This window comes from Paenibacillus solisilvae (assembly GCF_042656405.1).
Taxonomy (GTDB): Bacteria; Bacillota; Bacilli; order Paenibacillales; family Paenibacillaceae; genus Paenibacillus_Z; species Paenibacillus_Z solisilvae.
This window is the reverse complement of sequence record NZ_JBHSOW010000032.1, coordinates 1-203,872: the sequence shown is the minus strand read 5'-3', so window position 1 is coordinate 203,872 and position 203,872 is coordinate 1. Positions and strand designations below refer to the sequence as shown.

190 protein-coding genes, 3 tRNA genes, 4 pseudogenes and 1 riboswitch are annotated in these 203,872 nt (G+C 50.3%); of the genes and pseudogenes, 52 read left to right on the top strand and 145 right to left on the bottom strand.

Annotation, left to right across the window (positions count from 1 at the left end):
- Positions 1-286: 286 nt before the first annotated feature.
- From ACFPYJ_RS09855 to ACFPYJ_RS09800, 12 genes are all read right to left on the bottom strand, one after another.
- Positions 287-2,134 carry a glycoside hydrolase family 127 protein gene (locus tag ACFPYJ_RS09855; protein ID WP_379187938.1) on the bottom strand — a complete coding sequence of 616 codons (1,848 nt, stop codon included), beginning with the start codon at positions 2,132-2,134 and terminating at the stop codon, positions 287-289.
- 32 nt (positions 2,135-2,166) lie between these two features.
- On the bottom strand, positions 2,167-2,997 hold the full coding sequence (locus tag ACFPYJ_RS09850) for a carbohydrate ABC transporter permease (protein WP_379187937.1): 831 nt from the start codon (positions 2,995-2,997) through the stop codon (positions 2,167-2,169).
- Entirely contained in the window at positions 2,994-3,932 is a 939-nt protein-coding gene (locus tag ACFPYJ_RS09845) for a carbohydrate ABC transporter permease (protein WP_379187936.1), read from the bottom strand. The genes ACFPYJ_RS09850 and ACFPYJ_RS09845 overlap by 4 nt, the downstream gene beginning before the upstream one ends.
- A 93-nt stretch (positions 3,933-4,025) precedes the next feature.
- A complete protein-coding gene (locus tag ACFPYJ_RS09840) occupies positions 4,026-5,465 on the bottom strand; it encodes an ABC transporter substrate-binding protein (protein ID WP_379187935.1) in 1,440 nt (479 codons plus the stop codon).
- Positions 5,466-5,589: 124 nt separating this feature from the next.
- Positions 5,590-7,362, bottom strand: a complete 1,773-nt coding sequence (locus tag ACFPYJ_RS09835) for a cache domain-containing sensor histidine kinase (protein WP_379187934.1) — start codon at positions 7,360-7,362, stop codon at positions 5,590-5,592.
- A 2-nt stretch (positions 7,363-7,364) separates the two neighbouring features.
- On the bottom strand, positions 7,365-8,969 hold the full coding sequence (locus ACFPYJ_RS09830; protein WP_379187933.1) for a response regulator: 1,605 nt from the start codon (positions 8,967-8,969) through the stop codon (positions 7,365-7,367).
- Positions 8,970-9,214: 245 nt separating this feature from the next.
- On the bottom strand, positions 9,215-9,706 hold the full coding sequence (locus tag ACFPYJ_RS09825; RefSeq protein ID WP_379187932.1) for a DinB family protein: 492 nt from the start codon (positions 9,704-9,706) through the stop codon (positions 9,215-9,217).
- Positions 9,707-10,100: 394 nt separating this feature from the next.
- Positions 10,101-11,096 carry a phytanoyl-CoA dioxygenase family protein gene (locus tag ACFPYJ_RS09820; RefSeq protein ID WP_379187931.1) on the bottom strand — a complete coding sequence of 332 codons (996 nt, stop codon included), beginning with the start codon at positions 11,094-11,096 and terminating at the stop codon, positions 10,101-10,103.
- A 91-nt stretch (positions 11,097-11,187) separates the two neighbouring features.
- Positions 11,188-12,093 (bottom strand): AraC family transcriptional regulator, encoded by a 906-nt coding sequence (locus tag ACFPYJ_RS09815; RefSeq protein ID WP_379187930.1) that lies wholly within the window; start codon positions 12,091-12,093, stop codon positions 11,188-11,190.
- Positions 12,094-12,123: 30 nt separating this feature from the next.
- Positions 12,124-13,248, bottom strand: a complete 1,125-nt coding sequence (locus ACFPYJ_RS09810) for a Gfo/Idh/MocA family protein (RefSeq protein WP_379187929.1) — start codon at positions 13,246-13,248, stop codon at positions 12,124-12,126.
- Between the two features lie 26 nt (positions 13,249-13,274).
- Complete coding sequence (locus ACFPYJ_RS09805; RefSeq protein WP_379187928.1) at positions 13,275-14,381, bottom strand: SGNH/GDSL hydrolase family protein; 1,107 nt, start codon at positions 14,379-14,381, stop codon at positions 13,275-13,277.
- Positions 14,382-14,622: 241 nt separating this feature from the next.
- Complete coding sequence (locus tag ACFPYJ_RS09800; RefSeq protein ID WP_379187927.1) at positions 14,623-14,940, bottom strand: family 4 glycosyl hydrolase; 318 nt, start codon at positions 14,938-14,940, stop codon at positions 14,623-14,625.
- 132 nt (positions 14,941-15,072) lie between these two features.
- Here ACFPYJ_RS09800 and ACFPYJ_RS09795 point away from each other — a divergent pair, with 132 nt between their 5' ends.
- Positions 15,073-16,062: a lipoate--protein ligase gene (locus ACFPYJ_RS09795; protein ID WP_379187926.1), complete on the top strand. Its 990-nt coding sequence runs from the start codon at positions 15,073-15,075 to the stop codon at positions 16,060-16,062.
- Positions 16,063-16,130: 68 nt separating this feature from the next.
- Here ACFPYJ_RS09795 and ACFPYJ_RS09790 read toward each other — a convergent pair whose 3' ends face one another.
- Complete coding sequence (locus ACFPYJ_RS09790; RefSeq protein WP_379187925.1) at positions 16,131-16,985, bottom strand: TPM domain-containing protein; 855 nt, start codon at positions 16,983-16,985, stop codon at positions 16,131-16,133.
- Positions 16,985-17,554, bottom strand: a complete 570-nt coding sequence (locus tag ACFPYJ_RS09785; RefSeq protein ID WP_379187924.1) for a LemA family protein — start codon at positions 17,552-17,554, stop codon at positions 16,985-16,987. Before ACFPYJ_RS09785 ends, ACFPYJ_RS09790 begins: the two co-directional genes overlap by 1 nt.
- Positions 17,555-17,757: 203 nt before the next feature.
- Between ACFPYJ_RS09785 and ACFPYJ_RS09780 the strand changes: the two genes are divergently transcribed.
- From ACFPYJ_RS09780 to ACFPYJ_RS09770, 3 genes are all read left to right on the top strand, one after another.
- Positions 17,758-17,985 carry a hypothetical protein gene (locus ACFPYJ_RS09780; RefSeq protein ID WP_379187923.1) on the top strand — a complete coding sequence of 76 codons (228 nt, stop codon included), beginning with the start codon at positions 17,758-17,760 and terminating at the stop codon, positions 17,983-17,985.
- Between the two features lie 215 nt (positions 17,986-18,200).
- Complete coding sequence (locus ACFPYJ_RS09775) at positions 18,201-19,787, top strand: MDR family MFS transporter (protein ID WP_379187922.1); 1,587 nt, start codon at positions 18,201-18,203, stop codon at positions 19,785-19,787.
- A 5-nt stretch (positions 19,788-19,792) separates the two neighbouring features.
- Positions 19,793-20,404, top strand: coding sequence for a PadR family transcriptional regulator (locus ACFPYJ_RS09770; protein ID WP_379187921.1), 612 nt, complete (start codon positions 19,793-19,795; stop codon positions 20,402-20,404).
- Positions 20,405-20,503: 99 nt separating this feature from the next.
- On the opposite strand, the gene ACFPYJ_RS09765 is transcribed toward ACFPYJ_RS09770, so the two are convergent.
- The 4 genes from ACFPYJ_RS09765 to ACFPYJ_RS09750 form a co-directional block, all read right to left on the bottom strand.
- Positions 20,504-21,373, bottom strand: a complete 870-nt coding sequence (locus tag ACFPYJ_RS09765; RefSeq protein ID WP_379187920.1) for a sugar phosphate isomerase/epimerase family protein — start codon at positions 21,371-21,373, stop codon at positions 20,504-20,506.
- Positions 21,370-22,365 (bottom strand): Gfo/Idh/MocA family protein, encoded by a 996-nt coding sequence (locus ACFPYJ_RS09760; RefSeq protein WP_379187919.1) that lies wholly within the window; start codon positions 22,363-22,365, stop codon positions 21,370-21,372. Before ACFPYJ_RS09760 ends, ACFPYJ_RS09765 begins: the two co-directional genes overlap by 4 nt.
- Positions 22,366-22,684: 319 nt before the next feature.
- Positions 22,685-24,127, bottom strand: coding sequence for an ABC transporter substrate-binding protein (locus ACFPYJ_RS09755; RefSeq protein WP_379187918.1), 1,443 nt, complete (start codon positions 24,125-24,127; stop codon positions 22,685-22,687).
- Positions 24,128-24,359: 232 nt separating this feature from the next.
- Complete coding sequence (locus tag ACFPYJ_RS09750; RefSeq protein ID WP_379187917.1) at positions 24,360-25,259, bottom strand: helix-turn-helix domain-containing protein; 900 nt, start codon at positions 25,257-25,259, stop codon at positions 24,360-24,362.
- Between the two features lie 124 nt (positions 25,260-25,383).
- Between ACFPYJ_RS09750 and ACFPYJ_RS09745 the strand changes: the two genes are divergently transcribed.
- Entirely contained in the window at positions 25,384-28,335 is a 2,952-nt protein-coding gene (locus ACFPYJ_RS09745) for a family 78 glycoside hydrolase catalytic domain (RefSeq protein ID WP_379187916.1), read from the top strand.
- A 128-nt stretch (positions 28,336-28,463) separates the two neighbouring features.
- On the opposite strand, the gene ACFPYJ_RS09740 is transcribed toward ACFPYJ_RS09745, so the two are convergent.
- Positions 28,464-29,276: an AraC family transcriptional regulator gene (locus tag ACFPYJ_RS09740; RefSeq protein ID WP_379187915.1), complete on the bottom strand. Its 813-nt coding sequence runs from the start codon at positions 29,274-29,276 to the stop codon at positions 28,464-28,466.
- Positions 29,277-29,449: 173 nt separating this feature from the next.
- On the opposite strand from ACFPYJ_RS09740, the gene ACFPYJ_RS09735 reads away from it, so the two are divergent.
- Together ACFPYJ_RS09735 and ACFPYJ_RS09730 are read left to right on the top strand one after the other, a co-directional pair.
- On the top strand, positions 29,450-29,737 hold the full coding sequence (locus tag ACFPYJ_RS09735; RefSeq protein ID WP_379187914.1) for a hypothetical protein: 288 nt from the start codon (positions 29,450-29,452) through the stop codon (positions 29,735-29,737).
- On the top strand, positions 29,734-30,519 hold the full coding sequence (locus ACFPYJ_RS09730; protein WP_379187913.1) for a phytanoyl-CoA dioxygenase family protein: 786 nt from the start codon (positions 29,734-29,736) through the stop codon (positions 30,517-30,519). Before ACFPYJ_RS09735 ends, ACFPYJ_RS09730 begins: the two co-directional genes overlap by 4 nt.
- A gap of 100 nt (positions 30,520-30,619) precedes the next feature.
- On the opposite strand, the gene ACFPYJ_RS09725 is transcribed toward ACFPYJ_RS09730, so the two are convergent.
- On the bottom strand, positions 30,620-31,456 hold the full coding sequence (locus ACFPYJ_RS09725; RefSeq protein ID WP_379187912.1) for an AraC family transcriptional regulator: 837 nt from the start codon (positions 31,454-31,456) through the stop codon (positions 30,620-30,622).
- A gap of 130 nt (positions 31,457-31,586) precedes the next feature.
- On the opposite strand from ACFPYJ_RS09725, the gene ACFPYJ_RS09720 reads away from it, so the two are divergent.
- Both ACFPYJ_RS09720 and ACFPYJ_RS09715 read left to right on the top strand, forming a co-directional pair.
- A complete protein-coding gene (locus ACFPYJ_RS09720; protein ID WP_379187911.1) occupies positions 31,587-32,558 on the top strand; it encodes a Gfo/Idh/MocA family protein in 972 nt (323 codons plus the stop codon).
- Positions 32,559-32,583: 25 nt separating this feature from the next.
- The gene (locus ACFPYJ_RS09715; protein WP_379187910.1) at positions 32,584-33,351 is read left to right on the top strand and encodes a TIM barrel protein; all 768 of its coding nucleotides are present in this window, start codon (positions 32,584-32,586) and stop codon (positions 33,349-33,351) included.
- A 226-nt stretch (positions 33,352-33,577) separates the two neighbouring features.
- On the opposite strand, the gene ACFPYJ_RS09710 is transcribed toward ACFPYJ_RS09715, so the two are convergent.
- From ACFPYJ_RS09710 to ACFPYJ_RS09675, 8 genes are all read right to left on the bottom strand, one after another.
- Positions 33,578-33,763 (bottom strand): hypothetical protein, encoded by a 186-nt coding sequence (locus ACFPYJ_RS09710; RefSeq protein WP_379187909.1) that lies wholly within the window; start codon positions 33,761-33,763, stop codon positions 33,578-33,580.
- Complete coding sequence (locus ACFPYJ_RS09705; RefSeq protein WP_379187908.1) at positions 33,760-34,920, bottom strand: DUF4062 domain-containing protein; 1,161 nt, start codon at positions 34,918-34,920, stop codon at positions 33,760-33,762. Before ACFPYJ_RS09705 ends, ACFPYJ_RS09710 begins: the two co-directional genes overlap by 4 nt.
- A gap of 103 nt (positions 34,921-35,023) precedes the next feature.
- Complete coding sequence (locus ACFPYJ_RS09700; RefSeq protein ID WP_379187907.1) at positions 35,024-36,148, bottom strand: GerAB/ArcD/ProY family transporter; 1,125 nt, start codon at positions 36,146-36,148, stop codon at positions 35,024-35,026.
- Between the two features lie 30 nt (positions 36,149-36,178).
- The gene (locus ACFPYJ_RS09695; protein WP_379187906.1) at positions 36,179-36,409 is read right to left on the bottom strand and encodes a hypothetical protein; all 231 of its coding nucleotides are present in this window, start codon (positions 36,407-36,409) and stop codon (positions 36,179-36,181) included.
- Between the two features lie 7 nt (positions 36,410-36,416).
- On the bottom strand, positions 36,417-37,610 hold the full coding sequence (locus tag ACFPYJ_RS09690; RefSeq protein ID WP_379187905.1) for a Ger(x)C family spore germination protein: 1,194 nt from the start codon (positions 37,608-37,610) through the stop codon (positions 36,417-36,419).
- 27 nt (positions 37,611-37,637) lie between these two features.
- The gene (locus ACFPYJ_RS09685) at positions 37,638-39,191 is read right to left on the bottom strand and encodes a spore germination protein (RefSeq protein ID WP_379187904.1); all 1,554 of its coding nucleotides are present in this window, start codon (positions 39,189-39,191) and stop codon (positions 37,638-37,640) included.
- Between the two features lie 261 nt (positions 39,192-39,452).
- A complete protein-coding gene (locus ACFPYJ_RS09680; protein WP_379187903.1) occupies positions 39,453-40,370 on the bottom strand; it encodes a hypothetical protein in 918 nt (305 codons plus the stop codon).
- Between the two features lie 89 nt (positions 40,371-40,459).
- Entirely contained in the window at positions 40,460-41,290 is an 831-nt protein-coding gene (locus ACFPYJ_RS09675) for an AraC family transcriptional regulator (protein ID WP_379187902.1), read from the bottom strand.
- A gap of 146 nt (positions 41,291-41,436) precedes the next feature.
- Between ACFPYJ_RS09675 and ACFPYJ_RS09670 the strand changes: the two genes are divergently transcribed.
- On the top strand, positions 41,437-43,452 hold the full coding sequence (locus ACFPYJ_RS09670) for a beta-galactosidase (protein WP_379187901.1): 2,016 nt from the start codon (positions 41,437-41,439) through the stop codon (positions 43,450-43,452).
- A 402-nt stretch (positions 43,453-43,854) separates the two neighbouring features.
- Here the strand turns inward: ACFPYJ_RS09670 and ACFPYJ_RS09665 are convergent.
- Together ACFPYJ_RS09665 and ACFPYJ_RS09660 are read right to left on the bottom strand one after the other, a co-directional pair.
- Positions 43,855-45,375 (bottom strand): annotated as a pseudogene (locus ACFPYJ_RS09665) (spore germination protein).
- Between the two features lie 5 nt (positions 45,376-45,380).
- Entirely contained in the window at positions 45,381-45,506 is a 126-nt protein-coding gene (locus tag ACFPYJ_RS09660) for a hypothetical protein (RefSeq protein WP_379187900.1), read from the bottom strand.
- Between the two features lie 588 nt (positions 45,507-46,094).
- On the opposite strand from ACFPYJ_RS09660, the gene ACFPYJ_RS09655 reads away from it, so the two are divergent.
- The 7 genes and pseudogenes from ACFPYJ_RS09655 to ACFPYJ_RS09625 all read left to right on the top strand — a co-directional run bounded on the left by ACFPYJ_RS09655 (position 46,095) and on the right by ACFPYJ_RS09625 (position 53,931).
- Positions 46,095-46,841 (top strand): YveK family protein, encoded by a 747-nt coding sequence (locus ACFPYJ_RS09655; RefSeq protein ID WP_379187899.1) that lies wholly within the window; start codon positions 46,095-46,097, stop codon positions 46,839-46,841.
- Positions 46,822-47,463 carry a CpsD/CapB family tyrosine-protein kinase gene (locus ACFPYJ_RS09650; RefSeq protein WP_379187898.1) on the top strand — a complete coding sequence of 214 codons (642 nt, stop codon included), beginning with the start codon at positions 46,822-46,824 and terminating at the stop codon, positions 47,461-47,463. Before ACFPYJ_RS09655 ends, ACFPYJ_RS09650 begins: the two co-directional genes overlap by 20 nt.
- Positions 47,464-47,491: 28 nt before the next feature.
- A complete protein-coding gene (locus tag ACFPYJ_RS09645; RefSeq protein ID WP_379187897.1) occupies positions 47,492-48,838 on the top strand; it encodes an O-antigen ligase family protein in 1,347 nt (448 codons plus the stop codon).
- A gap of 41 nt (positions 48,839-48,879) precedes the next feature.
- Positions 48,880-50,634 (top strand): right-handed parallel beta-helix repeat-containing protein, encoded by a 1,755-nt coding sequence (locus ACFPYJ_RS09640; RefSeq protein WP_379187896.1) that lies wholly within the window; start codon positions 48,880-48,882, stop codon positions 50,632-50,634.
- 239 nt (positions 50,635-50,873) lie between these two features.
- A pseudogene (locus ACFPYJ_RS09635) lies at positions 50,874-51,770 on the top strand (SDR family oxidoreductase).
- A 122-nt stretch (positions 51,771-51,892) separates the two neighbouring features.
- Positions 51,893-52,447, top strand: coding sequence for a GMC family oxidoreductase (locus ACFPYJ_RS09630; protein WP_379187895.1), 555 nt, complete (start codon positions 51,893-51,895; stop codon positions 52,445-52,447).
- A 125-nt stretch (positions 52,448-52,572) separates the two neighbouring features.
- On the top strand, positions 52,573-53,931 hold the full coding sequence (locus ACFPYJ_RS09625) for a hypothetical protein (protein WP_379187894.1): 1,359 nt from the start codon (positions 52,573-52,575) through the stop codon (positions 53,929-53,931).
- Positions 53,932-54,069: 138 nt separating this feature from the next.
- Here ACFPYJ_RS09625 and ACFPYJ_RS09620 read toward each other — a convergent pair whose 3' ends face one another.
- The 12 genes from ACFPYJ_RS09620 to coxB all read right to left on the bottom strand — a co-directional run bounded on the left by ACFPYJ_RS09620 (position 54,070) and on the right by coxB (position 64,269).
- Positions 54,070-55,404: an ABC transporter permease gene (locus ACFPYJ_RS09620; RefSeq protein ID WP_379187893.1), complete on the bottom strand. Its 1,335-nt coding sequence runs from the start codon at positions 55,402-55,404 to the stop codon at positions 54,070-54,072.
- Positions 55,397-56,299, bottom strand: coding sequence for an ABC transporter ATP-binding protein (locus ACFPYJ_RS09615; protein WP_379187892.1), 903 nt, complete (start codon positions 56,297-56,299; stop codon positions 55,397-55,399). The genes ACFPYJ_RS09620 and ACFPYJ_RS09615 overlap by 8 nt, the downstream gene beginning before the upstream one ends.
- A gap of 8 nt (positions 56,300-56,307) precedes the next feature.
- Positions 56,308-57,207 (bottom strand): ABC transporter ATP-binding protein, encoded by a 900-nt coding sequence (locus tag ACFPYJ_RS09610; RefSeq protein ID WP_379187891.1) that lies wholly within the window; start codon positions 57,205-57,207, stop codon positions 56,308-56,310.
- A 21-nt stretch (positions 57,208-57,228) separates the two neighbouring features.
- Positions 57,229-57,615 (bottom strand): GntR family transcriptional regulator, encoded by a 387-nt coding sequence (locus ACFPYJ_RS09605; protein WP_379187890.1) that lies wholly within the window; start codon positions 57,613-57,615, stop codon positions 57,229-57,231.
- A gap of 49 nt (positions 57,616-57,664) precedes the next feature.
- Positions 57,665-58,387 carry a hypothetical protein gene (locus ACFPYJ_RS09600; RefSeq protein WP_379187889.1) on the bottom strand — a complete coding sequence of 241 codons (723 nt, stop codon included), beginning with the start codon at positions 58,385-58,387 and terminating at the stop codon, positions 57,665-57,667.
- Between the two features lie 188 nt (positions 58,388-58,575).
- Complete coding sequence (locus tag ACFPYJ_RS09595; protein WP_379187887.1) at positions 58,576-58,848, bottom strand: hypothetical protein; 273 nt, start codon at positions 58,846-58,848, stop codon at positions 58,576-58,578.
- A 21-nt stretch (positions 58,849-58,869) separates the two neighbouring features.
- Positions 58,870-59,325 carry a DUF420 domain-containing protein gene (locus ACFPYJ_RS09590; RefSeq protein ID WP_379187886.1) on the bottom strand — a complete coding sequence of 152 codons (456 nt, stop codon included), beginning with the start codon at positions 59,323-59,325 and terminating at the stop codon, positions 58,870-58,872.
- A gap of 47 nt (positions 59,326-59,372) precedes the next feature.
- Positions 59,373-60,278, bottom strand: a complete 906-nt coding sequence (ctaG, locus tag ACFPYJ_RS09585; protein WP_379187885.1) for a cytochrome c oxidase assembly factor CtaG — start codon at positions 60,276-60,278, stop codon at positions 59,373-59,375.
- Between the two features lie 87 nt (positions 60,279-60,365).
- A complete protein-coding gene (locus ACFPYJ_RS09580) occupies positions 60,366-60,683 on the bottom strand; it encodes a cytochrome C oxidase subunit IV family protein (RefSeq protein WP_379187884.1) in 318 nt (105 codons plus the stop codon).
- Positions 60,684-60,686: 3 nt separating this feature from the next.
- A complete protein-coding gene (locus ACFPYJ_RS09575; RefSeq protein ID WP_379187883.1) occupies positions 60,687-61,307 on the bottom strand; it encodes a cytochrome (ubi)quinol oxidase subunit III in 621 nt (206 codons plus the stop codon).
- A complete protein-coding gene (ctaD, locus tag ACFPYJ_RS09570; RefSeq protein WP_379187882.1) occupies positions 61,304-63,208 on the bottom strand; it encodes a cytochrome c oxidase subunit I in 1,905 nt (634 codons plus the stop codon). The genes ACFPYJ_RS09575 and ctaD overlap by 4 nt, the downstream gene beginning before the upstream one ends.
- Positions 63,209-63,219: 11 nt before the next feature.
- Positions 63,220-64,269, bottom strand: a complete 1,050-nt coding sequence (coxB, locus tag ACFPYJ_RS09565) for a cytochrome c oxidase subunit II (protein WP_379187881.1) — start codon at positions 64,267-64,269, stop codon at positions 63,220-63,222.
- A 351-nt stretch (positions 64,270-64,620) separates the two neighbouring features.
- Here coxB and ACFPYJ_RS09560 point away from each other — a divergent pair, with 351 nt between their 5' ends.
- Positions 64,621-65,358, top strand: a complete 738-nt coding sequence (locus ACFPYJ_RS09560; RefSeq protein ID WP_379187880.1) for a hypothetical protein — start codon at positions 64,621-64,623, stop codon at positions 65,356-65,358.
- Positions 65,359-65,497: 139 nt separating this feature from the next.
- Here the strand turns inward: ACFPYJ_RS09560 and rbsK are convergent, their stop codons facing one another.
- On the bottom strand, positions 65,498-66,430 hold the full coding sequence (gene rbsK, locus ACFPYJ_RS09555; RefSeq protein ID WP_379187879.1) for a ribokinase: 933 nt from the start codon (positions 66,428-66,430) through the stop codon (positions 65,498-65,500).
- A 249-nt stretch (positions 66,431-66,679) separates the two neighbouring features.
- Here rbsK and ACFPYJ_RS09550 point away from each other — a divergent pair, with 249 nt between their 5' ends.
- The 3 genes from ACFPYJ_RS09550 to ACFPYJ_RS09540 all read left to right on the top strand — a co-directional run bounded on the left by ACFPYJ_RS09550 (position 66,680) and on the right by ACFPYJ_RS09540 (position 68,308).
- Complete coding sequence (locus tag ACFPYJ_RS09550; protein ID WP_379187878.1) at positions 66,680-66,898, top strand: hypothetical protein; 219 nt, start codon at positions 66,680-66,682, stop codon at positions 66,896-66,898.
- Between the two features lie 106 nt (positions 66,899-67,004).
- On the top strand, positions 67,005-67,394 hold the full coding sequence (locus ACFPYJ_RS09545) for a DoxX family protein (RefSeq protein ID WP_379187877.1): 390 nt from the start codon (positions 67,005-67,007) through the stop codon (positions 67,392-67,394).
- A gap of 137 nt (positions 67,395-67,531) precedes the next feature.
- Positions 67,532-68,308 carry a pirin family protein gene (locus ACFPYJ_RS09540; protein ID WP_379187876.1) on the top strand — a complete coding sequence of 259 codons (777 nt, stop codon included), beginning with the start codon at positions 67,532-67,534 and terminating at the stop codon, positions 68,306-68,308.
- Positions 68,309-68,386: 78 nt separating this feature from the next.
- Here ACFPYJ_RS09540 and melA read toward each other — a convergent pair whose 3' ends face one another.
- The 14 genes from melA to ACFPYJ_RS09470 all read right to left on the bottom strand — a co-directional run bounded on the left by melA (position 68,387) and on the right by ACFPYJ_RS09470 (position 81,458).
- Positions 68,387-69,895 (bottom strand): alpha-glucosidase/alpha-galactosidase, encoded by a 1,509-nt coding sequence (gene melA / locus ACFPYJ_RS09535; protein ID WP_379187875.1) that lies wholly within the window; start codon positions 69,893-69,895, stop codon positions 68,387-68,389.
- Between the two features lie 245 nt (positions 69,896-70,140).
- Positions 70,141-71,025 (bottom strand): AraC family transcriptional regulator, encoded by an 885-nt coding sequence (locus ACFPYJ_RS09530; RefSeq protein ID WP_379187874.1) that lies wholly within the window; start codon positions 71,023-71,025, stop codon positions 70,141-70,143.
- 206 nt (positions 71,026-71,231) lie between these two features.
- Positions 71,232-72,413: a SulP family inorganic anion transporter gene (locus ACFPYJ_RS09525; protein ID WP_379187873.1), complete on the bottom strand. Its 1,182-nt coding sequence runs from the start codon at positions 72,411-72,413 to the stop codon at positions 71,232-71,234.
- 112 nt (positions 72,414-72,525) lie between these two features.
- On the bottom strand, positions 72,526-73,515 hold the full coding sequence (locus ACFPYJ_RS09520) for a Gfo/Idh/MocA family protein (protein WP_379187872.1): 990 nt from the start codon (positions 73,513-73,515) through the stop codon (positions 72,526-72,528).
- Positions 73,515-74,525 (bottom strand): Gfo/Idh/MocA family protein, encoded by a 1,011-nt coding sequence (locus ACFPYJ_RS09515; protein ID WP_379187871.1) that lies wholly within the window; start codon positions 74,523-74,525, stop codon positions 73,515-73,517. The genes ACFPYJ_RS09520 and ACFPYJ_RS09515 overlap by 1 nt, the downstream gene beginning before the upstream one ends.
- 238 nt (positions 74,526-74,763) lie before the next feature.
- On the bottom strand, positions 74,764-75,504 hold the full coding sequence (locus ACFPYJ_RS09510; RefSeq protein WP_379187870.1) for an ABC transporter permease: 741 nt from the start codon (positions 75,502-75,504) through the stop codon (positions 74,764-74,766).
- Positions 75,497-76,420, bottom strand: a complete 924-nt coding sequence (locus ACFPYJ_RS09505; protein WP_379187869.1) for an ABC transporter ATP-binding protein — start codon at positions 76,418-76,420, stop codon at positions 75,497-75,499. Before ACFPYJ_RS09505 ends, ACFPYJ_RS09510 begins: the two co-directional genes overlap by 8 nt.
- A 15-nt stretch (positions 76,421-76,435) precedes the next feature.
- Positions 76,436-77,287, bottom strand: a complete 852-nt coding sequence (locus ACFPYJ_RS09500) for an ABC transporter permease subunit (protein ID WP_379187868.1) — start codon at positions 77,285-77,287, stop codon at positions 76,436-76,438.
- A complete protein-coding gene (locus ACFPYJ_RS09495; RefSeq protein ID WP_379187867.1) occupies positions 77,284-78,240 on the bottom strand; it encodes an ABC transporter ATP-binding protein in 957 nt (318 codons plus the stop codon). Before ACFPYJ_RS09495 ends, ACFPYJ_RS09500 begins: the two co-directional genes overlap by 4 nt.
- Entirely contained in the window at positions 78,237-79,469 is a 1,233-nt protein-coding gene (locus ACFPYJ_RS09490) for a hypothetical protein (protein ID WP_379187866.1), read from the bottom strand. Before ACFPYJ_RS09490 ends, ACFPYJ_RS09495 begins: the two co-directional genes overlap by 4 nt.
- Positions 79,466-79,987 carry a sigma-70 family RNA polymerase sigma factor gene (locus tag ACFPYJ_RS09485; RefSeq protein ID WP_379187865.1) on the bottom strand — a complete coding sequence of 174 codons (522 nt, stop codon included), beginning with the start codon at positions 79,985-79,987 and terminating at the stop codon, positions 79,466-79,468. Before ACFPYJ_RS09485 ends, ACFPYJ_RS09490 begins: the two co-directional genes overlap by 4 nt.
- A gap of 129 nt (positions 79,988-80,116) precedes the next feature.
- Positions 80,117-80,650, bottom strand: coding sequence for a DUF3502 domain-containing protein (locus tag ACFPYJ_RS09480; RefSeq protein WP_379187864.1), 534 nt, complete (start codon positions 80,648-80,650; stop codon positions 80,117-80,119).
- A 5-nt stretch (positions 80,651-80,655) separates the two neighbouring features.
- Positions 80,656-80,886: a type 1 periplasmic-binding domain-containing protein gene (locus ACFPYJ_RS09475; RefSeq protein ID WP_379187863.1), complete on the bottom strand. Its 231-nt coding sequence runs from the start codon at positions 80,884-80,886 to the stop codon at positions 80,656-80,658.
- Between the two features lie 35 nt (positions 80,887-80,921).
- Entirely contained in the window at positions 80,922-81,458 is a 537-nt protein-coding gene (locus ACFPYJ_RS09470; protein ID WP_379187862.1) for a general stress protein, read from the bottom strand.
- Between the two features lie 207 nt (positions 81,459-81,665).
- Between ACFPYJ_RS09470 and ACFPYJ_RS09465 the strand changes: the two genes are divergently transcribed.
- The 4 genes from ACFPYJ_RS09465 (at position 81,666) to ACFPYJ_RS09450 (ending at position 84,669) form a co-directional block, all read left to right on the top strand.
- Positions 81,666-81,983 carry an STAS domain-containing protein gene (locus ACFPYJ_RS09465; RefSeq protein ID WP_379187861.1) on the top strand — a complete coding sequence of 106 codons (318 nt, stop codon included), beginning with the start codon at positions 81,666-81,668 and terminating at the stop codon, positions 81,981-81,983.
- An 81-nt stretch (positions 81,984-82,064) separates the two neighbouring features.
- Positions 82,065-82,544, top strand: a complete 480-nt coding sequence (rsbW, locus tag ACFPYJ_RS09460) for an anti-sigma B factor RsbW (RefSeq protein ID WP_379187860.1) — start codon at positions 82,065-82,067, stop codon at positions 82,542-82,544.
- Positions 82,541-83,323: a sigma-70 family RNA polymerase sigma factor gene (locus ACFPYJ_RS09455; RefSeq protein ID WP_379187858.1), complete on the top strand. Its 783-nt coding sequence runs from the start codon at positions 82,541-82,543 to the stop codon at positions 83,321-83,323. The genes rsbW and ACFPYJ_RS09455 overlap by 4 nt, the downstream gene beginning before the upstream one ends.
- Before the next feature lie 164 nt (positions 83,324-83,487).
- The gene (locus ACFPYJ_RS09450; RefSeq protein WP_379187857.1) at positions 83,488-84,669 is read left to right on the top strand and encodes a magnesium transporter CorA family protein; all 1,182 of its coding nucleotides are present in this window, start codon (positions 83,488-83,490) and stop codon (positions 84,667-84,669) included.
- 977 nt (positions 84,670-85,646) lie between these two features.
- Here ACFPYJ_RS09450 and ACFPYJ_RS09445 read toward each other — a convergent pair.
- A complete protein-coding gene (locus tag ACFPYJ_RS09445; RefSeq protein WP_379187949.1) occupies positions 85,647-86,813 on the bottom strand; it encodes a PP2C family protein-serine/threonine phosphatase in 1,167 nt (388 codons plus the stop codon).
- 117 nt (positions 86,814-86,930) lie between these two features.
- Positions 86,931-87,545 (bottom strand): DUF948 domain-containing protein, encoded by a 615-nt coding sequence (locus tag ACFPYJ_RS09440; protein ID WP_379187856.1) that lies wholly within the window; start codon positions 87,543-87,545, stop codon positions 86,931-86,933.
- Between the two features lie 227 nt (positions 87,546-87,772).
- On the opposite strand from ACFPYJ_RS09440, the gene ACFPYJ_RS09435 reads away from it, so the two are divergent.
- Together ACFPYJ_RS09435 and ACFPYJ_RS09430 are read left to right on the top strand one after the other, a co-directional pair.
- Positions 87,773-87,940: a DUF1328 domain-containing protein gene (locus ACFPYJ_RS09435; protein ID WP_379187855.1), complete on the top strand. Its 168-nt coding sequence runs from the start codon at positions 87,773-87,775 to the stop codon at positions 87,938-87,940.
- Positions 87,941-88,112: 172 nt separating this feature from the next.
- Positions 88,113-88,898, top strand: coding sequence for a lipase family protein (locus ACFPYJ_RS09430; RefSeq protein WP_379187948.1), 786 nt, complete (start codon positions 88,113-88,115; stop codon positions 88,896-88,898).
- Here ACFPYJ_RS09430 and ACFPYJ_RS09425 read toward each other — a convergent pair whose 3' ends face one another.
- The 9 genes from ACFPYJ_RS09425 to ACFPYJ_RS09385 form a co-directional block, all read right to left on the bottom strand.
- A complete protein-coding gene (locus ACFPYJ_RS09425) occupies positions 88,899-89,249 on the bottom strand; it encodes an MmcQ/YjbR family DNA-binding protein (RefSeq protein WP_379187854.1) in 351 nt (116 codons plus the stop codon).
- Positions 89,250-89,282: 33 nt separating this feature from the next.
- A complete protein-coding gene (locus tag ACFPYJ_RS09420) occupies positions 89,283-89,747 on the bottom strand; it encodes an MEKHLA domain-containing protein (protein ID WP_379187853.1) in 465 nt (154 codons plus the stop codon).
- Between the two features lie 157 nt (positions 89,748-89,904).
- A complete protein-coding gene (locus ACFPYJ_RS09415) occupies positions 89,905-90,126 on the bottom strand; it encodes a hypothetical protein (protein WP_379187852.1) in 222 nt (73 codons plus the stop codon).
- Positions 90,127-90,248: 122 nt separating this feature from the next.
- Complete coding sequence (locus ACFPYJ_RS09410; protein WP_379187851.1) at positions 90,249-90,425, bottom strand: hypothetical protein; 177 nt, start codon at positions 90,423-90,425, stop codon at positions 90,249-90,251.
- Positions 90,426-90,560: 135 nt separating this feature from the next.
- A complete protein-coding gene (locus ACFPYJ_RS09405) occupies positions 90,561-91,454 on the bottom strand; it encodes a carbohydrate ABC transporter permease (RefSeq protein ID WP_379187850.1) in 894 nt (297 codons plus the stop codon).
- Positions 91,455-91,472: 18 nt separating this feature from the next.
- The gene (locus tag ACFPYJ_RS09400) at positions 91,473-92,363 is read right to left on the bottom strand and encodes an ABC transporter permease (protein ID WP_379187849.1); all 891 of its coding nucleotides are present in this window, start codon (positions 92,361-92,363) and stop codon (positions 91,473-91,475) included.
- An 83-nt stretch (positions 92,364-92,446) separates the two neighbouring features.
- On the bottom strand, positions 92,447-94,153 hold the full coding sequence (locus ACFPYJ_RS09395; RefSeq protein WP_379187848.1) for an extracellular solute-binding protein: 1,707 nt from the start codon (positions 94,151-94,153) through the stop codon (positions 92,447-92,449).
- A gap of 139 nt (positions 94,154-94,292) precedes the next feature.
- Positions 94,293-95,708 (bottom strand): response regulator transcription factor, encoded by a 1,416-nt coding sequence (locus ACFPYJ_RS09390; protein ID WP_379187847.1) that lies wholly within the window; start codon positions 95,706-95,708, stop codon positions 94,293-94,295.
- Positions 95,701-97,446 carry a sensor histidine kinase gene (locus ACFPYJ_RS09385; protein ID WP_379187846.1) on the bottom strand — a complete coding sequence of 582 codons (1,746 nt, stop codon included), beginning with the start codon at positions 97,444-97,446 and terminating at the stop codon, positions 95,701-95,703. Before ACFPYJ_RS09385 ends, ACFPYJ_RS09390 begins: the two co-directional genes overlap by 8 nt.
- A 213-nt stretch (positions 97,447-97,659) precedes the next feature.
- On the opposite strand from ACFPYJ_RS09385, the gene ACFPYJ_RS09380 reads away from it, so the two are divergent.
- The 4 genes from ACFPYJ_RS09380 (at position 97,660) to ACFPYJ_RS09365 (ending at position 102,876) form a co-directional block, all read left to right on the top strand.
- A complete protein-coding gene (locus ACFPYJ_RS09380) occupies positions 97,660-98,259 on the top strand; it encodes a TetR/AcrR family transcriptional regulator (RefSeq protein WP_379187845.1) in 600 nt (199 codons plus the stop codon).
- A gap of 21 nt (positions 98,260-98,280) precedes the next feature.
- Complete coding sequence (locus ACFPYJ_RS09375; protein ID WP_379187844.1) at positions 98,281-99,777, top strand: DHA2 family efflux MFS transporter permease subunit; 1,497 nt, start codon at positions 98,281-98,283, stop codon at positions 99,775-99,777.
- Between the two features lie 176 nt (positions 99,778-99,953).
- Positions 99,954-101,828, top strand: a complete 1,875-nt coding sequence (locus ACFPYJ_RS09370; RefSeq protein WP_379187843.1) for an LTA synthase family protein — start codon at positions 99,954-99,956, stop codon at positions 101,826-101,828.
- 103 nt (positions 101,829-101,931) lie between these two features.
- Positions 101,932-102,876 (top strand): class 1 isoprenoid biosynthesis enzyme, encoded by a 945-nt coding sequence (locus ACFPYJ_RS09365; RefSeq protein ID WP_379187842.1) that lies wholly within the window; start codon positions 101,932-101,934, stop codon positions 102,874-102,876.
- A 51-nt stretch (positions 102,877-102,927) separates the two neighbouring features.
- On the opposite strand, the gene ACFPYJ_RS09360 is transcribed toward ACFPYJ_RS09365, so the two are convergent.
- Positions 102,928-104,799 carry an ATP-binding protein gene (locus tag ACFPYJ_RS09360; protein ID WP_379187841.1) on the bottom strand — a complete coding sequence of 624 codons (1,872 nt, stop codon included), beginning with the start codon at positions 104,797-104,799 and terminating at the stop codon, positions 102,928-102,930.
- A 159-nt stretch (positions 104,800-104,958) separates the two neighbouring features.
- On the opposite strand from ACFPYJ_RS09360, the gene ACFPYJ_RS09355 reads away from it, so the two are divergent.
- From ACFPYJ_RS09355 to ACFPYJ_RS09345, 3 genes are all read left to right on the top strand, one after another.
- Positions 104,959-105,768 carry a M15 family metallopeptidase gene (locus ACFPYJ_RS09355; RefSeq protein WP_379187840.1) on the top strand — a complete coding sequence of 270 codons (810 nt, stop codon included), beginning with the start codon at positions 104,959-104,961 and terminating at the stop codon, positions 105,766-105,768.
- Between the two features lie 152 nt (positions 105,769-105,920).
- Positions 105,921-106,691 (top strand): class I SAM-dependent methyltransferase, encoded by a 771-nt coding sequence (locus ACFPYJ_RS09350; RefSeq protein ID WP_379187839.1) that lies wholly within the window; start codon positions 105,921-105,923, stop codon positions 106,689-106,691.
- Positions 106,692-106,799: 108 nt separating this feature from the next.
- Positions 106,800-107,039 carry an NHLP leader peptide family RiPP precursor gene (locus tag ACFPYJ_RS09345; RefSeq protein ID WP_379187838.1) on the top strand — a complete coding sequence of 80 codons (240 nt, stop codon included), beginning with the start codon at positions 106,800-106,802 and terminating at the stop codon, positions 107,037-107,039.
- Between the two features lie 51 nt (positions 107,040-107,090).
- Here the strand turns inward: ACFPYJ_RS09345 and ACFPYJ_RS09340 are convergent, their stop codons facing one another.
- The 10 genes from ACFPYJ_RS09340 to hisJ form a co-directional block, all read right to left on the bottom strand.
- Entirely contained in the window at positions 107,091-108,815 is a 1,725-nt protein-coding gene (locus ACFPYJ_RS09340; RefSeq protein WP_379187837.1) for an ATP-binding protein, read from the bottom strand.
- A gap of 262 nt (positions 108,816-109,077) precedes the next feature.
- A complete protein-coding gene (locus ACFPYJ_RS09335; protein WP_379187836.1) occupies positions 109,078-109,410 on the bottom strand; it encodes a DUF1904 family protein in 333 nt (110 codons plus the stop codon).
- Between the two features lie 13 nt (positions 109,411-109,423).
- The gene (locus tag ACFPYJ_RS09330; RefSeq protein WP_379187835.1) at positions 109,424-109,984 is read right to left on the bottom strand and encodes an SLOG family protein; all 561 of its coding nucleotides are present in this window, start codon (positions 109,982-109,984) and stop codon (positions 109,424-109,426) included.
- A gap of 173 nt (positions 109,985-110,157) precedes the next feature.
- Entirely contained in the window at positions 110,158-110,772 is a 615-nt protein-coding gene (locus ACFPYJ_RS09325) for a xanthine phosphoribosyltransferase (RefSeq protein ID WP_379187834.1), read from the bottom strand.
- Positions 110,773-110,794: 22 nt separating this feature from the next.
- Positions 110,795-111,727 (bottom strand): metallophosphoesterase family protein, encoded by a 933-nt coding sequence (locus tag ACFPYJ_RS09320; RefSeq protein WP_379187833.1) that lies wholly within the window; start codon positions 111,725-111,727, stop codon positions 110,795-110,797.
- A gap of 60 nt (positions 111,728-111,787) precedes the next feature.
- Positions 111,788-112,525, bottom strand: a complete 738-nt coding sequence (gene eutC / locus ACFPYJ_RS09315) for an ethanolamine ammonia-lyase subunit EutC (protein ID WP_379187832.1) — start codon at positions 112,523-112,525, stop codon at positions 111,788-111,790.
- 38 nt (positions 112,526-112,563) lie between these two features.
- Positions 112,564-113,931 carry an ethanolamine ammonia-lyase subunit EutB gene (locus tag ACFPYJ_RS09310; RefSeq protein WP_379187831.1) on the bottom strand — a complete coding sequence of 456 codons (1,368 nt, stop codon included), beginning with the start codon at positions 113,929-113,931 and terminating at the stop codon, positions 112,564-112,566.
- A 2-nt stretch (positions 113,932-113,933) separates the two neighbouring features.
- Positions 113,934-115,400 carry an ethanolamine ammonia-lyase reactivating factor EutA gene (locus ACFPYJ_RS09305; protein ID WP_379187830.1) on the bottom strand — a complete coding sequence of 489 codons (1,467 nt, stop codon included), beginning with the start codon at positions 115,398-115,400 and terminating at the stop codon, positions 113,934-113,936.
- 33 nt (positions 115,401-115,433) lie between these two features.
- Positions 115,434-116,162 carry an MgtC/SapB family protein gene (locus tag ACFPYJ_RS09300; RefSeq protein WP_379187829.1) on the bottom strand — a complete coding sequence of 243 codons (729 nt, stop codon included), beginning with the start codon at positions 116,160-116,162 and terminating at the stop codon, positions 115,434-115,436.
- Between the two features lie 592 nt (positions 116,163-116,754).
- Positions 116,755-117,579, bottom strand: coding sequence for a histidinol-phosphatase HisJ (hisJ, locus tag ACFPYJ_RS09295; RefSeq protein WP_379187828.1), 825 nt, complete (start codon positions 117,577-117,579; stop codon positions 116,755-116,757).
- 201 nt (positions 117,580-117,780) lie between these two features.
- Here hisJ and ACFPYJ_RS09290 point away from each other — a divergent pair, with 201 nt between their 5' ends.
- Positions 117,781-119,598 (top strand): APC family permease, encoded by a 1,818-nt coding sequence (locus ACFPYJ_RS09290; protein ID WP_379187827.1) that lies wholly within the window; start codon positions 117,781-117,783, stop codon positions 119,596-119,598.
- Between the two features lie 847 nt (positions 119,599-120,445).
- On the opposite strand, the gene ACFPYJ_RS09285 is transcribed toward ACFPYJ_RS09290, so the two are convergent.
- The 3 genes from ACFPYJ_RS09285 to ACFPYJ_RS09275 are packed head-to-tail and all read right to left on the bottom strand — an operon-like array spanning position 120,446 to position 121,651.
- Positions 120,446-120,649, bottom strand: coding sequence for a GNAT family N-acetyltransferase (locus tag ACFPYJ_RS09285; protein ID WP_379187947.1), 204 nt, complete (start codon positions 120,647-120,649; stop codon positions 120,446-120,448).
- Between the two features lie 5 nt (positions 120,650-120,654).
- Positions 120,655-120,909: a hypothetical protein gene (locus ACFPYJ_RS09280; protein WP_379187826.1), complete on the bottom strand. Its 255-nt coding sequence runs from the start codon at positions 120,907-120,909 to the stop codon at positions 120,655-120,657.
- Positions 120,893-121,651: an MBL fold metallo-hydrolase gene (locus ACFPYJ_RS09275; RefSeq protein ID WP_379187825.1), complete on the bottom strand. Its 759-nt coding sequence runs from the start codon at positions 121,649-121,651 to the stop codon at positions 120,893-120,895. Before ACFPYJ_RS09275 ends, ACFPYJ_RS09280 begins: the two co-directional genes overlap by 17 nt.
- A 133-nt stretch (positions 121,652-121,784) precedes the next feature.
- On the opposite strand from ACFPYJ_RS09275, the pseudogene ACFPYJ_RS09270 reads away from it, so the two are divergent.
- Positions 121,785-122,214 (top strand): annotated as a pseudogene (locus tag ACFPYJ_RS09270) (Lrp/AsnC family transcriptional regulator).
- A 74-nt stretch (positions 122,215-122,288) separates the two neighbouring features.
- Here ACFPYJ_RS09270 and ACFPYJ_RS09265 read toward each other — a convergent pair.
- The 18 genes from ACFPYJ_RS09265 to gloA2 form a co-directional block, all read right to left on the bottom strand.
- The gene (locus ACFPYJ_RS09265) at positions 122,289-123,062 is read right to left on the bottom strand and encodes an alpha/beta hydrolase family protein (protein WP_379187824.1); all 774 of its coding nucleotides are present in this window, start codon (positions 123,060-123,062) and stop codon (positions 122,289-122,291) included.
- Positions 123,063-123,160: 98 nt separating this feature from the next.
- Positions 123,161-123,493: a 4Fe-4S dicluster domain-containing protein gene (locus ACFPYJ_RS09260; RefSeq protein WP_379187823.1), complete on the bottom strand. Its 333-nt coding sequence runs from the start codon at positions 123,491-123,493 to the stop codon at positions 123,161-123,163.
- A complete protein-coding gene (locus ACFPYJ_RS09255) occupies positions 123,490-125,097 on the bottom strand; it encodes an FAD-dependent oxidoreductase (protein WP_379187822.1) in 1,608 nt (535 codons plus the stop codon). The genes ACFPYJ_RS09260 and ACFPYJ_RS09255 overlap by 4 nt, the downstream gene beginning before the upstream one ends.
- Positions 125,098-125,378: 281 nt before the next feature.
- Complete coding sequence (locus tag ACFPYJ_RS09250) at positions 125,379-126,824, bottom strand: bifunctional 2-methylcitrate dehydratase/aconitate hydratase (RefSeq protein WP_379187821.1); 1,446 nt, start codon at positions 126,822-126,824, stop codon at positions 125,379-125,381.
- A gap of 6 nt (positions 126,825-126,830) precedes the next feature.
- The gene (gene prpC / locus ACFPYJ_RS09245) at positions 126,831-127,973 is read right to left on the bottom strand and encodes a bifunctional 2-methylcitrate synthase/citrate synthase (protein WP_379187820.1); all 1,143 of its coding nucleotides are present in this window, start codon (positions 127,971-127,973) and stop codon (positions 126,831-126,833) included.
- A gap of 52 nt (positions 127,974-128,025) precedes the next feature.
- A complete protein-coding gene (prpB, locus tag ACFPYJ_RS09240) occupies positions 128,026-128,922 on the bottom strand; it encodes a methylisocitrate lyase (protein ID WP_379187819.1) in 897 nt (298 codons plus the stop codon).
- Between the two features lie 25 nt (positions 128,923-128,947).
- On the bottom strand, positions 128,948-130,084 hold the full coding sequence (locus ACFPYJ_RS09235) for an acyl-CoA dehydrogenase family protein (protein WP_379187818.1): 1,137 nt from the start codon (positions 130,082-130,084) through the stop codon (positions 128,948-128,950).
- A gap of 151 nt (positions 130,085-130,235) precedes the next feature.
- Positions 130,236-131,102 carry a 3-hydroxybutyryl-CoA dehydrogenase gene (locus ACFPYJ_RS09230; RefSeq protein ID WP_379187817.1) on the bottom strand — a complete coding sequence of 289 codons (867 nt, stop codon included), beginning with the start codon at positions 131,100-131,102 and terminating at the stop codon, positions 130,236-130,238.
- An 18-nt stretch (positions 131,103-131,120) separates the two neighbouring features.
- Positions 131,121-132,305, bottom strand: a complete 1,185-nt coding sequence (locus ACFPYJ_RS09225; RefSeq protein WP_379187816.1) for an acetyl-CoA C-acetyltransferase — start codon at positions 132,303-132,305, stop codon at positions 131,121-131,123.
- A gap of 77 nt (positions 132,306-132,382) precedes the next feature.
- Entirely contained in the window at positions 132,383-133,507 is a 1,125-nt protein-coding gene (locus ACFPYJ_RS09220; RefSeq protein WP_379187815.1) for an acyl-CoA dehydrogenase family protein, read from the bottom strand.
- Between the two features lie 199 nt (positions 133,508-133,706).
- Positions 133,707-134,906 (bottom strand): MFS transporter, encoded by a 1,200-nt coding sequence (locus tag ACFPYJ_RS09215; RefSeq protein WP_379187814.1) that lies wholly within the window; start codon positions 134,904-134,906, stop codon positions 133,707-133,709.
- 143 nt (positions 134,907-135,049) lie between these two features.
- Positions 135,050-136,549: a response regulator transcription factor gene (locus ACFPYJ_RS09210; RefSeq protein ID WP_379187813.1), complete on the bottom strand. Its 1,500-nt coding sequence runs from the start codon at positions 136,547-136,549 to the stop codon at positions 135,050-135,052.
- Positions 136,546-138,276 carry a cache domain-containing sensor histidine kinase gene (locus ACFPYJ_RS09205; protein ID WP_379187812.1) on the bottom strand — a complete coding sequence of 577 codons (1,731 nt, stop codon included), beginning with the start codon at positions 138,274-138,276 and terminating at the stop codon, positions 136,546-136,548. Before ACFPYJ_RS09205 ends, ACFPYJ_RS09210 begins: the two co-directional genes overlap by 4 nt.
- Before the next feature lie 49 nt (positions 138,277-138,325).
- Entirely contained in the window at positions 138,326-139,144 is an 819-nt protein-coding gene (locus ACFPYJ_RS09200) for a carbohydrate ABC transporter permease (RefSeq protein ID WP_379187811.1), read from the bottom strand.
- On the bottom strand, positions 139,141-140,022 hold the full coding sequence (locus ACFPYJ_RS09195) for a carbohydrate ABC transporter permease (RefSeq protein WP_379187946.1): 882 nt from the start codon (positions 140,020-140,022) through the stop codon (positions 139,141-139,143). Before ACFPYJ_RS09195 ends, ACFPYJ_RS09200 begins: the two co-directional genes overlap by 4 nt.
- Positions 140,023-140,150: 128 nt before the next feature.
- Entirely contained in the window at positions 140,151-141,494 is a 1,344-nt protein-coding gene (locus tag ACFPYJ_RS09190; RefSeq protein ID WP_379187810.1) for an extracellular solute-binding protein, read from the bottom strand.
- A 302-nt stretch (positions 141,495-141,796) separates the two neighbouring features.
- On the bottom strand, positions 141,797-142,723 hold the full coding sequence (locus tag ACFPYJ_RS09185) for an aldo/keto reductase (protein WP_379187809.1): 927 nt from the start codon (positions 142,721-142,723) through the stop codon (positions 141,797-141,799).
- A 170-nt stretch (positions 142,724-142,893) separates the two neighbouring features.
- A complete protein-coding gene (gloA2, locus tag ACFPYJ_RS09180; protein ID WP_465263356.1) occupies positions 142,894-143,280 on the bottom strand; it encodes an SMU1112c/YaeR family gloxylase I-like metalloprotein in 387 nt (128 codons plus the stop codon).
- A gap of 274 nt (positions 143,281-143,554) precedes the next feature.
- Between gloA2 and ACFPYJ_RS09175 the strand changes: the two genes are divergently transcribed.
- Positions 143,555-143,836 carry an ArsR/SmtB family transcription factor gene (locus ACFPYJ_RS09175; protein WP_379187807.1) on the top strand — a complete coding sequence of 94 codons (282 nt, stop codon included), beginning with the start codon at positions 143,555-143,557 and terminating at the stop codon, positions 143,834-143,836.
- Between the two features lie 73 nt (positions 143,837-143,909).
- A complete protein-coding gene (locus ACFPYJ_RS09170; protein WP_379187806.1) occupies positions 143,910-145,112 on the top strand; it encodes an MFS transporter in 1,203 nt (400 codons plus the stop codon).
- A 928-nt stretch (positions 145,113-146,040) separates the two neighbouring features.
- On the opposite strand, the gene ACFPYJ_RS09165 is transcribed toward ACFPYJ_RS09170, so the two are convergent.
- The 10 genes from ACFPYJ_RS09165 to ACFPYJ_RS09120 all read right to left on the bottom strand — a co-directional run bounded on the left by ACFPYJ_RS09165 (position 146,041) and on the right by ACFPYJ_RS09120 (position 159,121).
- Complete coding sequence (locus tag ACFPYJ_RS09165; protein WP_379187804.1) at positions 146,041-148,149, bottom strand: acyltransferase family protein; 2,109 nt, start codon at positions 148,147-148,149, stop codon at positions 146,041-146,043.
- A 275-nt stretch (positions 148,150-148,424) separates the two neighbouring features.
- On the bottom strand, positions 148,425-149,996 hold the full coding sequence (gene pruA, locus ACFPYJ_RS09160; protein ID WP_379187803.1) for an L-glutamate gamma-semialdehyde dehydrogenase: 1,572 nt from the start codon (positions 149,994-149,996) through the stop codon (positions 148,425-148,427).
- A gap of 258 nt (positions 149,997-150,254) precedes the next feature.
- Positions 150,255-151,451: an ornithine--oxo-acid transaminase gene (locus ACFPYJ_RS09155; protein ID WP_379187802.1), complete on the bottom strand. Its 1,197-nt coding sequence runs from the start codon at positions 151,449-151,451 to the stop codon at positions 150,255-150,257.
- A gap of 333 nt (positions 151,452-151,784) precedes the next feature.
- On the bottom strand, positions 151,785-152,471 hold the full coding sequence (gene deoC, locus ACFPYJ_RS09150; RefSeq protein WP_379187801.1) for a deoxyribose-phosphate aldolase: 687 nt from the start codon (positions 152,469-152,471) through the stop codon (positions 151,785-151,787).
- Positions 152,472-152,496: 25 nt separating this feature from the next.
- Positions 152,497-153,432: a sugar-binding transcriptional regulator gene (locus ACFPYJ_RS09145; RefSeq protein ID WP_379187800.1), complete on the bottom strand. Its 936-nt coding sequence runs from the start codon at positions 153,430-153,432 to the stop codon at positions 152,497-152,499.
- 14 nt (positions 153,433-153,446) lie between these two features.
- A complete protein-coding gene (locus ACFPYJ_RS09140; protein ID WP_379187799.1) occupies positions 153,447-154,403 on the bottom strand; it encodes an ABC transporter permease in 957 nt (318 codons plus the stop codon).
- A 2-nt stretch (positions 154,404-154,405) separates the two neighbouring features.
- Positions 154,406-155,482, bottom strand: a complete 1,077-nt coding sequence (locus tag ACFPYJ_RS09135; RefSeq protein ID WP_379187798.1) for an ABC transporter permease — start codon at positions 155,480-155,482, stop codon at positions 154,406-154,408.
- Positions 155,479-157,002, bottom strand: coding sequence for an ABC transporter ATP-binding protein (locus ACFPYJ_RS09130; RefSeq protein WP_379187796.1), 1,524 nt, complete (start codon positions 157,000-157,002; stop codon positions 155,479-155,481). The genes ACFPYJ_RS09135 and ACFPYJ_RS09130 overlap by 4 nt, the downstream gene beginning before the upstream one ends.
- A gap of 195 nt (positions 157,003-157,197) precedes the next feature.
- Positions 157,198-158,316 (bottom strand): BMP family lipoprotein, encoded by a 1,119-nt coding sequence (locus ACFPYJ_RS09125; protein ID WP_379187795.1) that lies wholly within the window; start codon positions 158,314-158,316, stop codon positions 157,198-157,200.
- 553 nt (positions 158,317-158,869) lie between these two features.
- The gene (locus tag ACFPYJ_RS09120; RefSeq protein ID WP_379187794.1) at positions 158,870-159,121 is read right to left on the bottom strand and encodes a hypothetical protein; all 252 of its coding nucleotides are present in this window, start codon (positions 159,119-159,121) and stop codon (positions 158,870-158,872) included.
- Between the two features lie 123 nt (positions 159,122-159,244).
- On the opposite strand from ACFPYJ_RS09120, the gene ACFPYJ_RS09115 reads away from it, so the two are divergent.
- The 3 genes from ACFPYJ_RS09115 to ACFPYJ_RS09105 all read left to right on the top strand — a co-directional run bounded on the left by ACFPYJ_RS09115 (position 159,245) and on the right by ACFPYJ_RS09105 (position 161,367).
- On the top strand, positions 159,245-159,445 hold the full coding sequence (locus tag ACFPYJ_RS09115) for a hypothetical protein (protein WP_379187793.1): 201 nt from the start codon (positions 159,245-159,247) through the stop codon (positions 159,443-159,445).
- 333 nt (positions 159,446-159,778) lie between these two features.
- A complete protein-coding gene (locus ACFPYJ_RS09110) occupies positions 159,779-160,450 on the top strand; it encodes a phytoene desaturase family protein (protein WP_379187792.1) in 672 nt (223 codons plus the stop codon).
- The gene (locus ACFPYJ_RS09105) at positions 160,441-161,367 is read left to right on the top strand and encodes a phytoene desaturase family protein (RefSeq protein WP_379187791.1); all 927 of its coding nucleotides are present in this window, start codon (positions 160,441-160,443) and stop codon (positions 161,365-161,367) included. The genes ACFPYJ_RS09110 and ACFPYJ_RS09105 overlap by 10 nt, the downstream gene beginning before the upstream one ends.
- 87 nt (positions 161,368-161,454) lie before the next feature.
- On the opposite strand, the gene ACFPYJ_RS09100 is transcribed toward ACFPYJ_RS09105, so the two are convergent.
- Both ACFPYJ_RS09100 and ACFPYJ_RS09095 read right to left on the bottom strand, forming a co-directional pair.
- Positions 161,455-162,567 (bottom strand): N-acetylmuramoyl-L-alanine amidase, encoded by a 1,113-nt coding sequence (locus ACFPYJ_RS09100; RefSeq protein WP_379187790.1) that lies wholly within the window; start codon positions 162,565-162,567, stop codon positions 161,455-161,457.
- Between the two features lie 86 nt (positions 162,568-162,653).
- On the bottom strand, positions 162,654-163,610 hold the full coding sequence (locus ACFPYJ_RS09095) for a 3'-5' exoribonuclease YhaM family protein (RefSeq protein ID WP_379187789.1): 957 nt from the start codon (positions 163,608-163,610) through the stop codon (positions 162,654-162,656).
- A 304-nt stretch (positions 163,611-163,914) separates the two neighbouring features.
- Between ACFPYJ_RS09095 and ACFPYJ_RS09090 the strand changes: the two genes are divergently transcribed.
- The 9 genes from ACFPYJ_RS09090 to ACFPYJ_RS09050 all read left to right on the top strand — a co-directional run bounded on the left by ACFPYJ_RS09090 (position 163,915) and on the right by ACFPYJ_RS09050 (position 174,242).
- Positions 163,915-164,403 (top strand): GAF domain-containing protein, encoded by a 489-nt coding sequence (locus ACFPYJ_RS09090; RefSeq protein ID WP_379187788.1) that lies wholly within the window; start codon positions 163,915-163,917, stop codon positions 164,401-164,403.
- A gap of 228 nt (positions 164,404-164,631) precedes the next feature.
- Positions 164,632-166,854 (top strand): helix-turn-helix domain-containing protein, encoded by a 2,223-nt coding sequence (locus ACFPYJ_RS09085; protein ID WP_379187787.1) that lies wholly within the window; start codon positions 164,632-164,634, stop codon positions 166,852-166,854.
- Positions 166,855-167,084: 230 nt separating this feature from the next.
- Positions 167,085-168,641, top strand: a complete 1,557-nt coding sequence (locus tag ACFPYJ_RS09080) for an extracellular solute-binding protein (protein WP_379187945.1) — start codon at positions 167,085-167,087, stop codon at positions 168,639-168,641.
- A 42-nt stretch (positions 168,642-168,683) separates the two neighbouring features.
- A complete protein-coding gene (locus tag ACFPYJ_RS09075; RefSeq protein WP_379187786.1) occupies positions 168,684-169,589 on the top strand; it encodes an ABC transporter permease in 906 nt (301 codons plus the stop codon).
- A 24-nt stretch (positions 169,590-169,613) separates the two neighbouring features.
- Positions 169,614-170,480, top strand: a complete 867-nt coding sequence (locus ACFPYJ_RS09070; protein WP_379187944.1) for a carbohydrate ABC transporter permease — start codon at positions 169,614-169,616, stop codon at positions 170,478-170,480.
- Between the two features lie 9 nt (positions 170,481-170,489).
- On the top strand, positions 170,490-171,446 hold the full coding sequence (locus ACFPYJ_RS09065; protein WP_379187785.1) for a sugar phosphate isomerase/epimerase family protein: 957 nt from the start codon (positions 170,490-170,492) through the stop codon (positions 171,444-171,446).
- Positions 171,447-171,455: 9 nt separating this feature from the next.
- Positions 171,456-172,130, top strand: coding sequence for a hypothetical protein (locus tag ACFPYJ_RS09060; protein ID WP_379187784.1), 675 nt, complete (start codon positions 171,456-171,458; stop codon positions 172,128-172,130).
- The gene (locus ACFPYJ_RS09055; protein WP_379187783.1) at positions 172,130-173,209 is read left to right on the top strand and encodes a Gfo/Idh/MocA family protein; all 1,080 of its coding nucleotides are present in this window, start codon (positions 172,130-172,132) and stop codon (positions 173,207-173,209) included. The genes ACFPYJ_RS09060 and ACFPYJ_RS09055 overlap by 1 nt, the downstream gene beginning before the upstream one ends.
- A 28-nt stretch (positions 173,210-173,237) precedes the next feature.
- The gene (locus ACFPYJ_RS09050; RefSeq protein WP_379187942.1) at positions 173,238-174,242 is read left to right on the top strand and encodes a Gfo/Idh/MocA family protein; all 1,005 of its coding nucleotides are present in this window, start codon (positions 173,238-173,240) and stop codon (positions 174,240-174,242) included.
- A gap of 129 nt (positions 174,243-174,371) precedes the next feature.
- Here the strand turns inward: ACFPYJ_RS09050 and ACFPYJ_RS09045 are convergent, their stop codons facing one another.
- Positions 174,372-175,598, bottom strand: coding sequence for an RtcB family protein (locus tag ACFPYJ_RS09045; protein ID WP_379187782.1), 1,227 nt, complete (start codon positions 175,596-175,598; stop codon positions 174,372-174,374).
- Between the two features lie 66 nt (positions 175,599-175,664).
- Positions 175,665-176,447 carry a nucleotidyltransferase domain-containing protein gene (locus ACFPYJ_RS09040; RefSeq protein WP_379187781.1) on the bottom strand — a complete coding sequence of 261 codons (783 nt, stop codon included), beginning with the start codon at positions 176,445-176,447 and terminating at the stop codon, positions 175,665-175,667.
- Positions 176,448-176,609: 162 nt separating this feature from the next.
- Between ACFPYJ_RS09040 and ACFPYJ_RS09035 the strand changes: the two genes are divergently transcribed.
- Together ACFPYJ_RS09035 and ACFPYJ_RS09030 are read left to right on the top strand one after the other, a co-directional pair.
- Complete coding sequence (locus ACFPYJ_RS09035; protein WP_379187780.1) at positions 176,610-177,938, top strand: helix-turn-helix transcriptional regulator; 1,329 nt, start codon at positions 176,610-176,612, stop codon at positions 177,936-177,938.
- Positions 177,925-178,734 carry a WYL domain-containing protein gene (locus ACFPYJ_RS09030; RefSeq protein ID WP_379187779.1) on the top strand — a complete coding sequence of 270 codons (810 nt, stop codon included), beginning with the start codon at positions 177,925-177,927 and terminating at the stop codon, positions 178,732-178,734. Before ACFPYJ_RS09035 ends, ACFPYJ_RS09030 begins: the two co-directional genes overlap by 14 nt.
- A 74-nt stretch (positions 178,735-178,808) precedes the next feature.
- Here ACFPYJ_RS09030 and ACFPYJ_RS09025 read toward each other — a convergent pair whose 3' ends face one another.
- The 31 genes and pseudogenes from ACFPYJ_RS09025 to ACFPYJ_RS08875 all read right to left on the bottom strand — a co-directional run bounded on the left by ACFPYJ_RS09025 (position 178,809) and on the right by ACFPYJ_RS08875 (position 203,724).
- Positions 178,809-179,648, bottom strand: coding sequence for an energy-coupling factor ABC transporter ATP-binding protein (locus ACFPYJ_RS09025; RefSeq protein ID WP_379187778.1), 840 nt, complete (start codon positions 179,646-179,648; stop codon positions 178,809-178,811).
- The gene (cbiQ, locus tag ACFPYJ_RS09020; protein WP_379187777.1) at positions 179,645-180,448 is read right to left on the bottom strand and encodes a cobalt ECF transporter T component CbiQ; all 804 of its coding nucleotides are present in this window, start codon (positions 180,446-180,448) and stop codon (positions 179,645-179,647) included. The genes ACFPYJ_RS09025 and cbiQ overlap by 4 nt, the downstream gene beginning before the upstream one ends.
- The gene (locus ACFPYJ_RS09015; RefSeq protein ID WP_379187776.1) at positions 180,445-180,729 is read right to left on the bottom strand and encodes an energy-coupling factor ABC transporter substrate-binding protein; all 285 of its coding nucleotides are present in this window, start codon (positions 180,727-180,729) and stop codon (positions 180,445-180,447) included. The genes cbiQ and ACFPYJ_RS09015 overlap by 4 nt, the downstream gene beginning before the upstream one ends.
- Positions 180,726-181,496, bottom strand: coding sequence for an energy-coupling factor ABC transporter permease (locus ACFPYJ_RS09010; protein WP_379187775.1), 771 nt, complete (start codon positions 181,494-181,496; stop codon positions 180,726-180,728). Before ACFPYJ_RS09010 ends, ACFPYJ_RS09015 begins: the two co-directional genes overlap by 4 nt.
- Positions 181,497-181,547: 51 nt before the next feature.
- Complete coding sequence (locus ACFPYJ_RS09005; protein WP_379187774.1) at positions 181,548-181,910, bottom strand: (2Fe-2S) ferredoxin domain-containing protein; 363 nt, start codon at positions 181,908-181,910, stop codon at positions 181,548-181,550.
- 33 nt (positions 181,911-181,943) lie between these two features.
- The gene (locus tag ACFPYJ_RS09000) at positions 181,944-182,507 is read right to left on the bottom strand and encodes a cob(I)yrinic acid a,c-diamide adenosyltransferase (RefSeq protein ID WP_379187773.1); all 564 of its coding nucleotides are present in this window, start codon (positions 182,505-182,507) and stop codon (positions 181,944-181,946) included.
- 47 nt (positions 182,508-182,554) lie between these two features.
- Positions 182,555-183,961, bottom strand: coding sequence for a cobyrinate a,c-diamide synthase (locus tag ACFPYJ_RS08995; protein ID WP_379187771.1), 1,407 nt, complete (start codon positions 183,959-183,961; stop codon positions 182,555-182,557).
- Complete coding sequence (locus ACFPYJ_RS08990) at positions 183,958-185,022, bottom strand: cobalt-precorrin 5A hydrolase (protein WP_379187941.1); 1,065 nt, start codon at positions 185,020-185,022, stop codon at positions 183,958-183,960. The genes ACFPYJ_RS08995 and ACFPYJ_RS08990 overlap by 4 nt, the downstream gene beginning before the upstream one ends.
- 40 nt (positions 185,023-185,062) lie before the next feature.
- Positions 185,063-185,860, bottom strand: coding sequence for a precorrin-4 C(11)-methyltransferase (gene cobM / locus ACFPYJ_RS08985; RefSeq protein ID WP_379187770.1), 798 nt, complete (start codon positions 185,858-185,860; stop codon positions 185,063-185,065).
- A complete protein-coding gene (gene cobI, locus ACFPYJ_RS08980; protein ID WP_379187940.1) occupies positions 185,857-186,573 on the bottom strand; it encodes a precorrin-2 C(20)-methyltransferase in 717 nt (238 codons plus the stop codon). Before cobI ends, cobM begins: the two co-directional genes overlap by 4 nt.
- 4 nt (positions 186,574-186,577) lie before the next feature.
- Positions 186,578-187,828, bottom strand: a complete 1,251-nt coding sequence (gene cbiE, locus ACFPYJ_RS08975) for a precorrin-6y C5,15-methyltransferase (decarboxylating) subunit CbiE (protein WP_379187769.1) — start codon at positions 187,826-187,828, stop codon at positions 186,578-186,580.
- Positions 187,821-188,924, bottom strand: a complete 1,104-nt coding sequence (locus tag ACFPYJ_RS08970) for a cobalt-precorrin-5B (C(1))-methyltransferase (protein WP_379187768.1) — start codon at positions 188,922-188,924, stop codon at positions 187,821-187,823. Before ACFPYJ_RS08970 ends, cbiE begins: the two co-directional genes overlap by 8 nt.
- Before the next feature lie 18 nt (positions 188,925-188,942).
- Positions 188,943-189,593 carry a precorrin-8X methylmutase gene (locus ACFPYJ_RS08965; protein ID WP_379187767.1) on the bottom strand — a complete coding sequence of 217 codons (651 nt, stop codon included), beginning with the start codon at positions 189,591-189,593 and terminating at the stop codon, positions 188,943-188,945.
- Complete coding sequence (gene cobK, locus ACFPYJ_RS08960; RefSeq protein ID WP_379187766.1) at positions 189,583-190,377, bottom strand: precorrin-6A reductase; 795 nt, start codon at positions 190,375-190,377, stop codon at positions 189,583-189,585. Before cobK ends, ACFPYJ_RS08965 begins: the two co-directional genes overlap by 11 nt.
- Positions 190,374-191,309, bottom strand: coding sequence for a sirohydrochlorin chelatase (locus ACFPYJ_RS08955; protein ID WP_379187765.1), 936 nt, complete (start codon positions 191,307-191,309; stop codon positions 190,374-190,376). The genes cobK and ACFPYJ_RS08955 overlap by 4 nt, the downstream gene beginning before the upstream one ends.
- 12 nt (positions 191,310-191,321) lie before the next feature.
- Positions 191,322-192,965, bottom strand: coding sequence for a precorrin-3B C(17)-methyltransferase (cobJ, locus tag ACFPYJ_RS08950; protein ID WP_379187764.1), 1,644 nt, complete (start codon positions 192,963-192,965; stop codon positions 191,322-191,324).
- Between the two features lie 261 nt (positions 192,966-193,226).
- Positions 193,227-193,430: riboswitch (cobalamin riboswitch) on the bottom strand.
- 349 nt (positions 193,431-193,779) lie between these two features.
- Positions 193,780-194,400, bottom strand: a complete 621-nt coding sequence (locus ACFPYJ_RS08945; protein ID WP_379187763.1) for a GTPase domain-containing protein — start codon at positions 194,398-194,400, stop codon at positions 193,780-193,782.
- A complete protein-coding gene (locus tag ACFPYJ_RS08940) occupies positions 194,397-195,434 on the bottom strand; it encodes a GTPase (RefSeq protein WP_379187761.1) in 1,038 nt (345 codons plus the stop codon). Before ACFPYJ_RS08940 ends, ACFPYJ_RS08945 begins: the two co-directional genes overlap by 4 nt.
- Before the next feature lie 118 nt (positions 195,435-195,552).
- Positions 195,553-196,452 (bottom strand): SMP-30/gluconolactonase/LRE family protein, encoded by a 900-nt coding sequence (locus tag ACFPYJ_RS08935; protein ID WP_379187759.1) that lies wholly within the window; start codon positions 196,450-196,452, stop codon positions 195,553-195,555.
- A gap of 336 nt (positions 196,453-196,788) precedes the next feature.
- Positions 196,789-197,673: an ADP-ribosylglycohydrolase family protein gene (locus ACFPYJ_RS08930; RefSeq protein WP_379187758.1), complete on the bottom strand. Its 885-nt coding sequence runs from the start codon at positions 197,671-197,673 to the stop codon at positions 196,789-196,791.
- Between the two features lie 30 nt (positions 197,674-197,703).
- A complete protein-coding gene (locus ACFPYJ_RS08925; RefSeq protein ID WP_379187757.1) occupies positions 197,704-199,155 on the bottom strand; it encodes a nicotinate phosphoribosyltransferase in 1,452 nt (483 codons plus the stop codon).
- A 42-nt stretch (positions 199,156-199,197) separates the two neighbouring features.
- Positions 199,198-199,741: pseudogene (locus ACFPYJ_RS08920) on the bottom strand (cysteine hydrolase family protein).
- An 88-nt stretch (positions 199,742-199,829) separates the two neighbouring features.
- Positions 199,830-200,603: an NUDIX domain-containing protein gene (locus ACFPYJ_RS08915; RefSeq protein WP_379187756.1), complete on the bottom strand. Its 774-nt coding sequence runs from the start codon at positions 200,601-200,603 to the stop codon at positions 199,830-199,832.
- A gap of 174 nt (positions 200,604-200,777) precedes the next feature.
- A complete protein-coding gene (locus ACFPYJ_RS08910; RefSeq protein WP_379187939.1) occupies positions 200,778-201,107 on the bottom strand; it encodes a low molecular weight protein tyrosine phosphatase family protein in 330 nt (109 codons plus the stop codon).
- A 49-nt stretch (positions 201,108-201,156) separates the two neighbouring features.
- The gene (locus tag ACFPYJ_RS08905) at positions 201,157-201,726 is read right to left on the bottom strand and encodes a GNAT family N-acetyltransferase (RefSeq protein WP_379187755.1); all 570 of its coding nucleotides are present in this window, start codon (positions 201,724-201,726) and stop codon (positions 201,157-201,159) included.
- Positions 201,727-201,769: 43 nt separating this feature from the next.
- Positions 201,770-201,916: a nucleoside triphosphate pyrophosphohydrolase family protein gene (locus tag ACFPYJ_RS08900; protein ID WP_379187754.1), complete on the bottom strand. Its 147-nt coding sequence runs from the start codon at positions 201,914-201,916 to the stop codon at positions 201,770-201,772.
- A gap of 21 nt (positions 201,917-201,937) precedes the next feature.
- Entirely contained in the window at positions 201,938-202,447 is a 510-nt protein-coding gene (locus ACFPYJ_RS08895) for a hypothetical protein (protein WP_379187753.1), read from the bottom strand.
- A gap of 148 nt (positions 202,448-202,595) precedes the next feature.
- The gene (locus ACFPYJ_RS08890; RefSeq protein ID WP_379187752.1) at positions 202,596-203,186 is read right to left on the bottom strand and encodes a P-loop nucleotide/nucleoside kinase family protein; all 591 of its coding nucleotides are present in this window, start codon (positions 203,184-203,186) and stop codon (positions 202,596-202,598) included.
- A gap of 247 nt (positions 203,187-203,433) precedes the next feature.
- Positions 203,434-203,509: transfer RNA gene (locus ACFPYJ_RS08885), tRNA-Thr, on the bottom strand.
- A 36-nt stretch (positions 203,510-203,545) separates the two neighbouring features.
- Positions 203,546-203,622, bottom strand: a tRNA-Asp gene (locus ACFPYJ_RS08880).
- 25 nt (positions 203,623-203,647) lie between these two features.
- Positions 203,648-203,724 (bottom strand) — tRNA-Met (locus tag ACFPYJ_RS08875).
- Positions 203,725-203,872: the final 148 nt, after the last annotated feature.

The following is a 203,872-nucleotide window of genomic DNA, read 5'->3' as shown; positions in this document are numbered from 1 at the left end:
GTATGGATTGCAGTATAGAGGCAGCCTCAAGCGGATGGCACTCTCTTAACTGTACGAATTCCAGTATAGGTCGAGGTGCAGCTGCCTAAAAGCCTCCGCCCGGGGGACGGGCGGCTTTCCCTTGCCCGCAATCTGCTGAAGAAAACAGCAGGGGATCAACAAGCCAAAAACAGCCGCGCTCGGTTTAGGACATGCGCGGCCACTTTTGGTTTTTTAGAGGCACATCTACTGGATCCAGTTGTATGCCTGACCCTTTTGAGTCAGCCCCTTCTCCAGCTCTACGACATCAATACTTGTATAAATGCCGGTCTTCCCCTTCACGGACCCATACCTGCATGAATCCCGCTTCCCGGTTATCCCACGCATAATATGGAATGAATACGCATGGCCTGCCATCGCCATCCGCCTCTTTACCGTGCAGAATCGTTACACCGCCAAGTAAATCTGCCCGATGCTCGACGAGCAGCGGTTCATGTGCTGATAAAGCGAACCCGTCAAAGCTTAGCCCGGGATTATCCGTTTGCTCGATGCAGTACACGACAGGTCCGCGCTGCAGGGCAAATCTGCCCAGGTTAGCCTCAACCTCCGGCCGTGACCGGACAACTTCAACCGGCATATCGAGCTCCAGCACGATCGAGTCACCTGGCACCCAATGACGATTCAGTACGAGATAACCGTTCTCAGGCCGTCCTTCAAGCCCTGACACCTGTTCGCCTTGGGCCGAAATCTTATAGCCTCTGCACCAGCCGGGCAGCCGCAATTTAATCGTGAACTTATCCGTCCGGTCAGGCACTACGGTAAGTTCAATTCTTCCGTCCCATGGATACGCCGTTGTCTGCTTGAGCTTGACGTTACTGCCGCAGCCGACCTCCAGAACCGTTTCGCTGTTCATGTATTGATTGACAGCCACCCCGTCATCAGTCGCTGCATACGCATACTGACCGATAGAAGGAAGGAATCTGGCCAGGTTCGTCGGACAGCAGGATGTGCCGAACCAGTCTACGCGGTGATGCTCGCCCTTGGATGCCAGCGGATTCACATAGAAGAACTTATCGCCGGAGAGCGAAATCCCTGACAATGCCCCGTTGTACATCTCCCGCTCTACAATATCGGCGTATTTCCCATCGCCGAACAGCAGATTCATCCGGTGATTCCAGAACACCATCGCGATCGCGGCGCAGGTCTCGCAGTAGGCGGACTCATTGGGCAAATCATAATCATGGGTGAAGCCCTCGTTATGCACCGACGGCCCAATGCCGCCCGTAACATACATATTACGTTCTACCGTATGCGCCCAGACCCGATGCAGGGCGTCAATATAGGCGGTATCGCCGGAGGCATGAACGACATCCGCCATAGCCGTATAGAGATACATCGCGCGAACCGCATGCCCCTTCACTTCCTTGATGTCCCGGACCGGTACATCATCCTGGCAATAGGCCGGGCCCCAGTCCGGCGTATCCCATATTTTACCCACGCCGTGTCCGTGGCCGCGTTCTTCAAGCAGCCATAGGGCCAGCTTCCAATACCGCTCTTCATCCGTTGCCCGGTAGAGCTTCACAAGAGCAAGCTCGATCTCCTCATGCCCTTCTGCCCAGTGTCGTTTGTCAGGACCGAAGACGCTGTCATAATGATCCGCTAACCGGCAGGCAACCTCGAGCAGCTTACGTTTGCCCGTTGCCTCATAATAAGCGACTGCCGCCTCGATCAGATGACCGCCGTTGTACATTTCATGCTTTTCCATATCGGTCCACTTGCTCTCAGGCGCTTCAAGCGTATAATACGTGCACAGATACCCGTCCGCTTCCTGTGCTGCGGCAATGAGATCAATGATTCTGTCAATCTCCGCTTCGAGTACCGGGTCCCTGTCTGTCATCAATGAATAGGCAGCACCCTCGAGCACCTTGTATACATCGGAATCGTTATAATAAATGCCTTCGAATTTGCCCTCCAGCAATCCTCCCGCAACCGCAAAGTTCGCGATCCGGCCTGTTTCTTCGCAATGGCTCAAACAGACCTTCATCGTCACATTCTTGAGTACCGCAAGCCGCGGGCGCCAGAATGCATCATCAATGGCGACCTTCGAGAAAGGAATGCTTTGCCAGCCTTTTATCGCATGCTCCACTATCGACATCCTTAATCATTTCTCCCTTCCATATTAGTCTATTAACCTTTCAACCCTGTGAGCGTAATTCCTTCCAGGAAGTAACGCTGACCAACAAGAAATACGACGACGCAAGGCAGGACAACCGCCGCCGATGCCGCCATCAGCAATTCCCACTGCGCGGTATAGCTGCCCTGGAACATCTGCAAACCCAGCGCAAGCGTGAACCGGCTGTCGCTTTTCAGATAAATAAGCGGCCCCATGAAGTCATTCCATGACCCCAAGAAGGTGAACAGCGCCACCACGATAACCGCCGAACGGCTGAGCGGCAGAAGAATCCGCCAATAAATTTGAAAGTAATTGGCGCCATCCACGAATGCCGCTTCGTCAAAGTCGCGCGGGATCGTCATGTAGAACTGGCGAAGCAGGAAAATGTTGAATATCCCTCCGCCGAAGTAAGCCGGGACAATCAGCGGATAGAACGTATCGTAGAAACCCAGCGTCTTCCAGCCCAGAAAGCTTGGAATCAACGTGACTGCAGCCGGCAGCATCATACTGGACATCAGAATCGCGAAGACGGTATCGCGGCCCTTCCACTGGATGCGGGAAAATCCGAATGCTGCGATCGTACTGGTTACCACTGTACCGATAATAACGCCAACTACAATGATCAGTGTATTCTTGAAGAAGGCTCCGAATGGCACGATCGTCAGTGCGTTCTTGAAATTCTCCCAATGAAACGGCCTTGGAATCCACTGCGGCGGCATGATGAAAATCTGCGACAGATCCATGACCGAGCTGCGAATCAGCCACACGAACGGAATGATAAACATAATAGAAACGATAAGAAGGGCGATATAACCCGCTGCTAACTTTAGTTTGGACTCTCTCATGACTTCTCCCCCTCGTAGTAAACCCACGATTTTGAGGTTTTGAACACGATAAATGTAAAGAACATGATGATGATAAAGAGGATCCATGCCAAAGCCGAGGCATAGCCCATTTCCGTATCCCGGAATGCCGTTCTCCACAGATAGAACACGAAGAACAAGCTCTTGTTATTCGGTCCGCCGCCAGTCAGAATGTAGGCTTCGCCAAACACCTGGAAGGATCCGATAATGGTCATGATCGTATTAAAGAATATCGTCGGCGTCACCATCGGGATCGTAATATGCCGCAGCTTATGGTACCAGCCGCCGCCATCCACATCAATCGCCTCGTAGTACTGCTTCGGTATACCCGAAAGGCCGGCCAGGAAAATGATGACGGTTCCGCCGATTCCCCACAGCGTTGTCAGAACAACGGAGGGAACGACGCTGCTCTCGCCAAACAGCCAGCTGCTCGTCGGCAGATGAAGCCATTCCAGAGCGGTATTCACCAGTCCAAGATCGGGATTGAGCAGCCACAGCCAAATCATCGATGAGGCAACGGCCGGCACGATGCTCGGCAAATAGATAATGGTCCGAAACATGGATCGGCCCTTCACATTCATATTAAGGAGCAGCGCCAGAAAAAAAGAGATGATAATAACCGCAGGCACCCTCAGAATAACAAAATAGAACGTGACGCCAAGCGATTGATAGAATAACTCATCCTCACCCGAGAACAGCTTCGCGTAATTGTCGAATCCGATAAACGAGGTTGAATCCTTGAAAATGCTATAATCGGTCAAACTGAGCACAAGACTTGCAATCATAGGACCTAAGGTGAAAATAATGAAGCCCAGTATCGCAGGAGCAGTGAACAATAAGCCGTAGAATAGCGCCTTTCTCTCTCTTGCACGGCTCTTTTTCCGGATAGGTGCCATTCTTTGAGCTGGAATATCCATGTCGGGTACCTCCTATCTTTAGAAAAAGACAGCGTTCTTAGGCAAGAACCGCTGTCCTTTTTACCCAATTAATTGAAACCGTTACCTGTTTGCTTACTTCACATCGCGGCGTCCTTGAACCTGCTCCTGCGCCTTCGCGGCGATCGAATCCATCGCTTCTTTGGCTGTCTGTTTGCCGAACCATACTTTATCCAGTGCAGGATTCACAACATCCATAATTTTATTGAAGTTTTTCACATAAGCTGTCGGCGTCGGATGGCTGTGATTCAGAATGATATCAACGACAGCGTCCTTATAGCCCGAAGGTCTGGAATCCAGATTCTCCGTCCATTTGGATAACAACGCCGCATCGGTATACCAATCTTTGTGGGATGGCATCCATGTACCTGCAGTGATCAGATCCAAGGAAGCATCGGGATCGATCAGAGCTTTCAAGAGTTCCCATGATTCTTGCGGATGCTTGGATGATTTGAAGATGGAGAACATCCCGCAGACAACCGTGGTCATCGGATCTTTCATAACCGGCAGCACGCCGACATTATAGTTGAACTTGGATTGCGCCAATCCGGTGCTCGCCCATTGTCCGTCAAAGGCCATAGCGACTTTTTTCGTTTGCAGCGCTACGTTCGTACCCGGAATGTTTTTGGCTTGAACCGGAGACGGGGCGACATGGTACACGTTAATCAGATCGGCCAGCTTCTGAATCGCTTCAACAGCTTCGGGCTGGTTAAGGCCGAAGGTCTTGCCGTCTTCGGAGAGGAAATCGCCTCCATTCGAATAGATAAAGTTGCTGTATGATCCCCACCATGTAGGCAAATTGATGCCGAACTGCTTGATATTCTTCGGATCGAAGCCCTCTTCAGCTGCATTCTTGCCCTTGTTGTCAATCGTAAGCTTCTTCGCGACTTCAACGAACTCATCCCAGGTCCATGCATCCGCTGCTTTGGCAGGCGGAGGCGTCAAGCCCGCTTCTTTAAATACGTCTTCGTTATAGAATAGAGCGAAGGATTCAGGACCTGGAGCGATCCCGATCACATTGCCCGGCTCGGTGGAGTACGTAATGTTAGGAACCAAGGCATCCGGCGTGATTTCAGTATCTTTGTCCAGGAAGTCTTGAAGGTTCAAGAACTTGCCTTGTTCAGCCAGCGGATAAGCAATCGTGCCTGACTCCATCATGGCCACATCCGGCTCGTCGTTGCCTGCAACCATCGTTGTCAGCTTCGTATCGTAGTCTGCGGAAATGGCTTGGAAATCCACCTTAATATTCGAATGCGTGCTTTCAAACTTAGCAACCGCTTTCTTAAATGCTGCTATCTCATCCGGTGCTCCCCATGCTGTGAGGCGAAGGGTAATCGGATCCTTGCTTCCCGCCTCTGCGGTTCCGGCATTTGCATTTGTTTTCTCTGTGTTGGCCGCGCCTTGGGAAGACGAATTATTATTGCCTGAGTCAGACTTCGTGCAAGCGGTTAAAACCGTCATCGCCATCAGAATCGAAACCAGTATGACGGAAGCCGATTTCCATTGTTTTGTCATAATCATAACGAGCCCCTTTCAATAATCAACCTCATTGGCTCATAGCTGCAGTCTATGATGAATTAATTGTAAGCGATCGGTAACGCTTTCAAAACCCGAGCATTTTTGGAATGGTGGACTATTATTAGGTCTTAGCCGGAAGATGAATCACAACCCTTGTTCCAAGTCCCGCAGAAGAATGGATGTGAACGCCGTAAGAATCGCCATAGGCCATCTGGATACGGGATATCGTGTTTTTAATACCGACCGAAGAGGGCTCTTTGAACAATATCGCCTGGATGGTTTCTTCGCTGATGCCGCGCCCATTATCACGAATCTCAAAATAACGGCTTTCGTTCTCCGTCCAGCCCCGGATCGTAATGAGCCCTCCGTCCTCAAGCTGATTAAACCCGTGGAGAATCGCATTCTCAACAAAAGGCTGAAACAATAATCTTGGCAGCTTAACGTCATAGAGAACCGGATCAATCTCATAACGGACGGTAAATTTACCTTCAAACCGCGCAGTCATAATGTAGAAGTAGTTCTTCATCCATTCGATTTCCTCTGATAAATGAACGGCTCCCCATTCCTTGCGCGAGGTGTAATGAAGCATATTCGATAAACAAACCAGCATTTTGCTCAGTTCCTTCTGATTGTTCTCAATCGCGGTCCAATTCATAATATTGAGTGTATTGTACAGAAAATGTGGATTCATCTGCATATTCAGCGCATGAATTTCCGCTTCCTTCTCCTTGAGCTTGATCTCATAATTTTCCTTGACCAGCAGGTGAATGCGGTCATTCATCCGGTTAAAGCGCTGCAGCAGAATCCCAAACTCATCGTTGCGGCCGACTTCGACCCGCGTCTGGAAATCCCCTTCCCCTACCGATCTCATCGCCCCCAGCAGCTTCTTGATCGGCCCGGTGATCCGGCCTAAAATGAAGTACGCAAATAAAAAAGCGACGCCGATCAGAATAAGCGCAATCAGAATCGTCGAGGTGCGGATGACAGGAACCAGGCTGCTGACTAATGCCGATTCAGGCGTAATCACGATCGACATCCAGCCGGTCAGCTCCGAACGGTCATAGCAGACGATCATATTTTCCCCGTCCAGCTTCATCCGCTGTGTGCCGCTGCCTGTCTTGCGAAACGCATCAATCCACTGCTTCTTATAGCTCTTCGTAATCTGCACTTCATCGCTGCCTGCAACAACGATATCGTTCGGATCAAGAACCAGATAACGAGAACCGGTCGGGATGCTTTTCTCGAAGAGCTCATCCAGCACCGTGGATTTATAGCTAATGGTCAAAACAGGTCTTTCTACATCCGGATTCAGCTTAACCAGCGTGCTGTCTTCCAAGTGGGAGAAGTTAAGCAGGCGCGTCGCCGAGAATAGATAACGGAATTCGATATTCCCTTTGGTCAGCCAAGGCTGTTCAAACATATCGATAAAATCATAGGTGGGGTACCAGACCATTTTCCCTGCGGCTAGCTCAGCTTCCTTATAGATCTTCGAGAGCGTGGGATCCCCCTGCGGCAAAGCCCTCGACGTGCCGAAGCTGAAGTACGACGTCCACAGCTGATAGGCGTAGACATCCTCATTTTGCGAGAAATATTTACTGAGAATAGCGGAAATCTGACGGTCGGCCGCCACCAGCTCCTCCTCCTTATCCGGACTCAGCTTACTGAAAATTTGGAACAGATCCTTATCCACGAACAATGCCCGGCTGCTCTGATCGACAACCCCGAGCTTCGTATCGATGACTTCATTATTCTTTTGGACAATCGCATAGACATTTTTCTGGGCCTGCTCCGTAACAACCTTCAAGCTCGTCTTGTAGAACAGCGTGCTCAGCACTAAGAGCGGCAGGGCGATCAGAATCATATAGCTCATTAACAGCCGTGCTTTAAAGGTCATCCTCAATCCTCATTTCTTGTTTGTGAGAAGGAAATATGCTTGTAGGCTTCAGGGGAAAGTCCGGTCTGCTTCTTGAACATTCGGGTAAAATACTTCGTGTCCCGATAGCCGCATCTGGCTGCGATCTCATATATCTTAAGATTGCCGGCAGCGAGCAGCTCCTTGGCATGACGCATACGCGCCTCTGTAATATGGTCGGAGAATGATTTGCCCGTTCGGCTTTTGATTAACGTACTGAAGTAGGAAGCATTGAAAAAGAACTGCTCCGCAGCCATCTCCAAGGTCAAATCCTTCATGAAGTGCTCTTGTATCCAGCTTAGGCATTTCTCCATAATCATTTCGCTTTTGTCCTGTTTCCTATCGCTTAGCGATTGATGTACCTCTCCAAGTCCTGCTGCGATGAGCTGAATCAGCTGCTCATAGCCGGCGCAATTCGGAATCGCCATGACGGCCGTTTCGGTGACAACGCTTCCAGCATGTCGGTCAATGACGTCCCTGGTCCGGCTCTTGATCTTCATCAGCGTCAAGGAGGCGTATTCCTTCAACAGCTTTGGGTCCGTCTGCCCTTCCGCTGCAAGCTCATCAAAAGCCGAACGGCACATCGCCTTGACGGAATCCATACCGGGCTCCTGCAGCGCTTCAAATAACCGCTCCCCATCCAGCCGAAAAACAGTTCTCTTCGGGAAAAGCAGCTCATCATGGAATACGGTCCCGCTCCAGCAATCATGAAACGTGTAAGCGATGGCGGTTTGAGCAGCGCGGTAAAGCACCCCGATGTCATGGATAAGCGGATCAGGATTCGATCCGACGCCATGAATAAGCTCGCCATCAGACAGCCATGCTTCTCTCAGGCTGCTGAGCGCTTCGCGTATTTCCCGGCGTTTCTCATGAATGGGCGATACCGGATGAACAACCGTAACCAGCTGAACGCCGTTATTCAGCACCGTATTCAAGGAGAAGGTATGGGCCTGACCAAAGCAGGACCATACCTTCTCCAGCTGCTGCACCAATTCCGGCGGGCAGATGCTTCTATCCTTGTTCACTTGTTGAGTGAAGCTGAGTTCAGTGAGAACAACCGTATTCGCATCTTTTACAATATCCAGTGCCTCAAGCTCCGCACGTTCTTCATCCGACAAATTTCCGCTCAGCCACAAATGGAGCAGACGGCTGCGGTAGGCGGAAGTGGTCATATGCAAGCGCTGCCTCATGTCCGCAGATTCATCCTGCTGCTTGGATTCTGCGGCCAGCTGCAGCTCCAGCCGCTTCAACAGCTCTTCAACCTTGTCGGAATCGACAGGCTTCAGCAGATAATCGTAAGCGCCATGACGGATTGCAGTCTGGGCATATTCGAATAAGTTATAGGCCGAAACCATAACCACCTTCGTCCGGATTCCCTCCTCCTCAAGCTGCTTCAGAAAGGCAAGCCCGTCCATAAGGGGCATCTGGATATCGCTGAGGACAACGTCCGGGCGATCCGACCGCATGATTTCTAAAGCGCCAATTCCGTCCTTTGCAGCCAGAATTTGAGCATCCGGCCTCATCATGCTGATCATGTTCGACATCCCTCTGACATGCCTCGGTTCATCATCTACAATAAGTATCTTCATTTACCTCTCTATCCTTTCCGTTCTCTAAATCTCGCGCCGAACCGATTTAGGACTGATTCAACTATTTTCTATACAGTACTATGTCCTCGAATGGTTGAACAGGGTCAGCTCTGCTTCCATTTCTTACTAGGGGTAGGCCTATTCGCAGCAAAAATGCCGTTCTACTCGAGTTTCGCTCGAATAAAACGGCATTTGCGCGGAATATTGGGACAAGCTACGGTGCACCGGGCACCGAAGCCTTCGGCTTACTTGGAAGAGAACTGCTCCATCTGCTCCAAGGTTGGACCGTATATATCAGGCGGCACCAACCCGGCTTGACGGATTAACACCGTCATTTGTCCGCGATGATGAATTTGATGCTTAATCAGAGCGCTCAGTGTGACTCCGTTCGCCCAGACGTCCCCGAACATGTTGCTTGTCTGCAGCAAATTCTCATCCGTCCACTGCTGCTGGATCGCTTCCTGCACAGCCTGCGATGTTGAGCGGTAAGCTTGGACGATCTCAGCGGCGGATGCCGGCATCTGCGCATCGAAGGACGGTCCTTCTACCTTCAAGCCCGTCATGTTCAACATCGGTGCAAGTGAAGTGACCAAATGCCAGCCGAGCTCTCCTAATGTACGGAGCTTCGGCGCGATTTGCTGTCCCAATGATTCATCAGTCAGCGCGGACAGCACCCGCTCGGTAGCTAAAGCTTCATTCTTCCACTCATCAATAAACTGCTTAATCGTTGTGAACATGGTAGAACCTCCTAAAAGTTTTTGTGCGGCTATGCCCGAATGCCGAAACTACGGAAGGAGTAAACAAAAACTCGCTTCGGAAGCATAAACCAAGTTTTTGGTGCGGCGGCTATGCCCGAATGCCGTGACTACGGCAGGAGTAAACAAAACTCGCTTCGGAAGCATAAACCAAGTTTTTGGTGCGGCGGCTATGCCCGAATGCCGTGACTACGGCAGGAGTAAACAAAACTCACTTTGGGAGCATATCCAAGTTTTGGTGCGGTTATGCCCTTATTCTACAGCAAGTCCCCTGACAGTTCCTGTCAGGAGACTTCATTTTAATAAAAAGAAGCTTCCGTCATGGCTCTTGCCGCCTGGAAAGCTTCACTGTTATGCTGCTTGCTGCCTGCGAATCTTATTCTTTCTTCTGAGCGACCGGCATCATCATGCCGTTATCCATGCCCATCATCCGTACGCTGTCCGATGACGCGTTCTCTTCCGCCAAGAATACCTCTGTCCCGAATACCGGCCCGGCATAGGAAAGATGCGTCCGGCCTCTTGCGAGGATCTGCCGGTAATTGCCGGAATCCCCTTCGTACCCGTCATGATCCCAAGGCACCCAGGAGTTGGCATTGCAATAATGGCACACATAAGAGCGGCGGTAACGGTCCGGCGTCCGATTCGGAAATGACCGGTGGAATAGATGGGAATGGAAGAATAACACATCGCCCGGGCTCATTGGAACCGGTATCGGAGGCGGATAGTTCGCTACCACCTTCGAGAGGGTATTCACCTCGTCATCCAGATGGCTGACATTATGGACAGCGTTCAAATCCTGGAAGGCATCCAGCGCATGAACATTGCCGCCGCCGATCTCCTGAGGCGGGTAGATCGGTTCGTGATTCGAGCCGGGCACCACCCATAAACAGCCATTCTCCTCATCCACTTCCTCAAGCGCTATCCAAGCTCCAACCAAAGTATCCGGGTGAGTCTTTATATAACAGGAATCCTGATGCCAGCCCTGACCGCCGCGTCCGGGCGGATTAAGGAACATCATGGATTGCAGCGCGTAAACATCCGGTCCGATGAGCGCTTCCGTTACATCGAGCACACGCGGGTGAAGCAGCCCCCGTTCTGCGGCTGCATTCAGTCTGGACAGCATATGAATACGGGTAAGGTCCGAGAATTCGTCTTTTAACGGATCCTTGCTCGCGGGATCTTGTTTCTTCGCAGGTTCCTTCTTGCCTAGCCTAGTTTCCTCCGCCAATTCATAGAGCTCTTCGATGTCTTCATTTGATAAAAGACCTCTTACGATTAAATAGCCCTCTCGGTGATAATGCTTATACTCGTCCACACTGACCAAATAACGATTATTTCGTTCACGTGACTTAGGCGTATAAAATTTCCCCATCGTTACTTTCCCTCCACTACATGTGTTATGACTCTATTTTGCCTCAATAATGGCGGCGCTCTCAATGGAGTGAACATGGAAAACGATGTGTTTATTTGATATCGCTTGTCACGACGATATGACGATTCACCGAAAATGGCGACTCCGCCCCTATAGCTTCCGCCGTATGGCGAAACAGCGGATTACGGCATCGCTCTATATACTCGGATGCCGTTATTCCGCGGATACGCTTATAGGTTTTGGAGAAATGATGCTCGTCGCCAAAACCGACTTGATATGAGATTTGCTTCACAGACAACTGACCGCTCATCATTAGCTGCTCCGCTCGCTTTAACCGATGCTCCAATAAGGCACGCTTTGGCGTCATGCCTACAGCGGCGGCGAACATACGGGTGAAATGCTCGTGCGTCCAGCCGGATTGCTCGGCGATCTGTTCAATCGTTATCGGTTCAACCGCATGCTCCTGCATGTACGCTATCGCTCTTGCGATCTGAACAGGCAGCGGCATTGCCAGTTCCTCCGGGGCATTATCCGCGGATGCGCACAGCTCCTCCAGCGCCGCTGCGAGCAGTACCGATAGACGTTTCCGCCAATGATTCGATTGACTATTGGCGATTCGGAGCATCTGTTTGATTATCCCTGGGATAAGACTGTCATCTCGGACAAGTATCATATTATGATTCCTCAACAGGGATAGAAAACGGTTATCCCGCTGTCTGAATGCGCCGTAATCGAAATGCACGAAGAGATGATGGACATTCTGATCCGGATCGAACCGGTAGAGATGCCGCTCCTGCGGCCTTGTGAAAATAAAACAGGGAAGCTGCAGACGCACAGCTTCTCCCTTCAGTTCATAAATGGTTTTCGTTCCTTCAGGAAAATACACCAATTCATAATCGGAGAGCTCCCGCTCCTCAAGTACGAACCCTGCCTGAATATTGATGTCTCCAACACTATGAACGATCGGCCAGCACTCGTCCGTCTCAACTTCACCCATAGCTATTCATCCTTCCATAGGCTGCAGAGATTATTCCTCTACGATGACCTGCTTCTTCTCTGAAGCAGACTGGAGGACCGCGTCAATAACCTGCTGCACATGGTTAGCATCGTCAAATCCAGGAAGCCCCTCCCGGTTCACTCCGCCTTCGAACTTGGCGGCAAATACGGCGCTCGCCCATTTCCATGCTTCATTCTTCTCCGAGTCCCGGTACGGGCGGAACCGATCCTCCGAGGGCTCTGCGGTTAAGTCCCACGGGAGCTCTGCAGGAAGCTCAATCTCCTGCCAAGCTTCGCCTTTTTTAGCGATATTCAGTTTATATCCGTAGCCGGTCATCTGGAATTTAAGTGCGCCTTTCGTGCCGTACAGCTCCAGGTTGACCGTTTGTCCGCCGCTGCCCTGCGGCCGAACCCAGCTCGTCTGCAAATCTCCATGTCCGCCTCCGGCAAATTCAGCCTGAATATACACAGAATCAGCGGCCTGATCACGATTCGCCCGATCGTCGAAATTCACCAGGCTGCCTGCTTCCAAACACCGGACAGAAGCAGAAACCGCCTTGATTCGGTCATTCAATATATATTGAGCGAGGTCAATAACATGCGAGCCCAAATCCTGAAGAACGCCGCCTGCTCCCGCCTCAGTTACATGACCGCGCCATCCTGGAGATCCGCCGAGGCCATAATCACCGGAATACTCAAAGCGGCCTTCGAGATACTCGCCGATGGCTCCTTCACGAACATGCTGACGAAGATACTGAATACCTGAATGCTCACGCACAGAGAAATTCACGCAATGAACCAGATTGCGCTCCTCTGCGAGCTGCAGCATCTCTTTGGATTGCTCTGCGTCAATGGCCAGCGGCTTCTCGCACAGCACATGGATGCCGCGCTTCATCGCTGCCATCGCAAGCGGATGATGAAGATTATTCGGCGTAATAATACATACGCCGTCCAGCTGCTCGGCATCCATCATCTCTTCAGCCGAAGTATAGACAGCGGGAATATCGTATTTGGCCGCCATTCTGTGCGCAGAATCTCCGTTCTTGCTGCAAATTGCCGTTACGTGTACCTGAGGATGCTTCGTCAACACAGGAAGAAACCAAAGATCAGAGAACCAGCTTGCACCAATGATTCCAATATTAATTACCGTACCCATCCGTCATCACCTTTCATTTCAGTAAATTATCGAATGACTCCAATATGACCGAGCCGGAAATTTGTCCCTCTGCAATCCGGGCGGTCACCATGAATGACTTCAAGCTCCAACCGGTGTGTACCCGGCTCCAAGTCATCGCCAAGGAAACTTGTCCTATACCAGCCGTCATCGCCGCACCAATCCGGCCGTTCGCGGGATTCGCTCCTCCATGGCCCCTCATCAATCCGGTACCGGAATTCTGCCGATGTTTTGCCGAAGTCAAATCCAAGCGATAACCCCCGCCCTTCGAAAGTAAAGGACAGCTTAGCGCCAACTGCAGCCGTCTCCAGCACTTGGTCAATCCAAGTATGGTGAAGGAACCGCCTGGTTACCCATGGCCCTTCTAGCTCTGCTTCATTCAGCGGAAGATTGTAGGCAAGCCCCCAATGCTTCGGATGAAGCGGTGCCGGAAGACTCTCTTTCGTCTTCTGTTCATCTCGATGCGCCCCTGCTTGAGCAGATGCCAGCTCCTTCTCCAGAAAAGCAATGACGCTCTGCCCATAGCTCAAACTCCCGCGGCTTGTCGGATGCAGGCCGTCGGGCAGCCATTCCTCCCAGCGCATCAATCCTTTATTAACTTCCTCCAAGGCATAGAGCCCCATCCAGACCGAGCCCGTTCCATAGTGGTCCGCCAGCTCCTCCAGCTCTGCAATGGAATCCGGCAAGCGGCGCTCCATCATCGCCGAATACATATCCTGACGATACGTATGTACAAGCACGACATCACGCCGGCCATCCTCCAGCAGCTTGCGGACGAGCCCTTCACGGGACCTTTTCCGTTTATCTGGCGCATCATCATAATCGTTAACCGCATAATCGATAAACACGAGATCGCATCCGCGGTCAATTAAGTCCCGCTGGGCCCGAAAAACGGCCAACTCGCTGCCAGTAGCTCCGATCGCTGCATTTTCCACGACGATACGCTTGCCGGGGAAGGTTTCGGCGAACCAAGCAATGACCGGCTCCGGCCAGTTATGCCGTGGTCGTCCATCCGTAATGGATCCGCCAATAAAACCAATCGTTATCTGTCCGTCTGATAGTTTGCCTGCTGTATGCTGCAGGGGGTTACGGTGCTGCCAAATAATGGGGTTCACTAGATTTATTCCATCCTCTCACAGAAAGTAAAATGGTTCTCCTCTATCCTATTCTGCGTCTTTTGCCATTTTCCTTGAAAACGATTCCACAAAATAAGATGCATCGCAAATTCATAAACAAAGCGAGTTACATCCCCGGGCAGCCCCGATTAATAAGGGCAAAGCCCCACATCTTAACTAATGTGGAGCCTTAAATGAGTATTAAAGGTGATTCCTGTCAACTTGTAAACACCAATTCGTTCTATACGTTAAACTGCGGCAGCAAATCTGCATGAGCCTTCAGCATTTGATTCAAAGCTTCGTAGCCGGCTTGTTTGTCGGTTACCGCAGGATCGAGCTCGATGGCGCGTCTTGCTGCTTCGACATCCCCTTTAACCGCTGCCTCTGCTGTTAATTCGTGAACGTCAGACAGCTTTCGCATGATAGCCGCAAGGGGTCGAAAAGCGCCCTCTTTACAAGAAAAAGTTAACCCAATGAGACATCGAATGTTGATGATCGCAGCGGGAAAATGGTTATTTACAAAACAAAAAAACCGTTTTGACCAAATCCTAATGGCCATAACGGGTTTTATCTTGTCATTTTGCTCGTTTTACTGACGAATTGGACGACTCCCGGCATCTCCTATATCATACTTAGTAGCAAGCCTTACAAATACAAAGCGGGAGGGCGCCGGCGATGCTTTTTATTCATCATGCAGATTATTCATCATGCAGATATTCATGATCCATCCATAAATCTGGCTCTGGAGGAGTACGCACTCCGGAATCTTCCTCTGGAGGAAGATTATTTGCTCTTCTACATTAACGAGCCTTCGATCATCATCGGTAAAAATCAGAATACAGCCGAAGAAGTGAATTCGTCCTATGTCGAAGAACAGGGCATTCATGTTGTTCGCCGGCTGTCAGGCGGCGGAGCGGTCTATCATGATCTCGGAAACCTGAACTTCAGCTTCCTGACCCGCGATGACGGCAAATCCTTTCACAATTTCCGCAAATTTACGGAGCCCGTCGTTGAAGCGCTGCGCAAGCTGGGGGTTGAGGCCGAGCTGTCGGGACGCAACGATCTGCAGGTCGGCGAACGCAAAATCTCCGGCAACGCACAGTTCGCTTCCAAAGGGCGGATGTTCAGCCATGGTACGCTCCTGTTCAATTCCGAGGTCGATTCGATTGTCTCGGCGCTCAAGGTCAATCCGGCTAAATTCGAATCCAAAGCAACCAAATCCGTTCGCAGCCGTGTAGCCAATATTATCGAATTTCTGAGTGAACCGATGACGATGGAGCAATTTCGCCAGTTTATATTGAAATCGATCTTCGCGGGATATTCTGAAATTCCGGAGTATCGGCTAACCGATGCGGATTGGGCCGCTGTCCATAAGCTCGCGGATGAACGCTACCGCAGCTGGGATTGGAACTACGGCCGTTCGCCCGCTTTTAACGTCCGCCAAGTTAAGCGGCTTGCGGCTGGGACCTACGATGTGCGGCTCAATGTCATAGAGGGCGTCATCACAGAGGCCTCCGTCTTCGGTGATTTCTTCGGGACGGGTGAAGTAAGCGATATTACCGATAAGCTCATCGGGGTCAGGTATGACGCGGCATCTGTGAAGGCGGCGCTGGATGATATGGATCTGCGTGTCTACTTCGGGCCTGTTGACCGTGAAGAATGGCTGGCTTTACTGTTCTAAACAAAAAGAGCAGCCTTCTGTTCAATAGAACAGGAGTCTGCTCTTTTTGTCCTCCGACGTTCATCCGGCTACCGGCTCGCACCTCCGCCCCCGCTTGAGCCGCCGCCGCCGCGTCCGCCGCCGAAGCCTCCCCGTCCTCCCGAGGAACCGCCTCTTCGACCGACCATATTAAGAACCGCGAAGGTAAATGCGCCTCCAGTCAGCTTGAAATCCAAGAAGAAGAGCAGGACAACTATAATTCCGATGCCCACTTTCAAATAGCCGGGAAGGGTGTTGAACCAGCCTCCCCCGCCTTCTTCGTCAACAGGAGGCAAGCCGCCGCTCCCCTCCGGCAATTGGGAGGCATCAATGCCATATTCAGCCGCAGCCTCACGGATCAGCGCGCTTTGCGTTTGGAAGCATGCCTCATCGAGCTGTCCCTGCTGCATCAACGGCACGAAAAAACGGTCCAGAATTGCTCCTGCCTTACTGTCGGTTATTCGCCCTTCCAATCCGTAGCCGACCTCAATCCGAACATGCGGCTCATCGCCGGAAACGTAGAGAAGCAATACGCCATCATTACGTTCCTTGCTCCCAAGCCCCATTTGGCGAAAACGGTCGACCGCCGCGTTCTCGATTGATTTGCCCTTCAAATCAGCGGCGTTTACGGTTGCGACACCCACCTGCGCGGAACCCGTCTTCTCGTGGAGCCAGAGGGCATGATCGTACAGCCGCTGTTCATACTCCGCGGATAGGACGCCCGCATCGTCCTGTACATACACACCGTACGGGGACGAAGAAGCAGCTGACGCTATGCCGGCCATCCAGAAGAGACTGCAGCCGATAAGCCAAACACCGAATATCCCTGCCAGAGTCTGCATCCCAAGCCTATATGGATTCAACGCCCTGTCCCGCTTCGATCGGCCTGCCCGAATGAAACCCATTAAAAATTCACTTCAGGCACCGTTTCCGCGCCCTCTTTTGCTTTGAACAATTCCTTCTTATCGAATCCAAATATCGACGCATACAGGGAAGCAGGGAACTTTCGGATTTTGGTGTTATAGCCCGTTACGGCTTCATTGTAGTCTCTGCGGGCAACCGATATCCGGTTCTCCGTGCCGGCCAGTTCATCTGTCAGACGGGTAAACTGTTGATCCGCCTTCAAATCGGGGTAGTTCTCCACCACAACTAACAGTCTGGACAACGCCCCTGTCAGCTGTTGATCCGCATCCGCCTTCTCCTGCGGGGTACCCGCTGCATTCAGCTGCGCTCTTGCCTTTGCGATGCTAGCAATAACCTCCTTCTCATGCGCAGCATATCCTTTAACCGTGTTCACGAGGTTAGGAATGAGATCCGCTCTGCGCTGAAGGTCGACATCGATCTGAGACAGTTTATTGTCCACTGCAGTCTCCGATGAGACCAATCCATTATAAGAACCGACTCCGGTCAAAATAAGAATGAGCACGACAGCTCCGATAACCAGCCATGTAATCGTTGAACGTTTGATAGCCATTCCCCCTTTAAGTCTGGTAAGAAGATCATACCTATATTATGGACAGGGGCAGAGAAGTGAAAACATGACAAATGAGATCTCATCAATTTCCCAAGGCTTACTTTCCGGTTTGATCCTGGAAACTGTTGCAGACCACAAGACATCCACGCCCAAATCATATACACTAGAGTTAGCCATATTGTCCCCGATTGGAGCGAAGTATGATGTCTGAATTCAATAGTAACGTATCATCCTTACAAGCACTTAAAACTTGGAAAACCATTCCTCAGTTGTACAGAGACAAGCTTGTGCGCAACGTGTTTTGCGGAAATTGTAAAGATGTAGTTGAAATCATTCAATACAGCATTACCGAGAACAAGTACGGACTGATCTTGGAGGGCAAATGCCGCACTTGCGGCGGTCCTGTTGCGCGAGTCGTGGAGAAGGAATAACGTACCCGTATATATAAGTCCTGCTGCGTTGATGAATTCAACTGCGGCAGGACTTTTTTTTGCGTGGATGAAGTCGGACGCGCGGACCCGTCTCTTGGCACAACGATTTTGTTTCATTATTTAAATTTTCCATCTTGTAATTTACTCAAATTTGAGTATACTGATTGAGGGTATTCAAATTTGAGTATATTAAAGGTAATGAAAGGAAGTTGAACATGGACGCTAAGAAAAGCAACGTAAAGCTGGTTATTGCCGGTTTGCTGCTGGGTCTCTTTATGGCTGCGCTGGATCAGACCATCGTCTCGACCGCCATGACCAAAATCATCGAGCAGCTCGGAGGACTCGATAAATTCGTATGGGTTTATTCTGCGTATATGATCGCGATGGTCGTATCGACGCCGATCTTCGGCAAGCTCTCCGATATGTACGGGCGCAAACGGTTCTTCCTCGCCGGATTAATCTTATTCATGCTGGGCTCCATCCTGTGCGGGACCGCGCAAAACATGGAGCAGCTGATTATTTACCGCGCCATTCAAGGGATCGGCGGCGGCGCTTTGATGCCGATTGTATTCACGATTATTTTCGATTTGTTCCCGGCTGAGAAACGCGGCAAAATGATGGGGCTCTTCGGTGCTGTATTCGGCGTTTCCAGCGTTTTCGGCCCCATTATGGGCGGATTGATCACGGACAACATTAGCTGGCGTTGGATTTTCTACATCAATGTGCCTATTGGAATTTTGGCGGTTGCCTTCATCGTCAGAGCTTATCACGAATCGAAGAATACGAAGAAACAAATGATTGACTGGGCAGGCGCTATTCTGCTGACCGCAGCCATTCTCTGCTTGATGTTTGGCTTGGAGCTTGGCGGATCAGACGGCTGGGCATGGGGTTCGGCTAAAACCATCTCCTTGTTCATTGCTTCAGGCCTTCTGCTGATCGTTTTCCTATTCGTTGAAACGAAGGTTAAGGATCCGATTATCCAGCTCAGCCTATTCAAGAAACGACTGTTCACGAGCAGCATGATGATCAGCCTTCTCTACGGCGGTGTCATGATTTCGGCTGCAACTTATATTCCAATCTTCATTCAAGGCGTATTCCACAAAACTGCAACGGAAACGAGCTCTGTTCTGACGCCAATGATGCTGGGCGTCGTGCTCAGCAGCCAGATCGGCGGCCGGGTCGCCACCAAGTTTAAATTCCGCGATACGATGCTGGTATCCGCTTTGACACTGGTTATCGGCACGTCACTGCTTGGATTTGCCATGGATACCGCAACAAGCCGGTTGGTTATTACCCTTTACATGATCATTGTCGGGCTGGGTATGGGCGTATCCTTCTCCCTGCTTAACATCTCGACGCTTAATTCCGTGCCGCCGCAGTATAAAGGATCAGCCTCGTCGCTTATCACTTTCTTCCGGACGATCGGCTCTGCGCTTGGAGTAACCGTATTCGGCGCGATTCAGAAGTCGGAATTTCAAGCCGGGGTCCAAGCTATTCCGAATATCAACCCCGAGATGGCGGCTAAGATCAAAGGCGGGCAAGCGCTTCTGGATCCGGCCGTTCAAGCGAAAATGGGCATTTCAGCAGAAATCGTCAACGCATTGCTGACTAAGCTGGCCGATTCGATTATCTTTATCTTCCAATGGTCCGTTATTCTGCCGGTAATCGCGATCGTGTTTGCCATTATGATGGGGCGCGCGCGTCTGGAAATTGCTAAGCAAGCTCCGCAAAACGCAGCTGGAAAACAAAGCCCTGCGGGCGATGGAGCCGGGAAACCCGAACCCTCTTACCGAGGGGGCTGACCGTCATGTCCATGAAGTTAATGATTCTGGGGCTATTAATGGAACGCGAACGGCATCCGTATGATATACGCCAAACCATTAAGATGCGGAACTGGAATGAATCCTTCAAGCTTAGAGACGGGTCGCTCTACTATGCGGTCGATCAGCTTCGTGAGGATGAATTAATCGAGGCCTCAGAGGTTGTAGCCGTACCCGGCGACAATCGGCCGGACAAAACCATCTATCGGATCACGGATAAAGGAAAATCCGCTTTTCTGGATCTGCTCTATGCGCAGCTCAGCCAGATTTCGTACCCGCAGCATCCGCTGTTTCAAGCGCTCCCCTTCATCCGGCACAGCGATCCGGAGAAGGTTGAAGACTTGATATTGAAACAGCTGGCCGCTTGCGAGCAGCGGATTGAGCGAATGAAGATGGTTCTTGAAATCAAAGAAACATATTTGCCCAAAGGCTCTGCCATGATGATTCGCGGGTTCATTCAATTCGGGGAGACGGAGAAGCTCTGGCTCACAAGCTTGCTTGACGAAGCACAGGCAGGCACTCTCTTCAACGGATCTATATGGACGCTGGAGGAAATAGAGACCCATTTGCAGAACATGCAGGAGCATGACAAGAAATAAACGAAGAGCCGCACGGCCCGTCTTAACGGCCTGTGCGGCTCTTCGTGCTGCCCGCTGATTATAGCTGATCCCGGCCGGCAAGCGGCTGATTATGCAGCGTTATTTGAAAAACTTCGCCAAATGCTCGGTCGACTTTATGATCCCTTGTCTCTCGGCCTCAATAGAGCCCCAGAAACGGTGATCCTCAAGCTCGATGCTGACGGCTCCTTTGTAACCAAGGCGGTCAAGACGAACCGCCACTTTATTCCATTCCACCTGACCATGTCCGGGAATCGTATACCTCCAGGAGCCTTCCGAGAATCCATACTTCGCGCCAAATGTAGATTGGAGCACGCCGCATTCATAGAGCTCATCATGAAGAATTTCGGTATCCTTGCCATGGCAGTGCACCACCCGCTCTCCAAATTCCGTGAGCGCGCGGAGATAGTCGATTCCAAGCCGCACAAGGTGGGAAGGATCATAGTTGAGACCAAAGTGCTTCGATGGAATCGCTTCGAACATGGCTCTCCACATCTCAGGTGTACAGCCGAGCGTCGGATAATAAGGCGCCGGTCCCGGCCATCCTTCAATCGCAATATAGATGCCGTTCTGCTCGGCATGGCGGACCAGCTCAGGGAAGGTATCCTTCCATATGGCGAACCCTTCACTGCGAGGAAGTGTCCGGTCTTCGGGAACCAGACACATGAACAAGACGCTTCCTCCAAGCTCAGCTATGCCGGTCACCTCCCGCTTCGCCAATTCCAATGCATCGCAGCGCCGTGCTTCATCCCTGCTTAACAGCTGAGATGTATGATGCGCGTCGACAGAGCCGATCCCGATACCCGCTTGGTCACAGGCAGCCTTCACTTCAGGTGTCAATTTCGATACGTCCAGAATGTCCAGGCCGATTCCTGCAGCCCATTTCGCTACCTGTTGGATGCCTTCCGCGCCAATCTTAGGCGGGATACGCATCCCTATTGGATTATTCATGCGCTCTGTTCCTCCTCTGACTGAATAGCGGCATCCGGCACATAGCCTGCCGCTTGATAAATCATTTCCGACAGCTTCACGACTTTAAGCGCGAATTCACCTGGAACGATCACTTCATGACGGCCAAGAATCGCATCGATGAAGCTTTTGTCCTGGTTGGTTGTTTGCGCCGGGAGCTCCGGTATAACGGTTTCCTGGCCCAAGCGGCGCAGGGTAATGCTGCCGTTATCATAGAAAATTCCGCCTTCCTCGCCGCAGAACACGAAGGTTTCATGCCAGCAGGGCGCATAACCAACCAAATTAAGACCGGCTACAGCGCCTTCAGCAAAGCGGATGGAGGTGAAGGTATCGATCTCAACGGGTGCTCCATGCATATGCAGCTGCGGCTTGACTTCCACAGGCGTAAGGCCTGTCGTCCACAGCAGCACATCGATAATATGGCTGCCGGAATCCATCAGGAAGCCGCCGCCGGATAATGCGGGATCCTGCCGCCATGACCCTGGCGTCCCCTGCCTCCACTCCTGGTAGAGAGAAGCGGTAATCGAGGTCAGCTTGCCGATTTGACCGCTTGCGATTGCATCACGGATATATAAGAACTCTGGCTGAAAATGGCGCTGATAGGAGACCTGCATAATTTTTCCCGATTTCTCTGCCGTTCGGATCAGCAGCTCAGCCTCCGCGGAGGAACAAGTCATCGGCTTCTCGATCAGGACATGCAGGCCTTTATTAAGGACATCGCTGGCTTGCTGGAAATGCAGCGTATGCGGCGAGCAAATAACAACCGCATCCAGCTCCGCCTGCTCCAGCATATCTTCATAATCCGCGAACTGAGCTGCACCCGTTAGTCCAAACTTCTGAGCGAAGCTCTCTCTGGCAGCAGCACTCGTATCTGTAAGGGCTGTAATTTCCACTTCCGGCAATTCCAACAGCTGCCGAGCATGCCACCCGGCGATTCCTCCTGTACCAATCATCCCAATGCGAATTTTTCCCATAAGTATAGCCTCCCATTATGAAATGTCGTGCTCAACCTATATAAGGAACGGATTTGCGGTATGTACACAGGATTTCCGCATTCCGTGGGCCTTCTCTATCCTTTTTTACCAATCTTCGGTTTCACCGTTTGCATGCTCCTGGATTTTTTGCTGCTGAATCTGTATTCGTTTACATTATACATTCTAAATCATCTCTAGTTTATCTCTTAAATCTAAATGATTGTCAACCTTTTTTCCTCTGCTTGAAAAAAATCCCTTGCTTGGCTGCACATGATACAGCTGAGCAAGGGATACAATATTCCCATTCTTCCCATTCTTCTTAACCTGAAGTTGAGGTTAACGCCCCAGCTGTACCCGCCGCCTTATCCGCCCCCTCGGCCGGTTTGTTCTTATCTGCGGCTTCCGCTTGAATAAGTGCCTGCTGCCCCTTCGTTTGAGCGGCTGCGAGCGCTTCATCTATCGACTTCTTCCCGTCAAAAGCACCTTTAAGCTCCTCCTGCGCGATACCCATAAACTGCATGAAGAAATTCTGCGGGAGCTTGTCATAATCTTTATACAGGGAGGACTGCACCGGCTTTAAGCTGTAAAAGGCCTTCATGTTATGGTTATCCTTGTCATCCAAATATTTGGTGCGGACCGGGAAGCTTCCATCCTGTACTTTGGAGGTCACTCTCGCATACTCCTCGCTCGTTATATAGCGGATAAATTCCTTGGCTGCTTCCGCATTCACTGACTTTGCATTCACGGCGAAGATTTGCCCGAACGACATGCTCGTGCTGCTATCCGGATTTTGCGGATCGACAGGCATCGTCACCATATCCCAATTCTTAACAGCCTTGTCCTTGACCGCTGTCTGCGCCTCCTTGATTTGCCCCATCAGATAGGCGCCCTCGATCTTCATCGCCAGTTTGCCCGAGATAAAGGGATCCCGCAGCAGATAGTCCTCATAGCTGGTTGAGCCGGTGCCGCCATTTGGATCATCCGTATACAAGGAACCCGATTTCAATCCCTTAATCGCAGTTCCGAATACTTTCTTCCATGCCGGCGTGTTGATGGTTACCTGCTTGGTCGAGGCATTGAACATACTCAAATTCTCCGTGCTGCCAAGCATGCTGCCCAGCTGATACAGCTCGCTGTTATAACCGAAACTCAGCCCATAAACCCGCTTATCCTTTGCGCCGTCGGTTGGAAAACGCTGAGCGAGCTCAAACACCTTCTCCCAGCTCATCCGGTCTTCCGGAAGAGGGACTCCATACTTATTAAACATATCCTTGTTATAGAATATGACTTGGCTGTAAAAGTTCGGTGAGAGACCATACAGCTTGCCTTCCCCCAGCTCTTTCATATAATCAAGCAGCCCGGGAATCAGGGACTCCTTATTGAAATCCTCATTCTCCGTCATCGTATCCAAGTCAAGCAGCTTGCCGTCTGCAGCGTATTTGGTCAATTGCTCCGGAGAGAGCATGATCACATCCGTCTGCTCTTCCTCGATGAACTTGTCAAACAGGGCGTTCATATCCGCCTTCGGGTCCGCGTTATTTCTCTGATTCGTAACGACGGTGATATCCACCTCCGGATGAAGCGCAGAGTAGAGCATACCGAGCTGGCTGTAAAAGGATCTTTCATCATAATACATCACCTTAAGCGCCGACGGCTCCTCACTTTTCCCCGAATTCCCTCCTACCAGACTGCAGCCTGACAATACGAGAGCTGTACCTGCGGTACCGATCAGCACCGCAATCTTGCCATTAAAACCGGTCAAATCATCCACTCCATTTCCAAATAAAAGTAAAATAACTTCCAAATTCCTACCATTGTAGCACGATATCGCCTATCAAATACCATTTTTTCCTTAAAGTATTATAAAGATCCTGCAAGCTTCTTCCTTCCGTCTCATCAACAAAGAGACCTCAGTGTGAGTCAAGCTCATACACGAGGTCTCTCCGATTTCCTTACACGGTTAATCACCTTGTCAAGTGAATAACCGCCGATTGTCAGGTCAGCATCCTTGGGGCTGATCCGGGTGCATGATAATTGCGGTACTCGCGGGGCGACATCCCGGTTTTCTGTTTAAATAGCCGATTGAAAAATTTCACGTCCTGATATCCGACCGCGTTCGAGATCTCGCCGACTCTGAGCAGGGTGGAAACCAGCATCCGGCAGCTTTCTTTCATTCGGGCCTCTTGTACGTATTCGGTGAAGGTCATGCCTGTCATTTCCTTGACGGCGCGCTGGAACTGGCGGATACTGAGCCCGGCACGGAATGCGGCTTCCGCCGCTCTGACGCCTCCAGCGCAGTTGCTGTCAATATCCGCCAGAATATGTCTAATCAGACTGCCTGCCGGTCTGGCAGCGGGCAGGACCTCAGACTCGCGTGTTCCCCTGAAGAACTTGACCATCAGCTCGAGCAGTCCGCTGTAGAGACAAATAGAAAAACCGCCGCTTTGCTGTGAATACTCTTGATAAAGTCGATGCATAATACGATTCGCTTCACCATTTGCATCCCGGAGAACCATCCACTGCCGCATCGCTTCAATTTCCTCCAAAAACTCAAGCATTTGCTTCTCCAATGGGAACCGGCTCACAAGACCGTATAAACATTCTCTTGTAAAAAGACAGTTATAAACGATCAGCCGGGTCTCGCGCGATGCCGAAGATGGACGGAAAACATGCGATACGCCGATCGGGATGAAAAACAGATCTCCTCTGGTAACCTTGAAGTGGGTGCCGTCGATGTAATGCTCCCCTGCGCCCTCGGCGACCAGACAGATCTCGAAAAAGTCATGCGTATGCTCCTGCAAATCGAATGCTTCCTGCACGCGGTTCACATAGATCGGGAGTTCTTCGCGGAAAAACAGCGTACCCGGCGTCTCGATTACATGATGATGTGTCATCGCTCAGCTCCATGTTTATGTCGTATTCAGCATCTAAATATGGCCGATTAGCCACCCATTAATCCTATATCCCCATAGTAGAATAAAAGCAGTGAGTTCACAATGCCGAATTGGAGTGATTGACATGCTAGCGGAGACAAAATGGCAGGCATCTTGGATTTGGGGCGGTGAAGAGGCAAGCACCCGAAACGAGTGGCGATGCTTCTACAAGTCCATCGAAGTGCCGGAGAGCGGCTGGGACGAAGCGATTGTATCGATTACCGCAGACTCGCGATTCGTCATCTATATCAACGGTGTACAATGCGGGCGTGGACCCGTTAGATCATGGCCTTCTGAGCAGCGTTACGCCCGCCTGGATGTCGGGCATCTTCTCAAGCGCGGTCAGCCGAACAGCATTGCTGTGCTGGTGACGCATTTTGGCGTATCGACTTTCCAATATTTGCTTGGCCGAGGGGGACTGCTTGCTCAGCTGGAGCTGACTGCCGGCGAATCCTCGATCGTTGCAGCCAAGACGGACGCTTCCTGGATGACGGCTGTACATGGCGCTCATGAGCGCAGGGTTTCCCGTATGTCCTGTCAGCTTGGCTTCTCCGAGCAATTTGATTCCAGAAATTGGGATGAAGACTGGATTTTAAAGGCGGGAAGCGCTCCAGAATGGTCCAATGCCCATGTCGTCGCAGCGGCTGGCACAGAACCGTGGCCAGCACTTCTGCCGGCTGACATCCCGCCGCTGACGGAAGAAACATTATGGCCGGTACGGGTGGAATCACTCAAGAAGGTCAAGCCGGTCTCTTGGACCGGTCATTTCGATATCCGCAACGCGATGGTGCCGGAGAGTAAGTTCCACGCTAATCAGACATCCTTTGCCGGCTATGCGGCTGTTATTATCCGGGCTTCGGAAGAGGCCGGGGCTACCATCGGCTATGCCGGCGGGTTCGGGGCTTTCGTGTCTCTTGGCCTTAACGGTAAGAGGTACATGCCTGACGAGTTAACGGGAGAAGAGCCGCAGCGCTATTTGGATGTGCAGCTGCATCAAGGCGATAACGTGCTTTGGTTCGAAACGACGGGGGGCGATCACGGCGGGGGTCTTCATATTGGGATTGACTGCGCGAAGCCCTTCGAACTCGTTTCTCTTCTGACAGGCAAGCCGGAGCGTTCACCCTTTACGCTCGTCGGCCCATTCGCATCCATGGTCCATATCGATCATCAGGAGAATGATTCGCCGCTGCTTCAATATAGAGGCTTCGGAGGGGACAAGGAGCTGGACGCCGAGGCATTCGACCACTTTGATTCCTATCTTGCTTTCCGCGGCACGCAATCGCTGGAGCAGTTCGCGCCTTACCGATCCTTGGCCAAGCCGTTCCCGGAAGAGCTGGCTGCCGTTTCCTCCGTGTTTATGTCCTGCATTTGGAAACGCAGTTCAGAGAGCTGCCCTGTGCCGAGCAAGATGCAGAATATCGTTATTCCCGGACCGGTTCCCGGAATCATTCCGAATGACGAAGACACGGATACTGAATTTATCATTGATTTTGGCAAAGAACGATCCGGATATATCCGTTTTGAAATCGATGCGGCTGCAGGTACAGTGATCGATTTCTACGGCTTCGAATATATGCGGGACGGATGGAGACAGGATACTTACGGGCTTGATAATGTGCTTCGGTATACCTGCAGGGAAGGACGGCAGTCTTATGAGTCGCCGGTAAGACGCGGCTTCCGTTACCTGATGGTCACGGTAAGGGGAGCTTCCCGCCCCGCTAAGCTGTATGGCGTTCAGGTGATTCAAAGCCATTATCCCGTTGCGGAAATCGGAAGATTCCACAGCTCCGACCCGCTGCTCAACGACATCTGGGAAATCAGCAAGTATACGACCAAACTTTGCATGGAGGACACTTTCGTGGACTGCCCCGCTTATGAACAAGCCTTTTGGGTCGGCGACAGCCGAAATGAAGCGCTTGTGAACTATTATGTGTTCGGCGAGGCGGACATTGTGAAGCGATGCCTGAAGCTCGTGCCAGGCTCCAAACACCAGTCCCCACTGTATGCGGATCAAGTGCCAAGCGGCTGGAGCAGCGTCATCCCGAATTGGACCTTCTTCTGGGCCATTGCTGTACTTGAATATGTCGGCCGTACAGGCGACAGGCAGTTTGCTGCCGAGATCTGGCCGGATGTCAGATTCACGCTTGACCATTATTTGCAGAAGCTGGACGAGCGGGGACTGCTGTTTATCCGCGGCTGGAACCTGCTTGACTGGGCGCCGATCGATCAGCCGGGCAACGGCGTCGTTACGCATCAGAACGCAATATTCGCCCAGACGCTGCGTGCGGCGGCGGAATTGTCCGCGCTGGCTGGCGCCGAGGAGCAGGGCGCTTCATTTGCGAAGGCGTCCCAAGATCTAATCGATGCGATTAACCTCCACCTGTGGTCGGATGATAAACAAGCCTACCTGGACTGCATTCATGCAGACGGAACGAGGTCCGAGACATTCAGCATGCAAACACAGGTTATCGCTTTCCTAAACGGAGTGGCCTCAGGGTTACGGCGTGAAACCATTGCCTCCTACCTGGATTCGCCGCCGGAGGACTTTGTCCAAATCGGAAGTCCGTTCATGGCCTTCTTCTATTATGAAGCACTCGCGTCTGAGGGAAAATTCATGGTCATGCTGGATAATATGCGTAAGCATTTTGGCGAAATGATCGAATATGAGGCGACGACATGCTGGGAAATGTATCCGAATTTCAAGGAAAACCGGGCTAATCCGAATTTATTGACCCGCAGCCACTGTCACGCATGGTCGGCCGCACCCGGATATTTCCTTGGCGCCTATGTCTTAGGCGTCACCGGAACTGCCGACGGCTGGCAGAAAGTCCGGGTGAGTCCGCAGCCTGGGGATCTGAAATGGGCAAGAGGCGCCGTTCCGCTGCCGGACGGTGGACGGGTGGATGTCTCGTGGCGCATAGAGGACACAGGTGCAGAAAAGCTGTTCCATCTTGAAGTCAGAGCGCCGCGCGATATCGAAGTGGAGCTTGCCGCGCCGCAGGGATACTGCTCGTCGCTGCACAGACTGGAGATATAACCGGGCGTCTTCGTCAATATCTGCTCTGCCGCTTCATACATGCGGCGGCAGAGCATCCGGACATCCTTTAATACTGCAGCAAATAGACCACTTGGGCGGGATTGATCCCGCCCAAGTGGTCTATTCGTTTATTCCCGCTTTGCTCTCATTAGCCCCCGATATTCAGTCGGCGACAGACTGTTCAGCTTGCGGAAGGTGCTGGAGAAATAATACAAATCGAGGCCTACCTGCTCTGCAATTTCGGTGATCGTCAGATCACTGGCCGCGAGCAGCATCTGCGCCTTCTCCATCCGTTTCTTGGTAATATATACAATCGGCGATACACCCATAATAGACTTGAACAGCTGGATAAAATAGTTCGGATGAAAATGCAGGCGGTCCGCCAGCTCATTGATGCTCATTTTCTCCGATAGATGCTCTTCAATATAATTCACAATCGTATTGATCTTAGCCATTGCCGGCGTCTCCGCCTCAATCCGCCAGACTTCCCGGTTCTCTTGAAGCTCGGCTTGATCCAGAAATAGGCTGAGAATGTCGTAGAGAACGGATTTGATCAGCAGCGGCGCTGAAAGGGACCTGCTTTGGGACAGCTCAATCAAGCTTATAAACCGCTCTTCTAACCAGCTCTGATCCGGAACGTCGATAAAATGGGGAATTTGAAACTGTTGAAATAGATGGATATCGCCCATTGTCAGCGTAAAATGACAGAAATATTTACGGAAAGTGTGGCCTTCAACGGTGGAGAAGGCTTGTTCGACATGCGCTGGAAGCAGGAACAATTGACCTGGCTGAGGCGAATATACCCGATTGCGGATACGGATCTTCCCCGCTCCTTCCAGGAAATAATAGAAGCGGTTCACTTCCGGATTCTTCAGATGATAATCCCACTCCATGCCCACCTTGACATGATGAACCGTATAAAGCTGGAGCTGAGCATTCATAAGGTAGCTTCTCATTAATTGTAATTGGCCGTCATCCATACCGTCACCTCGCCAAACACCTTAGAATTACACAAACTTATCTTACAATTATAGATTCAGAACGGCTTGCTTGTATATTACGATGTAAGGGCATTCAAATCAAAACTTCAAACTTCTAGGAGGAATGGGTGACAATGAGCAAGACACGGCAGCAGATCTTGATTCTGCATTTGGCGGATTCTTGTCTGGAATCGGATACCGTCGCATGGGCGCTCTATGATGGGGCGAAGGCAAAAAATGAACTCCAAATGAATACTGGAGATTCAAAGGTCCCGCTCTATCCATCCGTACTGGATGCGATGAGAGACGGCTGGAACGTGATCCAGCTTCCCGCCTTACCGCTGTACCGGACAGGCGCTGAGCATGAGCTGGGACATCTTCCCTATGAATACGTCTTGGAAAGAAAGGTGACTGTCCTATGAGTAACCCGGATAACCAGCATTTATTAACAGCCGTTCAAATGGCCCAATTCGCCGTGAACGGGTATCTGCAGATAGAGAATCTTGTACCGCGCGAGCTGAACGAAGCCGCCCATGCGGAGCAGCGGGCATGGAAGGGCCAGGGTAATTATTGGAACAGCTCCAAGGTGATCAAGGACATATTCGAGCTTCCCCAAGTTAAAGGCGTCCTTCAAAGCTTAGTCGGCGCTGCGCCTGTATATGACCACTCGGCTCTGCACATCGTTCCCGCCCAGCATCATAAGTCGCAGATTTATCATGCCGATTCCGTTATCGATACCAGGCCCTTTGCCTTCGATATCCAAGCCTTCTACTTCTCGCACGATACACCGGAAATCATGGGGCCCACGCTGATTTTACCCGGCTCTCATCTTCATAATAAAGTGAATACCGGCAGCATCGGCCGCTACAAAAACATCATTGGTCAGCGTAAGCTTGAGTCCAAAGCCGGGACGATCGGCTTCCTGCACCACGCGATCTGGCACTGCGCCCAGCCAAACTACACCGATGAGACCCGTTATGTATTTAAACTCCGGTTACGCCCCGGCCAGGAGCAGCGCAGTTTATTCAACATAACGGATTACAACGGACCGGAAGCGGCGCAGGTATTCAGGAACTATCACGCTTGGGCGGGTAATGACGCGAGACTGAACCAAATTGCCGCTGCGAAGTTTTACCGGTATTTATGCGGGGATGACCGCGTGGACTTTTCTTTTGAAGGCGTATTTACACGCATGGGCATCTAGCGCTTTTGCAAGGAAACCAGAGCCTCTTCCAAGCGGAGAAACAACCATTTGGAGAGGCTTTTTCCTGTTTACAGCCATAAAATCCAGCCAATCATAAGCGCTACTCCCCATACTGCAAGCGGAACTGAACCGGAGTCATGCCCGTCACCTTGTGGAAGGTATATACGAAATGGCTGTCATCCTGAAAGCCTACGGCTCCTGAAATGTCTTTGACCGTTCTAGCGCGATCCGCCACCAACAGTTCCTTGGATTTCTGTATCCGGAATTGAACCAGATATTGATAGGGGCTTATGCCCCAGCTTTTCCGGAACAGCGTATTGAGGTACTGCGGGCTTACTTGCAGCGTATCCGCCATCATCATTAGTCCAAGATTTGGATTCCAGAACTGTTCCTCGATGAGCAGATAAATAGGCGTTAATCGCTCATGTCCTTTGGAGAGGGACGGATTCCCGCTGGATTGGCTGAATTGCTTAATCTGGGACAGGAACGCGTACACCTCAAGCGAGCCGTTAATACCGGCTAAATCAAAGCTGTAGCCGCATTTTTCCCTATACTGCTCGTGGATGGCGGCAAGGGGGCAATCCTTCTCCCAACCAAGCGGGAGCATCTGCTGAATATCTAAGGAAGCGGCAATGGGATTGGCAAGCGCCCCATCGAAAGTCATATACCAGGTCGACCAGATTGCTGTTTCCGGATAATAGCTGTGAGGTACGCCAGGCCTGAGGAGGATGCCTTGATTCGGCAGCAGCTTCACCGTCTTGCCGTTTACCGTAAACTCACCGCTGCCGGATACCGTATGCAGCCAATGGAAGTTTACGAACCCGCTCTCTCTGTTTATGCTGCCCTGATGCTCCGAATAACCTACACTCGTGAGATGGAGCGGCAGCCGCCGATCCCATTCTGTCGTAACGAAATGTCTGCTGTAGGAGGAACTCATATCTCACCTCAAGTTTCATTTTACGATATTAAAGACGAGTTATCTTATATTTTAATTGAATATCATTTGAACTAGAATAGGAGCGTACTTGATTTATACTATACTCTATCGATCAGGAGTGATGAAGAGGATGACTACGAAGCTTGGATTTATCGGATCAGGCGGAATCGCCCAGCATCATCTTAAGAACCTCGTACAAATGGATGGCGTCTCCCTGTCGGCATTCTACGATGTCGATGCTCAGCGGGCTCAGAAAGTCGCATCCGAGCATAATGGAGCGAAAGCTTTTTCTAATTTAGACGAGATGCTGGACAGCACCTCCCTTGATGGCGTCTATGTTTGCGTTCCTCCTATGGCCCATGGGGAAGCGGAGTTGAAATTAGTCCAGCGGGGAATCCCGTTCTTGGTTGAAAAGCCGCTGGGCATCGACCGTGAAGTTCCGGATGCCATTGCCAAGCAGGTCAAAGCAAGCAATCTCCTCACTTCGGTCGGTTACCATTGGCGATATAATGAATCCGCGAATCTGGCCAAACAATTGCTTGCGGACAGTAAGGCAGGAATGGCGCTGGGCTACTGGATGGGCGGTATGCCCATGGTTCCTTGGTGGAGAGTACAGGCTGGCTCGGGCGGACAATTCGTCGAACAAACCACCCATATCGTGGACTTGCTCCGTTATATCTGCGGCGAGGTTAGGGAAGTCTACGCCTCCTATGCTCTTCAGGTGATGGACGAGCAAGTCGAGGGTACCGACGTTCCCGATGTAGGCAGTGTCACGATGAAGCTTGCGAGCGGCATGATAGCTACGATCTCAAACACCTGCCTGCTGCCAGTCGGCCATCACGTCGGACTGGACATCTATACGAACAAAGGGGTTCTTGAGCTAAGAAGCGACGCACTTCGCGATATATCCTCCCAAGGGACTCAGCTTCATCCAAACACTGCGAATCCCTATTTCGTTGAAGATGAAGCCTTCATCTATGCCCTGCGGACCGGTGATCGTTCCCGTATTCTCTCTGATTACGCTGACTCGCTTCACACACATAACATCACAATTGCCGCCAACGAATCGGCTGCATCCGGCAAGCCGGTTTCCTTAATTTGAATGTCGTAAAGGAGATGCTGACATTATGAAATATTCCTTGTGCATCGGAGCCTATTCCGGTAAAGACGAGATTTATCATCTGGAAAAAATTAAAGAGCATGGATTTCACGGCCTGGAATATTACGCATGGTGGAATTTGAATGACATCAAGAAAACGGCCAAGGAGCAGGAACGAATCGGAGTCGGCATCAGCGCTACCTGCACCAAATTCATCAGCCTGGTCGATGAATCCTTGCGCGATGCTTATTTGGAAGGTATAGAGCAGACGATTGAAGCCTGCCGCATCCTCAATATTCGCTCTGTCATTTCCCAGACCGGCAACGTCATAGAGGGGATAAGCCGCGAAGTTCAAAGACAAACGATGGTCGAAACGCTGAAGCGCTGTGCCCCGCTGTTTGAAGAAGCCGGCATCGTATTGGAACTCGAGCCCTTGAATGGACTCGTCGATCATCATGGTCATTTCCTGCAGCGCTCCGACGAATCGGTCGACGTCATCGATCAGGTGGGAAGTCCGAACATCAAGCTTGTCTTCGATGTCTATCACCAACAGATAACGGAAGGCAATGTGATCCGCAATGCAACCGGCTATATCGACCGCATTAACCACTACCACATCGCAGATAACCCAGGCCGGAAGCAGCCCGGCACAGGCGAGTTGAATTATATCCAAATTCTTAGGGCCATTCAGGCGACCGGCTTCTCAGGCTTCGTCGGACTTGAATGCGGTTACACCGTAGATACAGACATCGCGATTGAGCGGTTTAAGCAGGAAATTCTGTCTCAGCTCGCATAACCATCAGGCGGTGCCGACAACTATTTTGTCATGCTGGTGATCCAACTTTAGGCGGCGCCGATCCTATGAGCGCCGCCTTGGTCTATATCAGCTGCCCCTGCGAAACAAGGTATACCTGATAGCTGCTTGCAAGGCATTCCTAACCGCACAAAAAAACTCCCCCGCCTGCAGGTTCATTTACCTCAGGAAGGAGAGCATTAAATTTCCTATCATGTTAACCGCCCGCTTAATGGCGCTTGGCTGCGGCAAATCGGCTTCTGATTAATTCGATCGCACTTTGGGTCTGAGCTTTCTCTTCTTTGAGCATATCCTCGAAGCTCTTGTTCGGGGATATGAAGAGCAGCGCGTCTTTGGGCTGCTGGCCAACCGCTTCCGTAATTTGTCCATCCTTTGCTACGTATACCGTTGTCATTCCTGCATCCCTCCGATCAGTTTGCGTGTAAACTCAAACATCATTTTGTTGTGACTCATTATACCATACATGACGCTTTCCCGGAAAGTCATAAACGTATCGGTTGTCCAGCTCGGTTCCGCCTTGAAGTGGCAGGTCATGACCCTCTCCCCGCATTTGATTGTAAGATAGAACATTTTCTTCTTCTCATCAAAAAAGACGTTTTCCCGTTGTGTCCGGTTGTATGTAATCGCTACATAAGATTGATGATTGCTTAATAAATAATAAGGCGCCTTAGAGGCGTGGCCGACCGCATCGATAAGAATCATCCGATCATGGGCCGCCTTGTAAAGCGTAATCGCCGAGCAGTCATGGAACATGCCAATGTCATCGGTCATGAAGTCGCCGTAGCTATGCTTAACCATGCCGCCCTTCAGTTTATTCATAAACGACGTCAAGAATGACAGGATAGGCAAAGTGGATACCTGCTGGAAGAGCGGCATGTTCTGTTCGATGAATTCATAGAACTGCTCATGCTCCCTCAGCTGATTCACATAGGTCTCGAAGGTATGCTCCAGCGGGAGCAGCAGTACGCCTCTTCGCAGGAGGTCGCTGAAATATTCCCGCCATTGAATGGGGACACCAAGGGCCAGCTCCTCAAAGTACATATTTTTCTTCACGAGGTCATCCACGAGCAGCCACACATAAGGATCTACCTGCGCTGGCAATCCCCCCTGCACCTGCAGGGAGCGAATCAGCTCCGAGGCTTTGGGATAACGGCCGGTTTCGCTCATATATTGAGCCGTCAGCTCAGCAATAACCGGCTTTGCTGCAGCAAAATAATTTCGTTTGATGCTGGATTCAACGAAGACGAGAATCGTCTTATTGGTCTGGAGCGCACGCATATATTCCATATGGGTAACCGTCCGGTCCGCATCCGGATAGAAGGTGCCTCCTTTGTCTTTAATGAACAAGAGAAAGATGTCCGATTCCTCCACCTTACTCAGACATCGCCGAACGGAGGTCTGATGATTATCCCAAGGTCCAAAGTTTCTTTCGTACATCATCGGCTCATGACCCATTGCCGTCAATTCATCGAACACCGTATTCCGGAGCGGAACAAGCTCATCTTGTCCGACGGAGCTGATGAAGATTTTAGCCTTAGCCAGATCATTCACTCCCTTTAGAGAAGATATTCAAGGTCTATCCAGTATACTATAGATCATCGATACAGAGGGACTGACCTTGAGTAGAATGATCATGTCTTCGTTATGGAAGGCTTTATTCCTGATCCTGTACCGTGCCGCGGCTCTGCGCAATTTTCCTGCGTACAATCGCTATCGCAAGAAGTATAAGCGGATAGACGATACCGAGCACTAATGAAAAAGCGGACCATACCCTGCTGTCCCAATCCTTCATGTACATGGCGTTCGGGTACACAACGGTCGACAGCACAATCGCGATCCAACCGGCGGGCAAAGCCATCGCTCTAGGATGCTTCAATCGAAACAGATGCTTCATTCCTTGCACCGTGCAGTGCAGGAAGAACGCCATCTTTATATAAACTGAAATAAACCAAATGAACGCCATAATCGCTTCAATACGCTGCAGAAATCCCGCGATATTAATCGCTTTTGCCAATTCATAGCTCGGATACAAGTCCATTGCACTTTCTTTTGCGCCAAGTACGCCAATAGATAGAAGGATAATCAGGATGAGAACCAGCCCTCCAAGAGCGCTGGCCAGATACATATTCCGATAAGCTGACTTTGGGCGGATTATACTGGAGCTAAGGATGAACAGTATAAAAATGAGCGGCAGGAACGTATAACTGTCGAAGGTATAGGCGCTTCTCAGAATGCCCGGCATATCAGCCTCGAACAGGGGCAGCAGGTTGTCTGTCTTGACCTGAGGAATCGAGAGCACAATCAGCAGTGCAAGAAAGAAGCAAAACCATGGGAAAAACAATTCCGCACTCCTTACAAGCGTCTGCAAGCCTGACCTGACAGCCATGATGCCGACGCTTCCAAACAATAGACTAATGCTGATAAGCGGTGTCTCCGGCATAAATTGTGTCAGTACAAAGTTTCCGAGATAGAACAACAATTGCGCACAAAACATCAATATAGAGAACGTCAGGAACATATTCACCACCCAGCCGATCCACCTGCCAAGCACCGATTCGTTAATTTCGAATAAGGTTTTGGCACCGCCATTCTTACTGACGGATACGTACAAAAGCACCATGACCATCCCCACACCTATCCCGATAACGGGGGGCTGCCAAGCATTCTGCCGGGCCTCAGCCGCTATACTGGAGGGGACCGCCAGAATAGCCGTGCCGATGGTGAACAGAAAGATGCAAATGAAAAACTGACGGCTCGTCATGCCCATTTGTCCTTCCATAACCGCCCCCCTCTCTATATTTGCGTTTCGTTAGTAAAGCACTCCTTTAACCAACCTCGATAGCGGCGTAAACACCCAATCATACCAATCATTCGGATTCGGAATGGCAATTCCAAAGCTTTGCGCCGCCGACATCGAAGCAGCGATACCGAGAAGAATGATAAAGGTAACCGAATCCCGCCTCGATCCTTTTTTTATTAGCGCGATCCCTTCCACGAACACGATAAAATAAACTGCGGCTGCCACCCAGATCCATTTCATCCAGGCATCACTCCTTCATTTCGTCCATTACGCCAGAACTAATTGTTCCAAGCCGCCTGATTACATAGTGGACATGGATGTGTACCTGCGATTCCGTCCAGTCGTTCTGCCAATCCTTCTTGACCTTGTTCCAGTACCGGGGATTTGACCTGTGAAGAGCATTGCCGAAGCCAAAAATATCCGATTTCACTCTTCTTGCTTTGGATAGAGCCGCTTGACAGAAGCCGGCAATCTCGTCTTCCAGCCGCGTTTGCAATTCCTTCAGCTGCGATTCCTTCTGAAGACCAAGTTTACATTCCATGTCCTCGATGTCTCCCTCGCCTTTGATCGTAATATCGAATTCCGGTTTCCTTTGAGCGAGAGATGCCTTTATCTCGGATTGAACTCTTATGCCGCTGACCGATAGCTTTCCGCCGGATGGACAATCGATAGTGACGATCGATTCATCCACTTGATCGGTAATCGTCGAGTATCCCCTGCTCTCCTTTTCATTCATCCATCCGATCAGCTTATCCCTCCGAAAAATAGCCAGGCCCCCATACTCGTAATGGGCAGACGGCTTAATGGCGCTAACGTTAGAGGACTTCGCCCCTTCCTCGATATCCCCCTTTAATCGGATTCCCGTCAATACCGCAGAGGAACCTTCAACAGACAGTGAAGTTACCAGCTGATCCAGCTTGGTAGAGACAGAAGGCGACCACACCTTCGTAGAGACTTCCAGCATCTTGAACATGCTGTTAGATGGATTCCTCTCAAGCGGAGTCATAAAATTAAGCAGCTGTTCAGCCTTGACGCCCCGAGCTACGATGATATTGAAATCATTCCGGAATTCACGGTTTCGCGACATATAATCCAATGTTTTTCCAATTCCTTCTCTCGACAGCTCTTCAGAGAAAATCAAGATGCGCAGATGAGCGAAATAATTGAAGCGCGGCGTCATGGTCGTCATTCGGCGTATCGCTTCCGATACGGTTGGGCCGTAGGAGGAATAGAGCGTGACGGGAGCCAAATTGGCACTTCCCGTCTTCATGTCGTATGCGCCAGGATTTACAACTTGCGCAGATACTTTGTACTGATTTTTGGCTTTGTCGATTCCGAAACCGACCACGATACTTAGATCATTCAGCTCCTTCCTATTCCAGCATCCGGTCATGACGCCCAGACAGACGAACCCGCAGAGCATCAGCGCGAATAGACGCATGAGGTCCTCCCTCCCTAGCCTGAATCTTTAGGATTTGCTTGATTTCGTTCGCTGTCTAACGGGATTGAGCTTGGCAAACACCGAGGGCCTCTTCTTCATCGCCCATACCGGCAGCCGGATGAGCGTATCTTTCGCATCGCTCATGCTTTGCAGCGGCGTGAATGGGCTTGCATAAGGGACACCGAAGGACGACAACCCCGCTAGATGGGTAATAATTCCCAGCATGCCTACGAAGACACCGACCAAACCGAATGATGCAGCCAGTCCCATAAGCGGAAAACGAAGCATCCGAATGGTGTTGGAAATACTATAGGCCGGAAAAATAAAGCTGCTGATCGCCGTCATCGATACGACGATGACCATAGCAGCTGAGACGATACCGGCGGCAACAGCAGCCTGGCCGATGACAAGAGTTCCAACGACGGAAACGGCCATGCCGATCGTCCGGGGCATTCGCAGACCCGCTTCCCGCAAAATCTCAAAGGTAACCTCCATAATAACAGCCTCGATAAAGGCTGGAAAAGGAATCCCCTCCCGCTGACTCGCCAAGCTGATCAGCAGCGGTGTCGGCAGCATCTCCTGATGGAAGGTCGTAATCGCCACGTACATAGAAGGGCCAAGCAGGGCAATGAACCCGCCGATAAACCTAAGAAGCCGAATAAGGCTGCTGATATCATATCGCTGATAATAATCCTCCGGCGAATGCATGAATGAAATAAGAAGTGCCGGCACGACGAGAACGAATGGGGTTCCATCAACCAGAATAGCGACTTTCCCCTCCAACAGCTCAGCTGCGATGACATCGGGCCGCTCTGAATTATAAATCGTAGGGAAGGGCGAAAAGGTTGTATCCTGAATCGATTCCTCGATATATCCGCTTTCCAAAATGCCGTCAATATCAATGCTTCCGATCCGGTTTCGGACTTCGTCTACAATCGATTCATCAGCCAGCCCCTTCACATACATGATACCGACATCGGTTTGGCTGATCCGGCCGACGGTTTTGGTTTCAAGCCATAGATCCGGATAACGGATTTTGCGCCGGATTAAGGCTGTGTTCGTACGGATCGATTCCGTGAATGCGTCCTTCGGACCGCGGACAACGGATTCCGTAGTCGGCTCCGATACGGTTCGCTCTTTCCATTTTTGCAAGGAAATAGCGAATGCCTGATCCGAGTCAGACAGAACCGCAACTCCGCCAATCAGCACAATATTCAATAGCCCTTCAAAATCCTTCACTTCCAGTAAAGGGCCGTAGCCGCTGGCAATTCCTTTGGCCAACCGGCAGGTCGCTTCAGATCCGATCGGCTTGCCATCCTCAGACAATTGTGCGCCGGACAGATCAATTTCCATCAACACTTTCGAATATTCGGAAATGGCGACTTGATCGGCCAAGCCTTCGGTGTACACAATGGCGAGCCTGGACAGCCGGCCAGCCGGCATCATCAGCTCAAGGATTTTATTATCGCTGCTGTCGCCCAGCCGTTTTCTGATTTCTGCTACATTTTCATCGATTGTGGCGCATAGAAGGTGAATGGGCTCTGCCGCTTTAGGATCATTTGAATTCATTGACGCTGCCATTTTGGTGACTCACTCTCACAGGAAGGTTATTACAATGAAATCATTCCCAGCGGGAGGTCCAATTATGCAGACTGAAACTGCCTCCACCACCACTCAGGGCACCTTCTCTCCAACTCCAGCAGCTCATTCCCCATAGAAAAAATCCCCTCCGGTTCACTGGCGGAACTCATCTTAATAGATGGCTCGATGTCAACCTGGAGGGGATTATAGCTTCGTGATAGAAACCGCCGATTCTCTTGGATCGAAGATAGGAGAGGTTGCTTACCGCTCCAATTCAAAAAACTCGTAAGTCCTGGACCAGCTCTTCGTGCCGCCGGGCAGAACGTCCACCCGAACGAATGCTTCGAGAGATACCACGTGACTTTGCCCCCACAAGCTATAATGCCATACCGGCTCGCTCCCCTTCTCCCGCATTCCCGCTCCAGATCGTTCATCAGTCAGTTCCCAGTAGAATGGAACCGTACCATCAGCTGCACGATACTGAGCATAAAATGTTCCTGTCACTGCATCCCACTCTATGCGGTCTCCGGCAGTCCGGATATCCTTCGTAAGTATGGGGGAGGGTTCATAACCCGGCCGATTCGCGATTTCCAGCGGCAGCCGGAGCTGGCAGCCAGGCCCGATCGAATTCCCGTCGATGGCGACAAAATTATGCACGTATTCCAATGTATGGATCGGCTTGTCACCTATATTGCTGAGCTTGTATTCAATCTTAAGTTCCGTCCCCTGGACGGATAACGTCTTCTCGTAAGCAAAAGCATATCCGTTACAGATCACCGGCTCCGCAATGAACCTTGCGAAGTCCTCCCCGCTCTCAATCTTTATAGGGCAAGGCTCAACGGGGTAAGCCGTTCCATTGATATAGCCGCGTTCATCCAGTCTCGTCAGTTTTCCGATCCCGATTTTTGGAAATTGCCCGCCTGGCTTTGCCTCATCGTATCCGACAGGGAGATCCGAAATAAATTCATTGCACAGCCCGGCTCCACCTGTACCTTCGCCAGGTATGAAGCTCTCCGGCACACAGAACGTATGGCCTCCCTTATTCAGCTTGACCTGATGAACGAATCCCGTCCAATCAAATCTCGGTCCCGCGTATTGCCCCGGCTCTCCGCATATCCCAATCTCGACTGTAAGCTGTTCACTTGTGATCTCGAAGGTCCCTTGTCTCTTATTCGGCATTTGAATCTCCCTTTCTGCTTGTCGTCTCTTCTTAATAATAACGGGCTGCGCTCTAAAATGGGAGAGCGGCTTTCCCTGTGCCCGAAAATTTATCCTCTCAATTGACGAAACTGCTCCGGAGTCATATTCTCGAATTTGCGGAATCGTTGAATAAAGTAGGCGCTGCTCGCAAAGCCAACCTTCTCCGCCACGGCTTTCACGGATAATTCGGTCGATACCAGCAAAATCTTGGCATGTACGATGCGGCATTCCGTGAGAAAATCAATCGGCGTCCTGCCAAGCAGCAAATGGAACTGCCGGCTGAAATGCGACACGCTGTAATCCGCCGCATCCGCCATCTGTTCCAATGTCAGCGGCAGCGAGCTGTGTTCGCGTATCCATTCCGCAGCCTGAATGAGCTTGCTCCGCCTCCCGAAAGCAGGTACACCCTGAATATCCCCTGCATGCTGCACGAGTTCGGCTATCATTTCATAGAGCAGGGCCGATACATGCGCTTCCCCTCCCTCCAGAGACGGAATCCCGCATGATAACAGTTGTCCCCAAAGCTCATCCAACCGTTTTGCATCCTTCCAGGAGAAGGTCCATACCTCGCTGTCTCCCTTGCCCTGAAGCAATTCCCCGATCCCCTGCCCTTTGAAATGGACCCACCTGATATCCCACGGATCCAAGCTGTCCGCAAAGTAGGTTTGCTCGACGCCCGGCCCGTATAAAAAGCCCGATCCGGCCTGCAGCCCGATCGTCTCATTGCCGACCCGCAAATATCCTTTGCCTCCGCGCACGATATGCCAATTATAGGAGGCGAGCTGCCCGGCGGCCCGATTCTCGCTATGTGTGGGATCCTCATAATAATGTCCGAAGGATTCCGGATAACAAATGAAATGGGGAAAGCGAGGCGCCCCCAAAAAATGGTTTACCCTCATCCAAACCACCTTTCAAATAGCATAATATTAATACGTTTATCATAATCGTCGTATTTACCTCTCATATATTCAATCGTTATAATGAACGTATCAATAGCTCGTTTAGCATAATACTAACATATTATCGATGAAGAGGGGAATTCAGTATGTATTTTGGTGTAGACTATTACCCCGAGCATTGGCCGGAGGAGCGCTGGCCGATCGATGCCAAGATGATGCGCGAAGCGAATATCAATGTGGTACGGCTGGCCGAGTTCGCCTGGGCCAAAATGGAGCCTGAGGAGGGTGTTTACGACTTCAATTGGCTTGACCGTTCCATTGAGATTCTGGCCCGTGAAGGCATTAAGATCGTCCTCGGCACGCCGACCGCCGCAGCGCCCAAATGGATGATGGACAAACACCCGGATATGTATCCGGCAGATGTCTACGGCCTGACTAAGGGTTTTGGCACAAGAAGACATTATTGTATCAATCATCCTGTATACCGCGACTACTCCAAGAAGATTGCGCGGGCCATGGCTGAGCATTACAAGGGCAATGAGCATGTCATAGCCTGGCAAATCGACAATGAATTCGGCGGGGCCTGTTACTGCGAGAGCGATTTGTCAGCCTTCCGGTTATGGCTTCGCAATAAATATGGAGCCATCGATAAGCTCAACGAAGAATGGGGAACGATTTTCTGGAGCCACACTTACCGAAACTGGGAGGAGATTATCCTGCCCGTCTATTCGGCCAGCGATGGCTTCAGCCAGAACGCCGGCTCCGGCAATCTGCTGTCCACCCCATTTAATCATAATCCGGGCCTGCAGCTCGATTATCAACGATTCTTCTCAGACTCTACGGCAGATTACCAGCGACTGCAAATCGATGAAATCCGCGCTTTAAGCGCACTGCCCATCACCCATAACCTGATGGGACATTTCAGCGAGCTGGATTATTTCGATCTGGGCAAGGATCTCGATTTTATCAGCTGGGACAATTATCCGAACAACATGTGGGGCAAGTCCTCGCCTGCCGCCGTCTCGATGGCGCATGATTTGATGAGAGGCATTAAACATCAAAACTTCTGGATGATGGAACAGCAAAGCGGCCCATGCGGCTGGCATTCCATGGGAGATACACCCGAGCCCGGTCAAGTGCGCCTATGGACCTATCAAGCTATCGCACATGGTGCCGAAGGTATGGTCTACTTCCGCTGGCGGGCGTGCACGGTGGGTATCGAGCAGTATTGGCATGGCATTCTCGATCATGACGGCATCGGCCGCAGACGTTATCGTGAAATTGCCCAAATCGGCAGCGAAATCTCGAAGCTGTCTTCGCTATATGTGGGTGCGGAGAATATCAATTCCGTTGCCCTGATCAAGAGCTATGACAACAATTGGAGCCATCGTGCGCAGCCTCACAACAAGAAGTTCTCTTATGGCGGGCTGCTCGACGCTTACTACAAGTCTGTCGCCAAGCAGCATGTGGGCTTGGATGTGACGAGCGTGGAGACGGACTTCTCTCCCTACAAGCTTGTCCTTATGCCTGCCTTCAATTTAATGACGGAAGAAATTGCGATGAAATGCGAGGCTTATGTGGAGAATGGCGGTTCCTTGCTCATCACCTTCCGTTCAGGTACGCGGACTTGGAATAACCGGATGACCACCATGACCTTCCCCGGCTTGTTCCGCAAGTTAGCTGGCGTGGAGCTCGAGGAATTCGATTCTGTCAACTTCGGCCGTACGGTCAGCGTGAAAGGCTCTTTCGGCGAAGGCCATGCCTCCATGTGGTGCGATGTTCTGAAGGCAAGCGGTGCCCAAACGATTGCGGACTACGGCAGTCATTACTACAAGGATAAGCCGGCCGTGACCGTCCATGCTTTCGGCAAGGGCCGTGTTTACTACGTCGGCTGCGACCTGGATGAGGCTGCTATGGACAGGCTGATGAAGCTTATTCTGGATCAAGAAGGCATCGTTACCCTATTACCGAAGGTATATGACGGGGTTGAAGCCGCCCTGAGAACGAAAGCCGGTCAGACCTACCTTATGCTGCTCAATCATAACAACGGCTCGATCGAGGTGGATTTGGACGGTGTATTCAAGGACGCCTTGAGCGAAGAAACAGTTCAGGGAAGCATCCTGCTGCAGCCTTACGCGGTTCATGTGCTATTGAGAAGTTGAACTCTAGTAATGGCCGAGCCGCGCAGCAACAAGCTATGTTCATGAGCGGAATGAAATTGATTTGAGGTCGAAGTTTCTTTTTAGATCAGATACCTGTTACACTCTAGCCTATACTGGAATACGTACAGTTAAAAAGACCTCCATCCGATTAAGGCTGTCTCTATACTGCATTCCATACAGCTAAATCACCCCAAAATGAGCCTTTTGGAGCTCAATTATGCATGTATAACTGGAAATTTCCAGTATAGCGCTCATTCGTACATCCTAAGCCCGAAATAGCTGTAAAAATCCAGTATAGATGCCCATGCGTCATGCGGTTGACTGCCGACACCTATCACCCCGCTGCGCCGGATCTGTGCATGGTGCAGAAGTAAACCGCGAATGCCAAAACAACGCAGCAAGTCATTCACACAAGTGTAATACGGGTTTGCCCCAAAATCTTCTTCGTTTCATCATCATGAGCGGCACGCGCAGCATGAAGTCCTTCCAGTCGCTTAAACGGTAAGGAACAGCCGGAGTAGTATAATTAACGCCAAAGCTCTTTAATTTCACCAAATGACTGCATAAGAAGAGGAAAAATAACGTCACCCCAAACAATCCGAACGTTGCCGCGCAGATCATTCCTGCAAACCTTAGAATCCGCAGGGTGATACCTGCGCTATATTGAGGAATAGCAAAGGATGAAATCGCGGTTACGGCTACGACGATAACCAGAATGGGACTGACAATGCCTGCTTGAACGGCAGCCTCCCCGATAATAAGACCCCCTACGATTCCCATCGCAGGACCGATCGGTTTGGGCAGCCGAAGTCCGGCTTCACGCAGGATTTCAATCGATATCTCCATAATCTTGGGCTTCGACAAGAGATGAGAACGGCACCCCTTCACGCGTTCCAATGATCGAAATGGCAAGCTTAGTTGGAATCAAGCCGGGATGGAACGAAATAAAGGAGATATACAGGGCGGGTCCTAATAACGAGATAAATGCGGCTAGAAACCTTAATAGCCGCATCAGTGTTCCCGGTACCCACCGTTCATAATAATCCTCAGGTGATTGAAGCAGCATGCTGAACGTGACTGGAACGATGAGCGCAAATGGTGTCCCGTCAAGCAGAATGGCGACTCTGCCCTCCATTAATACGCCGATTACCCGATCAGGCCGCTCCGTATTCTGAACCTGCTGGAATATGCTCAGATAATTATCCTCAATCAGCTGCTCAATATACCCGGATTCAGGAATATGGTCCATATCAATTTTATTGATTCTTCGGGTTATTTCAGCAACCAAATCCGGATCGGCAATATCCCCCATATAAGCCATAACAAGATCGATGTGTGCTCGCTTGCCGACTTTGAAGCCGGTTAATAATAAACTGCTGTTCTCGCCATGGTGGCGCAATAACGATGTGTTATCTTTAATACTTTCCGTGAATCCAATCCTCGGACCGCGAATTAACGCCTCAGAGATCGGCTCTTCAATATTGCGCGATTTGCCTTTACAGTTCCAAGAATGAAGGCTTCCAATATACCTTCGAAAATAATTGCGGTTGCTCCTAGTAAGACTTTGGATACCATTTCTTTTAAGAATACGGTCTCGCTTATTTCGCATATGGTCAGGACTTGATTGATAATAAAATCTTTAGAAATGATTACGTTCCCATCTGAAGCTTGCAGCCTCTCAAAGCTAAAATCGCTTATTAACGATCTCAATATATGCTTGTCGATAAGTTCCTTGTCAGATAACCCGTCCACGAACAACAGAGCCGCTTTAACGCCGATCCCGCCGAGGAGAAATTCACGAACATGTACGTCTGTATGCGGTGCGACAGCAGTCTTGATAGAAAGAATATCCGCAGAATAATCGCCGGTTAGGCGGTATTCAGGGTCAACTGTCCATGGTTTGGCGGTGTTGTCATTACGCATGCTGTTCACTCTTCCTCTGCATTACGGATCCATTGAAAAAACTTGAAAATCATAAAAGGCACGATAAACGTGATCGCTGCCTGCATGCAAACCATCCCGTTTGGAATATAGGAAAAGATCGTCCTCCACATATGAATCCTCCCCTTTCACACCCTGCAGCCGATTGTTGAAAAGATAACAGAGCTACGAATCATCTTTGCCATCATTATAAGCTTTTAAAGAACCGAAGCGCTCAAATAGGCCGTCCAAGATGTATAAACTCACCTGCTGGGACCGCCTTAGATTCATACAAAAATCTCTCTTTAGGCGGCTGGCAGATTGCCTTAAAATCTCCTTCATGATGAGACTGACCCGCCACCGCCATCCCGCGGCGCCGTATTTCATGATCTCCTTACCCCATCCGAAAACGAGAAAAGAGACGGACATTCGACATGAAAGGAATGAAAAGAGGAAACTCAACCATTACATCGCCTCATTCGACAAAATTAGAAGCGCTTTGCAAAATAAATCTCCCCTTAATCGACAGGTATTTTGGGATATATTGGCTATAATAGGCCGAATGATGCAAATTATTTTATACTTTATTCAAAAATTACAAATATCTTACACATTAATTTGAAAACATTTCCTCAAGAACCGACATAACCCAGCAAAAACGAACCGCATCATTTGAAGAATATTTCCGTTTACCCATTTTGAATCATGAGGAGAGAACGATCGTGGAACTTAAATATTATTTCAGGCTGTTTCAGAAGAAGCTGTGGCTTATCGTACTAATCGTTATGATCGCTTGCGCTGCGACAGGCATTCGAAGCTACTATATGGTCACTCCGGTTTATACCGCTGCCGTGAAACTGATCGTCAATCAACCGTCCAAGAGCAGCAAAATGGGTACAGATATCAAAAAAATCCAGACGGATATGATGCTGATTCATTCGTATAAAGAGATTATCCACTCACCTGCCATCCTGAATAAAGTAGTCGAGCAATACCCCGGCCTCCATGCCAGCACGCGCGAACTGTCCAGAGTTTCCGTAGCAGCAGCGGACAATTCTCTACTCATGAGCTTAATGTACACCGATACCTCCTACGAGCGAGCGGTCAATAACGTCAATGCGATCTCAAACGTGTTCAAACAGCAGATCCCCAAGATTATGAACATAGATAACGTAACCATTCTTGCAGAAGCCAACCTAAACGGATCGCATGTTCCGATAAACTCAAACCCGCAAATGGATATTCTGATTAGTCTTTTCATCTCCTTGATGTTTGCAGCAGGACTGGTGTTCTTCCTCGATTATATGGACAAAACGTATAAGTCGGAGGCTGATCTCGAAGCCGATCTCGGCCTGCCCGTGCTGGTTTCAGTGATGAAGATGAAGAAGCAGCGCCGGAAACGTAAACGTCCTTACGCAGCATCCGACAGTAAGGCAGGTGGAGAACAGTATGCGACAGTTAGCCAATGAAATTAACTTAATTACGATTAACAAACCGAATTCACCGATCTCTGAATCCTATCGGAAGCTTAGGACGAATATTCGTTATGCATCCGGTAATCCGGTCAAAGTGATCATGATTACCTCTTCCGGGAAGGGAGAAGGGAAAACGACGACCGTCAGCAATTTGGCGGTTACTTTCGCACAAGAAGACAAGAACGTGCTGATTGTGGATATGAACTTCCAAAACCCTTCGGTGCATCGGATATTCAACCAGCCGAACAGTACCGGTTTGACCAGCATTTTGACGGACAAGCATACCTGGCAGGAAGTCGTGAAAGATACACCGATTCATCATTTGTTCCTCATTACAAGCGGACAGCTGCCTGCCATTTCGTCCGAATTGTTGAGGTCATACCGTATGTACCAGCTCATGGATGAGCTTCGGCTGCATTACGATATCATTCTATTTGATGCACCTTCAGTTCTAGAGGCAGCGGATTGCCTGACAGTCAGCGCTATATGCGACGGGGTCGTTATGGTGGTCATGGAAGGGAAGGAAGAAAAAGAAAGGGTCAAACAAGCAAAGAAAAGCTTGGAGCGTGCCCATGCACGGATTATCGGAGCCATCTTGAATCATACCGGTTCGTAAGACAATACAATAAAAAGGGGAAAATAGTATGAATGTATGGATGTATATCGCGGCTTTCTTATTTCCGCTTGATAACTTCCCGCTTATGTTCGGTCAAGCCTATAAACCTATCTCATTGTTATTTATCGCTGTATACTTTATATTGAATCTGCCTTATCTATTTCGACTCCGATACCGGGCAATCGAATTGTGGATTGCGGTTATTTTTATCACTATCGTTTTGTATACGGGTTTTCAAAATGTGAAAATGCATTATTCTTTCATCGGGTTAATGGACGCGATTTCATCACTGGGCGCAGGACTGCTCGTCTACTTAAGCTTTAGAATATTCATCTATCGCAATAACAAGGATGCATCGTATCTAAAGCTCTTTAAATATATTCTGAGAGGCTATGGAGTAGCGATTGCAGTAGGCGTCCTTCAGCTGATCTACATTTATGCCTTCAGAAGCGGAATGATCAGCACCCTAATCGATTTGTTTGTAAACCGTGACATTTACCGTGTGGCGAACAGGGTTCATTTTACTTTTTCGGAGCCTTCCTATATCGGATTGCACACGAACTTATTTCTTATACCCGCTTATTTGATCCTAAAGAACAAGAACTGCTTATCCAAACTTGATAAATGGATTGTTTTTTCCTTTATTCCCATTTCATTATTCTCGCTGTCGATCCGGTACATGATTGATTTGCTCGTCTTGTATATCGTGTATGTATTCGTCACTTCAAAGGCGAGAGAAGGCTTTAAGATCATTATGAAATTGACGGCTATGGCAAGTATAATCGCCGTCCTTCTAAACGTCATTTTTGTACAAAACATCTTTCATTTGAAGGCAGACCATTATCACCGCATCGCGAACATGATGAGTAATCCATCGATAATATCGAAGGATATTTCTTTTAGTATCCGTTCCACGTATTCTGAAATTGGATTGCGTGCATTTTTGGATAACCCGATGATCGGCTATGGTTTAGGGAATTTCTACTATGGCTACATGAACCATCTGGATATGGTTCCACCAAGTTTACTGAAGAAGGGAAGCGAATTTAGCCAGGCAACGACTAATCTATCTCTTCCGCAGTACAATATGTACACCCGGTTATTGTCCGAATTCGGACTTATCGGAATGCTGCTGCTGATGGCAGTAGCTGCTCTTTTTCATTCCTTTAAAGGAAGAAACTTTGCTAAGATGATCATGGTGCTTCTTGCCTATTCGCTCATGCAATTCGACTCGTTTGCGTTTATTCAATTAACCTTCTGGCTTGCCTGCTTTCAATCCGGATTTATCTCACAGCTGCAGCTCGACAGGTCAAGTCAGAAGGAAGGCGGTAAGGTTCCGGCTGCCTTCGCTTCAAAGCCGGCGATTATTACGTAATCATAGATACAGCAGCTATCCATGATGAGAAAGGAGTAAATATGAAGAAATGGACGGCATTTGGCATCGTATGTGTTCTCATCTTTATGATGTTTACCATTACGGCATCCGCTACGACGACGGGGAAAGTGGAAACCGCCAGCAACCGGATGGAAGCCAGCCAAACCCTGCTTGTGAATAGCGAAATACAGGATTCAGTTAAAAAGTATCTCTCCGATGCTCCAGTGGAATATGCAAATGTATTTAATGTCAAAAGCAACAAATTCGGCGCTGCCGGCAACGGTAAAAAGAACGATACGGCTGCGATTCAACTTGCGCTGAATCAAGCCAAAAAATCAGGCGGCGGGGTCGTATACCTTCCAGAAGGAACTTATGTGGTATCGAACAATCTATATATCTATTCGGGAACCAAAGTCATGGGGGCCCGTGCTAAAATTACGAAAACCAATACGAAAGCAGATTTCGCTGTCTTGGTCATAGCGGCCGGGCAGCACAATGTTGTGGTTGAGGGGCTGTGGTTAAACAATACGCAGACAGCCGGCAATATCAGCATTGACATTCATAAGAATGTAAACAATGTATGGATAATGAACAATACGTTTACCGGTATCCATTCACAAGCAATCAATATGAACAACCCCGGTATTGAACATGTGCAAATTAGCGGCAACCACTTTGAAAAGGTCTCCTATGGCCTGCTGACCAATAAAATGGCCGTTTCTATCAAGGATATCCGGGTGATTAACAACCAGTTCATTGATATCTACAGCGACGCTATAGAGCTGAATCATCCCGGTCAGGCGAATGAAGCAGAGGAACATTTCGTGATTGCGGGAAATTACATTTCGGTCCCCAAAGGGCTTGGTAAATCGAAAATGGCGGGATTCGGGATCGGAATTGCAGGAGCGGACAATATCACGATCACGGGCAACGTCATTGAGAAAACCCGTTACGAAGCCATACATATCGAAGGTGGCGCCAAATATCTGAATATCATCGGCAACATTATTGACGGGGTTGAGAACGATCCCGATGTAAACCTGAACTCCGGAATCTATATTATTGATGGAAGCTTTATAACGATTTCAGGCAATAACATCCATCATGCCTATAACTATGGTATTCATCTGGAATATGCAGTCAATCACAACGCCAAGAATATTATCATCAGTGACAATACGGTTACCGAAAGCCGCAAAGGCGGGGGGATTCGTATTGCCGGTATGTCCGTTGATTCTAACCTCATCCTCTCTCAAAATATAGTGACGAATAATACCGGAGACGGTATTCAGGTTGACGGCAGCATCCGCAACCTGAAAATTACAGATAATATTGTAAACGATAACTCCCGGTATGGTTTGTTCTTTAAGAAATCCGGCTTTGGATGGTACATCTCCGGGAATACCTTATCCGGTAACAGCGCCGGAAATATCGGCACAGGCGAAGGCTTTATTACACCGGTCCCACTGCGTGACCAGAGTGCGGCCATAACTGCTGTTCTAAACAAAGCAAACGACAATACCCCGTGCAAAGACGTATTTTCGCTTGGAACCGGGGCGGAAGGACTGCTCTACTTAACGGCGAAACAAGGAGCGGCTTATTCGACGAAGCTGTACCGCATCAGCTGGGATGGTACTTTACTGACTCACGAACTGGTTTCCCATGATCATCAAGGCACCATTCAAGCGTTAGATCCGGTTATGAATGGCAAAAGCCTTCAAGTGCAGGCTTCCAGCGGACAATCCGGGAGTATTGAAATTGAAGCGCAGTTTGAAGGATTAATTATGCTGAAGTGAGTCATCGGCAAGCGCTTCCCTGCTCGCAGCAGATGTTATTTCATTGAGCGGAATGTTCGAGGACTGGATTCTTAAATGCAGCCATAGCTTCACCGCTTTCGGCGGTAGATGATTTTTTTCTTTCATCTACCGCTTTTTGCTTTGTTCAATGCAAATCGATATAGCACATGAGATCATATATTCTTTAATATACATAAACCGTTGAACCTTTTTACAATATCCCTTGGGGAGGAACTTTCATGAGTATGTTCCCAGTATACGGTTGGGTAAACAAATGCAAGAAGTTGGCGGTGTATTTCCCTAAGCAATTTCAACCTCAACAACCAGGTATTGAATCGCTGATGATCCCAAGACCCATTTCAGAGAACCCCCGATATAAAGGATCGGGAAAATTGAAAAATAAAGTCATGCTCATTACTGGCGGCGACAGCGGAATCGGACGGGCGGTTTCGTATCTCTATGCTAAGGAGGGGGCGGATATCGCCATTGTTTATTATAACGAGCACAGCGATGCTGCAGAAACAAAAGCGAGGATCGAACAAATCGGGCAGCGCTGCATCACGATTCCAGGAGATGTCGGCGATGAATTGTTCTGCCAGAAGGCTGTCGCACAGACTGTCAACCATTTCGGGCGCCTTGATATATTAATAAATAATGCCGCCATGTAGTTTTATCAGGAAAGCATTGAGCACATCACGACTTCGCAGCTGGAATTCACGTTTCGAAACAACTTTTTTTCGGTTTTCTTTCTGACCAAAGCGGCCCTTCCTCATCTTAAGCCCGGCAGCTCCATTATTTCGACCTCTTCCAGAACCGCAAACTCCGGATATCAAACCTTAATTGATTACGCATCTACCAAGGGAGCGATCAATACCTTTACCCGTTCCATGGCCATGTCTCTTCTCCCTCGGGGAATCCGGGTCAATGCGGTAGCCCCGTCATCGACGTGGACACCCATTATCCCATCTTCCATGCCTCCGGAGGCTTATATGACGCTGGGAAACGAAATGCCGATGGGAAGACCCTCTGAGCCTTTTGAGCTTGCGCCTATATATGTTTATTTGGGCTCGGAGGACTCCTCTTATGTCACCGGACAAATTTTCCATATTAACGGCGGGGATTATTTGGGGCAATAACAAATCCGGCGAGGTGGTTATGTTGCGGGCTAATGCGGATAAGGAGCAGAGCAGCGATATTGGAATATCCAGACCGAACTGGATACCGACAACACCGCTCAAAAGCATGAGTCAGACCGAATATGACGTCCTTCGTCGGCACGGGGGCAGGCGGAGGAGCAGCTCTCTGGCGGCTATGCGAGCAATGGGGGAATAACGGCAAGAAAATCGGCGTTATCGAAGCCGGCTTTGGGCGGAAGGATGCTTGCGTGGAATGCGGTTACGCCGCGCATGTACATGACAGAGCAGGATTGGCCTTTCCCGATTCGGGAAATGGAGTTGTATTACAACATCGCTTTCCCAAGGTGGAGATCCATTATTCCAATACTGCGGAGGACCTCAAGATTCTCGACATAGCGGAAGAAGCGTTGAACAGATTTGCAGCCGCGCTTGGTTTCGGTACGACTCATTTTGGGCGTCAGGCCATCGTCGCTGGCGACCATGAATCCTGCACATGCCGTATGGGCGACGACCCCGCAACCTCTGCTACGAACCGGTTTGGACAAATTCACGGCGTATCCGGGTTATTCGTTGCAGATAACAGCGTTCTCCCTTATCTGAGGTCGGCGAATCCTACATTGACCACGGTTGCTCTTGCCATACGAACAGCGGATTATATCATCCGGACAACCGCATAAGCTTTCCAAAGAGCGCATTGAACAATTGTTTTTGATAAAAAGATGGTACATTTCAGCAAAGACAGAAAGCAGGGATGCTTATATATTAAAGATAAATCAAATCCGTAAAGAAAGAGGGCAGTATCATGAGAGTAGAAATAGATAATCTAGGCATCCCTCCATTAGCTGGCCTGTGCAGCTATGACGAAGCTTGTAAACCTGGTTTTTCTATCGATGACAATGTAGCCTTATTGAGGCGGTTCAACTATGTAAAAACACGGCTCCATGCGATTTATTCCGCTCATATTGCCCGTACGCCGGAATGGGAGGTCAAGAGCGCATTCAGCTTGCATCTGTGGCTGGATGCGGAACACGCGGCGTCCCTTCGCAAAAGAGTGTCCGAAATGCGGGAGCCTCCGCTTTATTTGGACAAAGTACCTGACCCTGGTCTCGAGAAGCTGATGGACGAGTTGATCCGGTCGGATACTACGATCGAGCTGCTCACGGGAATTTATGCCGTCATTAAACCCGAAATGATCCGCTCGATCCGCAGGCACTTGGAGGAAACCAACCCGTTAACTGATCAGCCAACCTGCCGGATCTTAAAGATCATCCTGCGCGAAGAAGAGGAGATGCAGGCTTGGGGTGAACAGGCGCTGGCCGCTTTGACGCGCGAAGCGAATGATGCCGCTCTCTCCCGGCATTGGCAGGAGATCTTACGATTCTACCTGCTTGATGCAGGAGGGATTTTCGGGGATTTACTGAAGCCGGAGATGCAGCATCCCGCTGAACCCCGATCGGACGGAACCCGTTACGAAATGGATGCGATGCCGCGGCGGGACGAGCGGTTTACCGATCCTTTTAACCGCTCTGCCGAAATCGACGCTTATTATAAAGACGAGAACCGGGAAAGCGATGAACGGACGTACGCCCTGCTCTACAAAAGACTTCGCGAAATGGACGTTCCGGAATGGATGGGGCCGATCCTCTACAAAACGACGGGAAAACCGTGGGAGTATTACACAGATATCTCCCGGCAATTATGGGATGAGGCACGTCATGCAATGATGGGTGAGGTTGGCTTGTATGCGCACGGGGTTGCTTTTTACAAATATCCGATCGATATCAGCTCGTCTGTTTCCCTCAATACGAGATTTGAGCCGTTGGAAGCGCATACAGTGCTTTGGGCCATCGAACAAGGCTTAATGAACAAGAACACGGGCAAACGTTGGGAATGGCAAATCGCCCAAAAATCCGGCCATGAGCTGGCGACCCTGTTTCAGGATTACGATTGGGCGGATGAAGTGCTTCACTCTCAAATCGGCCGCAAATGGCTCCTTCCTGAGTATGGCAGCCTCGAGAACATGCAGACGCAGGTGGAGCCGCTATGGGTCAAATGGGGCGACGGGTCCGGCAATACAAAGCACGTCTCCAATCATAAGCCTTGGTGGAACGATTTTGTCCAGGAAATCCGGGAGCGCCGCGACGGAACACGCCAAGCCTGAGGCTGGTCTGATCAAGAAGTCCCTTAAAAGCAGTCACAGCTGGAAGTAGCCAAAACAAAAAACGCCGTATTTCGGCGTTTTTTGTTGTTCATGGTCATTACGTACATCATGTACATACATCTTTTATAACGATAATATCTAAATCTTATAAGCCTTCATCGCTTTGCGCAGCTCCTTCATCGATGGCTTCTTGCCATACATCAGCACACCCGTACGGTAGATCTTCGCAGACAGCCAGCCTGTGAACGAGATCGTGATGATCAGAATCGCAACAGACAGCCACACCTGCCATATTGGCGGATCCGATAAGCCCAGCCGAACGACCATGGCATAAGGCGAGAAGAACGGAATGAACGATGAGACCTTGATCAGCATCGAATTGGGATTCGACAATCCGCCAAACATACAGATATAGAAGCCTGCCAGTGACAGCATCGTAATAGGCATCACCGCCTGCCCCAGATCCTCAGTCCGGCTCACGATCGAACCGACTGCAGCGAACATCGTTGAGAAGAGAAAGTATCCGGTTAAGAAGAATAGAATCGCATAACACAGAAGCACCGGATCAATATTGCTCAGCTTGATATCGAACTCGCTAAGCTTGCTGGCATTATGCGGCATCGTCATATTAACAACAATGACAATGACGTAAACAGCCAGCTGCGTCAGAACGATCAGGAACATGCCTGTTATTTTTCCGAACATCGCTTTGAGCGGGGAAACGCTCGTAATGAGAATCTCCATGACCCTTGAGCTTTTCTCGGCCGTGATTTCACTTGCAATCATCTGCCCGCTAATCATGATCGCCATGAACAGCATGAAGATAATCACATACACCAGTGCCATATCCATTCCCTGCTCACCCTCGGTCTTGCCGCTGCCGATTGAACCAGCGCCTTCAGTTGCTGAAATTTGCACCGTATCCAGCTGAATTGGGGCAAGAAGCAAATCCTTTTGCGCCTGGCTGAGGCCGGAATCCTGCAGCACGCCCTGCTGCTTCACCCACAATAAGGCCGTTTGCAGGGATTGCGAGGTTTTCACGTCCATAAGCGCTTCGGACTTGTAGGTCACACTTGGGAAGCTGCCATTCGTACCCTCTGCGAATTCGATGTATCCTTTAATTGTGCCGTCAGCTACTGCCTGCTTGAGCTCCTTCTCATTCGCATCCGCAGTACCTGCATCTGCAAAGGATTGAATCTCAATTTCCGGCTTCTCCTGCGCTTTATAATATTGATTCAACAGGCCGACTATTCTGCTCCCTGTATAAAAGTCTGATCTCGTCTTGTCCTGGGTTTTGTCCACATAACCAATCGATGTCGCCTTACCTTCACCGCTGAACTGCGAGATAATATAAGGTAAATTAATGCCAATGCTGATAATAACTGCAATAATAATGGTCGTAATCAGAAAAGCTTTCCCTCTGAGTTTATTCTTCACCGTGAATCCGACTACCGTAGCAAATCCATTATTCATGATTCTCACCTACCGTCTTAATGAATATTTCATTCAATGTTGGCTCAAGAATTTCGAAGCGAGTCACATTCGTCTGCGCCAGCGCATGCTCCAATATTGGACGGCCTGCTGATTCGCTATTGATAAACAGCTCATAGCCGTATTCATGACGATTGACATTGCTTACACCGTTGATCCCGGCAAGCCCTGACACATCGCCTTCCGTTGCCAGAATAACGCGCTCACGCGGGAACTGCTTCTTAATGGCTTTCAAATTCCCCTGCAGCACCGGATTCGATTTATGCAAAATAGTAATATTGCGGCAAAGCTCCTCAACATGCTCCATTCGATGCGTGGAGAATAGAATGCTTGAGCCGGAATCACGGAGTTCCTTCACCGTTGATTTCAACAGCTCGACATTGACCGGATCGAGGCCGCTGAAGGCTTCGTCCATGATTACGATTTTCGGATTATGAATGACCGCCGCGATAAATTGAATCTTCTGTTGATTCCCTTTAGAGAGCTCTTCAACCTTCTTGCCGTAATACTCCGGAACACTGAACCGGTCCAGCCAGCGCTTTAAACTGCTGTCTGCATCCTTGCGGGACATTCCCCGCAGCTGCGCAAGATAGAGAATTTGGTCGCTTACCTTAACCTTCGGATACAACCCGCGTTCCTCCGGCAAATAACCCAAACTCTTCAGCTGATCCGCACTATAGTTCTTCCCGTTATATCGAATGCTGCCCCCATCCGGGTAAATAAGCCCAAGCACCATACGCATTGTTGTTGTTTTGCCTGCACCGTTAGCACCGAGCAAACCATAAATCTCACCCTCTGCTACTTCAAAGCTGATACCGTTTACTGCCGTCTTATCCCCATACTGCTTCATAACCTGGTCCACCTGCAAAGGTTTCATTGTAATCATCAGACTCCTCTCACCTGTTCCAATAGTCGTTGCAAAATCTCGTCAAGCTCCAGCTTCTGCTGTCCGATTACTCGAAGCTCCGAGGTCTCAAGCCAGCTTTGCGCTTCCTGCGCTTGACCGGTCACCACTTTAAACATGCTGCCGCCCGTGGATTCTACGCTCTGAAAACCAGGAATAGCCCTCCAATCTACATGTCTGTTATCCCCTGCATCCAAATAAAGTACATACCATGACTCGAGCAGCGTATCCTTCTCGTACATCCCGATGACTTTGCCTTGGATAACAAACACGATGTAATCTGCCAGCCGCTTGACCTCGTCTACAATATGAGAAGCCATGAGAACCGTCCGGTCACCCTGCTCCATGTAGCGGTGAATAACTTCTATCATCGTCTTCCAGGCGATGGGATCAAGTCCCGAAGAAGGCTCATCAAGCAGCAGCAGCTCCGGGTTATGGGCCATAGCCAAGGATATATCGTACTTACGGCGCATCCCCTTCGACATCCTGCCTAGCTTGCGCGAGGTATCTACTTCAAATCGGCGGAGCAGCTCCTGATAGCGGTTAACATCCCACTGCGGATACCATTTTCTAACAAAATCCGTCTTCTGCTCTGCTCGGAGATGGTCCTCGATATCGATCGCTTGCTCCGGCACATAACCAATTTTCTGCTTCAGCAGATGATCATCATTTACTCCGACCTTCTCACCGAGAAGCTCGATTTCTCCAAGGTCCGGCTTGGTTAAATTAAGCATCAAGCGAAACAATGAGCTCTTGCCGGAGCCATTCGGACCGATAATCGCCGTCACATACCCCTTAGGAATAACCAGCTCGATAGGTCCAAGCTCAAACTGCTCCCTCTTCTGGACAAGTCCAGTAATCTTAATTGCAGGCTGTTCCATTCATACGCCTCCCCAGTTACCCTACTCCGGTTTACGCTCCAGCAGCTCCTGCAGCAATTCCATCATCTCTTCATCGCTGCATTGAACGCGTCTCCCCGCATCAACCGCTTGCTCCATCGCTTCCTTCACAGCACTCAGCCTATGCTTATCCCGCATCTCATCACCGACCTTGGCGATGAAAGTGCCCGTTCCTTGTCTCGTTCGCAGCAGCCCTTCATTCTCTAAATCCTGATAAACCCGCCTGATCGTAATGACACTGCATTTCATCATCTGGGCTAATTCACGTATAGACGGCAGCAGAGTTCCTTCCGCCATTTGACCGCTCACTATGCTTGCACGGAGCTGAACCTCGATCTGATGGTATAACGGCTCTGCGCTTTGTTCGTTAATTTGTATTGGAATCCACACCGTACCACCTTCTTGTCTTCGAGATCATCAGACTCAAGCATCCTGCTTCTTAACTCATTAAATTCCTTACAGCCAGCTTGCTGCGTATCCATAGCCCTGCTGCAACCGTCACCCCGGAACCTATCAGAAGCGAGCCTATCGGCCAAATCACTTCTTGATCCTGTGCAGCCTTAATCGTGCGGAATACAATCTCCATATCTGTCAACCAGCTTATTAGCGAGATAGCCGCAAATCCTACTATATATCCAAGACAAACCGCGAAATACTTCTTGCCGCTTAGCAGCTGTTCAAAGATTACATACGTGGAGCCTATAGCCAGTGCATATCCGATCCATATCAAGGCGAAGAATATATATTCACCCGTGGTAACCAACTTGCGAAGCTCATCGAGCAGCAAATACTGCGAAACGAAGAAATATGCGCCTACAATCGTCAGCACAGTGATCAGCTGAAGCATTCTTGAAATCACGATAGATGTTAAACCAATAGGCAGTGTCCGCCAGTAAGCGATCTTTCGGGTAAACGGATCTTTCTGCCAATATTTCAGATACGATCGATTCATCAAGAATCCCATATTGGGCAGAATCGTCAGATAAAGTAAATCCCCAACCCACCGAACGTTATTCGACGTTTTATTATCTAATAACTCCTTGAACAACGGCATCATTACGATGCTGATATAGGTGAAGAAAAGCATAGTAATGAGCAGTCCGAGCCACGATCTGCGCAACTCATACTGGAATAATAGTTTTGCTCCCTGCCAGCTGGTCATCTGGCCACCTCCACACTTTATACTGTATATATCAATATACACAGTATACTCACAGTATTATCCATTGTCAACACCTGGAAGATCAAGATATTCTAAAGAAAAAAGCTGTATCCATCGTTGTCTGGAACAACGAGGATACAGCTTCTTTTCATACCATTCAACATGGCCATATACAGCGTAGCAACATTCTATTCTTGGCTCTCTAACGCATCATCAATTGCATCGATAAGTTGATCAAACAGCTCATCATCTTCCTCGATAGCCTTTTCCACCGCGAAGATTTCTTCTTCAGTTCCCGATTCATTAGCGAAGCTAAGACTGTAGTCCCACATCTTGCCTCTCTTGGTCAGCAGCGTGATTTCATACGGCTGTTTATGGCCTTCCACCTCAAAGACGACTTGCCCCCGGTAGTTTTCGTCCTCATCCTGCGTCACTGATTTGCTCAAAATCGTAATGTTCATGATCGTCCTCCGTATTCACGATTAACCGAATAATACATCTAATACCGGTTTGGTATGACCGCCTGGATACATGAGATAGAGCAGTACATAAACCGTGACACCCGTAATAGCTGTAAAGAACCAGACTACGGACGTCACTCGGCCCCATTTACGGTGTTTGGCAAACTTGCTGCGGAATGCGAGCGTAAGAGTCGTAATACCAAATACGGCACCCACAGTTGCTAGAACGATATGAAAGAATAAGAAAACCAGATAATAGGGCTTCATCTCATCCGAGCCGCCCCAATCTGTATTTCCAACGAAGATCGTCCGTGAAACGTAGATAATGAAGAACAGCAATGCCGAAGCTGCTCCGGCGAGCATAACCTTCTTATGAGCTTCCAGCTTTCTCTTTATCGCTAAACTCCAGCCAATTGCCACGAGTATCGCACTCAAGGCTATGAATGAAGTACTGATTGCAGGTAAAATATCGTACATTGACAAGGGATATCCCATCCATTCCTACGAAAATCATATTCTTGCCCTTAACTTAACACCCCAGCTTCAGCATCCGGAAGCGCGTCATCAGAATCAGCATGCTCTTTCTTATACCAGTTGTAAAATACGTAAGCCAGTATAGCTCCGTACATCACTTCTTGAACAAGCTTCATCACGATTCCGCCAAGCTGCTGATCTTCTGCCGGCTCCATGAGATTAAAGAAGGATGGCCCCGTGAATTTTGCCAGCATAACGCTGGGATCACCGGAAACGCAATAACCCATTGCTTGTGCCCATACCTGAGGATCGTTATAGGTCGCATACATCGACGTGCTTGAGAAAATAATAAGCGCGCAAGCTGGTGTCAACAGCATTCCATTAGCGAATATATAAGCCATTTTCCTCAGATCGGTAAGACGGTTCCATTCCGGTACTGGACAAGCAATTTGCCACCACATCATGAAGGATGTGATAAGAAGGACCAAGTAATAGATTCTGTGAATGACAAAATGTGTCATTACATAGTCATGAACCCCTGGTACATGATAGATCGAGAACAGCATATTGAACAGAACAAGCGTCAAGATCGGATGCATCGCCCAAGAGAGCTTCTTCCATGCATTTCCTGAGAACATCATCCGCCACATAAACTGCGGAATACCGAGCAAAATCATTGGCGGTACAATCAAATACGAAATCGACATATTCGCCATATGGAACGTAAACATCAAATGCCCGAGCAGTTCAAGCGGTCCACCCTGCACAAAATAATAAAGCACGACACCAGAAACGAACAATGACTTTTGCATCGCTGTAGCACGCGGTGCATTCGGCACATGCTTTTCTCTCCACGGTCCGGCCAAGTAGAAATATAGTATGACAAGCGCTGCCATAAAGAAGAAAAACCATGGGCTCCATAAATCTTCAAAGCTGAAGTATTGCAATCCGAGCATTATGGTACCCCTTTCCAAACAGACTAGAAGCTATAACAAAAGAGGGGGCCGGCAATGGACCACCCTCTCTTCAGTTTATAACCCGTTTTACCACCAAGCCCAATATTCGGCCATGATAACAATTGTGAATACAACGAACACACCCATTAGAATACCAACGATTGGGAAAATATGTCCGCGATCCTTCATATGCATCCAGAACGACATTTGAATAAATACTTGCAAAAGCGCCATAAAGACCAGGAAGATGTAGATAAACGTTGTATTAATTTCTCCTGCAGCAACCATCGCAAACGCGATGATTGTCAACAGAATCGAGAAGATAAAAGCAACGATATGCTTACGCGGTCCTTCATGTTTATGGCGCTGACCCTGCTCTTCGGCAGCTGAATGTTGATTGGACATTCGTTAGCCCACCTTTCCCATCAAATAAACGACAGTGAAGATGAAAACCCACACAACGTCGATAAAGTGCCAATACATACCGGCAACATACAGCTTTGGAGCTGTTATGACGTTCAGACCTTTTTTGAAAACTTGTGCAATTAGAATTGAAATCCATATGACCCCGAACAATACGTGAGCACCATGGAATCCAACTAAGGTGTAGAAGGATGTACTAAATGCACTGGTTGAGAACTTATGACCTTCACTGACGTACGTATTAAACTCGAAAATCTCAAGGCCAAGGAACCCTAGTCCGAGAATAACGGTAATAACTAACCAGCCGATCATAGCTTTTACTTTATTGGTGTGCATCGATTGAATCGCGAACACACTTGTCAAACTCGATACTAACAAAATGAAAGTTGCTGCTGCGACCATTGGAAGCTCGAACAATTCCTGCGATGTCGGATTACCGTCACCAACCTGATGGCGAAGGGCCAGGAACGAGGAGAACAACGTTCCGAACAAGACCGTTTCACCGCCAAGGAATAACCAGAAGCCGAGCACCTTATTACGGCCTTCGAGAGTAGCTTTCTCCGGCTCATGCGGCAGTTGGCCGTCTACGTGTGAATGTGTGCTCATGCTTTAACCCCCTTGTCGTGCAGTTCATCCGGCTCGATATGGAAACCATGATCGTCATATACCGAACGAAGGAACATACAAACAAACGTAATTAGCAATCCGAAGCCAGCGAAAATATGTTTGTTAAAGATTGTCGCTACGAAGCTGTTGGAATAAGTTCCATCCGCATACATAAGTCCCATACCTGCAATGAACAAGCCTACAGACATGAAGAACGGAAGAATGGATGGTGACGGCATATGAATTGAACCAAGCGGCTCAGCAGGCGTCATACCGCCCTTGCCTTCCATTTTCTCTTTCCAGAATGCATCATAACCGCGAACCAGCGGAGTTTGAGCAAAGTTGTACTCTGGTGCAGGGGATGCGATCGACCACTCAAGCGTACGACCATCTTCCCAAGGATCATTAGAAGCATTGCGGGGTTTAGCCGCTGTTACTACGATATTGATCAAGAACACAATTGTACCGATACCCATTAAGAAAGCACCGATTGTACTGATTAAGTTCAAATTATTGAATCCGAGTCCATCCAAATACGTCCAAACACGACGCGGCATCCCCATAAGTCCAAGGAAATGCTGTACGAAGAACGTTAAATGGAAACCAAGGAAGAAGGTCCAGAAGCAGATCTTACCGAGTGTTTCATCAAGTACGCGACCGAACATTTTTGGCCACCAGTAGTAAAGACCTGCGAATAAGCCAAGAATCAAACCACCGACGATAACGTAGTGGAAGTGAGCAACAACGAAATAGGAATCGTGATACTGGAAGTCAGCAGGCGCTGCCGCAAGCATAACCCCAGTTACACCGCCCATTACGAAAGTCGGAACGAAGCCTACTGCAAACAAATTAGCTGTAGTGAAACGAATCGAACCGCCCCACATCGTAAACAACCAGTTAAAGATCTTGATACCTGTCGGTACAGCGATCAGCATCGTTGCAATCGAGAACAACGCGTTCGCAACCGGGCCAAGCCCTGTCGTAAACATGTGATGCGCCCAAACCATGAAGCCGAGGAATCCGATCAGCACGGTAGCGAATACCATGGAGCTGTATCCGAAGAGACGCTTACGTGAGAAGGTACTGATTACCTCAGAGATAACCCCGAAGGCCGGAAGGATCAGGATGTATACCTCAGGATGTCCGAAAATCCAGAAGATATGCTCCCATAGAACCGCATTACCGCCGTTGCTGACTTCAAAGAAATTACCCATGAATAGACGGTCAAACATCAGCGCCACCAGACCAACTGTTAGGGCCGGGAAAGCGAATAGGATCAAAGCCGAAGTAATGAAAGCCGACCATGTGAACATCGGCATACGCATGAAGCTCATGCCTGGCGCACGCATATTAATGATTGTCGCCAAGAAGTTAATACCGCCGATCAAGGTTCCGATACCGGCAATCTGCAGCCCGATAACATAATAATCAACACCGTGCCCAGAGCTATAGGTCGTAGTCGCAAGCGGTGCGTACGACGTCCATCCAGCATCCGGAGCACCTCCGGCAAACCAGCTGACATTCAGCAAAACTCCGCCTGCAAAGAATGTCCAGAAACCAAGTGCATTAACGAAAGGAAAAGCTACGTCCCTCGCACCGATCTGCAGAGGCACAATCGCATTCATTAACGCGAATATAATCGGCATCGCAGCCAAGAATATCATCGTCGTACCGTGCATCGTCAACAATTCGTTGTATGTATGCGCCGCTACGAAGTCATTCAACGGTTTCCATAGTTGAATCCGGATAAGGATTGCTTCCAAACCACCAACGAGGAAGAAGAATCCGCCAGATATCAAATATAGAATCCCGATTTTTTTATGGTCAACCGTTGTGAGCCAATCCATCAGGCCACTGTAACGCTTAACCGCATGTGCATGAGCCAAAGTAGGTACCTCCATTCCGTGAGTAATTATTTCTCGTAATCAAGCTTCAATCCAGCCAAGTACTTCGAAATGGCATCGATTTGCGGTTGAGTCAAATCAACCTTCGGCATCAATGTGCCCGGTTTAACCTTCTGAGGATCAGTGATCCATCTCTTCAGGTTTTCCTCGACTGTACCTTCATTCTCGTACTTCGCATCATCTGTATTAACTAAGATACCTGCTACAGCCTGACGGCCGCCGATACCAGTCAAGTTCGGATACAATTGACCGCCGTTTGCTCCAATCGCATGACAAGACAAGCACTGACTATTCAGAACATCAGCAACTTCTTTGTCTGCCGGAAGCGCAACAGGGCTCTTCATCGCTGCAACCCAGCGATCGAATGACGCACGATCAACAACTTTTACTTTAAAATCCATCAAGGAGTGAGAAGGTCCGCAAAGCTCGGCGCATTTCCCTAGATAAACGCCCGTCTTAGGCGCTTCAAAGTACATGATATTAACGTTACCGCCTGGATTGGTATCCGTTTTACCTGCAAGTGACGGAATCCAGAAGGAGTGAAGAACGTCAGCCGTCTTCGCTTCAATCGAAATGATAGCGTCATTAGGAATGAGCAGCTCTTGGGCTGTCTTTACACCCAGGTTCGGATATTCAAATTCCCACCAATATTGATGAGCGGTTACTTTCACTTGTACGGCATTTGGATCTTTGGTGTGGTCTTCTGCAAGGCCAAACACAGTTTTAACTGTCGGTACACCAAGGATTATCAGAAGAATAATCGGTATAACGGTCCAGATAATTTCCAGCTTGTGATTACCTTCTACTTGGACTGGAATTGTTTTGTCGCCTGGACGGCGGCGAAAACGAACAATAACATACACTGCAATTGCAAAGACGACTATAACGACCAAAACCATAATGGCGACCGTTAATTTCATTAGTCCAAATTGTTCTTCAGCAACCGGTCCTTGCGGTCTTAGCGTCGACAGATCAGCTCGTCCGCAAGCTGACAGCAGTAACACCATTCCGGCAAGAAGCGGCAGTAGCCGTTTTAGAACGTGCCACCGATTCATCATCAATCAACCCCACTTTTTACGTTTTCGCAGCTGCCGTGGATGGCGCAAAAAGCGGCTAAGCTGCGTGATTTCCTTGATGTTTAGACAACTTCCGCAATCTAATCACTTTAATAAATATAAAGTTGAAGGTGCTATTTGTCAATGTTCCGGGGAGAGTTCACAAATTGTTCTCAAACCTGAAAAAAACCTGATTTTATCGCTTTTTTTGCTTGCCAAGTGCAGACTGAAAAGTACTATCTCTATCCTACATTGTGTGCAAAAACCATGGTCTTTTATGTATGAAGAAAGCATGCATATTTCATCTTTCGTCGTTCATCCTATAGGTAGTAAAACGGAAGGAGCCACCCTAACATGAAAAAACGAGCTGCTTGCCGAAACCTACTCGTATTTCTATCGGCTGTGACCTTGACGGGCATGACCTTAACCGGCTGTAATTATGAACGGAAAGTACAGAACAGCACATTTGACTATGGGTCTAAACGGAAAGGCGACCCTAAAATGCTCGGCAGTAAAATGTACGGCACAACGAGCAATGTACCCGGCCAGCATGATAATCATTGGCTGGAATACAGCTCTTTGCTGTCGACTGATGTCTCCAACATTAACGGTGTTGCCGCCGCCATCGTATTTCTTACAGACAAGAATGCCTATGCAGCGATATCTACCGATTGGACAGCCACGGGAACCCGCAAATCTGGAGGTCACGGTACTCGCGAACAAGATAATTCAGGCTCTACCGAAGGTGTTTACAACGTAGATACCGGGAGCCCCTATTGGAATAACCAGCGGATCGTTACGCCGTATAATTCCCAGCTGTCCATTAATGATCACAATGAAATCTCCAGCGAGCTTAAACAAACGATAGCTGTTCATGTCCGCAGGCTTGCACCTGCAGTGCAGGAGGTCCATATTTCTGCCAATAAAGAATTCAACAACCACATTATTCAGTATGCGCAGGAAGCATGGGCCGGACGTTCACTCACCCCTTGGCTGACCTCATTTAACAAGCTGGTCAAGCATCAATTTGTTGGCGGACACGATGTTCCCGAGCCGATCGACATTCAGCGCAAACGTTCCAGGCCGGAGTAACTTAGCTTATCCATACCCTCACAGTAAGCAAAACAAACAAGAGGACAACCTCTGCAAAGACGGAGTCCTCTTGTTATTTTGCAGTTTCAAAAATGGTTTTGAAAAATCGCTTCTATTAACATAGCAATTTTGATGCGGTTCACTGGACCTGCTGCAAAGCAGTCCTGACCTCTGCATCCGTCGGCATTCCCGCTTGAGCACCGAACTTGGTTACAGAAAGCGAAGAGGCAGCCACAGCATATCTGATCGACTCGGAAAAGCCGTGTCCTGCCGCTAAGCCGGAGCATAAGGCGGCATTCAGGCAATCCCCCGCTCCGGTCGTGTCCGTCACTTCAACTTGGAGAGTGGGTATCGTTATCAGCTGCCCTTTCTCGATATAGGAGCAGCCTATAGAACCGCGGGTTACGGCAATCCGATTCCCGTACGTTTCCTCCCATTTAAGCATTTGAACCATTAGCTCCTCATCTGCTGCATCTGGCGAATGATTCGAAAGAACGGCAAACTCTGTCTCGTTAGGCGTAAGAATGTCCACGAGCTCCAGCAATTCCTTGGGCAGCGGCTCAGAAGGCGCCGGCGCCGGATTGAGCACAGTAACGGCGCCAGCGGCTTTGGCTATCTCTAACGTTCGCTTCACAGCATCCAGTGGGATTTCCAGCTGCACAAGAACGACAGCTGCACTTGAAAGATCCCCGCTATAGTCAGAAATACGATCCGCTGTCATACATCCGTTCGCCCCCGGAACAATCACAATGCAATTATCTTTCGTCGTATGCAGAATCGTTGCCGTCCCCGTCGATTCCCCTTTCAACCGTCCAACCCGATTTGTCTCCAGCCCAAAGCCCTGCAGCTGCTCTATAATCTGTCCTCCGAATAAATCATCCCCTACTGCACCTATCATGACCGTTTTTGCCCCAAGCTGCGCACAGCCTACTGCTTGATTGGCGCCTTTGCCGCCTGGAACATAATGAATGGCACTCCCTTGCACCGTTTCACCAACAAGAGGCATCCGTTCAGTCGTAACAACCAAATCCATATTTAAACTGCCTACCACCACAACAGTTGAACGATTCATCCTAACTCCCCCATTTCCAAGTAGCTGCTTCTTCTCTTGCATAATAACATAGGAAAAAACGGGGTGAAAGCGGTTAAACCAAATCCCATTACAATACTGTTATCTCATAGCCGCGAGGAAATTTGCCTTTAAGTTAGTGAAGCGTGGATACCAACCGTCTTATTAAAATAAAGTACTTGACAGCAATCTTAATTTCATATATCTTTAAATTAAGATATTTGATATTAAGACAGAGCTGAGGTGAAAACCGTGTCAAAAGATCCGCATAACGTAAAGGTTGCCAGACTGACTCACAGAGTAATTGTCGCGGAACAAACCGATAATGGAAAATCATTTATGGACGAATCCCTCCCTCACCACACACTTGCAATCGAACAGGCAGTGAGTGGTTTGTCTTTTGAGGATCACATACAGGCGATTCATTTGTTAAAGAAGCTTGGCATCGCAGCTCAGGGCAGCTTCACTTAGCAGGAAGTTAAGAATGAATGAGAAGAAATGATCTGGCAGTTGATTTATTTCATCTTTTATCTTAAAATTAAGACACTTAACATTGAAAAAACGGAGGAATTGTATTATGTCTATCGCGTTGGGGTTATTAATTATCCGGGCTGTATTCGGACTGATTTTCGTAGGACACGGTGCACAAAAGCTGTTTGGTTGGTTTGGCGGATACGGGCTAAAGGGCACTGGGGGTTGGCTGGATTCGATCGGCATTAAACCAGGCGTCCTCGCAGCATTTATGGTCGGATTGTTTGAAATTATCGGAGGCTTATTATTCGTGCTTGGTTTATGGTTGCCTTTTGCAGCCGTCCTTATCGTTATCTTAATGATTGGGGCCATCATCTCCGTTCACTATAAAAACGGATTCTGGGTTACCCAGAACGGTATTGAATACAACATTGTTATCATTGCCATTGCGGTCGGCATCGCCCTAATCGGCGCAGGCGATTATTCGATCAATTAATTACTGCGGAGGTTTTGAGTGTTTGAGCGAAAATCTACATTAAAATTACTGCGGAGGTTTTGAGTGTTTGAGCGACTTTGGTGCGCAGCACCACGGGAGCACAAACACCAAAACCGGAGCACCTAGGAGGAGTTAATATGCAAACCCTTGTATACGGGCCGACACTTCAGGCAGTTGGAGCTTTTGATGGAGGTAAAATTACGGAGCAGAAACCGATTGGGTTTCCAGGTGAAGGTTCCGCATTGAAACGTCTGGGGCCTCTCTTCTACTGGGCTTGGGCGCACTCCGAGGTGGAGGGTTCAATCCCTCTCCATCCCCATCAAGGTTTTGAAATTATGACTTATGTGATCTCAGGAAGAGCCGAACATGGAGATACGCTGGGCACGAGGAGTACAGTTGGGGCTGGCGGGGTGCAGTTGATGCAAACCGGCTCCGGCGTCAGTCATAAAGAGCGCATGGTCGGGCCCGATATGGAAGCTTTCCAAATCTGGTTCGAGCCGTATTTGGAAGAAGCTTATCTCCGGAAACCAACCTATATTCAATATGAGCATGAGGATTTCCCGATCAGTCAAGGGGAAGGCTTCGTTCAAAAAACCGTAATTGGAGAAGGCTCACCTATTCAGATCGTTGCCGATGCGCAGATGTGGGATGTTGAGATCGAGCCTGGTGCAATCTATTCGCATCCCATTGCCAATAATCGTACGCTGTCAGCTTTAGCAATCCGGGGCAATGGTGTCTGGACGAACGGTTCGGATATAGAGCATCGTACAGCCTTCCAGCATAAAGACTTCGTCGTTGTCCGTTCTGACCGTGAGGGGTCTGTTACGATTGAATCGACATCCGATATCCCTTTACGTATAGTTCTTATCGATGTGCCGACAACGGTCAATTATCCGCTGTATCCAAAACGTTAAGAAGAAATCGCGAACTAAAAAAAGGAGATCCGCCCGCGCATGCGCGGCAGGATCTCCTTTTTCATCATGATCGAATAATTAATGGGCAGCAGCCGGACGTTCCTTCGCTTTGTCGGATTCACCGGCATTACGGTTAGCCGCTTCGCGATCTTCCTTCATTTCCTCGACGGTTTTTGTTTTCAACCGCGCTGCACCCTGGTAGTTCTCGCGGGTAGGAACCAAATTCCCGGAAGCCAAGCGTTCTTTCGCCTCTGCGATTGCGGATTCATACTGCGGCAGCCATTTCGCCTGCGCAACCAGCATTTCATCAGCCATTTGCCAAATTTCTTTGGGGTTGCAAACGGCGCCAACGAGCGGATCCATCATCATAGCTTGGCGCAGCAGCTTATCGTCGCCATGAATAGCAGCCTCTACAGCCAAACGCTGCACGGAAATACTCACGTTGCAGACCGCAGCGCAGCCAAGCGGCAAATCGCCGACAACCGGCATATTAATCCCGTTACGATCCACATAACCCGGCGCTTCGATAATGGCATCGTTAGGCAGATTCGTAATGATGCCGTTGTTGACTACGTTAAAGTGGCCGCGGTAAACACGTCCGGTCTCCAGCCCCTCAATGATGTAAGAGCCGTGCTCCTCGCCGCGTTTCTCAGCGGAATATACGAGAGCATCTTCCTTCATCCAGTTCGGGAAATCCGTCTCGAACCAGTTGCGGCCTTCGGTGCAAACACGCAAATACCCGCCTGTCTCGCCATTAATCCATACGCCAAGATCGATCCAATCAGCAATCTCGTCTGCACGCTTACGGTACCAAGGCACATATTCGCTCAGATGTCCGTTGGATTCTGTGGAATAGTAACCAAAGCGGCGCAGCATATCGATACGGACCTTCTCCGTTTTGCTGAATTCCGGATGCTTCTCGAAAGCTTCAAGCACTTTACCGGTTAAATCTTCACCCTTGTGCTTAACGGAGACATACCAGGTTTGGTGATTGATTCCGGCACAAATAATATCGACTTCTTTCTTCTCGAGGCCAAATGCAGTCGCAATTTGCCAGTGGCCGCCTTGAACGCCATGACAAAGACCAATCGTATTCACGCCGCCGTATTTATTGCAGGCCCAAGTCAGCATCGCCATTGGATTCGCATAGTTCAGAAGCAGTACATTGGGGTCAGCTACCTCGCGGATATCTTTGCAAATATTCATCATCTCCGCAATTCCGCGCTGCCCGTACATGATTCCGCCGGCACACAGCGTATCGCCCACACATTGATCGACGCCGTATTTGAGCGGAATATCGACATCATGCTGGAAGGCCTCCAAGCCGCCGATACGGACGACAACGAAAACATAGCGTGCATCCTTCAATGCTTCGCGGCGGTCAAGCGTGGATTGAATCTTGATATCGAGCTTATTTTCATGGATATCCCGTTGGCAAAGCTGGGTCACCATGTCCAGGTTATGTGAATTTATGTCCGTAAAAGCAACCTCGATATTGCGAAACTCCGGAACCGCCAGCAAATCTCTCAGCAGCCCGCGTGTAAACCCTATACTGCCGGCACCGATAAAAGTAACTTTGAATGACATGGTTTGTTGAACCTCCTAAGGTTTTTTTACAATTTCGATGTTCACGTTCAGCAGCAGAAAATCCATAGAAATATGCTTGACTTTCTGTATTACAACCTGGATCAGCGCCCTGTCAGCTGGAGGTGCGTTCAAGAGCGAATGGGCTTGGTTGTCTGCTTAACAACTATCTACATTGTAGCAGGGAGGCGGAGAATACGTTTTCAATTTTACAACGGGAATCCTCAATCCATGTCAACTATTGAAACTTAATTAAAGCCGGTAAAGGTTTCGACGGATTTACGGTAGGCCGCCGGCGAATATCCCGTATGCTTTTTGAACAGCGCGCTGAAATATTGCCTGCTGTTCAGACCTACATAGTCCGCAATCTCGATGATGGGGACATCGGTCCGGGCCAGGAGCATTTTGGCTTTTTCCACTCTAATTTCCGCCAAATATTCGGTAAGCGTCAGATTCATATTGGATTTGAAAATACGCTGCAAATAGACGGGGTGCAAATTAACCGCGGCAGCAATATCTTTGGCCTGAATATCACAATCATAATGCTGATGCATATATTCCATTGCTCGCCTTACATAGGAATCAATTTGCCGGACTGCGCTATCCTTGGCCTCTTCTGCCGCCAGCCTTGCAACTCTAACGATAAGCTGAGATACCAGAAGATGCGTCATGCTTACATTATTAGTCCCTCCGTTATCGAGCTCCATCACCAGGCTTTTGAGCGTATGATAAACATCGCTGGGATCACGCATCACAATATAACTGTATTCGCGCTGAAGCAGCTCCTTCAACACGCCATTGCTCTCAGCCAGCTGTTTCATGGATGGCAGAATACTCCCGCATGCCGTGAATATAAACTCCACGTTCAGCATGCGGCACGGCCCCTCGGCCACAATCAGCCGGTGGGTAACGCCGGAATTGAGCAGAATGAGATCCCCCTTGCGCATCGCAATGGACTGGTCCTCCGTATCCACCCTGCAGACACCCGAAATCACATACATAATCTCATTCGTCTCATGCGTATGAAAACCCATTTGAAAATCATTCCACTGTTTATAGTAATACGCGATAATGTCAGGGCGGTATTCGCCGTTTAGCCAATGCGGGTTGAACAGACTTTGCTTAGCCGCCATAACAATACCTCCATTCCAAGATCGTTAATCGGCTTCTATTCTACTTTCATAATTGTCTTTGCGTCTATTATTTGTCAAGTTGTTCAATTGCATAAATCCTCTTGGCATTTCCAGTACAAAAGCACTTCCAAATCCCCTTCCTTGCATGAAAAAAGCGGCTGCCCCGGATTCCACTCCATGAACAGCCGCTTAAATCAGATATGCGTTTAATTGGTTGAATCAACGGTACGAAGCCGTGATTTAACGGCAAGCCAGATGAAGCTTAACGCCACGCCGACAATAACACCGATCGCCAAGTCATGCGTGATCACGACAGAACCTACGGTTACAGCCATTACGACCGTTTCATTAGCCGGTACTTCGCGCATTTTTACAACAGATTTCCAGTCAAAGATCGCCACACATACCATCAGCATAATCCCAATGAGCGCCGCCATAGGAACCAAAGCAAGCACATCGCCCAATACGACTGCGAGCAGCAGCAGAAACAAGGCGGATACTAAGGTGGAGAGCCGCTGTCTACCGCCCATTTTCACATTCAATACCGATTCAGCGACTAACGCGCAGCCTGCCATCCCGCCGAAGAAACCGGCAATGAAATTGGCAATGCCCTGTCCGCGCATCTCTCTATTCTTATCGGTCTGCTCATCGGTCATCTCATCGAGTAAATTATGGGTCAGCATCGTCTCCGTAAATCCAACGACAGCAAGCGATAACGAATACGGCAGGATAATCAGCAAGGTTTCCCAATTAAAAGGCACATCAGGCAGCAGGAACGAGGGCAGCGAGACGTCCATGACGGCAATATCGCCTATTCGGGATACATCCCCCAAACCGGCTGCCCAAACGGCAAAGGTCAACAAAGCGACCGCAACAAGCGGCGAAGGAATAGCCTTGAAATATCGCGGCAGCACATAAATGATTACCAGCGTTACCCCAACCAGTGCATACATCGTCCATGAAGCATCCTTAAAGTAGCGGAGCTGGGACAGGAAGATCAATATCGCAAGCGCATTGACGAAACCGGTTAAGACGGCCTGCGGCACAAATTTCATCAATCGCCCAAGCTTGAATACACCCATGAAATACTGAATGATACCGGTCAATACCGTTGCTGCGAACAAATACGCGATGCCATGCTCCTTGACAAGCGTCAGCATGAGGACTGCCATTGATCCAGCCGCCGCTGAAATCATACCCGGACGGCCGCCAAGAAAAGTGGTCACGAGCAGTATACAAATCGTCGCATAAATACCAACAGTGGGCGGTACGCCTGCCATGAAAGAGAAAGCCAAGGAGTCCGGAACAAGGGCAAGTGTAGCGGTCATTCCCGCCAGCACGTTCACCTTCACATTCATCGTCCATTGTTTACGCCAATCAGCAATCAATTACATTCACCTCAGATAGTTATCTATTCAACAAAGGGCCAATCGATCAGCTTCTACCAAACTGTCCTTTGGTTCTCGAATAGCATAACGTGATCGCAGGTGGAGGTCAACGCTAACTTATCCGTACAGGCTGCTTGGTTGCAGCAGATTCATAGGCAGCCAGTGCAACCTGCACCGCACGCATGCCATCTTCACCCGTTACAGAAGGCTGTCTGTCGCCTTGGATACAGCTTATAAATTCAGCCACTAAGCCCTCATCCATATCAGACCCCCAATTAACCCATGAGGTTTTCATCGTCACATCACTATGCGCAATGATATTTTGCTTGAATAAATCCGTTTTACTTACACCGGCTGTCCCGACAATCTCAAGCGTAACATCCCCCCAGGTAGGGAAAGATTGTGTCCGCGACCACGAAGGATCAAGTGAAGCAATGACGCCATTATCGAATTCGAAGGTGAGCAGGCCGCAATCGTCTACCGGGATGTCATGAAATCTTGTTCCTGCCTCCGCATAAACCTCGGTCACCTCTGCTCCAGGCATGATCCAGCGCATCAAATCAACAACATGAACGGTATGATCCAGAAGCGCACCGCCGCCGGATAGCTCGCGATTCACAAACCATCCCCCGGGCATCGAGCCCCGGTTCGTACCTTGGACAGCAAGAATGGAACCCAGCAATCCCTGCTCGACTGTCTGTTTCATCTGGATTGCCGCAGGGTGGAAGCGGCATGGAAAGGCAGTCATTAATTTGACCTGTGCCCGGGCCGCCGCATCAATCATTCGCTGTGCATCCACCACCGTCGTTGCCAAAGGCTTCTCGCATAATATATGTTTGCCCGCTTGAGCGGCTGAGATGACGATATCCGCATGCATCGCATTCTCCGAGCAGACGATAACGGCATCCGCTGCAGCTTCGGTATCGTTCTCCAGCAGTTTGGCGTAATCCTGAAACAGCGGAGCTCCAAAGTGATTCGCCATCTGCCGTCCGCGTTCTGCATCCTCATCTGCGATGCCAACGATTTCAATACCCAGACGCTTCAGTGACGAAGCATAGGAATAGGCATGCCCATGCGCAAAGCTTATGAGTCCGATCTTCATCACACACTCCCCCTTGCTTGTAGAGTTACCGCTTTTCCCGAATATGCGGATTCAATAGCAGCAAGGCTGATCCGCAGCGCCTCGAACGCATCCGCGCCCGTTACGATTGGTGTTCGTTTATCGGTAATACAGGAGACAAAATGGCGAAGCTCATCCTCGTAGGGGCTGCTGTATAAGGGACTTTCCGGTATCTGAACATTGGGGGTTTCACCCGATGCTTGGCGATGCAGCAGAACCCGGTTTGTTTTCTCCTCATCGGAGTTCATCGATAGAATCCCCTTATCCCCCGCTACCTCAAGCTGTGTCCTGAACCCTTCCGGATAAGCCCATGAACCGACCGCATGCCCGATGGCCCCGCTGGCAAACCGAAGAGATACGAGCGCATGATCATAAACACCCGCACCCCGTGCCAGCAAGGACTTGGCATACACCCGCTCGACTTCTCCAAAGGTCCAGCGCATCCAATCAAAATCATGGATAAGCAGATCCAGCAAAATACCGCCGGACAAATTCATATCGCGGTACCAGCCTTCTGATCCGAGCGGACAGGAGCTTAAACGCTGCGTACGAATGGTTCCGGGCGTTCCAACCGCCCCTTCATCCACAAGCGACTTCGCTTTCGCGTAATCAGGAAAGAAGCGGAGCACCTGACCCACCAGCAGCAGCACGCCTGCCTTGTCGCAGGCTTCGATCATTTCGCCGGCTGCTTCAAGCGACCCCGCAAGCGGCTTCTCACAAATGACATGTTTGCCATAAACGGAGGCTGCCGTTATGGCAGCATCCCGATGCATCGGCGTCGGTAAGCAAATATCGATCACATCCGGCTGCTCCTCATTCATCCATGTCTCCCATGCCGTATAACCCCTCGTCCCGCTTCGCAGCGCAAGTGTTTCTGCTGCATCCGGTCTAACATCTACGATGCCGGCGACCTTCACACCGGGAATTCGTCCATAAGCATCCGCATGAACGCCGCCCATCGCTCCCGCTCCAACAATTCCGACTTTAAGCACCCTCATTCCTCCTCTTCAAGCTTGGTTTGCATCTCTCCCATTGATTCCAATCCCAACCCTAAATTCTTCGCTATATGGTGTATGACTATCATTTCGGGATCGTTCGGAAGCTCTCCTGCTGAACCGGACATCCATTGCATGGGTTCACAATAAAAAAAAGAAACTCCATCGCAGAACGTTCTGCAATGGAGTTCCCTTCTATGCCGTCCATTTCCTATGAATAGCTGCTGCCACATCCTTACCCGCTGTGCACGTCGGCTCTGCGAAAGTAGATCAATACGAAGAGAAGCGGAAGAAGGAAGGCAATCGACATCGTTGCTGCACCCACAGATGCCTTGTTAAGCTCCGGAGACATGTTAAGTACGAGATTGAGCGGAGCACTCCACGGATAATACATAATGTACTTGGACTGCATGATCGTCAGCTCCGAGATGACGGCGAAGACACCGAGTCCCATGGCAGGAATGTAGCTTCGTCCCAGGATCGCGACGGCTGCCGATATCGGAGCAAGAGCAAACTGCAAAGCGAGCAGCAGCCCATATTTGCCAAGGGTTTCCCCCAGGATGGACAAGGTCATGGAATCATGCGGAATGATGTACCCCGACGCCCATGTCAGCAGCATCGAGAGCAGTAACACGGCCGTCATTACGGGTATCACAACAATGAACTTGGCAGCCAGCACCTGATAGCGGGACTCCGGCCCTGTCAGCAGGTTATTCACCGTACGCTCCTGGAACTCCCGCGCGAACATATAGCCGATAAGCAAAGAGAATAAGGTCGGACACATGAGCATGGTCATCAGCATCAGATTATCGCCAAAATAGCTGCTCCAGTGCAGCACGGTTGTCCGGTCATAATTATAGCGGTTCAGCATAACGGCAAAATTCAGCGCAGCCGGAAGCAGCGCCCCGATTACGAGCAGCCATAACATTCTGGATCGTCTCCACTTGATCCACTCGCAAGCGACTAAATTAAACAATCGCCGCACCTCCTTTTATTAAGTGGATAAAGTAATCCTCCAAAGAATCTTTGACCCCGCTTAAGCTGTTCACGAGAATACCTTCCTTATTGAGAAACCGGTTCATCTCTCCCGAATGCTTGCCCTCATCATAGATCCGCAGCCATCCGTCCTCTTCCACCCGGCAGTCCTGAATCTGCATATGTGCGGCCAGCAGCTCTCTGGCCTTCTCCGGCTGATCCACCTGGAGGCCAATATACTGCCTGTTCTTCTCCTTCAGCCGCTGCATCGACGTTTCCTCCAGCATCACGCCGCCGTGAATAATGCCTACTTTCGTCGCAAGCTGCTCGACTTCGCTAAGAATATGGCTTGAGATGAGAATGGTGATCCTGCGCTTCTGCGCCAGCTCCTGAATGAGGTGGCGGATTTCTTTAATGCCCATCGGATCTAAGCCGTTGGTCGGCTCATCGAGAATGAGCAGCTCGGGATGATGCAGAATCGCTCTGGCAATTCCGAGCCGCTGTTTCATGCCAAGCGAATATTGGGCTGCTTTGCGATTGCGCGCCTCCCATAATCCGACGGTATGCAGCGCGTCCTCCAGCGCATCCCGCCCCTTCAGGCCCATCATTCTGCGATGGATATCCAGATTCTCCAGTGCCGTCAAATTCGAGTAGAAGCCCGGATATTCAATGACCGAGCCCACTTTGCCGAATATCTGGTTTCTGCCCGGCTTGATTCTTTCACCGAACAGTTCGACCTTCCCGGACGAAGGCTGAATTAAGCCCATCATCATGCGGATCGCAGTCGTCTTGCCCGCACCATTTTGTCCGAGAAATCCATAAATGTCTCCCTGCTGCAGCGACATGTGAACATTGTCGACGGCTTTGATTTTCTTATAATATTTACACAGTCCTGTAACCTGCATAATCGTCTGCATGAACAAATCCCCTTGTTAAGTAATATCCTTCTTCCGAAACGCGCTGCACCCGAGGAACAGCAGGAGAGCGCCGTATACAATTGAATAAATGATGAACATCACGCTTGGCACATTAATGGTCGAGAAAGGCCCAAGCGACCGCAGCATTTCTGCGTTGAGAGGCAGGTCGAATCCCCCTATAATTTCATAGTTTAAGCGGTGAAACAGCGAATCCGTCGGGATCAGCAGGGAGATCAGCATAGAAACCTTATTGATTGCCAAATTCGGCTGTTTCAAAGTAAACAGATTCTCCGCGAAGCCGCTGAACAGGCCAAGACCATACAGCATGGCACAGGCAACGCCATTGCCAAGCGTAGGGAGAAACGTTGAACCGAGCAAGGACAGCGCTAGCAGCAGCAGCGGGATGAGTAGAAACAGCAGAAACGCCTTCATCAGAGCCAGCGGAAATAATGGAAAGTTCATCAGGTAATGCACCGGAAGCAGGATGGCCCAAAAGAGAATCGCATTATAGAGCAGCATCCAGCAAGCAATGCCCGCATATTTGCCCATATAAACCTTCCACCGGGGAATCGGTCTTGCAAGCTGCGCCAGCATCAATCCGCTCTCCACCTCGCCTGAGATCACACCCATGGTCGAGAAGAATACCAGGAAAGCGGCGATCATCTGGGCGAAAAGCAGCCCCAGCGTGAGTGCTGTCACTCCTTCCAGAAGGGTATAAACAGGCGCGCCGCTCTCCCCTTCCATATGCTGAGAAATTTTCCATAGACCTAAGCTGTACAGCATAATGAAGACCAGCGTAAGGACGCAAGTGATCAGAACGATTTTTTTACGAAAAAGCTCCTTGCCGGCAAAGGTTATCCACATCATGTTCTGAATTCCTCCTGTGCGCCGGACATGGACAGGAACCATTCCCGCAGGCGGCCTTCAACCGGGCGGACCTCATAAATCGTCACGGCTTCCTCTATAAGAACACGGTTCATCCAGCCGATCTGTTCACGGCTGCGTGCCGTTACATCCAGTACGGCCTCGCCGCTTTCATCCGACTTCTTCATACGGAATGTCAGACCGGGAAGAAGCTTCTTCGATACGGCATCGAAGAGCTCCGGGAACCAGCCACCTACATGAATCTCCCAATTCGTTCCGTGACGAAGCAGCTCGTTCATCGGTCCGACTGCACGGAGCTTGCCTTGATGCAGAAAAGCAACCTGATCGCAGACCGCTTCCACATCCTCAAGCAGATGCGTGTTGAGGAAGACTGTTTTCCCTTCTTGGCGAAGACTCTCCAGCAGCTGAACGACTTCATGCCGTCCAATCGGATCTAGCGCGGAGGAGGGCTCATCCAATATAATCAGCTCGGGATCCATGAGCAGCGCGCAAGCAATGCCCAGCCGCTGCTGCATGCCCTTGGAATATTGCCGGACGCGGTCATTCCCGCGATGCTCAATGCCCACCCGGTGAAGCACTTCCTTGAACCGCCCGATCATATGCGGGGACCGGGTCTGCGTCATCGTCATCCCGCTCAGACAAGCATGGTAAGCAAGCACCTCCATGCCAGTCAGCCAATCTTGAAATCGGAATAATTCCGGCAGATACCCCAGCCGGCGCCGCGATTCAGCCGTTCCGATCGGCAGGCCAAACAGCTGGCCGCTGCCTGATGTGGGATGCAGCAGCCCGACGACCATTTTCACAAAGGTGCTTTTACCGGCGCCGTTTGGCCCGAGCAGTCCGAAGATTTGGCCACGATTCAACTCTAGAGAGATATTCTCGCAGCCGCCCCCTCCTGCATAGGTTTTGGTTAAGCCGTTCGTCTGCAGAATCATGATTGAATCAATCCTTTTGCTTCATTAATAAGGCTGTCATCGGAAGGATAATCGGCTGTTGTGCCTCTGAGCTCGTAAACCCAGCCGTCCTGCAGCCAGATGAGCGATCTCTCCCGATCATTCGCGCTTAGAACCGCTTCCTGTCCATCCAGCGTGAGCGCCCTGACATTGTCTCCATTCGTAGGAATCGGCAGGGTATGACGCCAATCACCGATGCCGGCTAATTTCGTGCGAATAGACTCGGGCAGCATCGGCAGATCTAAGACAGCCTCGCGAACCTGCTCCAAATCGACGCCATCCGGTACATCCAAGGCAGGTGCCGGGAATTGAATCAAGGTTTTCCCTGATGCTGCTTCACCTTCCGCCGGCTCGGCCTGCATCAGAAATGTCCCGGGCAGATGAAGCTGAATCGGCTGGCCGTCCACAGATTTAGGGAACGTCGTCTCTCCGCCAAGCACGGTGATCAGCTTATTGATCTCTTTAATATGCAGCTTGAAGATCAATTCCTGCTGCGGCTGGTAGGTGACTTCATTGCCGGCCCCCTGCAGATGCTTAAGGGAATGACCCGCTATACGTCCGGCTTCATCCTGACTCAATATCTTAGTGAGGCCGCCGCCCCGCTGTTCAATATCGCCGTAACGCATCAGATTAAACTGCTTCTCCCCAATCGCTCCTTCTGATATCGCTTGGCGGAAAGCTTCAAAGTCCGCCTCCGTGACGGACACCGTTTCAAAGTGCTGAATGCGGAAATGATTCAGCATGGAAGCCATAGCCTTCTGACCCCAAGGACTGAATAGCAGCAGCCCGGCTACGACAGCAGTCATTCCTGCGGTAACCCATTTCTTCATTCTTCTGCTCTGCTTGCTTCGGCGAATCGTTTCTAGAGGTAATACCGGTTCAGTGAGCTGAGCGGCGCGCTGCACCGTCTGCACTGTTTGCTCCGCGTGCACGGTCTGCTGGGTCGGCACAGCCGACACCTTCTGCACATCTGCTTCCATCTGCTGCTTCGGCACAGCCGGCACTGCCTGCACTGTCGGCACTTCCTGCTGGGTCTGCACAATCGCTTTCCCCTCCACTGTTTGCACCGCCTGCGCCGTCATCTCTACATCTGCGGCCTTCACCCAGAAATCCGCCACCGGCTCCATCTTCACCTTCTCAAACAATCGTTCCCACGCCTGATCGACTTCCGCTTCCGTTACGGTCAATTGGTCCTTCCTATCATCCTTCATGAATCCATAACCTCCTCATCTGGCATATTCTGCTTGAACCGTTTGGCCGCCCGCATGAGCAGCGTTCCCACGATCTGCGGATTGACCTTCAGCGCTTCCGCGATTTCTGCATGGCTGTACCCCTTCTGCTTCAAGAGAAGCGCTTGCCGATCCCGATCGGAAAGCTTGCCGAGCACCTGCCGGACAACATCCCGCTCCCAGCTCCGGATGAGCGTATCTTCATTAGAGGGGTAGACGCGTTCCTCGGCGAGCACCTTATTCTTCTGCCGGTCGATTAATTCATGATTACGCCCCGAAGAACGGTAATGGTCGTATACAATGCGGGTCATTACCCGATGAAGCCAAGCGCCGACACGGTCAAGATCTTCGGGAGGATTCCGGTACAGCCGCAGGAATACTTCCTGGGTCAAATCCTCGGCCGCTTCGCGATCCCCGATCAAGCCGACGATTTTGCGCAAGACTGCAGGGTAATGCTCCCGAAATACAGTTTGAAAACGCGTGATCCCATCGATCTCCATTCCTGCTCACTCCTTCACCTTATAAGACGACAGTTTCATCAGAAAGATAGCACCCACCGCAAAAAAAGAGCAGTCTGCAGGAACTTTAGCCCCTGCAAGACTGCTCTCTTCGATTAGTACAATCTTCATTTAACCTTCAACAAGCTTCTTATAATTATCCAATTGGCTTTGAATTTCAGCCATAACTTTATCATAGCCTGCAGATTTCAGTTTTTCGCGGAACTCTAGAACGGCTTTCTCCGGATCCGAGGTCTTTCCGAAAATAATAGCCGGCAGCTGCTCACCGATTACCTGCGAGATGGAAGTCATTTCAACATCCACTTTCGTTTTGTCGAACACGAATTTACCGTAAGGGAATGGCTTCTTGATCGCATCGTATTTTTTGTATACATCGCCAATACCGCTCCAGTCGGCGTCGCTCGGCACGTCGAATTTATCAACGCGTCCGCCCCAGAAGTCAGTGTAGAAAGCATCTTTGGCCTCATCATAAGCGGCAGGACGCACGCGTTTGCCGTCTTTGATCTCATACTGCACGCCTTCTAAGCCGAAGTTAATCAGCTTGTAAACTTCCTCATCCTGACGAATGAGTTCATAAGCCATCAATGCCCGCTCAGGATGCTTGCTGTGCGCGCCGATCGATGTACCGCCATGCGTAATCGGCATCGAAATCAGGTTGCCGCGTGTATCCGAGAACGATTGAGATGCTCGGTTGCCAGCTCCCCGCCGACGATTTCATTAATCGCGACGCGGTGAAATTCACCCCCCGGCAGATCGCCGTTGATCAGCACGACAGGTACTCTTTTGTTAACTTCCACTACTTCCATGGCCATTTCCCTGCATTTCACGAGATCAATACGGCCGCCGATCATGATTATTCCATCGACCTGCTTCTCGATCAATATGTTTAAATATTGTGATTCATTGGGATGGAATTTTATAAGATTCGCTGCGCCCCGCTTCGGCGCAATGCGGCTTCAGCAGCCCCGCTGCGAGTCAGATCCGGTCCGCCGTCGCTTTGGCTGTTGCCGACGTCTGCCGCTACGACAAGATCGCCGTCCACAATCGCGCTTCGGCAAGCGCTCGCGCTGTCATCTTCCAGCCCAAGGCTCGATAATGCACGCTCGATACCATCGTGATCAGAGAGGACATCCGTTGCGAACAGGGCGAGCCCATTTCCATATGGGGTACCATAGTTGTTCATCATACCGCCTGCATAGATACCTCCCGCAAGCCCTGCCGGAGGAACAATTCCAAGACCCAAGGCAGATTCATCACCGGCTGCTTCACGCGCATCGACCAGCTCATTCACCTCTTCCGCATGGACATTTGTTTCTTCTTCTACCCGGCGGGAGTGCTCCCTGTCCTTGGCCAGCACTTTTATTTCGGTCTTGGTAAAGCCTTCCTGCTCCAAAGCCTGCACCGCTTCGATCGCTTGACCTTCCGACTGAAAAATTCCGATTTTCATCGCCATATGAATGACCTCCTCCAAAGTTTGCTTACCCTTGGTATACCCTGTTTCATTCGGATTCAATCGGATACAATAGAAGATAATCCCACTGCAATCAGGCTGTTTCAAACGCAGGGGTGCAGGGTAAACATCACTAATACGAAAAGTCATTACGAGCCTGACAACCACAATTTACAGGTTCTTATTTTGGGTACAGGAGAGGTCGTTGTTATGAAACAAACAGACAAACTATTTTTGCGCACAGAGAATCAAGAAGGCAAATGCATCGTCTATGTCGGCGGGGAGCTTGATCTTGAATCAGCCGCTCAAATGCGTGCCATTATGGCTCCTCTTGTTGAGTTGACAGACCGGGAGCTCAAGCTCAACCTTCGTGAGCTTCGATACGTCGACAGCACCGGAATCGGGATTTTCGTCTCGGTATTGAAAGCACGCCATGCCAAAAACGCTCCTTTCGTTGTAGAAGCTGTTCCGCCTAATATCCGCAAGCTGTTTGATATGACGGGGATTACACCTTACATCCTTAAATAAGCAGAGGTATTCCTCTTGCTAGCGTACTGCGGCGCAATAACTTACAATGATGTTCACGATGAAAGGAACGAGGTTAAAGCCATGAAGGAAAATGAAGAGATCGTTACATTAACGGTGCCCGCATCGGCAGAATATATTGATTTGGTCCGGCTTACGCTATACGGACTCGCCGTCAAAATCGGATTTTCTTATGAGGAAATCGAAGATATGAAAGTTGCAGTATCCGAAGCCTGCAATAATGCAGTGCTTTATGCATATGGAGATTTGTTACATGGCCAGACAGCACCAGCCCCAGAGGTTACCCCTCATATCGAGGTTCGTTTTATAAAAATGAACGATGCGCTTTCTATTGTTGTCAAGGATGATGGTCGGAGCTTTGACACCAATAGCGTATCTCGTCAGACTGAGCCTATGCACGGTCAATCCGTAGAGGAACTTCAAGCCGGCGGCTTGGGCTTATATCTCATGCAGGCGCTCATGGATCACGTTGAAGTCAACAGCGATAAAGGTACCGAAGTGGTCCTGACTAAACGCCTCATTAGAAGTGGGGAAATGGCATGAATGCACAACCGGCCAAGCAGCCGTCATTATCGAACGCCGAGCTGATTCTGGCTTACCAGAATGACCCGACCAATGATACAGCCACGCTGCTTATCGAGCATTATGAGCCGATGGTTCGAATGGCGGCCGGTAAGATTTCGCGTAATCGTCCTGATTTGTATGAGGATTTGATGCAGGTTGGCCAAATTGCGCTGCTGCGCCTCTTCAAACAGTTTGATATTTCATTAGGCGTACAATTCGAACCTTATGCCATGAAGAGCATCATCGGGCACATGAAGAACTATTTGCGTGATAAATCCTGGTACGTTCAAGTTCCAAGGCGCATCAAGGAGAAGGGAATCGCTGTCCAGCAAGCAGTCGATGATCTGACGATCCGATTGGAACGCTCCCCCCGAATTGAAGAAATCGCGGAATATATGGAGCTTTCGACCGAAGAAACGACAGAGATTCTTGCTGGCCGCGAGCTGTACCATTATGTATCCTTGGATACCCCCATCTCCGAAGACGAGAATACCACAACGCTTGGCGACCTGATCGGCTCTTCTGCCGACGATTATGCCAGCGTCGATAAAAAGCTGGATCTGGAGGCCGCGATGTCGCAGCTCAAGCCTCAGGAGCAGCAGGTTCTGCTGCTGGCTTATCAGGATGGACTGCCGCAGCGCAACATTGCAGACCAACTAGGCGTTTCGCAAATGAGCATTTCAAGGATTCAACGACGGGCGATCGAGAAGCTCAAGCAGCTGCTGAGCGAGAGCGAAGCTGATCCGTTGAATGAGTAACGGCTTCGCTTCAGTGATAAGCACGCCGCAATCAGGCATAGTCGATTGCGCGGCGTGCTTATTTGTTATGAAAGCGCCGCCTAAGGTTGTGCAGGGATCAGGTTCGCGTTATGATGGTAACTATAAGACAGAGCATGTACGGACAAGCAGGAGGCTCGTTAACCATGATGCATCGGATGCTGCGTTTTCCTTCCAACTGGGAGTGGCACGTGCTTCACGAAGAACGGCCGGGAACGGCCAATCTTAGCAAGCGCTCACAGAAACAAGCTTCCCCTTCATCAGTCATTCAGATGGAGACAACGGACGATAACGCGGAAGCGATACATACCCTCAAACAATCTCATCCCGAGATGGCAGGCTGGCTCAGCGAAATCAAGAACGCGAAGCATAATCATATTATTGTTTCTGAGCTTGCAAGCGGCGAGCCGGTTCTCCAAGGGACTTTAGTATTTCAGGCCTCTGAGGATCAGCGGGATTTAATACCGCTTCATTTCTGGGTTACGAAATCGAAAATCGCGACGATTCACTCGGATTATCGGTTATCCATCCGGCTGCAGCTTGAGCCCTGGGATGACAAGCTTAACCGCTGTCAAACCGCTCCAGAAGCTTTCTTCGTCATGCTGGGGCTCATCTTGGAGAACTTTCACGCCGGCTTGGATGAATTTGAGACCAGACTTGGCGAGCTGGAACAGAAGATGCAGAAGCGCAATCGGACCGGACTCATGAATGTGATCTTCGAGCGCCGTTATGAGCTGCTGCATTGGAGTCATCTTTTCATTCCCATTAGGGAAATCTTAGGCGCGGCGAAGGAAGCCTTCCTCGATTCCTTAACGGAGCATGAAGAATATAAGCGAATGGAATTCAAACTCGACCGCATCCAAGAGCTGCTCAGTCATTATGCGATGGAAATTGATACCCTGCTTATGATGGATGATGCAATCTCCAACTTTCGCGGCAATGATATTATGAAGACGCTGACCATCTTCACCGCCTTATTCACCCCTGCTACGGTAGTCGGCGGCGTATGGGGCATGAATTTCAACCGCATACCTTGGGCTTCCGAACCTTGGGGTTTTCTAGTCGTTACCTTTATCATTGCGGTATCAACCTTGTGCATCTACGGATGGCTGTGGAGAAAGGGTTGGACGGGGGATTTATTGAAGGGCCGAAGGCCTGAAGACATTGTCAGCTCAGCCTCGACATCGACATCGACATCCGGAATGACTGCAGAGGGGCGCGGCTCCGGCGATAACCCGCTTCGTCCCCGGAGCTCGAGAATATCCTCCCTGAAGCAAGCGGGCGAAGAGCAGGAATCCTTCGGATTGCCTTCCCGCTCCAACCGCTAGGCGGCAGCGCTGTGAACGAGAAAAGACTGACTCAAAGGGGAATTCCGAATGAGTCCGTCCCAAATGTCTAAGTAAAAAAGCCTCCAAACCCACTATGAAAGTAGGGCTGGAGGCTTCATTTTATTATAGCTCGCATTCTAAAGCGGCGCTCTAAAACTCCAAAATGACTTCTGAGACAGCCTATTGAAATTGCATATCTCTGTCCAGGCATTAATTCCATCCTTCGGGACTAAGGCTATACTGGCTCCCATCCTTCTGAACAAAGGCTATACTGGTTCCCATCCAGTATAGAGGGCCATATTTCATTTGATCCCGCTGCTATACTGCATTCCATCCAGTTAAATTTCCTCAAAAAGGGCTTTTCAGCATATTTCGAGCCATATTCGGGATCTTTAACTGCAAATATCCAGTATAGTGTACATAAGGTACACAAAAAGTCCCAAATAGCTGCAAATATCCAGTATAGAGGCTGATGCCAAGAGTAGATTAGTCTCGATTCGACTCCATTCTATTAGATACCATTAGATTAGAGTCCATTCTATATAGATTTCATTAGACTCTTATTCCATTAGATTAGACTCGTGTTCAATTAAACTCAATTAGACTTATTTGGCAGACAAACCTTTTTTCACTCGAATTATATAATATCAACCATCTATCGTCAGAACGGTCCAGCTCGTTATCCGATTCAAACAACGCTTCCTCCAGCTCTAGATGAGAGGTTGTTCCTCCAAAGGGCCGAAGCTTCTGCTTCAAATTGGCCATCTGATCATCCTCTACTTCCCCGACGAGGTCCAGTATACCATTAGATTAGAGTCCATTCTATATAGATTTCATTAGACTCGTATTCCATTAGATTAGACTCGTATTCCGTTAGATTAGTCTCGATTCCATTAGACTCGTATTCCATTAGATTAGACTCGTGTTCAATTAAACTCAATTAGACTTATTTGGCGGACGCGCCCATTTCACTCGAATTATATAATATCAACCATCACCAAACATCTATCGTCAGAACGGTCCAGCTCGTTATCCGATTCAAACAACGCTTCCTCCAGCTCTAGATGAGAGGTTGTTCCTCCAAAGGGCCGAAGCTTCTGCTTCAAATTGGCCATCTGATCATCCTCTACTTCCCCGACCAGGTCCAGTATACCATCAGTAACCAGAATCAAACGATCCCCCGAGCTGATCTCAAGCGTATGCTTCTCCAGAATCATCTCATCGAACATTCCGATGGCGACACCGCCCTGGCTGAATGACTCAACGGAGCCGTCACTCCGCAAAAGCATCCCAGGGGGATGCCCCGCATTCACATATTCCACTATTCCTTTGCTTAGATCAACCAGCATATACAATCCGGTAAAATAATACTGGATCAGCTGATCCGCAAACTGCAGCTGACCTGCACGGCGGTTCAGTTCCTGAATGACGCTCTTCGGTTCAATCAGCTTCGTCATCGCATCCTTCAACACCGATGCTATAAACATACAGACCAGTGATGAGGAAATTCCGTGCCCCATCGCATCAATAACTGCAATTCCGTACCGATTATCATCGATGCGATTCCAGGCATACAGATCGCCGGACAGCTCTTCCGAAGGACGGTAGATCGCATTTATCGTTATCTTCTCTTCCTCAATAGGCGGAGACAAGACAGCTGTCTGCACTTCCCGGGCAAGCTGCAGCTCCTCGGTTACCCGACGATCGCGGTCCTTATGCCAATCCTTCTGCTCCTTGAGCCGAAGGGCCACACGGATCCGGGCCAGCAGCTCAATTCGGTTAATCGGTTTGGTTACATAATCAATGGCTCCGGCATCCAGCGCCTCCGCCAATTTCTTCGAATCTCCGATCGCAGTAACCATGATGATCGGAATATCACGAAGCCGCGGTGATTCTTGGATAGCCGAGCAGGCTGTAATCCCGTCTACACCGGGCATCATCATATCCAGTAAGATCAAATCGATGCCGTGATGATCATTACCCGAAGCATCCTCCGGCTCGTTACCCTGGGCTGTTAAACCGAGCAGAGCAAAAAGCTCGGTACCTGATGCAGCAGCCAGTGTATCTTTGTATCCGGCCCGCTTCAGTATTTCCTTCACAACGGTAATATTCATGGGGTTATCATCAACGACGACAATACGCATGTTCCATCTCCTAGCTGCAAGCTCTTCTCTGGTTATCTTCATCTTAAATTACTCTTCTCCTATACTACCCTATTGCAGGCAAAGTATCGGCCTGCATGGTTTACGAACCTGCATGGTTTACGAACGTTTGGCGATCAATCGCGCTACACGCATGCCGGTCTCCATCCATTCCATCCATGCGGGCGTTCCTGATTGTGCGGCTTTGGCTTTCAAATGGGCGTTAGCCATCTCACGCTGCGCAGAATGAGCATGGATTCGGGCTGCTTCTGCGGTGCCGGCACTATCCATATCTACATATATCGAACCATCTGTTTCCATTATCGCATAACTCTCTTCGATTTCACGCTCTTTTTGCTCGGCTGCACGCTGAGCTTCTTTAGCTGCTGCGGTCTCCGCACGGCGGCGCAGCTTGCTGGTCCAAAGGGAAGAGAAGTTGTGAGCAACGCCGGCAACCTCATGAAGCGCTTCACCGGCTTCCCGGACAGTCGCCATTAAAGGATCAATAGCGGTCAGTTGGCTGTCTACACGGTCAGTAATCTTTTTGGCGCTTCCCACCAGTTCAGCAACATCGCCCTTCCATTCATGAATCGCTCCCTGCACCTCAAGCAATGTCTTACCGGCTGACTCAAGAGAGCTCTGTGCCTTACGCAGGGTTTGAATCATAAAAATAGCTAAAAACGCAACCGACAGCCCAATAATTAACATCGCCACATCCATTAATGATACGCCCATAATTAACAACACCTTCCCAGATTTTCATTCGTTTGTATGTCTTTAAATACCCGGTGCCGGGCATATTGAATCGTTTCAGAGACTTTGTTTCAACCGTTTGCCCATGCGGTTAAAGTCGAATCAAGCAGGGAGGCCAGCATGGTTCACTTGCTGAGGACGATCAATCGTTGATCACAGGAATTGAGCCTTCGCTTGAGTCTACAAATTCGAGAGGGTTGGTGATTGGTATGTTACGTTATGCAGCGATTTTCTTAATCATTGCGATTGTAGCCGCGATATTTGGTTTTGGAGGTATCGTAGGAGCAGCTGCAACAATTGCGAAAGTACTGTTCTTCATCTTCCTCATTCTGTTCGTCGTTTCACTTATTACAGGGCGTCGAAATTCATCCTTGTAACGATGCTCAACTTTTCTAACACACCAAACAAGCTGACTTCGGTAATAGATACCGAAGTCAGCTTGTTTTTGTGCTTGTATGCCTATGAGTGCCCTCTCCGGCGCTGCATGACACCCGCCTAAAGCACATTGGCCTATACAGGCATAGAATGCTGTATGGGGGGCGTACAGTGATGACAAACGGGAGCAGCATGGACATCCGAACAGCTATTTTTCTGGCAGCAGTATGCGGGCAGACGTATAACCAGTTCAATAGTATACAGCAGTTGTTCCTCGTTCCGTTCAGCTACCAGGTAGTTGGCTCTTTTCAGGCTGCCGCTTACTCCAGTACAGAACAGCCCTTTGGTTTTGTTATCGAGTCTGATCGGGCGGCCATCTTGGCTTTTCGCGGAACAAGCTCAGCAACCGACTGGGTGACAGATATGATTGCGGAGCAAATCGCATTCAAGCCTGTTGCAAATGGCGGATCTACTCACAAAGGCTTTACAGATATCTATATGAGCGCGCGGAGCCAGCTCTTCAGCTTATTAGATAAGCTCCCTGCTTCTAAACCGCTCTTCATTACAGGGCACAGCCTGGGCGGAGCGCTTGCTACGCTGGCTGCGATGGATATTGCATCCAACCGGCAGCATGATCAAGTCGTCCTATATACTTTTGGCTCGCCCCGGGTCGGTGATCCCAAATTCGTCCGCACCTTCAATCAAAGAGTGCCGATCAGCATCCGGGTGCAAAATGAATACGACATCGTGCCCCATCTGCCGCCTCTTATGTACAAATCGCCCCGAACGGATAAAACGTACTATTACCTGCATGTAAAGGAAGAATCCAAACGAAGCTTCCGTAATGGATCCGTAGGGGGCAATCATGTCATCAGCAGTTATTTTGCTGATTTATCGAAGGAAGCTCCGGTTTTTGCCGAAACGATATGCATGCAGCCTCCCGGCTGGTGCCCTTTATAATCAGCCTAAGACAGATGACCATTTGTCCCGCTCTGCTTTAGGCAGTCCTTTGACGACCAGCCTGTAAGAATGATCAATCATATCCTGCAGCTCTTCCCCTTGTATCGATCCATCCACGCGAATCGAATTCCAATGCTTCTTGCTTAGATGATAGCCTGGCGTTATTGCTTCATACTGCTCACGAAGGTTCTCGGCTATCGCCGGATCGCATTTAAGCGATATACTGCTTCCTGATAGCAGCGCGAACATTTTACCCCCGATCTTCACAACAAGGGGATCAGGGCCGAACGGATAATCCTTCACGGCCCCGGGCTTCGATAAACAATACTCCGTAATGTCTTCCACCGCCATACCTCCTCCTCTCATTACTCTCTTAAACGAGCATTAAACGAATGTATGACTCGCAAACGCCGCTGCTTGTCCATAGTACACGCCAGCTTCATCCGTCAAGTTCCAGACGATGGCATTCTCGATCCGAAAACGCCGGCCGCTGCTGGAAATCCGAATCCCGCTGTAATCGTCGATATACCCTTTCTCATTCACCGCCTCCAGGAACCGTTGACGCTCCGCTTGAATTAACGGCTCCGCCGTATGCCGGGAAGCGGTCTGGGTGAAGCGCTCCTCGCTCATCTCCCACAGCTGAAGCGCCGCCCGATTGCCGTAATTCAGAACCGGGTCGCTTTGGGTGCCGTGAGACAATACGACAAAAGGGGCTTCGAAGAGCTGTGAAGCAGCGCTCCGCTGTGCATTTACATGTACAAGCGGTTTGCCCAAGAGACGCTCGTAGCTCTCCAGAATCAGACGGGCATGGCGCTCAGAAACGCCCCGTGTATTGACTTCCTGCTCCATGAAGGTAACACTCCTTTATTCAAGATATCCGATTAGAATAGACGCTTGTCTGTCACTGGACTGCCCGTTTCTTCTCTTTAAGATGTACGGGAACCTTATACTTCCTAATAACTGAAAAAAAGAACTGAGAGCAGAAGCCTCAGTTCTTTCATTTGGACTATACGCCCATTTTCTTACGTTGGTTGTTCACTTTTTTAGTGTTTTGACTCTTCATTGTTTGTTGGTTGCCGCCTGGACCGTGCTTTTGCTTACCGCCTTGAGCTTGATCCAGCTTCTTCTGAGCGAGCTTCTGCTTCACTGCTTCCGCCAGCGAAATTTTCTTCGGCTCTTGCTTCTGCTCAGCCTCTGCAATTTCTGGAGCTTGTTGTTCTTCTGACATGAGATCACCTCATCTGATTGTACTAGTTGTATTGTATCGCTTTTTCAACCAGCTTTCCAGTAGGTAAGGAACAAATGAAGCAGATTTAGGCAATCGCCTATAGGCGGGCCCGCTTCAGAGGCTTACTCCCGCAGCGCTTCCTTTAGCTTCGTCGACATCGTGTCAAGCCGTCCCGAGCGAAGCATGCCCCGCAATCTTGTCAGTTCTTGGGTAAGCCGTTCTTTGTCCTGCTGCAATTCTGCAATGACCAATTTTGCCTGGTCAAGCTGCTCCTGTAAGGAGGGCCGGGAACTCGGCATGGGATGACTGCCTCTCTTTCATCAGTCGCCAATCAGCAACCGCTTATGCTGTCATTTTAGCGCTAATAGGAGGCAGAGACAACATCAGCCTTGCTCCGAAAGCAGCTTGGATGTTTCCAAACCGCCTTAGCCAGGTTATTCCTTGACTGATCCGAGCGTGATTCCGTGAATAAAGAAACGCTGGATGAAGGGATAGATGAGCATAATCGGAATCATCGAAATGATGATTTTCGCTGCATTGAATGTCCGGTTGGACACGGCCATCGCCTGAGCCAGCTGATCCGGCGACATCGACGTCATCGCTTGGACACTGAGCTGGGCGACCAGTGTCTGGATATACGTTTGCAGCGGATAATGATCCTGCTTGTTCATTAAGATCAGACCGTCGAAGAACGAGTTCCAGTGAAATACGATGCTAAACAGCGTAACGGTAGCTATAGCCGGGAGAGAGAGAGGAACGAACAAGCGGACCATGATGTACCATGGGCCGGCGCCGTCGATCTCCGCTGCCTCGGACAGCTCCTTAGGCAAATTGCGGAAGAAGTTCATGAGCAGAATGACGTTAAACACCTGCACCGCTTGCGGCAGAATAAGCGCCCACATAGAGTCGAGCAGGCCGTAGGATTTGATCGTCATAAACCAAGGCACGATGCCTCCGCTGAACAGCATGGTGAAGACGAGAAACCACATATACACATTGCGCATCGGGAACTGCTTGGCATCCTTGGATAAGGCGTACGCCATCATGATGTTGAGTGCAAAGTTCAGCAGACCGCCGAACACGACCCTCTTGATGGAGATGAAGAAAGCATTGAAGAATTGACCGTCGTCAAGCACTTTGGAATAGCTGGCTGTCGTTGATTTAATCGGCGTCAGCAGTACCCGTCCGGCATCAGCCGCCGTCTTATCGCTGAACGAGACGGCTACGGTATGAAGAAGCGGGATGAGACAGACGAGCGTAAAGACGATCAACACCGTCAGAATCGTTCCGTCAATGACTCTGTTCGAAAGACTGGATCTTCCCACCATAGATAATCACCTCATTCATTAGAAAATACGATAATTGGCAAAACGGCTGGCCATAATGTAGGAAACGACGACCAGGATGAAGCTGACGACAGACTTGAGCAAACCGACCGCGGTTGCCAAACTGTACTGTAAGTCGTTCAAACCGACACGATACACGTAGGTATCGATAATATCGGATGACTGATAGACGAGCGGATTGTACATGTTGAAGATTTGGTCAAAGTTCGCATTCATTACGTTGCCGAGCGCAAGCGTTCCTAGCAGCACGACTGTCGTCCGCACCCCTGGAAGCGTGACATGCCAAAGCTGGCGGAAACGGCTGGCTCCGTCGATATCGGCAGCTTCGTAGAGAACCGGATTGATGCCGGTTAATGCAGCCAGATAAACAATGGCGTTGAAGCCGAATTCCTTCCAAACGTCGGTGCCGACAATGATAGCCGGAAACCACCTGTTGCTGGCGTAGAAGAGGACGGGGTCGATCCCGAACAGCCCGAACAATTTGTTCACAATTCCGTCGAGCGAGAAGACGTCGAAGAATATAGTCGCAAGCAGCACCCACGAGAGGAAATGCGGCAAATAGACGATGGTTTGGATCGATTTTCGCAAGAATTGCTTCCGCACTTCGTTCAGGAGCAGAGCAAAGACGAGCGGAACGATCAGGTTGGCGATGATTTTCAAGACCGCCAGGAAAATGGTGTTGAAGAATATGACCTTGCTGTCCGGCAATTGGAACAGATAACTGAAATTCTCAAGCCCGATCCACTCAGACCCCCGGATGCCGCGTCCTGGTTTGAAATTCTGGAATGCCATGATGGCATAGAACATCGGTACGATACTGAACAGGACTAGGAGGATAATGCCTGGCAGAACCATAATGTTGTAGTGGACTGCATTCTTTTTCATGCGCATCGGTTCTCACCGCTTTTTTTTGAATTTTGTGAAGAAGGGCTTCCAGCAAACCGCTGCTGAAAGCCCGCTTATTGCTCAAGTCATTATTTGTCGTTTACGATCTCAGTAACTTCTTTGGTAATTTGGTCGCCGCCGAGCTTCTTCCATTGCGCTACGAAATCATCGAATGCGCTGACCGGCAGATCGCCGACTATGATTTTCAGGTAGGTTTCGTTTTCCAATTTCTCCAGTGTTACCCACTTCGTTTCCATCGTGCGGGTCATGCCGTAGAAGACGCTGAATACTTTTTCCATCGGTTCGTTGGCTAGAATGCTTCCGCCGAGCTCATAAGCCTTCGCCGGCTTCCAAGCATCCATGTTCTTCTTCGGATTCTCTTTCTCCAGAACAGTGAAGTCGTACACTTGCTTCGTATCCGGATCGAATGTCGCCGGATCAACCTCGCCCTTCAGCGCTTTCTGAACGTCATTATAACGTTTTACGACAGCGTCTGAGTAATCAAGCAGCAAGTCGAATGGATAGTAGTTGCGGATGTGAACGCCTGTTTGGGCAGCATAGTCATCAAGCTTCTTTACTTCCGCTGTATTCGGGTCTTGTCTTCTCTCATAACGAGTGAACACGTTAAGCATTTTGACAGCCGCTTCCGGGTGCTCATACCCTTTGCGCACAACGATATAGCGATCCGTTACCGGTGCCATATGCGTTACGAATTTGCCAGCAGCGTCGGATGGAACCGCGTAAGCTTTCCATTCCGCTTTGGTGTCGTTGGTGACAGAGTCAGCCAGCGGCCAATACGGCATCCACCAAGGACCGAAGAACAGCCCTGTTTTGTTCGCCACAATCGGCTCCTGCGTTTCTTTGTACAGGGCGAACTGCTTATCGATCAGACCGCGTTTGTACCAGTCAGCGAGCTTGGCAAGCGCTTCTTTGTTCTCCGGTGTTGTCGATCCGTAGACAATGTTGCCGCTTGCGTCTTTGATCCAGTTTTTGGGGAACGCATGGTAGGAGCTGAAGATGGAATCGAATCCGTTCGGATTCGGCTTCTGTCCAAATACGACCTGCTTGTCGCCTTCCAGACCGACCGTATCCGGTTTGCCATTGCCATCCGGATCTTGTTCAACGAACGCTTGGGCGATTTTCTCAAGGTCATCGATCGTTTTCGGTGCAGGGAGCTTCAATTTGTCGAGCCAATCCTGGCGTACCCACAGCAGTGCGGGGGCATCAGCCTCGATGGCTACGTTCGGCAGCCCGTACAGCTTCCCGTCTGAAGTCGCATCCTCCAGTGCCATGCCTTTGGTCGAAGCGTAAATATCCTTCACCAGCTTGGAGCCGTATTTCTCGTAAGTATCTGTAAGATCTTCAAGCATATCGTTATCAATCAGCTTGCGCAGCTGATTGCGGTCTACGACCATAGCATCCGGCAAGTCGTTGCTTGCGATAGCCAGGTTTACTTTCTGCTTGAACGGATCATCACCTTTTGCTTCCCAGGAATGAACGACTTTAATGTTCGTGAGGCTCTCAAAATAACGGGAGGCTACGTTGTTGTCGTTCGTATCGCCGTTAATCAGTTTATCGTCGGGAATTTTGAATCCGATGCTGAGCGTAACCGGCTCGGCGCTTTTCTCATAGGCCAAATCGTCCCCGGAATTCGTGCTGCCGGATGTGTTCGTTTGCGTCTGTTCATTCTTGCTGCCTGCTGGTTCCTCAGAAGAATTATTGCTGTTATTGCTGCTGCCGCATCCGCTTAGCACGACGGAAATGGCCACAGCCATAAAAAGAAGCTTCGCTTTCATGGATGTCCCCCGTTTCTAATTTGCATTCTGTTGTGATTACGCTTTCAGTTTAACCGAGCCACCCGGTTTCCAGGGAGTGAAAACCGGCCGTAATTGGTCCGGGGATGTTTGCAGATCGTGAACCGTTTTCATACCGGCATCAAACCGTTTTCATACCGCTCATCCGATATTCGGTCGGTAATTTACCTACACGCTCTTTGAATACCCGGCTAAAATACTTATCATCTTCGAAGCCTGCTAGCGAGGCGATCTCATAAACTGGCGCATCGGATTCCAGCAGCAGCGTCTTCGCCCGCTCGATACGCAGATGGCGGAGCATTTCCCCAAACGATTGGCCCGCGAATCTGGCGAAGCATTGGCTGAAGTAGCTGCGGCTCATGTTGATATGAAGTGCGACATCGGATTGATTCATTTTATCTCCGGCATGGAGCCTCATGTATTGAACCGCATGAATCAAACTGAGCAATACTTCTCTGGAGAGCGAGAGCTCAAGCATTCTGCGCTGCGCGTTATCAGAGAAGGAACGGAACCAGTCCTTCCATTGTTTCCACGTCCGGTTGCGATTAAGGTCGGCATACAGGCGTTTATTCGTTTCTTCGTCCAGCAGCAGGCCGTTCCAGTTTTTGCCGAGCGATTCGGCGAAAGCCGCGAGCCTCTCCGGATCAGGCCCGCAGAGCTGCACCTTCTGCACGAAAGCCTCCCAATCAGATGAATACAACGCCCATTTCAATGATGTCCAATTTGCAAAATCTGTCTCTATCTCTGAGGCGGACGCAGGCTGCTCACGGCGTAACGTTTCATAGGGTATGGTGGACAACCTGGCGGCTGCCGGCTCCGATTCGTAGAAAAGCTGACGCGCCAAGCGCTCGCTAAGCGTGCGCTTCACTTCGGCAAACGGGTGACCCTGAAGGCCGGTTACAAGAGCAGCCTGCCACTTGCCGGCATGCAAGCTCACAAGCTCGCGGTTAAGCTCGGCGGGCGGCAGGGACCGGGAGAGAGGCGCCATCCAGATGCCGCCCAGATCCATAAGCGGATTGCGCTGAGCGATTGGCATCCGGAACAGCTCGGTGCTGTCCTCGCCAGGGATTACAGGGCAAAGCAGCAGGGCCGATGCCACGGATACCCGCTCTTGATCAGACTCAAGCGGCGGCGCATAGGCCGCCCTGCTGTTCTCTTCCCATTGAATCCGTTCGACGATCCGGTTCATCACGTCATCGACGTTCTCCATATCGAGCAGCGTCTTCACGATATAATCAATCGCCCCGAGCCGAAGCGCTTCCTGCAGAAAATCAAACTCATGATGGCAGGTCAGCACCACTGATTTCATTCTGGGGAAACGGTGCCGGACAAGCTTCAGCAGCTCGAATCCGTTCATGCCCGGCATCGTAATATCGGTGAACAGCAGATCTACTTCGTTCGATGCCAAAAATTCCATCGCGGATTTGCCGTCTGCGGCTTCCCCAACAATAACGATGCCAAAAGATGCCCAATCAATAACGGAGATAAACCCTTTGCGCACCAGCTTCTCATCATCGACTACCATCGCTCTAATCATCGAAATCCTCCCTCGCTTTCCGCGGAATAACGATGGATATCGTCGTCCCGACATTGGGTATCCCCGTGATATCTATTGTCATCTGTTCCCCGTAGAAACGCTTCAGCAGCCGATTCACATAGGATAGCCCGATGCCAAGCCCGCGCTTTGCCGTAAAGTCGTCTTCATTCAGCAGTTGATGCGCCGTCTGCGGATCAATGCCTTCGCCGTTATCGGCAACCTGCAGGGAAACGGTATCAGAACCACGTGCGCGAATCGTAATATCCACCCGCCCATTGCGCTCGCTTGTACCGTGATAGATCGCATTCTCCACGAGCGGCTGCAGCAGAAAACGGGGGATGGCCGCGGAGACAACGTCCTCATCCACGTGAACAACGTACTCAAATTCATAATCGTACCGGATGCGCTGCAGCTCCATATAGTTCTGCAGCGCATCGATTTCATCTTGTACGGTTACGATGATGCTCTTCTTCCCAAGGTTGTAGTGCAGCACCTTGACTAGAAGAGTTACCAGCTTGTCGATCTCCTTCTGGCCGTTCATCCTGGCGAGCCATTGGACAGTGTTCAACGTATTATGCAAAAAATGCGGGTTGATCTGACTGAGCAGCTTCTCGATCTCCAGCTGGCTCTTCTGCTTCTCGTTATGCTCAACTTCGTTAATGAGTCCATTAATCTTGGTTTTCATATCCTGGAAATTGCCAAGCAGCAGGTCGAATTCCTCGACTTGCGTGTAGGTGACGGGTGTCTCCCGGTTCTCCGCCATGCGCACAATCTCCAAATTCACTTTACGCAGCGGCCTGTATACCTGCTTCCAGATGAATAAAGCGAGCAGGACGGCAAAAATAAGCGAGGCCATGGCAACAATTAGCATCTTGCGGAGCCAGGAATAGATCTCGCTGTTGAACGTTGACTGCTTGACTGCTGTAATGAGCTGCCAGCCCTGCGGGCTTTTGTAACGAAAGAAATGGTAGCCTTGATAGATTTCATGCTGGTCATTGCTCCATTTGGTTTTGACCACGTCAGAGGACATATCCTTGTTTTCTATATAGGTAACGGCGCCCTCTTCATTCACAAGCAGATGGGAAACCTTCATCCCGTACGATTGCTGATTCAGTATTTTGGCGAACAAGTTGTAATTGGTCTCCAGATAAACGTAGACGTTCTTAACGCCAGGAGCTTGGACAACTCTTATAGACGAAAAAACGATGTTGGAGCTGTTGTTGTACATGGTCTTATGAGGACCAAAATAACTCGCGCCGTTATAAGTGATAAACGGAGGAAGCTTGCCGGTATCGAAATTTCGGCTCAGCGTAAAGTTCGTGAACAGAACCGGATCTTCGGCACCAGGTATAACATAAGCGGTCAGACCAAGGTAGGGATTGGTGAAATTGACCAAATTGATTTTCTCGTTAATGCTGGACATAAGCTGTGATTTCTTGTACACCTGGCTTTCCTGCATAAAACGGGCTACCTCATCGACGATTTGCCCGTCCAGCGCGAATTGCTTGGAAGCGAAATCGAGATTATTGATCGTATTCTCCAGACTGGCAGCTTCTTGTTTGAGGCTGGCGCTGATCCCGCTTTGAATTTTGTTCGTGAGGATCGAGTAAATGGAGAAATAGGTGACCAAACCAAGAAGAGCAAGCGGCAATAAGCTCCCGATAATCAGATAAAAAACCAAGGTGCGCCGCAGCGATCGGGAAGCTAGCGGCCGGCGTTGAAAAATGCGGCTCTTCATTCCTTTCATTCCCCTTACCACGACCGGTTTAGGCCGCCGTTAATGGAGGTATTATAGCACAATAGAGTCCTCTGTAAATGCGATGCTGCAGGGAAGGCTCGAAGGAGAAGTTTCCCAGTATCCGGATAAGCAGGTTAAATAGCGGTTGACAGCAAGCTGAAATCAGGGTATGTTAAACTTTGTTTTAAACATTGTTTAAATTCAAGAATCGGAGTGATTACCTCGACGAAGGAAAAAATACTTAACGCAACCCTGGAGCTCATCAAAGCCGAAGGCATTGAAGGAGTAACCATTCGTAAAATAGCCGGATTAGCGGGAGCCAATATTGCGCTCATCAATTATTATTTCGGCTCCAAGGAAAAGCTAATCAGTGAAACGCTTAAGATTCAGCTGGATTCATTTCGGGAAGCCTTCACCGTTCTTGACGAGAAGGAGCTCCCTCCTCTGGCCCGGCTGAAAAAGTTTATCCTTGAGTACACTTTTTCGCTGCAGGAGCATCCGGAGCTGGTCAAACGCCTTCTTGGCCAAGACAGCCTGTTCGAGTCGCAAACTGAATATGTCCGCTTCTTCAAACGCCAAGGGTTTGAGAAGATAAATGCTGTGTTGACTGAAATTACTGGAGAAATCAACAGAGAGACCACTTTGCTTATGATGCAGCAAATTTTCGCGGCTATTCTTTCACCCGTCGTTAAGGCTTCTTTCGCCCAAAAGCATGAAGCAAGCGATGATTTGGATTTTTATCCTTCAGCTTCTGTTGAAGAACAAATCGATCTTTTCTTCGATCATTATTTCTACAAATACACCGCTCATTGAGCAGAAAGCAGAGGCTGACTTATGTCCGCGCGACCGCAAACGAAACACCCGGTAAATGCCGATGACAACTTCTCTTTAAAAGCCATTCTTCCGCCTTTATTAGCCATTATCGTCGGTATGATTATGGTTATCCTGGACAGCACGGTCGTCAATGTGGCTATTCCTAAGCTTGTCGAATACTTCGGCACTGACCTCAAGACCATACAATGGACCGTAACCGGTTATACGCTGGCATTGTCTGCCGTCATCCCGCTTGCCGGATGGCTGACCGATAAATTCGGCTCCAAGCAGATCTTTCTTATTACGATCACCTTATTCACGATCGGCTCACTCTTGTGCGGAATCGCCCAAACACCGGAGCAGTTGATCATCTACCGGATCATTCAAGGCTTAGGCGGCGGCATGGTATCCCCGATCGGGATGGCCATGGTATTCAAGCTCGCGCCTCCCGAACGCCGGGGGTCTATAATGGGTCTGCTCGGCATTCCAATGCTGATGGCGCCTGCCTTCGGTCCGATCTTATCCGGCTGGCTTGTTGACTCCGTCAGCTGGCATTGGATCTTCATCATTAATCTTCCGATCGGTATCGTCGCTTTCATTCTAGGCATGAAATACCTGCCTAAATCCGATCGCCATAAAGCGCCCCATCTGGATATTCTCGGCATGTGCCTTGCTCCGATCGCCTTCTCCATGCTGGCTTACGGCGTAAGTGAAGGCGGCACAAGCTGGTCTTCAACGCAGACCATTACAGGCCTGGTTGTCGGCGGTGCAGCTCTGATTCTGTTCATTATTGTAGAGCTTAGGCAGAAGCAGCCGCTGCTGGAGCTCAAAGTATTCAAATCCTCCGATTTCACGCGGAGCATTATTCTCACCTGGATCGTGCAGCTGGCGCTGTTCGGCGCCATGCTGATCGTACCGCTATACCTGCAGGGCGTTAAACATTATACAGCGCTGGAAACCGGCTGGATCCTGCTTCCGCAGGCACTCTGTGCAGGTATTGGGATGCCGATCGGGGGCCGGCTGTTCGATAAGATCGGAGCAAGACCGCTTGCTTTCATCGGCCTCATTATCGTTTCGGTCGCTTTATTCATTCTGTCGGGCGTCGCCGTTGACACGAGCCTATGGGTCATTCTGGTTTCCATCAGCTTGATGGGTCTTGGCATGGGCTTCTCTATGATGCCGCTCAACACGCATGTGCTCAATTCCGCACCGCGCCGGTTAGTCAGCCGTGTAACGCCGCTCACGACAGCGGCCCAGCAGGTCGTCGTTTCGTTCGCAGTTGCAGGTCTGACCGGCTACCTGACATCACAAATCGCCTCCCATGCATCAACTGCGGGGAAAGATGCGAATCCGCTGACGGCCGTCGTTGCCGGGTACGGGGATACCTTCTTGCTTGCCGCATGGATTGCAACTGCAGGCGTCGCGCTTAGTCTCCTCCTTAGGAAGCCTAGGGTAGAAGAAGACGATCAATTAGCCGGCAGCGACAAGCCGGACCCTGCTATGATGATGGGACATTAAGTCATTAAGCGGGCAACAATCCTAATCACTACTGCCGATTATTACTATCATTCGAAGCACAACCCCTGGCCCCACTGGCTTCGGGTTATTGCTTTATATATATCTTGTTTCTTGCGAACTCTTTCAGATGTAAATACAATTGAGAGATTCATAGCTTGCTGAGAGGGATGAGGAAAATGGCTTTATTGATTCGACTCGGAAACAGAAGATTTCTGCTGTTCACGTTGATTCTGCTGTTAAAATGCTGTTTAGCATGGTTCGTTATCTTCGAGGACGGCCCCTCCTGGGGGACCATGCTGACTGAAATTCCGTTCTTTTGGCTCGTCTTCTGCTTCATCGAATGGTTTGCCTCCAAGCGGAAGCTGCTGTATTACACGATTGCCAATGTATTGTTTACTCTGCTGTATTTCACCGTTCTGATGTACTACAAATATTACGGCATTATTGTTACGTATCACGCCATAAGCCAAGCCGATAAAATAACCAAAGTCGGTGAAAGCACGTATTCCCTGATGGATCCCTACTACTTGCTGATTTTCATAGATATTATCGTGCTGATTGCTATTCCGCTTTGGCTGCGCAACAAATCGAGGCGGATTCAAATAAACTTACGGCCGATCCGAAAATCCGTACTGATTTCGCTCTTCCTCGTGTCTGTAGCCTTGTGCACGATCAGCATATGGCCAAACAGGGCCAGTATGAACGAGAACAAGCAAGCCAGAGAAATGGGTATCTTGAATTATGAGGTGTATACGATATTCGCTGACAGCACTGAGGATACACCCGTGGTAGATAAGCAGAAGATCACCCAGCCTGCTATCGATCATCTCAAAGGGATAAGCGTCCCGGCTGAGCCTCAATATTTTGGCGCTGACAAAGGCAAGAATGTCATTATTATTCAAATGGAATCCTTGCAGAACTTCCTGATCGGACTTCAACTGGACGGCCAGGAGATCACTCCGAATCTGAATAAACTGGCAAGTGAAGAATTTCACTATAACCATTTCTATACGATGGTCGGACAGGGAACAACCTCGGATGCCGAATATGTCGTGAATACATCCTTATACGTACCCAAACATCAGGCAGCCACCCAGGACAACGTCAAGAAGCAGCTGCCAAGCCTGCCTAAGCTGATGCATGCCAATGGGTACACCACTGCAACCTTTCATACGAACAGCGTGGAATTCTGGAATCGGACGGAGCTCTATAAAGCGCTTGGCTGGGATCGTTATTATGATCAAAGCTTCTTCGGCGATGAAGACCATATCGCTTTCGGAGCCTCGGATGAAGTGCTGTATGCGAAGACAATTGAGGAATTGAAAAAGATGGATCAAAGCGATAAGCCCTTTTACGCCCAAGTGATCTCAATGAGCTCTCATCATCCTTACAAAATTCCGGAATCCAAGGTTAAAATGGAGCTCCCCGAGAAGCTGGAGGGTACACTCGTCGGCAGCTATATCCAAGCCCAGAACTATTCCGACTATGCACTTGGAGGATTTATCGAACAGCTGAAGGCAAGCGGCATATGGGACGACAGCATTGTGCTGCTGTATGGGGACCATCAGGGATTGCCTGTATATTCCATCGACAGCAAGGAAAAATCGCTGCTCAAGGAAATGATTGGCCATGAATATGGATATACCGATATGTTCAACATCCCGCTTATTATGCACGCACCGGGTGTTACCTATCCGTCTGTCATTCAGCGTACCGGCGGACAGATCGATATCCTGCCGACTGTGGCGAACCTGACGGGTGTTTCCGCAGCGAATCAAATCCATTTTGGCGAGGATTTATTGAATCAGCCTCCAACCGTGCTCCCGATGCGCCATTTTCTGCCAAGCGGTTCATTCTTCATGGGATCCGGGCTGTTCATTCCAGGCGTCTCCTATGAGGATGGAACGAATCTGCAGCTGGATGGAAGCAAGCTAAACGGAAGCGGTGCCGCGAAGGAACAATATGATGATGCGCTCGAGCTGCTGCATCTGTCAGATAGTTATGTGCAGCAGCTTCCGGATATTGCTGAAACTAACACGGACGACGAATGAGGGCGGAGCGTAACCTCGCTCAATTCCTTGATAAATAAGGTGTGTACCGGCAAATCAGGCTGCTGTATACTCGGGTAGTAACTACAAGAAAGAGGTGGATAGCTTGTCGAATTGGAAAACAGCTGCTCAAGATGAGCTGGCTATCGTATTTGCTGAAGCTAAAGCGATTATCGCCTCTTTCCCTGCTCCGCTCGGCGTTCGCGGGATTCGTTACCTGGACAAGTTCAATCCCCTGGAAGCAAACAGCACCAATAACTATATTTGTTATTCCTTGCCCTTCTGGCTCCAGGACGCTGTCTTTGCCGATGCAGAAAGTTGCAGGCGATTGTCGCTGGCAAACGTATTTATTATGCTCTACTTCTTCATTCAAGATGATGTCATGGACAGCGCTGAGGTACATAAGGATTGGAATGAACAGCTTGCACTGAGCAATCTGTTCTACCTCTCTTTTCTAAATCTCTACCGCAGCTCTTTTCACCCTTGCTCGCCCTTCTGGGACTATTTCAACACCTACATAACGGATTGGGCCGTTAGTGTTGCAACTGAAAGGCAAGTTAGCAAGGAGCCGCAAAACCCGCTTCGGTTTGCCAGGAAAGCGGGGCCGCTTAAGCTGGCCAGCACAGGACTGCTGCTGCTGACAGCTCAGGAAGCTTTGATTAAGCCGGTGTCGGAGATGGTGGATCATGTGCTTATTACCCTTCAGATGGTCGATGACTGGGCGGATTGGAGGGAGGATCTGGCCGAAGGCAATGAGAACAGCTTGCTTGCTTTCCTTCATGCGGAACTACAGCTGGCTGCCGGTGAACAGCTGACGCCTGAGCAGATCAACCATGCTCTTACGGTGGAAACCAGGCTGGACCGGTTCGCCGAACAAGCGCTGGACCGCCATGAGCGGCTCCTTCAACTGGGCATCATCCAACTTCCTCATCTGCTCGCCTTTCACCAAGCATTATCCCAAGAGTTGGTGCAAGCGGCGCAGCGGCTCCAGCAGCGCAAACAGCTGCAGCTTCAAGGCGGATTTGTCAGTTGGCTGTCGGCGCAAACCTAAAAAGGCTGTGCAGCAAACCCCGCATACCCGGTCTGCTGCACAGCCTTAGCTTTATTCTATGGCAATTGGGAACCGAATGATGGCCTCTGTCCCAACGCCAACCTCGCTTTTAAAATCTAATCTGCCTTCCATCAGCTCGATAATTCGGAAGGTCACCATTAATCCAAGGCCGGTCCCTTTCGTTTGGCTGGAGAAATACGGCTCTCCTAATCGTTTAAGCATGGATTCCTCCATCCCTTTTCCATTATCCCGAATATGGATGACCGCTTCCCCCAGCTCCTCATAAGCCCATAGATGAATGCTTCCGCTGCCTTCCAATGCTTCAATACTATTCATCATCATGTTGATCAAGGCCTGCTTCAGCTTGGACGAGTTCCCGCGCATACACAGCCGCTCCGGAACATTCAGAATAATCCTGCCGCCCTCCTGATTGGCAAGCGGCACCATAATGCCTTCAACTTGCTTCAGTTCATCAGCCAGGTTAAGCACAATGACCTCATCAAGCTGAGGCTTGGCAAACGTTAAATAGTTGGTAATGATTGCCGCAGCGCGGTCAAGCTCCTCAATTGCCAGCTTCAAATATTTGCGTTCTTTATCCGCCGAAGCATAGTCGCCCATCAGCTGCAGAAATCCTCTTGTCACCTGAAGCGGGTTACGGACCTCATGCGCCACGGAAGCCGCAAGCTGACTGATGACCTCCATCTTCTCCGAGCGCTGCAGCTTTTGATTATAGACCTGCAGCTCCTTCGAATACTTCACAATTTGTCTATGGCTGTCCGCGAATCGTTTGCCGAGCAGGATGACAAGCGAGCAGATGAATCCGATTAGTCCCCACTTCCAGAAATGAAGCTCATACATGCCGGGGTTTACATAAAACCAGACCAGCTCACCCGTGCCGATTAAAGCAAACATGCCAAAGCCGATGGATATAAATGCAGCATCCTTATTACCTTTGACCGCATAGAAGATGGACAGAAAGAAAATAAGCATGAACTGCACAATCATCGTTATTCCGAACAGGGAAACCGTAATCAAGAAATAAATGTTCCGCATCGGAATAAAATCCTGCAATACCAAAGTGAAGATACAGAGCATTGAATAAATCACTTCAAATATCCGGTATTTTCGAATGAGCCCGTAGGGTCCCTTGCCAAAAACACTTTCGAAGAAGTACGTAAGAGAGGGCATGAAGATGAACAGCGCGAGGTCAAACAAATGAAGGTAAACTTTCCCGTATTGACCAAAGAACATGTAAAGGAATGACGCGTTTGTGATGAGGATAATTCCTGCGCAAAGCATGACCGAGCTTAAGGAAATCCATCCGATAACCTGATCTTTGCCAAGAAATACAGCGCTGACAAACATAAGGAGGGCAACGAACAAGAAGGAGCTTCCCAGAATGATATCGCCCAAATCATCTTTAATATATCTTGAAGTAAATTGCTGATAATCACCGACCTGAATGCTCCCGAACAGTCCCATCCCTTCCATCGTGGATTGTACATGGATGAATACCGTCTTCTTCGAATCCGTTTGATTAACAGGCAGCAGCAGCCGATTAATGGCATATTGATACTCATATTCATGCTCGTATTTTGACTGTCCGTCTATATACAAGGTAACTTGCTGGCCGTAGAGCCTGTCGATGAACAATCCGGATTTTTGAGAAATGGCCGGTAAGTCAAACTTGATCCAAAGCCCTTTAGCCCCTGCCGGCATGACTTTATTGGCATGGTCTGCATTCACCCGCTCATAGCCGTCTTGATTCATAGCTTCGGTTAAGGATAGGGTTTGCTCCTCCTCCCACTTTATCTCCCAGCTGCCAATCTTCGTATCTAGTGCCAGGTCCGCGTAAACCGGGATGATAGGAAGAAAGCACAAGAGGATTATCATCATACCGATTATCTTAAGCAAAGGTTTCACTGCTGCACCTCTTGTTTGAATTTGTAATCCTATTCATTATTTATGTTACAAGATAGAAACATTCACTACATGCTCTAGTTACAACTGCCGCTTAGAATGGTAATAGAAACGTGGAGGCTTCTTTCAGAACCGCGCATTACTAGGAGGTAGTAGAGCAGCATGAATAAAAAATCGACATTTATATCCTTTATTTTACTTTGTTTGATAGGTTTTCCGCTAGCCCTTTTCACAATTGCCCAAGATCCGCAGAACGTATCGGCTTCCGCTTCCGCTGCAGGAGCGGTTTACACTGCCGCATCCACGCAGACCAGCAGCCAAATTGCATTCTCTAAGTTCATGCATATGAATACACCCAGCTTGACCATCAAGAAAAACAGCGCCGGGAAATTCATCGTCACCAACAGCAGCAGCACCATCGTTCTAGTAAACAAAAAACGCGAGCTGTCTTCTACCTATAAGCCGGCAGACTTAGTTAAACCAAACATACCTTTCTCCTTCTCCGGAGAAAGCCCAAAAAAATATTTGCGTAAGCCTGCTGCGACCGCTTTAGAAAAACTCTTCGCAGGCGCGAAGAAAGCCGGCATTTCTTTAAGAGGGGTATCCGGCTATCGGTCCTATGCAACGCAAAAAGCTATTTTTGACTACAATGCAGCTCTTAAAGGGGAAGCCGTCGCTAATCGGACAAGTGCGCATCCGGGACAAAGCGAGCATCAAACAGGACTTGCAATCGACGTATCCAGTGCAAGCGTCAATTACGCGCTTGAAGAAAGCTTCGGAAAAACAAAAGAAGGCAAATGGCTGAAAGCACATGCAGCCGAATATGGATTCATTATCCGTTATGGCGAAGGCAAAGAAAAACTGACCGGCTATTCTTATGAGCCATGGCATATCCGCTATGTCGGTGTATATATTGCGCAGGAAATAACGAAGCAAGGTCTAACATTGGAGCAGTACATGAGCAAATTTTAATCGCGTCTCAACGAACAAAAGCGGCGGTATCCAAAAATGGATATCCGCCGTTTTTGTTTGCAAGAAATGAACGTTTGTTGAATTCGGATGCGAATACCAAGCTGATCTCCTATAATTAATGGTAACCTTTAGATCCATGACAGGAGCTTTCCATGCAGACAAAAGAGCAGTGCTTTGACTCCATGCTGACATTAACCGCCGACTTATTCTTCTCCATAGAAAATGATCTTTTCAAGCCTTATTATGAAAGCGGACCTAATGAGGTGAAGTCTGTTTTGGATGTAGGATGCGGGAACGGTACATATTTATCACGGTTAAGTGATCAATTTCCAATGTGGCGGTGTACAGGCATAGAAATGGATGATCGTATCTTCCGCTATGCCCAGCTCAAAGCAGCCGATCATCTGACCTTTATACATACGCCCTACGAAAACTATCAATCGGCTGAGCCCTTTGACTGTGTCATCATCCGTCTTGCAGCAGCACATCTGCAGGACCGGACGCATTTCATGCATTGGCTGCGCCATCAACTGCATCCCCATTCCATCGTCATCCTTATCGATGTTGAAGAGTCCCTGCAGCTCAGCCTGAAACAAAGCGAGAACCTCCCCTTGTTCAGTGAGCTTTACCAAACCATGAGGAAGCCGCTCCGTGCTTCGAGACTCTTAAGCTTGAAGGATTCCCTTCTGCTGGAAAGCGAATTTGCCGGCTTCAATCCTTTAAAGGCTGTCAGCTACAGCATTAATGCAGATTCAACGAAGACGAGAAAGCAAATGTATGACTATATGCAGGCTGTGACAGGAGCTTATTACGGAAGTCCGCTGCCTCCCAAGCGGCAGGCTGAACTAAATGAATGGTACAATAATGAAGCGGCATCTTTCGAAGTGGGCCTATTCGGACTTGTTCTCGGTCTTAAGGCGTGAATTCATTATAAAAAATAGTCGAATAGAATCATATTTTAGTAGAATTTGTCGGATGAGCATGATACACTCATTTGTGAGAATATTATCCAATTGCAGAGGGTGAATAACATGTCAGCAGAACAAGAATTGCTTAACAAGATCATTGAGAAAGCTTGGAGCGACCCCGCTTTCAAGAAACAGCTGCTAGCCGATCCAAAAGGGGCTATCCAGGATTCCTTCAACATTACCGTTCCGGATGATATTGAAGTAACGGCTGTTGAAGAATCACCGAACAAATTCTATCTCGTCATTCCGCCTGTGCCGCAAGCCAAAGCCGATGACGGTAACAGCGTTCAAGCGATGTGGTAAATAGACGGATAATAGAGCTGAAGCGAATCTATCGCATCAGCTTTTTTTGTCCTATGCGGGAGTGTCACCCGCTAATACCGATGTCTGCGGCAAGGCCGGGAACCTCATCACAGCTTCCGTTCCGACTCCCTTCTTGCTTTTAAACTCCAATTTCCCCTGCATGACTTCAATGATTCGGAAAGTAACCATCAGCCCAAGTCCGGTTCCATTCACCTTATTAGTGAAATAGGGCTCCCCCAACCGCTGTAAAATATGCTCTTCCATTCCTTCGCCATTATCTTGGATATGAATGATAATCTCCCCGTCTTGTTCAACCGCCCACACTCGAATCCATCCATTGTCGCCAAGAGCTTCAAGACTGTTTTTCATCAAATTGATAAAAATTTGCTGCAGCTTCGTATCATTCCCTGCCAGACTAAGAGAAGAGGGAATATCGATTTCCATCTGCACACCCTGCATATCAGCAAGCGGCATAATTATATCTCTTACATGCTCAAACTCGCTGGCTAAATTCAGCCGATGAATGGACTCAAGCTCCGGCTTGGCGAATGATAAATAATTGGTAATGATGGAGGCTGCGCGGTCCAGCTCCTCAATCGCCACCTCCGTAAAGCCTCTCGCTTTCGAATCTGACAGACTGTCGCCGAGCAGCTGCAGGAAGCCGCGCGAGACCTGCAGGGGATTCCTCACTTCATGGGCTACGGAAGCGGCAAGCTGGCTGATAACCTCGATTTTCTCGGAACGCTGGATTTTGAGATTATAAGTCTCAAGCTCTTTGGAGTAGAGAACCATTTGTTTGTGGGTCGCTGCCATCTTGCGGCCCAGCAGAATAATCAATGAACCGATGAAAGCAACGATTCCGAACTTCCAGAACTTAAAGTCATAGGTTTCCGATTGCGCGAAAAACCAACTGATCTCCCCGATCCCAACCGCTGCAAAAATACCCATTCCAACCGATAAAATTCTCGCTTCCCTATTTCCCTTCCATGCGTAAATGATCGTAAACACGATGATAAGCAGAAATTGAACGACCAGGACGAGTCCCAGCAGGGTGACGGTAAAGAAAAAATAATAATCAAAATACCGGTTATGCGTAAGCAGATTAAGGACAAAGCAAATAAAGCAGAAGAGGGAAAAACCGATTTGAAACGTTCGCAGCTTACGGAATACGCCGAAGTAGCCGGGCCCGAACATATTTTCAAAAAAGTACGTTAATGCCGGCATGAAGAAGAAAAGGGACAGATCGAACAAGCTGTAAAAAACTTGCCCGAATTCACCGTAAAGGGTAAACAAGAACGGACTGTAGGTGATCATCAGGCATCCGATTGCCATGATCAAAATACTGAGCGAGAGCCAGTTCCCCCGCTCCCGATTAAGAAATATGGAGCTGAGAAGCATAATGAGAGACACGAATAGAAAGGCACAGCCGAGGAAAACATCATTGAGATTGGCTTTTACATACCTGGCTTCGAGCTTCTGATAGTCTCCTACCGACAGCTTGGATGAAAGCCCGATACGCTCCGAACTGCTTGTTACATGAATAAGCATGGACTTGCCGGAGAGATTCTCCCCCAAAGGCACCAGGATGCGGAACACATCGTATTTGTACGAACGCTTCGCTTCATATATAACGTTCTCATCCACAGAAATTTGCACCTGGCTGCCATACAGCTTGCTTATGTATAACCCGTCATTCGGGCCGAGCTGACCGAGTGGAATCCGAATCCACTGCGTAGTGACGTCTTCGGGCTTGATGGGCAGTTTATCTTTTGACAAATCTATTGATGTCCAGGACTGATCGAGCTGCCACCTTTGCTCCCAGTTGGATATAGATCGTACTGCTTCCTCCACTGCGCTGAAGGTAACTGAAGGCAGCAGTGAAGCAAAAAAAGTAAAAAGGATTGCTGAGGCAATGATTAATCTGACTACTGGCTTCAACTAGGCACCCCGATTCATCGTACTCTCTCTCTGTGACATACCTTTTCGGAAAAATTCACACCCCTACTTCATGAGGTATCATTTCTACCGGGGATTAGCATCAGGCGCTGCAGCTTTCACCATTGATATAATAAGCCGATTCCTCATATACCTTGAAAGCAAGTTCTACATCGACTACCCCGGCAGCATGCAGATGCTGCGTCACCGCTCGAGCAAAGGCATCCCGAATAACAGGTCCCCTTTCAAACCAGGCAACCTCGACAAAAGGATACGTCGTCACCGTTTCTCCTCCAAAAACAGAAGTGACTGACAAGCAATCGATTGTAAAATTATCCGCTGCGCATTGGCAGATTTCAACCAACTCCTCCACTAACAGCTTGCTTATCCCCATCATGACCTGCGGGCTGATTCCTTTAACTACTAACTGCGGCATAACATTTCTCTCCTTATTCATCATATTGAAATTGCTGCTCATCATCGGCAATGCTTTGGAGATCGCCTCCGGTAATCGTGATGATGGGGTACTCCTGCACGCGCAGCGCATGCTTCAAAGCCAGTTCCTTGATATATTTGGGAGATCCATCCTGTTCTTCATCGTACAAGAGAATCAGACCATCTGTATGCTGCAGCAGAAATCGATCCTTTTCTTTGAACTGCCAAGGACCGTCATACTTCTTGTTCGTTATGCTGTTGACATAATCGGCTCCTGAGAGGATGCGCTCGTAGATTTCCTTCTTCGGGTCGCTCCACTTCTCTTCCTGCTCCAGAAAGGGGGTAATGACGGCAAGCTTCAGTCCCTCATAGGATTGTTTAAGCTCAAGGGCTACCTCCGCTGCCCAGATCTCCACTCCCCATTGGCCGCTGACGATAACCCATTCCAGCCCTTCTCCAGCCAAGCGTATCAGCTGTTTTGCAATGGCCTTCTTAATGATATCGATCCCTGGATGCTTCATGGCGAAGATCCCGAGCTCCGTTGCTTTATAGCCTGTTACAAGAACCCGCTTCATATCCTGACACTCCTTGTTTATCTTATTTTCAGGTTAGCACAGATTCTGACAATCACGAAGCGATTTCGACAAAATACAGCAAAAAAATAACCGCCTATTCATGCCGGATAGACATGTTAGGCAGTCCTGAGAGGACAGATTCAATTCGGTTGCAAGCGTCGGACAAAAGAAGTTCATGATTTGCGAAGCGGTAAGAAGCGGGTCGTCCCGGCGCCATCCGGAACGAAGGTTACCTGATTGTCCGTAAGCGAAGCAATGCGGGCAAGCGACTCCACACGGTAGCCCTGCTCTAGCAGCTTCTCTCTGCCGGGCTGGAAGGATTTCTCGATTACGATGCCGATGCCCGCTGCATCTGCCCCTGCCTGCTTAACGATCCGCGCCATTCCAAGCGCAGCCTCTCCGTTAGCCAGGAAGTCATCAATGATGAGAATTCGGTCGGTTGGAGACAAGAACTTCCTCGACACCGTAACCTCACTTTCTTCCATCTTGGTAAACGAGTATACTTTCTCGGTATAGAGATCCTCCTGCAGCGTCAAGGACTTGCGTTTACGGGCAAACAAGAGGGGGACGCCAAGCTGCATGGCGGTCATCACACCTGGAGCGATGCCGGATGACTCAATCGTTAATACTTTCGTGATTCCATCTTCCGCAAACAGCTTCGCGAAGGTTTGGCCGATAGCGAGCATTAGCGCCGCATCAATCTGATGATTCAGGAAGTTATCGACCTTCAGCACCTGGTCATTCAGCACTATGCCTTCTTCAATGATTTTCCGCTTCAACACTTCCATCAGCCTGGTCCCTCCTCTTTGCTTATCCCTTCGGATAATGTTCCTTAGGCCTCTCTACAACCGTTCCATCATCGAGATGCAGCCATGTCTCGAAGTCCCGCTCCCCCTGATTCAGGCGAATCAGCCTCGCCCCCCGCCGGAAGCCTTCTTTTCCGTAAGTATGATAACCGGTCGCTCTCCCGTAGCATAAGCGTATCCCATGCAGAGTACCCCAGTAATCATTGATGTGATCATGGCCGCAAAAGGTACCGACGACATCCTCCATCTCAATCATGGCGCCGAACATGCCCGAGTTAATCGGCGGGCAGGCTACTTTCTCATGGCGGTGGCCATAGCATAACTCTGTCTTCCATACTTCCTTATACTCTGGCAAAGGGATATGGAAGAAAGCCAGCGCCGGCAACGAACAGCCGTCATTCATCGCTGTCAGTGAACGTGACTGCTGCACATACCAGTCGATCTGATTTCTCTGTATCCATTGATACCCTTCAATGCTCGGGAAATCCGAGTAGCTTCCGCTATCGAGAAAATACAAAGCGGCAAGCGTTTCCTTGTCCTGCGCATCCTTGACCTGAATCACAAAATTACCGACCCCGGCTATATCCTCCGGGCCAGCCTCGCTGACGCAATTGGAATGCTCAAGCTGAACCTGCATCAGTTCTTCCCTCGTGACCAAATGCTCCGTATCATGGTTGCCCAGCACAGCGGCCCAAGGAATACCGCTGCGCTCAGCGGCCGCGACCGCATCACGAAAGGATTGTCTGGGATCCGCACAGTTTTTGCTATAAATAACATCCCCCGTGAAAACAACTAGGTCCGGATGCTCGGCGTCGATTACCCGCTGAATCAGCGCACCTGTCTTGGCGTCGTCTTCTTCTCCATTCTGCCAGTGCAGATCGGTAAATTGGGCAATCGTGAAGGTGCCGTCGGGACGGTAACGCAAGGATTTGCTCATGCATTCAGCCTCTTTCAATTAAAATCGTCGAGTAGATGAGTAGACTAGATTCAAAAACGATTACATTCTTAAATTCATGCCGCTGGTGCCCTGCTCGATCATGGCCTTAACCACTGTCCCGATATGCGCGCCCGCTTCAATCGGCTGGGTTCCATTGCGGTGGATGTTAGAGAGCACATTCCGATCCGACTCGACGGTTCCGATATGCGGCCGGTAGCATAGATACGCGCTCATGGACTGCGGTGAAGCAAGTCCAGGCCGCTCCCCGATCAGCATGACAAGCACCTCCGGCTCCAGCAGTTCGCCAATATGATCCATGCAGGCGACTCTGCCGTTAGTCACGAAGAAGCTCGTGCCCCAAGTCAGCTTATAGGAGCGGAGCGAGTCCAGCAAGGACGGGTAAACATCCTCAATATTCGCTTCAATGGCTTCCGCGCTCAAACCGCCCGATACGACAATCTGGACTTGAGGCTTTGCCATGCAGGCCGCAGCAAGCCGAGCCTCGCTCTCAGGTGTCAATCTCCTGCCCAGATCTGGCCGCTTCAAGTACATCTCTTTATCTCTGCACATCGTTGTCACCGAGAACAGATTAAGCTTGTCCAGCAGCTCCGGACGAACCTCCCCATAAACGGAATCGACTGCCGCAGCATGATCAAGCCTAAGCGTTAACAGTGTGGATGTTAAAGGACGGGTTCCCGCTCTACCGACTCCAATACGTGCTGGCGTGCTTCTGATCAGCTCCTCCAGCACTTCATTACGCTCCGGTTTGCCGGCTGACCTCTCTTCATTCGACCCCATACTTCATGTCACCTTCCTTCCCTCCACCGGCTTCCCTGCTAGGCGAATATCGCCGCATCGCCGGCTCGTCCGGTTAATCTGCCATTCTCCATAAGCCCCATATCTTCAAGCCAGCGCTCAAATGCAGGGGCAGGCCTTAAGCCCTGCAGCTCCCTGACGGTCGCAATATCATGGTAACTCGTCGATTGATAATTCAGCATGCAGTCATCCGCCATCGGTACGCCAATGAGGAAATTCACACCTGCGGAAGCAAGCAGCACCGATAGATTATCCATATCATTCTGGTCTGCCTTCATGTGATTCGTATAGCAGACATCGACTCCCATCGGAAGCCCATGCAGCTTACCCATGAAATGATCCTCAAGAGCGGCTCTTATCACCTGTTTGCTGTCATACAAATATTCCGGCCCGATGAATCCAACCACCGTATTGACCATGAATGGCTTATAATGGCGGGCAAGTCCGTAGCAGCGGGCTTCCAGTGTGAGCTGATCAATACCGGCATGAGCTTCCGAGGAAAGCTCCGAGCCTTGTCCGGTTTCAAAATACCACCGGTTAGGCCCGCTTCCGGTCCCTTCCCTGCGAATCAGCTCATCCGCTTCATCCAGCAGCGCTGCATCAATGCCGAATGCTTTGTTGCCCTGCTGCGTTCCGGCCAAGCTCTGGAAAACCATGTCCGCCGGAGCGCCAAGACCGATTGCCCGCATCTGCGTCGTAATATGCGCAAGCACGCAGTTCTGCGTTGGCACCTTCCAGCGCTCCATGACTTCCTTGGTCGCAAGCAGCAGCTCCTTCACGCTATGGGCGGTATCAATAACCGGGTTAATGCCAATGACCGCATCACCGATGCCGTAGCTTAAGGCTTCATACAGCGATGCCTTCATCCCCCGAATGCTGTCTGCCGGGTGATTAGGCTGCGCTCTTCCAGCCAGCACACCCCGCTGTCCAATGGTATGATTGCATGTTGTAAGAATATTGATTTTGGCTGCGGCCTGCATAAGATCCAGATTGCTCATCAGTTTGGCTGCAGCCGCAATCATTTCACTGGTGAGCCCAAGGCTCAATCGTTGAATCTCCGCGCCGCCCGTGCTTGTTTGTAATATATACTCCCGCAGCTCCGCGGCGGACCAGTTCTTGATCTCCCTGTAAACCTGCTCATCGATATGGGATTCAATGATTCTCGTGACTTCATCCTCTTCAGCCGGAAGCAGCGGATTGTCCCGAATTTCGGCCAGCGTAAGCTCTGAGAGGACAAGCTTGGCGGCGATTCGCTCGCTTGTGTCGGCAGCCGCAATACCGGCCAGCTGATCGCCTGACTTCTCTTCGCTTGCCTTCGCCATGAGTTCCTTCAAATGATGAAAGGTATAAGAGCGTCCTCGAATCGTTGCCGTTCTGCTAAAGCTCATGATTATCCTCCTGACAAAAACGCAAGTGTCTTGATAATGACTGGAATGAGATCGCCGCTGAGCGGTTCTCCTACATCGATATAATCCCCGTGCTTAACGTTAATCTGATCGATACAAATGATTGAAGCGGCATCATCCATCCGGAAGGCCAGGGCTTGCCCAAGCGCTTTGGCCATATCATTCGAGCAAATGATAACGACCGCTGAATGCTCTGGATCATTCTTCAAATAGGCGTCCGTTATCGCATCCGCTAAATGCTGCATAGCCGTATACGAGCAATAACCGAGTCCTGTTAAAGCAAATGCACAAGGGGAAGAGGTATGCGCGCCATATAGTCTATGAGCAAGCTTCATATGCTCCGATAGATGCAGCTCGGCAGCTGCAGCATCTGCAAGCAGCCCTTCCGTTAATGGAATCTTTACAACCGGCAAATTACGGATCGGCAGCACCCCCGGCGTTATATAGACCGTGGCGCCGCTCAGCTCAGTCGTATGCATCCCTGCACCGATTACGGTTGCTCTAACCGTCTGCTCGGGAGGGATGCAGATGAGCTGCCGGCGCTCCGCTTCCCGCATGATGGCATGGGCAAGCAGCGGGCCGATGTCGCCATAGACAGCCGTTTCTTCTACAGATTGCGGAGCCTTCTGCGTCATTAACGCTGCTATTCCGCCGGAAATCATCAGCTCTCCGAATGGAGGCCCTTCAGCTGCAGCCTCACCTATATTCAGCAGCAGTGCGGCAGGGTCTATTCCCCTTCCGCCGCTCCAGCTGCTGATTGCGGACAGCAAGCATGCCGCCATGCGGGAGGCGATGTCCTGTAAAACAGTGAAGTCAACCTGCTCCCCGCAGCGGATTGAATATCCCTCCGCTGCGAGCCAGGGTGCAAACGAAGCAGCTATTTCCTGGATGACTCCACTCTTGTTCACACGAATCAAACGCCCTCCAATTCGGAGCGTTAGGGCAGCTATGCAGCTTCCTCTGCGAAAGTATGCTGCATTGGCTGTACCGCCTCCTACATCAATGTTGAGGACCGTCTCGCTGCTAATTAGCGACCTTGCTTCTGCGCCAGAGCCGCGCCCGGCAAGAATCCCTTCCAGCTCGGCGCCTGCAGCAGCAACGACAAAGTCGCCCGCCCGCTCCGCCAGATGATGGACAATCGGCTCGGCATTGCGTTTGCCGGCCGTCTCGCCTGTAATAATAACCGCGCCGGATTTAATATCGGTCAGCTGAATATCCCCTCTTCTGTACTCTTCTTCAAGGAGCATCACAATTCGCCCGTAATCAATTTCATCCGTGCCCAGCAGCGGTGTCGTATGGATATCGCTGCAGTACACCAATTCACGATTCGTAATCCGATATTCGGGAAAACCGAATGGCTGCGATACCGGTGTGATCTGCAGCCGGCTTACAATCAGCTTTGTTGTGCTTGTGCCTAGATCGATACCTAAGCTTGTCATCCACTCTGCCATTCTTCATTCCCCTCGGGCAGCAAGCCCAGCATGCTATAACGATTCTCCGCCGGTTTCCAGGCCCATTACACCATCAATAGTCGCTAAAGTGATAATGACTTCTTCGAATTTAATCGGCTTGATCAGCTTCACCTGAACCCTCACGATGAGAACGGAGTTACGGTCGACGTCTGCTGTCTCATCGTTTTCTACGAGCATTTTGCTAATCTGGATGCCATGATGGTTCAGCTCGGAGACGACCTGATTCAAGCTTGAGGAGCTTTTTTGAATTTTGATAACGAGCTCCCGCTTCCTTTTGTTCCGGGAAAATTTGCGTTCGAATTTATTAAGGAGAAACAAGCTGATTACGACGAGCAGCGTCAGCACAGCCGAACCGTAATAAAAGCCCGCACCAACCGTCAGCCCGATAGCGGCAACGACCCATAACGAAGCCGCTGTCGTAAGCCCGGATACGGTGATGCCGGTTCGCAGAATCGTACCCGCACCCAGAAACCCGATTCCGCTTATCACTTGAGCCGCGAGCCGTGCCGGATCTAATCTCACATTCGGTTCAGAGGCAAACTCGGCAAAGCCGTACATGGACAGCAGAACGATCGCCGAAGAACCGAGGCAGACGAGAATATGCGTGCGAAAACCGGCCGAATGTCCGCCGAGCTCCCGCTCAAGCCCAACGAGCCCGCCAAGAATTAGCGACAGGACCAGACGGATCGTTAACTCCCAATAGCTGATATGCCAAACGCTAGGATCAAACACTTGTGCCATAAGATATCATCCTTCTAGCTGTATATTTAGCTGATACATCAGTTCATTCAAGATGATTGCCAAATGTATTCAGTATAAACTAAATATGTTGCTGCATTAATTTTTATGTTGACGAGTAAAATCCTGCTTGTGATTTATGTATGTTTCGTAAATTCATGACTAACCTTCTTGTTCGACATAAACCATTTCAATCCTGCTGAAGCAGATGCAATCTGCATGGATCTCAATGGCCTCTGGCGCAGAGGAGTTTCATGAAAGCTTTCCTGCAACCTCTGCTCGAAGTGCTGGAGGATGATGCTTAGGTGCTGACCTCCACCGGTTTATCTAGCGTAAAAGCAGCAGGCAGCCTGGAACATAGGGTTCCGGGCTGCCTGCTGCTTTAATTACCGCCTATTCCATAATCCCAACCGCTCCGCATGCCTTTGGAAGATACGCAGATGGGGTTCAAATTCCAATTGCCGGATGGGTGAACCCGTTCCAAGCAATTTTTTAAATTTGTTTATTTTGAATTTGTAAAAATTGCCCGGCTCTCCGTTATTGAAAGCTCTATTTCTTGAAGCGTTCTAAACTTCCTCCGCTGGAGCTCCCAAGATTACTTCGCCTGCCGGACTGTCTGCTGTGCGAACCAATCCCAGCCGAGGCCGACATGCTCCGGTTTATGGGAGTCCGAACCATACACGCACTCGATCCCTTTGCGATGGCATTCTTGGATGAACCATTCCGGCACATAAGGCTTGCCGCAAGTGGCTACGCGAAGGCCTGCCGTGTTCACATCGATTCCGACGCCGCCCTTAGCAAGCTTCGGAAGGATCGCTTCCAGACGCTTCCTCACTTGGGCTTCATCAATCGGCGGCAGCTGCAGCGAGAACTTCTCGATGAGGTTAATATGCCCGATACGCTTCCGCATCGGCAGCTTGGAGGCAAACTCGATGGCCCCCTCCACATGGTTGTAATACTCGTCCACCACCTTTTCCATGGATCCATAGTACGCCAATAGATGGGTTTTAAAATCCTCCGTCGTGAAATCGATAGAGCGTGTCCCGCCCAATCCCGGCAAATAGTGCACAGAGTACACCACATCCTCCAGCTCCTGCTGCCAGTTGTCGACGATCTGCTCTGTATAGGAAAGCTGCCCTGGCAAATAATCCAGCTCAAGCCCCACGGTAATCTCGATTTTCCCGCGATACTGCTCTTGAATTTGCTTCGCATAGTTCATATATAAGGGCAGCTCATGTTCTGGCATCGCCAGCTCTTTCATTAATCGCTCATCTACTACATAACCGGAAGGAAGCGGCGGATGCTCGCTGATCGTATAGCGCTCGAACCCAAGCTCAATCGCGCGGTCCACGTATAATTCCTCAGCAGCATCGCTTCCGTGATAGCAAAATTTCGTATGTGTATGTCCATCCCATTTCATTCCTGCTTAATCCCCCTCGTGTCGCTATAAATGTCAGTTTCAATAAGTATATCATTTGATTAATATTCCTGTAATCCTAACGCATAAAGAAACAATATCTTGACCGCTCATCCCCGCTCGTTGTAAGTTGAATATTGCATTCATAGATATAGATAAAAATTGTTATTTTTTACTGGATTATTCAGGAAGAAGGAGTCAGACATGATCAGCAGATTTAAACGTTTTTTAATTGGCCGTCCGATGAAGAGCGGAGAGCTGGAAGGAGAGAAATTAAGCAAGCTAAAGGCGCTGGCCGTCTTATCGTCAGATGCATTATCCTCAGTCGCATACGGCACTGAGCAGATTCTGCTCGTATTAATGGCTGCCGGTTTTGCGGCTGTTTGGTATTCCATCCCGATTTCCATCGCGGTTCTCGGCCTCTTATTCATTCTCATTCTCTCTTATCGCCAGACGATTTTCGCTTATCCCCTAGGTGGCGGCGCATACATTGTCGCCAAGGATAATCTCGGCCTGTCGACCGGACTTCTTGCCGGCGGATCGCTGCTGGTCGATTATATTCTAACCGTTGCGGTTAGCTCATCGGCCGGTACGGATGCGATTACATCCGCTTTTCCATCCCTGCATGACCACAGGGTGCTTATCGCATTAACTATGATTGTGTTTCTAACGGTTATGAACCTTCGGGGAATCGGCGAGTCAGCCTCCATACTGGCCGTCCCCGTTTACCTTTTCGTTGTCGCCATCTTTGTACTCATTCTATGCGGTATTATAAAAGTTCTGACGCAGGGTGTTCACGCACATGTACCTGAAATTGGCTCGGCTGTTTCGAATATCAGCTTATTCCTTCTCCTGAAGGCATTCAGCTCCGGCTGTTCCGCACTCACCGGGGTGGAAGCGGTATCCAATGCCATTCCTAACTTCAAGAAGCCGGCAGAACGCAATGCGGCCAAAACATTAATCATGATGGGCTCCATTCTAGGCGCCATGTTTATCGGAATCAGTTTATTGGCCTATTGGTATGGGATCAAGCCCGACGCGAAGGAAACGGTTGTTTCCCAAATTGCCGATGCCACCTTCGGAAGAGGCATACTCTACTATGTCATTCAAGGCATTACCGCTCTAATCTTATTCTTAGCGGCTAATACGGCCTATTCTGCCTTCCCGCTGCTCGCCTACATGCTGGCCAAGGATAAATACATGCCGCATGCGTTCATGGTGCGCGGTGACCGTCTTGGTTTCTCGAACGGCATTATTTTTCTAGGCGTATTCTCGGCTCTGCTGGTCATACTGTTCCATGGGAATACGGAGAACCTGATCCCGCTCTATGCGGTTGGGGTATTCATTCCGTTCACCTTATCCCAGCTTGGCATGATGATCCGCTGGCTCAAGCTTCGGCCGTCCGGCTGGCTGGTCGGCTTCCTCATCAACACAATCGGGATGTTCACGACACTGATCATTACGCTCATCTTTATTTCCACCAAATTCGGACAAATATGGATGGTCTTTATTTTCCTGCCTATCGTCATTCTGGGTTTCTTCAAAATCCATCAGCATTACATGAATACCGCTGACGAGCTGCGGGTGAATGTTCAGCTTGATAAGCCTGTGGCCAAGGGCAGCACAATCGTTGTCCCAGTTGCCGGCGTTACCCGGGTCGTTATGCAGTCGCTTAGCTACGCGAAGTCGCTTACCGATAATGTGGTTGCTGTATACGTGGGGTTTGATGATGAAGAAATCGAGCGTATGGAGAAGAAATGGGAGGAATGGAATCCGGGTGTGCGGCTGATCATTCTTCGTTCCAGCTATCGCAGCATTATCCGGCCTTTAGTCCGGTTCATTGAGACGGTCGAATGGAAAAATGCCGAAACCGACCATATTACAGTCTTGATCCCGCAGTTCATCACCAAGCATTGGTGGCAAAACATTTTGCATAATCAGTCCAGCCTTCTGCTTCGGGCGTATTTGATTAATCAAAAAGACGTTGTCATCGCTACTGTGCCTTACCATCTGCACCGGTAGAGTCCGCAACGATAAGGCCGGTTAGCGGATAAGTCCGCTTTGGGTGCCGGCTGAGATGCTAGAGACTGGCGGCAGCCGGGCCTGCTGCAGGCAGTTGGCTGGCAGTCGGCTCTGCTGGAGGAGGTACCGACTGTCTGTCAAGCAGCTTCAGCCTGCTTTGGGGCATCGGCTGGCTGCATCGATTAGTGACGCTGGCTGACAGCTTCTATCCCTCGTTGGAGCACCGATTGGTAAGCAGTCGACGCTGCTTTGAGGCATCAGCTGCTTGTGCAGTGACGGCAGCTTCCATGCACCGACAAGAGCTGCTCACCAAGATCGGGGTTTATAACCATTGCCTTTCCTCCATAATAGGAGGGCCCAATAGGGTTGTATCGAGCTAGATTAGGAAGTTTTAAGTGGAAATTTCCAGTATAGCGCTCATAAGAGGTCAATAACGTCTGAAATAGCTGTATTTCTCCAGTATAGTTGCTCTTACGCATGATGTTTCCTCCAGCATAGACGCTCTTAAGCATGATGTTTCCTCCAGCACAGCTGATCATACGCATACAAGTGATCTCCAGCACAGATGCTCATACGCATAATCTACAGCATAGACGCTCTTACGCATACAAGTGATCTCCAGCATAGACGCTCTTACGCATGATGTTCCTCCAGCATAGATGCTCATACGCATGATGTTTCCTCCAGCACAGCTGATCATACGCATACAAGTGATCTCCTGCACAGCTGCTCATACGGGAGAATTCCGGCAATAGGGTTTAAATCATCATAGACGCATCAAGAGGCGGTCTCGAGGTCATGTTCATGACTTCAAGACCGCCTCTTTGACTTGCGGCTGCCGCCGATGCTAGCTGCCATCCTGGGGATTGAATATTTGCATCCAATGATCGGCATCCTCTAACGCCTGAAAGCCAAACTGGCTGTATAATCCGCTCGCATCCGAGGTCACAAGCAGGAAGCGGCGAAGACCCTGCAGCTCTTGATGATCCATGATCGCCTGCATCAGCCTCTTCGATAATCCCTGCCCGCGATACGATTCTACAACGAACACATCCGTCAAATAAGCAAACGTCGCACAATTGGAAACAACCCGCGCAAATCCGTCTGCCGGGCGCCTGCAGAATGATCGTAGATGCCAAAGACGGCTGCGGAATGCTCTACCGCCCGCTGAAACGTATCGAAGGTCAATGATTGGGCCCAATAGAAGTTATCGTGCATATAGGTGTGAACGAATGGCAGATCCAATAAAAGACGATCCGTTGAAATTTGTATATTCGAACGTATGCTTACCGAGTTATCCATTATACTCAAACCCATCACCATCCTCTGGAATGGAAACTTGATCCAGCCATCCCTCATGGGACAGCCGGTTCCGCAAATCGGCTCTCGTCGTCAGACAGTGATTGATCGCGTCCATATGAACGGCAACCACCTTCGTATAGGCCGCATGCTGACAGAGGCTGACCACATCATCTGCATCCATAGTAATCGGATCCCCGGCCGCGAAGCGCGCACCGCCTGCATTTACAATCGTAACATCGGGTCTATAGGCATCCAGAGCCTGAACCACATCATCACACCAAATCGTATCGCCTGCGATATATACCGTCGGCTGACCATCGGCTTGAAGAATAAACCCGGATACTCGCCCCATTTTCCGGCCGATCTCACCTCTCCCATGCTGACCGCCTGTTCGTATGATGTTCACATGCTTGAACGCAGTTACGGATTCAATGGCCGTTACATCCGTGAACCCGGAAGAGGAAATCGTCTCTTCATTCCCTGGCTGACATAGAATCGGAGTTGCTTTGGGCAGAGCAGCCGCTGCTGCTTCATCCCAGTGATCCTGATGCACATGTGTCACAAGAACGGCATCCGGATTAAGCAATATCTCAAGCTTCATAGGCAGCGGTACGAGCGGATTCCGTCGATCATTAGCAGAGTTATTAATTGGCGGATTCACTCCGGCCTCGCTGAACATCGGGTCAATCAAGAAGTTCAGTCCAGCATACTGAAGATTTAATGTGGCATGACGAATTAGTTGAAGTCTCATCCCGCAAACTCACCTCTACCCTTTCAAAATGTTAATCTGTTACAATTATAAAAGGATAGATCCCTGTATGGATACCGTTCCGTGCAATGAAAATGCCTCTTGTTCTTTCAAATTGAAAGGAAAATCTCAAGAGATGAGCCAGTCCGTCATAGATACAATCGATATTCAAATCCTGCAGTTGCTTGCTTGAGGACGCTCTCCGCTCTCATAAGGATATCGGGCAGCAGGTGCATCTGACAGGTCAAGCCGTCGGCGCCCGTGTGCGCAAACTTCAGGATATGGGCGTTATTGAAGGGTTCACCGTACGCTGGAATCCAGAGAAAATCGGGCAGTCCGTTCATGCCTTCATTACGGTTTTCATGAAATCGAGCTCCGCCCATCATGCGTTCCTGTCCTTTGTCCAGCATAGCGACCGAGCCGCTGAGTGCCATCGCGTAAGCGGCGAAGGCTGCTACTGGATGCGGGTGCGTGTCGGCACCCCGGCAGATCTGAATGCTTTCCTCGACGAGCTCCTGCAGTATGGCAATTACAAAGTCAGCCTATCCATCGGAGCGGTTAAATAACACCTGCGCCATTCCGTCGTGACACGCAAAAAAGCGGCCCCTTCCAAGGAGCCGCTGTACTACATGATTATCCTTTAAGCCTTTCCACTGAACACGGTCTTGAAAAATTGGATCGTATCCTCCACCGCCTCATCCAGCTGCCTGGTCGATCCTTCATAAGGATCGGCCGCACCGAAGAAATGATCCCCGCCGGCAATAGAGACAAAATGCTGATGCGGAGCAGCCTCCTGAAGAAATTGATTCTGGGCGAGCAGCCGCTCATTATCCTTCGCCCCCTGCACAAGCAGGACCGGAATTTGCAGCTGAGCGAATTTGTCCGTAATATTAAACCGCTCGGCATTCACTTCAACATCCTTAACAAGCGCTTGCTCTTGCAGCGAAAGCGGTGGATTCGAAGAATCCCGGGGCGGAAGAGACGGCGTTCCGCCCCCGTTCCATACCGCGACCGCTTTAACCTGCTCATGCTCGGATGCGAAAATAATGCTGCTCCCTCCCGCACGGCTGTGGCCCAGAAGGGCAAGCCGCACGGTATCCGCCTCCTTGGATAACGGCAGAGCGCCTTGGAAAAGCTCCGATATCAGGCTTTCCAAATCCAGAAGCTCCGTACTCACCGTGCTCGCTTCCGCCACCGCCTGCTCGCCGAGCTCTTCTTTTCTGGCACTGACTCTGGAGAAATCATAGCTTATGGTATAGAAGCCCTGCTCCGCAAAACGGGTCGTCACGTCCGGCCAGAAGCCCCATAATCGATGTCCCCGGAAGCCGTGGCTGACAATTAATACCGGCTTGGCAATTCCATCTTCGATCGTCTTCACCTCACCGCTGATATACAGCCCTTCGCCAAGCTCCACCTTAAAGCCTTGAGCAGCCAGTAACTTTTTTCCCCATATTCATTATCTCCTCTCAAATGTTCTTCCTCACATCTTCACGCATCTAATGGATCTATCCGCTAGAAGGGTGTCTTCGTCGACAGCTGATACATATATTCATGGCCGGCAACCGGTTTTCTGCCTGGGCCCCAGCCAACCTTCTCCCGATACCCGCCGAGAAGACCCTGCTCCGCGGCTGTCTCCTCACTTATATGAGTAAGCCCCTCTGCATCCGGGGCCACATAGAGCGCATCAACCGGACAATACAGCTCGCACATAAAGCAGGTTTGGCAATCGCTCTGCCTTGCTATAACTGGGATACCATTCTCCACCCGTTCAAATACATTGGTCGGGCACACGTTCACGCATTGATTACAAGAGACGCATTTCGCCCCGCTAAGCAGCTCAATCACAGAGAAACAGCCTCCTTCTGAACTTCCTCCGGCTTCACCCACACCTGATCCAGACCGCCGCTTAGTAGTCGATACCGCTGCTCCGTATCCTGCTGCGGGAAGTCCACTCGCTTATGCATGCCTCTGGTTTCCGTGCGGGCGAGCGCAGAGCTGTACATCCAGCGGGCAGTCGCAGTCATGGCCGCAGCCTCGCGGGCTTTGACCCCTTGAGGATTCAGCGTGACCGCCTGGCTCCGCAGATCATGCCAGAGATCATCAAGCCGTCCGATGGATGCCTGCAAGCCCGCTGCTGTCCGGAACAAGTTGCGGTCATATGGCGTAACTTCCTCCTGAACCGCGCGAATATGCTCCTCCGTCCTGGACGCCTTCAGCCCTCCCCCTGTTGTTACAAGCGGCGAGGAGGACAATCCTTTCAGATGGCGTGACTCCGGCTTGCTGCCTATGCTTTTGGCATATAACGAAGCCCCTTCACCGGCAAAAGATCCCGAAGACATGGCCCAAGCCGCGTTATGACTGCCGCCTCCCGTAAACCCGCCGCAGATAAGCTGGCGCGTCGCCGCATCACCAGCCGCGTATAGTCCCGGTACTTTGGCAGCGCAATTCTCATCTGTGATATGGATGCCGCCCGTCCCGCGAACCGTCCCTTCAAGGCGGAGGGTAATGGGGAACTTGTCTGTGAATGGGTTGATTCCGAGGCGGTCGAAGGGCAGGAAGAAATTCGTCTGGCCGGTTCGAAGCAAATGATGAATATCCGCAGGCGCTTGATCGAGCCTTGCATACACCTGCCGGCCGGCCAACAGGCTGCGGGCGATAACGGAACGGCCGCTCGTAGAGCCGGCTCCCTCCACAACCGAGCCATCCTCGTAATAGAAGCTTGCATAGCGGTAATATGCGGTTTTGGTAACCGAGGAGAAGGTAGGCGAGATGGCGTAGGCATTGGAGAACTCCATGCCTGACAGTTCTGCACCCGCTTCAGCGGCGAGCAAATATCCATCTCCCGTCAGCACGTTGCAGCCAAGGGCTTTACTGAGGAAGGCACAGCCGCCGGAGGCAATAATGACCGCGGATGCACGGACCGTCCAGGTGCCCCCGGCCTGTGTACGAACACCGGCTGCACCGCCAACGCCATGCTCATCGGCAAGAAGCTCCAGCGCCGGGCTGTGATCCAGAACGAGAACGCCGGATTTCTGGACAAGCCTGCGCATGAGCTTCATATATTCAGGACCCTGCAGCCCTTTCCGATATTGCGTGCCGTTATCATCCAGCGGAAACGGATACCCCCACTGTCCAATCTTGTTCATATTCTCATAGGTCCGGTCGAGTACACGGTCCATCCATTGATGTTCCGCCAGTCGGCCGCCTAAGCCGTATCTGCTCTGCTTAGCCTCCTCGCGGAGCTGCCCATCCGGCTTTACATACCAGACCCCTGTGCCCGAAGGAGCCGTCGCTCCGCTTGATCCGCAGTACCCTTTGTCCACCAATACAACCTTGGAACCTTTAGAGGCGGCCGTAATGGCTGCCCATGTCCCTGCAGGGCCTCCGCCAATGACAAGTACATCCGCATCCAGCTCCAGATCAAATGCTTGTAAGCTTCGCTGACTCATTATTCATTCCCTCCTCAATCGTTTGTCCGGTAAACGCAAAGAGGCACCCTCGTGTGAGAATGCCTCCGCCATGAACGGTCGACCTGACCTGTGAAATTTGTCTGTACGCTCCAATCGTTCAATAACAAAAAAAGACCCCTGAACGAAATCCATCCAGAAGCCTCCACTTGCATGGTCGACCAGCCGCCTTCAACAAGTGAATAATCACCTAATATCCGAGCGGTTAACTTTGTATATTAAGATTACAGTATTTCCATTAACGCTGTCAATAGATCCGGCAGCTAGATAATAAACAAATCCATAAATTCATGAACAGGCATCGTTTCCAGCACCTGCTGATCCCGGCAGATTCCCAGGATAGTTTGCGTATGCCTTGCAGGGAACCGTGTGGCCAGATTCATTTCGAATTTCTTCACCAGAAGCGGTATGCCTTCCTGCCGTCTTCTTCGGTGGCCGATCGGATATTCCGTGACGATCTTCGCCGTCGAGCTTCCATCCTTGAACGCAATCTGAATCGCATTGGTAATCGAACGTTTGCCCGGGTCCAGATAATCCTTGGTGTAGAGAGGATCTTCCCGGACAATCATCTTATGGCGGAGCGCATCGATACGAGGATCGGCAGCCGTTGAATCTTCATAATGATCCGCGCTCAAGCAGCCATGAAGCAGACCGATCGCAACCATATACTGCAAGCAGTGATCGCGGTCGGCGGGGTTATGAAGCGGTCCTCTTTTATCAATAATCCGAATTGCAGACTCATGTGTCGTAATGGTAATGGCAGCAATATCGTCTAACCGATTTACGAGCGAAGGATGAAGCTGAAACGCTCCTTCCACTGCGGTTTGAGCGTGAAATTCAGCGGGAAAGGCGATTTTGAACAATACATTTTCCATGACGTAGGAGCCGTAAGGACGTTGGAAGCAAAAAGCATTCCCGCCATACAGCACATCATAGAACCCCCAGCCCTTGGCGGTTAGAGCAGAGGGATACCCCATTTCCCCCTTCATGACCATCAAGGACAGGCGCACGGCACGGCTTGCCGCATCCCCTGCCGCCCATGATTTGCGGGAGCCGGTATTGGGCGCATGACGATAAGTCCGAAGAGCATGGCCATCTATCCAGGCATGGGATAAAGCATCTACGACTGCTTCCCTCGTTCCGCCAAGCAAAGCCGTCACTACCGCTGTCGAGGCTGCCTTGACCAGAATGACATGGTCGAGCCCCACCCGGTTGAAGCTGTTCTCCAGTGCCAGGACGCCTTGAATTTCATGCGCCTTAATCATGGCGGTCAGCACATCGCGCATCCGTAAAGGGGCTTTGCCGGCAGCTGCATTTCTCCGGCTGAGATAGTCGGCAGCCGCGAGAATGGCCGCCAAATTATCCGAAGGATGACCCCATTCCGCAGCAAGCCAGGTATCGTTATAGTCCAGCCAGCGGTTCATACATCCGATGTTGAAAGCAGCTGTCACCGGATCAAGCCGGTAGCTCGTGCCCGGAACCCGCACACCGCCGCTCTGCATCTCCGCTCCCGGCACGAGCGGGCCGAGAAGCTTCGTGCATTCCGGATAACGCAATGCCAGTATACCGCTTCCTATCGTATCCATTAAGCAGTAGCGGGCTGTCTCGTACGCTTCCGCACTGTCAATGACATAGTCGATGACATAATCCGCAATATCAACAAGCACCTGGTCAGGCCCGGGTCTTTCATTACCGGTCAGCTCTCCCAAACCAAGTCACCTCGATTCTTCAGTTGGCGGTCTGCGTCTGTCCACGGACGCCCAAGTTAATTGATCCGGTCCGGTATAGGCGGCAATGGGGCGAATGATCCGATTGTTGCTGCGCTGCTCCATAATATGAGCCGTCCATCCCGCCGTTCTGGCAAGGACAAAGACCGGGGTAAACAGACAAGTCGGAATGCCCATGAAATGATAAGCTGCCGCGCTGTAGAAATCCAGATTCGGAAACAAGTTTTTCTCGCGCCTCATGACCTGCTCGATCCGCTCTGATAGGGCATACAGATGGCCGTCATCGGCCAAGGCCGACAGCTGCTGCGCCAAGCCCTTAATAATGTCAGAGCGCGGGTCAGACACCGTGTATACCCGATGCCCGAACCCCATGATCAGCTGCTTCTCCGCGAGCATCTGCAGGATACCGGCTTCCGCTTCATCCGGTGTCTGGAACTTCGTAATCAGCTCCATCACCGCTTCATTCGCCCCGCCGTGAAGGTTGCCCCTGAGCGTGCCAATGCCTGTCGTGATGCAGGAATAGTAGTTCGACATCGTTGAGGCTGTTACCCGGGAGGCAAACGTGGAGGCGTTGAATTCATGCTCGGCATAAAGGGTCAGCGAAACATCGAAAGCCTTCACCGCCAGTTCCTCTGGGGGACTCCCATGCAGCAGATGGAGAAAATGGCCCGCCAGGCTCTCATCCGGCGTTTCCGTCTGCACCCGTAACCCGTTATGGTGGTAATAGTACCAATACAGCAGCATCGGACCGGTAAGCGCAAGCAGCCGGTCGGCAATATCGCCGGCTGTCCGCTCTTCGTTCTCCGGCTCCAGCGTACCAAGTACGGAGCAGCCTGCAAGAAGCACTTCCATGGGATGAGCATGGGCCGGCAGAAGCTCCAGCAGATTGGCCAGCTCGTTTGGTAATTTCCTAGACGATATTAGCTTTTGTTTATAATCAGCCAGCTGCTGCTCATCCGGAAGCTCCCCGTGTATGAGTAAATAGGCCGTTTCCTCGAAGGTGCCCTGCAGAGCCAGATCATGAATGGAGTATCCCCTGTAGGTGAGGCCTTTGCCGTTCTTCCCTACCGTGCTGATCGCGGTTTGCCCTGCTTCTATGCCGGCCAAGCCGCCAGGCTTCTTCACTGTCATGCATATCCCTCCTTGACTGCTGTGGAATTTGGGCTGTCTAGATCATTCACGGCTAATCTCCGGAACCGCCATCACTGCTGAACAGCTGATCCAGCTTATTCTCATACTCGTAATAGCCCAGAATCCGGTACAGCTGTTCCCTCGTTTGCATCAGGTTCAGCACACTAGCTTGTGTTCCCTCCTTGCGAATGGCAAGGTACACCTGAAGAGCAGCTGCATTCATTGCACGAAAAGCCGATAAGGGATACAAGGCCAGCCGAATGCCTGCTTCCGCAAGCTCGCTTGTCGTGAACAGCGGCGTTCTCCCAAACTCGGTCATATTCGCAAGCACCGGAGCATCCACCTCAGCGATGAATGTCCGGTACTGCTCCAGCGAGGCAGCAGCTTCGAGAAAAATCATATCCGCCCCCGCTTCCACATAAGCTTGCGCCCGTTCGATTGTCGCTTCCATCCCCTCCTCTGCAAGAGCATCCGTGCGCGCCATAATTACAAACGACTCCTCATATCTGGCATCAACGCTGCTCTTAATCCGGTCCACCATCTCCGACTTGCCTACAAGCTCCTTATTCGGTCTATGCCCGCATCTCTTCATGGCAATTTGATCCTCGATATGCATACCGGCGGCGCCTGCGCGTATAAGCTCACGAACGGTTCTGGCGATATTAAAAGCCGCTCCAAATCCCGTGTCCGCATCAACCAGCAGCGGCAATTGCACAGCACCTCCGATGCGGCGCACCTCCTCAACGACATCATTTTGTGTCGTGATGCCAAGGTCCGGCAGACCGAAGGAGGCATTAGCTACCCCTGCACCGGAGAGATACAGCGCTCGGAACCCCGCCTCCTGCGCCAGCATCGCAGCATAGGCATGAATGACACCGGCTACCTGCAGCGGCTTCTCCTGCTGCAGCGCCTCACGAAGCAGTTCCCCCGGCATAGATCTGTGAGCCATCGTTTATCGCCTCCCATCACCCCTATTAACGCTTCAGCAGCTCATTCGAAATGACGATGCGGTGAATTTCATTCGTGCCTTCATAAATCTGCGTCACCTTCGCATCCCGAAAATACCGTTCAACCGGATGCTCATCCTGCAGACCATGCAGGCCTAGCCGCTGCAGCACCCTTGAGGTCACGGTCATGGCTGTATCGCTGGCGAACAGTTTCGCCATCGAGGCTTCTTTCTTGCAAGGAAGCCCGTTCTGGTACAAATAAGCCGCCCGATACACGAGCAAATGAGCAGCCTCAACCTGCGCAGCCAGTTCAATCAGACTAGGATCCCGCAGAGGCGTTCTTGGTCTTGCACGTGATTGCCGCTCTATCTCCCAGCGCTCCGCCTCCGCAAGCGCCGCCTTGGCAATGCCAAGCGCCTGTGCGCCGATGCCGATTCGTCCTCCGGTGAGCGCGGATTTGGCGATCATAAACCCCTGCCCTTCCTGCCCGAGCCGCTGCGCTGCCGGCACCCGCATATTCTCAAAAATCAGCTCGCAGGTATTGGAGCCATGAAGGCCCATCTTCTTCTCTTTCTTCCCGACCCGCAGACCCGGGGTGTTTTTTTCCACGATAAAAGCGGTAATCCCATCGATCGAGCCCTCGGATTTCACAACGGCAAAGACAATATAGACACCGGCCTCGCCGGCGCTCGTGATGAACATTTTCGAACCGTTCAGTATATATTCATCACCGCTGCGAATCGCAGAGGTTCGAATGCTCGCGGCATCCGAACCGGCATGGGACTCTGTTAATGCAAATGCACCGAGCAGCTCTCCCGTCGCAAGCTTAGGGAGGAAACGGCTCTTCTGCTCCTTTGTTCCATGATGGACGATAGGCAGTGATGCAACAGACAGATGCACAGACAAGATCACGCCGACCGCCGCACTCACCTTGGCAATCTCTTCAATGGCAATGATATAGGAGGCAATGTCGGCTCCCGCGCCTCTGTATTCCTTGGGTATCGACAGCCCCATTAACCCCTCCTGACCCATTGCCTTCAAGAGCTCCCTTGGGAAAGCATCCTTCTCTTCCATATCCGCAACAGCGCTTGCGACGGAACCAGCCGCAAACTCCCGCACCCTCCGCCTAAGAAGCTCCTGTTCCTCCGTAAACTGCAGCCTCAAACTCACTCAACTCCTACGTCATATCTTGAAAAGGAAACGGCTGATCCGTCCTTTGAAGGCGATGTAGAGTTCTTCCCGCTAATCTATAGAGAAGGATATACGAGCATGTATATGTTCTTACAGGCAGGAAGAACCGGCTGACGAGATAGATTCAGTTATTCTGCGGGTACCTATAAAATCCGCGTCCCGCTTTGCGGCCGAGCCAACCGGCATGCACGTAATTGCGAAGGAGCGGGCAAGGACGATATTTGGAATCGCCGAACCCTTCCTGCAGAGTCTCCATAATGGCCAAGCAGGTGTCCAGTCCAATCAAATCAGCGAGCGCGAGCGGCCCCATAGGATGATTCATCCCAAGCTTCATCACTTGATCAATGGCTTCCGGCGCGGCAACCCCTTCGTAAACGGCATAAACCGCCTCGTTAATCATCGGCATCAGAATACGGTTAGACACGAAGCCCGGGTAATCATTCACTTCCACCGGCGTCTTTCCCATCCGCTGCACGAGTCTTGTCACCGCTTCACACACCTCATCGGATGTCCGAAGGCCTCTAATGAGCTCGACCAGCTTCATGACCGGAACCGGATTCATGAAATGCAGCCCGACAATCCGCTCGGGCCGGCGGGTTGCAGCTGCGAGTTCCGTCACTGAAAGCGAGGAGGTATTCGTTGCCAGAATCGTTTCGGCTGCGCAAACCGTATCCAGCTCACGGAATAATGATTGTTTGACCGCGATGTTCTCTGTTACCGCTTCAATGACAAGATCCGCCTTACCGGCTGACTCAAGCTTGACGCAGCCCTTAATGCGGGACAGAATTTCTTCCCTCTGCTCCTCCGTTATACGGCTCTTTGCCACACTTCCGGCCAAATGATCACCGATGGATCGAAGCGCCTTTTGTATCCGTTCCTCCTCGACATCGTAGAGCTGCACTTCACAGCCTGCTTGTGCCGCCACCTGCGCAATTCCGCTCCCCATCTGACCGCTGCCCGCGACCAGAATGCTGCGGATCTCCGAGCTCATTGCACCACCCCCAATCATTTAGCCATCCACCCTTATAAGCACGGCATCTCCTTGTCCCCCGCCGCTGCAAATTGCGGCAATGCCATATCCGCCGCCGCGGTGCCTGAGCCCATTGATTAAAGTCAGCACGATCCTGGCTCCGCTGGCTCCAATCGGATGCCCAAGTGCAATAGCTCCTCCATGAATATTGACCTTGTTTTCATCCCATCCGGCTATTAAGCCGCTCGCCAGCACAACCACTGCAAACGCCTCGTTGACTTCAAATAAATCAATACGCTGCATATCCATACCGCTCTGCTGCAGCAGCTTCTGAATGACAAGTGCCGGTGTAATAGGGAAATTTCTCGCTTCCACACTGACTGCAGCATGAGCAAGAATCAAAGCATGCGGCGCAGAGCTGCCTGGCACAGCTCTATCCTTCCTCATAACCACGAGTGCAGCCGCTCCGTCATTGATGCCCGGTGCATTCCCGGCCGTTATCGTACCCGCTCCGTTAAACACCAAAGGCAAGCCGGCCAGCTTTGCGGCATCCGTGTCAGGCCTTGGCGCTTCATCGGTTTCTACAGTCAATGACATCCCGGATTTAGTCACAACAGCAGCAGGTACGATCTCATCGTGAAAGAAGCCGCTTCGAATCGATTCAACCGCCCGCTGCTGACTTCTTAAGGCCCAATTATCCTGAGCCTGCCTGCTTACCCCATACTCAGCAGCGATCTGATTGGCGTAATCGCCCATATGCATAGGGTCAAACGCACAATGCAGACCATCACGATGCAGCAGATCAACGATCTTCCCATCACCCAATCGAAGCCCTTGGCGGGCGTGGCTCAGCATATGCGGTGCTTGGCTCATGCTTTCCATTCCACCCGCAACGATAACCCCGGCATCACCGGCTCTTATCACTTGAGAGGCCATTGTCAGACTGCGCAGCCCTGATGCGCATACCTTATTCACCGTCTCTGCAGGCACCTGCCAATCGAGTCCGCCTGATCTGGCTGCTTGGCGGGCGGGATTTTGGCCTGCTCCAGCCTGAAGCGCCATGCCCATCATGACCTCATCCACCTCTGAATGATGCACATTCGCCCTGTGCAGAGCCCCTCCAATTGCGATGCCGCCCAGATCAGCAGCCGTTTTATCTTTCCACACCCCGCCGAACTTGCCGAATGCTGTCCGGGCGCCTCCGACAATGACAACCTCATCCATGGCGCTCCTCCTCCTTCGTTCATTGTTCAGCTGCCTGCCGCATGCTTCCGATTCCGTCCGCTTGTCTTGCCGCGTGCTCACCGTCTTCTTACACTTCCGAGCCCGCCCGCCAGCTGTACGGCCTTCGCATCACGCAGATACCGCTCAACCGGATAATCCTTCGTATATCCATAGCCTCCAAAGATCTGAATGGCCTGGATGGCTGACTTCACAGCCGCATCAGCCGCATAATGCAAAGCCCTTACCGCCCGGTCCTCATCCGCGAGCCCTTCATCCTCGCGCCATGCAGCCTGATAAGCAAGCAGCTTGGAGGCTTCCGCTGCCATGTGCATATCCGCCAGAGCAAAGGCGATTGCCTGATGTCTTGCAATCGGCTTGCCGAACTGATTACGCTCCTGTGCATAGACCAACGCTGATGCTGACGCTCCATTAACAATTCCGGCAGCGATGGCCGCCAGCCCATATCGAACGCGAACCTCCGCCATTCGGGCAATGGCCCCCCCCTGTCCTTCCCGTCCGATACGCTGGGCTCTTACCAGCCTGCATTGTTCAAACTTCAAGTGGGCCATGCCGCTTGAACGAAGCCCCAGTTTGCGCGCGGCCGGAATAATCTCCAGACCCGCGCTTCCTTTCTCCACCAGGAAGACATGATATCGCTTGCGCCTGTTTGCTCCTTTCTCCTCGCCCATTAATGCGTAGACCACAAACACATCTGCCTCTGTTCCTCCAAAGACATACTTCTGCAGCCCTTCAAGCACGTATCCATCGCCATCTGCCCAAGCAATGACACCAACACGAAGTGATGAGCGTTCTCCCAGCATCTGAGGCAGCATACCCGCCCCAAGCAGCTGACCTTCCGCCAATTTGCGCCAATATCGCAGCTTCAGCTCCCGCTGTCCAAAGCGGTAGATCGGCCATGCCGCCAAACAAACATGAGACCACAACGCAGCTGCCATCGATGCATTAACGATAGACAGCTCTTCCAGCACAATGGTCAAGCTGAGAAAACCTGCACCGGAGCCGCCTTCCGATTCCGGCCATGGCAATCCCGTAAAGCCGAGCTCCGCCATCCGGTCATAGACAGGGCGGTCGAATCGCTCTGATTCATCCAAGCTGCCGGCTTGCTGCCTGATTTCCCGCTCAGCGAAGCGGGCCGCCATTTCTCTGATCATCTCCTGCTCTTCCGTGAATCCGAACTTCACCCGCTGGCCACCTCCTGGAACAACAGAGAACTGCCGCTTCTATTACATCTTATTGAAGAAATAACGGATTCATGTTGAATGACACCCTTATAAAATAAACAGCCCCGTCCATGTTTATGGACGGGGCTGTACGTAATCATCAACTAACTTCTAGGTTTTTCATTGTTTTTCCTGATAAATTGAACCGCATTTCATGAACCTAATGCTCAGTCATCACCATAGCCTTCTGAAGCCGCTTCGTGCGGAATAACACCGCAGAGAGCACCAGGGAGCAGCCATTAATAATGAATATCCAGCGGATCGGGACCCAGCTGCCGAGCAGCCCTCCAATAATCGGCCCTGCCATCGTCGCCATCTGGGAAGCTGACTGGTTCAAGCTGAACGCCCTCCCGCGGAAATCCGGTTCAGTGGCTTGTACAATCATCGCGCTAATGGATGGAAAGACAGCCGCGAAGAATAATCCATAGCTGAAGCGCAGAATACCGAAGCCGATGTAATCCGTTACGAAGAACTGCAGCAAATTGCCGATCCCCCCGCCGATGAGCCCGATAAATAACACTTTTTTGTATCCGATGCGTCTGCCCCATTTGCCCCACCGCGGTGCCATAATGACGGTAGCGATACCTACGGCCGAGAAAATAATCCCGGAGCTAAGCGATGCGCTGCTCTTGGCTACTCCCATTTTCAGCACATATACCGTAATAAGCGGCTCCAGAATCATAACAGAGAAGTTGGCGATGAAGACCATGAACAGCAGCGTAAATAAGGGCCGGTTCGCAACGGCCTGCTTCAAGTCATCGAGCACATGAGAACGCGATGCTGAGCGGTTGAAGTTCTCCTCCCTGGCGAAGAAGGTCGCGATCAAGGCCGAGATCAGAACAACCGCACTCGAGAATAGAAAAGCGTCCCGGTTCCCGAAATAGTGGCTTACAACGCCGCCGATAAGCGGGCCGATAATACTTCCCGTCGCCCCGGCTGTCGACATGATCCCAAGCGCATAGCCTGTCTTATCCTCGGGCGTGTTCGTTGCCACAAGCGCGATGGCCGCTGGAACGAACCCGGCCAGCAGGCCTTGAAACACGCGAATAATGAGAAATACGTACGGATCATGCACAAAATAATTAATGAGATACAGCACCGCCAAGCTGAAGCCGGATCGGATCAGCATCGGTTTGCGGCCGTACTTGTCAGCCAGGGAGCCCCAATACGGGGATATTAAAGCGCTTGCCAAAAACGTGATGCCGAAGGCGAAACCCGACCATGTCTCCAAATGCTGTTCAACACCAAGCTCCGTGTTCAAGAAAATCGGCAGAAAGGGAATAGAGATAGAATAAGCCGTACTGCAAAAGAAAACGCCGATCCAGAGCACAACTAAATTACGTTCCCATGAGAATTTCATTCGCGTCACGTCCTTTCACCCGGGAAACTTTCTTTTATTCTACTCCTATTTTTCGAAAATCTCTAATCCAATTGCAATTTGCAAGCATCCGAATGAGTAAATACAGCAAAAAGACCGAGTGCGGCAATCACTCGGCCCTGGTTTCAAGTCTTGCTCATTTTCCGGTAATCGGATGGATATCGCTCGAACGCTTCCGTAAACAGCTTGGTGAAATGCCGTGTGCTGAAGTAACCGACTTCCTCGGCAATTTGCTTAATCTGCAGATTCGTATTCAGCAGCATTTCGCCTGCTTTGTTCATCCGGATGCGTGTCAAATACTTGATGAAGGTAACTCCCGTTTTCTTATGGAACACCGTACTCAGGTAGTTCGAGGATACGTTCAGCAGAGCGGCAATTTGTGCAATTCCGATATCATTCTTATAGTGCATATCGATATATTGAATCACCTGCTGAGCCAGATCAGTCGGAGGATTATCCCTGTTCGATTGCTCTCTCAGCAGCCTTTCGCCATACTGGCGAAGCTCCCGCACGACTCCCGGACCCGTGCTATGCGCCGTCAGGTCAATATCAAGCGAATGAAGAATAAATAGATGAAGGGCGCATCTGCTCTCCCGGTATGCAAGTAAGCTTGACTGCGTCAGCAGCTGCTCCAGCTCATTCAAGCTGTTCTGATAGCCTAGATACATCCGGTCTTGAATATGCTGCTGGGCTGCGGAGACCAGCAGGCCGACGGCCAGCTTCTCCGGCTTCTGAGCTTCCTGCTTGACTGCTTCGTACATCACCCGTCCGCCGATCCCGCATACCGTTCGAAGCCCCTTCCACTGCTGCAGCTGAAGAAGCCTGTCATTCATTTCTTTAAATCCAGCCGTTTCCTCCGTCTCATAGACGGTAATTATCGCCTTATGCACCGGAAACTGCCCTGCAAGCTCCGCTATCCGGTCGAAGAAACCATGAACCTGCTGTCTGCCTTCCCCATTTCTCTCGGGGTCCCAGGCGCCAACCACCGTTAATTCCCCGCTTGGAAGGTTGTATAACGCCATATTGATCCCATAGATGAGATGATTGTGGATCGTGTGATGGATCTGCTTATAGAACTCATTGGGTGCGGGCCCATTCCGCTCTTCGGAATGCGGGGCGTCGAATAGAATGACGGCTCCTATGAAGCCGGTATGATGAATGATGCCTTCCGTATCCCTCTGCTCAATCGAAATCAGCCCATTGCTGAGCGCTGACAGATGATTGCAATATTGCTGATTGTGCAAAATCATAAGCTCTTTATTATCCCTGTACGTATCAAAGAGCGCGCTCTCCAGATCCGCTGCGCTGACCGGCTTGAGCATATACTGTGATACGCCCAGCTTTAGCGCTTCCTGTGCATATTGAAAATCGGAATACCCGCTTAACACGATCCATTTGGTTAGCGGTGATTTGGTTCTGCCGAGGCGTATCGCATCAAGCCCATTCATCTTGGGCATGCGGATATCTACGATGGCCACATTGGGCTGATGCTCAGCCAGCAGATCCATCAACTCCTCGCCGTTGCTCGATTCGCCAACGATCTGCCAAGGAGCCTCCATCTCATTTATCATGCTTCTTAATGTGTATCGAACCAGACTCTCATCATCTGCAATGACCAGCTTCATGCCCGCTCCACATCCTTTAACGGAATTTGTATGGTGACGCGGGTTCCCATTCCGGGCGCAGCATCCAGCTTCAGCGCCGCGTTCTCATAAGCAAGCTGCAAGCGCTCCCTCACATTGCTCATGCCAACGCCGCTTCGTCCGGATTCAAGCTCAAACCCGACACCATCATCTGAGATTTGAATAATCAGGAACTCCTTCGCTCCTTCATCTTGCGTCTGATAGACCTTGATGGATAACCGGCAGCGTTCACCGCTGGGTTCAATCCCATGAATGACGGCATTCTCTACAATCGGCTGAAGCAATAATTTAGGAATGACAATATTCAATACTTCGGGCTGCGACCCAATATCGACTTCCATTTTATCGGTAAATCTCATCTGCTGAAGCTCGCAGTATTTCTTTATGAAATCGAGCTCTTCCCCAAGCTGTACACGGTCATTCTTCTCCAGCGTGTAGCGCAGCAGACCGCTTAAGGAAAGTATCGAATGTTCAAGCAGCGTGCTCTGTCCGGACCGGTTCAATCCGATGAAGCCGTTCAAGGTATTGTATAGGAAATGCGGCTGAATCTGCGACTGCAGCGCGCGATACTCCGCATTTCTCTGGCCAAGGACCGCCCGGAATTCACGGTCAATCAGCTCCCCTAAGGTGGCAATCATCGTGTTGAGATGAGAACCGAGCTGCGCAATCTCATCAGAGCCTTTAACCGGGTACGACGCATGAAGATCGCCGCGCTGGACACGTCTCATCGTCTGCACCATCCGCTTGAACGGCGTCACCATCCAATGTGAGACAGTCGTATACAGAATGATTGCAACTACTATACCGCCGACTGCAAGCCAAATAGCCACCATATAGATGCGGTCAAGCTGGGCTTTTACGACCGACTCCGGGAATAACACGAATATCCGCCAGTTGGATTGGATAATCGTTTGACTGACGACCGAATAGCGCTCATCGACGGATTGGACCGTTAACAGGTTTTGCGCCAACTGGCTTTTCACGCTGCTCACCAAAGGGCTGCTGGAGTAGATAAGTTTGCCATTATCGTCCAGAATAGCGGCAACGGCCCCCTTGCTGAGCCTGATGCTTTTCATAATTTGATCAATTGCGACGGTATCCGCATCTGCCATAATAACCCCCAGCGGCCTTTGTGAATCAGGATCTTTAATGAGTCTGGCAACGGAAAACACCTGCGCCCTCGCGCCATCCAGATAGTCTTGATCATGAATGCTGATGAAAGCCACGCGCCCGTCAGCCTTTAGCGCCTGAATATACCAATCCTGTGTTGCGAATGAATAGTGCTTGACCGCATCGGTAGAGGCGCTTTGGGAAGTGACATACACAGAACCGTCCATCGGAAGGAGAATCGTGCCGAGAATTTCTTTACGTGTATTTTTCAATGCTTTTGGCAGCGTGGTCGAGAGTGTCTGTCCCGCTTCATACTGCTCGAACGGGGTCAGCAGCTGCCAGCCGTAGGTGGATTTCGATTTGAGCGCACGCATAACGTCGTCATTCAGATAAGGGGTAATCGTCATCCTGTCCAGATCATCCAGATAGGTTTCGATATTGGAGGTAATCGCAGCTAAAGTCCCCGCCATAAGCGAGGACTGCTGTTCTTTAATAAGCTTGAGATAATAGGTCGGTAATTCTGCGACAATAATGACGATCGGAAAAACAATAGTAAGCAGGAAAAGCAGCGTCAATCGAACTCGTATGGATTGTCTCAATGAAAGGCTCCTTTATCGCAAGTCTTTCTATTTCATCACCTCTCTATTGTCAACCTTTTACCGCGCCGGATGCAAGTCCTGATATAAAGTAACGCTGCAGGAACAAGTATACGAGAATCATCGGCAGCGCACCCATCAGGGAACCGGCTGCTACCCAGCCGACGTTGCTCGTGGAGGTTCCGAAGAAGCTGGCAAGCGCTACTGTAATCGTCCTTGTATACGGCCGCTGCAGGAAGAAAATCGAGAACTGATAATCATTCCATACCGCAACGCTGGAGAGAATGACGACCGTCGCCGTAATCGGCTTCAGCAGCGGCAGCAGGATGCGGTAGAACAAAGCAAACCGCCCTGCGCCGTCAATCATTGCCGCTTCGTCAAGCTCCCGGGGAATGGTGCTGATAAACCCGGTGTACAGGAAAATCGTCAGCGGCAGCTGGAACGTAATATGCAGCAGAATGATCCCCCAATATTGATTCATGCCGCCGATATCTACCATGAATTTGTACAGCGGCACCAGGATCGTAAGCGGCGGAACGATTAAGGCGGATACAAAGACGGTATAGATGAATTTGTTCCAGCGCGTCTGAAACCGGGATAACGGATACGCCGCAATGGATCCTACCAATATAATCAGAGCTACGGAGATGACCGTGACGATAATATTGCTTCTGAATGCGAGAGTGAGATTCGCTTCACGCCAGGCATTGGTGAAGTTATCCAAGTACAGATAACCCGGGAATACCCATTTCGAGCTTAGATCATCCGCTGCCTTGAACGAGGTCGTAAGCAGGATGTAGAACGGCAGAATATGAAGCAGACAGATCAATAAAGATAAGCCCACCAGCCAAAGCTTCTTCTTGCTTCTCATGAATGGACCTCCCTTCTTCTAAGCAGGAACAGCGCGAAAATGCTGACAATCGAAATCATGACGAACATGAGAATTCCGATCGTTGCCGCATAGCCTGCATCCTCCCGGCCGAAGTACAGCAGATACATAATGGATGACATGGACGCAGACGCATAGCCGGGTCCGCTGTTCGTCATCGCCACGATGACGTCAAACAGCTTCAGGCCGCCGATCAGATTCAGTGTCATACTGACGGTGAAGGAAGGCGCAAGCAAAGGCCATGTAATATGAATAAATCGTTGGAAGGAGCTGGCACCGTCAATGGTTGCCGCTTCATAATAGTCTTTAGGAATGGATTGCAGACCGGCCAGGAAGAGCACCATCGCAATACCCAGATACTGATACGTATTAACAAAGGTAATCAGCCAAGAGTTCACATTCTTGTCCCCGAGCAGGTTTGAGGGTTCATCTTGAAATAGAAGCAGAATATCGTTTATCGCTCCGCCATCGTATTGAAAGAAGAAATACCAGATATAACCCATAATTAAGGAACTGATAATCACCGGCATATAAATGACTGTCCGTGTCAGTCCGCGTGTACGAATGCTCATATTCAGAAAGAGTGCGTACGCCAGACCAATCAGGTTCTGGAAGAAAGAGCTGCCTATTCCATAAATCAGCGTGTTCTTAATGACTCGGCCCATATCAGGATCTTCCATCATACGTTTGTAATTGGACCAACCAATCCACTTGTAGTCCTGGTTATATCCATTCCAGTTCGTAAATGAGATCTGAATGCCCTTAATAAACGGATAAAAGATAAATACAACAAACAGAATGAGCGCAGGTACATACAGCAGATTCAACAAAACACCGCTCTGCGCCCACCGCTTGAAGATGGATTTTCCCGGATTAGATCCGGCGGCTTGCAGCAAAGTAGTTTCCGATTTCACGATTGCTCACTCCTCCTTTGCACGTTCTTTCAGGAAAAGGGAGGGCTTGCACCCTCCCTGACTCCCTTGAATTTTTATTGATTGCGCAGACGGTCGTATTCCTGCTTCATTTTGTCGGCAAATTGTTCAGGCGTTACGTCGCCGGCGATCAATGCCGTACCTGTTTTGCACATGACATCCCACATGCCGTTAGGCAGATATACGCGGTCAAAGTAAGGGAATACGCGAATATCCTTGAATTGATCATAGAATTTGGAGAATTCATGCTCGGATGGAACACCTTTAAGACCTGCCGGAAGCTTCGTTGCATTGGCAATTGTCGTCATGTTCTCTGTTTTCGCGAAGAAAGCAATCAGCTTCTTGGATGCTTCCAGATGCTTGCCGTCTTTCCAAGCCCCCATCGTGTAGCGCTCTCCGCCTGAGAATGTTTGCGTATCGCCGTCCACCATCGTAGTCAGCGGCATGATGCCGATTTTGGTATCCTTGTTCACTTTGTACACATCATCCGCGAAGGAAGGCGCGCCGAACACGAAAGCAACCTTATCCTGTGCGAACCGCTGCGGCATATCGGTATATTTGGCAGTCAGAACGTCTTTGTTGATTAGCCCTTTCTTCTGCATATCCAGCAGCTTCTGAGCCAGCGCCGTCCATTTCTTCCAATCGAAGGAGCCATCGAGCAGAGTTGCCGCGTCATTCGTCGCCGGGCTGATATATTGCGAGGTTGCGTAGAGATCCAGGAAGCCGCCGATCATACCGTTATCAATACCGGACAAGAAGAATGGCGTCACTTCGCCTTTACTCTCCGTTTTAATTTTCTCTGCAGCTGCCATCAGCTCATTAAATGTAGTCGGAGGCGCAATTCCATATTTCTCGAGAATGCCGGCATTATACGAAATACCGTCCTTCGCCTCACTCATAACGAGGGCATAAACCTTGCCTGCTTTATCCGTTACAACGGGCTTAATGGTATCCGTCTGATTAGCTGCCCAAGGCTCGTCTTTAAGATCAGCCAAGTATTTGCCGTATCGGATAATGGCCCAGCCATGCGTGTCAAATACGTCCGGCAGATCGTTTGCTGCCATTTTGACCTTCAGAATGTTCTCATATTCCGCACCCGGAAATTGAAATTCTACCGTAATGTCGGGATTTTCCTTCGTGAAAGCATCGGAAATGGATTTCATCATTTCCTGGTTTTTAGGCTCCGTAATCGTGCTGTACACCGTTAAACGGATCTTCTCGCCGCCGGAGTCGGTCTTGGCCTGATCTGTATTGTCATCCTTAGTTGCTGTGTCGGTTGTACCCTGGTTTGTATTGTTCGCTGTGTTGGTGGAGTTTTCTCCCGAACGCGAAGAACAGCCTGCGAGCGTCATCGAGAAAATAAGTACGAGTGCCATGATGCTAAACCATGTCTTTCTCATTCCGAAAAACCTCCCAATTATACTTTTGTATGGACAGCTAGCTTATTTCCATGCAGCAATCATAGCATGAATGACAGCGCTTACACATGTAGCAAATCTACGAATCATGCGCTATTTTTCCTTTTCCTGTACTTAGAGGTAAGTTTCTCTGGCTTTTTCATATGCAAAAAAGCAGCCACAAACGCTCTTTCACGTTCATGGCTGCCCTCGGCTATCATGAATTAACCTTGCAGCACCTGCTTAATAAAGGCGGTTACTTTGAAGCCCGATCGGCCCAAAACGCGGTAATCCATTGAGGCACCTTACCCCTCTTTTCGATAATAGGTTGAACTTGGACCTTGTCCTGATTGAAGAAGACGTCTCTTCGCTTCCTCATAAATATCAGCAGGCAGCGGTCCCTTCTGTGCGATACGCACATTGTCGAATAAGTGCTCCGGCTTCATCGTGCCCACGATCGTCGTATTCAGATGAGGATGGCTCAGCGTGAAGCGCAGCAGGAATGTCGTGCGGCTCTCGCCTTCGTCCAGCAGTTCATCCAGCTCGGCGTTCTCCCAATGCACCCACTTATTTTCTTCGCCAAGACCGACCCCCGGCTCTCCGCGTCCGACTCCGCCGCGGATAATCGTTCCCGCTCCTGCTTTTGCCGCTTCTGTAATGATATCCTCGTGATTGCGTTCGAGCGCGGAATACGGAATTTGAAAACTATCAAATGCTCCGGATTCAATATAACTCGTTATATGAGGCATTGTGGATGAAATTCCGATATACCGGGCTTTCCCTGTTGCCTGGATTTCTTTAAGCACCTCGATGAGTCCGCCTTCTTCCGTCTGAATCACGGTCGGATTATGCAGCTGCAGGAGATCGACGTAATCCGTCTTCAATCTGCGCAAGCTCTCATCGATATTGTGTAGCAGATTTTCTTTGGTCCAGACATGCGGCGTTTCATCGTGATCACCCGCGTGAACGATGGTACAGCCGCATTTGGTTCCCAGAATATATTCGCTGCGGCGATGACTGATGAATCGCCCTATGTATTCCTCGCTTAATCCATAATCATAGGAGGTATCGATGAAATTAATGCCTGCATCCAGCACGGCATTCAGGATGCGATCCGCATCGGAATCAGCCAAAGGCCGGCCATTCCATACGCGCGGTCCCCGGATTTCCATCGCTCCAAACCCTAGGCGGGTTACTTCCAATCCTGTTCGTCCCAGCAGATTCTTTTCCATAATCCTATCATCCTCCAATTCTTCAAACAGCTCACAAACGAATAAGCCCGTCCATAATTGGTATGCCTGATTTGCAAGGGGTGAACGGCCTGCATACCGCTATTATAGGGGATAGGCCGAGGAGAAGGTAGTAGTGAAAAAATCTATATCAAGTTACTTTTACAGGCAGATTATTTCTCATAAAGCTCAATTGGCAGCCCGTCCGGGTCTTGAAAAAAGGTATATGCCTTTCCTGTAATCGGATCGATGCGAACCGGCTCGACCTGAACGCCTTTTGCTTGAACCTCAATAACCGACGCTTCAACATCGTCCACTTCAAAAGCCAAATGCCGAAGGCCTCTTGCTTCCGGATTATTGATTCTAGCAGGAGGGTTTGGAAATGAGAACAGTTCAATTTGGTATTCGCCTCCCACGGCCAAATCCAATTTGTACGAGTCTCTCTCCTCGCGGTAAATCTCATTCAGAACGGTCAATCCGAGCACCCGAACATAGAAATCCTTGGATACTTCATAATTGGAACAAATAACGGCAACATGATGAATTCGATTCAGCTTCAACATAGGTCCTCCTTCAGCTCATCTCGTGGATTACAGTGCTTCACTTGGCTGTTTTTGAAGTAAAGCAGCCCTGATGACTATCATAAATCTCTATCGAATGGAATTCAATTTATGGTGCGGATGCCCCTTGCCCCTTGGGACTTGTGATCGTCTTCGCAGCCGGATTTAAAAATCATTTTTTTCGAATAAACCCATTTACAAATGACCGCCGGTTATGCTATCTTTGTTTCTATAGATTTAGAAATAACGAAATTCCTAAGGTGGTGAGGGAATCTTGGTCGAAGACAACGAGGATGTCAAACAAGCGGTGAAAGTATACAAAGCACTCGGAGAACCGACCCGAATTAAAATTGCAATGCTGCTTACTGATGAAAGAAATCTCTGTTGTTCCGACATCGGCAGCAAGCTCGAATCGGTCGCCGGCTCAACATTATCTCATCATTTGAAACAGCTGACCGATTGCGGACTACTTAATCTGCGCAAGGACGGCACCTTTATTTACTACAGCGTCAACAGAGAAATGGCGCAAAAATACGCTCCGTATTTACTGGAATAAATTTTTTTTGATGAATATTTCAATAGATTTAGAAATATAAAAGCAGTGGGATAGAGAAAAGGAGTTGGAGAACTTGTCTAATGCTTGGAAGATTTATATGCTGGCTGTCGTCAGCTTTCTCGTTGGAACGTCGGAATTTATTATTGCAGGTATTTTAGATAAAGTCTCAGCTGATATCGGTGTATCGGTATCTGCAGCCGGGCAGCTTATCACCGTATTTTCACTCGCTTATGCGTTTGGCACCCCTTTCCTAATGGCCGCCACGGCCAAGATGGAGCGAAGAAAGCTTCTGCTTTATTCACTTGCTGTGTTCGTAGTCGGCAACGGCATCGCTGTTGCTTTTCCTGGATTCGGGTTTCTGATCGGATCCAGAATCATCTTGGCTCTCAGCACCGGCGTATTCGTCGTGACTGCGTTAACGGTTGCTGCTAAGCTGGCTCCGCCAGAGAAACAAGGAAGTGCTATCGCTACGCTTGTTATGGGATTTAGCACGGCACTTATCATTGGTGTTCCAATCGGCAGGCTTGCCGCTTCCATCTATGATTGGAAAATGATTTTCGGCGGTATCGGCCTGCTGGGGCTTGTTGCGATATTCCTCATCTCCTTCACTATCCCGAAAACGGATGGCGAGGAGCCAGTGCCGCTGCGTAATCAGCTTGCGCTGCTGAAAAATCCGAAAATCGTCGTCGCTCTTATGATTACCTTCTTCTGGATCGCCGGATATGCGATCACCTATACCTATATTTCGCCATTTCTGCTAACCATAACAGGTATGAGTGAAAAAGGAGTAAGCGCCGGGCTGTTCGCCTTCGGTATCGCCAGCCTAATTGGCTCCAAGCTTGGCGGCTTCAGCACAGATAAATGGGGCGTTTCCCGTACGCTGGTTGGCGGCATGCTGCTTCATGCGATCGCATTAATCCTGCTTTCACTTGCAGCCCATTCACCTGCTCTGGTGCTCCCTTTGCTTATGCTGTGGTCGTTCTCAGCCTGGTCATCAGGCCCGACCCAGCAGTATCATCTAATTACGCTTGCGCCTGAAGCCTCCAGCATCATGCTTAGCTTGAACAGCTCCGTCCTGCAGCTCGCTATGGCTGCGGGCGCCGGTATCGGCGGAGTCATCGTGGAGCAGGCATCACTGACCTCCATCAGCTGGATCGGTGCAGCAGGTGTTGCTGTAGCCGCGGGTACAGCCGCAGCATCCTTCGGCTACTTCCGCATCGGATCCGCGTCACGCAAGAAGCTGGAAGAAGCGCGTATGCGCAAAGCCGGAGCTTAATCCATTTACCTTCATATTTTCATGACATACATTTAATATCCCGATAATCATTCCATCCTATTATTATTGAAAGGAGGTGTATGAATATGTATTACGAAGAAGACCGCGTGCCATTCGACGAGAAGGATGAAGAAACGAAAACCAAAACTTCCGGCTCCGAAAAAGAAGATAATAAAGCTGTTGTCTAATGGACAGCTGCTTATTATTCATCCATTCACACCTTCAACGCATACGTTGAGTCCATATAGCATCAAACCGTTAACTCACACCAAGAAGCTTAGTGGCTGAATAAGTCTCTAATTTATGATAACAACCTCGAAACTCTATTAACAAACGGGTTTCGGGGTTGTTTTGTTTTACAATTCGAAGGCTTGCCGCCTCTATACTATAAAATGGCAGAAGCCGATTAAACGGCGGATAACTTTCGGGCACACACGAGAGCGGATGCCGGCCAGACAACAAGTGGATGCTTACGCACGCACCGCACTCACCTTACTCAGCTTCCTCTCCCACCTCACCGAACCTTAACCTCACCCTACTCCCCTTTCTACCCAAGTTCATGCAGCATCATCCTCGCCGATCTTGGATGAAACCGTATACTGGATTCCATACAGTCTAGAGATAAATATTGGATGGGAGCGATCTCTATACTGGATTCCATACAGCTATATCTACTCCAGAAGGCTCAAAATTGCTAAATTTGGAATTTTAACTGGATTTATCCACTATAGCCCTTACTTTGAATCGAAAAAGCCCCAAATAACTGGATTTATCCACTATAGCTAGGATCCCAATGATCGCAGCACCTAGAAAATAAGAAGCAGCTCTGAAGTCGTATTGAACACGACTCACAAGCTGCTCCTTTTGTTTGTTCTGGGTTTAGATTGAATACGGCTGCTATCTGCTCCTTTTGTTTGTTCTCGGTTTATTAACCGATGGCTTTGGCTAAGAGATCCGCATAGAATTGCGCGCCAGCTTTTTTCAAATGAACGCCGTCTTTCGCGAAATACTCTTTATGTCCCGAGCTGGCCGAATACCAGTCAACGAGTACGATATTATTCTGATCCTCGACTGCATTTTCAAGCATCTCATTCACATTATCCTGCCAATTACGCGGAACCCTTGTGTTGACGAGGAGGATCCGGCGGTCCTTTCCGATGGCTGCAAGCAGTTTATTCAGCTGTTTGCTTGTGAAGGATCCGTTTGTACCCAGCTCCACAATAACAGTGGCGCCCAGCTTGCGCTTCTTCTTGAGTTCTTCAATAACAGCTGCCGCTTGAGAAAGCTGTCGCCCCACTTTGCCATCTATCACGATACCTGGGACGAGCTTACCCAGATAAGGCTCCACATCTAACATAACGGAATCTCCGATTCCTGTTATGCTACCCTTGGATACTGCCGGTTTCCCGGGCTCCTTCACTTTATCTTTATCTATTGAAGGTTTTGTGCTTCCACTGCTGCTTGAGCCGTTAGCGGTATTATCCGTGCCAGGCTGATCCGTGATCGGTTTTTCCGGCGATGAGCTGGAATTCGCTTCCGTATCCGTCGGTTCGGAAATTTCAAGCTCATTCCCAGACGGCTTTGTCACTTCCGGAACTTCCGGCTCTGTCACACTCGGATCTGTCCCATTCGGCTTTGTTCCATTCGGCTTTGTTCCATTCGGATCTGTCCCTTCCGAATCTGTCACACTCGGCTTTGTTGCCGCCGGTTCTGTCCCTTCCGGCTGCCGATCCAAATCCGCCGAACTGTTATCCTTGCCGGAATCATCCGACTTCTGAGATTGGGCCGTATCGGCCGAAGCTTGAACGGAATTGTCCTTCAGCAGCTTTCCCTCATTTGAACAGGATACACAAGAGATAATGAGCACACCGGTACACGCGAGCATCGTAAATTGACTTACATGCAGCTTGGGTGCATGTGCGTTACGCTTGAACGGGGCGAAAAGCCGACCAAATGCGCCGTTACGAATGGGCTCCTCGACGAACCTCCAGGATAGCTCTGCAATAAGAATAGTCAGTACGACTTGAATCATGGCTCTGACAGGGTGAAATTCACCAGCTTCAGCCATCGGTGTTGTCAATACAATAACGGGATAATGATACAGATAAATGCCGTATGAACGAACACCGAACCATTGCAATGGCTTGCTGCCGATAAGCCTGGCGAGCCGGCTTGCAGGATGAGCCATTGCCGCGACCACCATTGCCGCTGCGATAGCGAGCAGCACCATGCCGCCGCGATACAGGAAGGAATCATATTCGCCTGTTTTGCCAATCATAAGCAGAACAACGATCAATCCAGCCGTTCCAACTGCATCTAAGGTTATGCGTCCGCGGGAGGATATCCGATTAACGGACAGTTTCCAGCTCGGCCATACGACAGCCAGCGCGGCACCAATAAGTAGAGCAAACGCCCTTGTGTCCGTTCCATAATAGACCCTGCTTGGATCTGTGCCTGGTTCGTAGAGGACAGCCATCAGTCCTGCCGATACGGATGCCGCACCGATCATCCATAGCGCCAATTTGCCCCGCTGAGGGAATATCCGAAGAGCCGCAATCAGCAGTAACGGCCACACGAGATAAAATTGCTCTTCCACTGCAAGCGACCATAAATGTCCGAATGGCGACGGCGGTCCGAAGCTTTCGAAATAAGAAACATGATGGAAGATCAAATACCAATTACTCGTATAGAGCAGCGCTGAGCCGATATCCCCCTTTAACGAAACAAGTCGGGCCGTATCGCTGATAAGCAGCCATAAGGAAACGACTGTGATCATAATCATCATCGCCGGAAGCAGCCGACGTGCGCGGCGCACCCAGAAGGTCCGCAAATCAAGCCGTTTATGCTGACTTTGCTGCTTCAGCAGGATGTCGGTAATTAAGTAGCCGGAGAGAACGAAGAATATCCCGACGCCGAGCAGTCCTCCTGGTACTGATTTGAGACCCAAATGATAGGCGATAACCGCGAACACTGCGATCGCCCGCAAGCCATCCAATCCAGGCATGTAGCGACTGCTGTTGTTTAAAGGCTTAGGCATCTTGCATTCTCCTTCCCGATGGGGCTATTCCCCCTCTTGATGTCCGTTTAATGTTGTTTTCTTCTAATCAAAATTATAGAGCGGCGCAAGGGTTGATGTCGTTACAGAAGAGTTACAGATCGGTATCAAACCGGCGTCATTCGCTGCAGCCTTTTTATCCCTCTCCTGCTGAAGATTACAGCACCGTATGCGCAACAAAAAAACGCCCCGAAGGGCGCTTGGTATACCACATGGAAGGGCTGCGGATCATACAATCCTTCCCGGGTGACGAAAGATTAGGATTGCTTGCGCGAGCTGAGCTTCGCCTGTGTGAATAAGAGCAGGTAATCATGCCCGCCCGCTTTGGAATCCGTGCCCGACATATTGAATCCGCCGAAAGGATGGACACCGACAAGCGCTCCCGTACATTTCCGGTTGATGTACAAATTGCCGCAATGCATCTCTTCCAGCGCATAAGCAATCTGATCCTCGTCCTGCGAGAAGAAAGAGCCTGTCAGGCCGAACTCGGTATCATTAAATTGTGCAATCGCATCTTGGTAATCGGCGGCTTTGCCAATCGCCAGCACAGGGCCGAATATCTCCTCCTGCATAATTCGCGCTTTGCAATCTACATCAACAAACACTGTAGGCTGGATATAATAGCCGTTTCCTTCCGCTTTTGCCCCTCCTGCTATCAAGCGCCCTTCGCCTTTGCCGATCTCGATGTAGTCCAGGATCTTATTGTATGCTCCTAAATCAGAGACGGGCCCTGCCTGAAAATTCTTCTCCGGAAGACCGATTGACAGCTGCTGCGTCAGCTCCCGAACCCGGTCCACGACCTGATCATAGACAGCAGCTGCGACAAAAGCCCGCGAACCCGCGGAACATTTCTGGCCTTGAAAGCCAAAAGCAGATACCACGATCGCCTTGGCTGCTTCTTCTACATTCGCAGTTTCGTCCACGACGATCCCGTCCTTGCCGCCCATCTCAGCAATAACCCGCTTAATCCAGATCTGACCTTCGGCCGTCTTGGCAGCCAGCTCATTAATTCGAAGCCCTACCTCTTTGGAGCCTGTGAAGCTGATAAACCGGGTTTGCGGATGAGAAGTCAGGTAATCCCCGATCTCCGAACCGCTCCCTGGAACGAAGTTGATGACCCCTGCCGGCAGCCCAACCTCCTCCATAAGCTCCACGAACTTATGCGCGATAACGGGAGTCACTGAAGCCGGCTTCAGCAATACCGTATTCCCGCAGACGATGGCAGCCGCAGTCATGCCCACGCAGATCGCAAGCGGGAAATTCCATGGCGGAATTGTGATCCCTACCCCAAGAGGAATGTAATCCAGTCGGTTATTCTCCCCGGCCAGCTTCGTCAGGGGACGATGAAGATTCGTCTCGCTCAGCCTGATCATTTCTCTTGCGTAATACTCCAAGAAATCAATCGCTTCCGCTGTATCTGCGTCGGCCTCGCCCCAGTTCTTGCCGGCTTCATAAACCATAAACGCAGAGAATTCATGCTTCCGCTCGCGCATCAGCTTTGCCGCTTTGAAAAGGTATTCCGCCCGCTCAACCGCCGGAACCTTCTTCCAGCTATTGAAAGCAAGAAGTGCCGCTTGCATCGCTTTCTCAGCCAGGTCTTGTGTTGCTTTACTGACCCGGCCTACAACCTCATCCAGATCCCCGGGATTAATCGATACGATTTTATCCTCCGTCATCACCTTCACCGCGCCAATCCATAATGGATAATCTCGGCCGAGCTCGCCCTTGACTTTGCGCAGCGCCGCTTCCATCTCCTGCTTATTCACTTCTGCCGAAAAATCTGTAAACGGCTCATTCTGGAATGCAGCTGCCGATTGTTTGGTTGTCATTTTGGTGACCTCCTCAACGTTTTACGACTCAACTTGAATACGATTCTTGCGAGTAGAAACGACTTCGGAAGCATAGCCAAATTTTGTGGAGCCGAGCTTCCCTGATTTTCTTCACAGCAAAAGCCGCTTTAGAAGCATTAGCTTCGTTTTACCCTTCATCTCTTATTTACCTCTTCCGAGCCGCTGCAAAGCATATACTTCCTTCGTGCTGTGAAACCAACCCGCTTCATTATCAGCGGTTTGCTTACCTGACTGAGCTTAGTTAGCAAATCCAAGCTTAATACGCCCGATCGCAAAATCCAGCTGCTCCTTTGTAATCGTCAAAGGAGGAGCAAAGCGGATCGTCGTTTCATGCGTCTCCTTGCATAACAGCCCGAGTTCCTTGAGTTTCTCGCAATACGGGCGCGCAGAACCGGTCAGCTCCACGCCGATGAACAGCCCGCGGCCCCGCACTTCTGTAATGACAGGACTCTGAATCTCTCTAAGCCGCTCCAAAAAATAATCGCCAAGCTCCAAGGATTGCTTCGTGAGCTGCTCATCCTCCAGCACCTCGAGTGCTGCAATTGCTACCGCGCAGCCAAGCGGATTGCCCCCGAATGTGGAGCCATGCGAGCCGGGATCAAACACACCTAGAATGTCCGCATCCGCTGCTACAGCGGAAATTGGGAATACGCCGCCGCCAAGCGCTTTGCCCATGATATACATATCAGGCACAACAGACTCCCAGTCACATGCAAATAACTTTCCCGTGCGGCCAAACCCTGTCTGGATTTCATCCGCAACGACAAGCACGTTAAGCTCTTTACAAATCTGATAAGCTTCTTCCAAGAAACCGGCTCTGGGTATGACAATTCCGGCCTCCCCTTGAATCGGCTCAACCAGAAAAGCCGCAGTGTTCGGAGTTATCGCATTACGCAGCGACTCCGTATCGCCGTAAGGGATGAGCTTGAAGCCGGGGGTGAAAGGGCCAAAGCCTTCTCTGTACTCCTCTGCCGAAGAGAAGGAGGTAATGGTAACCGTTCGCCCGTGAAAATTCCCGTCGCAGACGATAATCTCCGCCTGATCAGCCGGCACTTTCTTGACCTGATAAGCCCAGCGTCTGACGGCCTTTACCGCCGTCTCAACCGCTTCGGCTCCTGTATTCATAGGGAGGATCATGTTCTTGCCTGTGACGGCGGAAAGCTTCCCGTATAAAATACCCAGCTGATCATTATGGAACGCTCTGGAGGTCAGGGTTACTTTGTCCGCTTGATCCTTTAGCGCCTGAATAATCTTAGGATGCCGGTGTCCATGATTTAATGCGGAGTAGGCGCTCAGCATGTCTATGTAGCGGTTGCCCTCCGGATCCTCGACCCAAATCCCTTCCGCCTTCGCAATAACGATCGGCAGCGGATGATAGTTGCGCGCGCCATATCGATCCGTTTGTTTAATGATTTCACCCGTTATCGTGGTCATGGAATCAACTCCTACACGTTTTTGCGAGGCACTGGCCATCAAGCAGCATCTCCATGATTAGACGGCTCCCTATAAGATATGCCGCCGGGTACCTTCAAGATTCGATTTAACAGCTGCTTACGCGATATCACCTCACATAAAATAGGATTGAACCAAAAAATCCTATCCGAATAAGACGGATAGGATACGGATGCGATTGTTTATTGAACGATCAATAACATTTATTACCGAGGAAATAATGATGCTTGTGCACCTCTGCCATTTGCAGCAGACAATCTAGACGGGCAGCTTGAAAGCAGAACTGCCTGCTTCCAAACTACCCGTTCTTTTCCATTAATACCCTTCTCCCTGCGCGCCGCTGACGATAGCCACACTTGAGCTGGCACCGATTCTTGTCGCCCCTGCCGCAATCAGACTGCGGACAGCCGCTAAGTCGCGAACACCTCCGGATGCTTTAACACCGATATCCGGTCCGACGGTTTCCCTCATCAAAGCGATATCCTCCACCGTCGCGCCGCCTGGTCCGAAGCCGGTCGATGTTTTGACGTAATCCGCCCCAGCCGCTGTACTCATCATGCAGGCTTTCACTTTTTCTTCCTTCGTGAGCAGGCCCACCTCCAGGATAACCTTCACGATTGCGCGGCCTTTACATGCTTCCACAACCGAATGGATATCCTTCTCAACCTCTTCGAAGCGCCCGGATTTCAATGCACCCACATTGAGCACCATATCAATCTCAGCTGCACCCGCTGCAATTGCATCACCTGCCTCATGCGTCTTGGAAGCTGTGCTTGAGGCGCCAAGCGGAAACCCGACGACAGTCGTAACGCCTACTCCTGAGCCCGCCAATTGCGCGGCAGCATCCCGCACCCAATAGGGGTTCACACAAACCGTCGCGAATTGGTATTGCTTGGCTTCCATGCACAAACGCACAATATCCGAGAAGGTGCTCTCCGGCTTCAGTAAAGTATGATCAAAGTATGCGGACAGCTCCGCCCCTCCATTTAATGCAGATGACATATTCGTATTCCTTCTTTCTGTTTAATTAACGCTCCATCAAGTATTTGGCCGTAAATTGATCGGTAATCAGCACATTCGTATATCTGCCGCGCAAAGCCCCATAGATCCCATCCACCTTCCGGATTCCTCCGGCTACGAGTATGGATCTTTCCTTGCGCTTGAGCTCTTCAAGATCGACACCAATCGTCCGCTGATCCAGCTCCTCCGAACAGATCATGCCTTCTACATCAATATATCGGGAACAGATATCGCCCGCCCCCTTCTCCGCAATCAGATTTAACTCTGTCTCGGAGAAATAATTGGCTTTAATCAATACCGAATCATCCGTCGGCGCGCCTACAGTGACAATCGCGATATTGGATTTCTTGCCGAGCTCCAAAATATTGCGGATATGCCGGTCCCTCTCAATCGTCTGCTTCACAATCGGATGGTCGACAATCGCGGGCAAATGTATGAAGTACGGCACGGTATGGAAGGCTTTGCCGAACAGGTTAATGATTTCGAAGGCGTACGTATTCGTCTCGGAGTGACTGACGCCGCCATTGAGCTGTACCACTTTCACATCTCTAACATGCTTATCCTTCAGATTGAGGGCTACCTCATAAAGGGTTGTTCCCCAAGTGGCGGCAATAACGTCTCCATCCTTGACGATATCATCCAGATAATTAGCCGCGGCCTCACCCAAATATTTCTTTACCACAGCATCCTCATACTTTGGCACGGAGACGATAACAACACTCTTCAATCCGAACCGATGCTGAATTTCACGGGCAAGCCTGTCATTATTTTCTTTGGGATCCACGATCTTGATTTGCACGTAGCCTTCTTCTTTCGCCTGCTGCAGAAACCGGCTTACCGTCGGACGGGACACGCCAATCTGCTTGGCGATATCCTGCTGACTGTAATCCAGCTGGTAGTACATTCTTGCAGCATCGATCATTTTGCTCCGTTTATCGTCCATTCGTTCATCTGCCATCAGCGTTTACCCGAGTCAAATACCTCTCCTGCCGCTTTTGGCGCCTGGGAGGATTTGGAGAATAGAACGAGAGCAATCAATGTGACCACGTAAGGGAACACCTTGAGAATGAACGGCGGGAACACAGCTAACGCCGGTATTACCTGCGAAACATTCGCAACCGTACTGGCAAAGCCGAAGAAAAACGTAGCCGCCAGAATACCGAACGGCCGCCATTGCCCGAAAATCAATGCAGCAAGCGATAAAAATCCAAGTCCCGCCACCGTTCCGGTAAATTCACCCGCGATCGTCACGAGCAGAATGGCTCCGCCCAGACCGGAGAAACCTCCGGATATGAGAACGCCGATATAACGCATCCTTCTCACATTAACACCGGCCGCCTCTGCCGCTTGCGGATATTCACCGCAGGCTCTGAGTCTCAGCCCGAAGGCCGTCTTTTTGAGAATAAAAGCACTAAGCGCGACAACGAGAAGAATCAGCCAAGTGGTCGGATACGTTTTTGTGAACAACAAATCACCGATGATTGGAATTTTCGACAGAAACGGAACATCGAAAGGCTGAAATCCGGTTGTAATGCGAATATTGCCGCTTCCGGTAATATTTCGGGCCAGGAATACCGTCAACGATCCTGCGATCATATTAATCGCCGTTCCGCTGATGACCTGATTCGCGCTCAAGTGAATGCTGGCAAAGGCATGCAGAAGAGAGAACAGCATCCCCGCAGCGATAGCTGCAAGCAGCCCTACCCAGATCGCTCCAGCCTGATTATCCGGCCAAGCCGTCTGAAGCTTAAACGTCACATACGCACCCATGAAAGAGCCCATAATCATGAGGCCTTCCAAACCAATATTGACTACACCGCTTCGTTCACTGAATAATCCGCCAAGAGCCGTAATGAGGAGAGGAATCGTGAACATAATCGCATACGGAAAAATTTGTTCAATGGTGGTCCACATGATTATCCCTTCTCCTTCCCGCTCACGGCGTCCCTTGGCGATGCCGGCCTGCGTCTTCCTGCGAACCATCGGATTAAGCGGTCCATCAGTACGCTGGTAGCGGCAAAATAGATGATGATCGCAATAATGGAATCTGCGATTTCCGGCGGGATCTCCGTCATCGCATTCATGAACCCTCTCCCGGAATACAGAAGCCCGAAGAACAGCGCAGAGATCAGTACCCCAGCCGGTGAATTAGCCCCAAGCAGGGCAACTGCGATGCCGTCATACCCCTGCGTAGGCAGGATGCCGATTTGAATATTCGCCGCATTCCCCGCATACTGGGCAACCCCGCCAAGCCCGGCAAGCCCTCCGGAGATGAGCATGGAGAGAATGATGCTGCGGCTGACCGGAATCCCTGCGTATTCAGCCGCATGCCGGTTGAAACCGACTGCTTTAAGCTCATAGCCAAGCGTGGTCTTGTTAATGATGAAGGCGATGATAATAACGGCCGCCACAGCGAAGAATAAGCCTAAATTCACATAGGATCCGCCGAACATATCCGAGAGAAACGGAGCCTTGAGCGAAGCATAGTCCGGCAGCGGACGCGACTCCGTCTCCAAATAATCGGCTTTCAGATAAGCGGGCACGGCGTAATAAATCGTCCAATAAGCAACCCAGTTCATCATAATCGTAGATACGACCTCATGAACGTTAAATTTAGCCTTCATAATACCAGGGATAAACGCCCATAGCGCGCCGCCCAGAAATCCGACTACAACCATCAGAGGCAGCAGAACCGGTCTGGACCAATCAAGCGTAAGCCCGGCTGCAGTGGCGCAGAACCCGCCGACGAGCATTTGGCCTGCGGCGCCGATATTAAACAATCCGGTCCGGAAGGCGAATGCAACGGATAATCCGGTGAAGATCAATGGAGTGCCTGTCGCTAACGTATTGCCGATCCGCTCTGGACTCTTCAATCCGCCTTCGATGAGAAATCGGTACCCTTCAATCGGCTGATGACCGGTCACCAGCATAAGAATGGCCCCAGCCAGCAAGCCGAACAAGACGGCTAGCAGCGATATGACGGTGTTTCTCATGCGCCTCCTCCTTTCTCTACGCCGGCCATCATAAGACCTATTTCGTTCTCATTCGTTTCAGAGGCATTCACGATTCCGATCAGCTCCCCATTATTAACGACAGCAACCCGGTCTGCCACATTCAGAATTTCATCCAGCTCCAAGGATACTAACAGCACCGCTTTTCCTTTATCGCGATGCTCGATTAACCGTTTGTGAATATACTCGATGGAGCCCACATCAAGGCCGCGGGTTGGCTGCACGGCAATAAGCAGGGCCGGGTTAAGCTCAATCTCCCGGCCGATAATGGCCTTCTGCTGATTACCTCCCGACAAGGATCTGCTTATGGACAGCGGGCCTCTCCCCGAACGGACATCGAAGCTCTTCAGTATATCGCTTGCATACTTGCGAATAACGGATTTATTAAGAATGCCCCGCTTTGAGAACGGCTGCTGGTTATACACCTCGAGAATCATATTATCCTCAAGCGTATAATCGAGAACGAGTCCGCGCTTCTGGCGATCCTCCGGGATGTGGCCGATGCCGCTTTGGATCCGCTCCCGGATCGGGCGGTGGCTGATATCCTTGCCTTGAACAAGTATCCTGCCCGCTTGAACCTTGCGAAGACCTGTAATCGCTTCCACAAGCTCAGCTTGTCCATTCCCTTCAACACCCGCGATCCCGACGATTTCTCCGGCACGGACCTCAAGCGAGAACTGCTTTAAGCCAAGTGAATTTTTATTATTATTAACGGAGAGCCCTTCAAGCTGAAGCACGATCTCAGCAGGTACACTCGGTTCCTTTTCAACTTTAAAGGTGACGTTGCGGCCGACCATCATCTCCGCCATTTGCAGCTGACTTGTTGATGCCACATCCACTGTTCCGATCGTTTTGCCTCTGCGTATAACCGTGCACCGGTTAGCAACCGCTTTGATTTCCTTCAGCTTGTGCGTAATCAGAATAATCGACTTGCCTTCGGCAATGAGGCTTTGCATAATCTTGCTCAGCTCGTCAATTTCCTGCGGCGTCAAGACAGCGGAGGGCTCATCGAGAATCAATACCTCCGCATCGCGGTATAACATCTTTAGAATCTCTACCCGCTGCTGCATACCGACCGAGATATCCTCGATCTTCGCATGGGGGTCTACATTCAACCCATAACGTTTGGACAGCTGTTCGATCCTGCGGGCTGCAGCCCCAATGCTGAGTACAAACCCTTTAGTCGGTTCATTGCCAAGGATGATATTTTCGGTGACGGTAAAATTATTGACCAGCTTAAAATGCTGATGAACCATGCCGATACCAAGTTTGTTGGCCACGTTCGGATTTGCGATATGGACTTCTTTCCCTTTCACTTTAATCGTTCCGCGGTCGGCCTGATACATGCCGAAGAGAATGCCCATGAGCGTGGATTTACCAGCCCCGTTTTCTCCAAGAAGAGCGTGGATTTCTCCCTTTCGCAGCTGGAGGGTGATATCGTCATTGGCTACGACACCCGGAAATTCTTTGCGAATATTGATCATTTCCACTACAAATTCCATACGATACGGCTCCTTTAACAAATTGATCGTAAGGGCATTTAACTTAAGAAGAAACCTGCTTCGCAGTCCATTGGAGCGAATCAAGTTTCTTTCCTCGATAATAATATGGATCGCTCTATCGCCTAAAGCTTCAAAAAGAGACGGAGTCATCCGTCTCTTCTATCCGTTGTCCTCGAGCAGCGCATCACGAAATAGTTATTTGATTAATGAGCCTTGTTCAGCAGCTACTTTAATTTCTCCGCTTTTCAATTTCTCTGTAATTTCTTTCACCTTTGTTACGGTTTCGTCGCTTAGATTCGGGTTTTTCTCAGGAATACCAACGCCATCGTTCTTCACATCAAACGTTAAGGTTTGGCCGCCCGGGAATTTGCCTTCCTGCTCAGCTTTCACCATATCGAAGGAAGCTTGGTCGATTTTTTTCATGGCGGAAGTCAGAATGATCGATTTGTCGTCTTTATATACGCCGTCCGCATATTGGTCAACGTCAACACCTACGATCCACGCTGATTTACCGGCAAGCGCGCGGTCCTTCGCTTCCTTGATTGCGCCTACGCCTACACCGCCGGCTGCCGTAAACACCACATTAACGCCGCGATCAAACATTTGTGCCGCCAATTGTCCGCCGGCTGCCGCGTTATCGAAGCTGCCTTGGTAAACAACATTTTCTTTCTTAATGGAGATCTTCGTGCCTAAATTATCGTTCGCGTATTTGACCCCCTGCTGGAAGCCCCAGTTATACTTCTGAACGGCTGGAATTTCCATACCGCCGATAAAACCCGCTTCGCCTTCTTTCAATTGAAGAGCAGCAGCGACACCGGCGATAAAGCCGGATTCATGCTCGGAGAAAAAGATCGCTACGCTGTTTTCTTTAACATCCGGCTTTGCATCTTTTTCAGCAGAATGCGGAGTGCCATCGATGATAACGAATTTAGCGTCTTTATATTTACTTTGTGCAGCGAAAATTGCCGTTTCGAATTTAAAGCCCGGGGCCATGATCACCTTGTAGCCTGCATCGTAGAGATTGCCCATTTCTTTGAGATAATCAGCTTCTGTCGTTCCCGCCGGTTTCAGATATTTGGTCTCCACGCCAATTTCTTTCCCTGCGCGAAGAATGCCTTCCCAAGTACCCTGGTTGAAAGATTTGTCATCAATCGTACCGGAATCTGTAACCATACCGACTTTGAAGTCTGCTTTTGGAGCTCCTTCGTTTGTGTTCGTTGTCGTGCCGGTATTGTTATTCTTACTGCCGCAGCCGGCTGCAACCAGTGAAAAGACCACCATACAAATCGCTAACGTTAACAAACTTTTTTTCATCGTTTCTGCTCCTCGATCCGTTTATTTTCCTGCGACTTTACGAAAGCAACTTAGGCCCTCATCATGCCTGCACATTTGTAAAAAGACTTATTTATCATTTGTTTGAACTATTTCAAATATACGGGGAAACGCCAAATTTGTAAACTAGTTTCATTGAGAATTTGCAAGACAGCGCTTTACTTATGTTAGTTAATCTAACATATAATTCAGCAATACAAAATTTTTAACTTATATCTAACGTGAATATGACTTAAAGTGTGCGAGTTCCTTTATTTGCTAATCCATATGTCTAAGTTTTTCCTCTTCGAACCTATATAAACACAAATAAGCACCTATGCAGATATTACCAACATAACGTGCTTCTCTAACCATATGACCGCTGCTTTCGTCCGCCGAACGCTGGAGATAATCCCTTCGATCTATCGTCAATCCGGCGGATCTCACAGTTTTCAAATTGAGTATCGAAACCACGCTGCAGCAAAAAAACCGCTGGCACACGACCAAAAGGGTCATTGCGCTTGCGGCTTCTTCCTGCATCGTCCAGGACGATTCATCATTGAATTTCAATACCTAATGCTGCGGCCCGGATAAGCGTTTCTTCGGTAAATTTGCTTTTCTTATACGTTTCTTCAATCTCTTCCTTGGTCACCGGAATCCAGCGAAAATCTTTATTCATGTAGATCATAACCTTATGGCCCCAATCCACGTGAATCGTCCGGCCGTTCACTTTCTTGATTTCACCGATTTTGGATACCCTATGACCGATCGTCACCACACAATATTTGCCTAAAATACTGTTATTCATCTCTTCTCTCCGATCAGTTTAAGCTGCTTGTAGTATATGATTTTACCGGCCCAATTACAATCCGTTGTTAGCTATAGCTCAAATCCGGGTATATTAAGGTTAAACCGAAAGGAGAGGTTGCGCATGGTTCACAATGGTAAGAAGCCATCTGAAATTCCAGAGACGAATCCAGGCCGCACACCCGAGATTACAACACCTGCTTCGCCTACGATTACTCCGGAACGCTCAAGTCCTGAGATCGAAACGACCCCTATTCCGGAAATCAACCCAGGATCGGAACCGGAGATTTATCCTGCGATACCTCCTGAAATTCCTGCCGAATAGCAGGAAGGCTAAAGGCATATAAGAATATTCCTATCAGAGGGGTTGTCCCCGGCAGTCATGCAGACTGCCGGGGACAGCCCTTTTTTGGTTACTGCATAAGTCCAAGGCTCCTGAATCATCTTCGAATCGTCGATAATTAAGTTTATGTCAGCGACAGCATTCGTCAAACCTCACATGAGATCTCAGTTAAAATGAGATGGAAAATATAGGCAAGAGCGGCGGAGCTGCGTAAAAACTTAAAGCGTATGCTTCCGATGCTAGTTTTTACTTGCTCTTGCCTACAGCGGGCAAGAGCAGCGGAGCTGCGTAAAAACTTTTAGGAGGGAATAAAGTATGGCTTCGAATGCTTATGATGTCATCATGATTGGCAGCGGACATAACGCTTTGGTTACTGCCGCTTATTTGACCCGAGCGGGCAGAAGCGTGCTCGTGCTTGAGAAGAATGACCGCGCCGGCGGCTTTCTTCGTACGGAGGAGCTTACACTGCCGGGCTTCAAGCATGATGTATACGCTGCTGCACATCCGCTGTTCTTAACTGGCCCCGCATACGCCGATTTGGGCGAAGCGCTCGAAGCCCGCGGACTTCGCTATGTCAATACCGACCTGCCGACCGGGGTCTCCATGGAGGATGGACGTACTGGCGTGTTTGCCCGCTCATTTGAGGATCTGGCAGCTGAGGCCGAGCGTCTGGCGCCAGGTGATGGGGATGTCCTTGCCCAGTTGTTCGGTACCTTAAATCCTTACGCAGGCGATGTATTCTCCCTGTTCAACTTAGACCTTACAAGCCCGGAAGCTTCAGCCATCATTAAGAAGCTGCTTCATGACAATAATGGGAAAGGCTACTCTGCATTTGCTGCCTCCCTATTCTCGACTGCCCGCAATGCGGTACGGGCATTCAAGTCGCCTGTCATGCAGGCCATGCTGGCACCTTGGGTCACCCATCTCGGGCGGACACCGGATGAGGTTGGCAGCGGTATTTGGGTGCCGCTGCTGCAATGGCACTGATGGGCGGCGGGATGCCGATCCCAGAGGGCGGCAGCGAGAAGCTAGCTCAAGCCTTGCTGCAGCTCATTCTTGATCAAGGCGGCACCTTCCGGCCAAACACTCTTGCTCATCGTATTATATTAAAGAATAAACGGGCGGTAGGGGTGCGAACGACGAGCGGCGAGGAGTTTCATGCCAAGCAGGCGATTGTCGCCTCTACAAGCCCGGATCAGCTCTATCTATCCTTGCTGGCCGATGAGAGTATGAGTCCCCCGCTTATCGAGCAAGCCAAGCAGTTCCGGTACGGCCGCGGCTGTGTGCAGATCCACCTCGCCCTTAGCGAAGCGCCGCGCTGGCCGGATACGCGCTTCAACAAGGTTGGCCAGCCCCATTTGACAGACGGGCTCGATGGCTTCACCCAAGCGATCGCGCAAGGAATGGCGGGCCTGCTTCCTGCGAAGCCTACCTTTACGGTGGATTGCTCCACCAACCTGGATCCTTCCCGGGCTCCGGAGGGTAAAGCCATCATGCGCATTCAAGTACTGGAAGTGCCTTGCCGTCCAACCGGCGATGCAGCAGGCCGGATTAACGTTGGTGACGGCACCTGGACCCCGGATCTAACCGAGCGTTTCACAGAGCGAGTGCTCGAAGTCGTTGGCAAGCATATCCCTAACATTCCAAGCGCCGTAATCGGTCATTCCGTTGTGACGCCTGCCGCAATTGCCCGGTTCAACCCCAATTCCGGCCCTGGTGATCCTTATGGCGGTTCACATGATCTGGCTCAAAGCTATCTGTTCCGTCCGCTTCAAGCTCAGCCCGGCCACCGGACCGAGATTCATAATCTGTATATGCTGGGCGCGGCTACTTGGCCGGGGCATGGCATTAACGGCGGCTCAGGCTATATTGTCGCCCAGAAGCTTCTAAAGACGAAGGATTAAATCATCCGCTCCATCAAAAAACGTCGTTTACCCCTCCTTAGCGGACAGGATAAACGACGTTTTCAGCCTCAACGGCAGCTCGCTCTTTTATTCAAAATAATCCGCTAACCCTTGTGCAATCGCAGCCGCGGCTTTCTTCTGGTACCCCGAGGTGCGAACGATATCCTCATCCTTCGCGCTCGATAAGAAGCCCAGCTCAACAAGCGCTGAAACAGTGTCATTCTCACGGAGAACATGAAAATCCCCGAAGGATATTCCATTGCTCGGCAGGCCGACACCTTCGCCAAGCTCATTTTCAATGGCATGCGCCAATTCTTTATCCTTTGTATCTGAATAAAAGAACGTTAGCGTTCCAGAGGTTTTCTTCTCCGATGAATTATAATGAACGCTGACAAAAGCATCCGCATGCGCAGACTCGCTGATTCGAACACGCTCAGCAAGCGATGGTTTCTGATCATCCTTCGTACGGGTTAGGATAACCGTTGCTCCCCGTCTGCGGAGCTCATCTCGTATGTAAAATGAAGTGCTCAATGTAAGGTCCTTCTCCAGCGCCTCTGAATGAACACCGATCATACCCGGATCGCTGCCTCCATGGCCGGGATCAATGACGATCACCTTCCCATTGAGCCCTTTGGCTGAACTTCTCGGCGTTGTTGTTGTTCCTGTACCCTTGCTGATGTATTGTGAGGATACCCAGCCCGCCATACCGTCCGGAGTTCGGATTTCCATCCATCCGTCGCGGCTGTTCATAATAGTCACTTTCTCGCCTTGAACCAAACCTCCGATAACCTTGTAACCGGATCCCGCTCCCGAGCGGACCCGCAAAGAATCTGCCAGCACAGTTCCCTGCTTGGCGGTTGTTCCGCCGCTCTTGCCTGAAGAAGACGCATATGGCCGATAGTCAGCAGTTACCAGGCCGCTGCCTTCAACCTTCTTCGTATAGTATCCTGCTATCCAACCGGAACTGCGATTGTAAGATACATTCAACCAACCATTCTCCTCATCATTAACCGTTACGACAGCGCCATGCTCCAAGGTACCCGCGATAGTGGCCTTAAGAGACGGCTCGCTTCTGACATTGAGCGTGCTGCTCGCCACCTTGACGGTGTATGGGCCTTCCGCATCCGCTGTGGCTGACGTGAAACCAGAAACGCTAAACAACAAGCAAAAGATGAGCGTCAGGCTTATGAGTGTTTTCATTAGAGTCTCCTTTAGCAAAATAATAGAAAATATAGTACTCTATTATATCAGCAACCGAGAGTTATGAGTATCCAATATATTACAAATTATATTTTTAATCGATAGATCGCTTTATTCTCTAAGCCTCTTATGTACGGGGTCCACTCTTCCGTTTCGGAAGTAGTGAGGAGTGCATCCTCCACCATTTGCAGCTTTGCATCCATCGCATCGATATGATGAAGCGCTACTGCTTCTGCAGTCTGCGGTTGAACCGGGCTGCCCCATTCCCCAAGATTATGGTGGGAGAGAACGAGATGCTGCAGGCCGAGCACTTTATCCGACTCGAGATCAATATTGGAGCGGATAGCAGCCTCTGTAATCCAGTTGGAAGCCATCGAGATATGGCCGACAAGCTTACCGCGGATACTATAATCAGAGACAATGCCGAGCTCCGCAATCATTTCCTCGGGTTTTGCGATATCATGCAGAATGATGCCGGCTTTGATGAAATCCGGATTTAGGAAAGGCCGCTGCCGGCATAGGAATTCACCAATTTCCAGCATCCGGACCATATGATAGGCAAGACCGGCAAAATAAGCATGATGATGCGTCTTCGCAGCCGGATAATGCACCAATTTCTCCTCTACTTTTCCGACGCAATACGAAACCAATGTCTTAATCTCTTCATCCGTTATGCTTGCAATAACCTGATCAATCGTATGGATCAGATCCACCGAACTCATTGGCGCTGAGCGGATAAAGTCAGTCAGCTTCACACCGTCCTCCGGTGTTGCCAGGCGCATCTTCATAATTTTGATCTGCAGCCGCTCGCGGTAGGTCTGCACAACACCCTGCACCTTAACGAGGCCCATCGGGAAAAAGGTTTCTTTATCCGTCGGCGATACCTCCCACAATTTAGCCGGAAGCTGTCCGCTGGAATCACATAATACGATATCAAAATAGTCCTTAGCCGGCGTATTATTCGTTTGCTTTACCTCCAGCTCCTTGAGCAGATAGAAGCCGATAAACTCGTCTGAGCTGATGAGCTGTTTAATGAGTGTCATACGTATGCCCTCCCAATCTTAGTACTACCATTATACACGGCAAATAGATTTGGTGGGTTATGAAGGCAACGATTAAGCAGATCATGCCGCTCTCCCTATCCATCTTTCACAACAGCCATCTTTGCTTGATTGATTACCACAGCTCCTCCCGCATCCATTTCCTTTTATTAAAAGACGCGAATAACTGCGCGAAGTTGCGCAGAATTGGCCGATTTATGCGCTAACCAGCAAATTTTTCCGACTCTTTAATCATAGATAAATAGAATGCTATAGTAATAGGAGACTAATAAAAGGCGGTGCTTGTATGTTTCAAGCCTCGAAATATGAAGGAACCCGCAAGCAGCGGGTCTCCTTGCTTCTGCAGCAGCTCACGGCGCTTATTGAGGATGAGCCAAATGCTGTTGCCAATCTTGCCAATGCTTCAGCTCTGCTTGCTCAATATCTGGATGAGATCAACTGGGTCGGATTTTATCTGATGGATCCGGATAAGGATGAGCTGGTGCTTGGCCCTTTCCAAGGTCTGCCTGCTTGCGTCCGGATACCGCTTGGCAAAGGGGTTTGCGGTACATCTGCTGCCCGCCGGGAGACGATGCTTGTTCCGGATGTGCATGAATTTCCCGGACATATCGCATGCGACGCCGCATCAGAATCCGAAATTGTCGTTCCGCTGATGAAGGACGGCGTTCTGCTTGGCGTGCTGGATATTGACAGTCCCCGTAAAAACCGCTTCAGCCGGGAGGATCAGCAGGACCTTGAACGATTTGTTGAAGTGCTGGCGGAGCATTGGAGATAATCAGATTTGCTTTTAATAAAAGGCGTCCACCGGTTCTTCGTTACCCGCGAAAAGAGCTGCTTCGAATTTTTCGAAGCGGCTCTTTTTTCTCATTACGGGTGAATTTCAGAGCTGACAACACTGCGATAACACAGCGGAAGTATGATGGGGATAGCCGGCTTTATTTTCCGAAGATGATCATCAGATCCGCAGCCGGTAAAAAAGGTCAATTGGAAGGCAGAGATTGATATGAAAAACAAAAAATGGTATAAGCGGCTCCTCCTGTCCCATTTCTCGATTTTGTTCATATCCGGAGCTGTCATTATCGCGATCGTTTTTGCCGTTACCTATAACAATGTGAGCAAGGAAACCGAAAAAACCAACCGTACGTATGCGGATCATGTCGTAGACGGCATGACGGCTTCGCTAAAAAATATCGAGCTGATGCTGGCCAATCTGATCGTCAACAACGAGGCGATCAACGATTATTTTAACGGCAGCGCCTATGAACCGAAACTGATCAACTATAAAGCGTCCAGTGAAATTGCCAAGATCCGCAGCAATCCGCTGGTCCACTCGATCTACTTCTATCGGAAGAAGGACCAGCTTGTACTGACAGGAGGCTATGCCCAGAAGCTTGCCGACTTTACGGACAAACAATTTGTACAGAATCTGAAAAATAATCCGCAGAGCGTCCATTGGTCGCCAATCCGCAAATATTCCGAGTTTCCGTTGATCGATCCGCCCGAGAGAATTATTTCGATCACCAAGAACTCCCTCGGCAATGAGGGCATCATCGTGCTGAACGTAAAGACTGACCTGCTGCTGTCCATGGCAAGCAAACTCAGAAGCGGTAAACGCATCTTCATGGACATCACCGACGAACAGGGCAGCCCGATTTATTCGACGAGTCCATCCACACCCAAGGCGAAGCCCATACAATATTTGAAATCGGATTACATCGGCTGGAACTTTGCGAGCGGCACGGTCAGCGCCAATCTGATCGGCCTGGCTGCTCTGCGCTCCTTGATGCCCTTGTCGGTCATTCTCCTGACGCTGATTGTCATTATCGCTTATATCATGTACGTCACCCGAAGGAACTACAAACCGATCGAAAACATCGTGCGCCGGGTTTCATCCTATCAGCAAGCATCCAAAGCTGCGGAAAGCGACGAATTCTCGATTATCGAGCATGCATTCGATACAATGCTGACCCGTATGGATCTGATTGACCGGCAGGATGCCGAGAACATGCTTGTGAGGCGCAAGCAGTTTTTCTACGAGCTGCAGGATGACGAGAAGGTCGTGCCGATGAAGGAATGGCAGGAGTACGCCCGTATGTTCGGGCTGCCGGAGGGCCGCTGTGAGCTGTTTATCGCCATCTTGGAAATCGACAAGTATGTCCCCATGCTGCGGCTTGACCGGCAGGAGCTGCTCGCCTCCAAGAAGCAGTTGGACGGGGCGGCTCGGCAGTGGCGGCATTCCGGCGCATCGGTCGTCTGCTCGGAATGGATATCCGGCGACCGAATGGCTCTGTTGGTTCAGATCCAATCGGATCTGGACGTCGAAGCGCATACGGTTAATGGAATGATGAACAGGCTGAGGAAGTGGGCAGCGGGCGAGCTGGTCTTCTCGGTTACGATCGGGATCGGCGCGGCTTCGGGCGATTTGCCTGGCATAAAAACCTCCTTCCATGAGGCGCTGGCTGCGCTGCAGTATAAAATGACGGCCGGGAACAACCGGATCATTGTCTATCAGGAAATCAAAGACAGGGAGAATCGGGTCGATTCGCTCTATTTCAAATGGCTGGAGGATATGATTCATCATTTCAGAATTCCAGCGCCGGCTTGGAGGAACGATTTTGCCCGGATCTTCGATCACCTGGAGGAGCGGGTGCTGAAGAATGAGGAGATGCAGCTTCTCCTGAACTATTTGATGCACCGTTTCGCCCGTGAAATGGAGGAAATATCACCGGAAATCAATGCCTATTGGCAGCATGTCACCTTTTCCCGGATGATTGTGGCGCTCAAGGAGACGGGGTCGATGACGGAAATCCGCTTGCTGTACGAGTCGCTGATCGGCGAGCTGTACGACAAATACGTCACGATCCTTGAATCCGCCAGCACCAGCCATATGATCTATGAATTGAAGAAGTATATTGAGGACAATTATGCGAATTCCGACTTGTCCCTGAATCATATCAGCGACCGGTTCAACATAAACGGAAAATATGCCAGCCAGCTGTTTAAGGAAGAGTTCGGCGTCAAGTTTGTCGATTTTCTGATCGGGCTGCGCGTCAGGCAGGCGCAAAAGCTGCTGCGTGAAACGGATCTGTCGATCAATGAAATCTCCCGGCAGGTGGGCTACGAGCACACCATCTCCTTCGGCAGAATTTTCAAGAAAATGGTTGGCGTGTCGCCCGGCGACTACCGCAAGCATTTGTTCCCGGGCAGAACCCAAGAGGGAACGTGAGGATCCCGAAGAAGCCGGAAACGGCGCAGTGTTCAGCGGCTTTTCGACCTTTTGTATGATCGCTGAATTTGGTTTGCTCCATACGTAAATTCAGAGCAGATGCTGAAATCTGCTCTTTTGTATATCCGGCGGAAACGTGTAAATTGCCCCGCTTTTTGAGAAGCGCTATAACTTGAGTTGCAGTTCAAAAAATATCAGCGAGGTGTTTTATGAGAAGGAAAGCGTTGAGTATGATACTGGCGGCCTTACTGCTGGCGGGATGCTCGCAGGGCGGGAATGAGGCAGGCAGCTCCGCAGCTTCGACGGGTGGCACTGCGGCGAAGACGGAGCAGGTTACCCTGAAGGTTGGTATTTTCGACAGAGGCAATTCGCCGGCAGGGGTTACGGTTACCGACAATTACTGGACCGATCATGTTCAGAAGAATTTCGGCGACCCGAACAACATTAAAGTAGAATTCGTACCGATCCCGCGCACCGACGCCACCGACAAAGTCAATGTCATGATGTCCAGCGGAGATGCCCCGGATATCGTATTTGCCAACACGAATGTTCTTACCTCCTACGGCTACGCCAAGGATGGAGGGCTGCTGGCGCTGGATGAGCTCATCGATCAGTATGGCCCGAATTTGAAGAAGTATCTGGCTCCCACGCTTGAACGCGGCAAGGTGGACGGCGTTCAATATTCGATTCCCGGACGGCGCGTCAATACGGGCAAATATGAGAATCTGATCCGCCTGGACTGGCTGGACAAGTTGGGTCTGCCGATGCCGCAAACGACGGACGAGGTCTACCAGGCCTTGAAGGCATTCAAGGAGAAGGATCCCGGACAGACGGGCGGCAAGGTCATTCCGCTTGGTTTCTCGCTGACGCCGGCATCCATCGAACCCATCGTGTGGTCTTTCATTCATGACGGCCTTACGGATGAGCAGCGGTACACCCTGTCGGAGAGTATGGGCTACCCGCTTCTGCTCCCGGGTCACAAAGATGCGGTTCAGTTTCTGAACAAATTATATAACGAGGGTCTCATGAGCCCGGACTTCGCTCTGGACAAGGATGAAAAGCAGGTCTTCCAGGATGTCATGACGGGAAAAGTCGGCATGTACAGCGACAATCTGGGCAACAGCTACAACGCAACCCCGGGCATTGCCAAGGTGCTGACCCAGAACGTCTCCGGCGCCAAGCTTGTTCCCGTTGATCCGTATACGAACAATGCCGGTAAGCATCTCAAACCGGAGTATGATCCGACAGGCTTCTATCTGATGGTTCCGGCTTCGAGCAAGCGAGGTGCGGAAGCGATCAAATATCTGGACTGGATGGCGCAGCCGGAGGTTCTGTTTACGCTGATGAACGGCGTCGAAGGAGAGGACTATAAGCTCGCGGACGGTGTTCCGATCCGCATCGAGTCCGATGCGACAAGCAAGCGGATGTACAATTCCGGCGATATTACGATGATTACACAAGGGGCGGATTTCGGCAGTAACGAGAAGAATTGGGCAGCTGCAGCCGCGTCAGTGCCCGAGGAATTCCAGCAATATGTAAAGGATGCCTACAAGATGTCGCTGACCGATACGATCCGTTATGCGAACTTTACGACACCGATCGAAGCCGAGAACAAATATATCCCTACGCTGCAGGACAAATATGAAGAAATCATCGTCAAGAGTGTCATGGCAAAGCCGGAAGCCTTCAGCAAAACGTATGACGATCTGCTAAAGGATTATATGGCAAGCGGCGGCGACGCCATTGTGAAGGAACGCACGGAAGCCTATCAAGCCATGAAGAAATAACAGCTGGAGCGTTCAAAGACAAAAGCATGGGAGTGAGCAAGCTTGAACAACAAAGGACTTTATTTCTACCGTAACTGGCAGCTATATGCCCTGCTGATCCTGCCGCTCTCCTATTTCCTGATCTTCAAGTACGGTCCGATGTACGGCATTCTAATCGCCTTTCAAGACTACAATCTGTTCAAAGGCGTTTCCGGCAGTCCCTGGGTCGGGCTGGACGTGTTCCGGGAAGTGTTCGGGATGAGCGGCTTCTATGATGCGCTGAGAAATACTTTCATGCTCAACATACTGGACCTGCTCGTATCCTTTCCCGCTCCGATCGTGCTTGCGCTGCTGCTCAACGAGCTGAGCGGGAATCGGTTCAAGAAGCTCGCACAAACGGCATTGTATCTGCCCCATTTTCTATCCTGGGTCATTATCGGAGGTATCATGTATCAGGTGTTCGCGACGAATACGGGCATCATCAATCTGCTGCTCGGCCATCTCGGCATCGATCCGATTCCGTTCCTGACGGACAAGTATAACTGGCTCATCACGTATCTGACTGTCGGAGTCTGGCAGAGCGCGGGCTGGGGGACGATTATCTATCTGGCCGCCATCACCGGCGTTAATACCGAACTGTACGAAGCTGCCGCCGTCGATGGGGCTGGCCGGATGCGCAGGATGTGGTCGGTGACGCTTCCGGGCATTCAGCCGACAATCATCGTCCTGCTCATTCTCAAGATCGGGGAAATCGTCCAGATCGGCTTTGACCGGCCGTATGTGATCGGCAATGTGAGCGTCCGCGATTTCTCGGAAGTGATCAGCACCTTTGTATACAAAACAGGGATACAGACGTCGCAATTCTCCCTTGCGACCGCCGTCGGTCTGTTTCAGGCTGCGGTCGGCATTGTGCTGCTGCTGGGAGCAAACTATATCGCCAAAAAAATAACCGAAAACGGAGTACTCTAACCGATGACTGAGAACAGTCGACAGATGGCTGCACGAAGAGGCAATCCCTTCGAGTTCATCAACGTGATCCTGATCGTTGTGCTGGTGATCCTGTGCCTCGCCCCCCTATTTCATATCGCTTCTGTATCGCTCAGCTCGAACAGAGCTATTCTGTCGGGTGAGGTGACCGTGTTTCCGCGGGGCATCAATGTGGAAGCGTACCGTAAAGTGTTTCAGGACAATACGATGCTCCGGTCATTGCTGCTGACACTGGCGATGACGGCAAGCTATACCTGTCTGGCCATGCTGATGACGATCGCAGCCGCTTATCCGCTGTCGAAGCGCCTCCGGGGCAGGAAAATTTTCATGCTGCTGATTTTGTTCACGATGTTTTTCAGCGGCGGCGCGATTCCCGATTATTTGCTGATCAGGGGTCTGCATCTGACGAATAATATCGGCTCGTTAATACTGCCGACCATGATGAATCCGTTCTTCCTGATCATTCTCATTTCGTTCATCCGATCGCTACCCGGCAGCTTGTCGGAGGCCGCCGAGATGGACGGAAGCAGCCATTTTCGAACGCTTTGGCAAATTATTTTGCCGCTGTCTATGCCGGCGCTTGCCACGCTTAGTCTCTTCTATGCCGTTGGACGCTGGAACGGCTTTATGGATGCGCTTATGTATATTACCAAGCCCGAGCTGTACCCGATTCAGCTCAAGCTGTATCAGATCATCGTGAACAGTATGACCAATGATCCGCTGTCGGTTCAGGGCGACCAGCTTGTCTCGATTATGCCGGAGAGCATCAAGGCGGCGAGCATTATGTTCGCAACGGTGCCGATTCTGATCGTATATCCGTGGCTGCAGAAATATTTTATCTCGGGCGTTATGCTGGGATCGGTGAAGGAGTAGAGGATAAAGATGAACAAGGGCAAGGACAAGGGCGAATATTCCTTCTCTACCTGCTGGAACATCAAGAAGCACCGGGACGGACGGGCCATGATCGAAGAGATCATGGGCCTCGGGTTTGGCAGCGTAGAGCTGAATTACAATGTAACGCGCGAGCATCTGGACACGATCGAGCCGATGATTGACAGCGGCGAAGTCCGCGTATCCAGTGTGCATCATGCGTTTCCGTTTATCGGCGACACGGACTTCGACACGGATTCCGTCATGCTTGGCTACGAGGATGAGGCGCGGCGCGGGCGGGCTGTGGAACTGTTGAAGCAGTCCATCGAATATGCCGACCGTTACGGAGCGGGGGCGGTAGTTGTCCATCCCGGCGAAGTTCCGTTTACGGACAACATCGATTCGCAGCTGAAGCAGATTTATCGCGTCAAGGGCAGGGAATCGAAGGAATACCTCGCGCTGTGGCGGGAGATGTCTGAGCGGCGGGAGAGGTTGAGCCCGCAGTTCCTGGAGCGCATCCGGCATAGCCTGGAGGAGGTTTCCGAATTTGTCGCCAGAAAAGGCTACCGCGTTGCCATCGGCATTGAGACGCGCGCCCGCTGCTATCAGATCCCGACTTTGCAGGAAGCAGGTTCGCTCATTAAGAGCCTGAAGGGCAGTCCGGTCGGGCTCTGGTACGACATCGGACACGCCATGATGATGGACCGGATGGGCCTGTACGATAATTTGCGCGACCTGCGGGAGGTCAGCCCTTATATCGTCGGCGTGCACATTCACGAGACGATCGGACTGTCGGATCACTGGTGCCCGTATGTTCACAGCCAGGACGATGTTTATTTCGACCATTTCCTCGGCGTCATCAGGCAAGCGCCGATCAAGGTGTATGAATTGAAAGCACAGTGCCTGCCTGAGGACATCGAACGAAGCCACACCCTTATCACCCAAAAAACAGCTCTCCTGGAAGGATGAACGATTGCGATGAATCACGAATGGATTTCCAAATATGCTCCTTATATTTATTTTGACAACAACGAGCCTTTCTTCCCTGTCCGCGTAGGCGTTACCGTGCTGGAGGAGGCGGGACCCTCTCCTTCGACGCGCAGAAGTTTCGAATTTGAGGACCCCCGGGTTAAATATCTAATCGAATATGCCATCTATTGGGATTACGATATTCAGCATCTCTACGAGCTGGAGCATGTATGGGTCTATGTCGGGCATGACGGCGAGGTTGTGGACTGCGACGCCAGCTTTCACGGCAGACATTTCAAAGGGCTGCTCAGGGACCGCAGCAATTTGGTGGATGGCACCCATGTCAAGCTGTACTCCCAGCCCGGCAAGCACGCCTTTCTGCCTCAGGCCGACATGTTCTACCTGCTGCCCGACCTGATGACCTGCACGGACGAAAATGCCGGAAGGCGCGGACTGCTTATAACCGGTCCGTTCGATGGCGTCTATTCGACTGATGACGAGACGAACCGGCTGGTGGAGCTATATTTGAAGACGCTCCGGTTCAAGCCCTCTATGGAATTTACGGAGTATCGCATCGATCCTTCATTGTACGTCACCTGGCCGGAGCTGCATGCGGAAGTGCCGCTTCGCATTAAAGACAGACTGGCGGAGATCAGACAGCAGCTTGGAGGTGTCAATCGATAATGGAGAAAGTTAAGGTAGGCGTGATCGGCTGCGGGTCGATCGCTTCCGGCAAGCACTTGCCCTCACTCAGTAAGCTGGAACAGGTAGAGCTGTGCGCGTTCAGCGATATTGTGCCCGAACGGGCCCGGCAGGCTGCGGATAAATTCGGCGCTCTTGGAGCGAAGGTATACGTTGACTACCGGGAGCTCCTGCAGGATTCTTCCATCGATGTCATTCATGTTTGCACCCCCAATGACGCCCATGCCGAGGTGTCAATTGCGGCGCTGGAGGCGGGTAAGCACGTCATGTGCGAGAAGCCGATGGCGAAGACTGCAGCAGATGCCCGCCGCATGGTGGAAGCGGCCCGGCGTACTGGAAGGAAGCTGACGATCGGCTATAACAATCGCTTCCGTCCGGACAGCCTGTTCATGAAGAAAATGTGCGAGAACGGCGAACTGGGCGATATTTATTTTGCCAAGGCTCATGCCCTGCGCAGGCGCGGCGTACCGACCTGGGGCGTGTTTCTGGACAAGGACAAGCAGGGCGGAGGGCCGCTTATCGACATCGGTACGCATGCGCTTGATCTGACGCTGTGGCTGATGAACAATTATGAGCCGCGCGTCGTGCTGGGCTCGGCCCATCACAAGCTGTCGCAGCGGAAGCAAGCTGCCAATGCCGCCGGCCCTTGGGATCCCGAGAAATTCACGGTGGAGGACTCGGCGTTCGGGATGATCGTGATGAAGAATGGCGCGACGTTGATGCTGGAATCGAGCTGGGCGCTCAATATGCTCGATACGCGGGAAGCCATTTATACGTTGTGCGGCACCGAGGGCGGCGCGGATGTGAAGGAGACGCTGCGGATTAATGGAGAGAAGTACGGACGGCTGTACGAGAGCGACATCCAATTCAACATCAAGGGCGCGGATTTCTTCGAGGGCCGTAAGGAAAGCATGCACGACAAAGAAATCCGTCTTTGGATCGAAGCTGTCATCCATGATACGGAGCCGTTGACCACACCGGAGCAGGCCTGCGTCGTGTCCGAAATTATTGAGGCGATTTATGAATCGAACCGCACCGGAGAAGCTGTCTATTTTGACTGAAACGGACGAACGGGAGGGTTACCAAGCCATGATCAACACCGCGATATTGAGCTTTTGGCATGTCCATGCCAAGGATTATGCACTGCAGGCGGAGCAGCACCCGGATGTGGCTATCACAGCTCTATGGGATGAGAATCCGGTGCGGGGCCGTATGCAGGCGCAAACGCGTCAAGTTCCCTTTTACGATAATCTGGCGGAGCTGCTGGCTGAGCCGGGCATCGATGCGGTAATTGTATCCGCGCCAACCACGATGCACCGCGACATCATGGTGGCGGCGGCAAATGCAGGCAAGCATATTTTCACAGAAAAGGTGCTCGCCCCTACAATCCGCGAGTGCAACGAAATTGTGGCGGCCGCTCGGGCCGCCAGGGTCATACTCACGGTGTCCCTGCCCAGGCTAAATACTCCTTTCGCCCAGGCTGCGCAGGAGATTATCGGCAAGGGACTGCTCGGCAAGCTGACGCAGGCTCGCATGAGACTGGCGCATAAGGGTGCGCTTTCGGAGAGCGGGCTGCCGGCATATTTCTACAGCCTGGAGCAGTGCGCGGGCGGAGCGATGATCGACCTCGGATGCCATCCGATGTATTTGACGCGACTGCTGCTCGGCATGCCGGAGAGCGTCAGCGCAAGCTATGGCTATGTTACCGGCCGGGAAGTGGAGGACAATGCGGCAGCTGTGCTCCGTTATCCTGACGGTGCGCTGGGTATTGTCGAAGCGGGATTTGTGAACCCGTTCTCGCCGTTCACGCTTGAAGTGCATGGAACTGAGGGCAGCCTGCATTATTCGGCTCACAGCCGCAAGGTCATCGTCGCAAGCTCAGCGAATGGCGCCGATCCTGTTATGGAATGGCCGCTTCCTGCAGCGCTGCCCACGACGTTCGAGCAGTGGGTGACGCATATCCAGAGCGGCTTTCGGGTCAACCAGAGCGCTCAGAATATTGATCTGGCGCTCGATTTGACCCGGCTGATGGAGGCTTCCAATCTGTCAGCGCGCTCTGGCGGGGCAGTCAAGCTGATCGATCTGAAAGAATAGCGGTTATTTTGCAGCTGTTCCATAGAATTCGAAGAAGACCGCCGGAGCGCAATGTGCTCAGGCGGTCTTCTTGTTGTTGGCGGGAATGTATTTCGCAGTGGAAGCAGCTGCGGACAACAACCTCCTCCCCTAATCCTTGTACGGATCAAACTCATCCGCCCCTGCCATGCAGACGCCGATCGGCCTGAGCACATGCATCACCTCGATCGTCTCCGCATGCGCGTTCAGCACATCCTGCAGCTTCCGGTAGACGAATGGACTTTCGTCGGTTCCGGCTCCGCGGAGCTCGACGCCATAAGCGCGGATAGCGCTTTGCATTTGTGCCGCCGTGATTTGGCCGCCGCTGCGTTCACGCGTTTTCCAGTTCATTCTGCCCGCCGCTTGCGTTCGGCTCATGATTCTGCCCGCTCCATGAACGGTGCTGTAGAAGGAATCGCGGTTCTCCTCGGAATCCTTCCCCTTCACAATAACGGAGATATCTCCCATACTGCCGCCGATGAAGCCCCATTGACCTGGCGCTGATGGCGTAGCTCCTTTACGCACAACGATTCTATCTCTCCCGTCATGCTTCTCTTTCCAAGCAAAATTATGGTGGTTATGCACCTCGAAATCCGCTTTCGCTCCGAGTATATCCAGCACCTGATCCATCACGTAATCCCGGCCTGCGTAAGCGTAACGCCCTGCAATACGCATCGCTCGGTAATACATATCTCCAAGCTCGCTGTCGATGTCCAGCAGTACGGGCGGCTGATCCATTTTCTCGCCTGGAGCATTGCCGAGAAATGCCCGGCTCGCGGCCAGATTCAGAAACCCGCTTGCCGTCTTATGACCGAAGCCCCTGCTGCCAAAATGATTCGCAATCCACATCCGGCCCGTAACCGCTTCTTCAAATAAATCCACAAAATGATTCCCGCTTCCCACTGTTCCAAGCTGATCCCGGGCCAGCGTCTTCAGCTTGTCATGCTCTTGTTTGCCGATGGTTCGATAGACCGCCCAGTCTGGATCATCGAATAGGTCATGATCCACCTTCGTCTCATTTACGCGGCCCACGCCGAAAGAAATTTTTCGAGCGATTTGTTCCATAATTCGGGCAATATGAGGCTTTATCTCATCGGCCCGCAGATTCGTCCGTACTGCTTTGTTCCCGCAGCCAATGTCGTAGCCAACGCCGGAGGGCGAGAGCTGACCGTCGTAGACGACCACCCCGCCGATCGGCTGGCTGTAGCCTTTGTGATGATCAGCCATTAATAAAGTCTGCACGACATTGCCGGTTTCTGCGCATGTTATCGCTTGGGACATCGCGCCTTCGTCGGGTGTTCCCCAGACGCGTACACCTTCTATCGTTTGGTAAGCCATTTGATATGCACCTGCTTTAATAGGATTTGAACCAGCTATTCCGTCGTTCTCCGCCGAAAGCCGCTGCTACCAAACCTCCTGCAGCGCAGTTCGGAACAGCGCATCAAGCTGCTGATCCCGATCCTCCCCGGAGGCAGGCATCGCCCGAGCAATCTGTTCATAAGAAGCGATTTGTTCTTCCAGAAAATCATTAATTAGCGTTATTCTAGGCTCATCATCCAACTCATCGCCAGCCTTCTTGCGGATCAGCAGCTGCTCGAGGGCTGCCCTCAACTCACTACCCGCCGGCACAAGCGCTTCGACCAGCGTTTCGAATGCGATCGGCGGCATCGTACCGCTGCGTTCGATCCATTGGCAGGCTAGAACGGGGCGCAGCACATAAAAGTACTTTTTGATTTTCACCTGATCGCCCTGCAGGTACATCCTGTAATTCCCCTTCGCCATGTGGAGGTAATGATACATGCAGGATCTTGGCGAGAAGGTAAGCGGCGATAACCGGCGAATTTCTTCCGTTACCCTGTATGGCTCCATATAAACAATCGGCGACTGCAGCCACTCCAGCAGCGGCGGATTGGATTTGCGAAACAGGTTCAAGGCTTTTCGAATATCCCAGCCGTTTATATCCAGCATGCCGCTGATCGGCCGTTCGATGACATCCCGCTTCTCGAAGATAGACAGGTACCAGTCGGCCTGGCGGACATAAATGAATCGCACATCATAATCGCTGTCCTTGGATGGAAACCCCCACGCCCGGCTGCCGGATTCGCATGCGTAGATGATCTTGATTTGTTCTTCCTGTTCGATTTGGCGCAGCTGTTCAATGATTTGCTCCGGTGTATATGATTTCATGGGACCCTGCTCCTTCATGTCCTGCTTCTTGGTTTATTGTCGCTTATTTCTTCTTCCACGAACATGGCGTAAGTATGACGACTCATGAGAAACTTTCCCATATTCGCCCGCTGTTTCCCCTGTTACAATGGAAGGAACCGCTTCAACTTTCGGAGGATTCACATGGCAAAAGAAAGCTTTGATAAAGAAATTCAGTTTCTGCGGATGCTCGTGCTGACCAGCGGAGCCTATAACCGTCAGCAGTTTGCGGACCGGCTCGGTATTTCGGTGCATACCTTTGACAAGACCATCCGCAAGCTCAAGGAAATCGTAAACAGCATGTACCAGCAGCTGCCCGAGGAGCAGGGAAAGGAATTCGCCGAGGCGATCCGCTTCAACTACTACGACTCTGCCGATCCGATGCTGTTGTTTCTGTTTCGTGCAAAATCGCTCAAGGAATCCGAGAGCCAGCGTTTCTCGCTGCTGCTGGCTGCTCTGCATAAGGAACCGCTAACGGCTATGGAGCTTCTGGATGTCTGCTGCAATGCCCCTGCAGCGGCCGATTCCACTCTCTTCCCGGATGAGAAAACGATCCGTTCGGATCTTAAGTACCTGGAGGAAGTCGGCGTTATCAAACGTGTGCCTGGACCTCGCCCTTACCGCTATCGTATTCAGAATGATCTCGTACAGGCGTTATCCGCCGGTGAACTGCTGGACTTGTACGACTTCGTGGATGTGATGTCCAACACGCAGGTTCCGTCCGTCCAAGGCTATCTGCTCCGCGACGGGCTGAAGAAGAGCATCGTTCGCAGCTATGAGCCGGAGATCAGCAGGCAAGCCGTAGAGCCTTTTATCTACAAGTATCATTATTATTCCCGTATTTTGGACGAGGCACATCTCTTCAGCCTGCTGGCTGCGATTCGTCATCGCCGCAGAGTCAGCTTTCTTTATTTTTCACCGAAGACCGGTAAAAGCTACGGCTCCAAGAATACGAATCCGCTCTTCGAGCGCGAATCGGAAGGCAGCGCGCACAAGACGCTTCCTCTTAAGGTTGTCTATGATCACCAATATGGCAGATGGTACCTGCTGTCGCACAGCCGCGAAGGCATAAGGAAGTATCGGCTGGAAGGCATCACCCAGATGGAAGAAGCGGATGAGCCGGTTACGGAGGAATTCTTCTTGGAACGGCTGCACACGCTGGAAGGGAAAATTCGGTACAGCTGGCTGATTGATACGGGAGCCCCCGTCACCGTTCGTGTACGGTTTTTCAATCCAGGCGGGTCAGGGCCGAACTTCGTAAGAGAACGTGTCCTTCTGCAGGGGCAGTGGGGTTCTATCGTGGAAGAAGAGGAAGAGTCCTTTATCTATGAAATTCTCGTCAACGGCATAACGGAGATCCGGCCTTGGCTGCGCAGCTTCGGATCGAGCTGTGAGATTATCGGGCCCCGCCAGCTTCGAGAGGAAATGATCGGAGAATGGAAGGAGATTGCAGCTTACTATGAATCTATTTGAGAAAATCTTCAGCTATCAGGTCATTTCGCGCCTCGAGGATTCCGGCACCTTCATGGTCACCTCCCACGAGAGGTCATGGCTCAAGACGATGCTTCAGCACTCCTCTGCCCGTGATGCTTTCTCGGATGACACGCTGCTGAAGCTGCAGACGATTCTGCAGGAGGATCAGGCGATGGAGATGAAAGCGCATTTGGAAGAGAAAGCCCGAAGCTCAGAGAAGCAGGTTTATCATCCGCTGCTGCGCTCCCTGCGCAGCATGATTTTAGCCAGAAACAGCATGCAGATTTCCTATGGCATCAAGGGCGGACAGGTTCATCAGGGGCAGCTTGGCATCCCTTATAAACTGGAGTATTCCATGGTGAAACGCGAGTGGTACCTGCTGTGGTTCCATCTGCGCAACCGCAGCTTAATGAGCACCAAGCTGGCCAGAATCCTATCCGTCTTCCCCTCTCACATAGAGCTGCAGCCCGGTCAGTATGAGCTTGCATTAGCCGCAATCGATCAGATGCGCATGAAACGCAAAGCAACAGCCGTTGTCGAGGTTTTACCGGCTTACAATAAGGAGCTGTCGCGGATTCTCTACGCTTTCTCCTGCTTGGAGAAAGAAGTGGAGTACGATGCCCAGAGGCAAACATACTCCATCCGATTGTTCTTTCTGAGCGACGAGAGCGAGTTTCTGCTGTCCAAAATCCGTTTCTTGGGAAAAAGGGTACGCGTAATTGAAGGCAGCTACTTGAAGAGGCGAATGCTTGAGGCCTCCATAAAAGCGCTGGCGAGATATGAACAATCACCCTAGCAGGGAGGAGGATGCATGATTTAGCTGAACAGCCGCAGGCAGCGATCAAGAGGCTGCACAGAGAGTCGGCTCAATCAGAAAGACATAGCGTTAAATATTAGCTGTTTAAATTCCGCGACATTCCGAGGAGGATTTGTCCCCCTGCGTAAGGAATCGGGTAAGGCCCCCCACATCTCCAATAGTAACGGCAGTTCAAGACCGAGAGAAACGATCTCGTTTTCCCTGTTAAACACCTCGACCGGCGTGCCTTCCATCAGGCATTTCCCATGGTCCATAACAAGAATCCAATCCGCCCAGGCATAGGCCAAATTCATATCGTGTGTAGCCATCACGACGGTGATGCCGTTGTCATGAATCCGGTTTAGCTCTTCAATCAACTGCTGCTCGGACAAGCGGTCCAAATAAGCGGTAGGTTCATCCAGCAGGAGCAGCTCGGGTTCAAGCACCAGCACTCCTGCAAGGGCAACACGTTTTTTTTGACCGAGACTCAAGTGGTGAATCGGTGTGTTCGCCAAATTCCCAAGACCCATGGCCGCGAGCATACTGTGTGTACGCAGGCTGATTTCCTGCTCAGGTATCCCGGCGTTACGGAGACCATAGGAAATATCTTCATAAGGAGTACTGAGTATCAGTTGCTGTTCAGGATCCTGAAATACAAGTCCGACCTGTTGCCGTAGCTTTTTTAAGTTCTCCGAACGATAGGAGAGAGGTGAATCTTTCCATATTATTGTTCCGGCTGCAGGCCGGTGGAGGCCGATCGCATGCAGGAAAAAGGTAGACTTTCCGGACCCGTTATGACCACAAATCGCGGTCTTTTTCCCTTGTGGTATGTTCATCGTCAATCCCCGGAGAGCGTCTGCGCTGGTGCCCGGGTAACTGTAGATGACATCAAGCGCCTCCATTATCGATTTCATGTCGTTTCCCTCCATCGGATCCACAATTCTAAAAGCAATAATAAAGCAATACCTATTCCGCTCTCCCATTTATATCGAGGCGGCACAGGATTGGACCGGTAAGGAGCCATACGTATTTCATCTGTAAACCCCCTGGCTGACAACCCATGCGAAAGCCCTTTATATCTCTGCATCGTTTTGCCGAACAAGCGAACGATCAGAATGGCCGTGTCGCTAAGTCTGCTGCGGAACCTTGATTGACCCCCGCGGGCTTTTTGGGCGGAATACATCTGGGAAGCCGTATCTGTAAGTACAAATAAAAAACGATACATGATCAGCATCAGTTCCAATATCAAAGAGGGCATGTGCAGCTTTTTCATAACTTGAAACAATTCGGATATGGGAGTGGTCAGCATCATAAAGGTGAGGCAGGATAAACAGGCAAGAACTCTCATAAACAAGTGACCAGCCTTATACAAGCCCGACTCGGTGACAAAAGCCGCCCAACCCATAAAGGAGAATTGCGCGATGACGGGAGAAAGCGCTGACGATGCATGGATCGATTGCAGCTCGATCATGATCGCCGGTAAGCCGGTTGCATAAAATAAACAAGGAGTCCCCATGAGCAGTATGTAAAATTTAAACGGTATGCGGGCATACAGCACAATCCATATAAAAATCCAGCTAAACACCACTAGCTGTATGATGGGATGAGACAAGTAAGAGAGCACAAACAGAACGGCTGCGAATCCGCATTTCCACAAGGGCGAGACGGACCGCAGCTTATTCAAGTAAGAAAGAGAATCTATAAGTTTAATCATTGCTTCTTAGCTCTGGAAGATTTGCCTTTAAACCATCCGATGGCATAACCGATGAAACCCGCACCAATGGCCGCTTGCAGGGCAAAGAGCATACTTTCGGTTTCACCGGGAGGATTAAGCAGCGATGAAAACCATGGTTTATAAGAAGGATTCTGCTCCTTGATGATTTGTTCGGCGGCAGCATCCGCTCCGCTAAAATCACCATTCACCAATAGTAATGGAAGGACCGCCAATAAAACCACCGCCAGCAACATCAGTGCATTTTTAACGCTGTTAGTCATGATTGTTTTACTCCTTTCATTCTACGGTGCAAAGCGGAAAATTCCTCCGAGCTGTAGGCTTGCAACCAGTTCCAAATCAATACAGTGAGAAGTCCTTCGCTAATGGCCAACGGAATTTGGGTGATGGCAAAGATTCCCCCGAATTTTACAAATGATGCCAGGACGCCGCCGCTCTCCGCAGGAAACGCCAAAGACAATTGAAGCGAGGTAACCACATATGTGGTCAAATCGGCCAAGGCCGCAGCCATAAATATGGACAGCTTTTGTTTTCCCGATGCCCGCATCATCCAATTATATACGATGTAGCCAACCATAGGACCTGCGACCGCCATAGAAAATGCATTGGCTCCAAGGGTAGTCAGACCCCCGTGAGCGAGCAGTAATGCTTGAAACAATAAAACAATAGAACCGAGTACACTCATCGGCAACGGACCGAACATAACCGCGCCCAAACCCGTCCCAGTCGGATGCGAGCTGCTTCCCGTTACTGAAGGAATTTTAAGTGCCGACAAAACAAATGTAAAAGCGCCCGCCAGGCCCAGCATAATTTTCAGCTCCGGCGTTTCTTTCGTTATTTTGACCAAGGCCCTGAGTCCCAAAATGAAAAAGGGCACAAAGACTACCCACCAGAAAACAGCCCAACCCAGCGGCAGAAACCCTTCCATAATATGCATGGCATAAGCTGACTGAGGCTCATTAACGAATAAGTACAGTGTAAATCCTAGAACTAGCAGCAGTGTGCTGATTGACCTTGCCTTCAATTGCATGACCTCCCCAAATCATTAATATTGCATCTATCATAAGCATATCTGCATGCGCTAATTTGCCATTTTGTTTGTTCCCGGAACTGATTGACCGGAAGCGACAAACCGTTCCTGATATGAATAAACGAGCTGCTCCTCAAGCATTTCATCTGCTGCCAGCTTGCGTATCAGTTCTCTACCGAGCTCGGGGGTCATATCCCGATACCATAGACCGGCGGGATAAGCGATTACGACACACGCATCCTGGCACCGGCCATTGCAGCGCGTTCTCGTCGTGTGAATACGGCTGTCTGCGCCAAGCGCTTTAATTTCCTCACGAATGGCCTGTGTTACCTCTTCTCCCTGACTCCTCATACAGCTGCTTCCATTGCAGAGAAGCAGATGACATTGCGTTTCTTCCAGATTCCATGTACTCAAGGCGAGACCCTCCTTTTAAATGACTTTCATCGTTCAATACTCGATGCCCAATAAGGCAGGAACGCCTTCATCATAGTAGTGTTTTTTGACTTGAACCTCAGAAACCAGGTCCGCTTTATCTACAATCTCCTGTTTAGCCCCTCTGCCCGTAATAACAAGATGGAGATGGCCTGGTCTGCGGTCGATTAGCTCCAGCACCTCCTGTAAGGGCAAGACATCGTCGATGGGAAACTTCTCAATGGCTAACGCATTATTGAGCTCATCCATCACAACGACATCCCAATCCCCGCTCATCACTTCTTCTTTGGCGATTAACCATGCCGCTTGAAGGGCCTCGCGATGCTCCTCCGGTGTTTTCGTCCATGTGAACCCAATACCGAGCTGACGCATCTCAACACCCAATTTACGAAGTGCAATTTGCTCACCGTATGTTCGCTGCGGGGATTTGATAAACTGTAAAATAAGCACCTTATATCCCCGGCCTACGGCTCGAACGGCCAGTCCAATCGAAGCCGTCGTCTTGCCTTTGCCGTCGCCTGTATAAACGAGTGTATAGCCTTTACGCTTCGATCTCCGATCATTCTGTTCATTTTCCATTAGCGATACCTCTTTTCCTCAAATAAATAACCGGGGCCGGCACAGGATTACAGCTTACTTTCGGCGAAACGGCTTTTGCGATACTCGTGACATATTCCGACCCACCTTGACGCGGCATCCGGGTTTGAAGCAAAATGAACATGCGTGTACCCCGCCAAAATATTGCCGCTGCAGTATCCTTCTTTCTTGACGCCCCGTAAGCCCGTAGTCTCGTAAGCATAAGGATAAGTACCGCTGTTATCGACCATTAGCGTTGAATAATGAAATTCATGCCCCCGCATGCGCGAATCTTCAGGCAGAAGCAGGCTGTCTTGTATCGCTCTTACCTCCCGATAACCGAGCGCTGCCAGCTTAGGCTGCATTTCCACGATTGCCGGAATAATGCCTGCCATTGGATAGGTCTGTCCGAAGCGGTCCTTAATCGAACGACACAAATACATGTAACCCCCGCATTCGGCGTAAATCGGCATGCCGCCTGCAGCGAGCGTATGCAAATCCTCCTTTAAACGGACGTTGTCAGCCAGTTTAGCTGCAAACTCTTCCGGGAACCCGCCTCCGAAATAAACGCCGTCGGCATCCGAAGGAACCGTTTCCCCGGCCAACGGACTGAAGTAAATGACCTTAGCGCCGCAATGCTCAAGCATCTCCAGGTTTTCCAGGTAGTAAAAGTTAAACGAAGCATCGCGGGCGACTGCTATAGTCGGACCAGACTCCCTTTGTGATGCCACCAGCCGCTCTATCGGTAAAGCTAAAGCAGGCGCATCATTCGCAAAGGATAAAATCCGATCCAGATCAACCTTGGCTTCCACCTGCTGCGCGGCAAGCTCGAACAGCGGATTCAGCTCGCCGCGTTCAATCGCCGGGATGAGCCCAAGATGCCGTTCGGGAATGTCCAGCTCTTCATTGCGGCCAAGCCAGCCGACAACCGGTATCCCGCATTCTTGTTCAATAGCGGATTTCACGATACGGTAATGACCTTCGCTTCCGCATTTGTTCACGATGACCCCGGCAATCCGAGCGCCTTCGTCCAGCTTTTGAAAGCCCATTACGACAGCCGCCGCACTGCGAGCCATACTTTGAACGTTGACCACAAGAATAATGGGGCAATCCAGCAGTTCAGCAATGTGTGCAGTCGAGCCTTCATTGCTTAACGGATTTTTTCCGTCATAAAGACCCATGACCCCTTCGATAACGGACACATCGGCACCATCCGAGCCTCTTATGAAGATTTCCTGCATAGTCTCATGGGGCACCATCCACGTATCCAGATTACGCGAGGCCCTGCCCGTAACGGCGGTATGATAGGTCGGATCAATGTAATCCGGACCGCATTTAAAACCTTGCACCTTTACTCCCCTGCATCCGAGCGCTCGCATGATTCCGATGGTGAGCGTCGTTTTTCCCACTCCGCTTCCGGTTCCGGCTATAGCAAAACGTGGGCGATACGCGTTCATATTCTCACCCCTCCGGCTTCTTCGGCAGCTGGAATGCGTGCGACCGAGATCGTGCAGTTGCCGATCTTCTTCTTTTCCAGCAGCCAGTCTACCGCACCAGCGCAGAGCAACGCAGCCGGCTCGCTGACACCATAAGCTCCGGTATAGCGATAGACGGTCTCCGACGGATTTTTAAGCGAGATTGTATTCAGTTCTTCCGGTGTATACGTAATAAGCTCCCAGCCATACTTCTTGCATACATCCAGCAATCCTTGCTCATCCTTCTTCAAATCGATCGTCGCAAGGCTGCGTACGCTCTTTACGGACAAACGCAGCTCGTTCAATGTAACCAAAATGACGGCTTCGATTTCTTCCGGCGACGTTCCCCGATTGCAGCCCATGCCAAGCACCAGGCTTTTGGGACGATATAACACGCCATTGCGAAGCAAGACCGACTCCTCGCTTGCGTCAAGCAAGCGATCCGTGACGACAAGCGCAGCGTCAAATTCCGTTTTCATAGCCTTATTAGCAGAATCATATACACGAATAGATGGCGGAAGCGGCTTATCGTACATCCACCAGTTTTTCTCCCCTGCCTCCTGCACGACGACCACTCGTTCCTCATTTACGACTGAAGCGCTGACCGGCGTCGCTTTCTCGAAGCTTTCAATGACCCAACCGAATGAGCGGCCAAACATATCAACGGGAATAGTCTGCTGCACATCGGAAGCCGTCGTAATAACCGGACGCGCGCCTATCGCCTTCGCAGCTTCCCGAGTAAGCTCGTTGGCTCCTCCTAGATGTCCGGACAATACGCTGATCACATGCTCACCGCGATCGTCGATCACGACAACCGCCGGATCCTTTTTCTTATCCTCTAGAATCGGCGCGATCATCCGAACGACGGCACCCAATGAAATAAATAAAATAATGCCGTTGTAGCTCTTGAACAGCTCCGGAAGGATGAGCTTAACCGAGCCTTCAAACAGACGGATGTTTTTGTCTGACTCATCCCCGCGAGCAAACTTGCTCATGTAGTACAAATCCGTTGCCGGGAAAATGTCTGCGAGACCGCGTGCCATCTCCACGCCGTGCTTCGTTATCGCCACGACAGCGTATGGCTTATTCACTTGCCTTCACTCCCCTTCGGTAACCGTGCGTAAACGTTTTATCATAAAGCTTGGACCGATGCGCATCCCGCTCCGTGATGGTCGGATCAAGCGACCAGCCCGCCAGGATCATCGCATGCATGCGGATTCCCGCTTGCCGCATGTCCTCATCCAGCTTATTTAATGTCGTACGGACGATTTTCTGATCCGGCCAGGTAGCACGCTGAACCACCGCCACGGGCGTATCCTCGGACCAGCCGGCTTCTATAAATTCCTTCACTACCTTTTTTGTTAGCGTGGCGCTTAAGAACAAGGCTACCGTGCAATGATGGGAAGCCAGATCCCTCAGCTTCTCACGTTCAGGAACAGGCGTCCGTCCCTCGGCGCGCGTCAGGATTACCGTTTGCGTCAAATCCGGCACGGTTAATTCCGCGCCCAGTACAGCGGCTGCCGCAAACACGGAGCTGACTCCGGGAATGATCTCGTAAGAAATGTCACTCTGTTTAAGCAAAACAAGCTGCTCCAGCACGGCACCGTACATCGATGGATCACCCGTATGGACTCTCGCTACGCTTTTGCCGGCTCGCACCGCTTGCACCATGACGTCTACCATCTGCTCCAAATCCATGCCAGAGCTTTGCAGTACCTGGGCATGCTTCCCCGCTTGCGCAATCAGGTCATCGTTAACGAGCGAGTCGGTATACAAAACGACATCCGCCTGCTGCAGGATGTTTAACCCTTTGACCGTAATGAGCTCCGGATCGCCGGGTCCGGCTCCTACGATATAAACCTTCGGTTCCAACGCCGTCATTTTCTCACCGCCATTAACGTCAAATATTCAAGCTCATATCCCTTCAACACGCGAATATCGCGCCAGATTGTCTCATACGGCGATGTCGCCTTCGTCACAACGGACGCTTTACTCGTCAAACCAAGCTCTTCCAATAGATCGATCATCATATCGATGACCTTGGCCACCTTAATAAAAATAACCGTGTCATGCTCTTCGATCGCTTTCTTCATCGCAGTCCTGTCGTCCGTTGCCGGTATGATCGCAACCTGCTCATCACCGTCTGCAAGCGTAATGCCAAGCTGCGCAGCAGCTCCCAGCACAGAAGAAATGCCTGGCACGGTGCGAATCGGAACCTCGGGGTGAAGCTCATTCATGAGACGAGACATATGAATAAAGGTGCTGTACAGGTTCGGGTCTCCTTCGGTTACAAAGGCAATGTCCTTTCCCTCTTTTAATTGCTCCCAGCATAGGTCTGCTGTCTTGTTCCATTCCTTCCCGAGTACGGCTGGATCCTTGGTCATCGGAAAGATCAAGCCAAGCATTTCCTTCTCGGCAGGGTTCACATACAGCTCAACGATCTCGAGTGCATACGACTTACCGCCCATTCGCTTCTTGGGGTAAGCGATGACCGGGCACTCCTTCATCAAGCGAAACGCCTTTATCGTAATGAGCTCAGGGTCGCCGGGTCCAACGCCAATACCATAAAGCGTGCCAGTTCTCGGAACATTTATCACGTTAATTGTTCTCCTCTGTTGTCGTTTTTTTCTCGGCCTTAAAGCCTGTAATGACGTAGATCGGATTCAGCCCTTCGAACCTTGTCATATCCAAAATCGGCTTACTTCTCGAAATCTGAACAAGCGTCACGCGGGCTTCGAATCCTTCTTCTTTCAAGGCACGACAGGAATCCGTCAGCGTTTCGATCGTTGCCGCGTTAATGACGAAGCGTCCTCCCGGGCGCAATCTGCTGCAGCAAATTCGAATAAGCTGGCGAAGCTCTCCCCCGCTTCCGCCAATGAAGATCGCATCCGGATCTGGCCATGATTCAAGACCCTCAGGTGCTTTCCCGTGCACAATTGTGAAATCAGTCCGAAACTTAATACGGTTCTGCTGAACGTTTTCCATATCGCCTTCATTCTTCTCGATGGCAAACACTTGCCCATAAGGAGCGAGCCGAGTACTTTCTACGGCTACGGACCCCGAACCGGCGCCGATATCCCACATCACGCTGCGCGAATGAAGGTTCAGTTCGGATAAGCTTAGGATGCGGACCTCTTTTTTGGTAATCAAGCCCTTCTCCGGCTTGCGCTGATGGAATTCCTCGTCTTCGAAGCCGAAGGTACGCGCCGCATAAGCCACCTCTTGGCGATGGCGAAGAATGACAATATTAAGCGGTGAAAAGCTCTCTGCCGCCATATCCTCTAAGGAATAGAAGCTGCATCGTTCCTGCTGGCCGCCTAGATTTTCCGCAACGAAGGCTTCATATTCCCTCATATTAAATTGCAAAAGATACGATGCAATCGCAGATGGCGTATTCGTATCATCAGTCAACAGCGCTACTTTCGATTTACCGTCGATACGCTGCGCCAAGCCTTGCAGCGGACGTCCATGCACGCTCTCGAGTGTTGCGTCCTGCCAGCTTTCGCCCATTCGGGCAAAGGCCAATTGTAACGAACTCAGGTTTGGATATATATCTACAGCCTCGCGGCCAAGCTTGGCTGCAAAAAAACCGGCTATGCCGTAAAACATCGGATCGCCTGATGCGAGCACAACCACTCGTTGATGCTCGCGCATTTGCGCAACCTGTGAAACCAATTGAGATAAACCGCCTTTTATAACAAGCTTCTCCCCTTGGAACTCAGGAAAGAAACCAAGATGCCGCTCTCCTCCAACTAGCACCTCCGCGGCCTTTACCAATGCTAAGCCTGCACCGGACAATCCGTGTGCACCATCGTCACCGATGCCAATAATCGCTATTCGGTTACCCAACAATTTCCGCCCTCCCCAATACATCGCCTTTCATCGTGACTAATACCGTCTCCACAACCAATCCTCCATCGACATGGTTCACGGCGTGTTCCGATGCGTACTTGCATAATAATTGAAAATAGGTTGCCAACCCGGCTTCGATTGCCAAATCCGAAGCATGTGATGCCGTATTCGCTCCCAAAATAGCATCTCTTAGAGCATCATCACCTCCGGCTTGAACGGCTACACTCGCTAAAAAATTCAAATCAACCGGTGCGCTTTTGGAATGCACCATCATGACGCCTTGCGCCACCTTTGAGAATTTCCCCATCATCCCGATGAGGCTTACCCTCTCCATGCCAAGCCGTTTGGCATGTTTTAATGAAAAGCCTACAAAATCACCCATCTGTACGAACGCTTCCTCGGTGAGCTCCGGAAGAAGCTTCATCGCATATTTCTCGCTGCTTCCGCCTGTAGTTAACACGATATGCTTACAGCCTGAAGCTTTGGCCACCTGGATTGCTTGTACGATGCTCGCTTTATAAGCGGAGGTAGAGAAGGGAACAACGGTACCCCGGGTCCCGAGGATTGAGATCCCGCCTAGAATGCCCAATCGGGAGTTAAGTGTTTTTTTCGCAATCTCTTCCCCGTCCGGAACCGAAATGACGACACGGACACCGCGATCCACCTTATATTCGATAAGCACCTCCTGCACGGCACGAGTAATCATTCGTCTGGGCACAGGATTAATCGCAGCTTCTCCGACTGGGACAGGAAGACCCGGCTTTGTCACCCTTCCAACGCCAATACCGCCATCCAATTCGATACCTTCTCCGCCGCTCCACGTAACCGTACATATAATTTTTGCTTTGTGCGTGGCATCCGGATCATCGCCGCCATCCTTGATGGTCGCGCATTGCGCCATGTCCTGCGTCAGCTCACACTCTATTAATTCGAAAGTATGAAAAAATCCGGCTGGCAGCCATATCTCTGCATACTCCACTTTATTTTGCGTGATAAGCATCGTTACTGCCGCTTTAGCGGTTGCTGTCGCGCATGCTCCTGTCGTATACCCATGGCGAAGCGGTTGTGCTTCCGTTTCGACACCGTCGCTCATGCCGTCATCTCCTATTCCTTATTTCAGAGCGGTCGCCATAATGGAGATCGCATTAATGGCCGATACAACGATGGTACTCCCACCCTTGCGTCCAATGTTTGTGATGAATGGAATATCCAGCTTTCGTAATTCGTCCTTCGATTCCGCTGCCGATACGAAGCCGACTGGCATACCGATAATAAGCCCGGGTCTTGCTTGACCTTCCTTCACGAGCCGTATTAATTCAAGCAGAGCTGTCGGGGCGTTTCCGATCGCGTATATACCGCCGTCCGCCTCTTTAATCGCCTTACGCATGGAGATAATCGCCCGCGTCGTATTCAGTCGTTTGGCTTCCTCCATGACATCCGGATCCGATATATAAACCTTAATGCCACCGCCAAAACGTTCAAGCCTCTCCTTGCTCACGCCGGCTTGAATCATTTGCACGTCTGCTACGACGGTCCTTCCTTCGCGAATCGATTTAATCCCGGCTTCAATGGCATCCTTGTGGAAAACTAGACTGCGGCCAAGCTCGAAATCAGCGGAAGCATGGATGATCCGCTGCACGACCGGGTATTGCTGCTCCGTGAAAGGATGCTCCCCCAGCTCCTCTGTAATAATCTCAAAGCTTTTTCCTTCAATCTCTTGCGGCTGAACGGTTAGCGGTTTGAATTCCGTCTTAAAGTCCATCGTGTCCCTCCTGTTCATATGAAAGAAGCACCTTAAGTCGGTCTAATACACCGTCATAGTGCGTGAACACATCGCCGAATTCCAGCTCGGGACGCGATATGAGAAGGACATGAATGTCCATCGCCAGAGCCGCATTAACCTTTTCGTCCACGGCTCCGATCTTCCCACTTTCCTTCGTAATCATGACGGTCGTACCAAATTTCCGATACAATGCCTCATTTAACTCACTGGAGTAAGGCCCCTGCAAGGCTATTATGTTCTTTTGTTCAATGCCAAGCTGCTCACAAAGTTCCATATTATCTTTGCGCGGAAGCATTCTAGCGACGAGCCGAATGTCGGGATCCTGCAGCAGATGCTTGGCGAAAATGGCCAGTGTTTTGCTTCCCGTTGTGAGCATAACGGAGCCTTTGAGCCGTTTCGCTTCCAGAGCGGCTTCCTCGTAAGAGGAAACGACCCTCAGCATAGGGTGATCATCATACACTAAAGAGGATCGCTCGAATCGAATGTAAGGCAGCCCGGCTTTTTGGGCTGCTCGCATGGCATTTCGATGGGCTTCCTCAGCGAATGGATGACTCGCATCTACAATCGCCTTAGCATTCGATTCACGCAGCAGCTCAATCATTTGATCGGAGGTTAACCGACCGGTTCGTACGGTTATACCTGCCTCATCCAAGCTTTTCGCTGCGTTATCCGTGACCACAGAAGCAAGCAGCGGGTAGCCAGAAGCTTTCATCCGAACAGCCAGCTCACGTGCATCACTCGTCCCGCATAAGGTGAAAATCATGAAACAACCTCCCGTTTTTTGTCAGGATGCTGATGATTGTGATCATGATGGTCATGATCGTGATGGTCATGGTCGTGATCGTGACTGTGCCCATGATCGTGATCATGATGATGATCGTGATGCTTAGCCGCTTCCATCCGATACTTGCACATATCACAGTTCATCAGAGCACGGCCTTCGCTAGCCTCCTCCACCCGGTCAAGCAAAAGCTCAACCAGCTGAGGATGAAACCCGAAGTAACCGGCAAGCTCCACGTCGATATTCGGGTGTGCTACTGCAAATTCCGCTGTCATTTGCTCGATTCTTTTGATTAAGATACCGGTAAAAAGAAAATACGGCAGCACATAAATTTTCTTCGCGCCAAGCAGCTTGCAGCGCTCCAAGCCCTCCGGAAATGACGGCTCCGTCACCCCGATAAAGCTGCTCTCTACCCATTTGATAGGTAATTTCTCCCACAAAAGGCGGGCCATTTTCAAAAAATTGCTGTTCGCATCCGCATCACTGCTGCCTCTGCCGAGCAGCAAAACGGCTGTGTCCTGGTCTCGCTGGCTTGTTTCTCCATTCATCCTGTATCCGGCTTCCGTCAAACGCGACGCCAAAATATCGAGCACCTTTTGGTGGATGCCGATGGGCTGTCCATAGGCAAAGGAGACGTTAGGATATTTCAATTTGGCATGATCGATTTCATGCGGGATATGGATCTTCGAATGTCCTGCGGCAAATAAAATAATGGGCACAAGTACAATTCTTGTTGCACCAGCTTCAACACAACGGGCGATACCCTGCGGTATAGTTGGGCTCACGAACTCCAGAAAGCAGGTCTCCACCCATCTTCCCTTCGCACTTGTCCTTACCGAATCCGCAAAACGAAGCATTTCCTCGTTCCCTTCGTTATCACGACTGCCGTGACCTACCAGCAATATGGCTTCCATATTTTCTCCCCCTTAATCTCCGCATACGGCATCAACGATCACCGGCGCTATGTATTCTAAATGTGTAAATCCTGCTACCTGCCCGACGCGTTTAAAAAATTTATGGAACCGTTCACCGGGATGACCTTTTTCCGTGAATTCCTTTACGACTTGCTCCACCGTTTCAACAATTCGGTCTGCCGGAATGCCTTCGACAACGTTCTGCCCGGCATGAGCATTGCGCCCGATTTGTTTGCCGCCCAAAAATAAATCATAACCGCCTTTGCGATAGACGATTCCGATATCCTCCATGACAGCTCCATAACACGCCATGCCGCAGCCATTCAATCCAATCTTCAATTCTTTAGGCGCACCAATTCCCCCAAACAGCAGGTGAAGCTCTTCCGCAACAGGAATGGCCTCGTCCTTCTCCAAATTACAGAAGTCGCATGCTTTGACTTGAACGATGTCGCCGATCGCAAATACAAGCAAATGATGTTCTTTTAAGCGGGTGACAATGGTTTCCGCATCATCCGTCGGCACTCGCAGCAGTACTTGATGCTGAGTCGTATATTCAAGCTCGCCTTCGTCGCCTGCCAATTCAGCTAATAAGCCCATCTGCTTGGCAGTAAACTTCTTATTCGCGATCCCCGGAGATACACCGACTTCAAATATGGATGGGGTTTTTCTGCGTACCTCGGGCACCTGCATCTGCACGTTAGACTCACCGGATACAAGTCCTTTGCTCTGCAGCAGCTGCAATGCTTCATTCGCAAGCTCAGCCGAGTTTAAGGAATGCTGCTTCTCCGTCTCTTCTTCTTGGCTTTCCTCCCACTCTTCTTGTGCATTTAGCGACCACGGTTCTGCTTCGGTACGCAGACGTTCATGAGGCTTTAACGATTGTACATCTGAATTCAATGTATATTTGCGTTGATACCCGCGAGGGGTAATAATTTTACCGTCATAAAGAAATGTTGATGAGTTGCCGATAATGACCGTTGTCAGCATCCCAATATCATGCTCCAGCATATCTCCGAGCGTTGTGATCACCACATGCTCGCGGTCTCGATATGCACTTTTTACTAATCCGACGGGTGTATCCGCTGAACGGTATTCTAGTAGAATCCGCTGTGTCTCTACGATTTGCCGCGTGCGGCGGCCGCTTCTTGGATTGTAAAGCGCAATGACGAAGTCGGCAGATGCCGCAGCCTCAACCCGCTTAGCGATGACCGCCCACGGGGTCAAATGATCACTGAGCGAAATCGTGCAAGCATCGTGCATGACAGGCGCACCGAGCAGCGAGGCACACGAGTTGATTGCAGAGATTCCCGGAATAACCTCAATCTCCACTCCAGCAGCCTCTGTCCAGCCTTTTTCGATTAAAACTTCAAATACAAGACCGGCCATACCATACACACCAGCGTCGCCGCTGGAAATAACCGCAACCTTTTTGCCGAGCTCCGCCTGCCTCACCGCTTCACGTGCACGGCTAACTTCTTCCGTCATGCCCGTCCGGACGATAGTTTGGTCAGTCAACAGACCACTGATTAAATCGACATAGGTATTGTAGCCGATGATTGTATCACTCTCTTGGATGGCTGCCCGGGCACGATCAGTAATATGCTCGTACGAACCTGGACCAAAGCCGATTACCAATAGCTTCCCTTTGTTACTCATGCCATTTCCCTCCTCACCCCAGTCCTCCTAGTAAAATCTTTGGAGGCCGGTCGTACTAGGATATAATCTTAATTAGATACCGAGCGTCAACTTCAATCCTATAGATAACGCTCATGCTGGTTGCGCACAAAAAAAGCACTCCCAGCCAAAGAGGCTGGAAATGCTTTAGAAACACAAACGGAATCACCCAAATGCCAGGGCATTTGAGAATTATCCATGTGCTGCTGTTACATTCCAACACTCTCCTATTACGCGTAGGATCCATGTTATATGAAATGGGCAGGTTTCCTGACTTAAGGCTCTAGTTTCCAGTCTTCCCAGGTATCTCCCCAGTGACTATTAATGAAAACGTAAATATGCCTATTACAGTGGCGCGACCGTGTCGGATTTTAACCGAGCTTCCCTATTAAGTCTGCTTCCATTACAACATCATATGGAGCAAACACCCAAATCATTTCAATTTATTATATAAGAATATATGATCAAAAATTATTTGTATACCTATAGTTTAAAAAGCACCCTATAGAATCCCATATCTACAATAGCGTCAGAAACGGGTGTCCCACTTGTACATCGTTATCATACCGTAACGACTATCAATAATGGACAATATTAGGACGAAGTCCCTTGCCTCCCTGCTAGTTCAAAGAAATTCTTTCTGAACATTCCTCAACATGCTTTGCAATGATGTCTGATAATAGAGGCGAAGCCTAGCGATTGCTGGAGGAATCGCGCGATGAGCGTACATGATGCTTAAGCAAAATCGTTAAGAGAATGCAGTCGCTGGCGGTCGCGGCATGGGCTGGACTCGCACTCATCCAAGCCCATGCAAGGCGAAAGCCTTTATCTGATCGATCCCCGTCTTCGTCCGGTTACTGAACAGTACAGCGCGCCCGTCGAACCGTTCCGAGAATTCTTCCCTTACGTCTGCAAGCTCAGCTTCCGACAGCCCTTCTGCGAAGCTCCGCGCTACCATTGTCCGCTGCACAAGGGATCGGTCCTTCAGCCGCTGCCACAATCGATCATCGGATTCATGAACTTTCCCCTTCAACACGAGCAGCAGGCGGTCAAACTCCTGGAATGGAAACCCATTCAGAAAAGCTCCAACGGGATGAGCGAGCGTATCATAGCCCGGCGCATCTACGAAAGCTGCATCCCCGCAGTAGTGAATGAGCGGTGCATCCAGGCTCGCGCTCCAGTCGGTGGCGTCCGTCTGCTGTCCAACGACCGGCCTCGGGACACAGATTCGATCCGTTATGAGGTCAATCAATGCTGACTTCCCCGCTCCAGGCTGACCGAGGACAGCAATCTTGAGCCTGCCGCCGCGGTATTGAGCCAGCTCCGACCGCAGCCGGAACAAATTCTGCTCGAGGACGGTTGGTCTTGGCGCTGCAGCCTTTGACAGCAGTGCTGCCCGCCGTTTCCTCAGCATCATTGCGCAATACCGAGCTCTTCCTCCAGAATCTTCTCCGCAAGCAGATGGCAGTCATTCAGGTACGATTTCCCTGCCGCCAGCGTCATTCCAAAACCAGCCGCCGCCGCAATGGCTTGACCCACGATCGGTATGAATCGTCCAACCTGGACGGAAGCCTCCCGACCGGCAAAACGCTTCAGCAGCAGCAGTATGCCTTCCTTAGTCGAATATTCGAGCACCTGCTTGCCTAGCGGCAGCAAGGAAGGAATGAGCTTATTCACCTTCTCGTCGCTGAGCCCGTACGACTTCCTTATATCGTTAAACTGCTTGAGCATAATGGAGATATCCACGCCAATGTTGACGCCAGGCACGGGGTTCAGGCCATTGGCTGCAGCCAGCCCCGCATATTTGTAGACGGATTTCTCGCATGCAGCGCGCTTCGCATCCAGATGCTCCTTGCTGTAGGCTTTGGCTGAACGGGCGTATTTGTCCCTTTTGGCCGGATCGAGTGCCGCATAGATCGCATCAACTAATTCCGTTAAACCAACTTTCGTCCGGCAGCTGACGAACAGTACATTTTCTGCAGATCCCACATGCTTGCGGACATCGGCAATAATATCGGCCTCGAGCTCCTCCGTCGTCTTGCCTTCTTCCCACAGATCATCTTGTTTATTGCGCACGAAGATGCAGACTCTGCCCTTATCCTTAAGCTCTTTGAAGAATGCCGAGTCCGCTTCGTGAAACTTTGAGGAGAACACGCATAAGAACAAATCCAGCTCTTCCGGCTGAAATTGCTCCATCCATCTGTTCGGCGGAAATTTGGATGTGCCGTATCCAGGGAGATCCACAAGCAGCAGCTCTTCATGCTCAATCATTTTCGCTTCGGTTGTCATATCCGTCGTTGCGCCTGTTCTTGCCACCGGCTGACCGACGATCAGGTTAATCAGCGAGGATTTGCCCGCCCCCGGCTGGCCGAATAAAGCAATCTTCAGCTTCTCATTTTGCTCGTCCTCAATTTCCTGGCGCAGCTTCTCAGCATCAATGCGAATACTCATAGGATGTACACCTTCCATCAAACAGATTGATAACGACATCTTGTAATGATTTGCTTAAGGGGCCTATAGATAACCATACCCGATCTATCCGGTATTCGACGCGGCGACGATCCTTCTTTTACTTTCCAAACGAATACGTCTGCGTGCCTCCTACAGATGGTTTAAAGGTGAAAATCCCTCCGGCATGCGGCTGGGTGTGAAGCTGATCATCAGCAAGGCCTACTCTTGCGGTAGTAATAAACAGCGTTTCCAGCTTCTCGCCGCCAAACGCACAGGAGCTCGCCTTCGCTACCGGAACGTAGACGGAGTCGATTTTCTTGCTTGTCCTCGGATCCCATCTCGACACCTGCCAGCCATCCCAATGCGCGATCCACAGCATGCCTTCAGCATCAATCGTCATCCCATCGGGAAAGCCCGGTTCCGTCTGAAAATCGATCAATAATCTCGGGCTGCTGAGCTCTCCCTTGACCGCATCAAACTCAAACGCCGTTACCGTCTGTTTCATCGAATCGATATAATACATTTCCTTCTCATCCAAGCTCCAGGCGATCCCGTTTGAGACTCCAACATTCCCGAATACCCGGCGGCAGCTGTAATCCGTCTCCAATACATATAAGGAGCCTCGGCATTCAACCTCGACATCCTCCATCGTCCCCGCCCAGAATCTGCCCGCCGAATCGCATTTGCCGTCATTGAACCGGTTTTCAGGGAGATCCGACTCGGGATCGACAATGGTTGTCAGCTGCTTCGACTTCAAATCATAAGTTTCAAAGCCGTCACTCGTCGCAAGCACAACGTGATCATTCCCCGCACAGACGACCGCCCCAACCTTCTTCCCTATCGAAAATTCCTCGTTTACTCCTGTAGACGGATCAACTCTGCAGAACTTTTCGCCCCGAATATCAACCCAATAGAGCATCCCCTGCTCGGCATTCCATTGCGGCCCCTCCGCCAATATAGCCTTTGTATCCAAAAGCAGCTCTGCTTCATGAGTATGTGAACCTGATTGCGTTTTCATCACGTATCCGTCCCCTCATTTAATTAAACTCCGTCTGTGCAGCACTTTCTAGAACTGCTCGCCGCTTCTGCACTGGCATGGATCATTTCCCGTTGCACAATCAGCAATAGCTGGATTGGGATAGCGGAATAGCCGCTTCAACCCCTCTGAAACTCCATTTTCATTCCGGCATCTACTGGCTTGACCTCTGATGTCCTAAGCTGTATGAGCCTATAATAGCATGTTCGAAAATGAATAAATACAAGACATTTTCCGGTGGTTTCCCTTCAGCAGCTGCAATTACGCCAAAAAAACCGCAAGCTTACGACCAAATAGTCATAAGCTGCGGCTCCTTTTTTAAATCAGGCTCTCACGGAATTCGTAGATTCGGGTACATACATCATCGAGCTGACTTCGGATAAGAATGGATGACTTATATCGCTCTGGTATGCTATCGAACCCGTAATACACACCGGCAAGCCCCCCGGCAATGGCTCCGATCGTGTCCGAGTCGCCTCCGGCATTAGCTGCTTGCTGAACGACTTCCTCAAATGAACCGGCATGCCATAGCAAATGGATGACCCAGCGAAACGTATCGACAACGAAGCCGCTCGGCTCACAGTCCGGCTCACCCATAAGTATCCCTGCGTACGCGGTAGGTTTAACTTCCGCTTCAATCGCATCCCGAAGATTCTCATCATTCAATACCCTGTATACAATGCGGTTATAGATGATACACGCCTCATCACACCGGTTATCATAATGCGTCATCCTCGACTGCATTCGGGACATCTTCTCTATGTCCGCTAAGTCCGAGTAACATAAGCCTGCCGGAAGGCAGCGCATCAACGTTCCATTGCCTGCGCTTTGCCCCATTCGCTCATGAACCCGGATTGCCGCTTCAAACCAGTCACCTGCATAGGACTGGAACACCGCTCTAATGATATTCCCAATATCCTTCGGCTTGGAGTGATACCACGTCAAGAACTTCTCGCCAATGGCGTTCATCGGAGCCTCCGGCTGCTGCAATATCCCTTCCGCAACGCATATCGTCATCCTCGTATCATCCGTGACCTCGCCAGGCTCCAGGTTCCAGACACCGCCGCCGATCATTTCAGTCAGATAGCCGTGTTTCGCTTCATTTTCACGTTTCGTCATGAATTCCGTCGTACCGCCAAGCGCATCCCCGACAGCAAGGCCAAAGATACCGCCTTTTATCCGGTTATATAGGCTTAGATTCATCATAATCCCCTCCCCCGGAGTACTCGCCGCTTATTCTTGATGCTGATGGATCAGGTCCATCTTCAGCTGCCAAGCCTTCATGCTCAGATTAACCCGGTAGCCTTCCGGATTCAGCTTACGCAGATACTGCGGCCAGAACAGCTGAAGCTGCTTCTCATGATAGGATCGAATCGACTGAAGTTCCGGCAGCTCATAAACAAGCTCACCATCTGAGAATATGGGATGCAGCAGCGGAATGGCTTCGTAATGATCAATAAATTTATGAATGTACGGATGCACAGGATCGAAGAGCTTAATCCGCTCCTCTCTCTTTACGTCCTCTTCCTCACGGAGCGTAATGTAATCCGCTTCCGCCCGCCCTGTTTCCTTATTAACGATCCGGTATACATCCTTGAAGCCGGGATTCGTCATTTTCTCCGGGTTACCCGAAACTTTAATAACAGGCAGGTACTCCCCTTTCCTCTCGCGGGCAACCAGCTTATAGACACCGCCCAGTGCCGGCTGGTCTGCAGCTGTAATGAGCTGTGTCCCCACACCCCACGAATCAATCCGCGCCCCCTGCGCCTTCAAGTTAACTATAATGTTTTCATCCAGGTCATTCGAAGCCATAATCTGTACGCCGTTCAATCCCGCATCGTCGAGCATCTGACGCGCACGCTGCGATAGATACGCAAGGTCACCGCTGTCAAGCCGGATTGCATTCAACTTCTTCCCTTGCTTCTTCAGCTCATGTGCGATTCGAATCGCATTAGGGACACCGCTTTTGAGTGTATTGTACGTGTCCACCAGAAGCGTCACCTGATTGGGAAGCGCCTCTGCATACCGGCGGAATGCTTCCTCCTCCGTGTCATGTCCCTGAATCCAGGCATGCGCATGCGTTCCTTTGGTCGGAATGCCGAACAGCATACCTGCGCGCATATTGGACGTAGCATGGAAACCGGAGATGTAAGCTGCTCTTGCGCCCCAAATTGCAGCATCCGCTTCTTGCGCCCGCCTGGTACCGAACTCCATCAGAATGTCTTCCCCTGCAGCCTGCTTCACACGTGATGCTTTGGTTGCAATTAACGTTTGAAAATTCATCACGTTGAGCAGCGCCGTCTCAATCAGCTGCGCTTCGAATACCCGCGCCTCCACCCGGATCAGAGGTTCGTTTGCAAATACAAGCGTTCCTTCCTTCATCGCATGCAGATTGCCGGTGAAACGGAATTTGCGCAGCTCCTCCAGGAACTCTTCTTGATAATTCTCCTCCTGCTCGCGCAGATAGTTGATTTCCTCATCGCCGAACCGAAGATGCTGCACATAATGCACGATCCTCTCGATTCCTGCGAATACCGCATACCCGCCGCCAAAAGGTAATTTCCGAAAATACGCCTCAAACACGGCTTTATCGTTCAAAGTTCCCTGCACCCAGTGCGCGTACATCATATTGATTTGATATTTATCCGTATGGAGCGTTAAATTGTCGTAGATCAAGCTGTTCATCTGAGCACGTCCTTCTCCCGTTATGTCTGAATAGCGTTCCACTTAATAGCCTGTGACAACCGCTGCACCCAGTGAATTGGTAAAATGGGATAGCGCCCACGTATGCCCCGCCGGATTTGAAACTTGCAGCTGCATCCTCGTGTACATGAATTTGATACCCTTTGTTGTAAGCATCGACAGCCGTATGAAGAACGCATATATCTGTACAAACACCGATCAAATGAAGCTCCGTAATCCCGAGCTCTCTTAGCCGCAGCTCCAAATCTGTTCCGCAAAATGCACTGTACCGGGTTTTATCCATCCAATAAATTCGCTCCCGGTTGCTTTCATGAACGTTCCTCAGCTTCCCGTACAATTGCCTTCCCTCTGTCCCCCGAATATTATGCGGAGGGAACAGCTTATGTTCAGGATGGTGCACATTCGATTCCTCATGCAGATCTACAGCCATGACTACAAAATCGCCGTCCTCTATGAATTTCTGTGTGATTGCGGCAATCCGTCCTTCAATATCGACTCCAGGCTGTCCGCAGGGCAGCTTCCCGACGACAAAATCAACCGTATAATCAATCACGATCAATGCTTTCATTTTAGATAACCTCCCCAGTATGAATGGTTCAATTTAAACCGCTACCCATAACCTCAATATGACAATATCAATACGGTAAAAATAAAGCCTAGCTGTAGATGGACAGCTGAGGCACATAATCATTAAATCGGTACAACTGCGCAGCACGTTGAGAGTACCGGTTGGACATTTTCAGATCCCCATGAAGATCCCGCACTTCCTCTATGATTCCCTTGCGGCTCTGCGTTGATGTAATTTTACGAACAAAATTACGCTCCTCGAACCCGGGCATGACCGTCTGAATCACCTGATAGAGCTCGCTGATCGTGAACTCCTGCGGCAAAAACTCCCTGGCGATCGTTGTAGTGAGCATTTTGTGCTGAATCCGATTCAGCGCATCCTTAATCACAAGCTCATGGTCAAACGCCAAATCCATCTTAAGGGCTTTTTCCACAGTGAACAAACGAACATCTGCCGCATCGTCTGCCGCTCTGCGATTCAGAAGAAGCGATTCATTCACAAGTGCAAAGAACGTATGCGAGATCATCCATCCCCTGGGGTCGCGTCCCGGCTCACTGTACACGTTAAAATACTCCATATGCACATCTGCTACCCCGGTCTCTTCAGCCAGTTCACGTTTCGCGCAATCGTACATTGTCTCTGACTCTTTACAAAAGCCTCCCGGCAGTGCCCACTGTCCCTCAAAGGGCCACAGCTTCCGCTGAATGAGCAGCACCTGCAGCTCACGTTGAGGGAGTGATTTCTTTGCTGCGTTCCTCTCTTTCGACGTAATCGTGAAAATCACGATATCTGCAGGTGCCCCATCCGGCGTTCTGTATTTGTTTGCTGTATAATTGGACCCGTTCTCGAGCGGTTCGCTCATCGTTATCACCTGTCTGAGTAGGTTTAATGTCGTAAATCAAATAAGTCATTTCGATAAACTCATTATGACATAATTATTTTTCGGTTGTCAAGCGCCGCTCTTTCAGTCATCTAGCGATCTTCTTCCTCAGCAGCCTTGGAATCACTCCATATTCGTCCGTTTATCCGGCTCTTTTCATAGATCAATCTCCAAATACTCCGAAACTCTCCCCTTCAGAATTTCGATAAGCTCTTCATCCATGAACTTATAATCGTCCGGGATATCCAGACAGATTACCTGTTTTCCAGGGAGCATCTCCTGAAACTTCTCCTTCATTCGCCGAACGTGCTTCTTTTCCATTGCAAATATAACGTCAGCCCAGCCGACATGACCGCCAGTGATTTTGATTCTAGCCGCTTCCTCTGTACCCGCTGACCTCACATCCAGCCCTTCATAGCCAGAGAAAATCTTCTCCGCAGTAAGGCTTCTCCATTTATTACGGCTGCATACGAACAATACTTTAATTGGAATATCCACTTACCGATCTCCTAATGAACATAATGGTTTCATCATATCAATTCGAATAATCCGCTCTAAGAATACTAAATAAGTCCAAATCAATAATTCCTTTCCCTGTCCACAGTGCCGCTTGCCGTATCGTTCCTTCATGGACAAAGCCATTCTTCATCAGCACGCGCTTGGAGCGTTCATTGAGCAGCATGACTTCCGCCTGAATCCGATTAATGCCGACTTCCTCGAAGAAATACTTCACCACCGCACTTACCGCTTTTGCAGCGATCCCTTTACCCCAATGCAATTCAGCCAAAAAATAGCCAATCGTCACCATATTGATTTTTTGATCAAAGCCAAACGCTTCGATGATACCAATCGGACTTTCCCCACTGTTCTTGAGAAAAATACCCCACTTTATTTTTGTACGCTTGTTATAATCCCGTTCAAAATTTCCGATCATCTTAGCAATTGAAACCTTGTTGCGCATAGGGATAATCCCGCAAAAATGAAACACATGGCTGTTGCTGTATATCTCATACATCGCATCCAGATGGCTGTCCTCAATCTTCATCAGCACGATTTCACCCGACTCCAGCACCGGGAACTGCTCGAATACTACATTCAGGTTCATTACTTATCTCTCCCCTTTAATAGGATTCAAACCGCAATGAAGCTTAATCCACCTCAATCTCTTCTTGAAGCTTCTTTTCGAGTGCTTCCTTATATTCACTTGGATCAAGAATTCGTGAACGATACGAATGTCCTTGATGTTGTATAATGGCCGGTATCAAGTCACGCACTAACTTATTATAGACAGCCACGTTTTGCTCCACTCCTTTATTCTAGGCAAGCTCATTGAGCGTCAGCAGCATATGATCAATCAGCTCAGGAATATCGCCCATTTGCTCTTCACTAATCTTGCGATTAAATCCAACTTCAATCGTATTCTCATAAACAACCGGGTTTTGACCATAACTGAAACTGAGCGTTTGCTTCAGTGATACCTCAGGCTGCCAGATCTTCTGAATGATTTCCTCGATTTCTTTGCACTGTTTCGCAACATCATCGATTTGCTTATGAAAGCGTAAGCTAAGCGTGCATGCAGGCGGTTCACTCGACTGCTCCAATATCTCCGCAGCCAAATCTTTAAGAGAAGCCTCCAACCTAATCTCGGCCGTAACCTCTTTCCTTTCCGTTAACGTGAATTGCAGCGCAAAAAACCTCGACATGACGGATAGCTCCATCCGGTCTATCCGATTCGTCACGAGAATCTGCCCCGTCAGGTTATCCAAATCATAGATCTGATTCTCGATCGCTACTTTTAAATTATCAAATACAGTCGGGTCAAACATCGGTTAGTCCTCCTAAACATACAGCTTGGCTCTGCCTGATCCAAGCTTATTGCGTTAGCATGACGAATCATCTACTCGACAATCCGGGACAACGGTATGTAAGCAAGTTCATGATACTTCTAACAACCCTTATATCTGATGCATAGAGCTAGGATTCACCATAAACAAACCGCTCTAATCGTGCGAGATCATGATCAGACATCACTGCAGAGTTATCATAAAATAATATGGATGCAGCATCGATATTCCATTCAATCTTCCGAGGTGCGAGTGAATGACGGAACGTTTCCCAATTTTCCAGCTTCCACTTATCCAGAGCCGAACCTCTTGCTTCGATTCGCTGCCGATACATCAGCTCATCTTGTAAATGGACGATAATAACCTTCACATCAACCGTTTCCGGAGACGCGCCGATACTCGACAGCTCTCTCTCCAGCCAATACCGGTCCTTTGTTTCTTTCGTAAATGGCCCCACAACCAGTGCATCCGTACCGATAGCTATATTCTCCAAGGCTGCGTCCATCGTTATCCGATAACCCAGATCTCGACATAACCGCTTGTATTCAGCTGAGTCGCGATCCTCAGGATCCAGCCCTGCCTGGCTCATAATCGCCGCTGCTGCAGGTCTTAGCAGCGTGTCCATATCGAAGAAAGCAGCCCCACGCGCAGCAGCAAATGCTTTGGCTACCGTTGTTTTCCCCGCTCCTGCTCCGCCAAGTACAAATATTAATTTCCGCATACGGTCCGCTCTCTCCTTACCATTCCTAAACTCTCCTATTTAATGAAGTGAGCTTAACCTTATCATTTCTCGCCAGATATTCATGAATGCGGCGTACAATAGGATATGATTTCAATACATCTAATTATCCATTCGACATAATACGATTATTTTCCTTTTTATCTCATCTGTAGGTAACGTCCGCGGAAGTTAATACCAACCAACAACAAGAAAAACCCCATCCTGAGGATGGGGTGAAATTTTTAAATGGTGCCGGCGAGAGGATTCGAACCCCCGACCTACTGATTACAAGTCAGTTGCTCTACCAACTGAGCTACACCGGCAAGTTATAATGGCAATTAACCTTTTTTGTTTTGTAATGGCGGAGCTGACGGGATTCGAACCCGCGGTCTCCTGCGTGACAGGCAGGCATGTTGGGCCACTACACCACAGCTCCACTTTAATATTCTGCGTGTAATAATTGGTTGCGGGGGCAGGATTTGAACCTGCGGCCTTCGGGTTATGAGCCCGACGAGCTACCGGGCTGCTCCACCCCGCGTCAATGATCAACTATGAACATACACCTTGAAAACTGAATACGAACATAAGATGAATTCCTTAGCTGTAATAAAGATATAAGTAGGATAAGCCCTCGACCGATTAGTATTCGTCAGCTGCATGCATTGCTGCACTTCCACCTCGAACCT

What these genes read in the sequence shown, in the direction of transcription:
- ACFPYJ_RS09855 (WP_379187938.1), bottom strand. Translation starts at nt 2,134, where the DNA reads ATGTCGATAGTGGAGCATGCGATAAAAGGCTGGCAAAGCATTCCTTTC.
- ACFPYJ_RS09850 (WP_379187937.1), bottom strand. Translation starts at nt 2,997, where the DNA reads ATGAGAGAGTCCAAACTAAAGTTAGCAGCGGGTTATATCGCCCTTCTT.
- ACFPYJ_RS09845 (WP_379187936.1), bottom strand. Translation starts at nt 3,932, where the DNA reads ATGGATATTCCAGCTCAAAGAATGGCACCTATCCGGAAAAAGAGCCGT.
- ACFPYJ_RS09840 (WP_379187935.1), bottom strand. Translation starts at nt 5,465, where the DNA reads ATGACAAAACAATGGAAATCGGCTTCCGTCATACTGGTTTCGATTCTG.
- ACFPYJ_RS09835 (WP_379187934.1), bottom strand. Translation starts at nt 7,362, where the DNA reads ATGACCTTTAAAGCACGGCTGTTAATGAGCTATATGATTCTGATCGCC.
- ACFPYJ_RS09830 (WP_379187933.1), bottom strand. Translation starts at nt 8,969, where the DNA reads ATGAAGATACTTATTGTAGATGATGAACCGAGGCATGTCAGAGGGATG.
- ACFPYJ_RS09825 (WP_379187932.1), bottom strand. Translation starts at nt 9,706, where the DNA reads ATGTTCACAACGATTAAGCAGTTTATTGATGAGTGGAAGAATGAAGCT.
- ACFPYJ_RS09820 (WP_379187931.1), bottom strand. Translation starts at nt 11,096, where the DNA reads ATGGGGAAATTTTATACGCCTAAGTCACGTGAACGAAATAATCGTTAT.
- ACFPYJ_RS09815 (WP_379187930.1), bottom strand. Translation starts at nt 12,093, where the DNA reads ATGGGTGAAGTTGAGACGGACGAGTGCTGGCCGATCGTTCATAGTGTT.
- ACFPYJ_RS09810 (WP_379187929.1), bottom strand. Translation starts at nt 13,248, where the DNA reads ATGGGTACGGTAATTAATATTGGAATCATTGGTGCAAGCTGGTTCTCT.
- ACFPYJ_RS09800 (WP_379187927.1), bottom strand. Translation starts at nt 14,940, where the DNA reads ATGGCCATTAGGATTTGGTCAAAACGGTTTTTTTGTTTTGTAAATAAC.
- ACFPYJ_RS09795 (WP_379187926.1), top strand. Translation starts at nt 15,073, where the DNA reads ATGCAGATTATTCATCATGCAGATATTCATGATCCATCCATAAATCTG.
- ACFPYJ_RS09790 (WP_379187925.1), bottom strand. Translation starts at nt 16,985, where the DNA reads ATGGGTTTCATTCGGGCAGGCCGATCGAAGCGGGACAGGGCGTTGAAT.
- ACFPYJ_RS09785 (WP_379187924.1), bottom strand. Translation starts at nt 17,554, where the DNA reads ATGGCTATCAAACGTTCAACGATTACATGGCTGGTTATCGGAGCTGTC.
- ACFPYJ_RS09780 (WP_379187923.1), top strand. Translation starts at nt 17,758, where the DNA reads ATGTCTGAATTCAATAGTAACGTATCATCCTTACAAGCACTTAAAACT.
- ACFPYJ_RS09775 (WP_379187922.1), top strand. Translation starts at nt 18,201, where the DNA reads ATGGACGCTAAGAAAAGCAACGTAAAGCTGGTTATTGCCGGTTTGCTG.
- ACFPYJ_RS09770 (WP_379187921.1), top strand. Translation starts at nt 19,793, where the DNA reads ATGTCCATGAAGTTAATGATTCTGGGGCTATTAATGGAACGCGAACGG.
- ACFPYJ_RS09765 (WP_379187920.1), bottom strand. Translation starts at nt 21,373, where the DNA reads ATGAATAATCCAATAGGGATGCGTATCCCGCCTAAGATTGGCGCGGAA.
- ACFPYJ_RS09760 (WP_379187919.1), bottom strand. Translation starts at nt 22,365, where the DNA reads ATGGGAAAAATTCGCATTGGGATGATTGGTACAGGAGGAATCGCCGGG.
- ACFPYJ_RS09750 (WP_379187917.1), bottom strand. Translation starts at nt 25,259, where the DNA reads ATGACACATCATCATGTAATCGAGACGCCGGGTACGCTGTTTTTCCGC.
- ACFPYJ_RS09745 (WP_379187916.1), top strand. Translation starts at nt 25,384, where the DNA reads ATGCTAGCGGAGACAAAATGGCAGGCATCTTGGATTTGGGGCGGTGAA.
- ACFPYJ_RS09740 (WP_379187915.1), bottom strand. Translation starts at nt 29,276, where the DNA reads ATGAATGCTCAGCTCCAGCTTTATACGGTTCATCATGTCAAGGTGGGC.
- ACFPYJ_RS09735 (WP_379187914.1), top strand. Translation starts at nt 29,450, where the DNA reads ATGAGCAAGACACGGCAGCAGATCTTGATTCTGCATTTGGCGGATTCT.
- ACFPYJ_RS09730 (WP_379187913.1), top strand. Translation starts at nt 29,734, where the DNA reads ATGAGTAACCCGGATAACCAGCATTTATTAACAGCCGTTCAAATGGCC.
- ACFPYJ_RS09725 (WP_379187912.1), bottom strand. Translation starts at nt 31,456, where the DNA reads ATGAGTTCCTCCTACAGCAGACATTTCGTTACGACAGAATGGGATCGG.
- ACFPYJ_RS09720 (WP_379187911.1), top strand. Translation starts at nt 31,587, where the DNA reads ATGACTACGAAGCTTGGATTTATCGGATCAGGCGGAATCGCCCAGCAT.
- ACFPYJ_RS09715 (WP_379187910.1), top strand. Translation starts at nt 32,584, where the DNA reads ATGAAATATTCCTTGTGCATCGGAGCCTATTCCGGTAAAGACGAGATT.
- ACFPYJ_RS09710 (WP_379187909.1), bottom strand. Translation starts at nt 33,763, where the DNA reads ATGACAACGGTATACGTAGCAAAGGATGGACAAATTACGGAAGCGGTT.
- ACFPYJ_RS09700 (WP_379187907.1), bottom strand. Translation starts at nt 36,148, where the DNA reads ATGGAAGGACAAATGGGCATGACGAGCCGTCAGTTTTTCATTTGCATC.
- ACFPYJ_RS09695 (WP_379187906.1), bottom strand. Translation starts at nt 36,409, where the DNA reads ATGAAATGGATCTGGGTGGCAGCCGCAGTTTATTTTATCGTGTTCGTG.
- ACFPYJ_RS09690 (WP_379187905.1), bottom strand. Translation starts at nt 37,610, where the DNA reads ATGCGTCTATTCGCGCTGATGCTCTGCGGGTTCGTCTGTCTGGGCGTC.
- ACFPYJ_RS09685 (WP_379187904.1), bottom strand. Translation starts at nt 39,191, where the DNA reads ATGGCAGCGTCAATGAATTCAAATGATCCTAAAGCGGCAGAGCCCATT.
- ACFPYJ_RS09680 (WP_379187903.1), bottom strand. Translation starts at nt 40,370, where the DNA reads ATGCCGAATAAGAGACAAGGGACCTTCGAGATCACAAGTGAACAGCTT.
- ACFPYJ_RS09675 (WP_379187902.1), bottom strand. Translation starts at nt 41,290, where the DNA reads ATGAGGGTAAACCATTTTTTGGGGGCGCCTCGCTTTCCCCATTTCATT.
- ACFPYJ_RS09670 (WP_379187901.1), top strand. Translation starts at nt 41,437, where the DNA reads ATGTATTTTGGTGTAGACTATTACCCCGAGCATTGGCCGGAGGAGCGC.
- ACFPYJ_RS09660 (WP_379187900.1), bottom strand. Translation starts at nt 45,506, where the DNA reads ATGTGGAGGACGATCTTTTCCTATATTCCAAACGGGATGGTTTGCATG.
- ACFPYJ_RS09650 (WP_379187898.1), top strand. Translation starts at nt 46,822, where the DNA reads ATGCGACAGTTAGCCAATGAAATTAACTTAATTACGATTAACAAACCG.
- ACFPYJ_RS09645 (WP_379187897.1), top strand. Translation starts at nt 47,492, where the DNA reads ATGAATGTATGGATGTATATCGCGGCTTTCTTATTTCCGCTTGATAAC.
- ACFPYJ_RS09640 (WP_379187896.1), top strand. Translation starts at nt 48,880, where the DNA reads ATGAAGAAATGGACGGCATTTGGCATCGTATGTGTTCTCATCTTTATG.
- ACFPYJ_RS09630 (WP_379187895.1), top strand. Translation starts at nt 51,893, where the DNA reads ATGACGTCCTTCGTCGGCACGGGGGCAGGCGGAGGAGCAGCTCTCTGG.
- ACFPYJ_RS09625 (WP_379187894.1), top strand. Translation starts at nt 52,573, where the DNA reads ATGAGAGTAGAAATAGATAATCTAGGCATCCCTCCATTAGCTGGCCTG.
- ACFPYJ_RS09620 (WP_379187893.1), bottom strand. Translation starts at nt 55,404, where the DNA reads ATGAATAATGGATTTGCTACGGTAGTCGGATTCACGGTGAAGAATAAA.
- ACFPYJ_RS09615 (WP_379187892.1), bottom strand. Translation starts at nt 56,299, where the DNA reads ATGAAACCTTTGCAGGTGGACCAGGTTATGAAGCAGTATGGGGATAAG.
- ACFPYJ_RS09610 (WP_379187891.1), bottom strand. Translation starts at nt 57,207, where the DNA reads ATGGAACAGCCTGCAATTAAGATTACTGGACTTGTCCAGAAGAGGGAG.
- ACFPYJ_RS09600 (WP_379187889.1), bottom strand. Translation starts at nt 58,387, where the DNA reads ATGACCAGCTGGCAGGGAGCAAAACTATTATTCCAGTATGAGTTGCGC.
- ACFPYJ_RS09595 (WP_379187887.1), bottom strand. Translation starts at nt 58,848, where the DNA reads ATGAACATTACGATTTTGAGCAAATCAGTGACGCAGGATGAGGACGAA.
- ACFPYJ_RS09590 (WP_379187886.1), bottom strand. Translation starts at nt 59,325, where the DNA reads ATGTACGATATTTTACCTGCAATCAGTACTTCATTCATAGCCTTGAGT.
- ctaG (WP_379187885.1), bottom strand. Translation starts at nt 60,278, where the DNA reads ATGCTCGGATTGCAATACTTCAGCTTTGAAGATTTATGGAGCCCATGG.
- ACFPYJ_RS09580 (WP_379187884.1), bottom strand. Translation starts at nt 60,683, where the DNA reads ATGTCCAATCAACATTCAGCTGCCGAAGAGCAGGGTCAGCGCCATAAA.
- ACFPYJ_RS09575 (WP_379187883.1), bottom strand. Translation starts at nt 61,307, where the DNA reads ATGAGCACACATTCACACGTAGACGGCCAACTGCCGCATGAGCCGGAG.
- ctaD (WP_379187882.1), bottom strand. Translation starts at nt 63,208, where the DNA reads ATGGAGGTACCTACTTTGGCTCATGCACATGCGGTTAAGCGTTACAGT.
- coxB (WP_379187881.1), bottom strand. Translation starts at nt 64,269, where the DNA reads ATGATGAATCGGTGGCACGTTCTAAAACGGCTACTGCCGCTTCTTGCC.
- ACFPYJ_RS09560 (WP_379187880.1), top strand. Translation starts at nt 64,621, where the DNA reads ATGAAAAAACGAGCTGCTTGCCGAAACCTACTCGTATTTCTATCGGCT.
- rbsK (WP_379187879.1), bottom strand. Translation starts at nt 66,430, where the DNA reads ATGAATCGTTCAACTGTTGTGGTGGTAGGCAGTTTAAATATGGATTTG.
- ACFPYJ_RS09545 (WP_379187877.1), top strand. Translation starts at nt 67,005, where the DNA reads ATGTCTATCGCGTTGGGGTTATTAATTATCCGGGCTGTATTCGGACTG.
- ACFPYJ_RS09540 (WP_379187876.1), top strand. Translation starts at nt 67,532, where the DNA reads ATGCAAACCCTTGTATACGGGCCGACACTTCAGGCAGTTGGAGCTTTT.
- melA (WP_379187875.1), bottom strand. Translation starts at nt 69,895, where the DNA reads ATGTCATTCAAAGTTACTTTTATCGGTGCCGGCAGTATAGGGTTTACA.
- ACFPYJ_RS09530 (WP_379187874.1), bottom strand. Translation starts at nt 71,025, where the DNA reads ATGGCGGCTAAGCAAAGTCTGTTCAACCCGCATTGGCTAAACGGCGAA.
- ACFPYJ_RS09520 (WP_379187872.1), bottom strand. Translation starts at nt 73,515, where the DNA reads ATGAAGATCGGACTCATAAGCTTTGCGCATGGGCATGCCTATTCCTAT.
- ACFPYJ_RS09505 (WP_379187869.1), bottom strand. Translation starts at nt 76,420, where the DNA reads ATGCAGACGATTATGCAGGTTACAGGACTGTGTAAATATTATAAGAAA.
- ACFPYJ_RS09500 (WP_379187868.1), bottom strand. Translation starts at nt 77,287, where the DNA reads ATGATGTGGATAACCTTTGCCGGCAAGGAGCTTTTTCGTAAAAAAATC.
- ACFPYJ_RS09495 (WP_379187867.1), bottom strand. Translation starts at nt 78,240, where the DNA reads ATGATTCTGCAGACGAACGGCTTAACCAAAACCTATGCAGGAGGGGGC.
- ACFPYJ_RS09490 (WP_379187866.1), bottom strand. Translation starts at nt 79,469, where the DNA reads ATGAAGGATGATAGGAAGGACCAATTGACCGTAACGGAAGCGGAAGTC.
- ACFPYJ_RS09485 (WP_379187865.1), bottom strand. Translation starts at nt 79,987, where the DNA reads ATGGAGATCGATGGGATCACGCGTTTTCAAACTGTATTTCGGGAGCAT.
- ACFPYJ_RS09480 (WP_379187864.1), bottom strand. Translation starts at nt 80,650, where the DNA reads ATGCCGATTACGCATGGCGGTACATCGATCGGCGCGCACAGCAAGCAT.
- ACFPYJ_RS09470 (WP_379187862.1), bottom strand. Translation starts at nt 81,458, where the DNA reads ATGGCGATGAAAATCGGAATTTTTCAGTCGGAAGGTCAAGCGATCGAA.
- ACFPYJ_RS09465 (WP_379187861.1), top strand. Translation starts at nt 81,666, where the DNA reads ATGAAACAAACAGACAAACTATTTTTGCGCACAGAGAATCAAGAAGGC.
- rsbW (WP_379187860.1), top strand. Translation starts at nt 82,065, where the DNA reads ATGAAGGAAAATGAAGAGATCGTTACATTAACGGTGCCCGCATCGGCA.
- ACFPYJ_RS09455 (WP_379187858.1), top strand. Translation starts at nt 82,541, where the DNA reads ATGAATGCACAACCGGCCAAGCAGCCGTCATTATCGAACGCCGAGCTG.
- ACFPYJ_RS09450 (WP_379187857.1), top strand. Translation starts at nt 83,488, where the DNA reads ATGATGCATCGGATGCTGCGTTTTCCTTCCAACTGGGAGTGGCACGTG.
- ACFPYJ_RS09445 (WP_379187949.1), bottom strand. Translation starts at nt 86,813, where the DNA reads ATGCGTATTGTCGTCGTTGATGATAACCCCATGAATATTACCGTTGTG.
- ACFPYJ_RS09440 (WP_379187856.1), bottom strand. Translation starts at nt 87,545, where the DNA reads ATGGGCGTATCATTAATGGATGTGGCGATGTTAATTATTGGGCTGTCG.
- ACFPYJ_RS09435 (WP_379187855.1), top strand. Translation starts at nt 87,773, where the DNA reads ATGTTACGTTATGCAGCGATTTTCTTAATCATTGCGATTGTAGCCGCG.
- ACFPYJ_RS09430 (WP_379187948.1), top strand. Translation starts at nt 88,113, where the DNA reads ATGACAAACGGGAGCAGCATGGACATCCGAACAGCTATTTTTCTGGCA.
- ACFPYJ_RS09425 (WP_379187854.1), bottom strand. Translation starts at nt 89,249, where the DNA reads ATGGCGGTGGAAGACATTACGGAGTATTGTTTATCGAAGCCCGGGGCC.
- ACFPYJ_RS09420 (WP_379187853.1), bottom strand. Translation starts at nt 89,747, where the DNA reads ATGGAGCAGGAAGTCAATACACGGGGCGTTTCTGAGCGCCATGCCCGT.
- ACFPYJ_RS09415 (WP_379187852.1), bottom strand. Translation starts at nt 90,126, where the DNA reads ATGTCAGAAGAACAACAAGCTCCAGAAATTGCAGAGGCTGAGCAGAAG.
- ACFPYJ_RS09410 (WP_379187851.1), bottom strand. Translation starts at nt 90,425, where the DNA reads ATGCCGAGTTCCCGGCCCTCCTTACAGGAGCAGCTTGACCAGGCAAAA.
- ACFPYJ_RS09405 (WP_379187850.1), bottom strand. Translation starts at nt 91,454, where the DNA reads ATGGTGGGAAGATCCAGTCTTTCGAACAGAGTCATTGACGGAACGATT.
- ACFPYJ_RS09400 (WP_379187849.1), bottom strand. Translation starts at nt 92,363, where the DNA reads ATGCGCATGAAAAAGAATGCAGTCCACTACAACATTATGGTTCTGCCA.
- ACFPYJ_RS09395 (WP_379187848.1), bottom strand. Translation starts at nt 94,153, where the DNA reads ATGAAAGCGAAGCTTCTTTTTATGGCTGTGGCCATTTCCGTCGTGCTA.
- ACFPYJ_RS09390 (WP_379187847.1), bottom strand. Translation starts at nt 95,708, where the DNA reads ATGATTAGAGCGATGGTAGTCGATGATGAGAAGCTGGTGCGCAAAGGG.
- ACFPYJ_RS09385 (WP_379187846.1), bottom strand. Translation starts at nt 97,446, where the DNA reads ATGAAGAGCCGCATTTTTCAACGCCGGCCGCTAGCTTCCCGATCGCTG.
- ACFPYJ_RS09375 (WP_379187844.1), top strand. Translation starts at nt 98,281, where the DNA reads ATGTCCGCGCGACCGCAAACGAAACACCCGGTAAATGCCGATGACAAC.
- ACFPYJ_RS09370 (WP_379187843.1), top strand. Translation starts at nt 99,954, where the DNA reads ATGGCTTTATTGATTCGACTCGGAAACAGAAGATTTCTGCTGTTCACG.
- ACFPYJ_RS09355 (WP_379187840.1), top strand. Translation starts at nt 104,959, where the DNA reads ATGAATAAAAAATCGACATTTATATCCTTTATTTTACTTTGTTTGATA.
- ACFPYJ_RS09350 (WP_379187839.1), top strand. Translation starts at nt 105,921, where the DNA reads ATGCAGACAAAAGAGCAGTGCTTTGACTCCATGCTGACATTAACCGCC.
- ACFPYJ_RS09345 (WP_379187838.1), top strand. Translation starts at nt 106,800, where the DNA reads ATGTCAGCAGAACAAGAATTGCTTAACAAGATCATTGAGAAAGCTTGG.
- ACFPYJ_RS09335 (WP_379187836.1), bottom strand. Translation starts at nt 109,410, where the DNA reads ATGCCGCAGTTAGTAGTTAAAGGAATCAGCCCGCAGGTCATGATGGGG.
- ACFPYJ_RS09330 (WP_379187835.1), bottom strand. Translation starts at nt 109,984, where the DNA reads ATGAAGCGGGTTCTTGTAACAGGCTATAAAGCAACGGAGCTCGGGATC.
- ACFPYJ_RS09325 (WP_379187834.1), bottom strand. Translation starts at nt 110,772, where the DNA reads ATGGAAGTGTTGAAGCGGAAAATCATTGAAGAAGGCATAGTGCTGAAT.
- ACFPYJ_RS09320 (WP_379187833.1), bottom strand. Translation starts at nt 111,727, where the DNA reads ATGAGCAAATCCTTGCGTTACCGTCCCGACGGCACCTTCACGATTGCC.
- eutC (WP_379187832.1), bottom strand. Translation starts at nt 112,525, where the DNA reads ATGGGGTCGAATGAAGAGAGGTCAGCCGGCAAACCGGAGCGTAATGAA.
- ACFPYJ_RS09310 (WP_379187831.1), bottom strand. Translation starts at nt 113,931, where the DNA reads ATGAGCTTTAGCAGAACGGCAACGATTCGAGGACGCTCTTATACCTTT.
- ACFPYJ_RS09305 (WP_379187830.1), bottom strand. Translation starts at nt 115,400, where the DNA reads ATGGCAGAGTGGATGACAAGCTTAGGTATCGATCTAGGCACAAGCACA.
- ACFPYJ_RS09300 (WP_379187829.1), bottom strand. Translation starts at nt 116,162, where the DNA reads ATGGCACAAGTGTTTGATCCTAGCGTTTGGCATATCAGCTATTGGGAG.
- hisJ (WP_379187828.1), bottom strand. Translation starts at nt 117,579, where the DNA reads ATGAAATGGGATGGACATACACATACGAAATTTTGCTATCACGGAAGC.
- ACFPYJ_RS09290 (WP_379187827.1), top strand. Translation starts at nt 117,781, where the DNA reads ATGATCAGCAGATTTAAACGTTTTTTAATTGGCCGTCCGATGAAGAGC.
- ACFPYJ_RS09275 (WP_379187825.1), bottom strand. Translation starts at nt 121,651, where the DNA reads ATGAGACTTCAACTAATTCGTCATGCCACATTAAATCTTCAGTATGCT.
- ACFPYJ_RS09255 (WP_379187822.1), bottom strand. Translation starts at nt 125,097, where the DNA reads ATGAGTCAGCGAAGCTTACAAGCATTTGATCTGGAGCTGGATGCGGAT.
- prpC (WP_379187820.1), bottom strand. Translation starts at nt 127,973, where the DNA reads ATGACAGTGAAGAAGCCTGGCGGCTTGGCCGGCATAGAAGCAGGGCAA.
- prpB (WP_379187819.1), bottom strand. Translation starts at nt 128,922, where the DNA reads ATGGCTCACAGATCTATGCCGGGGGAACTGCTTCGTGAGGCGCTGCAG.
- ACFPYJ_RS09230 (WP_379187817.1), bottom strand. Translation starts at nt 131,102, where the DNA reads ATGAGCTCGGAGATCCGCAGCATTCTGGTCGCGGGCAGCGGTCAGATG.
- ACFPYJ_RS09225 (WP_379187816.1), bottom strand. Translation starts at nt 132,305, where the DNA reads ATGGATGAGGTTGTCATTGTCGGAGGCGCCCGGACAGCATTCGGCAAG.
- ACFPYJ_RS09215 (WP_379187814.1), bottom strand. Translation starts at nt 134,906, where the DNA reads ATGAAATTCTCATGGGAACGTAATTTAGTTGTGCTCTGGATCGGCGTT.
- ACFPYJ_RS09210 (WP_379187813.1), bottom strand. Translation starts at nt 136,549, where the DNA reads ATGAAGCTGGTCATTGCAGATGATGAGAGTCTGGTTCGATACACATTA.
- ACFPYJ_RS09200 (WP_379187811.1), bottom strand. Translation starts at nt 139,144, where the DNA reads ATGAGAAGCAAGAAGAAGCTTTGGCTGGTGGGCTTATCTTTATTGATC.
- ACFPYJ_RS09190 (WP_379187810.1), bottom strand. Translation starts at nt 141,494, where the DNA reads ATGAGAAAGACATGGTTTAGCATCATGGCACTCGTACTTATTTTCTCG.
- ACFPYJ_RS09185 (WP_379187809.1), bottom strand. Translation starts at nt 142,723, where the DNA reads ATGGAAAAGAATCTGCTGGGACGAACAGGATTGGAAGTAACCCGCCTA.
- ACFPYJ_RS09165 (WP_379187804.1), bottom strand. Translation starts at nt 148,149, where the DNA reads ATGCCTAAGCCTTTAAACAACAGCAGTCGCTACATGCCTGGATTGGAT.
- pruA (WP_379187803.1), bottom strand. Translation starts at nt 149,996, where the DNA reads ATGACAACCAAACAATCGGCAGCTGCATTCCAGAATGAGCCGTTTACA.
- ACFPYJ_RS09155 (WP_379187802.1), bottom strand. Translation starts at nt 151,451, where the DNA reads ATGACCACGATAACGGGTGAAATCATTAAACAAACGGATCGATATGGC.
- deoC (WP_379187801.1), bottom strand. Translation starts at nt 152,471, where the DNA reads ATGTCATCTGCATTAAATGGAGGGGCGGAGCTGTCCGCATACTTTGAT.
- ACFPYJ_RS09145 (WP_379187800.1), bottom strand. Translation starts at nt 153,432, where the DNA reads ATGGACGATAAACGGAGCAAAATGATCGATGCTGCAAGAATGTACTAC.
- ACFPYJ_RS09140 (WP_379187799.1), bottom strand. Translation starts at nt 154,403, where the DNA reads ATGTGGACCACCATTGAACAAATTTTTCCGTATGCGATTATGTTCACG.
- ACFPYJ_RS09135 (WP_379187798.1), bottom strand. Translation starts at nt 155,482, where the DNA reads ATGAGAAACACCGTCATATCGCTGCTAGCCGTCTTGTTCGGCTTGCTG.
- ACFPYJ_RS09130 (WP_379187796.1), bottom strand. Translation starts at nt 157,002, where the DNA reads ATGGAATTTGTAGTGGAAATGATCAATATTCGCAAAGAATTTCCGGGT.
- ACFPYJ_RS09125 (WP_379187795.1), bottom strand. Translation starts at nt 158,316, where the DNA reads ATGAAAAAAAGTTTGTTAACGTTAGCGATTTGTATGGTGGTCTTTTCA.
- ACFPYJ_RS09120 (WP_379187794.1), bottom strand. Translation starts at nt 159,121, where the DNA reads ATGAATAACAGTATTTTAGGCAAATATTGTGTGGTGACGATCGGTCAT.
- ACFPYJ_RS09115 (WP_379187793.1), top strand. Translation starts at nt 159,245, where the DNA reads ATGGTTCACAATGGTAAGAAGCCATCTGAAATTCCAGAGACGAATCCA.
- ACFPYJ_RS09110 (WP_379187792.1), top strand. Translation starts at nt 159,779, where the DNA reads ATGGCTTCGAATGCTTATGATGTCATCATGATTGGCAGCGGACATAAC.
- ACFPYJ_RS09105 (WP_379187791.1), top strand. Translation starts at nt 160,441, where the DNA reads ATGGCACTGATGGGCGGCGGGATGCCGATCCCAGAGGGCGGCAGCGAG.
- ACFPYJ_RS09100 (WP_379187790.1), bottom strand. Translation starts at nt 162,567, where the DNA reads ATGAAAACACTCATAAGCCTGACGCTCATCTTTTGCTTGTTGTTTAGC.
- ACFPYJ_RS09095 (WP_379187789.1), bottom strand. Translation starts at nt 163,610, where the DNA reads ATGACACTCATTAAACAGCTCATCAGCTCAGACGAGTTTATCGGCTTC.
- ACFPYJ_RS09090 (WP_379187788.1), top strand. Translation starts at nt 163,915, where the DNA reads ATGTTTCAAGCCTCGAAATATGAAGGAACCCGCAAGCAGCGGGTCTCC.
- ACFPYJ_RS09085 (WP_379187787.1), top strand. Translation starts at nt 164,632, where the DNA reads ATGAAAAACAAAAAATGGTATAAGCGGCTCCTCCTGTCCCATTTCTCG.
- ACFPYJ_RS09080 (WP_379187945.1), top strand. Translation starts at nt 167,085, where the DNA reads ATGATACTGGCGGCCTTACTGCTGGCGGGATGCTCGCAGGGCGGGAAT.
- ACFPYJ_RS09070 (WP_379187944.1), top strand. Translation starts at nt 169,614, where the DNA reads ATGGCTGCACGAAGAGGCAATCCCTTCGAGTTCATCAACGTGATCCTG.
- ACFPYJ_RS09065 (WP_379187785.1), top strand. Translation starts at nt 170,490, where the DNA reads ATGAACAAGGGCAAGGACAAGGGCGAATATTCCTTCTCTACCTGCTGG.
- ACFPYJ_RS09060 (WP_379187784.1), top strand. Translation starts at nt 171,456, where the DNA reads ATGAATCACGAATGGATTTCCAAATATGCTCCTTATATTTATTTTGAC.
- ACFPYJ_RS09055 (WP_379187783.1), top strand. Translation starts at nt 172,130, where the DNA reads ATGGAGAAAGTTAAGGTAGGCGTGATCGGCTGCGGGTCGATCGCTTCC.
- ACFPYJ_RS09050 (WP_379187942.1), top strand. Translation starts at nt 173,238, where the DNA reads ATGATCAACACCGCGATATTGAGCTTTTGGCATGTCCATGCCAAGGAT.
- ACFPYJ_RS09045 (WP_379187782.1), bottom strand. Translation starts at nt 175,598, where the DNA reads ATGGCTTACCAAACGATAGAAGGTGTACGCGTCTGGGGAACACCCGAC.
- ACFPYJ_RS09040 (WP_379187781.1), bottom strand. Translation starts at nt 176,447, where the DNA reads ATGAAATCATATACACCGGAGCAAATCATTGAACAGCTGCGCCAAATC.
- ACFPYJ_RS09035 (WP_379187780.1), top strand. Translation starts at nt 176,610, where the DNA reads ATGGCAAAAGAAAGCTTTGATAAAGAAATTCAGTTTCTGCGGATGCTC.
- ACFPYJ_RS09030 (WP_379187779.1), top strand. Translation starts at nt 177,925, where the DNA reads ATGAATCTATTTGAGAAAATCTTCAGCTATCAGGTCATTTCGCGCCTC.
- ACFPYJ_RS09025 (WP_379187778.1), bottom strand. Translation starts at nt 179,648, where the DNA reads ATGAAATCGATAATGGAGGCGCTTGATGTCATCTACAGTTACCCGGGC.
- cbiQ (WP_379187777.1), bottom strand. Translation starts at nt 180,448, where the DNA reads ATGATTAAACTTATAGATTCTCTTTCTTACTTGAATAAGCTGCGGTCC.
- ACFPYJ_RS09015 (WP_379187776.1), bottom strand. Translation starts at nt 180,729, where the DNA reads ATGACTAACAGCGTTAAAAATGCACTGATGTTGCTGGCGGTGGTTTTA.
- ACFPYJ_RS09010 (WP_379187775.1), bottom strand. Translation starts at nt 181,496, where the DNA reads ATGCAATTGAAGGCAAGGTCAATCAGCACACTGCTGCTAGTTCTAGGA.
- ACFPYJ_RS09000 (WP_379187773.1), bottom strand. Translation starts at nt 182,507, where the DNA reads ATGGAAAATGAACAGAATGATCGGAGATCGAAGCGTAAAGGCTATACA.
- ACFPYJ_RS08995 (WP_379187771.1), bottom strand. Translation starts at nt 183,961, where the DNA reads ATGAACGCGTATCGCCCACGTTTTGCTATAGCCGGAACCGGAAGCGGA.
- ACFPYJ_RS08990 (WP_379187941.1), bottom strand. Translation starts at nt 185,022, where the DNA reads ATGGCACGCGGTCTCGCAGACATTTTCCCGGCAACGGATTTGTACTAC.
- cobM (WP_379187770.1), bottom strand. Translation starts at nt 185,860, where the DNA reads ATGACGGCGTTGGAACCGAAGGTTTATATCGTAGGAGCCGGACCCGGC.
- ACFPYJ_RS08970 (WP_379187768.1), bottom strand. Translation starts at nt 188,924, where the DNA reads ATGAGCGACGGTGTCGAAACGGAAGCACAACCGCTTCGCCATGGGTAT.
- ACFPYJ_RS08965 (WP_379187767.1), bottom strand. Translation starts at nt 189,593, where the DNA reads ATGGACTTTAAGACGGAATTCAAACCGCTAACCGTTCAGCCGCAAGAG.
- cobK (WP_379187766.1), bottom strand. Translation starts at nt 190,377, where the DNA reads ATGATTTTCACCTTATGCGGGACGAGTGATGCACGTGAGCTGGCTGTT.
- ACFPYJ_RS08955 (WP_379187765.1), bottom strand. Translation starts at nt 191,309, where the DNA reads ATGGAAGCCATATTGCTGGTAGGTCACGGCAGTCGTGATAACGAAGGG.
- cobJ (WP_379187764.1), bottom strand. Translation starts at nt 192,965, where the DNA reads ATGAGTAACAAAGGGAAGCTATTGGTAATCGGCTTTGGTCCAGGTTCG.
- ACFPYJ_RS08945 (WP_379187763.1), bottom strand. Translation starts at nt 194,400, where the DNA reads ATGATGCTGAGGAAACGGCGGGCAGCACTGCTGTCAAAGGCTGCAGCG.
- ACFPYJ_RS08940 (WP_379187761.1), bottom strand. Translation starts at nt 195,434, where the DNA reads ATGAGTATTCGCATTGATGCTGAGAAGCTGCGCCAGGAAATTGAGGAC.
- ACFPYJ_RS08935 (WP_379187759.1), bottom strand. Translation starts at nt 196,452, where the DNA reads ATGAAAACGCAATCAGGTTCACATACTCATGAAGCAGAGCTGCTTTTG.
- ACFPYJ_RS08930 (WP_379187758.1), bottom strand. Translation starts at nt 197,673, where the DNA reads ATGAATCTAAGCCTATATAACCGGATAAAAGGCGGTATCTTTGGCCTT.
- ACFPYJ_RS08925 (WP_379187757.1), bottom strand. Translation starts at nt 199,155, where the DNA reads ATGAACAGCTTGATCTACGACAATTTAACGCTCCATACGGATAAATAT.
- ACFPYJ_RS08915 (WP_379187756.1), bottom strand. Translation starts at nt 200,603, where the DNA reads ATGAGCGAACCGCTCGAGAACGGGTCCAATTATACAGCAAACAAATAC.
- ACFPYJ_RS08905 (WP_379187755.1), bottom strand. Translation starts at nt 201,726, where the DNA reads ATGAACCTGAATGTAGTATTCGAGCAGTTCCCGGTGCTGGAGTCGGGT.
- ACFPYJ_RS08895 (WP_379187753.1), bottom strand. Translation starts at nt 202,447, where the DNA reads ATGTTTGACCCGACTGTATTTGATAATTTAAAAGTAGCGATCGAGAAT.
- ACFPYJ_RS08890 (WP_379187752.1), bottom strand. Translation starts at nt 203,186, where the DNA reads ATGCGGAAATTAATATTTGTACTTGGCGGAGCAGGAGCGGGGAAAACA.